The organism is Pseudomonas sp. Marseille-Q5115 (assembly GCF_916618905.1).
GTDB lineage: Bacteria > Pseudomonadota > Gammaproteobacteria > Pseudomonadales > Pseudomonadaceae > Aquipseudomonas > Aquipseudomonas japonica_A.
Genome location: NZ_CAKAKI010000001.1, coordinates 456417 through 684718 on the forward strand (window position 1 = coordinate 456417; position 228302 = coordinate 684718).

215 protein-coding genes, 2 tRNA genes and 4 pseudogenes (2 of these 221 cut by a window edge) are annotated in these 228302 nt (G+C 62.5%); 132 read left to right on the plus strand and 89 right to left on the minus strand.

The window, feature by feature from the left end:
* Window positions 1-363 carry the final stretch of a glycosyl hydrolase family 65 protein gene (locus LG385_RS02125; protein ID WP_225772039.1) on the plus strand. 1959 nt of this gene lie to the left of the window's left edge, so only the last 363 of its 2322 coding nucleotides appear in the window; its start codon lies off the left edge, out of view; it ends in the stop codon at window positions 361-363.
* Between the two features lie 70 nt (window positions 364-433).
* Window positions 434-1495 (plus strand): SDR family oxidoreductase, encoded by a 1062-nt coding sequence (locus tag LG385_RS02130; protein ID WP_225772040.1) that lies wholly within the window; start codon window positions 434-436, stop codon window positions 1493-1495.
* 146 nt (window positions 1496-1641) lie between these two features.
* On the opposite strand, the gene LG385_RS02135 is transcribed toward LG385_RS02130, so the two are convergent.
* The gene (locus tag LG385_RS02135) at window positions 1642-2787 is read right to left on the minus strand and encodes a glycerate kinase (protein ID WP_225772042.1); all 1146 of its coding nucleotides are present in this window, start codon (window positions 2785-2787) and stop codon (window positions 1642-1644) included.
* Window positions 2788-2877: 90 nt separating this feature from the next.
* Window positions 2878-3984: a sugar diacid recognition domain-containing protein gene (locus LG385_RS02140; RefSeq protein ID WP_225772044.1), complete on the minus strand. Its 1107-nt coding sequence runs from the start codon at window positions 3982-3984 to the stop codon at window positions 2878-2880.
* A gap of 164 nt (window positions 3985-4148) precedes the next feature.
* On the opposite strand from LG385_RS02140, the gene LG385_RS02145 reads away from it, so the two are divergent.
* Window positions 4149-5450, plus strand: coding sequence for an MFS transporter (locus LG385_RS02145; protein ID WP_225772046.1), 1302 nt, complete (start codon window positions 4149-4151; stop codon window positions 5448-5450).
* 22 nt (window positions 5451-5472) lie between these two features.
* On the opposite strand, the gene LG385_RS02150 is transcribed toward LG385_RS02145, so the two are convergent.
* The 4 genes from LG385_RS02150 to LG385_RS02165 form a co-directional block, all read right to left on the minus strand.
* Window positions 5473-5922, minus strand: a complete 450-nt coding sequence (locus tag LG385_RS02150; protein WP_225772048.1) for a globin domain-containing protein — start codon at window positions 5920-5922, stop codon at window positions 5473-5475.
* A 154-nt stretch (window positions 5923-6076) separates the two neighbouring features.
* On the minus strand, window positions 6077-6463 hold the full coding sequence (locus tag LG385_RS02155; RefSeq protein ID WP_225772049.1) for a type II toxin-antitoxin system VapC family toxin: 387 nt from the start codon (window positions 6461-6463) through the stop codon (window positions 6077-6079).
* Complete coding sequence (locus tag LG385_RS02160) at window positions 6460-6705, minus strand: type II toxin-antitoxin system Phd/YefM family antitoxin (RefSeq protein WP_225772051.1); 246 nt, start codon at window positions 6703-6705, stop codon at window positions 6460-6462. Before LG385_RS02160 ends, LG385_RS02155 begins: the two co-directional genes overlap by 4 nt.
* Before the next feature lie 216 nt (window positions 6706-6921).
* Window positions 6922-7006 (minus strand) — tRNA-Leu (locus LG385_RS02165).
* Between the two features lie 112 nt (window positions 7007-7118).
* Here LG385_RS02165 and queA point away from each other — a divergent pair.
* From queA to LG385_RS02195, 6 genes are all read left to right on the plus strand, one after another.
* Window positions 7119-8183 (plus strand): tRNA preQ1(34) S-adenosylmethionine ribosyltransferase-isomerase QueA, encoded by a 1065-nt coding sequence (gene queA / locus LG385_RS02170; RefSeq protein WP_225772053.1) that lies wholly within the window; start codon window positions 7119-7121, stop codon window positions 8181-8183.
* A gap of 14 nt (window positions 8184-8197) precedes the next feature.
* Window positions 8198-9322 (plus strand): tRNA guanosine(34) transglycosylase Tgt, encoded by a 1125-nt coding sequence (tgt, locus tag LG385_RS02175; RefSeq protein WP_181111759.1) that lies wholly within the window; start codon window positions 8198-8200, stop codon window positions 9320-9322.
* Window positions 9323-9351: 29 nt separating this feature from the next.
* A complete protein-coding gene (gene yajC, locus LG385_RS02180; protein WP_181111334.1) occupies window positions 9352-9687 on the plus strand; it encodes a preprotein translocase subunit YajC in 336 nt (111 codons plus the stop codon).
* A gap of 59 nt (window positions 9688-9746) precedes the next feature.
* Window positions 9747-11615, plus strand: coding sequence for a protein translocase subunit SecD (gene secD, locus LG385_RS02185; RefSeq protein WP_225772055.1), 1869 nt, complete (start codon window positions 9747-9749; stop codon window positions 11613-11615).
* Between the two features lie 10 nt (window positions 11616-11625).
* Entirely contained in the window at window positions 11626-12537 is a 912-nt protein-coding gene (gene secF, locus LG385_RS02190; protein WP_225772057.1) for a protein translocase subunit SecF, read from the plus strand.
* 117 nt (window positions 12538-12654) lie between these two features.
* Window positions 12655-13215, plus strand: coding sequence for a glycine zipper 2TM domain-containing protein (locus tag LG385_RS02195; RefSeq protein WP_181111337.1), 561 nt, complete (start codon window positions 12655-12657; stop codon window positions 13213-13215).
* Between the two features lie 92 nt (window positions 13216-13307).
* On the opposite strand, the gene suhB is transcribed toward LG385_RS02195, so the two are convergent.
* On the minus strand, window positions 13308-14123 hold the full coding sequence (gene suhB / locus LG385_RS02200) for an inositol-phosphate phosphatase (RefSeq protein WP_181111340.1): 816 nt from the start codon (window positions 14121-14123) through the stop codon (window positions 13308-13310).
* A 145-nt stretch (window positions 14124-14268) separates the two neighbouring features.
* On the opposite strand from suhB, the gene trmJ reads away from it, so the two are divergent.
* The 21 genes from trmJ to LG385_RS02305 all read left to right on the plus strand — a co-directional run bounded on the left by trmJ (window position 14269) and on the right by LG385_RS02305 (window position 32910).
* On the plus strand, window positions 14269-15027 hold the full coding sequence (gene trmJ / locus LG385_RS02205) for a tRNA (cytosine(32)/uridine(32)-2'-O)-methyltransferase TrmJ (protein ID WP_225772059.1): 759 nt from the start codon (window positions 14269-14271) through the stop codon (window positions 15025-15027).
* Window positions 15028-15795, plus strand: a complete 768-nt coding sequence (gene cysE / locus LG385_RS02210) for a serine O-acetyltransferase (RefSeq protein WP_225772061.1) — start codon at window positions 15028-15030, stop codon at window positions 15793-15795.
* Between the two features lie 176 nt (window positions 15796-15971).
* On the plus strand, window positions 15972-16478 hold the full coding sequence (iscR, locus tag LG385_RS02215; protein ID WP_181111343.1) for a Fe-S cluster assembly transcriptional regulator IscR: 507 nt from the start codon (window positions 15972-15974) through the stop codon (window positions 16476-16478).
* Between the two features lie 39 nt (window positions 16479-16517).
* A complete protein-coding gene (locus tag LG385_RS02220; RefSeq protein ID WP_225772063.1) occupies window positions 16518-17732 on the plus strand; it encodes an IscS subfamily cysteine desulfurase in 1215 nt (404 codons plus the stop codon).
* A gap of 53 nt (window positions 17733-17785) precedes the next feature.
* Window positions 17786-18172, plus strand: a complete 387-nt coding sequence (iscU, locus tag LG385_RS02225) for a Fe-S cluster assembly scaffold IscU (protein ID WP_002552476.1) — start codon at window positions 17786-17788, stop codon at window positions 18170-18172.
* Between the two features lie 36 nt (window positions 18173-18208).
* Window positions 18209-18532: an iron-sulfur cluster assembly protein IscA gene (gene iscA, locus LG385_RS02230; protein WP_181111345.1), complete on the plus strand. Its 324-nt coding sequence runs from the start codon at window positions 18209-18211 to the stop codon at window positions 18530-18532.
* An 8-nt stretch (window positions 18533-18540) separates the two neighbouring features.
* The gene (hscB, locus tag LG385_RS02235) at window positions 18541-19062 is read left to right on the plus strand and encodes a co-chaperone HscB (protein ID WP_225772065.1); all 522 of its coding nucleotides are present in this window, start codon (window positions 18541-18543) and stop codon (window positions 19060-19062) included.
* 40 nt (window positions 19063-19102) lie between these two features.
* Entirely contained in the window at window positions 19103-20965 is a 1863-nt protein-coding gene (gene hscA / locus LG385_RS02240; protein ID WP_225772067.1) for a Fe-S protein assembly chaperone HscA, read from the plus strand.
* Between the two features lie 3 nt (window positions 20966-20968).
* Window positions 20969-21310, plus strand: coding sequence for an ISC system 2Fe-2S type ferredoxin (gene fdx / locus LG385_RS02245; protein ID WP_181111348.1), 342 nt, complete (start codon window positions 20969-20971; stop codon window positions 21308-21310).
* A 14-nt stretch (window positions 21311-21324) separates the two neighbouring features.
* Complete coding sequence (iscX, locus tag LG385_RS02250) at window positions 21325-21525, plus strand: Fe-S cluster assembly protein IscX (RefSeq protein ID WP_225772069.1); 201 nt, start codon at window positions 21325-21327, stop codon at window positions 21523-21525.
* Between the two features lie 87 nt (window positions 21526-21612).
* A complete protein-coding gene (gene ndk / locus LG385_RS02255; RefSeq protein WP_181111350.1) occupies window positions 21613-22038 on the plus strand; it encodes a nucleoside-diphosphate kinase in 426 nt (141 codons plus the stop codon).
* Window positions 22039-22066: 28 nt separating this feature from the next.
* The gene (gene rlmN, locus LG385_RS02260; protein WP_225772072.1) at window positions 22067-23215 is read left to right on the plus strand and encodes a 23S rRNA (adenine(2503)-C(2))-methyltransferase RlmN; all 1149 of its coding nucleotides are present in this window, start codon (window positions 22067-22069) and stop codon (window positions 23213-23215) included.
* A gap of 22 nt (window positions 23216-23237) precedes the next feature.
* On the plus strand, window positions 23238-23996 hold the full coding sequence (gene pilW / locus LG385_RS02265; protein ID WP_181111352.1) for a type IV pilus biogenesis/stability protein PilW: 759 nt from the start codon (window positions 23238-23240) through the stop codon (window positions 23994-23996).
* A complete protein-coding gene (locus LG385_RS02270; protein WP_225772074.1) occupies window positions 23996-25009 on the plus strand; it encodes a helix-turn-helix domain-containing protein in 1014 nt (337 codons plus the stop codon). The genes pilW and LG385_RS02270 overlap by 1 nt, the downstream gene beginning before the upstream one ends.
* A 5-nt stretch (window positions 25010-25014) precedes the next feature.
* Complete coding sequence (gene ispG, locus LG385_RS02275) at window positions 25015-26124, plus strand: flavodoxin-dependent (E)-4-hydroxy-3-methylbut-2-enyl-diphosphate synthase (RefSeq protein WP_181111354.1); 1110 nt, start codon at window positions 25015-25017, stop codon at window positions 26122-26124.
* A gap of 40 nt (window positions 26125-26164) precedes the next feature.
* The gene (gene hisS, locus LG385_RS02280; RefSeq protein WP_225772075.1) at window positions 26165-27451 is read left to right on the plus strand and encodes a histidine--tRNA ligase; all 1287 of its coding nucleotides are present in this window, start codon (window positions 26165-26167) and stop codon (window positions 27449-27451) included.
* A 48-nt stretch (window positions 27452-27499) separates the two neighbouring features.
* Entirely contained in the window at window positions 27500-28141 is a 642-nt protein-coding gene (locus LG385_RS02285; RefSeq protein WP_181111356.1) for a YfgM family protein, read from the plus strand.
* Window positions 28134-29285, plus strand: coding sequence for an outer membrane protein assembly factor BamB (gene bamB / locus LG385_RS02290; protein ID WP_225772077.1), 1152 nt, complete (start codon window positions 28134-28136; stop codon window positions 29283-29285). The genes LG385_RS02285 and bamB overlap by 8 nt, the downstream gene beginning before the upstream one ends.
* A 116-nt stretch (window positions 29286-29401) precedes the next feature.
* A complete protein-coding gene (gene der, locus LG385_RS02295) occupies window positions 29402-30865 on the plus strand; it encodes a ribosome biogenesis GTPase Der (protein ID WP_181111358.1) in 1464 nt (487 codons plus the stop codon).
* A 117-nt stretch (window positions 30866-30982) separates the two neighbouring features.
* Complete coding sequence (locus LG385_RS02300; protein WP_225772078.1) at window positions 30983-32131, plus strand: pyridoxal phosphate-dependent aminotransferase; 1149 nt, start codon at window positions 30983-30985, stop codon at window positions 32129-32131.
* Window positions 32119-32910 carry an amidohydrolase gene (locus tag LG385_RS02305; RefSeq protein ID WP_225772079.1) on the plus strand — a complete coding sequence of 264 codons (792 nt, stop codon included), beginning with the start codon at window positions 32119-32121 and terminating at the stop codon, window positions 32908-32910. Before LG385_RS02300 ends, LG385_RS02305 begins: the two co-directional genes overlap by 13 nt.
* A gap of 69 nt (window positions 32911-32979) precedes the next feature.
* On the opposite strand, the gene leuA is transcribed toward LG385_RS02305, so the two are convergent.
* The 3 genes from leuA to xseA all read right to left on the minus strand — a co-directional run bounded on the left by leuA (window position 32980) and on the right by xseA (window position 37183).
* Window positions 32980-34650, minus strand: coding sequence for a 2-isopropylmalate synthase (gene leuA, locus LG385_RS02310; RefSeq protein ID WP_225772081.1), 1671 nt, complete (start codon window positions 34648-34650; stop codon window positions 32980-32982).
* A gap of 323 nt (window positions 34651-34973) precedes the next feature.
* On the minus strand, window positions 34974-35801 hold the full coding sequence (locus tag LG385_RS02315) for a peptidoglycan DD-metalloendopeptidase family protein (protein WP_225772083.1): 828 nt from the start codon (window positions 35799-35801) through the stop codon (window positions 34974-34976).
* A 2-nt stretch (window positions 35802-35803) separates the two neighbouring features.
* Window positions 35804-37183 (minus strand): exodeoxyribonuclease VII large subunit, encoded by a 1380-nt coding sequence (gene xseA, locus LG385_RS02320; RefSeq protein WP_225776152.1) that lies wholly within the window; start codon window positions 37181-37183, stop codon window positions 35804-35806.
* An 85-nt stretch (window positions 37184-37268) separates the two neighbouring features.
* Between xseA and LG385_RS02325 the strand changes: the two genes are divergently transcribed.
* The 7 genes from LG385_RS02325 (at window position 37269) to tadA (ending at window position 44196) form a co-directional block, all read left to right on the plus strand.
* Window positions 37269-37817, plus strand: a complete 549-nt coding sequence (locus tag LG385_RS02325; protein WP_225772085.1) for a sugar ABC transporter ATPase — start codon at window positions 37269-37271, stop codon at window positions 37815-37817.
* A gap of 78 nt (window positions 37818-37895) precedes the next feature.
* Complete coding sequence (gene guaB / locus LG385_RS02330) at window positions 37896-39365, plus strand: IMP dehydrogenase (protein WP_225772087.1); 1470 nt, start codon at window positions 37896-37898, stop codon at window positions 39363-39365.
* Between the two features lie 169 nt (window positions 39366-39534).
* Window positions 39535-41112, plus strand: coding sequence for a glutamine-hydrolyzing GMP synthase (guaA, locus tag LG385_RS02335; RefSeq protein WP_181111365.1), 1578 nt, complete (start codon window positions 39535-39537; stop codon window positions 41110-41112).
* Window positions 41113-41425: 313 nt separating this feature from the next.
* Complete coding sequence (locus LG385_RS02340; protein WP_225772090.1) at window positions 41426-41689, plus strand: hypothetical protein; 264 nt, start codon at window positions 41426-41428, stop codon at window positions 41687-41689.
* A gap of 2 nt (window positions 41690-41691) precedes the next feature.
* The gene (locus tag LG385_RS02345; RefSeq protein ID WP_225772092.1) at window positions 41692-42216 is read left to right on the plus strand and encodes a helix-turn-helix transcriptional regulator; all 525 of its coding nucleotides are present in this window, start codon (window positions 41692-41694) and stop codon (window positions 42214-42216) included.
* Window positions 42217-42328: 112 nt separating this feature from the next.
* Window positions 42329-43702 (plus strand): multicopper oxidase family protein, encoded by a 1374-nt coding sequence (locus LG385_RS02350; RefSeq protein ID WP_225772094.1) that lies wholly within the window; start codon window positions 42329-42331, stop codon window positions 43700-43702.
* Window positions 43702-44196 (plus strand): tRNA adenosine(34) deaminase TadA, encoded by a 495-nt coding sequence (tadA, locus tag LG385_RS02355; RefSeq protein ID WP_225772096.1) that lies wholly within the window; start codon window positions 43702-43704, stop codon window positions 44194-44196. The genes LG385_RS02350 and tadA overlap by 1 nt, the downstream gene beginning before the upstream one ends.
* A 127-nt stretch (window positions 44197-44323) precedes the next feature.
* On the opposite strand, the gene mltF is transcribed toward tadA, so the two are convergent.
* Window positions 44324-45796 (minus strand): membrane-bound lytic murein transglycosylase MltF, encoded by a 1473-nt coding sequence (mltF, locus tag LG385_RS02360; protein ID WP_181111368.1) that lies wholly within the window; start codon window positions 45794-45796, stop codon window positions 44324-44326.
* Between the two features lie 186 nt (window positions 45797-45982).
* On the opposite strand from mltF, the gene purL reads away from it, so the two are divergent.
* Both purL and LG385_RS02370 read left to right on the plus strand, forming a co-directional pair.
* Window positions 45983-49879, plus strand: a complete 3897-nt coding sequence (purL, locus tag LG385_RS02365) for a phosphoribosylformylglycinamidine synthase (RefSeq protein WP_225776153.1) — start codon at window positions 45983-45985, stop codon at window positions 49877-49879.
* A gap of 15 nt (window positions 49880-49894) precedes the next feature.
* Window positions 49895-50206, plus strand: coding sequence for a YqfO family protein (locus LG385_RS02370; protein ID WP_225772098.1), 312 nt, complete (start codon window positions 49895-49897; stop codon window positions 50204-50206).
* Window positions 50207-50259: 53 nt separating this feature from the next.
* Here LG385_RS02370 and LG385_RS02375 read toward each other — a convergent pair whose 3' ends face one another.
* The 3 genes from LG385_RS02375 to LG385_RS02385 all read right to left on the minus strand — a co-directional run bounded on the left by LG385_RS02375 (window position 50260) and on the right by LG385_RS02385 (window position 57267).
* A complete protein-coding gene (locus LG385_RS02375) occupies window positions 50260-54822 on the minus strand; it encodes a hemagglutinin repeat-containing protein (RefSeq protein WP_225772100.1) in 4563 nt (1520 codons plus the stop codon).
* Window positions 54823-54845: 23 nt separating this feature from the next.
* Window positions 54846-56582, minus strand: coding sequence for a ShlB/FhaC/HecB family hemolysin secretion/activation protein (locus LG385_RS02380; RefSeq protein ID WP_225772102.1), 1737 nt, complete (start codon window positions 56580-56582; stop codon window positions 54846-54848).
* Between the two features lie 139 nt (window positions 56583-56721).
* Entirely contained in the window at window positions 56722-57267 is a 546-nt protein-coding gene (locus LG385_RS02385; protein ID WP_225772104.1) for a L,D-transpeptidase family protein, read from the minus strand.
* Between the two features lie 209 nt (window positions 57268-57476).
* On the opposite strand from LG385_RS02385, the gene LG385_RS02390 reads away from it, so the two are divergent.
* The 3 genes from LG385_RS02390 (at window position 57477) to purT (ending at window position 59606) form a co-directional block, all read left to right on the plus strand.
* Window positions 57477-58076, plus strand: coding sequence for a CoA pyrophosphatase (locus LG385_RS02390; protein ID WP_225772106.1), 600 nt, complete (start codon window positions 57477-57479; stop codon window positions 58074-58076).
* Between the two features lie 14 nt (window positions 58077-58090).
* Window positions 58091-58306, plus strand: a complete 216-nt coding sequence (locus tag LG385_RS02395) for a DUF1289 domain-containing protein (RefSeq protein ID WP_225772108.1) — start codon at window positions 58091-58093, stop codon at window positions 58304-58306.
* A gap of 118 nt (window positions 58307-58424) precedes the next feature.
* A complete protein-coding gene (gene purT / locus LG385_RS02400; protein ID WP_225772111.1) occupies window positions 58425-59606 on the plus strand; it encodes a formate-dependent phosphoribosylglycinamide formyltransferase in 1182 nt (393 codons plus the stop codon).
* 53 nt (window positions 59607-59659) lie between these two features.
* Here purT and LG385_RS02405 read toward each other — a convergent pair whose 3' ends face one another.
* The 3 genes from LG385_RS02405 to LG385_RS02415 form a co-directional block, all read right to left on the minus strand.
* Window positions 59660-60967, minus strand: coding sequence for an MFS transporter (locus LG385_RS02405; RefSeq protein ID WP_225772113.1), 1308 nt, complete (start codon window positions 60965-60967; stop codon window positions 59660-59662).
* Between the two features lie 234 nt (window positions 60968-61201).
* Window positions 61202-62410, minus strand: a complete 1209-nt coding sequence (locus LG385_RS02410) for a transporter associated domain-containing protein (protein ID WP_225772115.1) — start codon at window positions 62408-62410, stop codon at window positions 61202-61204.
* Window positions 62411-62419: 9 nt separating this feature from the next.
* Complete coding sequence (locus LG385_RS02415; RefSeq protein ID WP_225772118.1) at window positions 62420-63232, minus strand: inner membrane protein YpjD; 813 nt, start codon at window positions 63230-63232, stop codon at window positions 62420-62422.
* Window positions 63233-63423: 191 nt separating this feature from the next.
* Between LG385_RS02415 and ffh the strand changes: the two genes are divergently transcribed.
* From ffh to LG385_RS02485, 14 genes are all read left to right on the plus strand, one after another.
* Window positions 63424-64797, plus strand: a complete 1374-nt coding sequence (gene ffh / locus LG385_RS02420; RefSeq protein ID WP_181111378.1) for a signal recognition particle protein — start codon at window positions 63424-63426, stop codon at window positions 64795-64797.
* Between the two features lie 166 nt (window positions 64798-64963).
* The gene (rpsP, locus tag LG385_RS02425) at window positions 64964-65215 is read left to right on the plus strand and encodes a 30S ribosomal protein S16 (protein WP_109262361.1); all 252 of its coding nucleotides are present in this window, start codon (window positions 64964-64966) and stop codon (window positions 65213-65215) included.
* Window positions 65216-65220: 5 nt separating this feature from the next.
* The gene (rimM, locus tag LG385_RS02430; protein WP_181111379.1) at window positions 65221-65757 is read left to right on the plus strand and encodes a ribosome maturation factor RimM; all 537 of its coding nucleotides are present in this window, start codon (window positions 65221-65223) and stop codon (window positions 65755-65757) included.
* A gap of 3 nt (window positions 65758-65760) precedes the next feature.
* Window positions 65761-66513, plus strand: coding sequence for a tRNA (guanosine(37)-N1)-methyltransferase TrmD (trmD, locus tag LG385_RS02435; protein ID WP_225772120.1), 753 nt, complete (start codon window positions 65761-65763; stop codon window positions 66511-66513).
* 41 nt (window positions 66514-66554) lie between these two features.
* Entirely contained in the window at window positions 66555-66905 is a 351-nt protein-coding gene (rplS, locus tag LG385_RS02440) for a 50S ribosomal protein L19 (RefSeq protein WP_181111381.1), read from the plus strand.
* A 158-nt stretch (window positions 66906-67063) separates the two neighbouring features.
* Complete coding sequence (gene xerD / locus LG385_RS02445; RefSeq protein WP_225772122.1) at window positions 67064-67960, plus strand: site-specific tyrosine recombinase XerD; 897 nt, start codon at window positions 67064-67066, stop codon at window positions 67958-67960.
* A gap of 144 nt (window positions 67961-68104) precedes the next feature.
* The gene (dsbC, locus tag LG385_RS02450; RefSeq protein WP_181111383.1) at window positions 68105-68833 is read left to right on the plus strand and encodes a bifunctional protein-disulfide isomerase/oxidoreductase DsbC; all 729 of its coding nucleotides are present in this window, start codon (window positions 68105-68107) and stop codon (window positions 68831-68833) included.
* Window positions 68834-68917: 84 nt separating this feature from the next.
* Window positions 68918-70222 (plus strand): homoserine dehydrogenase, encoded by a 1305-nt coding sequence (locus LG385_RS02455; RefSeq protein WP_225772125.1) that lies wholly within the window; start codon window positions 68918-68920, stop codon window positions 70220-70222.
* A gap of 203 nt (window positions 70223-70425) precedes the next feature.
* Window positions 70426-71835 (plus strand): threonine synthase, encoded by a 1410-nt coding sequence (thrC, locus tag LG385_RS02460; protein ID WP_225772127.1) that lies wholly within the window; start codon window positions 70426-70428, stop codon window positions 71833-71835.
* Between the two features lie 162 nt (window positions 71836-71997).
* A complete protein-coding gene (locus LG385_RS02465; RefSeq protein ID WP_225772129.1) occupies window positions 71998-72399 on the plus strand; it encodes a response regulator in 402 nt (133 codons plus the stop codon).
* Between the two features lie 115 nt (window positions 72400-72514).
* Window positions 72515-72805, plus strand: coding sequence for a DUF3509 domain-containing protein (locus tag LG385_RS02470; RefSeq protein WP_181111387.1), 291 nt, complete (start codon window positions 72515-72517; stop codon window positions 72803-72805).
* A gap of 204 nt (window positions 72806-73009) precedes the next feature.
* Complete coding sequence (locus LG385_RS02475) at window positions 73010-73552, plus strand: YaeQ family protein (protein ID WP_225772131.1); 543 nt, start codon at window positions 73010-73012, stop codon at window positions 73550-73552.
* A gap of 54 nt (window positions 73553-73606) precedes the next feature.
* Window positions 73607-75316 (plus strand): single-stranded-DNA-specific exonuclease RecJ, encoded by a 1710-nt coding sequence (gene recJ / locus LG385_RS02480; protein ID WP_225772132.1) that lies wholly within the window; start codon window positions 73607-73609, stop codon window positions 75314-75316.
* Between the two features lie 85 nt (window positions 75317-75401).
* On the plus strand, window positions 75402-76508 hold the full coding sequence (locus LG385_RS02485; protein WP_225772134.1) for an NADH:flavin oxidoreductase/NADH oxidase: 1107 nt from the start codon (window positions 75402-75404) through the stop codon (window positions 76506-76508).
* A 156-nt stretch (window positions 76509-76664) separates the two neighbouring features.
* On the opposite strand, the gene LG385_RS02490 is transcribed toward LG385_RS02485, so the two are convergent.
* The 8 genes from LG385_RS02490 to LG385_RS02525 all read right to left on the minus strand — a co-directional run bounded on the left by LG385_RS02490 (window position 76665) and on the right by LG385_RS02525 (window position 86538).
* Entirely contained in the window at window positions 76665-78284 is a 1620-nt protein-coding gene (locus LG385_RS02490; RefSeq protein WP_181111391.1) for a glucan biosynthesis protein D, read from the minus strand.
* Between the two features lie 136 nt (window positions 78285-78420).
* Window positions 78421-79845, minus strand: a complete 1425-nt coding sequence (locus LG385_RS02495) for a gamma-aminobutyraldehyde dehydrogenase (RefSeq protein WP_225772136.1) — start codon at window positions 79843-79845, stop codon at window positions 78421-78423.
* A gap of 16 nt (window positions 79846-79861) precedes the next feature.
* Window positions 79862-80668 carry an ABC transporter permease gene (locus tag LG385_RS02500; RefSeq protein ID WP_225772138.1) on the minus strand — a complete coding sequence of 269 codons (807 nt, stop codon included), beginning with the start codon at window positions 80666-80668 and terminating at the stop codon, window positions 79862-79864.
* Complete coding sequence (locus LG385_RS02505) at window positions 80658-81608, minus strand: ABC transporter permease (protein WP_225776154.1); 951 nt, start codon at window positions 81606-81608, stop codon at window positions 80658-80660. The genes LG385_RS02500 and LG385_RS02505 overlap by 11 nt, the downstream gene beginning before the upstream one ends.
* A gap of 2 nt (window positions 81609-81610) precedes the next feature.
* Entirely contained in the window at window positions 81611-82636 is a 1026-nt protein-coding gene (locus LG385_RS02510) for an ABC transporter ATP-binding protein (protein ID WP_225772140.1), read from the minus strand.
* 196 nt (window positions 82637-82832) lie between these two features.
* Complete coding sequence (ydcS, locus tag LG385_RS02515; protein ID WP_225772143.1) at window positions 82833-83984, minus strand: putative ABC transporter substrate-binding protein YdcS; 1152 nt, start codon at window positions 83982-83984, stop codon at window positions 82833-82835.
* A gap of 91 nt (window positions 83985-84075) precedes the next feature.
* Window positions 84076-85542 (minus strand): gamma-aminobutyraldehyde dehydrogenase, encoded by a 1467-nt coding sequence (locus tag LG385_RS02520; RefSeq protein ID WP_225772146.1) that lies wholly within the window; start codon window positions 85540-85542, stop codon window positions 84076-84078.
* A gap of 87 nt (window positions 85543-85629) precedes the next feature.
* The gene (locus LG385_RS02525; protein WP_225772148.1) at window positions 85630-86538 is read right to left on the minus strand and encodes a LysR substrate-binding domain-containing protein; all 909 of its coding nucleotides are present in this window, start codon (window positions 86536-86538) and stop codon (window positions 85630-85632) included.
* Between the two features lie 340 nt (window positions 86539-86878).
* On the opposite strand from LG385_RS02525, the pseudogene LG385_RS25620 reads away from it, so the two are divergent.
* The 14 genes and pseudogenes from LG385_RS25620 to LG385_RS02590 form a co-directional block, all read left to right on the plus strand.
* A pseudogene (locus LG385_RS25620) lies at window positions 86879-87301 on the plus strand (MCP four helix bundle domain-containing protein); the annotation flags it as partial.
* Between the two features lie 108 nt (window positions 87302-87409).
* A pseudogene (locus LG385_RS25625) lies at window positions 87410-88441 on the plus strand (methyl-accepting chemotaxis protein); the annotation flags it as partial.
* A 14-nt stretch (window positions 88442-88455) separates the two neighbouring features.
* Complete coding sequence (locus LG385_RS02535) at window positions 88456-88965, plus strand: chemotaxis protein CheW (protein ID WP_225772150.1); 510 nt, start codon at window positions 88456-88458, stop codon at window positions 88963-88965.
* A complete protein-coding gene (locus LG385_RS02540) occupies window positions 88962-90215 on the plus strand; it encodes a CheR family methyltransferase (RefSeq protein WP_225776155.1) in 1254 nt (417 codons plus the stop codon). The genes LG385_RS02535 and LG385_RS02540 overlap by 4 nt, the downstream gene beginning before the upstream one ends.
* Complete coding sequence (locus LG385_RS02545; protein ID WP_225772152.1) at window positions 90212-90895, plus strand: chemotaxis protein CheW; 684 nt, start codon at window positions 90212-90214, stop codon at window positions 90893-90895. The genes LG385_RS02540 and LG385_RS02545 overlap by 4 nt, the downstream gene beginning before the upstream one ends.
* Window positions 90892-93168: a hybrid sensor histidine kinase/response regulator gene (locus LG385_RS02550; RefSeq protein WP_225772154.1), complete on the plus strand. Its 2277-nt coding sequence runs from the start codon at window positions 90892-90894 to the stop codon at window positions 93166-93168. Before LG385_RS02545 ends, LG385_RS02550 begins: the two co-directional genes overlap by 4 nt.
* A complete protein-coding gene (locus LG385_RS02555; protein ID WP_225772157.1) occupies window positions 93165-94175 on the plus strand; it encodes a chemotaxis response regulator protein-glutamate methylesterase in 1011 nt (336 codons plus the stop codon). The genes LG385_RS02550 and LG385_RS02555 overlap by 4 nt, the downstream gene beginning before the upstream one ends.
* A gap of 52 nt (window positions 94176-94227) precedes the next feature.
* Complete coding sequence (locus LG385_RS02560) at window positions 94228-95235, plus strand: diguanylate cyclase (protein ID WP_181111404.1); 1008 nt, start codon at window positions 94228-94230, stop codon at window positions 95233-95235.
* An 87-nt stretch (window positions 95236-95322) separates the two neighbouring features.
* Window positions 95323-96418, plus strand: a protein-coding gene (prfB, locus tag LG385_RS02565; protein WP_225772159.1) for a peptide chain release factor 2 whose coding sequence is annotated in 2 segments (ribosomal slippage) — window positions 95323-95394 and window positions 95396-96418 — 1095 coding nt in all. Because the reading frame shifts where the segments join, the coding sequence is not laid out codon by codon here.
* Window positions 96419-96579: 161 nt separating this feature from the next.
* Window positions 96580-98082: a lysine--tRNA ligase gene (gene lysS, locus LG385_RS02570; protein ID WP_225772161.1), complete on the plus strand. Its 1503-nt coding sequence runs from the start codon at window positions 96580-96582 to the stop codon at window positions 98080-98082.
* 90 nt (window positions 98083-98172) lie between these two features.
* Window positions 98173-98919 (plus strand): TetR/AcrR family transcriptional regulator, encoded by a 747-nt coding sequence (locus LG385_RS02575; RefSeq protein WP_181111407.1) that lies wholly within the window; start codon window positions 98173-98175, stop codon window positions 98917-98919.
* 13 nt (window positions 98920-98932) lie between these two features.
* Entirely contained in the window at window positions 98933-99484 is a 552-nt protein-coding gene (locus LG385_RS02580; protein WP_225772163.1) for a hypothetical protein, read from the plus strand.
* Between the two features lie 18 nt (window positions 99485-99502).
* The gene (locus LG385_RS02585; RefSeq protein WP_225772165.1) at window positions 99503-100780 is read left to right on the plus strand and encodes a flavohemoglobin expression-modulating QEGLA motif protein; all 1278 of its coding nucleotides are present in this window, start codon (window positions 99503-99505) and stop codon (window positions 100778-100780) included.
* 28 nt (window positions 100781-100808) lie between these two features.
* Window positions 100809-101645: an alpha/beta hydrolase gene (locus LG385_RS02590; RefSeq protein ID WP_225776156.1), complete on the plus strand. Its 837-nt coding sequence runs from the start codon at window positions 100809-100811 to the stop codon at window positions 101643-101645.
* 74 nt (window positions 101646-101719) lie between these two features.
* Here the strand turns inward: LG385_RS02590 and LG385_RS02595 are convergent, their stop codons facing one another.
* From LG385_RS02595 to LG385_RS02605, 3 genes are all read right to left on the minus strand, one after another.
* Complete coding sequence (locus LG385_RS02595; protein ID WP_225772167.1) at window positions 101720-102502, minus strand: OmpA family protein; 783 nt, start codon at window positions 102500-102502, stop codon at window positions 101720-101722.
* 40 nt (window positions 102503-102542) lie between these two features.
* Window positions 102543-102956 (minus strand): DUF4398 domain-containing protein, encoded by a 414-nt coding sequence (locus LG385_RS02600; protein WP_225776157.1) that lies wholly within the window; start codon window positions 102954-102956, stop codon window positions 102543-102545.
* A gap of 165 nt (window positions 102957-103121) precedes the next feature.
* Entirely contained in the window at window positions 103122-103502 is a 381-nt protein-coding gene (locus LG385_RS02605) for a pilin assembly protein (RefSeq protein WP_225776158.1), read from the minus strand.
* Between the two features lie 160 nt (window positions 103503-103662).
* Here LG385_RS02605 and ppc point away from each other — a divergent pair, with 160 nt between their 5' ends.
* From ppc to LG385_RS02640, 7 genes are all read left to right on the plus strand, one after another.
* Window positions 103663-106329: a phosphoenolpyruvate carboxylase gene (ppc, locus tag LG385_RS02610; RefSeq protein ID WP_225772169.1), complete on the plus strand. Its 2667-nt coding sequence runs from the start codon at window positions 103663-103665 to the stop codon at window positions 106327-106329.
* A 259-nt stretch (window positions 106330-106588) separates the two neighbouring features.
* Window positions 106589-107236: an adenylate kinase gene (gene adk / locus LG385_RS02615; protein ID WP_181111412.1), complete on the plus strand. Its 648-nt coding sequence runs from the start codon at window positions 106589-106591 to the stop codon at window positions 107234-107236.
* Between the two features lie 81 nt (window positions 107237-107317).
* Window positions 107318-108001, plus strand: coding sequence for a tRNA (adenosine(37)-N6)-threonylcarbamoyltransferase complex dimerization subunit type 1 TsaB (tsaB, locus tag LG385_RS02620; RefSeq protein ID WP_225772171.1), 684 nt, complete (start codon window positions 107318-107320; stop codon window positions 107999-108001).
* A gap of 136 nt (window positions 108002-108137) precedes the next feature.
* On the plus strand, window positions 108138-108440 hold the full coding sequence (locus LG385_RS02625) for a hypothetical protein (RefSeq protein WP_181111414.1): 303 nt from the start codon (window positions 108138-108140) through the stop codon (window positions 108438-108440).
* Window positions 108437-109306, plus strand: a complete 870-nt coding sequence (locus LG385_RS02630; protein WP_225776159.1) for a DUF72 domain-containing protein — start codon at window positions 108437-108439, stop codon at window positions 109304-109306. The genes LG385_RS02625 and LG385_RS02630 overlap by 4 nt, the downstream gene beginning before the upstream one ends.
* A gap of 30 nt (window positions 109307-109336) precedes the next feature.
* The gene (locus tag LG385_RS02635; RefSeq protein WP_225772174.1) at window positions 109337-110020 is read left to right on the plus strand and encodes an extensin family protein; all 684 of its coding nucleotides are present in this window, start codon (window positions 109337-109339) and stop codon (window positions 110018-110020) included.
* Between the two features lie 99 nt (window positions 110021-110119).
* Window positions 110120-110524: a hypothetical protein gene (locus tag LG385_RS02640; protein ID WP_181111416.1), complete on the plus strand. Its 405-nt coding sequence runs from the start codon at window positions 110120-110122 to the stop codon at window positions 110522-110524.
* A 120-nt stretch (window positions 110525-110644) separates the two neighbouring features.
* Here LG385_RS02640 and LG385_RS02645 read toward each other — a convergent pair.
* Window positions 110645-111746, minus strand: a pseudogene (locus LG385_RS02645) (enoyl-CoA hydratase/isomerase family protein).
* A gap of 109 nt (window positions 111747-111855) precedes the next feature.
* Between LG385_RS02645 and ung the strand changes: the two are divergent.
* Window positions 111856-112551: a uracil-DNA glycosylase gene (gene ung, locus LG385_RS02650; RefSeq protein WP_225772176.1), complete on the plus strand. Its 696-nt coding sequence runs from the start codon at window positions 111856-111858 to the stop codon at window positions 112549-112551.
* On the opposite strand, the gene LG385_RS02655 is transcribed toward ung, so the two are convergent.
* The 4 genes from LG385_RS02655 to LG385_RS02670 are packed head-to-tail and all read right to left on the minus strand — an operon-like array spanning window position 112546 to window position 116577.
* Window positions 112546-113586, minus strand: a complete 1041-nt coding sequence (locus LG385_RS02655) for an AbrB family transcriptional regulator (protein ID WP_225772178.1) — start codon at window positions 113584-113586, stop codon at window positions 112546-112548. The genes ung and LG385_RS02655 overlap by 6 nt on opposite strands.
* Window positions 113579-115090, minus strand: a complete 1512-nt coding sequence (locus tag LG385_RS02660) for a tripartite tricarboxylate transporter permease (protein WP_181120129.1) — start codon at window positions 115088-115090, stop codon at window positions 113579-113581. Before LG385_RS02660 ends, LG385_RS02655 begins: the two co-directional genes overlap by 8 nt.
* Window position 115091: 1 nt before the next feature.
* Window positions 115092-115553 (minus strand): tripartite tricarboxylate transporter TctB family protein, encoded by a 462-nt coding sequence (locus LG385_RS02665; protein ID WP_225772180.1) that lies wholly within the window; start codon window positions 115551-115553, stop codon window positions 115092-115094.
* A 43-nt stretch (window positions 115554-115596) separates the two neighbouring features.
* Window positions 115597-116577 carry a Bug family tripartite tricarboxylate transporter substrate binding protein gene (locus LG385_RS02670; RefSeq protein WP_225772182.1) on the minus strand — a complete coding sequence of 327 codons (981 nt, stop codon included), beginning with the start codon at window positions 116575-116577 and terminating at the stop codon, window positions 115597-115599.
* Between the two features lie 216 nt (window positions 116578-116793).
* Between LG385_RS02670 and LG385_RS02675 the strand changes: the two genes are divergently transcribed.
* Window positions 116794-117465 carry a response regulator gene (locus tag LG385_RS02675; RefSeq protein WP_225772184.1) on the plus strand — a complete coding sequence of 224 codons (672 nt, stop codon included), beginning with the start codon at window positions 116794-116796 and terminating at the stop codon, window positions 117463-117465.
* On the plus strand, window positions 117458-118852 hold the full coding sequence (locus tag LG385_RS02680) for a sensor histidine kinase (protein WP_225772186.1): 1395 nt from the start codon (window positions 117458-117460) through the stop codon (window positions 118850-118852). The genes LG385_RS02675 and LG385_RS02680 overlap by 8 nt, the downstream gene beginning before the upstream one ends.
* 77 nt (window positions 118853-118929) lie before the next feature.
* Here LG385_RS02680 and LG385_RS02685 read toward each other — a convergent pair whose 3' ends face one another.
* Entirely contained in the window at window positions 118930-119742 is an 813-nt protein-coding gene (locus LG385_RS02685; RefSeq protein WP_225772188.1) for an HDOD domain-containing protein, read from the minus strand.
* A gap of 55 nt (window positions 119743-119797) precedes the next feature.
* Window positions 119798-120742: a YgfZ/GcvT domain-containing protein gene (locus LG385_RS02690; RefSeq protein ID WP_225772190.1), complete on the minus strand. Its 945-nt coding sequence runs from the start codon at window positions 120740-120742 to the stop codon at window positions 119798-119800.
* A gap of 139 nt (window positions 120743-120881) precedes the next feature.
* Between LG385_RS02690 and LG385_RS02695 the strand changes: the two genes are divergently transcribed.
* Complete coding sequence (locus LG385_RS02695; RefSeq protein WP_181111427.1) at window positions 120882-121136, plus strand: succinate dehydrogenase assembly factor 2; 255 nt, start codon at window positions 120882-120884, stop codon at window positions 121134-121136.
* Window positions 121120-121587 (plus strand): protein YgfX, encoded by a 468-nt coding sequence (locus LG385_RS02700; protein ID WP_225772191.1) that lies wholly within the window; start codon window positions 121120-121122, stop codon window positions 121585-121587. The genes LG385_RS02695 and LG385_RS02700 overlap by 17 nt, the downstream gene beginning before the upstream one ends.
* Here the strand turns inward: LG385_RS02700 and nadB are convergent.
* The gene (gene nadB, locus LG385_RS02705) at window positions 121578-123194 is read right to left on the minus strand and encodes an L-aspartate oxidase (RefSeq protein ID WP_225772193.1); all 1617 of its coding nucleotides are present in this window, start codon (window positions 123192-123194) and stop codon (window positions 121578-121580) included. The genes LG385_RS02700 and nadB overlap by 10 nt on opposite strands.
* A gap of 513 nt (window positions 123195-123707) precedes the next feature.
* Here nadB and rpoE point away from each other — a divergent pair.
* The 11 genes from rpoE to pdxJ all read left to right on the plus strand — a co-directional run bounded on the left by rpoE (window position 123708) and on the right by pdxJ (window position 133938).
* Entirely contained in the window at window positions 123708-124289 is a 582-nt protein-coding gene (gene rpoE, locus LG385_RS02710; protein WP_003252049.1) for an RNA polymerase sigma factor RpoE, read from the plus strand.
* 31 nt (window positions 124290-124320) lie between these two features.
* Window positions 124321-124899: a sigma-E factor negative regulatory protein gene (locus tag LG385_RS02715; protein ID WP_225772194.1), complete on the plus strand. Its 579-nt coding sequence runs from the start codon at window positions 124321-124323 to the stop codon at window positions 124897-124899.
* An 8-nt stretch (window positions 124900-124907) separates the two neighbouring features.
* A complete protein-coding gene (locus LG385_RS02720) occupies window positions 124908-125855 on the plus strand; it encodes a MucB/RseB C-terminal domain-containing protein (RefSeq protein WP_225772196.1) in 948 nt (315 codons plus the stop codon).
* A 261-nt stretch (window positions 125856-126116) separates the two neighbouring features.
* Entirely contained in the window at window positions 126117-127547 is a 1431-nt protein-coding gene (locus LG385_RS02725; protein WP_181111768.1) for a DegQ family serine endoprotease, read from the plus strand.
* Window positions 127548-127719: 172 nt separating this feature from the next.
* Window positions 127720-129516 (plus strand): translation elongation factor 4, encoded by a 1797-nt coding sequence (gene lepA, locus LG385_RS02730; protein WP_225772199.1) that lies wholly within the window; start codon window positions 127720-127722, stop codon window positions 129514-129516.
* A 9-nt stretch (window positions 129517-129525) separates the two neighbouring features.
* Window positions 129526-130383, plus strand: coding sequence for a signal peptidase I (lepB, locus tag LG385_RS02735; protein ID WP_181111433.1), 858 nt, complete (start codon window positions 129526-129528; stop codon window positions 130381-130383).
* A gap of 66 nt (window positions 130384-130449) precedes the next feature.
* Window positions 130450-130827 carry a DUF4845 domain-containing protein gene (locus tag LG385_RS02740; RefSeq protein ID WP_181120107.1) on the plus strand — a complete coding sequence of 126 codons (378 nt, stop codon included), beginning with the start codon at window positions 130450-130452 and terminating at the stop codon, window positions 130825-130827.
* Window positions 130824-131516 (plus strand): ribonuclease III, encoded by a 693-nt coding sequence (gene rnc, locus LG385_RS02745; protein WP_181111435.1) that lies wholly within the window; start codon window positions 130824-130826, stop codon window positions 131514-131516. Before LG385_RS02740 ends, rnc begins: the two co-directional genes overlap by 4 nt.
* Entirely contained in the window at window positions 131509-132411 is a 903-nt protein-coding gene (era, locus tag LG385_RS02750; protein ID WP_181111436.1) for a GTPase Era, read from the plus strand. The genes rnc and era overlap by 8 nt, the downstream gene beginning before the upstream one ends.
* A 15-nt stretch (window positions 132412-132426) precedes the next feature.
* Window positions 132427-133110, plus strand: a complete 684-nt coding sequence (gene recO / locus LG385_RS02755; protein WP_225772201.1) for a DNA repair protein RecO — start codon at window positions 132427-132429, stop codon at window positions 133108-133110.
* Between the two features lie 75 nt (window positions 133111-133185).
* Complete coding sequence (pdxJ, locus tag LG385_RS02760) at window positions 133186-133938, plus strand: pyridoxine 5'-phosphate synthase (RefSeq protein ID WP_225772203.1); 753 nt, start codon at window positions 133186-133188, stop codon at window positions 133936-133938.
* Window positions 133939-133981: 43 nt separating this feature from the next.
* Here the strand turns inward: pdxJ and nadE are convergent, their stop codons facing one another.
* Window positions 133982-134812 (minus strand): ammonia-dependent NAD(+) synthetase, encoded by an 831-nt coding sequence (gene nadE, locus LG385_RS02765; protein ID WP_225772206.1) that lies wholly within the window; start codon window positions 134810-134812, stop codon window positions 133982-133984.
* Between the two features lie 223 nt (window positions 134813-135035).
* Here nadE and LG385_RS02770 point away from each other — a divergent pair, with 223 nt between their 5' ends.
* Window positions 135036-135512: a hypothetical protein gene (locus LG385_RS02770; RefSeq protein ID WP_225772207.1), complete on the plus strand. Its 477-nt coding sequence runs from the start codon at window positions 135036-135038 to the stop codon at window positions 135510-135512.
* On the opposite strand, the gene cmoB is transcribed toward LG385_RS02770, so the two are convergent.
* The 4 genes from cmoB to lon form a co-directional block, all read right to left on the minus strand.
* On the minus strand, window positions 135509-136471 hold the full coding sequence (gene cmoB, locus LG385_RS02775) for a tRNA 5-methoxyuridine(34)/uridine 5-oxyacetic acid(34) synthase CmoB (protein ID WP_225772209.1): 963 nt from the start codon (window positions 136469-136471) through the stop codon (window positions 135509-135511). The genes LG385_RS02770 and cmoB overlap by 4 nt on opposite strands.
* Entirely contained in the window at window positions 136468-137211 is a 744-nt protein-coding gene (gene cmoA, locus LG385_RS02780) for a carboxy-S-adenosyl-L-methionine synthase CmoA (RefSeq protein ID WP_225772211.1), read from the minus strand. The genes cmoB and cmoA overlap by 4 nt, the downstream gene beginning before the upstream one ends.
* A 196-nt stretch (window positions 137212-137407) precedes the next feature.
* The gene (locus LG385_RS02785; RefSeq protein ID WP_225772214.1) at window positions 137408-137812 is read right to left on the minus strand and encodes a protease inhibitor I42 family protein; all 405 of its coding nucleotides are present in this window, start codon (window positions 137810-137812) and stop codon (window positions 137408-137410) included.
* A 71-nt stretch (window positions 137813-137883) separates the two neighbouring features.
* Window positions 137884-140316: an endopeptidase La gene (gene lon, locus LG385_RS02790; protein WP_225772216.1), complete on the minus strand. Its 2433-nt coding sequence runs from the start codon at window positions 140314-140316 to the stop codon at window positions 137884-137886.
* 230 nt (window positions 140317-140546) lie between these two features.
* On the opposite strand from lon, the gene LG385_RS02795 reads away from it, so the two are divergent.
* Genes LG385_RS02795 through LG385_RS02810 form a run of 4 tightly spaced genes read left to right on the plus strand, consistent with a single transcriptional unit; the run spans window position 140547 to window position 144868 of the window.
* Window positions 140547-141233, plus strand: a complete 687-nt coding sequence (locus tag LG385_RS02795) for a methylamine utilization protein (RefSeq protein ID WP_225772218.1) — start codon at window positions 140547-140549, stop codon at window positions 141231-141233.
* A complete protein-coding gene (locus tag LG385_RS02800; RefSeq protein ID WP_225772220.1) occupies window positions 141217-143574 on the plus strand; it encodes a putative bifunctional diguanylate cyclase/phosphodiesterase in 2358 nt (785 codons plus the stop codon). The genes LG385_RS02795 and LG385_RS02800 overlap by 17 nt, the downstream gene beginning before the upstream one ends.
* A gap of 29 nt (window positions 143575-143603) precedes the next feature.
* Window positions 143604-144443: a DUF3034 family protein gene (locus tag LG385_RS02805; RefSeq protein ID WP_225776160.1), complete on the plus strand. Its 840-nt coding sequence runs from the start codon at window positions 143604-143606 to the stop codon at window positions 144441-144443.
* Window positions 144443-144868, plus strand: coding sequence for a group I truncated hemoglobin (locus LG385_RS02810; RefSeq protein ID WP_225772222.1), 426 nt, complete (start codon window positions 144443-144445; stop codon window positions 144866-144868). Before LG385_RS02805 ends, LG385_RS02810 begins: the two co-directional genes overlap by 1 nt.
* 74 nt (window positions 144869-144942) lie before the next feature.
* On the opposite strand, the gene LG385_RS02815 is transcribed toward LG385_RS02810, so the two are convergent.
* Together LG385_RS02815 and LG385_RS02820 are read right to left on the minus strand one after the other, a co-directional pair.
* A complete protein-coding gene (locus LG385_RS02815; protein ID WP_225772224.1) occupies window positions 144943-147339 on the minus strand; it encodes a glucose/quinate/shikimate family membrane-bound PQQ-dependent dehydrogenase in 2397 nt (798 codons plus the stop codon).
* Between the two features lie 91 nt (window positions 147340-147430).
* The gene (locus LG385_RS02820) at window positions 147431-148795 is read right to left on the minus strand and encodes a carbohydrate porin (RefSeq protein ID WP_318781381.1); all 1365 of its coding nucleotides are present in this window, start codon (window positions 148793-148795) and stop codon (window positions 147431-147433) included.
* Between the two features lie 148 nt (window positions 148796-148943).
* On the opposite strand from LG385_RS02820, the gene LG385_RS02825 reads away from it, so the two are divergent.
* Complete coding sequence (locus LG385_RS02825) at window positions 148944-149609, plus strand: Pr6Pr family membrane protein (protein ID WP_225772226.1); 666 nt, start codon at window positions 148944-148946, stop codon at window positions 149607-149609.
* Here the strand turns inward: LG385_RS02825 and LG385_RS02830 are convergent.
* The 6 genes from LG385_RS02830 to LG385_RS02855 form a co-directional block, all read right to left on the minus strand.
* Window positions 149563-150339 (minus strand): siderophore-interacting protein, encoded by a 777-nt coding sequence (locus LG385_RS02830; RefSeq protein WP_225772228.1) that lies wholly within the window; start codon window positions 150337-150339, stop codon window positions 149563-149565. The two genes, LG385_RS02825 and LG385_RS02830, sit on opposite strands and share 47 nt — an antisense overlap.
* Before the next feature lie 3 nt (window positions 150340-150342).
* Complete coding sequence (locus LG385_RS02835) at window positions 150343-150879, minus strand: PadR family transcriptional regulator (RefSeq protein WP_225772230.1); 537 nt, start codon at window positions 150877-150879, stop codon at window positions 150343-150345.
* A gap of 54 nt (window positions 150880-150933) precedes the next feature.
* Window positions 150934-154059, minus strand: coding sequence for a transglycosylase domain-containing protein (locus LG385_RS02840; RefSeq protein ID WP_225772232.1), 3126 nt, complete (start codon window positions 154057-154059; stop codon window positions 150934-150936).
* A 118-nt stretch (window positions 154060-154177) separates the two neighbouring features.
* The gene (locus LG385_RS02845) at window positions 154178-154399 is read right to left on the minus strand and encodes a metallothionein (protein WP_225772235.1); all 222 of its coding nucleotides are present in this window, start codon (window positions 154397-154399) and stop codon (window positions 154178-154180) included.
* A gap of 87 nt (window positions 154400-154486) precedes the next feature.
* Window positions 154487-155908: a mechanosensitive ion channel domain-containing protein gene (locus LG385_RS02850; RefSeq protein ID WP_225772237.1), complete on the minus strand. Its 1422-nt coding sequence runs from the start codon at window positions 155906-155908 to the stop codon at window positions 154487-154489.
* A gap of 77 nt (window positions 155909-155985) precedes the next feature.
* On the minus strand, window positions 155986-156897 hold the full coding sequence (locus LG385_RS02855) for a LysR family transcriptional regulator (RefSeq protein WP_225772239.1): 912 nt from the start codon (window positions 156895-156897) through the stop codon (window positions 155986-155988).
* Window positions 156898-156993: 96 nt separating this feature from the next.
* Here LG385_RS02855 and LG385_RS02860 point away from each other — a divergent pair, with 96 nt between their 5' ends.
* Window positions 156994-158196, plus strand: coding sequence for an aspartate aminotransferase family protein (locus tag LG385_RS02860; RefSeq protein WP_225772242.1), 1203 nt, complete (start codon window positions 156994-156996; stop codon window positions 158194-158196).
* Here LG385_RS02860 and LG385_RS02865 read toward each other — a convergent pair.
* Window positions 158193-158717 (minus strand): DUF4174 domain-containing protein, encoded by a 525-nt coding sequence (locus LG385_RS02865; protein WP_225772244.1) that lies wholly within the window; start codon window positions 158715-158717, stop codon window positions 158193-158195. The two genes, LG385_RS02860 and LG385_RS02865, sit on opposite strands and share 4 nt — an antisense overlap.
* An 84-nt stretch (window positions 158718-158801) precedes the next feature.
* Complete coding sequence (locus tag LG385_RS02870; protein WP_225772245.1) at window positions 158802-160235, minus strand: M48 family metalloprotease; 1434 nt, start codon at window positions 160233-160235, stop codon at window positions 158802-158804.
* Window positions 160236-160416: 181 nt separating this feature from the next.
* Between LG385_RS02870 and LG385_RS02875 the strand changes: the two genes are divergently transcribed.
* Complete coding sequence (locus LG385_RS02875; protein WP_181111458.1) at window positions 160417-160656, plus strand: sulfurtransferase TusA family protein; 240 nt, start codon at window positions 160417-160419, stop codon at window positions 160654-160656.
* Between the two features lie 21 nt (window positions 160657-160677).
* Complete coding sequence (locus LG385_RS02880; RefSeq protein ID WP_225772247.1) at window positions 160678-161748, plus strand: AI-2E family transporter; 1071 nt, start codon at window positions 160678-160680, stop codon at window positions 161746-161748.
* 36 nt (window positions 161749-161784) lie between these two features.
* On the opposite strand, the gene LG385_RS02885 is transcribed toward LG385_RS02880, so the two are convergent.
* Both LG385_RS02885 and LG385_RS02890 read right to left on the minus strand, forming a co-directional pair.
* The gene (locus LG385_RS02885) at window positions 161785-162249 is read right to left on the minus strand and encodes a peroxiredoxin (protein WP_225772249.1); all 465 of its coding nucleotides are present in this window, start codon (window positions 162247-162249) and stop codon (window positions 161785-161787) included.
* Window positions 162250-162259: 10 nt separating this feature from the next.
* Window positions 162260-162820, minus strand: coding sequence for a glycine cleavage system protein R (locus LG385_RS02890; RefSeq protein WP_168085969.1), 561 nt, complete (start codon window positions 162818-162820; stop codon window positions 162260-162262).
* Between the two features lie 247 nt (window positions 162821-163067).
* On the opposite strand from LG385_RS02890, the gene dapA reads away from it, so the two are divergent.
* The 5 genes from dapA to LG385_RS02915 all read left to right on the plus strand — a co-directional run bounded on the left by dapA (window position 163068) and on the right by LG385_RS02915 (window position 166763).
* Entirely contained in the window at window positions 163068-163946 is an 879-nt protein-coding gene (gene dapA / locus LG385_RS02895) for a 4-hydroxy-tetrahydrodipicolinate synthase (protein ID WP_181111461.1), read from the plus strand.
* Window positions 163947-163963: 17 nt separating this feature from the next.
* The gene (gene bamC / locus LG385_RS02900; RefSeq protein ID WP_225772251.1) at window positions 163964-165079 is read left to right on the plus strand and encodes an outer membrane protein assembly factor BamC; all 1116 of its coding nucleotides are present in this window, start codon (window positions 163964-163966) and stop codon (window positions 165077-165079) included.
* Window position 165080: 1 nt separating this feature from the next.
* The gene (locus LG385_RS02905) at window positions 165081-165839 is read left to right on the plus strand and encodes an MBL fold metallo-hydrolase (RefSeq protein WP_225772253.1); all 759 of its coding nucleotides are present in this window, start codon (window positions 165081-165083) and stop codon (window positions 165837-165839) included.
* Between the two features lie 30 nt (window positions 165840-165869).
* Window positions 165870-166580 (plus strand): phosphoribosylaminoimidazolesuccinocarboxamide synthase, encoded by a 711-nt coding sequence (purC, locus tag LG385_RS02910; RefSeq protein WP_225772255.1) that lies wholly within the window; start codon window positions 165870-165872, stop codon window positions 166578-166580.
* A gap of 93 nt (window positions 166581-166673) precedes the next feature.
* A tRNA-Ser gene (locus LG385_RS02915) sits at window positions 166674-166763 on the plus strand.
* Window positions 166764-167166: 403 nt separating this feature from the next.
* Here LG385_RS02915 and LG385_RS02920 read toward each other — a convergent pair.
* Entirely contained in the window at window positions 167167-167388 is a 222-nt protein-coding gene (locus tag LG385_RS02920; RefSeq protein ID WP_225772257.1) for a hypothetical protein, read from the minus strand.
* A 342-nt stretch (window positions 167389-167730) separates the two neighbouring features.
* Here LG385_RS02920 and LG385_RS02925 point away from each other — a divergent pair, with 342 nt between their 5' ends.
* The 5 genes from LG385_RS02925 to LG385_RS02945 all read left to right on the plus strand — a co-directional run bounded on the left by LG385_RS02925 (window position 167731) and on the right by LG385_RS02945 (window position 177926).
* Entirely contained in the window at window positions 167731-170331 is a 2601-nt protein-coding gene (locus tag LG385_RS02925) for an EAL domain-containing protein (RefSeq protein ID WP_225772259.1), read from the plus strand.
* A complete protein-coding gene (locus LG385_RS02930) occupies window positions 170328-171956 on the plus strand; it encodes a methyl-accepting chemotaxis protein (protein WP_225772261.1) in 1629 nt (542 codons plus the stop codon). The genes LG385_RS02925 and LG385_RS02930 overlap by 4 nt, the downstream gene beginning before the upstream one ends.
* A 40-nt stretch (window positions 171957-171996) precedes the next feature.
* Entirely contained in the window at window positions 171997-173712 is a 1716-nt protein-coding gene (locus LG385_RS02935) for a diguanylate cyclase (protein ID WP_225772263.1), read from the plus strand.
* A 248-nt stretch (window positions 173713-173960) separates the two neighbouring features.
* Window positions 173961-177014, plus strand: a complete 3054-nt coding sequence (locus tag LG385_RS02940; RefSeq protein ID WP_225772265.1) for a response regulator — start codon at window positions 173961-173963, stop codon at window positions 177012-177014.
* A gap of 58 nt (window positions 177015-177072) precedes the next feature.
* Window positions 177073-177926, plus strand: a protein-coding gene (locus tag LG385_RS02945) for an IS5 family transposase (RefSeq protein WP_225772267.1) whose coding sequence is annotated in 2 segments (ribosomal slippage) — window positions 177073-177421 and window positions 177421-177926 — 855 coding nt in all. Because the reading frame shifts where the segments join, the coding sequence is not laid out codon by codon here.
* Here LG385_RS02945 and LG385_RS02950 read toward each other — a convergent pair.
* A complete protein-coding gene (locus tag LG385_RS02950) occupies window positions 177923-178297 on the minus strand; it encodes a response regulator (RefSeq protein WP_225772269.1) in 375 nt (124 codons plus the stop codon). The two genes, LG385_RS02945 and LG385_RS02950, sit on opposite strands and share 4 nt — an antisense overlap.
* A gap of 239 nt (window positions 178298-178536) precedes the next feature.
* Here LG385_RS02950 and LG385_RS02955 point away from each other — a divergent pair, with 239 nt between their 5' ends.
* Complete coding sequence (locus LG385_RS02955) at window positions 178537-178797, plus strand: hypothetical protein (protein ID WP_225772270.1); 261 nt, start codon at window positions 178537-178539, stop codon at window positions 178795-178797.
* A gap of 211 nt (window positions 178798-179008) precedes the next feature.
* Here the strand turns inward: LG385_RS02955 and LG385_RS02960 are convergent.
* A pseudogene (locus LG385_RS02960) lies at window positions 179009-181062 on the minus strand (ATP-binding protein).
* 439 nt (window positions 181063-181501) lie between these two features.
* On the opposite strand from LG385_RS02960, the gene LG385_RS02965 reads away from it, so the two are divergent.
* A complete protein-coding gene (locus tag LG385_RS02965) occupies window positions 181502-181837 on the plus strand; it encodes a hypothetical protein (RefSeq protein ID WP_225772272.1) in 336 nt (111 codons plus the stop codon).
* On the opposite strand, the gene LG385_RS02970 is transcribed toward LG385_RS02965, so the two are convergent.
* Complete coding sequence (locus LG385_RS02970; RefSeq protein WP_225772274.1) at window positions 181834-182634, minus strand: NAD(P)H-dependent oxidoreductase; 801 nt, start codon at window positions 182632-182634, stop codon at window positions 181834-181836. The genes LG385_RS02965 and LG385_RS02970 overlap by 4 nt on opposite strands.
* 85 nt (window positions 182635-182719) lie before the next feature.
* Here LG385_RS02970 and LG385_RS02975 point away from each other — a divergent pair, with 85 nt between their 5' ends.
* Window positions 182720-183622, plus strand: a complete 903-nt coding sequence (locus tag LG385_RS02975; RefSeq protein ID WP_225772276.1) for a LysR family transcriptional regulator — start codon at window positions 182720-182722, stop codon at window positions 183620-183622.
* Window positions 183623-183757: 135 nt separating this feature from the next.
* A complete protein-coding gene (locus LG385_RS02980) occupies window positions 183758-185920 on the plus strand; it encodes an ATP-binding protein (RefSeq protein WP_225772278.1) in 2163 nt (720 codons plus the stop codon).
* 32 nt (window positions 185921-185952) lie between these two features.
* Here the strand turns inward: LG385_RS02980 and LG385_RS02985 are convergent, their stop codons facing one another.
* The 18 genes from LG385_RS02985 to LG385_RS03070 form a co-directional block, all read right to left on the minus strand.
* Complete coding sequence (locus LG385_RS02985; RefSeq protein WP_225772280.1) at window positions 185953-187203, minus strand: hypothetical protein; 1251 nt, start codon at window positions 187201-187203, stop codon at window positions 185953-185955.
* A gap of 402 nt (window positions 187204-187605) precedes the next feature.
* The gene (locus tag LG385_RS02990; RefSeq protein ID WP_225772282.1) at window positions 187606-188565 is read right to left on the minus strand and encodes a PDR/VanB family oxidoreductase; all 960 of its coding nucleotides are present in this window, start codon (window positions 188563-188565) and stop codon (window positions 187606-187608) included.
* Between the two features lie 3 nt (window positions 188566-188568).
* On the minus strand, window positions 188569-189048 hold the full coding sequence (locus LG385_RS02995; protein WP_225772284.1) for a Rid family hydrolase: 480 nt from the start codon (window positions 189046-189048) through the stop codon (window positions 188569-188571).
* Window positions 189045-190079, minus strand: a complete 1035-nt coding sequence (locus tag LG385_RS03000) for an aromatic ring-hydroxylating oxygenase subunit alpha (protein ID WP_225772287.1) — start codon at window positions 190077-190079, stop codon at window positions 189045-189047. The genes LG385_RS02995 and LG385_RS03000 overlap by 4 nt, the downstream gene beginning before the upstream one ends.
* A gap of 17 nt (window positions 190080-190096) precedes the next feature.
* The gene (locus LG385_RS03005) at window positions 190097-190318 is read right to left on the minus strand and encodes a recombinase-like helix-turn-helix domain-containing protein (protein WP_225772289.1); all 222 of its coding nucleotides are present in this window, start codon (window positions 190316-190318) and stop codon (window positions 190097-190099) included.
* 1 nt (window position 190319) lies between these two features.
* Window positions 190320-190637, minus strand: a complete 318-nt coding sequence (locus tag LG385_RS03010) for a hypothetical protein (RefSeq protein WP_225772291.1) — start codon at window positions 190635-190637, stop codon at window positions 190320-190322.
* Window positions 190634-191599 (minus strand): VOC family protein, encoded by a 966-nt coding sequence (locus LG385_RS03015; RefSeq protein WP_225772293.1) that lies wholly within the window; start codon window positions 191597-191599, stop codon window positions 190634-190636. The genes LG385_RS03010 and LG385_RS03015 overlap by 4 nt, the downstream gene beginning before the upstream one ends.
* Window positions 191596-193089 carry an aldehyde dehydrogenase gene (locus tag LG385_RS03020; RefSeq protein WP_225772295.1) on the minus strand — a complete coding sequence of 498 codons (1494 nt, stop codon included), beginning with the start codon at window positions 193087-193089 and terminating at the stop codon, window positions 191596-191598. The genes LG385_RS03015 and LG385_RS03020 overlap by 4 nt, the downstream gene beginning before the upstream one ends.
* Before the next feature lie 24 nt (window positions 193090-193113).
* Window positions 193114-193917 (minus strand): aspartate dehydrogenase, encoded by an 804-nt coding sequence (locus LG385_RS03025; protein ID WP_225772296.1) that lies wholly within the window; start codon window positions 193915-193917, stop codon window positions 193114-193116.
* A gap of 10 nt (window positions 193918-193927) precedes the next feature.
* Window positions 193928-195610, minus strand: coding sequence for a thiamine pyrophosphate-binding protein (locus LG385_RS03030; RefSeq protein ID WP_225772298.1), 1683 nt, complete (start codon window positions 195608-195610; stop codon window positions 193928-193930).
* Entirely contained in the window at window positions 195603-196400 is a 798-nt protein-coding gene (locus tag LG385_RS03035) for an SDR family oxidoreductase (protein WP_225772299.1), read from the minus strand. Before LG385_RS03035 ends, LG385_RS03030 begins: the two co-directional genes overlap by 8 nt.
* A gap of 1 nt (window position 196401) precedes the next feature.
* Window positions 196402-197223, minus strand: a complete 822-nt coding sequence (locus LG385_RS03040; RefSeq protein ID WP_225772301.1) for an IclR family transcriptional regulator — start codon at window positions 197221-197223, stop codon at window positions 196402-196404.
* Window positions 197220-198095: an alpha/beta fold hydrolase gene (locus LG385_RS03045; RefSeq protein ID WP_225772303.1), complete on the minus strand. Its 876-nt coding sequence runs from the start codon at window positions 198093-198095 to the stop codon at window positions 197220-197222. The genes LG385_RS03040 and LG385_RS03045 overlap by 4 nt, the downstream gene beginning before the upstream one ends.
* Before the next feature lie 4 nt (window positions 198096-198099).
* Window positions 198100-198639 carry a cupin domain-containing protein gene (locus LG385_RS03050; RefSeq protein WP_225772304.1) on the minus strand — a complete coding sequence of 180 codons (540 nt, stop codon included), beginning with the start codon at window positions 198637-198639 and terminating at the stop codon, window positions 198100-198102.
* A gap of 34 nt (window positions 198640-198673) precedes the next feature.
* Window positions 198674-199438, minus strand: a complete 765-nt coding sequence (locus tag LG385_RS03055) for an SDR family oxidoreductase (RefSeq protein WP_225772306.1) — start codon at window positions 199436-199438, stop codon at window positions 198674-198676.
* Window positions 199438-200214: an ABC transporter permease gene (locus LG385_RS03060; RefSeq protein WP_225772308.1), complete on the minus strand. Its 777-nt coding sequence runs from the start codon at window positions 200212-200214 to the stop codon at window positions 199438-199440. Before LG385_RS03060 ends, LG385_RS03055 begins: the two co-directional genes overlap by 1 nt.
* A gap of 33 nt (window positions 200215-200247) precedes the next feature.
* Window positions 200248-201234, minus strand: coding sequence for an ABC transporter substrate-binding protein (locus tag LG385_RS03065; RefSeq protein ID WP_225772309.1), 987 nt, complete (start codon window positions 201232-201234; stop codon window positions 200248-200250).
* A gap of 41 nt (window positions 201235-201275) precedes the next feature.
* Window positions 201276-202109 carry an ABC transporter ATP-binding protein gene (locus LG385_RS03070; protein ID WP_413247351.1) on the minus strand — a complete coding sequence of 278 codons (834 nt, stop codon included), beginning with the start codon at window positions 202107-202109 and terminating at the stop codon, window positions 201276-201278.
* Between the two features lie 692 nt (window positions 202110-202801).
* Between LG385_RS03070 and LG385_RS03075 the strand changes: the two genes are divergently transcribed.
* The 7 genes from LG385_RS03075 to LG385_RS03105 are packed head-to-tail and all read left to right on the plus strand — an operon-like array spanning window position 202802 to window position 208853.
* On the plus strand, window positions 202802-203938 hold the full coding sequence (locus tag LG385_RS03075) for a phosphoribosyltransferase domain-containing protein (RefSeq protein WP_225772314.1): 1137 nt from the start codon (window positions 202802-202804) through the stop codon (window positions 203936-203938).
* Window positions 203928-204686: a trehalose phosphatase gene (locus LG385_RS03080; protein ID WP_225772316.1), complete on the plus strand. Its 759-nt coding sequence runs from the start codon at window positions 203928-203930 to the stop codon at window positions 204684-204686. Before LG385_RS03075 ends, LG385_RS03080 begins: the two co-directional genes overlap by 11 nt.
* Complete coding sequence (locus LG385_RS03085; protein ID WP_225772319.1) at window positions 204679-205767, plus strand: cysteine protease StiP domain-containing protein; 1089 nt, start codon at window positions 204679-204681, stop codon at window positions 205765-205767. Before LG385_RS03080 ends, LG385_RS03085 begins: the two co-directional genes overlap by 8 nt.
* On the plus strand, window positions 205767-206696 hold the full coding sequence (locus LG385_RS03090; protein ID WP_225772321.1) for an HpcH/HpaI aldolase/citrate lyase family protein: 930 nt from the start codon (window positions 205767-205769) through the stop codon (window positions 206694-206696). The genes LG385_RS03085 and LG385_RS03090 overlap by 1 nt, the downstream gene beginning before the upstream one ends.
* Window positions 206697-206747: 51 nt before the next feature.
* The gene (locus LG385_RS03095) at window positions 206748-207197 is read left to right on the plus strand and encodes a tellurite resistance TerB family protein (protein WP_225772323.1); all 450 of its coding nucleotides are present in this window, start codon (window positions 206748-206750) and stop codon (window positions 207195-207197) included.
* An 8-nt stretch (window positions 207198-207205) separates the two neighbouring features.
* The gene (locus LG385_RS03100; RefSeq protein WP_225772325.1) at window positions 207206-208240 is read left to right on the plus strand and encodes a TerC/Alx family metal homeostasis membrane protein; all 1035 of its coding nucleotides are present in this window, start codon (window positions 207206-207208) and stop codon (window positions 208238-208240) included.
* Window positions 208241-208274: 34 nt separating this feature from the next.
* A complete protein-coding gene (locus tag LG385_RS03105; RefSeq protein WP_181111485.1) occupies window positions 208275-208853 on the plus strand; it encodes a TerD family protein in 579 nt (192 codons plus the stop codon).
* Between the two features lie 21 nt (window positions 208854-208874).
* On the opposite strand, the gene LG385_RS03110 is transcribed toward LG385_RS03105, so the two are convergent.
* From LG385_RS03110 to LG385_RS03150, 9 genes are all read right to left on the minus strand, one after another.
* Window positions 208875-209945 carry a protein-glutamate methylesterase/protein-glutamine glutaminase gene (locus LG385_RS03110; RefSeq protein WP_225772327.1) on the minus strand — a complete coding sequence of 357 codons (1071 nt, stop codon included), beginning with the start codon at window positions 209943-209945 and terminating at the stop codon, window positions 208875-208877.
* Between the two features lie 11 nt (window positions 209946-209956).
* Window positions 209957-210763, minus strand: coding sequence for a CheR family methyltransferase (locus LG385_RS03115; protein WP_225772329.1), 807 nt, complete (start codon window positions 210761-210763; stop codon window positions 209957-209959).
* On the minus strand, window positions 210760-211266 hold the full coding sequence (locus LG385_RS03120) for a chemotaxis protein CheW (RefSeq protein WP_225772332.1): 507 nt from the start codon (window positions 211264-211266) through the stop codon (window positions 210760-210762). Before LG385_RS03120 ends, LG385_RS03115 begins: the two co-directional genes overlap by 4 nt.
* A gap of 13 nt (window positions 211267-211279) precedes the next feature.
* Window positions 211280-212917: a methyl-accepting chemotaxis protein gene (locus tag LG385_RS03125; protein ID WP_225772334.1), complete on the minus strand. Its 1638-nt coding sequence runs from the start codon at window positions 212915-212917 to the stop codon at window positions 211280-211282.
* Between the two features lie 15 nt (window positions 212918-212932).
* Window positions 212933-214957: a chemotaxis protein CheA gene (locus tag LG385_RS03130; RefSeq protein WP_225772335.1), complete on the minus strand. Its 2025-nt coding sequence runs from the start codon at window positions 214955-214957 to the stop codon at window positions 212933-212935.
* A 28-nt stretch (window positions 214958-214985) separates the two neighbouring features.
* Complete coding sequence (locus LG385_RS03135; RefSeq protein ID WP_225772336.1) at window positions 214986-215282, minus strand: lipid asymmetry maintenance protein MlaB; 297 nt, start codon at window positions 215280-215282, stop codon at window positions 214986-214988.
* Complete coding sequence (locus LG385_RS03140; RefSeq protein ID WP_181111492.1) at window positions 215279-215647, minus strand: response regulator; 369 nt, start codon at window positions 215645-215647, stop codon at window positions 215279-215281. The genes LG385_RS03135 and LG385_RS03140 overlap by 4 nt, the downstream gene beginning before the upstream one ends.
* 63 nt (window positions 215648-215710) lie before the next feature.
* The gene (locus LG385_RS03145) at window positions 215711-216895 is read right to left on the minus strand and encodes a methyl-accepting chemotaxis protein (protein ID WP_225772339.1); all 1185 of its coding nucleotides are present in this window, start codon (window positions 216893-216895) and stop codon (window positions 215711-215713) included.
* Window positions 216896-217234: 339 nt separating this feature from the next.
* Window positions 217235-217492: a DUF465 domain-containing protein gene (locus LG385_RS03150; protein WP_225772341.1), complete on the minus strand. Its 258-nt coding sequence runs from the start codon at window positions 217490-217492 to the stop codon at window positions 217235-217237.
* 143 nt (window positions 217493-217635) lie between these two features.
* Between LG385_RS03150 and LG385_RS03155 the strand changes: the two genes are divergently transcribed.
* The 5 genes from LG385_RS03155 to LG385_RS03175 all read left to right on the plus strand — a co-directional run bounded on the left by LG385_RS03155 (window position 217636) and on the right by LG385_RS03175 (window position 222311).
* Complete coding sequence (locus LG385_RS03155; RefSeq protein ID WP_225772343.1) at window positions 217636-218001, plus strand: 5-carboxymethyl-2-hydroxymuconate Delta-isomerase; 366 nt, start codon at window positions 217636-217638, stop codon at window positions 217999-218001.
* 180 nt (window positions 218002-218181) lie between these two features.
* The gene (locus LG385_RS03160; protein WP_225772345.1) at window positions 218182-219801 is read left to right on the plus strand and encodes a phosphoethanolamine transferase; all 1620 of its coding nucleotides are present in this window, start codon (window positions 218182-218184) and stop codon (window positions 219799-219801) included.
* 63 nt (window positions 219802-219864) lie between these two features.
* The gene (gene rnd, locus LG385_RS03165) at window positions 219865-221001 is read left to right on the plus strand and encodes a ribonuclease D (RefSeq protein ID WP_225772347.1); all 1137 of its coding nucleotides are present in this window, start codon (window positions 219865-219867) and stop codon (window positions 220999-221001) included.
* A complete protein-coding gene (locus LG385_RS03170) occupies window positions 220998-221291 on the plus strand; it encodes a YcgL domain-containing protein (protein ID WP_225772349.1) in 294 nt (97 codons plus the stop codon). Before rnd ends, LG385_RS03170 begins: the two co-directional genes overlap by 4 nt.
* Window positions 221292-221378: 87 nt before the next feature.
* The gene (locus tag LG385_RS03175) at window positions 221379-222311 is read left to right on the plus strand and encodes a D-2-hydroxyacid dehydrogenase (RefSeq protein ID WP_225772351.1); all 933 of its coding nucleotides are present in this window, start codon (window positions 221379-221381) and stop codon (window positions 222309-222311) included.
* 9 nt (window positions 222312-222320) lie between these two features.
* On the opposite strand, the gene LG385_RS03180 is transcribed toward LG385_RS03175, so the two are convergent.
* Complete coding sequence (locus LG385_RS03180; RefSeq protein WP_181111500.1) at window positions 222321-222917, minus strand: nitroreductase family protein; 597 nt, start codon at window positions 222915-222917, stop codon at window positions 222321-222323.
* Window positions 222918-223085: 168 nt separating this feature from the next.
* Here LG385_RS03180 and LG385_RS03185 point away from each other — a divergent pair, with 168 nt between their 5' ends.
* Window positions 223086-223535 carry a YcgN family cysteine cluster protein gene (locus LG385_RS03185; RefSeq protein ID WP_225772353.1) on the plus strand — a complete coding sequence of 150 codons (450 nt, stop codon included), beginning with the start codon at window positions 223086-223088 and terminating at the stop codon, window positions 223533-223535.
* Between the two features lie 104 nt (window positions 223536-223639).
* On the opposite strand, the gene LG385_RS03190 is transcribed toward LG385_RS03185, so the two are convergent.
* Together LG385_RS03190 and LG385_RS03195 are read right to left on the minus strand one after the other, a co-directional pair.
* The gene (locus tag LG385_RS03190; protein WP_181111502.1) at window positions 223640-224011 is read right to left on the minus strand and encodes a DUF2892 domain-containing protein; all 372 of its coding nucleotides are present in this window, start codon (window positions 224009-224011) and stop codon (window positions 223640-223642) included.
* A 65-nt stretch (window positions 224012-224076) separates the two neighbouring features.
* Entirely contained in the window at window positions 224077-224547 is a 471-nt protein-coding gene (locus LG385_RS03195; protein ID WP_181111503.1) for an RNA methyltransferase, read from the minus strand.
* A gap of 146 nt (window positions 224548-224693) precedes the next feature.
* Between LG385_RS03195 and LG385_RS03200 the strand changes: the two genes are divergently transcribed.
* On the plus strand, window positions 224694-224948 hold the full coding sequence (locus LG385_RS03200; RefSeq protein ID WP_225772355.1) for a hypothetical protein: 255 nt from the start codon (window positions 224694-224696) through the stop codon (window positions 224946-224948).
* A 7-nt stretch (window positions 224949-224955) separates the two neighbouring features.
* Here LG385_RS03200 and LG385_RS03205 read toward each other — a convergent pair whose 3' ends face one another.
* The gene (locus LG385_RS03205) at window positions 224956-225420 is read right to left on the minus strand and encodes a Crp/Fnr family transcriptional regulator (RefSeq protein ID WP_181111505.1); all 465 of its coding nucleotides are present in this window, start codon (window positions 225418-225420) and stop codon (window positions 224956-224958) included.
* A 33-nt stretch (window positions 225421-225453) separates the two neighbouring features.
* Window positions 225454-227496: a S9 family peptidase gene (locus LG385_RS03210; protein ID WP_225772357.1), complete on the minus strand. Its 2043-nt coding sequence runs from the start codon at window positions 227494-227496 to the stop codon at window positions 225454-225456.
* Window positions 227497-227607: 111 nt separating this feature from the next.
* Between LG385_RS03210 and LG385_RS03215 the strand changes: the two genes are divergently transcribed.
* Together LG385_RS03215 and LG385_RS03220 are read left to right on the plus strand one after the other, a co-directional pair.
* Window positions 227608-228135, plus strand: a complete 528-nt coding sequence (locus LG385_RS03215) for an MFS transporter (protein WP_225772359.1) — start codon at window positions 227608-227610, stop codon at window positions 228133-228135.
* 24 nt (window positions 228136-228159) lie between these two features.
* Window positions 228160-228302 carry the 5' end (the start) of a class II glutamine amidotransferase gene (locus LG385_RS03220; RefSeq protein ID WP_225772361.1) on the plus strand. 634 nt of this gene lie beyond the right edge of the window, so only the first 143 of its 777 coding nucleotides appear in the window; its start codon is at window positions 228160-228162; its stop codon lies beyond the right edge, outside the window.

Consider the following 228302-nt stretch of genomic DNA (forward strand, 5'->3'; position numbering starts at 1 on the left):
CAAAGCTGGGCATTTTTCCGCCAGTGCCTGGCAACCGACCTGGAATCCAGCGCCGGCAGTGGCACCCTCGAAGGCGTGCATCTGGCGGCCATGGCGGGCGCGTTGGACGTACTGCAGCGCCACTATCTCGGGTTACGTCCGGCATTGGATGGGTTGCATGTATTCCCGGCCATTCCTGTGGAACTGGGCGCGGTAGCACTCAAACTGCGCTACCGCGGGCAATGGCTGGACATTGCCTGGGATGGCGATCAGTTGCAGGTGCAGTTGCAGCGCGATGCAAACCGGGCCGTCACGCTCGTTCACCACCAGGGCCGAACGCAACTGGCACCGGGGCAGGCATGGCAAGCGCACTACCCCGTATGAGCGTGGCTAACCCGGACCGCTTACCGGCCACTGCCCAGGCAGTGGCGTGATTTTGATAAAGGAACATAGCATGGCAAATCAAGCACTAGTGGTGGGCGCCAGCGGTATCGTTGGCAGCGCCATTACCGATCTGTTGATCAGCGAAGGCTGGACTGTCGCCGGGCTGGCGCGCCAGCCACAGGCACGCGACGGGTTGACCCCGATTGCCGCCAACCTGATGGACCCGGCCGACCTCAGCCGCGCCCTCGCGGGCCAGGCGCCTACCCACGTATTCATCACCACTTGGTCTCGCCAGGCGACCGAGGCGGAAAACATCAAGGTCAACGCCGCCATGGTGCGCAACCTGCTGGAGGCATTGCGCCCGGCGGGCAGTGTTCGCCATGTGGCGCTGGTGACGGGCCTCAAGCATTACCTCGGGCCGTTCGAGGCTTATGGCAAAGGCAGCCTGCCGCAAACGCCATTCCGTGAGGAACAGCCGCGGCTGGACGTGGATAACTTCTATTACGCCCAGGAAGACGAAGTGTACGCCGCGGCCGAGAAGGACGGCTTCACCTGGAGCGTCCATCGGCCCCATACCATCACCGGCGTGGCGGTCGGCAATGCCATGAACATGGCAACTACGTTGGCGGTGTACGCCAGCATTTGCCGCCACACCGGCCGGCCTTTCCGCTTCCCGGGCTCCGAGGCGCAGTGGAACAGCCTTACCGACATGACCGATGCTCGCCAGTTGGCCCGCCAGCTGATGTGGGCATCCACCACACCAGCGGCCGCCAACGAGGCGTTCAATATCGTCAATGGCGACGTGTTCCGTTGGAAATGGATGTGGCCCCGGCTGGCAGAGTGGTTTGGCGTCGAGGCCGCGCCGTTCGACGGCACCGTGCAGCCGCTGGAGCAGCAAATGGCGGACGATGCGCCAGTCTGGAAGGCCATGGCGGAGCAATACGGGCTGGCGGAAGCCGATATCAACCGCTTGACCTCACCCTGGCACACCGACGCCGACCTTGGCCGGCCCATCGAAGTGGTGACGGATATGTCCAAGAGCCGCCGGCTGGGCTTCCTGTCCTATCAGGCCAGTGATGACGCCTTCTTCGACGTGTTCGAGCGCCTGCGAGGGCTGAAGCTGATTCCCTGAGCACTGGGGCGAAGCTGCGCATTCGCGGGCTTCGCCCTCTCCTACAAAAGCGGCATTGTTCCCCGGGGCGGTCGGGGTGTAATCGACGCAGGCGGAATCCAGCACCACAATCGTTCCGCCCCGGTGACAAGCGCCAGGGCCAGGCGCTATCGGCAAGGTCGCGCTGCCCGTTCCCATAACCGGGCAATATCCCTGGCCCGCTCGCGCAATAGCCGGGGCGCTTCGCTGCATGCCTGTTCCAACGTTATCGGCCCTGCCGTTAGCGCGAACGCCGCATCCACACCGTGGCCATACATCTGTTCGTAACCATCGCCAAGCGTGCCGGCGATGACCACCACTGGCACACCGAAACGCTGGGCAATACGGGCCACGCCGAACGGCGTTTTGCCGCGAAGGGTCTGGGTATCGAAACGGCCCTCGCCGGTAATAACCAAGTCCGCCCCCCCCATTGCCTGTTCCAGCCCGACCAGCTCGGCTACTACTTCGACACCAGGCCGGAACTGTGCATCGAGAAACGCCTTTGCAGCGAACCCAAGGCCGCCGGCGGCGCCGCTGCCGGGCTCGTCGCGTACATCCTTTGGAAGTACCTTGGCACAGTGTTCGGCGAAGTGGCTGAGCGCGGCGTCGAGCAGTTCCACCTGTTCAGAGCTGGCGCCTTTTTGCGGGCCGAATATCGCCGAGGCCCCGTGCGGGCCGCACAGCGGGTTATTCACGTCGGCCGCGATCTCGAAACGCACCTGGGAAAGGCGGGTATCCATGTGTTCCAGATTGATGCGGGCCAGCTTCGTCAGCGCCAGCCCGCCGCGCGGCAGTAGTTCGCCTTGGGTATCGAGCAGTTCTACACCGAGGGCCTGCATTGCCCCGGCGCCACCATCGTTGGTAGCGCTGCCACCAATGGCCAGAATGATTCGTTCAGCGCCGGCGTCGAGCGCGGCGCGGATCAGTTCCCCGGTACCGTAGGTGCTGCTGGCGCAGGCATCGCGCTGCTCGCGCACCAACAGTTGCAAACCGCTGGCTTGTGCCATTTCGATGATCGCTGTGCGGCTTGCTGCCAGCCAACCCCAGCGTGCCTGTACAGTCGCGCCCAGCGGGCCTTGCACGGGTTGGCTTCGCCATTGGCCGTCGCAGGCCGAGAGCACCGACTCCACCGTCCCCTCACCACCGTCGGCCATGGGCAGCTGAACCAGGTCAGCCTCGGGCCAAACCTGCTCCAGGCCCTGGGCAATGGCCTCGGCTACGCCCGCGGCGCTCAGGCTGTCCTTGAATGAGTCGGGGGCTATGATGATTTTCATGGGCGTCTCCTGTTGTTATGCCCTCATGCTGACAGTTGGTTCGCCCGATAACGCCGGTCGGTTGCACAACCCTGAGGTGAGGCGCGTTGTTCATTTGTACAAACCCTGGGGCAGCAATTGCAGGCCCAGGTACAGGCTGGACATGCCGCTCAGTGTTGCCGGGTCCAACCCGCTGAGTTCAGCAATGCGGTCCATTCGATAACGCAGGCTGTTGCGATGAATGCCCATTGCCTGGGCGCATGCCTGGCTCTGCCCTTCGTGCTCGCACCAGCTGCGCAGCGTTGCCAGCAACTGGCCGCTGGCATCTTCGGCCGAAAGCTTGCGCAACGGCTGCACCAGATCGTCGAGGCCATCCTCGCTGCGATAGCGCCACAGCATGGCAGGCAAACGGTAACGGGTAAGCGGGAGTACAGGCGTATGGGGCATTACGTCTCGGCCATAGCTGAGCAGGTCGCTGACCTGGCGATAGCCCCGGCGCAAGCCGGTGAGCCCGTCCGTAGGGCTACCCACCGCGACCCGTGCAATCGCCCAGCCCTGGCCCGCGAGTTTGCCTAACAGGTGAGGGGTATCTACCGCCGCTGCGGCAGGCCGGCACCACAGGAGGGAACATGGCCCCACGCTGATGCACCAGCTGTCGGGGTAACGCGCCGAGAGCCAAGCGCACAACGCCTCGGCGGTCTGCCCTGCGCCCAGTTCGAACAGGTAGGGGGTACGCCCCAGATCCGGTTTAAGGCCCAGTTGCCGCGCCTCGTCCAGCAGGCGCGGCGAATCGCCTTGCTCGGCCACCAACACCGCCAGTAGATCCTCACAGCGCCGCTTGCGCCAGTGCTGGTCGGCTTGCTGGTGCCGCTGGCCCACCAGCATTTCAGCGGCCATTCGCACCAGGGCCGCGTGGGTACGCAATAACTCAGGCTCACCGGTGATACCGAGTACACCGATCAACTGGTCGTCGTGCATCAGTGGCAGGTTGATGCCCGGCTGTACACCTTTGAGCTGCCGGGCGGTCTGCTCGTCGATCTCCACCACTCGGGCATTGGCCAGAACAAGCTGTGCCCCTTCATGCCGGGTGTTGATACGGCCGGCTTCGCCACTGCCCAGGATCAAGCCCTGGCTGTCCATTACGTTCACATTGGAGGCCAGGATGGCCATGGTGCGATCGACGATTTCCTGGGCGAGGTCGTGATCGAGTTCAAACATGGCAGGTCCCTTGTAGCGAGTAGGGTGGATTGTTCCAGGGCACAGCCCGGTGCGCCGATCGCTGTGCACAAGCACAAAGACATGCCTGTGCGGTGTGGTCGAGACTCAGGGGGCCACTAACGTTACCCTCGCAGTGCGAAAAAACATAATAAAGAGAGAACGCCATGTTACAGAGCGCCGCCCCCAACGATGACACCAAGAACGCCGTTTACAAGCGCGTTACCTTGCGGCTCATCCCCTTTATTTTCATCTGCTACCTGTTTAACTACCTCGACCGGGTGAACGTTGGCTTTGCCAAATTGCAGATGCTCGACGATCTGAAATTCAGCGAAACTGTCTACGGCCTCGGCGCCGGGATTTTCTTCATCGGCTACGTGCTGTGTGGTGTGCCGAGCAACCTGGCGCTCACGCGATTCGGGCCGCGCCGCTGGATCGCCCTGATGATGATTGTGTGGGGCACGTTGTCCACCTGCCTGCTGTTCGTTTCCACGCCTACCCATTTCTATACCTTGCGCCTGTTCACGGGGGCGGCTGAGGCTGGCTTCTTCCCTGGCGTGGTGTTGTACCTCTCGCAGTGGTTCCCTACGTTCCGCCGTGGTCGGATCATGGCGTTGTTCATGTCCGCGATCCCGGTATCGGGCTTGTTGGGCAGCCCGTTTTCCGGCTGGATTCTCAACCACTTCGCGGCCGGGCAGGGCGGGCTTTCGGGCTGGCAGTGGATGTTCCTGTTGCAAGGCATTCCTACAGTGATACTGGGAGTGCTGGCGTATTTCCTGCTGAGCGACAACTTCGCCAGCGCCCGTTGGCTTACCGCCAACGAGCGTAGCGTGCTGGAAGCGGATCAAGCCCTGGATCTGGCCAACAAGCCGAAAACCGAGAAGAGCGCCCTCCAGGAAGTGTTTCGAAACCCCGCCATCTGGGCGTTCGGGCTGATTTACTTCTGTATTCAGAGTGGGGTATACGCGATCAACTTCTGGCTGCCTTCGATCATCAAGAACCTCGGCTTCGCCGATAACCTGGTCATCGGCTGGCTCAGTGCGATCCCGTATCTACTCGCGGCCGTCTTCATGCTGCTGGTGGGCCGCTCCGCGGACCTGCACAAGGAGCGCCGCTGGCACCTGGCGGTACCGATGCTGATGGGGGCTGTGGGCTTGCTGATCGCCGTGAACTTCACTGCCACGCCAGCCATAGCGATCCTTGGCCTGACGATTGCCACCATGGGCGCGCTCACTGGTCTGCCAATGTTCTGGCCCGTGCCCACCGCCATGCTCAGTGCTGGCGCGGCGGCGGGTGGCTTGGCGCTGATCAACTCCATGGGGCAAATGGCCGGTTTCCTCAGCCCCTACATCGTCGGCTTTGTGAAAGACACTACGGGCTCAACCGACATGGCGTTGTACCTTCTCGCGGCAGTGATCGCGGCGGGCAGTGTGCTGGCGCTGAGGATGACGCGGGGGTTGCAGCGGTAGGGCGTGTTCAGCACAGGGCTGATCAAGCTTCGCCAGCCTCCCCGTACAGGGCTTTTTCCCGCTCGATCATCACATTGGCCAGGTACCAATACGCCTGGCCCCAGGCCTGGAGGATGTCGTCGGTGGCGGCCTCGCCGAGCACATCCTTGATCGCCGGCAACAAGGCATTCGCGACAGCGGGGTAGTGTTCGGCTTTCACATGCGTGGCCACATGACGGGAGCAGATGTTGTCCACGGCGCCCTGGATCACGTCCAGCCGGTCCACGTTATTGGCGAACGCGAGAATGGCAGCCGCCAGGCGCTTGGGCTGCTCGCCGGACTTTTGCGCGGCGTCGTCGAAAAGGGCTTTTATCTGTGGATCGACAAACAGGCGCTCGTACATGCGGGTTGTGATCTCTACCCCATGCTTTTGCAAGGCGGGCGCTGTGGATTTGATGATCGCTATGGTTTGGGGGGTGAGTGGTTCGCTCATCAGGGGCTTCCTTATAGGTACGGCCCTGTGAGTGTAGGGCTGGGTAATGCCATGCGCGAGCGTGTGTGGGATGGCTGGCATGGCCCCACTGTTTGCAACGTTCTACTTTGGAGCGTTTTGCGCGAGGGCAGGGCTTCGCCTTGCCTGCGCAATGTCAGACGTGAACAATCGTGGAAGCGTATTGTGCGACCGTTGCGTCATGGGTGAGCAAGGTCATTCCCCCCATGTAGCTGGCGGCTGTAGCAATCAACAGCCGGTCGAAGGGGTCGCGGTGTATCGGTGGGAGGGTTGCGACTCCCAAGGTGTGAGCAGCGATTATGGGTAGCTCCTCGTAGCCGGCTGCGAGCAATTCTTCTCGCAACTCAGCGGCGCTTATGCCGACCTGTTCAACACGGCCTTTGATGGCAAGCTCCCATAGGCTCACGACGCTGAAATAAAGTGTATTCGAGGGCTCTATAATGATGGCGCGGGCGCGGTTCGAGAGTTTGGGTGAGTCGATCATTGCCCAGGCGAGCAAGTGAGTGTCGAGCAGGTACTTCACGCTTTCCCCTCGAATAGGTCGGCTATTTCCTCGCTCATCGTATCGAACGCAACGTCATCGAACGTACGGCCTTTCAATCCGCCGATACGTGGCTTCTTCGGCCGGACATCGGCGATTACCTCCAGGCGAATCAAAGGTTGGCCATTGCGAGCGATGATGACTTCGCGACCGGCAAGTGCGTCCTCGACCAGCTGTGACAAATGTGTTTTGGCGGCATGAATGCCGTAGGTATCCGCAGGCATAGTCTGTTTCCTCAGCTAGATCCATAGCTTAGTCGGATTTCCGACTAAGCGATAGCTGGGATGGATTCGGGAGAGTGGCGACTATCTGTAACGATAAATTGGTCATTCTGCCGTTGCCCGGGAGCCGGCGCGCTAAACCCAATTCCAGGCACAAAAAAACCGGCTCAAGGGCCGGTTTTCGATCCAAGCGACCAATCGCTCGGAGGTGTTGCTGTTTGGTGCCCCGAGGGAGACTCGAACTCCCACTCCTTTCGAAAACGGATTTTGAATCCGCCGCGTCTACCAATTCCGCCATCAGGGCTTGCTGGCGGCGAAGTATAGAGACGTCTCGACCGTTGGTCAATCAGCTTTCATGGTCATAAACGCATAATTCCGCTAGACTTTCCGGCCCTGCTGATCCTTCGTGCCTCAACATGCGTGTCGCTGATTTTTCCTTTGACCTTCCCGATGCCCTGATCGCCCGCCATCCGCTGGCGGAGCGGCGTGCCAGCCGGTTGCTGGTGCTCGACGGCCCTACGGGTAACCTGGCCCATCGGCAGTTTGCCGATCTGCTGGAATACGTACGCCCCGGCGACCTGATGGTGTTCAACAACACCCGGGTGATTCCCGCGCGGCTGTTTGGCCAGAAGGCCAGCGGCGGCAAGGTGGAGATACTGGTAGAGCGCGTAACCGGCCTGCGCGAAGTGCTGGCCCACGTGCGCGCCAGCAAGGCGCCCAAGCCTGGCACCACGCTCCTTATAGATGGGGGAGGCCAGGCGACCATGGTCGCGCGGCACGAAACCCTGTTCGAGCTGCAATTTGACCAGCCCGTGCTCCCGCTGCTGGAGCAGGTAGGGCATATGCCGCTGCCACCCTACATCGACCGCCCGGATGAAAGCGCTGACCGCGAGCGGTATCAAACCGTGTACGCGCAGCACGCTGGCGCTGTCGCCGCGCCTACGGCCGGGCTGCATTTCGATGAGCCCTTGCTCGAGGCGATCCGTGCCAAGGGCGTTGAGACTACCTTCGTGACCCTGCACGTGGGCGCGGGTACGTTCCAGCCGGTGCGCGTGGAGCGGATCGAAGACCACACCATGCATAAAGAGTGGCTTGAAGTGAGCGCCGAGGTGGTGGAGGCCGTAAAGGCCTGCAAGGCGAGGGGAGGGCGAGTGATCGCCGTGGGCACCACCAGCGTGCGCTCGCTGGAGAGCGCCGCGCGGGATGGCGAACTCAAGCCGTTCAGTGGCGATACCGACATCTTCCTTTACCCAGGCCGGCCGTTCCATGTGGTCGACGCGCTGGTCACCAATTTCCATTTGCCGGAATCCACACTGCTGATGCTGGTTTCCGCGTTCGCCGGTTATCCCCAGACCATGGCAGCCTATGCCGCTGCCATTGCCGAGGAGTACCGCTTCTTCAGTTACGGTGATGCCATGTTCATCACCCGCAATCCGGCGCCGGAAGGTCCTCAGGGCAGCGCCGTCGAGGATCATCCATGAGTCGCACTTGCCGTATGCAGTTCGAATTGCTGGCCACTGACGGTAAGGCCCGTCGCGGCCGCCTGACATTCCCTCGTGGCACCGTGGAAACCCCGGCGTTCATGCCGGTGGGTACCTACGGCACGGTCAAGGGCATGCTGCCCCGCGACATCGAAGCCACCGGGGCTGAGATCATTCTGGGCAACACTTTCCACCTATGGCTGCGCCCCGGCATGGAAGTGGTCAAGGCCCATGGGGGGCTGCACGAGTTCACCCAGTGGAAAGGCCCGATCCTCACCGATTCCGGTGGCTTCCAGGTGTTCAGCCTGGGCGCCATGCGCAAAATCAAGGAAGAAGGCGTGACCTTCGCCTCGCCCGTGGACGGTTCCAAGGTGTTCATGGGGCCGGAAGAGTCGATGCAGGTGCAGCGTGACCTGGGCTCGGACATCGTGATGATCTTCGACGAGTGCACACCGTATCCGGCCACCCATGACGTGGCTCGCACCTCCATGGAGCTGTCACTGCGCTGGGCGCAACGTTCCAAGGATGCTCACGGTGACAACACCGCCGCGCTGTTCGGTATCGTGCAGGGCGGCATGCACCAGGACCTGCGGCTGCGTTCCCTCGAAGGCCTCGAGAAGATCGGCTTCGACGGCTTGGCCATCGGCGGCCTGTCAGTGGGCGAGCCCAAGGAAGAAATGATCAAGGTGCTGGACTACTTGCCCGGCCATTTGCCAGCAGACAAACCCCGTTACCTTATGGGGGTTGGCAAACCCGAAGACCTCGTTGAGGGTGTGCGCCGAGGCGTCGACATGTTCGACTGTGTGATGCCAACCCGCAATGCGCGCAACGGGCACTTGTTCATCGATACTGGTGTGCTGAAGATTCGCAACGCGGTTCATCGTCACGATACCTCGTCACTGGACCCAACTTGCGATTGCTACACCTGCAAGAACTTCTCCCGCGCTTATCTGCACCACTTGGACAAGTGCGGCGAAATGCTGAGTAGCATGCTCAATACCATCCATAACTTGCGCCATTATCAGCGTTTGATGGCTGGTTTGCGCGAGGCTATTCAACAGGGTAAATTGGCCGCCTTTGTCGACGCCTTCTATGCCCGGCGCGGGCTTCCCGTGCCGCCTCTGGACCCAATTCAATAATTGACGATTCACGTCGAATGGAGCGCTGAATGAGCTTTCTGATCCCCGCCGCCTACGCGGACGCAGCTGCACCGGCTGCCGGCCCTGTCGGTTCTGGTTTCGAATGGATTTTCCTGGTCGGCTTTCTGGTCATCTTCTACTTCATGATCTGGCGGCCACAGGCCAAGCGTGCCAAGGAGCAGAAGAACCTGCTCGGTGGCCTGCAGAAGGGTGACGAAGTGGTCACCACTGGCGGTATCGCCGGCAAGATCACCAAAGTCAGTGATGATTTCGTGGTGCTGGAAGTGTCCGACACCGTCGAACTGAAGTTCCAGAAAGGTGCGATTGCCGCAACCCTGCCCAAGGGCACGCTGAAAGCGATCTGATCCAAGTCTTCTACCTTGGCGGGGCGCGCAACGTGCCCCGCGTTTGAACGGGCGGCGTGATGCTGAACAAATACCCTCTGTGGAAATACATTCTGATCGTGGCGGTACTCGCGGTCGGCTTTATTTATTCCGCACCCAACCTCTACCCGGATGACCCGGCTGTCCAGTTGTCTGGTGCAAGCACCGCGCTGCAGGTCGGCCAGGCCGATCTGGACAAGGCCAGCAAAGCGTTGAGCGACGCGGGCATTCAGGTCAAGGCCGCAAGCCTGGCCGATAACGGCAAGGGTGGCCTACTGCGCCTTACCCGTCAGGAAGATCAGCTGCCGGCCAAGGACATCGTCCGCAAGGCCATGGGCGACGACTACGTGGTAGCGGTGAACCTGGCGCGCACCACGCCCCAGTGGCTGCGCAACCTGGGCGCTAGCCCGATGAAGCTCGGCCTGGACCTTTCCGGTGGTGTGCACTTCCTGCTGGAAGTGGACATGGACAAAGCCCTCGACGCCCGCATGAAGGTTTACGAAGGCGAAGTCAAAACCCTCCTGCGCAAGGAGAAGGTGCGCTATCGCAGCCTGCCACAGCAGGATGGCGGCATCATGCTTGGCTTCAGCGACGACGCTACCCGCGATCAGGCGCGCGACCTGGTGCGCAAGAATTTCACCGATTTCGACCTCACCGCTACCGAGCGTGGCGAGTTGGCCGTGCTGCGCCTGGCCCTCACCCAGGCCAAAGTGTCCGAAATCCGCGACTACGCCATCAAGCAGAACCTCACTACTGTTCGCAACCGTGTGAACGAGCTGGGCGTTGCCGAGCCGCTGGTACAGCGCCAGGGCGCCAACCGCATCGTGGTCGAGCTGCCAGGCGTGCAGGACACCGCCGAAGCCAAGCGTATCCTCGGTAAAACCGCCAACCTGGAATTCCGCCTGGCTGCCGGCCTTGACGATAGCCGCGCCACCACCGAGCAGTTCGAGTTTCGTGAAGGCAACCGTCCTCCAGCCTCGGTCGAGCGTGGCCTGATCATTACCGGTGATCAGGTAACCGACGCCCAGGCCAGCTATGACGAGCATGGTCGCCCGCAGGTGAACATCCGCCTGGATGGCCATGGCGGCGACCTGATGAGCCGCGCCACCCGCAGCAACGTGGGCCGTGGCATGGCGGTGATCTTCATCGAGCAGAAGCCGACCACCAAATACGTCAAGCAGACCGTGGAGGGTGTCGAGCAGGAAGTCGCGGTTCCAACCTTCACTGAAGAGAAGAAGATCATCAGCCTGGCGACCATCCAGTCGCCGCTGGGCAGCCAGTTCCGTATCACCGGCCTCGATGGCCAGGGCGAGTCTTCGGAGCTGGCGCTGCTGCTGCGCGCCGGTGGCCTGGCCGCCCCGATGTACTTCGCTGAAGAACGCACCATCGGCCCAAGCCTGGGCGCGGACAACATCACCAAGGGTATCCACGCCGCGCTGTGGGGCATGCTCTTCGTGTCGCTGTTCATCATGGCGATCTACCGCTTCTTCGGGTTGATCGCCACCGTGGCGCTGGCCTTCAACATGGTCATGCTGCTGGCGTTGATGTCGCTGCTGGGGGCTACGCTGACCCTGCCTGGCATCGCCGGTATCGTGCTCACCATGGGCATGGCGGTGGACGCCAACGTGCTGATCTTCTCGCGTATCCGTGAGGAAATCGCAGCGGGCATGAGCGTGCAGCGGGCCATCCACGAGGGCTTCAACCGGGCGTACACGGCGATCATCGACGCCAACCTTACCAGCCTGCTGGTAGGCGCGATCCTCTTCGCCATGGGTACCGGGCCGGTGAAGGGCTTTGCCGTGACCATGTCCCTCGGGATCTTTACTTCGATGTTCACTGCCATCATGGTAACCCGCGCGATGATCAACCTGATCTACGGCGGCCGTGACGTCAAGAAGCTGTGGATTTGAGGCCACTGCCATGAAAAAGACCATCAACTTCATGGGCGTCCGCAATCTCGCGTTCGCCATCACGCTGTTCCTTACGGTACTGGCGCTGTTCAGCTGGTTCTATAAAGGGCTGAACTTCGGCCTGGACTTCACCGGGGGTACGCTCATCGAGCTGACCTACGAGAAGCCCGTCGAGCTGGGCGGCCTGCGCTCGGAGCTGGCTGATGCCGGTTTCCACGAAGCGATCGTACAAAGCTTCGGCGCGGCTACCGACGTACTGGTGCGCATGCCGGGCGAAGACCCGAAACTGGGTACCGAAGTCGCCGATGCGCTGCGCAAGGTGAGCGGTGACAACCCGGCCACGGTCAAGCGCGTCGAGTTCGTGGGCCCGCAGGTGGGTGAAGAACTGCGCGACCAGGGTGGCCTGGGCATGTTGCTGGCGCTGGGCGGGGTACTGATCTACCTGGCGTTTCGCTTTCAGTGGAAGTTCGCCGTGGGTGCGATCGTTTCCCTGATCCACGACGTAGTGGTCACCCTGGGCATCCTGTCGTTCTTCCAGATCACCTTCGACCTCACCGTGCTGGCGGCCGTACTGGCGATCATCGGTTACTCACTCAACGACACTATCGTGGTGTTCGACCGGGTGCGTGAGAACTTCCGCGTGATGCGCAAGGCTTCGTTGATCGAAAACATCAACGTGTCTACCACCCAGACGCTACTGCGGACCATCGCCACTTCGGTGTCGACCCTGCTGGCGATCGGCGCGCTGTTGCTGTTCGGTGGCGACAACCTGTTCGGCTTCTCGCTCGCGTTGTTCATCGGCGTAATGGCGGGTACCTACTCGTCCATCTACATCGCCAACGTGGTGCTGATCTGGCTGAACCTGAGCAGCGATGATCTTATTCCGCCGGCCACCAAGGAGGCTGTGGACGAGCGCCCATAACGCCCGCCCAATGGTAAGTCATTGAAAACCGGCGAAAGGTTGAACCTTCGCCGGTTTTTTTGCTCCAAGGCTGGGAGAAGTGCGAGGGCCCTGTCTTCCTCGCCGCAGGAGGTTTCCGTGAACAAATCGTTGCTGGTTGGTGCAGTGTTGGGTGCTGTCGGCGTAACCGCCGGGGGTGCTGTCGCGACCTACAGCCTCGTTAGCAACAAGGCTCCCGAATACGCCCAGGTGTTGGCGGCGGAGCCTATCAACGAACAGATCAAAACCCCGCGTGAAGTGTGCAAGGACGTGACTGTGACGCGCCAGCGCCCGGTGCAGGACCAGCATCAGATCGTGGGCAGCGTATTAGGCGCAGTGGCTGGCGGCTTGTTGGGCCATCAGGTGGGTGGCGGCCATGGCAAGCAATTGGCGACCGTAGCGGGCGCTGTCGGCGGTGGCTATGCCGGCAACAAGGTGCAGGAGCACATGCAATCGGGTGACACCTACACCACCACGCAAACCCGCTGCAACACCGTGAACGACGTGAGCGACAAGCTGGTGGGTTACAACGTGAAGTACCAGCTCAACGGCCAGGTTGGCCAAGTACGCATGGACCACAACCCCGGCGCGCAAATCCCCGTCACCAAGGACGGCCAGCTGGTGCTGACCCAGGCCCAGGCGGCTGGGGCGCAGCAGTAACCGTATGTCAGCAACCTGAGTTCGCTGACATTCCTGGCCCATGAAAAAAGCATCCGGAAGGATGCTTTTTTCATGGCCGATGACGCCGGGGATCAGCGCTTGATCGATGGCGGCAGGTGCGGCTGGATCGCGGTGAGTACCGCTTTGAAGCACTTGGTGTTACCCGCCACGATGTGGCCTTTCTCAAGGAATTCGTGACCGCCGGTGAAGTCACTCACCAGGCCGCCCGCTTCCTGAATCAGCAGTGCGCCGGCAGCCATGTCCCATTCCGACAAGCCCGACTCCCAGAAAGCGTCGAAACGGCCGGCGGCGACATAGGCCAGGTCGAGGCTGGCGGAACCGGCACGGCGAATTCCAGCGGTTTGCCCAACCAGGCTGCGGAACATGCCCAGGTAGTTGTCCAGGTAGTCCATCTGGTTGTCGCGGAACGGGAAGCCGGTACCCAGCAGGGCGCCTTCCAGGCCGCGGCGAGCGCTGACGCGGATACGCCGGCCATTCACGGCGGCGCCACGGCCGCGGCTGGCGGTGAATTCTTCCTGGCGGACTGGGTCCAGTACAACGGCGTGCTCGAGGCGGCCGCGATATTTGCAGGCGATGCTCACGGCAAAATGCGGAACGCCGCGCACGAAGTTGGTAGTGCCGTCGAGCGGGTCGATGATCCAGAGGTAATCCTCGCCCTCGCCGCTACCGGCATGCAGGCCGCTTTCCTCGCCCAGGATCCCGTGGTTCGGGTAAGCCTTGCGCAGCGCGGTGATGATCGCCTGCTCGGCGGCGCGGTCGACTTCGCTGACGTAATCCTTGGCATCCTTTTCATCGACCTTGATGCTATCCAGCCGCTCGATGGAGCGGAAGATCAGTTCACTGGCGCTGCGGGCGGCGCGCAGCGCGATATTCAGCATGGGCTGCATGGATGTTCTTTCACCTGGTCATTAAAAAGAGCCGCGCATTCTAACAGAAAAGCTGCCGCCAAGAAGTGGGCCTTGGGCCTTCATAGCGTTGCTTTCGTCGCTTCTGTAGAATTTGCCCCCTTTTCTACTACGGGGAGCGCTCAAGGTGCTGCAGAACATCCGCATCGTTTTGGTGAACACCAGCCATCCCGGCAACATCGGCGGCGCCGCCCGCGCCATGAAAAACATGGGTCTGTCGCGCCTGGTACTGGTGGACCCACACGTCTTCCCTTCACCCGAGGCCAGTGCTCGCGCGTCGGGGGCCGACGATATACTCGCCAACGCCCAGGTGGTGCCTACGCTTGAAGAAGCACTGGTGGGCTGTAGCCTCGTAATGGGTACCAGTGCCCGCGACCGCAGCTTGCCCTGGCCGTTGCTCGACCCGCGCGCCTGCGCCAGCAAGGCCGTGGAGGACGCTCACGCAGGTGGAGAGGTGGCGCTGGTATTCGGCCGCGAGCATGCCGGCCTTACCAATGAAGAGCTGCAACGTTGCCATTTCCATGTGCACATTCCCTCCGCGCCGGAGTTCAGCTCGCTTAACCTTGCCGCTGCCGTGCAGGTGCTCGCCTACGAAGTTCGGCTTGCCTTCCTGGCGCTGGCACAGGTTGCGCCAACCGCGCCTGCCGAGGCCCCGGTAGAGCTCGCCACCGCCGAAGAGCTGGAAGGCTTCTATGGGCACATGGAAGCCACGCTGGTGGACATCGGCTTCCTGGACCCGGAAAAGCCCCGGCACCTCATGGCCCGCCTGCGCCGCCTGTACAGCCGCTGCCGCCTGGAGCGCACGGAAGTGAGTATCCTGCGCGGTATTCTCACCGAAACCCGCAAAACGGCCCGGGGCGAACCCCACAAGCGGAAGGACCATTGAATGTTCGAGCGCATGCGAGAAGACATCCGGAGCGTGTTTCACCGCGACCCGGCGGCGCGTAACACATTCGAGGTGCTTACCTGCTATCCCGGGCTGCACGCCGTATGGTTGCATCGGGTAGCCCATCGTCTCTGGCAGGCGGGCTGGAAATGGCTTGCGCGGTGCGTTTCAAACTTCAATCGCTGGCTCACCGGGGTGGAGATCCACCCAGGTGCGCGGATCGGCCGGCGCTTCTTCATTGACCACGGCATGGGCATCGTTATTGGCGAAACGGCCGAGATCGGCAACGACGTCACGCTCTATCAGGGTGTGACCCTTGGAGGGACCACCTGGAATGCGGGCAAGCGGCACCCCACCCTGGAAGATGGCGTGGTAGTGGGTGGGGGCGCCAAGGTGCTGGGCCCGTTTACCGTCGGCGCCGGCGCCAAGATCGGCTCCAATGCGGTGGTCACCAAGCCGGTTCCCGCGGGCGCCACGGCGGTCGGCATTCCGGCGCGTATCATCGTGAAGCGTGACGAAAGCCAGGAAACCCGCCGCAAGGCCATGGCGGACAAGATCGGTTTCGATGCGTATGGCGTGACAGAAGACATGCCTGACCCCATTGCCAAGGCCATCGGCCAGCTACTTGACCATCTGCATGCGGTGGATGGCCGGCTGGAGGGCATGTGTGGCGCGCTCACCCGCCTTGGCAGTGATTACGCTGCCAAAGACCTTCCCGAGTTGCGCGAAGCGGATTTCGCCTGTGTGAAGGAGCAGGCGCAGTCCTGAGCACAGGGCGGGAGCCTGTGCAAGCCAAGCGGCGCTACAAGGATTGTGTGCTATCATCCGTCGCCGCTTCCCGCCTAATCCCGAGTAAATCAGTAGGTCTTATAGTTGACTTAAATACTCGGGAATCGCATACTTGCCCCATCGCGTCCCTTTCCGCAAACCGTGGTAACAGAACCGTGCGACTGACAACCAAAGGCCGATACGCCGTGACCGCCATGCTTGACCTGGCGTTGCACGCACAGCGTGGGCCCGTGTCGCTGGCCGATATTTCCGAGCGCCAGGGCATTTCCCTTTCGTACCTCGAGCAGCTGTTCGCCAAGCTTCGGCGCGGCAATCTGGTATCGAGCGTGCGTGGCCCTGGCGGCGGCTATCAGCTGTCCCGGGACATGCAAGGGATTCAAGTCGCCCAGGTGATCGATGCGGTGAACGAATCGGTCGATGCCACTCGGTGCCAGGGCCTGGGTGATTGCCATGCTGGCGATACCTGCCTCACGCACCACCTCTGGTGTGACCTCAGCCAGCAGATCCACGAGTTTTTGAGTGGTATCAGCTTGGCAGATCTGGTTACCCGCCGTGAGGTGCAGGAAGTCGCCCAGCGCCAGGACCAGCGCCGCTGTGCTGGCCAGGCCGCGATTCCGGACATGCCCGTTCTCGAAAAGATAGAAACATCTGCCGTCGACTGACCGCCGTAGAGCGGAGCGCGCCTGATTAGGAGATTCCCGATGAAATTGCCGATTTACCTGGACTATTCCGCGACCACCCCCGTTGATCCACGGGTCGCCGAGAAAATGATCGACTGCCTCACCATGGAGACGAACTTCGGTAACCCCGCGTCGCGCTCCCACGTGTTCGGCTGGAAGGCCGAGGAAGCTGTCGAGAACGCTCGCCGTCAGGTCGCCGATCTGGTCAATGCCGATCCGCGCGAAATCGTGTGGACGTCGGGGGCTACCGAGTCCGATAACCTTGCCATCAAGGGCGTCGCGCACTTCTATGCCAGCAAGGGCAAGCACATCATCACCAGCAAGATCGAGCACAAGGCGGTTCTGGATACCACTCGCCAGCTCGAGCGCGAAGGTTTTGAAGTGACCTACCTGGACCCGACCGAAGACGGCCTGATCACCCCGGCCATGGTCGAGGGCGCGCTGCGTGACGACACCATTCTGGTTTCGATCATGCATGTGAACAACGAAGTCGGCACTATCAACGACATCGTAGCCATCGGCGAACTGACCCGGGCCCGTGGCGTGCTGTTCCACGTAGACGCCGCTCAGTCCACCGGCAAGGTAGACATCGACCTGCAGGCGCTCAAAGTCGACCTGATGTCCTTCTCGGCGCACAAAACCTATGGCCCCAAGGGCATCGGTGCTCTTTATGTAAGCCGCAAGCCGCGTGTGCGCCTCGAAGCGCAGATGCACGGTGGTGGCCACGAACGCGGCATGCGTTCCGGTACCCTGGCTACCCACCAGATCGTGGGCATGGGCGAAGCCTTCCGTATCGCCAAGGCAGACATGGCCAAGGACCGTGCTCACGTACAGGCACTGAGCGATCGCTTCTTCAAGCAGGTCGAACACCTTGAAGAGCTGTACGTGAACGGCAGCCAGGTTGCGCGGGTGCCCCATAACCTGAACCTGAGCTTCAACTACGTCGAGGGCGAGTCGCTGATCATGGCGCTCAAGGACCTCGCGGTGTCGTCCGGTTCGGCCTGTACGTCCGCCTCGCTGGAGCCGTCCTACGTGCTTCGCGCGCTGGGCCGCAACGACGAACTGGCACATAGCTCCATTCGCTTCACCTTCGGGCGCTTCACTACCGAAGAAGACGTCGACTACGCCGCCGCCAAGGTGTGCGAGGCCGTGACCAAGCTGCGCGCATTGTCGCCGCTGTGGGACATGTACAAGGACGGCGTCGATATTTCGAAGATCGAGTGGGCTGCGCACTGACAATCAAAGCCGCCACCCAGAGCGGCTTCATGAATTGATGAGGAGTACCTAGCATGGCTTACAGTGAAAAGGTCATCGACCACTACGAGAACCCGCGTAACGTCGGCAAGATGAACGCTGAAGATCCGGACGTTGGTACCGGGATGGTCGGCGCGCCAGCTTGCGGCGACGTAATGCGCTTGCAGATCAAGGTGAACGAGCAAGGCGTGATCGAAGACGCCAAGTTCAAGACCTACGGCTGCGGCTCCGCCATTGCTTCCAGTTCGCTCGCTACCGAGTGGATGAAAGGCAAGACCCTCGACGAGGCGGAAACCATCAAGAATACCCAGCTGGCCGAAGAACTGGCGTTGCCGCCAGTGAAGATCCACTGCTCGGTACTCGCTGAAGACGCCATCAAGGCTGCCGTTCGCGACTACAAGCAGAAGAAAGGCCTGCTTTAATCGCTTCAAACGTATGCTTGCACGCTAGGAGTTATGATGGCCATCAGCATGACAGAAGCCGCCGCCAACCACGTTCGCCGCTCCCTTGATGGGCGCGGGAAAGGGGAGGGCATCCGCCTGGGCGTCCGTACCACCGGATGCTCGGGGCTGGCGTATGTGCTCGAGTTCGTTGACGAAACCGCCGACGAGGACGAGATCTTCGAAAGCCACGGTGTGAAGGTGATCATTGATCCCAAGAGCCTGGTTTACCTGGACGGCACCGAACTCGATTTCGTGCGCGAAGGGCTGAACGAAGGCTTCAAGTTCAATAACCCCAATGTGCGCGGCGAATGTGGCTGCGGCGAAAGCTTCAACGTTTGAGGACGCTTGTGGGTACTCCCTGTCACTTTGCCTTGTTCGATCTCAAGCCGGCGTTTCGCCTGGACCTCGATCAGTTGGCTGCTCGCTATCGCGAGCTGGCGCGCGCGGTGCATCCCGACCGCTTCGCCGATGCGCCCGCCGTCGAGCAGCGCCAGGCGCTGGAGAAATCCGCCGCTCTGAACGACGCCTACCAGACGCTCAAGAGCGCGCCCCGGCGTGCCCGGTATCTGCTGGCGGTGAATGGCCACGAAGTGCCTCAGGAAGTGACAGTCCACGACCCGGATTTCCTGCTGCAGCAGATGCAATGGCGCGAAGAGCTCGAAGACCTGCAGGATGCAGCCGACCTCGATGGCGTGGCTCGTTTCAAGCAACGGCTCAAGGCCGCGCAGGTCACCCTCGACGCTGACTTTGCCGCTTGCTGGGACCAGCCCGCGGAGCGCGAACAGGCCGAGCGCCTGATGCGCCGCATGCAGTTTCTCGACAAGCTTTCCCAGGAAGTGCGCCAGTTGGAAGAGCGCCTCGACGATTAACCCTGTGCCGCTTCGGTCGCACGCCTGAAAACAGACAAGCATGGCTCTACTTCAGATCGCCGAACCCGGCCTGAGCCCTCAACCGCATCAGCGTCGGCTGGCGGTGGGGATCGACCTGGGCACCACCAATTCTCTGGTTGCCGCCTTGCGCAGCGGCCTGTCCGAAACCCTGCCCGATGCGCAGGGTGAAGTCATTCTGCCTTCCGCCGTGCGTTATCACGCTGACCGCGTAGAGGTTGGCATGGCGGCGCGGCAAGCGGCGGCCATAGACCCGTACAACACGATCGTGTCGGTAAAACGGCTGATGGGGCGCGGTATCGCCGATGTTCATCAGCTGGGCGAGCAACTGCCGTACCGCTTTGCCGAGGGCGAGTCGCACATGCCGTTCATTGAAACGGTACAAGGGCGCAAAAGCCCGGTGGAAGTGTCGGCGGAGATACTCCGCGCCTTGCGCCTGCGGGCCGAAGCCAGTCTGGGCGGCGATCTGGTCGGCGCGGTGATCACCGTGCCTGCCTACTTCGACGACGCTCAGCGCCAGGCGACCAAGGATGCTGCCCGGCTTGCCGGGCTGAATGTGCTGCGCCTGCTCAACGAACCGACCGCAGCCGCAGTCGCCTATGGCCTGGACCAGCAGGCCGAAGGTCTGGTTGCTATCTATGACCTGGGCGGCGGTACCTTCGATATTTCCATCCTGCGCTTATCGCGAGGCGTGTTCGAAGTGCTGGCCACCGGCGGCGACAGCGCGCTGGGCGGCGATGATTTCGACCATGCGATCGCCACCTGGGTGCTCGAGCAGGCTGGGTTGTCATCAGACTTGGCACCAGCGGCGCAGCGCGAGTTGCTTCAAGTGGCCTGCGCGGCGAAAGAAGCGCTGAGTGCCACCGAAGCCGTGCCAGTGGCTTATGGTGGCTGGGCCGGTGAGCTGACCCGCGAAGGTTTCGAGGCATTGATCGAGCCATTGCTGGCCCGTAGCCTCAAGGCCTGTCGCCGGGCGGTTCGCGATTCCGGCGTAGAGCTTGAAGAAATCGGCGCGGTTGTGATGGTAGGTGGCTCTACTCGCGTGCCTCGTGTGCGCCAGGCCGTAGGCCAACTGTTCGGCCGCGAACCCCTCACCACTATCGACCCCGACCAGGTCGTTGCCATTGGCGCGGCCATCCAGGCCGATACGCTGGCGGGCAATCAGCGCGACGGCGAAGCCTTGTTGCTGCTCGACGTGATTCCACTGTCCCTGGGGCTTGAAACCATGGGCGGGCTGATGGAAAAGGTCATTCCGCGCAACACCACCATCCCGGTTGCCCGCGCCCAGGAATTCACCACCTACAAGGACGGTCAGTCGGCCATGGTGATCCATGTGCTGCAGGGCGAACGCGAACTGGTGAGCGATTGCCGTTCCCTCGCGCGCTTCGAGCTACGAGGTATCCCTCCGATGGTCGCCGGCGCGGCGAAGATTCGCGTGACCTTCCAGGTGGATGCCGATGGCCTGCTCAGTGTGTCTGCGCGGGAGCTGGCGTCTGGCGTGGAGTCGAGTATCCAGGTCAAGCCGTCCTACGGCCTTACCGATGGTGAAATTGCTCGCATGCTCAAGGACTCCTTCGAATACGCAGGCCACGACAAGCAGGCCCGCCAGCTGCGCGAGCATCAGGTAGACGCCGAGCGCTTGCTCGAAGCGGTCCAGGGCGCGCTGGAAGCGGATGGCGAGCGCTTGCTCGACGCCGAGGAGCGCCTGGCAATCGATTACCAGATGCAGGAACTCCGGGACTTGATGACCGGCACTGATGGCGCTGCCATCGAGCAACAAACGCGCCGTTTGTCGCAGGTAACCGATGCATTTGCCGCCCGTCGCCTTGATTCGACGGTAAAAGCCGCACTGGCCGGGCGCAACCTGAACGAGATTGAGGAGTAAGCAATGCCCAGGGTTGAATTCCTGCCGCATGACAAGTTCTGCCCCAACGGGCTGGTAGTGGAAGTACCGTCCGGGACCAATATCCTGGAGCTGGCCCACGAGCACCACATCGAGATGGAAAGTGCCTGCGGCGGCGTGTGTGCCTGCACCACCTGCCATTGCGTTGTGCGCAAGGGCTTCAACTCGTTGGCCGAGGCCGACGAGATGGAAGAAGACATGCTCGACAAGGCCTGGGGCCTGGAAGCGCAGTCTCGCCTGGCATGCCAGGTCACGGTGGGCAGTGAAGACCTGACCATCGAGATTCCCAAGTACTCGCTTAACCATGCAGCCGAAGCGCCGCACTGATCGGGAAGCCAATCATGAGTCTCAAATGGGTGGACGTGCAGGAGATCGCCATTCAGTTGTCGGAAGCACATTCCGACGTCGATCCTCGTACCATCAGCTTCCCCAGGCTGCGCAAGTTGGCGATGGAGCTGCCGGATTTCGACGACCACCCCGACCGCTGCGGCGAGAAGGTGCTCGAGGCGATCCAGGCGCACTGGATCGAAGAAGCGGATTGAAATGTTCCGCCGTTAGGAAATACCTCCAAACCCGCGTATAATTCGCGGGTTTAATTTTTGCTTAACTCACTGTTTCTGGAGTGTCACATGGCTGTTCAACGCACTTTCTCCATCATCAAGCCCGACGCCGTTGCCAAGAACGTCATCGGCAAGATCACCACTCGCTTCGAAGACGCCGGCCTGCGCGTTGTCGCTTCCAAACTCAAGCAACTGTCCAAGGCCGAGGCCGAAGGCTTCTATGCCGAGCACAAGGAGCGTGGTTTCTTCGGTGATCTGGTTGCCTTCATGACTTCCGGCCCGGTTGTGGTTCAGGTCCTGGAAGGTGAGAACGCCATCGCCCGCAACCGCGAGCTGATGGGCGCTACCGATCCGAAGAAAGCAGACGCCGGCACCATCCGCGCCGACTTCGCCGACTCCATCGATGCCAACGCTGTCCACGGTTCGGATTCCGAAGCCGCTGCTGCTCGCGAAATCGCTTACTTCTTCGCTGCTACCGAGGTAACCACTCGCTAAGCGAACGCTTACGAGTGAGGGTGAATCCATGACTTTATCTACTGACAGAATCAACTTGTTGGGCCTTACCCGCCAGGAAATGGAAAAGTTCTTCGACACGCTCGGGGAAAAACGCTTCCGCGCCGGTCAGGCGATGAAATGGATTCACCACTTTGGCGTCGATGATTTCGACGCCATGACCGACTTCGGCAAGGCCTTGCGCGCCAAGCTCAAGGCCTGCGCCGAAATTCGCGGGCCCGAAGTGGTCAGCGAAGACATCTCCGCAGACGGTACCCGCAAGTGGGTAGTGCGCGTGGCCTCGGGCAGCTGCGTCGAGACCGTGTACATTCCCCAGGGCAAGCGCGGCACTCTGTGCGTGTCTTCCCAGGCGGGCTGTGCCCTGGATTGCAGCTTCTGCTCCACGGGCAAGCAAGGCTTCAACAGCAACCTCACCGCCGCCGAAGTGATCGGCCAGGTGTGGATTGCCAACAAATCCTTCGGCAGCATTCCGGCAACCGTCGACCGTGCTATCACCAACGTGGTGATGATGGGCATGGGCGAGCCGCTGCTGAACTTCGACAACGTCGTCTCCGCCATGCACCTGATGATGGATGACCTGGGTTACGGCATTTCCAAGCGCCGCGTTACCCTGTCTACCTCCGGCGTGGTGCCGATGATCGACGAACTCGCCAAACACATCGATGTGTCGCTGGCCTTGTCGCTGCATGCGCCCAACGACGCGCTGCGCAACGAGCTGGTGCCCATCAACAAGAAGTACCCCCTTGCGGTGGTACTCGATTCCTGCAAGCGCTACATGGCCGCCTTGGGCGAGAAGCGCGTGCTCACCATCGAGTACACCCTGCTCAAGGATGTGAACGACCGTCCCGAGCATGCCGAGGAAATGATCGAGCTGTTGCGCAACGTGCCTTGCAAGGTCAACCTCATACCGTTCAACCCGTTCCCGCATTCGGGCTACGAGCGCCCCAGCAACAATGCTATCCGCCGCTTCCAGGATGCCCTGCACCATGCAGGCTTCAATGTGACGGTACGCACCACGCGGGGTGAAGACATCGATGCGGCCTGTGGCCAGCTGGTGGGGCAGGTCATGGACCGCACCCGTCGCAGCGAACGTTACATTGCGGTGCGTCAGCTGGAAGCCGACGCCGAAGCGCTGTCTCATAATGGCAGCCGTCCCTGAGCGGAACCCAGAGAGGAACTCAATGACCCAGCGCACCGCGCTCCTGCTTTTGTTGACCTTTGTGCTCACCGGCTGCGTTACAACCGGCAAGGTGAACCCGATGGACACCCGGCATGGCCGTGAGCAGGCGCGTGATGCCTACATTCAGCTGGGCCTGGGCTATCTCCAGCAAGGCGATGCCGAGCGCGCGAAAGTCCCATTGAAAAAGGCACTGGACCTCGACAGCTCCAGCGCGGATGCCAATGCAGCCCTGGCTTTGGTGTTCCAGACCGAAGGCGAAACCGAGCTCTCCGAGCAGCATTTCCGCAAGGCTTTGTCCTCGCGGCCAGGCGATGCGCGTATCCTGAACAACTACGGCGGCTTCCTTTACGAGCGCAAGCGCTACAAGGATGCCTACGATAAATTCCAGGAGGCCGCTGCCGACAGCCTTTACCCGGAGCGCTCCAGGGTATTTGAAAACCTTGGGATGACCGCGTTGATGCTGGGCAACAAGGATGAAGCAAAGCAGCTGCTGGACAAGGCGCTGCGCCTGAATCGCCAGCAGCCCCGGGCACTGCTTGAAATGGCCGAGCTGTCATACGAAGCGCAGCAATATGTCCCGGCGCGCGATTACTATGAGCGCTTCAGCCAGCTGAGCGAGCAGAATGCCCGTAGCCTGCTGCTAGGTACGCGCCTGGCGAAGCTGTTCGATGACAAGAACCGGGCCGCCAGTTATGGCCTGCAACTGAAAAGACTCTATCCCGGCACGCCGGAATATCAGCAATACCTGTCGGAGCAATGATGAAAGCGGCGCATCCCGAAGTTGTAGCAGCGGCTCGCACGAATCCCGGCGAAACCCTGCGCCAGGCCCGCGAAAGCAGAAGCTGGTCGTTGCAGGAAGTCGCGGCGCGGCTGAACCTGACCACCACCTCCCTGGCCAATCTGGAGTCCGGTGCCTTCGAACGGCTACCCGGCCATACTTTCGCGCGTGGCTACATTCGGGCCTACGCCAAGCTATTGGGCATGGACCAGACCCCGCTGGTTGAAGCATTCGACCATTTCACGGGTACCAACGCTCAGGGTTCGGCCGTGCATGGCCTGGGCCGTATCGAGGAGCCGGTGCGGTTGTCCCACAACATCCTTCGCATTGTCAGCCTGTTGCTGCTGGTGCTGGTCATCGGCGGCGGTTTCCTTTGGTGGCAGGACCAGAACGCCTCGCGCGGCCGTGATCAGGCGGGTACCGCCATGGAGCACGTCGAAGTCGAAAGCGCTGACGGCACCACCCAGATCCACCCGATCGACGAGCCGGAAGATCAGGCGTTGGTCGATAGCCAGGCCGCGCCTACGCCAGGTGTCGATACCGCCGCGTCAGGTTCCCCACAGGGGTCGGCTGCGGCCACTGCCCCAAGCGAACCCGCGGTTACAGCGCCTTCAACGACCGTAACCACGCCAGCCGCTCCCACCGTGCCGGCTGCTACAGCACCGCATACGCCAGCGCCAGCCGCTACGCCCGCCGCGCCGGCCATTGCGCAGCCGGCAGTGCCTGCCACCGAGGCTGCGGCGCCGGTTGCCGGAGCAGGCCAGGTGCAGATCCAGTTCGTCGCCGACTGCTGGACCCAGGTCACGGACGCTACAGGCAAGGTGCTGATCAGCGCACTCAAGCGCAAAGGTGACAGCCTGGACCTCAGCGGCAAGCCACCCTTCCAAGTACGCCTGGGCTTCGCCCGTGGCGCGCAGGTCACGTATAACGGCGCGGCCGTCAATGTGGCACCGTTCACCTCGGGCGAGACCGCTCGCCTGAAACTGGGGCAATAACTGTCATGCACGGCGAATCTCCGATCAAACGTCGCGAATCACGGAAAATCTGGGTGGGGTCCGTCCCGGTGGGTGGCGATGCCCCCATCGCGGTGCAGAGCATGACCAACACCGACACCCTGGACGTGTTGTCCACCGTTGCCCAGATTGCCCGGCTTGAAGAGGCCGGTGCCGACATCGTGCGGGTGTCCGTGCCGGACATGGACGCCGCCGAGGCGTTCGGCAAGATCAAGCAACTGGTGAACGTGCCGCTGGTCGCCGACATTCACTTCGACTACCGCATTGCGCTGCGCGTGGCTGAATTGGGCGTGGATTGCCTGCGCATCAACCCGGGCAACATCGGCCGGGAAGACCGGGTCCGGGCCGTGGTCGATGCGGCCCGTGACCGTGGCATTCCGATCCGGATCGGCGTGAATGCCGGCTCGCTCGAGAAAGACCTGCAAAAGAAATACGGCGAACCTACGCCTGAAGCGCTTGTGGAGTCGGCGTTGCGGCACGTGGAGCACCTCGACCGGCTGGACTTCCAGGACTTCAAGGTGAGCGTGAAGGCTTCCGACGTGTTCATGGCCGTTGCTGCCTACCGCCAGCTGGCCGGTCAGATCATCCAGCCCTTGCACCTGGGCATCACCGAGGCGGGCGGCCTGCGCTCCGGCACGGTCAAATCCTCCGTGGGGCTGGGAATGTTGCTGGCTGATGGCATCGGCGACACTATCCGTATCTCGCTGGCCGCCGATCCGGTCGAAGAGGTGAAGGTAGGCTTCGATATCCTGAAATCCCTGCGCCTGCGTTCACGTGGCATCAATTTCATCGCATGCCCCAGCTGCTCGCGGCAGAATTTCGACGTGGTGAAAACCATGAACGAGCTGGAAGGGCGCCTTGAAGACCTGCTGGTGCCGTTGGACGTTGCGGTGATCGGCTGCGTGGTCAACGGGCCCGGCGAGGCCAAGGAGGCCCATGTGGGGCTTACCGGCGGCACGCCAAACCTCGTTTACATCGACGGCAAGCCGGCCCAGAAGCTCACCAATGACAACCTGGTGGAACAGCTCGAGCGGCTGATTCGCCAGAAGGCGGCAGAAAAGGTCGAAGCTGACGCGGCATTGATTGCCCGCGGCTGACGCTCCAGGCGCCTGATAACTGATTCGTTAAGGACACCCCGTGACAAAAGCTCTGCAAGCCATCCGTGGCATGAACGACATCCTGCCCGAGCAGACTCCGCTGTGGCGTTACTTCGAAGGTACCGTGGCCGGCTTGCTGGACAGCTATGGCTATCGCCAGATCCGCATGCCTATCGTCGAGTTCACCGAGTTGTTCAAGCGCTCGATCGGCGAAGTTACCGACATCGTCGAAAAGGAGATGTACACCTTCGAGGACCGCAACGGTGATTCGCTCACCCTGCGCCCCGAAGGTACCGCAGCCTGCGTGCGTGCGGTGCTGGAACACGGCATCACCGGCGGCGGTCAGCCCCAGAAGCTCTGGTACATAGGCCCCATGTTCCGCCATGAGCGCCCGCAGAAAGGCCGCTATCGCCAGTTCCACCAGATCGGCGTGGAAGTGTTCAACCTGGCCGGGCCGGATATCGACGCGGAGTTGATCGCGCTTACCTGGCGCCTCTGGGGTGCCCTGGGCATCCGTGACGCGGTTACCCTGGAGCTCAACAGCCTGGGCACCAGCGAAGCCCGCGCGCGTTATCGCGATGCGCTGGTTGCATTCCTTTCCGAACGGCTGGAACAGCTGGACGAAGACAGCCAGCGTCGCCTGCAGACCAACCCGCTGCGTATCCTGGACAGTAAATCGCCAGAAACCCAGGCGCTGTTGGTGGATGCGCCGAAGCTGGCCGATTACCTGGACGAAGAGTCCAAGGTGCATTTCGAAGGCCTGAAGGCCCGGCTGGATGCCGCAGGCATCCCGTACGTTATCAATCCCAAGCTCGTTCGTGGCCTGGATTACTACTCCAAGACGGTATTCGAGTGGGTGACCGACAAGCTCGGGGCCCAGGGCACCGTCTGCGCGGGTGGCCGTTACGACGGTCTGGTGGAGCAGATGGGCGGCAAGCCTACCCCAGGCGTAGGGTTTGCCATGGGCATCGAGCGGCTTATCCTGCTGCTCGAAACCCTGGAGCAGGTCCCCGAATCCATTGCCCGCCAGGTAGACGTCTACCTGTGCGCGATCGGCGATGCAGCCGAGCTGGCCGCGCTCACCCTCTCCGAGCGGTTGCGCGATGGCTCGCCTGCATTACGGCTGCAGGTGAATGCGGGCGGCGGCAGTTTCAAGAATCAGTTCAAGAAAGCCGACCGAAGCGGGGCGTTGTTCGCCCTGGTGCTGGGGGAGGACGAGCTGGCCCGTGAGGTGGTAGGGTTCAAACCTTTGCGCGGGCAGGGCGAACAACAGGAAATCGCCTGGGACGCGCTGGCCGATCATCTCGCCAGTGCCTTGCAGGCCTGATCAACCGCCCACCAGGGCAAGACGTTTATAAAACACAGGAGTATCGGGGTGTCGGGTAGCGATGATGAACAGCTCGTCCAGTTCAAGGACTGGTGGCAGCGCAACGGCAAGCCCTTGGTCACCGGCGGCCTGCTCGCGCTGATTGTGGTCTTTGGCTGGCAGGGTTGGCAGAAGTATCAGGGCAACCAGGCTCAGGGGGCGTCCAGCTTGTACCAGCAATTGCTGGAAACGGCGCTCACGCCTTCGGGCAAGCCGGAGCAGGCGAAGGTGGACTACCTCGTTGGCGAGCTGGAAAAGAACTACGCCGGCACGGCCTATGCTCAATACGGCAAGCTGTTCCAGGCCAAGGTCAATGTGGACGCAGGCCGTCCCGACGCCGCAGCAGGCCAGCTGCAAACCGTGATCGACAAGCCAGCCAACCCTACCCTGGGCGAAGTGGCGCGCGAGCGCCTGGCACAGGTGCTGGCGGCACAAGGCAAGGCCGAGGATGCCCTCAAGCTGCTCGACGGCCAGGCTGACAAGGCGTTCGTTGCCAGCCGCGAGGAGCTGCGTGGCGACCTGCTGGTGAAACTGGGCCGGGCTGGTGATGCCGCCGCTGCCTATCGCAAGGCCAAGGACGCCCTGGCCGACGACGCCGCTGTAGGCGACCTCCAACTCAAGCTCGACGATCTGGCCAAAGGGGATGCGTGACGTGATTCGATGGAAACATGCGGTATTGCTGACGCTGGCCGTAGCGGTCGTTGGTTGCAGCAGCAACAGCAACAAGGAACTGCCCCCGGCGGAACTGACCGACTTCAAGGAAGAGGTTACGCTGAGCAAGGTCTGGAGCGAGTCCATCGGTGATGGCCAGGGCAAGACCTACAACATGCTGGTACCTGCCGTGGAGAACAACACCCTCTACGCAGCAGATACCACCGGCCTGGTGATGGCGCTGGACCGCATGAACGGCGACGTCCAGTGGAAAAAAGACATGGAAATGCCTATCTCCGGCGCCGTAGGCGTGGGCAGCGGCATGGTCATGTTCGGTACCCTGCGCGGCGACGTGGTGGCACTGGATGCCGCCAACGGTGAAGAGCGCTGGCGCGCCCACGTAAAAGCTGAGGTGCTGGCCCCGCCGGCGACCAATGGTGACGTGGTAGTGGTGCAAACCCAGGACGACCGCCTGGTCGGGCTGGACGCCAGCAATGGCAACCAGTTGTGGATCTACGACAGCACCCCGGCGGTGCTGACGCTGCGTGGTACCAGCGCTCCGCTGGTGACCAACCAGTTGGCCGTGGCTGGCTTGTCCACTGGCAAGGTTGTAGCGCTGGACATCCGTAACGGTACGCCGATATGGGAAACCCGCGTTGCAATCCCGCAGGGCCGTTCCGAGCTGGATCGGGTAGTGGATATCGACGGCGGCCTGCTGCTGTCGGGCGGCACGCTGTACGTATCGACCTATCAGGGCCGCATGGCGGGCCTGGAGCTGGAAAGCGGCCGTGTGCTTTGGCAGCGTGACGCGTCCAGCTATGCCGGCGTGGCGCAAGGCTTTGGCAGCGTGTATGTCGCCGAGGCCACCGGTACGGTCGAAGGCGTGGATGAGCGCTCTACCACCGCATTGTGGAGCAACGATTCGTTGGCCCGTCGTCAACTGACCGCGCCGGAAGTGTTCTCCAGCTACATCGCCGTTGGCGACATGGAAGGTTACCTGCACCTGCTGAGCCAGGTGGATGGCCGCTTCGTTGGCCGCACCAAGATCGACGGTGACGGCCTGCGTGCGCGGCCGCTGGTGGTAGGCGACATGCTGTATGTGTACGCCAACAGCGGCAAGCTCGAGGCGCTGACCATCAAGTAATGCTTGCTATGCTTGGGGCTGAACGCCCCGGGCGCGCGGGGCGATCCCGCATTCGTTAATGGCCGCTGCCCCCGCAGCGGCCTTTGCCTTTCTGAAATTCCGAAGTGGAGAGCCGCATGGTTCCCGTAATCGCCCTGGTGGGCCGCCCCAATGTGGGCAAATCCACCATGTTCAACCGCCTGACCAAGAGCCGCGACGCTATCGTCGGCGACTTGTCCGGCCTCACTCGCGACCGCCAATACGGCGAGGCGGTCTGGCAAGGCCGCTCCTATATCGTCATCGACACCGGTGGGATCACCGGGGACGAGGCGGGCATGGACGAAAAGATGGCCGAGCAATCGTTGCTTGCCATCGAAGAAGCCGACCTGGTGCTGTTCATGGTGGACGCGCGCGCGGGCTTCACCGCCGCCGACCAGATGATCGCCGAGCACCTGCGCAAGCGGAACAAGCGCTCGCTGCTGGTTGCCAACAAGGTCGACAATATCGACCCTGAAATGGCCCGCGCCGAGTTCGCGCCGCTGGGCATGGGCAACGCCATTCCGGTGGCCGCGTCCCAAGGCCGTGGCATGAACAGCCTGTTGGAAACTGCCCTCGGTGAGTACCCCCGCGACCCTTCGGAAGAAGAGGAATTCGGTGAAGTCGCCGAAGGCGAGGAACCCGTCCGCGTTCCCGGTCCGAGCGAAAAAGACGGCGTAAAAATCGCTATCATCGGCCGGCCCAACGTGGGCAAGTCGACCCTGGTGAACCGCATGCTCGGCGAAGAGCGCGTGATCACCTACGACGAGCCGGGTACCACGCGCGACAGTATCTACATTCCGTTCGAACGCGATGGCGACAAGTACACCCTCATCGACACTGCGGGTGTGCGCAAACGCGGCAAGATCCACGAGGAAGTTGAAAAGTTCTCGGTGGTGAAAACCTTGCAGGCCATCAAGGACGCCAACGTGGTGATCTTCGTGATGGACGCACGCGAAGGTGTGGTGGATCACGACCTGAACCTGCTCGGCTTTGCGCTGGAAACCGGCCGTGCCATCGTGATCGCCCTGAATAAGTGGGACGGCATGGAGCCAGGCGAGCGCGAATACGTGAAGACCGAGCTGCAACGCCGGTTGTTCTTCGTGGATTTCGCCGACATCCACTTTATCTCGGCCCTGCACGGCACCGGCGTCGGCCACCTGTACGGCTCGGTGCAGGCTGCCTTCAAGTCGGCCATCACCCGCTGGCCTACCAGCCGCCTCACGCAAATCCTCGAAGACGCGATCAGCGACCACCAGCCGCCGATGGTCAACGGCCGCCGGATCAAGCTGCGTTACGCTCACCTGGGCGGTGCCAACCCGCCGCTGATCGTGATTCACGGCAACCAGGTGGAGAAGGTCCCGCGTTCGTACACCCGCTTCCTCGAAAACACCTACCGCCGTGTGCTGAAGCTGGTAGGTACGCCTATTCGTATTGAATACAAGGGCGGCGAGAACCCGTACGAAGGCAAGAAAAACACCCTCACCGATCGCCAGGTCAACAAGAAGCGCCGGTTGATGTCGCACCATAAGAAGGCCGAAAAGAAGCGCAAGGACAAGCGTTAACCGAAACGGGTTTGCGCATCGGTGATGCTGCAGTCCTTTTGAAGTGCCTGGCGCCCGCTGATCGGCTATCCTGCGCCTTCGCCCGGCTTACCGGGCGCAGGCCAGCAGGGGACCCGCATGATCGCCAGTAAACTGCCGAATGTCGGCACCACCATCTTCACCACCATGTCGCAGCTCGCCGCTGAAACGGGCGCGCTGAACCTGAGCCAGGGCTTTCCGGATTTCGACGGCCCGCTGGCACTGCGCGAAGCCGTTGCCCGCCATGTGATGGACGGGCACAACCAATATTCCCCCATGACTGGCCTGCCGGCCTTGCGTGAGCAGGTAGCCGCCAAGATCGAGCGCTGCTATGGCGCGCAGGTAAACCCTGACCTTGAAGTGACCATCACCCCCGGCGCCACCGAAGCCATCTTCTGTGCAGTGCAGGCCATCGTTCGTCCCGGCGACGAAGTGATCGTGTTCGATCCCGTATACGACAGCTACGAGCCCTCGGTGGAACTGGCCGGCGGCCGCTGCGTGCATGTGCAGCTAAGCCCCGGCACCTTCACTATCGACTGGGAACGGCTGACTGCGGCGCTCAGCCCACGCACACGCCTGATCATGCTGAACAGCCCGCATAACCCGAGCGGTGCCCTGATCAGCCAGGGTGATCTGGACCGGCTGGCAGTGCTGGCAGAACAGTGCGGGTTGTATGTGATCAGCGATGAAGTGTATGAACACCTGGTGTACGACGGTGTGAAACACGCCAGTGTGTTGGCCCATCCCGGGTTGTACCCAAGGGCCTTCGTGGTGAGCTCCTTCGGCAAGACCTATCACGTCACCGGCTGGAAGACCGGTTATGTGGTCGCGCCGCCTGCGTTGAGCGCGGAGCTGCGCAAGATCCACCAATACGTGAACTTCTGTGGGGTTACGCCGCTGCAATGGGGCCTGGCCGACTACCTGGGCGCGCACCCGGGGCATGTGGACGAACTGCCCGGTTTCTATCAGGCCAAGCGCGACCTGTTCTGCGACCTGCTCGACCGTTCGCGCTTCACCTTTACCCGCACGCCGGGCACCTATTTTCAGGTAGTTGACTACAGCGCCATTCGCCCGGATCTCAACGACGTCGAGATGTCGCTCTGGCTCACCCGAGAGCACGGCGTAGCCACCATACCGATTTCCGTGTTCTATCAATCGCCGGTGGAAGGCCAGCGGTTGGTGCGCCTATGCTTTGCAAAACGTGAAGATACTTTGCGAGCGGCGGCGGAGAAACTATGCGCGATCTGAATGAACTGCCGGAACTGAAGCTGGCATTGGTGCAGAGCGATCTGGCCTGGCACGATCGCTCCGCTAACCTGAGCCGTTTTGGCGAGCTGCTGGAGCAGGCGCGGGGCGCGGACCTTATTGTGCTTCCGGAGATGTTCACCACCGGGTTTTCGATGGATTCGGCCAGCCTGGCCGAGCCGGAACAAGGCCCTGCCAGCGAGTGGCTGTTGCAGCAGGCTGCAAGCCTGGATGCGGTGGTAACGGGTACTGTGATCGTGCAAGCCGCGGACGGTTCCTATCGCAACCGACTGCTATGGGCCAGGCCAGACGGCACGCTGCTTCACTACGACAAGCGGCACCTGTTCCGCATGGCCGGCGAGCATGAGCACTACACGGCCGGCGAGCGCCAGGTGCGGCTGGAACTCAAGGGCTGGCGAGTTCGGCCGCTGATCTGCTACGACCTGCGCTTTCCGGTATGGAGCCGCGATGCCGAGAATACCGACCTGTTACTCTACACCGCCAACTGGCCCGGTGCGCGGCGGCATCATTGGAACCGTTTGCTTCCAGCCCGGGCGATTGAAAACCTTTGCTACGTCGCCGCGGTGAACCGCGTAGGCACCGATGGCAAGGGCTATGCGTATACCGGCGACAGCCAGGTGCTGGATTTTCAGGGCGAAACGCTGCTCAACGCAGGCGATGCCGAAGGGGTTTTCCATGTGAGCCTGAGCAGCGCCGGGCTGGCTGCGTATCGCACCCGCTTCCCGGCGCACCTGGATGCAGATCGGTTCGAGGTTTCGTAGCTGGCAGCAGCCAGCGAACCGGGCATAAAAAAGCCGACCCCGAGGTCGGCTTTTTCGTACCCGCAAACTTTACGCCGCTTGCGCTGCGCGCTGGCTGAGGGAGCGGTTCAGCGCACTGAACAGCGCCTTGAAGCTGGCGGTGGTGATGTTTTCATCGATACCGATGCCGTGCACCGGGCGTTCGCCGGCCACCCGCAGTTCGATGTAGGCCGCCGCCTTGGCGTTGGTGCCCGAGCTGATCGCGTGTTCGTTGTAGTCCATGATCTCCACATTGATTGGCAGGGAGGTGACCAGCGCTTCCAGCGCGCCGTTGCCTTTGCCTTTCCAATGCAAGGTTTCGCCGTCGCTGCTGATTTCCACATACACCTGGCTGTTGCCGTTCTCTTCGGTAAGGCGATGGCTTACCAGCGCATAGGGCAGGTTGGCTTGCAGGTACTCTTTCTGCAGCAGCTTGTAGATCTGCTCGGCCGTCATCTCCAGCCCCAGGCGGTCGGTTTCACCCTGTACCACCTGGCTGAACTCGATCTGCATGCGGCGGGGCAGGCTGATGCCGTATTCCTGCTCCAGCAGGTAAGTAATGCCGCCTTTGCCGGACTGGCTGTTGACCCGAATCACCGCCTCGTAGCTACGCCCGATATCGGCAGGGTCGATCGGCAGGTAAGGCACTTCCCACAGGGTGCCCTCCTTCTGCTGGGTAAAGCCCTTGCGGATGGCATCCTGGTGAGAGCCGGAAAACGCGGTATGGACCAGATCACCCACGTAGGGGTGGCGTGGATGCACTGGCAGCTGGTTGCACTCTTCGACCACCTTGCGTACGCCGTCGATGTCCGAGAAATCCAACTGCGGGTTAATGCCTTGGGTGTACAAGTTCAGGCCCAGCGTCACCAGGTCCACGTTGCCGGTACGCTCGCCGTTACCGAACAGGCAACCTTCCACCCGATCGGCGCCCGCCATCAGGCCAAGCTCCGTAGCTGCCACGCCAGTGCCGCGATCGTTGTGGGTGTGCAAGCTGATCAGCACGCTGTCGCGACGGTTCACGTTACGGCAGAACCATTCGATCTGGTCGGCGTAAACGTTGGGCGTGGACACTTCTACAGTCGCTGGCAGGTTGAGGATGATCTTGTGCTCCGGCGTCGGGTTCCATACCTCGATCACCGCATCACACACTTCCTTGGCGAACTCCAGCTCGGTGGCGCTGAACGTTTCCGGCGAATACTGGAAGGTCCACTGGGTTTCGGGCTGCTGCGCGGCGTATTTCACGAACAGCTTGGCCGCGTTGACCGCGATCTCTTTCACCCCTGCCTTGTCCTGGTTGAACACGATCCGGCGGAACGAAGGGGACGTTGCGTTATAGAGGTGGACGATGGCCTTTTTCGCGCCGCGCAGGGATTCGAACGTGCGGGCGATCAAGTCTTCGCGAGCTTGGGTCAACACCTGGATGGTGGTGTCTTCGGGCACATGGCCGCCTTCAATCAGTGTGCGAATGAAGTCGAAATCGGTTTGCGAGGCGGAAGGGAAGGCCGCTTCGATTTCCTTCACGCCTACCTTGACCAGGGTTTTCCAGAACCGCAGCTTTTTCTCGGCATCCATCGGCTCGATCAGCGACTGGTTGCCGTCACGCAGGTCCGAGCTGCACCAGATAGGCGCTTCGGTGATGGCCTTGGACGGCCAGGTGCGGTTGGGCAGGTCGATGGTCGGGAATGCGCGGTATTTGCTGGACGGGTCTTTGAGCATGGTCATGATCGTTTTCCTTGGTCGGCCCACCTGAGGGCTGCCTGAATGCTTAAGGTATGAAGCGCGCCTGGCGACAAGATTCAGCCCGGTAGTCGGTAGCTGACCAGATTCAGGCTCAGGTGCTGGCGGAGCAGAATGTGCGTGCTTGAGTTGTTCATGACTCAAACCCTAACCAGTGCAGAGAAAGATCGCAAGTGAGCGGAAAAAATTAGTATAAAAAACCAAATGGTTTGAAGCTTCAGGCGGAAAACAACGATAAATAGCCATAAGCGATCAAAAATTGCGCGTACTTTAAGAGTGCGAAATACCTGCCTGATAGCTGCTCCGGCTTAGTGCGCGCCAATAAATATCGCCGGGTCTACCCGCGCATCGTTCAGGCTCACATTCCAATGCATGTGTGGGCCCGTGGCGCGGCCGGTGCTGCCAACCCGCCCAACCACGGCACCGCGAGGCAGGGCTTGGCCTACGCTCACATCCACCTTGGACATATGGCAGAACATGCTGATAAACCCCTGGCCGTGGTCCACAAACACTGTTTTGCCGTTGAAAAAGTAGTCGCCCACCAGAATTACCTTGCCAGCGGCGGGCGTCTTGATCGGCGTGCCGGCGGGCACGGCAAAATCGAGCCCGGCATGAGGGTTGCGCTCCTCGCCATTGAAGAACCGCCGCACGCCGAAGCGGCTCGACAGCGGGCCATTCACCGGCTTGTCCAGCAACAGGTTGCTTGGCGTACCAGGGGTGAAGCTGGCATAGGCGCGGTTCTGTTCCGCCAGCTCTTTATTGATGCGGGTAAGGTCTTGGGGCTCAGGGTTCACCTGACGCTTGTTCTTCAGCGTGATTCGCTGCTCGGGGTAGGCCTTGGCCGTGACGCTGAACGTCACACTACGAGTGCCGCCTCCTTGCCGCACCTGCAATGCCTGCTGGCCGGGCGGTGTCTTCAGTGAGATCCCGGCCACGGCGCGCCAGATGCCCTGCTCATTCACCACCATCACTGGCTTGCCTTCCAGGAATACCTGGGGTGCGCTTTGAGCTGCTCCAAGGTCGACTACCGCCACACCGCCCGGCACGGGCCGGTTCAACTGGCGGGTAAGGTAGCTGTCGGCCCAGGCGGGCAGGGTGGCCGCGGCGAGCAAGGCCGCGCAGAGCAATCGGTACATGATCAATCCAACAACGAAAGGGTGACAGGGGCTACATGGTTGTCTTCAACCCGTACGCTGAGCTTGCCTTCACCCAGCCGCGCGGTCAGGCGCTGGCCGGGTGCGGCTTGCTCGGCGCGGCGGATGGCGTGGCCACGGTCGTCGAGCAGGATGCTGTAGCCGCGGCCAAGGGTTGCCAGCGGGCTGACGATATTCAACGCCTGGGCCTGGGTTTGCAGGCGTAGCCGCTCCGCACGCAGGCGCTCTTGCATCACCCGGGGAAGCCGCGTGCGCAGCTGTTCCAAGCGTTGTTGCAACAACGCCAGCGCGCGCCCCGGATGCTGTGCGGCCAGGCGCGCATCCAGATGCATCAGCCGCTGTTGGCGGTGCACCAGGGCGGCATTGAAAGCGCGCCGCAAGCGCATGTCCAGGTCGTCCAGCCGTTGTGCCTGCTGACGAACCTTCTCGCCAGGGTGGCGCAACCGGCGGCTCAGCCCTTCGAGGCGCAACCTGTCGTGCGCCAGGCGATGCTGCATGCGCAACAACAGGCGGCGCTGCAAACCGGCCAGCTGGCGTTGCAGGTCGTTGCTGTCCGGGGCCAGTAACTCGGCGGCTGCGGTGGGGGTGGGGGCGCGCACGTCGGCAACGAAGTCGCTGATCGACACGTCCGTTTCATGGCCGATCGCGCTGACCACCGGCGTCACGCAGGCATCGACCGCACGGGCGACCGCTTCCTCGTTGAAGCACCACAGGTCTTCGAGCGAGCCGCCGCCACGGGCGAGGATGATTGCATCGAAGCCATGGCGGTCCGCCAGGCCCAGGGCCCGGACGATTTGCCCGATGGCCTCGCGCCCTTGAACCGCCGTGGGAATGACCGTGAGCTGCACTTGGGGCGCACGCCGGCGGAACACGCTGATGATGTCGCGTATCACCGCGCCACCAGGGGAGGTGACGATACCGATGCGCCGAGGATGGGCCGGCAGGCTTTGCTTGCGCTCGGCACTGAACAACCCCTCGGCGCTGAGTTTTTCTTTCAGCGACTCGAAGGCCAGGCGCAGGGCGCCATCTCCGGCGGGCTCGACGGTATCGAGGATGAGCTGATAGTCCCCGCGCCCTTCGAACAGCGACACCTTGCCGCGAACCTTTACCGCAAGCCCGTCCCTCAATGCCTGGCGCACGCGGGCGGCGTTCTGCCTGAAGAGGGCGCAGCGCACCTGGGCGCCGGCGTCCTTGAGGGTGAAATAAAGGTGGCCGGAAGCGGGGCGCGCGAGGTTGGAAATCTCGCCTTCAACCCACACGCTGCTGAACACGTCCTCAAGCAGCACGCGAGCGCGGCCGTTGAGCTGGGAAACCGTGAGGACCTGGCGATCCAGGCCGAGCCTGGCAAAGGGATCGTTATTCATGCCTGGATAATAAAGCCAAGCTTGGCGGCTGTCGCGGCTGCTGGTGGTAGAATCGTTCACCGTTCCGTCGTTGTATGGCTAGCACATGGCTTCGCAAAGCATTCTGGTTCCCCAACTTTCCACCGTCCCCGGCAATGAAGGCGCCGCCAGCCTGATGCTGCGCTGGCTCGTTCACAAGAATGTCGTGGATGGTCAGCCCACCACCTGCTGCCGGGGCGGCAATGGCATGGGCTACGCCATTGCCGAAGGCGCCCGGCGGGTAGTGCGCCATCCGGAGCGCCTGCCGTTCGGCGAAAAGAACAACGGCCTGCGCATCGTCACCAAGCGCTGCATCTATACGCCGCAGAAAGGCTTTCTCGAAGAAGCGGGTTGCCCCAAATGCCGTCGGGAAGTAGGCGAGCCCCTCTTCGAAAGCCTGGACGAGTGGTACCCCGGCCTCACGGACAATTTCACCTGCCCGCTGTGTGGCTTCGAAGACGACATCAATGGTTTCCTCTTCCTGCAGCCGTGCGGCTTCTCCAACCTGGGCTTCATTTTCGAAGGCTGGAGCGAGGCAGGCTTCACCGAGGCCTTCGTGAAGGGCTTCGCCGAGCGGCTGGATTGGCCGGTACGGCTGGTGGATGTGCAACTCTGAAGCACGCGCGCATTGAGCCTTGGGGTATGTACAGGTATAATGGCGCGCTTCCATTTTTCCCGCCCGGGAGCCCCCGCGATGCTGCGTATCAGCCAAGAAGCCCTGACTTTCGATGACATTCTTTTGGTCCCCGGTTATTCCGAGGTCCTGCCGAACGAAGTCAGCCTCAAAACCCGTTTGACCCGTGGCATCGAACTGAATATTCCTCTGGTGTCCGCCGCCATGGACACCGTGACCGAAGCCCGCCTCGCCATCGCCATGGCCCAGGAAGGCGGCATCGGTATCATTCACAAGAACATGACTGTCGAGCAACAGGCTGCGGAAGTCCGCAAGGTCAAGAAGTTCGAAGCAGGCGTGGTCAAGGACCCGATCACCATCGAGGCCGGCGCCACTGTTCGTGACCTGTTCGAGCTCACTCGCCAGCACAACATCTCCGGCGTGCCGGTGCTGCACGATGGCGACCTGGTCGGCATCGTCACTTCCCGCGACGTGCGTTTCGAAAACCGCCTGGACATCCCTGTCCGCGAAGTGATGACGCCCCGTGATCGCCTGGTGACCGTGCGCGAAGGCGCCACTAAGGAAGAAGTTCGCCAGCTGCTCCACAAGCACCGGCTGGAGAAGGTCCTGATCGTGGACGCAGACTTCCAGCTCAAGGGCATGATGACCGTCAAGGACATCGAAAAAGCCAAAGCCTACCCGCTGGCGAGCAAGGACGACCAAGGTCGCCTGCGTGTCGGCGCTGCTGTGGGTACGGGCAAGGACACCGGCGAGCGCGTTACCGCGCTGGTCGCCGCTGGTGTGGACGTGGTGGTGGTAGACACCGCCCACGGCCACTCCAAGGGCGTGATCGACCGCGTGCGTTGGGTCAAGCAGAACTTCCCGCAAGTGCAGGTGATCGGCGGCAACATTGCCACGGGCGCGGCTGCGCTGGCATTGGTTGAAGCTGGCGCCGATGGCGTGAAAGTCGGTATCGGCCCAGGCTCGATCTGTACCACCCGTATCGTGGCTGGCGTGGGCGTTCCGCAAATCAGCGCGGTGGCCAACGTTGCCGAAGCGTTGAAAGACACCGACGTTCCGTTGATCGCCGACGGCGGCATCCGCTTCTCCGGGGACTTGTCCAAGGCCGTGGTCGCCGGCGCCTATTGCGTGATGATGGGCTCCATGTTCGCCGGTACCGAAGAGGCTCCGGGCGAAATCGAACTGTTCCAGGGGCGTTCCTACAAGGCCTACCGTGGCATGGGTTCGCTGGGCGCCATGGCTCAGGCTCAGGGCTCCTCGGACCGTTACTTCCAGGATTCGTCCGCTGGTGCGGAAAAGCTGGTGCCGGAAGGTATCGAAGGCCGCGTGCCCTACAAAGGCGCCTTGTCCGCGATCATCCATCAGCTGATGGGCGGCCTGCGTTCGTCCATGGGCTACACCGGCAGCGCCAACATCCACGAAATGCGCACCCGTCCGGAATTCGTCCGCATCACGGGCGCCGGCATGGCCGAGTCCCATGTGCATGACGTGCAGATCACCAAGGAAGCGCCTAACTACAGGGTCGGCTGAAGCCGGCTTGCGCCGACAGTTTCAAGCTACAAGCTTCAAGCGGCCAGCAGGTTGGCCAACCCCACCTGCCACGCCTCGAATCACTTGAGGCTTGCAGCTTGAAGCTTATTGCTAATCACCAACTTGCAGCTTGCAGCTTCAAGCTTGCCGCTGCCTCTCAGAGTCTCCCATGGCCCTCGATATTCATGCTCACCGCATTCTGATCCTCGATTTCGGTTCGCAATACACCCAGCTGATCGCCCGCCGCGTGCGGGAAATCGGCGTGTACTGCGAGTTGCACCCTTTCGACATGGATGACGAAGCGATTCGCGAATTCGCTCCGCGCGGCATTATCCTGGCCGGTGGCCCGGAGTCCGTGCACGAGGCCAACAGCCCGCGCGCGCCTCAGGCCGTATTCGACCTGAACGTGCCTCTGCTGGGCATCTGCTATGGCATGCAAACCATGGCCGAACAACTGGGCGGCCGCGTAGAAGGCTCCAACCTGCGTGAGTTCGGTTATGCCCGCGTGGACGTGGTTGGCAAAAGCCGCCTGCTCGACGGCATCGAAGACCATGTAGACGCCGACGGCGTGCTGGGCCTGGACGTGTGGATGAGCCACGGCGACAAGGTCACCGAAATTCCGTCCAACTTCCACGTGCTGGCCAGTACCCCCAGCTGCCCGATCGCTGGCATGGCCGACGATGCCCGTGGCTACTACGGTGTTCAATTCCATCCGGAAGTGACCCACACCAAGCAGGGCGGCCGCATGCTGTCCCGCTTCATACTGGATATCTGCGGCTGCGAAGCCCTGTGGACGCCGTCGCGCATCGCTGACGACGCCATCGAGCAGGTGCGTGCCCAGGTTGGCGACGCCAACGTATTGCTGGGCCTTTCTGGCGGCGTGGATTCATCCGTGGTTGCGGCACTGCTGCACAAGGCGATTGGTGATCAGCTGACCTGCGTATTCGTCGACAACGGCCTGCTGCGCTTGCACGAAGGTGAGCAAGTGATGGCGATGTTCGCCGAAAACATGGGTGTGAAAGTCATCCGTGCCAACGCCGAGGACCAGTTCCTGGGCAATCTGGCTGGCGAGGCGGACCCAGAGAAAAAGCGCAAGATCATTGGCCGCACCTTCATCGACGTGTTCGATGCCGAGGCCAGCAAGTTGCACAACATTCAGTTCCTAGCCCAAGGCACCATCTACCCGGACGTGATCGAGTCGGCTGGCGCCAAAAGCGGCAAGGCCCATGTGATCAAGTCCCACCACAACGTGGGTGGCCTGCCGGAAGAGATGAACCTCAAGCTGGTAGAGCCGCTGCGTGAGCTGTTCAAGGATGAAGTACGCCGCCTTGGCCTGGAACTGGGCCTGCCGTACGACATGGTCTATCGCCATCCCTTCCCGGGCCCTGGCCTGGGTGTGCGCATCCTAGGCGAAGTGAAGAAGGAATACGCCGACCTGCTGCGCCAGGCCGACCACATCTTCATCGAAGAACTGCGCAAGGCCGACTGGTACCACAAGGTCAGCCAGGCATTCGTGGTATTCCAGCCGGTGAAATCCGTCGGCGTGGTAGGTGATGGTCGCCGTTACGCCTGGGTCGTGGCGCTGCGCGCTGTCGAAACCATCGACTTCATGACCGCTCGTTGGGCGCACCTGCCGTACGAACTGCTCGAAAAAGTCAGCGGCCGCATCATCAACGAGATCGAAGGCATCTCGCGTGTCACCTACGACGTCTCGAGCAAGCCGCCTGCGACGATCGAGTGGGAATGATCGGGTGTCCGGCATTGCTCGGCACCTACTAGCAAGAAATGCCCTGAAGCCCGCTTAATTGCGGGCTTTTGGTTTTCAAGGGGGCACCGGTGCAAAGCGCCGCTCATGCCCACCGCTCCTGAATTGTTTGCCCGTGTTTCCATAAGCCCTCCCTCTGGCCCGTATCGATTGGCTACGGGTATAGGGACATCTTTCCAAACGATTCCCTCCGCACGAGCCCTCCAATCGCCGACCACAATGCGGCCCTGAGCGCAAAGTCATTGCGGTTGTCATTTGACAACCTATTCAAGTGTTCACATACTGGAGGGCATCGATGGCCCGACCGCTACATGGGAAAAAAGACGTAGAAGCCGCATTGCGGTACGCCGAGGCACGAGGATGGAGAGTGGAGTGCGGCGCAGGGCACGCGTGGGGAAGGATGTATTGCCCATCGAACAGTGCCGAATGCCGATGTGGGGAATTCTGCATTACGAGCATATGGGGTACGCCAAAGAATCCCGCTAATCACGCCTGTGCACTGAAGCGTGTCGTGGACAACTGCACGATGGCCTGTCTGCAAGATGACGGTAAGGAGTAACCATGGAATACATATTTACGTTCAAATACCAGCTCACCGTGGCAGACCAGGATCTCCAGGCGGTTGTAGAGCGCCTGGGGGAAGCGGGCTGTGACGACGCGGTGGTAGGTATCGGCCAGCCTGGGAGGCTCGCGCTCGAATTCACGCGCGACGGGCCGACCGCCGCTGCCGCAATGCGCAGCGCGCTGGCCGACGTGCAACGTGCAGTACCCTCGGCAAGGCTGGTTGAAGCGGCGCCGGATCTGGTAGGCCTGACGGATGTTGCGCAAATAGCCGGTGTATCACGGCAGAACATGCGAAAGCTGATGCTGGCGTACCCCCACTCCTTTCCAGCACCGGTCCATGAGGGCAGTACGTCGCTATGGCATCTGGCGGACGTGCTGGCCTGGTTGGATACCAAGGGTGGCTATGCTTTGGCGGCCGCTGCGATAGAAGTCGCGACTGTTGCGATGCAGATCAATGTAATGAAAGACCAGCACCGGTTGAACCGGGATCTGGGCGCTGCCCTTGGTACGCTCCCAATGTAATACCCACAAGTTCTTACCCCTCACCCAGCCCTTAAAATTCCGCCCATACCTGTGTATCGTATCGGCCCCTTCGCGGCTGGTCCGCGTTTGCCTATCCCGAGGTTCCCAAGCCATGTCCGTCACCCGTCGCCAATTCCTCACGGGCCTGTCCGGCCTGGCTGTCGTGGGGCTGGGTGTGGGTGGCGCCACGCGCTACTGGCTGGGCCGCAATGAAGCGCCCGGCGGGCACGATTACGAGTTGATCGCGGCGCCACTGGATGTCGAGCTGGTGCCAGGCCATCAAACCCCTGCATGGGCCTATGGCGGTGCGGCGCCGGGGTTGGAGCTGCGGGCGCGTCAGGGCGATTGGCTGCGGGTCAAGTTCATCAACCATCTGCCAGTGCCCACTACCGTCCACTGGCATGGCATACGCCTGCCGCTCGAGATGGACGGCGTGCCCTATGTCTCGCAGTTGCCCGTGCTGCCAGGGGAGTCCTTCGATTACCGCTTCCGAGTGCCGGATGCGGGCAGCTATTGGTATCACCCCCATGTCACCAGCAGCGAGCAGCTGGGGCGCGGGCTAGTGGGCCCGCTGATCGTCGAAGAGCGCGAGCCCACCGGCTTTGTGCATGAACGCATCCTTAGCCTGAAGAACTGGCATGTGGACGAGGAGGGCGGTTTCCTTCCCTTCAGCATCCCGCGGGAAGCCGCGCGTAATGGTACGTTGGGCCGGTTATCCACGATCAATGGCAAGCCCAACCCCACGTTGGACCTTCCCGCCGGCCAGATCGTGCGGGTGCGCCTGCTGAACCTGGACAACACTGCAACCTACCGGCTGAACCTGAAAGGGCAGGGCGAAGCACGTATTTACGCGCTGGACGGCAACCCCGTAACCCCACGGGCCATGGGCCCGGATTACTGGCTTGGGCCTGGCATGCGAATCTGCCTGGCGCTGCGCATGCCCGCCGCGGGTGAAGAGATTGCCCTGCGTGACGGCCCGGTACGCCTGGGTACCTTGCGTGCGGTTCCGTCCGAAGGCAGCGCGACCGACTGGCCTGCGCCGTTGCCGCCCAACCCTATCGCCGAGCCCGACCTGGCCAATGCCGAGAAGCTCAACTTCAACTTCGAGTGGGTGGGCAGTACGGCGGACGAAGGTGTGGATACCCCACCCAGCCTGTGGCAGATCAACGGAGTGGCCTGGGATATCAACGACAAAACCTGCGCCGACCGCCCAATTGCCAGGCTGCAGCGGGGCAAGAGCTATATCTTCGAGCTCAAGAACATGACCCAATACCAGCATCCGGTTCACTTGCATGGAATGAGCTTCAAGGTGATCGCGTCCAATCGACGCAAGATCATTCCCTATTTCACCGATACCTTCCTGCTGGGCCGCAATGAGCGGGCGCAGGTTGCGTTAGTAGCGGATAACCCGGGCACCTGGATGTTCCATTGCCATGTGATCGACCATATGGAAACCGGCCTCATGGCAGCGATCGAGGTGGCCTGATGCGTCAACCCATGATCATCGATCGCAGCCGCGACCGCGATTTCATGCAGATGGCACTGGCCCTCGCCGAGCAGGGCGCGGTGCTGGGCGAGGTGCCGGTGGGCGCGGTGCTGGTGCAAGGCGGCGAAGTGATCGGGCGCGGCTTCAATTGCCCCATCAGTACCAGTGACCCCAGCGCCCACGCGGAGATGGTCGCGATCCGTGAAGCTGCCCAAGCGGTGAGCAACTACCGGCTACCGGGCGCAACGCTCTATGTCACGCTGGAGCCCTGCAGCATGTGCGCGGGTTTGATCGTCCATTCGCGGGTGGCCAGGGTGGTGTTCGGCGCGCTGGAGCCCAAGGCGGGGATTGCCCAAAGCCAGGGGCAGTTCTTTGCTCAGCCGTTCCTGAATCACCGGGTAATGCTCGAAGGTGGGGTAATGGCCGAAGAGTGTGGCGCGGTGCTGAGTGCGTTTTTCAAGCAGCGGCGCAGCGCAGGGCGACCCCCGCTGTAGGAAGCGGGCGCAGCTCGCGAATAGATTTTCGTGCCCTTTCGCGAGCTTCGCCCGCTTCCTACGGGATTATTCTGGGAGCTCGCGATCAGGGCAGTTGCTTCGCACAAGGCAGGAATTTGCGAAAATGTTACAGCGGCGGGGTAACTTGCGGCTGGGCCTGCGCCGGGCGGGTCTTGTCTACGCCGGGCACGTGCAGGTTGTTATCCGCGACTTGCCCGCCCTCAGTCTGGGGTTGGGTTACCCATGTGAGGATGTCGTAATAGCGGCGGATGTTTGCCACGAAATGCACCGGCTCGCCGCCCCGGGCATAACCGTAACGGGTTTTGCTGTACCACTTCTTTTGTGACAGCCGTGGCAGCATTTTCTTTACGTCCAGCCACTTGTTCGGGTCCAGGCCCTCATCCACTGCCAGCTTGCGAGCGTCGTCCAGGTGGGCGGTGCCGATGTTGTAAGCGGCCAAGGCGAACCAGGTACGGTCAGGTTCCTTGATGCTGTCGTCGAGCTGATCCTTGATCAGCGCAAAGTACTTCGCCCCGCCATAAATACTCTGGCGCGCGTCCAGCCGGTTGGATACGCCCATGGCCTGGGCGGTGCTTTGGGTCAACATCATCAAACCGCGCACGCCCGTTTTCGAGGTTACGGCGGACTGCCACATGGATTCCTGATAGCCGATGGCCGCCATCAGCTTCCAGTCCACCCGCTCCTGCTTGGCAGCAGCCTGGAAGTGCTTTTCGAATTTCGGCAGGCGTTCCTGCAAGTGCTGGGCGAAGGTATAGGCGCCCACATAGCCCAGTACATCCACGTGGCCGTAATAACGGTCCTTGAGGCGCTGCAGAGTGCCGTTGCGGCGTACCTTGTCCAGGAACAGGTCGATCTCGTGCAGCAGGCTGTTATCGGTACCGGGGGCTACGGCCCAGCGCTGGTCGCGGGCATCGCCGAGGTCGAACGCCACGCGCACGTTGGGGAAGTACACCTGGTTCATCGCCACTTCGTTCGAATCCACCAGGGTGTAGTCGATCTGGCCCTCATCCACCATGCGCAACAGGTCGACCACTTCCACCGCGTCAGACTCTTCGTACTCGATGCCGGGGTTCTGCGCCTTGAGCTCGGCCAGTTGCTCGGCATGGGTACTGCCCTTGAGCACAGTGATCTTCTTGCCGATCAGGTCCTTGGCATCGGTGGGCCGAGGCTGCCCGTTGCGGTAGATGATCTGCGGCGTGACCTCCAGGTACGGGTGGGAAAAGCGCGCCGTTTGCTGGCGGGCCGAACTGCTGACCAACCCGGCGGCAGCCAGTACCGGCCCGTTGGGCTGGCCCAGCCGGTTGAACAGGTCGTCGAGGTTGTCGGCGGTCTGGATCTCGAGCTTTACGCCCAGGTCGTCGGCGAAACGCTTCACCAGCTCGTATTCGAAGCCGGTATCGCCGTTGCGGTCCTGGAAATAGGTGGCGGGGCTGTTGCGGGTAATCACGCGCAGCACGCCATCCTCCTTGACTCGCTCCAGTGTGCTGGGTTTTTCCACACAGCCGCTGAGCATCAAGAAGAAACCGGTTGCAAGGAGCCACAGCGCATGGCGCAGGTGGGGAACAATCGAGGCGAACATGGGTGCAGTATACGCAAAGCGGCTACGCGACCATATCTCGACAGTGTGACGGGGTTCTGCTAGGGCCTGAAATGGGCGGGGAAGGGCAACCGTCTGCCCACGAGCGCGCCGATACGGATGCCTGGCGCGCCGGTTTAGGCTAGAATGCACGACCCAATCTACACCCCTCTCGAGGCTGTCCCCACGATGTTGATCCTGCGCGGCGCTCCTGCCCTTTCTGCCTTCCGCCACGGTAAATTACTGGAGCAAGTAAGTCAGAAGGTCCCCGCTGTCACCGGCCTGTACGCTGAGTTCGCCCATTTTGCCGACCTCAAGGCCGACCTCGACACCGAACAGCTGCAAGTGTTGGATCGCTTGCTCAAGTACGGGCCCAGCGTCCCGGTGCAGGAGCCGGTGGGGCGTCTGTTCCTGGTGGTGCCACGTTTTGGCACGATTTCGCCCTGGGCCAGCAAGGCCACCGACATCGCCCATAACTGCGGCCTGGCCAACGTGGACCGGCTCGAGCGCGGGATCGCCTACTACGTACAGGGCGAATTGACCGACGCCCAGGCGGCCGACATCGCCGCCGTGCTGCACGATCGCATGACCCAGCGTGTGCTGGATCGCCTTGAGGACGCTAGCGCGCTGTTCAGCCACGCGCAGCCCCGGCCGATGACCTCGGTGGACGTGCTGGGCGGTGGCCGCGCCGCCCTCGAGGCCGCCAACGTAAGCCTCGGCCTGGCCCTGGCCGAAGACGAGATCGACTACCTGGTCACCAGCTTCCAGGGGCTGGCGCGCAACCCCAACGACATCGAACTGATGATGTTCGCCCAGGCCAACTCCGAGCACTGCCGCCACAAGATCTTCAACGCCAGTTGGGACATCGACGGCCAGGCTCAGGAAAAAAGCCTGTTCGGCATGATCAAGAACACCTACCAGATGCATGGCGAGGGTGTGCTTTCCGCTTACAAGGACAACGCCGCCGTCATCGTCGGCAACGAAGCGGGCCGCTTCTTCCCGAACCCGGAAACCGGCGAATACGCCGCAGTGCGCGAGCCCGTGCACATCCTGATGAAGGTCGAAACCCACAACCACCCCACGGCGATCGCGCCGTTCCCGGGCGCTTCCACCGGCTCGGGCGGGGAAATCCGTGACGAAGGCGCCACCGGCCGCGGCTCCAAGCCAAAGGCAGGCCTGAACGGCTTCACGGTTTCCAACCTGAACATTCCCGGTTTCGAGCAGCCTTGGGAAAAGCCCTACGGCAAGCCCGAGCGCATCGTGACCCCGCTGGACATCATGATCGAAGGCCCGCTGGGCGGCGCCGCGTTCAACAATGAATTCGGCCGCCCCGCGCTCACCGGCTACTTCCGTACCTTCGAGCAGGCAGTCAACAGCCCACGCGGCGAAGAAGTGCGTGGCTACCACAAGCCCATCATGCTGGCCGGCGGCCTGGGCAACATCCGCGCCGAGCACGTGCAGAAGGGCGAGATCCCGGTCGGCGCCAAGCTGATCGTGCTGGGCGGCCCCGCCATGCTCATTGGCCTGGGCGGCGGTGCAGCCTCATCCATGGCCACCGGTGCCAGCTCCGCAGACCTGGATTTCGCTTCCGTGCAGCGCGAAAACCCGGAAATGGAGCGCCGTTGCCAGGAGGTCATCGACCGCTGCTGGCAGCTGGGCGACGCCAACCCGATCTGCTTCATCCATGACGTGGGCGCGGGCGGCCTGTCCAACGCCTTCCCGGAACTGGTGAACGACGGCGGCCGCGGCGGGCGCTTCGAGCTGCGCAATGTGCCCAACGACGAGCCGGGCATGGCCCCGCACGAAATCTGGAGCAACGAATCCCAGGAGCGTTACGTGATGGCGGTGGCCGCGGAAGATTTCCCGCGCTTCCAGGCCATTTGCGAGCGCGAGCGCTGCCCGTTCGCGGTGGTCGGCGAAGCCACTGCCGAGCCGCACCTTACCGTTACCGACAGCCACTTCGGTAACAGCCCGGTAGACATGCCGCTGGAAGTGCTGCTGGGCAAGCCGCCGCGCATGCACCGTACCGTGGCCCGCGAAGCCGAGCAGGGCGATGACTTCGACCCGGCCAGCCTGGACCTCACCGATTCGATCACCCGCGTGCTGCGTCACCCGGCCGTGGCCAGCAAAAGCTTCCTGATCACCATCGGCGACCGCACCATCACAGGCCTCGTGGCCCGTGACCAGATGGTCGGCCCATGGCAGGTGCCGGTGGCGGACTGCGCAGTCACCGCTACCAGCTTCGACGTCCACACCGGCGAGGCGATGGCGCTGGGCGAGCGCACACCGCTGGCACTGCTCGACGCCCCGGCATCGGGCCGCATGGCGATCGGCGAAACCCTCACCAACCTGGCGGCGTCCGCGATCGGCAAGCTGTCGGACGTGAAACTCTCCGCCAACTGGATGGCCGCCGCCGGCCACCCGGGCGAAGATGCCCGCCTGTACGACACCGTCAAGGCCGTGGGCATGGAGCTGTGCCCGGCACTGGGCATCACCATCCCGGTGGGCAAGGACTCGATGTCCATGCAAACCCGCTGGCAGGAAGAGGGCAGCGACAAGTCCGTGACCTCGCCGATGTCGCTGATCGTCAGCGGCTTCGCGCCAGTGACCGACATTCGCAAAACCCTCACCCCGCAGCTTCGCCTGGACAAGGGCGAGACGGACCTGATCCTGATCGACCTGGGCCGTGGCAAGAATCGCATGGGTGCTTCCATCCTGGCGCAGGTGCATAGCCAGCTGGGCAAGGTCGCACCCGACGTGGACGATGCCGAAGACCTGAAAGCGTTCTTCGCGGTCATTCAGGGCCTGAACGCCGATGGTCATCTGCTCGCCTACCACGACCGGTCCGATGGCGGCCTGCTGGTGACCGCGCTGGAAATGGCCTTTGCCGGCCATTGCGGCCTGGACCTGCGCCTGGACACCCTGGCGCATGGCCGTGAAGAAGCCACCGCCGTGCTGTTCAACGAAGAGCTGGGCGCGGTGATTCAGGTGCGTCATGACGCTACCCCGGAAATCCTCGCCCAGTTCAGCGCCGCAGGCCTGGAAGACTGCGTTGTGGTCGTCGGCAAGCCGGTTAACAACGGCCACGTGGTCATCCGCCTGGGCGACGAAACCCTGTTCGAAGGCGAGCGCCGCCTGCTGCAGCGCCAGTGGGCCGAAACCAGCTACCGCATTCAGCGGATGCGGGATAACGCCACCTGTGCCGACCAGGAATTCGACGCGCTGCTGGAAGAAGACAACCCGGGCCTGCACGCCAAGCTGTCGTTCGACGTGAATGAAAACGTCAGCGCGCCTTACATCAAGACTGGTGTGCGGCCGAAGGTGGCCGTGCTGCGCGAACAGGGCGTGAACGGCCAGGTGGAAATGGCCGCGGCGTTCGACCGTGCCGGCTTCAGCGCGCTGGACGTGCACATGAGCGATATCCTCGCCGGCCGGGTAGACCTCAACGACTTCAAGGGGCTGGTCGCCTGTGGTGGCTTCTCCTACGGTGACGTGCTTGGCGCGGGCGAGGGTTGGGCCAAGTCGGCCTTGTTCAACAGCCGTGCGCGGGATGCCTTCCAGGCCTTCTTCGAGCGTACCGACAGCTTCGCCCTGGGCGTGTGCAACGGTTGCCAGATGATGTCCAACCTGCACGAGCTGATCCCTGGCAGCGAAAGCTGGCCTCACTTCGTGCGCAACCGCTCCGAGCAGTTCGAAGCGCGTGTGGCGATGGTGCAGGTGCAGGAGTCCAACTCGATCTTCCTGCAGGGCATGGCCGGTTCGCGCATGCCGATCGCCATCGCCCATGGCGAAGGCCATGCGGAGTTTGCCAGCGAGCAGGCCTTGATCGAAGCGGATGTGTCGGGCTGTGTGGCGCTGCGCTTTGTGGACAACCACGGCAAGGTGACCGAAACCTACCCGGCCAACCCCAACGGTTCGCCGCGCGGGATTACCGGCCTGACCAGCCGTGACGGCCGCGTGACCATCATGATGCCGCACCCGGAGCGCGTGTTCCGCGCCGTGCAGAACTCTTGGTACAGCGATGAGTGGAGCGAGGACGGTGGCTGGATGCGCATGTTCCGCAACGCTCGGGTGTGGGTGAACTAACCCTGGAGAGGCACGATGTACAAGCTTTGCTTCTTCGTGCCGCCCAGCCATGTGGATGAGGTAAAGGCCGCCGTATTCGCTGCCGGTGGCGGGCGAATCGGCGGTTACGACCAATGCTGTTGGCAGGTATTGGGGCAAGGCCAGTTCCGGCCGCTGGACGGCAGCCAGCCGTTCATTGGCACCGCCGGCACCGTTGAAACCGTAACGGAATGGCGGGTGGAACTGGTTGTGGCGGATGAGCTGATCGCGGCGGTGGTTGCCGCGCTCAAACTCAGCCACCCCTATGAAACCCCAGCCTATGAAACCTGGCGGCTCGAGGCGTTTTAAGCCCCGTTGTGCCTTGTTCACGAGCTACGCCTTGGGGCTTCGCCCAGCTCCTGCTATCTGCGCTCCTCCACTGCGGCCTTGAAGGTTTCTGACCGGTCATGGCCGCCTGTGCGGATCACCCCCACGTTCCCATGTTCATCAGCCTTGGCTTGCTCGCTGCGGCTGGCCGTGAGTTCGCTGATCACTCCGCTGAGCAGTTCTGCCGGCCCGTTTGACGCATTGATACTCACGTCGGCGCGATAATCCCGGCCGGCCAAGTCGTTCAAGCGCACCTCGCTGCCCCCTAGTTCCACTTTGCCCTCACCTGAGCGAAGCTTTGCACCGCTGAGGCGGGTTTCACCGGCCACATTCAGGTCGATGCCCTGTCGGCCGCTGAGCGAGGCAACACGCGCAACGGTATCCCGTTGTTCATTCTCTACGTCCACCAGCAGGGTGGGCGTTACGGTCAGGTCCATGGCCTGTACCTGCTTGCCAACCCTTTCAGTGGCCTTGTCAGCGAACGGGCCAGTGATTGATTTCAAACCGTTGAGCAATCCCTGCGGGTTGGTTTCCTTGCCGATACGGCCGTCCACCTGTACCTGTGTGGACGACACGCTGTCTTGGGCGCTGCTTACCACCAAGTCGCCACCAACTGCTCCGCTGACGTTATCAGCCGCCACTACCGCACCTGTCAGCTGTGTATCCATGGCGGAGTCAAACGTAACGTTTTTTACCCGAAGGTCGGCGTTCTCGTGGGTGGTGCTGTTCACGTTATCCAGGTTAAGCCGGGCGCGGGCATACAGGGCCGAGGCGTCATCATCCTTGTTCAGGCCGCGGCTGCCGTTCAAGCCGGCGCCCGCAGTGGCCTGCACATTGTCCTTGTGCTCAGTGCTGCGCGCGGCCTTGATGTGAATGCCGCCGTTCGCCGCGTTCAGGTGCAGGTTATCCCCGGCGAGTTGCATACCCTCCAGCTGTACCGCGACCGCTTCGTGAGCGCCGGCTTTAACCGTGAGGTTGGCCACGTTCAGCTCGGCCCCTGTACGGCGTTCCGACTGCTCGTTTACCCGGCCCATGTCCGCATGGCCACCGAGCGAGCCACCCGTGCGTTGGGCATCGGCGGCGGGGTTACGGCTGAGCCCGGCCTGTAGCGCGCCGCCCAGGGTTTGCCCCTGCGCCTCATGGGTAGCCACTTTCGCTGCCAAGGTTGCGGTGCCCCCTGCCTTTACCTCCAAGACATTGGTGGGGGCATTGCCATTGCCGATGGCTACGCCTTCAAGGCGGGCGTTACCAGCCACGTCCACTTGGCCGTCCGGTGTCTTGATGCGCCCACCCACCCCTTGGGTGTCGGTAGTGGTAAGGGTTTGATGTTCAAGCCCGCCCATGAACAGGGCATTGGTGCCGCCCGGAGCATTGCCGGCTTTGACCAACCCGTACCCGCTGGTATTACTTTCTTCCTTGTGCTGGCGGTTGGTGGCTTGAGGCATGCTCAGGTCGCCCCCGAGCTTGATGCTGAGTGCGCCGTTACCCGTGTCCCATGCGGTGCCTTCGTAACGGCCATCGGTACCGAGCTGTACGGGAATGCCCGCCTGGGCGGTGAATTGCGTAGGCCGCGCGGTATCGCGCTCTTCGAGTGTCTGCTTGCGGCTACCTTTGCCATCGAGGCGCACATTGATATCGCTGCCCGTGGTGGTGTCCACCCGCAGGCTTGCTTCAACGTCGGTACGGTTGAGGGTTTCAACGTATCTTGCCGTCGCGGCGCGGGCGTCGTGGCTGCCTGCCTGGATCGCAACCTGGCCGCCCGTAGCGGTGTATCGAGTGCCTTCGTCTTCAAGTGCGCCGGGCAACGTTACATTGACTTCGCTGGCCTTCAGCGTGGTTACCGTCGGCGTTTCAGTGCGCACGCTGTGCTCACGGTGGGTATAGCCCGCCATGGCGTCCGCGCCCAGCGATGGCGGCACCATCGCGTCCTCGACACCTTGTTGCTGGAAGCGGGTTTGCTCCCTGCCTTCGAACGCTTTCTTCAGAGGGCCACTGATGTCCTTGTACTCGGCACTCACCATGGTTTCGCCGGTGTAGTGGGTGCGTTGCTCTCGTTTTTCGTCGATGTCCGCCACGGCTGTGCGGCGTACGCTGCCCGCTGTTTCGTTGAGCTCGCCCTTGACGTCGATCAGCGCACCGGCGTATTCGGCCTCGCCCTCGACATCAAGGTTTACATCCCCGGCGGACTTCACAATAGCCTGCGCCGCGGTCGCCTGGCGGGTGTGCTCGCTTTCAGTTACATGCTCACCCGCATGGCCAGCGCCTACGCGGTCGATGCCAGCGGTCACCTTCTCGCCGATGGTGGTAGTGGATGTTTTGCTGGACGTAGTGGTGTCATTCAGCTCTGAGATGGCCCTGAAGGCCTTGGCGGCCACGTCCGTATCGCCGTTGAGCGATTCCACGGTGGAGCTGATCACGCTGATGGTATCGCCTGCCTTGGCATCGACCGTGCCTCCCAATACCGAGGAGCCCGCCTGCTCGACCGTATCGCTTCTGCGTTCGCTGTGGTCCCGGCGATAGCTTACCTGAGCGTAATACTGGCTCGATCCGTCCTTGCCGTCTTCGGCGGTGCGGGTTTCGCCAGCGCTGGCGGTCAGTGAGCCTGTGGTTGTGGAGCTGTGCTCCTTTTGCCTGTTCTGAGCCGCAACGATCTCTATGTTGCCCTTGGCTTCCAAGTCGTTCTTGCCTTCTGCCTCCACGATGGAGCCAACGACCCGAATGTGCTCCGCGCTGACGATTTTACTGTCGCCCTGCGTCTTCATATGTGACGGCACCGCCTGCTCGCGCTCGCGTGTGCTGCTGCTATCGGTACCGAAAACGCCAGCCAGCTTGCGATCCTTGCGCTGCTCTTTCACATGGGTGATATCCGCCGCGCTGGCAATGATCACCGGGCCGTTTTCTCCCACGGTGAAGGTGCCCGCTTTGCCCTCGACGGTACTGCCCTTGATCAGTACGTCGTCCGAGACCAGCCTGGCAGTGCCCTCGGCCTTCACGTTGCTACCGCGTTGGCGCGTGCTGGTTTCTTCGCGGGCGCCGGTGTCGCCGAACACCCATCCATCCACCAGGTCGCCTCGGTAATCATCGCGGGTAGCGGTGCGCTTCAAGCCTTGGCTGTCGATCTCGATGGACCGGGCACGGATGTTGAGGTCGCCATCGCTGGTAATGTCGCTGCCTCGAACCGTGGCCTTGCCGCCGGCGCTGATGTTCACGCTGGCGGCTTTGAGTTCCGACGTCACCGCACGCTCTTCCTGGCTTCGTTCATCCCTGTCACCCCGCCACAGGTGCTTGCGGTGACGTACCTTTTCGGTGATATCGACGCGCTCCATCCCGGCCTCTACGGACACGGCCTCGCCGCCGCGAATATCCATGGCGCCGCCGGCCTGGAGCTTGCTCCCGCGCAGGGTCACGTTACGTCCCGCTTCGAGTTCCATGTCTGTTACCGCGGTGGCGACCGTTTCCTGCAGCCGGGTATGGCGCTTTTCACTTTCCTCCATGTAGGTTTCGGTGGTGATGAACAATGTTTTCTTGCGCCAGTCGTCCCGGTGCCGCTGCACGCTTTCCCGGGTACTTGCGTCCATCGTGAGATCACGCCCGGCCTTGGCCCGGATGGCCTGCCCGGCCAGGCGGCCGCCAGCGATCGTGATGTCTTGCCGGGCGTTGAGTGCGAGGTCACCCCGGATGGAAGCCACCATTGCCTGGCCTTCCCCTTCACGGCCAATCAGCACATCGCCGGCGGAGTCCACGCTCACGCCGTGCTCACCCAGAACGCTCGGGCCAGCCAGGCGGATGCCCGCACCTTCCCGGGTGCTCACCAGGCGAATCCGCCCGGCTTTCATGGCGCCAAGGGCATTGAGGTCAACGCTCGGGGCCTGGCCTGCGGGCTGCCGGGTTTCGAGCATTGCAAGGTTGTCGGTCGCTATGCGGTTTCGGCCGGCGATTGCCGTAAGGCCGGCAGCTGCGTAGAGGTCACCCTGGCTGTCGATACGAGGCGCGATCAGGTCTACAGCCGCTTCGGTGCTCAGGCCTTGCCCGGTGATGCGAAGGTCGCCAGGGGCGGAGAAGGTATTGAGCGCGGCGAGGCGACCGTCCTGGATTTCAGGTGTGCCCACCAGGAAGATCGCGCGGGGCGTATTGATAAAGCCTACCCCTTGCACATGAATGCCGTTGGGGTTGGCCAGCACGTAGTCTGCCGCCTGCCCGAAAATCTCCTGTGGCCCGCGTATGTTGGACGGCAGTTGGCCGACCACTTCATTGAGGATGGTACTGGCGGCCTGGCCCTGGAACTGGGGGTTGGCGGACAGCGCCCCGGCCAGCTGGGACGCGCCCGCTCCGGTGGCATTATTCAGTACCAGGCCTTGGGGCGGTACGTTGAAATCGCTGAAGGGGTTGTGCGACAGCCCGCCGGGCCCGGGCGCGGTGATATTGACGATGGGGATGCCGTTCTGCTCGTGCACCTGTGCGGTGCCGCCGGCCCCTGGGACGGGAACGATGCCTTGCGCGGTGGCCCACACGGGATTGAGCAACAAGGCGCCCGCGACGGACCAACGCAGTGGATCATGGCGCAAACGAAACGAGGGAGAACCTTTGGTTTTTTTCATCGGGGTTTCTCGGGTGGGGTGGATCAGAACCGCAGTTGCAGGGACAGCTGCCAATAACCAGGGGCGAGGGGGGCGTTGCGGCGGTAAAGGCTGTGTTGGTAGTCCACGGCCAGGCTACCGTGGCGGTGTTCCAGGCTGGCACCAAGGCTGGCACCGACCAGGCGGTCGCCACGCGCCGGTTGTGTCTGTAGTGCGCCGCGGGTGCGGCCGCGGTTATCAGCCCAACCCGCGTCCAGGCCCAGGCTGGGTATGAGGCGCAGCCCGCCATCGAGTGCAACCGGCAAATACAGGGTATTGCGCCATGCCAACCCGTTGACTGTGTCTGCCGGCTGGCCGTGAAAGCCCCTGACCGCTGCGGTGCTCGCCAGCGCCATGGCTTCCAGATAAGGCAGGCGATCCGCGCTGTATTGCCCGGCCCAGCTGCTTGCAAGGGTCCAGCGCAGCCCGCCCCACGTGTAGCTGGCTGTACGGCTGAGGCTGGCGCGCCACTTGCCGTATCGGGCGCTCTGGGCGTCGGGGTCTTTGTAACGCCGGCCGTCGTTGCCGCTCCAGCCACCCAAGCCACGGCTGTAGCCAGCGAACGCCGACCAGGTGGCATCACCCAGCCATAGCCCGTTGAGGCCCGCTTCGATGCTCCGGTAGCGGGGGCTTTGCACGGCAATCCGCTGCGACAGCAGGTACGCGGCGTTGTGCTTGTCATCAAGGCGCAGCGTTGCGCTCAACAAGCGGCGTTGATCGCGCCACAGCGCGCGCTCCAGTGAGTAGCTCAACAGGGTGCTCACACCGCTGGTTTCGATGGGCCTCAGCAACCCCTTGGCCATGCTGCGATAGCGAAAGCGGTTGGCGGCGGCTGAAAAATTCCAGGGGCCGTAAGGGATGCTGTAGTACAGGCCGAACGTGGCGCTGCCTGAATGCCCTTGCCCAGGGGTGTACATGCCATAAAGGCTCAGGCTGTCGTTGCGTTCCAGCGGGGTGTCGAGCCCGGCGTTCAGGCTGAGGCGGTGTCGCCCGGTGCTCGAACTGCCGCCGTTGTCCAGGCCGGCGTTCAGTTGCCAGCGAGGTAACCGCTGCAGGCTTCGCAATACGATTCGCGATCCGCCCGGCAGGCCTCCCGGCATGATGTCGGCGGTAAGGTCCACGGACCGTAGCCGGTTGAGTTGATCCAAGCCCTGTTCGAGCTTTCGCAACTCCAGTGGCTGGCCAATCATCCCGGGGAAAGCCGCAGCCAGGCTGACGGGCAGGTCTTCGCCGGCGAGCTCGATCGCTTCCACAAAGCCTTCCTCGATCGCCAGTTCGAGGGGTTGCCCGTGGGTGGGCGGTGCGAGTAGCAACGGCCGGCTGGCCACGTACCCAGCGTCGGTGTAAAGCCGGGTCACCTTTGCCAGGATACGGTTGATCTGGCCTGGGTTGAGGCAAGGGTCAAGCAAGGGCTGAACAGCGTGACGCAGCGCTTCGTCGCTGATCAACCGGTTGCCCGTCAGCTGCAGGCCGTTGATCCGCCAGCAGCGGACCTGGAGGCCTTCGTCTATCGCTTGTGCGCCATGGTTATTTTCGCTCGGCGCGGGGGCGGGCGTGGCGCGTTGCAGCTGCCGCTCACGCTGGTTGCCTTCGATCACCTTGCGGTGGGCTTCGGCGTCATGGAGGAATTGCTGCAGCGCTTCGGAAGGTAGGGGCAGGGCGGGTGCCGGCTCGCGGGCATGAGCCAGGCTGCTGCAGTGAGCAAGGACGAAACCCGAAACAATCGCTATGAGCTGACGCATAGAGAAAAACCACTCGAATGAATGGTTTTACCTTACGGGGTTGCGCTTAGCCATGGTGTGAGGCGGGGGATGAACGTGTTGCAGGAAGGCGGTGCGGCTTGCGCGGGAAATGTCCTAGGACAACCCGCGGAAAGTTGCGTCAAGGCCGGATTTCGATCAGCGTGCCGTCTTTCACCAGGCTCCATACCTCTTGCATGTCGGCGTTTTTCAACGCAATGCAGCCGTCGGTCCAGTCCAGCGACTGGAAGTACCATTCCGGGTACTCCTCGCTGGCGGGGGTGCCGTGGATCATGATCATGCTGCCGGGTTCTACCCCGGCCGCGCGCGCCTTGGCAGCGTCTCGGGCATTGGGGTACGAAAGGTGAATGGCGAGGTTGAAGCGATCGCTCACCTTGCGCCAATCCACCCAGTACAGCCCTTCCGGGGTTCGTTTATCGCCCTCGCGCTCCTTTGCGCCACGCGGTTGCTTGCCAAGGGACACCCGGTAGGTTTTGACCGCTACGCCATGGCTGAGCAACTGCAACTGGCGGGTAGATTTGATCACCAGCAGTTTATCCACGGTGGCATTAGGGGCCAGAGGCGACACCGCGGGAGCATTCAAGGGGCGGGTGATGATCGTCTGGGTAAAAGTGGCATTGGCCATGGTCGCGAACGACAGGCACAGGAACGCAAACAGCACACGCATCGACAGAGCAAACCCCAGGGAAGAAAAGCTGGTTTATTCCTGCCGGCAAGGTAGGCCAGGCAGGGCAACCTGCATTCTAAGGTACCCGGAGCGCGGGGGGAAAGTTTGATTGTTTGAGCAGGCCATGGCTCGACCAACCGGCACTTTGGGGTTGGGCAATACGCGGGTTTGTTGCATGATGGACGGCAGGTCAAGTGACGGGGAAAACCATGCTTGAGGAGTTGCTGCGCCGTATCGGCAATCACGTTCCGCTTACGCTCGAAACCGACAAGCGGTTCCCTGAGGCAGCGGTACTGATTCCGCTCACGCGCGGCGATAATCCGGAAATGATCCTTACCCTCAGGGCCAGCGGGCTGTCGACCCATGGGGGCGAAGTGGCGTTCCCGGGCGGGCGCAGGGATCCGGAAGACCCGGACCTGGTGTTTACCGCACTGCGCGAGGCCGAGGAAGAAATCGGCCTGCCGCCGGGGATGGTCGAAATTGTCGGGCCGCTCAGCCCGCTGGTGTCTCGCCATGGTTTGCAGGTTACGCCGTTCGTTGGGCTGATTCCCGATTACGTGGAATACCGGCCCAACGATGCCGAGATCGCTGCGGTATTTTCCGTGCCGCTGGCGTTCTTCCGTGAGGATCCTCGCGAGCATACCCACCGTATCGACTACCAGGGGCGTAGCTGTTACGTGCCGTCTTATCGCTACGAGGATTACAAGATCTGGGGGCTTACGGCCATCATGATCGTGGAGCTGGTAAACGTGTTGTACGACGCTGGCATTGACATGAGCCGCCCCTCCGGGCCGTTCAGCGTGCCGTGATGGATTCAAGCGTGATGGATTCGAGGAATAACCCGGTGGAAGTGCAAGCCGAGCGCCCGGTGCGCTCTCCCTGTGTAAACGTCTGCGCCCTGGACGATCATGATGTGTGCATCGGCTGCCAGCGCACCGCAGAGGAAATCACCCGCTGGGGGCGCATGAGCAACGACGAACGTCGGCAGGTCATCGCGCTCGCCGTGGAGCGTGCCCGGGCCCAGGGTGTGATGCTCTGAGGCCATTCCCATACAGCCGCATGAAAGGGCGCCTCTGGCAGGAACGCTGATGTAGAATGCGCGGCTTTCAGGGTTGCGAACCGGGCGGCCCTCGATTCACTCACCTTGAGGACCTCACATGACCCGTATCGGAACCCCCCTGTCCCCAACGGCCACCCGCGTCTTGCTTTGTGGCTCTGGCGAGCTGGGCAAGGAAGTGGTGATCGAGCTGCAGCGCCTGGGCGTGGAAGTGATTGCCGTGGACCGCTACGCCAACGCGCCGGCCATGCAGGTGGCCCACCGCAGCCATGTGATCAACATGCTCGACGGTGCGGCGCTGCGCGCGGTGATCAAAGCCGAGAAGCCCCACTACATCGTGCCGGAAATCGAAGCCATCGCCACCGCCACGCTGGTGGAACTGGAAAACGAAGGCTTCACGGTCATCCCTACCGCGCGTGCGGCCCAGCTGACCATGAACCGCGAGGGTATCCGCCGCCTGGCCGCCGAGGAGCTGGGGCTGCCCACCTCGCCCTATCGCTTCGCGGACACGGTCGAGGACTACCGAGAGGCCGTTCAGGCGCTGGGCTTCCCTTGCGTGGTCAAGCCGGTGATGAGTTCCTCCGGCAAGGGTCAGAGCCTGCTCAAGGGTGAAGACGACGTTCAGCGCGCGTGGGAATACGCCCAGGAAGGCGGGCGCGCCGGCAAGGGCCGGGTGATCGTCGAGGGGTTCATCGACTTCGATTATGAAATTACCCTGCTTACCGTGCGCCATGGCGCCGGTACCACCTTCTGTGAGCCTGTCGGGCATCGCCAGGAAAAAGGCGATTATCAGGAATCCTGGCAGCCCCAGGCCATGAGCGAAAAAGCCCTGGAGGCTTCCCGCGAAGTCGCCCGCGCCGTGACCGAAGCCCTGGGTGGGCGCGGCATGTTTGGCGTAGAGCTGTTCATCAAGGGTGATCAGGTGTGGTTCAGCGAAGTGTCGCCGCGCCCGCACGACACTGGCCTGGTCACCTTGATCTCGCAAGACCTGTCCCAGTTCGCCCTGCACGCTCGCGCTATCCTTGGCCTGCCAGTGCCAGTAGTGCGCCAGTTCGGGCCATCGGCTTCGGCTGTGGTGCTGGTGGAAGGCACGTCCCAGCAAACCGCTTTCGCCAACCTTGGCGCTGCCCTCAGCGAGCCGGATACGGCCCTGCGCCTGTTCGGCAAGCCGGAAGTCAACGGTCAGCGGCGCATGGGTGTGGCGCTGGCGCGGGACGAATCCATCGAAGCGGCCCGCGCCAAGGCCACGCGCGCGGCCCAGGCCGTGAACGTCGAGCTGTAACCGTCATGGGGTATGCGGGCCATCGCCAATAGACCAGGCCCGCAAGCCGTTGTTCAGAGGCTCTTGTCTCGGGTTTCCTTCAGGCACATCACGGCCAGCAGGCTGATCAGGGCGGCGGCGGACACATAGCCGCCCACCCAGCTCAGGCCGCCCATGGCCACTAGCTTCTGCGCGAAGAACGGCGCCGCCGACGCGCCCACGATGCCGCCCAGGTTATAGGCCGCCGATGCGCCGGTGTAGCGCACCCGGGTAGGGAACAGCTCGGGCAACAGGGCGCCCATGGGTGCAAAGGTCGCCCCCATCAGCAACAGCTCCAGGCTCAGGAACAGCACCACGCCCGTGGTGGAACCCTGTGTGAGCAGCGGCTCCATCGCAAACCCCGACAGCAGTGCGAGCACGCCGCTGACCAGCAGCACCGGCTTGCGCCCGTAGCGGTCGCTCAGCCAGGCAGACACCGGCGTGGCTGCCGCCATGAACAGCACCGCGAAGCACAGCATGGCAAGAAAGCCCTGGCGGCTATACCCCAGGCTGGTGACGCCATAGCTGAGCGAAAACACCGTGGAAATGTAGAAGAGTGCATAGCACACCACCATGGCCGCGGCGCCCAGCAGCATGGGCCGCCAATGCTGGGTGAACACTTCCATCACCGGTACCCGGGCGGTTTCGTGGCGCGCGAGGGCGGCCGCGAATACCGGTGTTTCCGCCAGCTTGAGGCGTACATACAAACCTACTACTACCAGCAACGCGCTCAACAGGAACGGCAGGCGCCAGCCCCAGCTACGAAATTGCTCGTCATCCAACCCCAAGGCCAGGCCGAGGAACAAGCCATTGGCCGCAAGAAAGCCAATCGAAGGGCCGAGTTGCGGGAACATGCCGAACCAGCCGCGCTTGCCTTTCGGCGCATTTTCGGTGGCCAGCAGCGCGGCGCCACCCCATTCACCGCCTAGCCCCAACCCTTGGCCGAAGCGCAGCACGCACAGCAGCACAGGTGCCCAAAGGCCAATCTGCTCATGGCCCGGCAGCACGCCAATCAAGGTGGTGCACACGCCCATCAGCAGCAGCGAGGCGACCAGGGTCACCTTGCGGCCTACGCGGTCACCGAAATGCCCGAACAACGCAGAGCCTAGTGGCCTGGCCAAAAAAGCGATGCCAAAGGTGAGAAAGGCGGACAGCATTTGCGCGGTGCCGGAGCTCTGCGGAAAAAATACTGGGCCAATTACCAGCGCGGCGGCGGTGGCGTACACATAGAAATCATAGAACTCGATCGCGGTACCGATGAAGCTGGCAGTGGCGACGCGGGCAGGGGAGTTGACAGGGTGTGCCGAGGGCACGTCGTCGCAGGCGAGGGTGGTAGCGGTCATGGGTGTCTCGACAGTCATTGGCCATGGGCGGCAAGGGCCGCGCTGGCGGATTGTTTTGATCCTCGCTGAACCGCGCCCCCGGATCGGGGTAGCGCCGCCTTTTCGGGTTGAAAAAGGCAAGCGCGGCGTTCAGCTGGGCTGACTGGCCAGAAACGTGCGGCGCGGGTGGCACCGGCTTCGGCGGGCTTGGGTAAGCCCTCGGAGTATAGGAAGCGCTGCCCTGGCGGGCAATCGTCACAACGCGGGAGGGGCGACTACGTGTTGCCAGGCAAGCAGCCGCTTTACGCGGTTTTCCTCGGTTTCGAGGATTTCCATGCGATAGCGGCCGATCTTCAGGCACACCGCTCGCTCAGGAATGGACTCCAGCGCTTCGGTGACCAGGCCGTTGAGGGTCTTGGGGCCGTCGCTGGGGAGGTGCCAGCCCAGCACCTTGTTCAAGTCGCGCAAACTGGCGGCGCCGTCGAGAATGTAGCGGCCATCCGGTTGCGGGAAGACATGAGGGTGGCTGCCGGCTTGCTCGCTTTCGAACTCGCCCACGATTTCCTCGAGGATGTCTTCGAGGGTTACCAGGCCAAGCACCTCGCCGTATTCGTCGACCACCATTCCCAGGCGACGCTGCTGCTTGTGGAAGTTAAGCAGCTGGATGTGCAGCGGGGTGCCTTCCGGGACGAAGTAGGCCTCGTAGCAGGCACCGAGCAAGGCTTCTTCGGTCAGGCTGCGGCTGGGCAACAGGTGGCTGATCTGCCGGGTATTGACCACCTTGTCCACCTGGTTGATGTCGCCCCGGAACACCGGCAGGCGTGTGTGCCGGCTGACCATCAGCTGGTCGATGATCTGCTCGAGCGGGTCGTTCAGGTCCAGGCCATCGACCTCGTGGCGGGGCACCAGGATGTCGTTCACCGTCATGCGGTCCAGGCCCATGATGCTGCTCACCGCGTTCTGTTTCGCTGCCCGGCCCTCGGCTTCCCGCACCTGAGACGAGGCAGGTTTGCGCTGTGCGTCACGGCCCGATGCCGCCGGAGCGGTGGCGGCAGGGCCGATGAGCGCCTTGACCAGGCGCTGTTGCAGGCCTGCCAGCGGCGCGAGCAGGCGCACGGGCAACCACAGCAGCACGCCTGGCTGAACGAAATGATCCGGGTAGCGTTGAGCGAGCAGGCGGGGAAGGGCGCCGGTGAGCAACGTAATGCCGAGCCAGGCAAGCACCGCGGCCCAGGCCGCCCCGGCCGCGCCGTGGTGCTGATCTGCGAGCAGCACGGCCAGGCTGACAATGATCACCTGAAACACCAGCCGGGCCAGCCCCACGCTTACCCGTTCCTTGTCGGATGAACGCTGGCCACGGCCAGTGCGTGCGCGCCGGGCGTGCTCGAAGGTACCAATGCTGGCGGCCCACAACAGCGCCAGGGCGATGGCGCCTGCCGCCGGTGCCACGGTCAAGGAAGTCATGGCTGGCTCTCAGATATGAAGGATGTATTCACGAACCAGCTTGCTGCCGAAGTAGGCGAGCATCAGCAGCACGAAGCCTGCGAGGGTCCAGCGGATGGCCACGTGGCCTCGCCAGCCCAAGCGGGTGCGGCCCCACAGCAATACGCTGAACACCACCCAGGCCACGCAGGAGAGCAGCGTTTTATGCACCAGGTGCTGGGCGAACATGTTCTCGAGGAACAGCCAGCCGGATATCAGCGACAGCGACAACAGTACCCAGCCCGCCCACAGGAACCCGAACAGCAGGCTTTCCATGGTTTGCAGGGGAGGGAAGGCGCGGATCGGCCCCGAAGGATGCTTGTGCTTGAGCTGGTGATCTTGCACCAACAGCAGCAAGGCTTGGAACGCCGCGATGGTGAACACGCCATACGCCAGAATGGACAGCAGGATATGCGCGAGGATGCCCGGCTCGTCGTCGATCACCGGTACGGTGCCGGAGGGCACGAACTGAGCGACCAGGGTAGTAATGACCCCAAGGGGGTAAAGCAGCACCAGGAGGTTTTCCACGGGCAGGGACGCGCAAGCCAACAGCGTGAGGGCGATCACTGCGGCGGCGATGAGGTTTGCCGCGGTGATGAAATCCAGGTTGAGGCCGCTGGGCGCCAGCATTTGCGAGGACAGGGCCAGCGCGTGCAGCAGCACGGCAAGTATGCCCCCACCACACAGCAGGCGCTTGTTGGACCTGGCCCCATGGGCAAGCCGCGCGCCCTGATAGACCGTGACCGAGGCGTAGATCAAGGCAGAGGCAAGGCTGGGTAGCAAACTGGAGGGCAAGGGAAGCATAGGTCCTGACGAGCGGCCACTAAAGAAGCGAGTGTGGCATAGAACCTTCGCCCGGATAAAGACTGCCGCACCGCCCCGGTGTCGGCCCGGGCAACTTCCCGTTATAATCGCCGGTCTTCCCTTGCCCGTGGCCAGAGCACATCGGCAGGCCGCATGCCACTTCGGTTCGACGGAGCCTGTAAGGATCGCCCATGTTTGAAAATCTTTCCGATCGTCTCTCGCAGACGCTTCGCCATGTCACCGGCAAGGCGAAGCTGACCGAAGACAACATCAAGGACACCCTGCGCGAAGTGCGCATGGCGCTGCTCGAGGCGGACGTCGCGCTGCCGGTGGTGAAGGACTTCGTCAACGCCATCAAGGAACGTGCGGTTGGCACCGAGGTGTCCCGTAGCCTCACCCCGGGCCAGGCGTTCGTGAAAATCGTGCGCGCCGAACTCGAAGCGGTGATGGGCGCGGCCAACGAAGACCTGATGCTCAATGTGGCACCGCCCGCGGTGGTGCTCATGGCCGGCCTGCAGGGCGCGGGTAAAACCACCACCGCCGCCAAGCTGGCGCGCTTCCTGAAGGAGCGCAAGAAGAAGTCGGTGATGGTGGTGTCGGCGGACGTGTACCGCCCCGCGGCCATCAAACAGCTCGAGACCCTGGCCAACGATGTCGGGGTGACCTTCTTCCCGTCCGACATCAGCCAGAAGCCCGTGGCCATCGCCGAAGCGGCGATCCGCGAGGCCAGGCTCAAGTTCATTGACGTGGTCATCCTCGACACCGCCGGCCGCCTGCACATCGACGCCGACATGATGGCCGAGATCCAGGCGCTGCATGCTGCGGTCAAGCCCGTGGAAACGCTGTTCGTGGTAGACGCCATGACCGGCCAGGACGCGGCCAACACCGCCAAGGCGTTCGGTGACGCGCTGCCGCTTACGGGCGTGGTGCTGACCAAGGTCGACGGCGACGCCCGGGGCGGTGCCGCGTTGTCGGTCCGTTCCATCACCGGCAAGCCGATCAAGTTCATCGGTATGGGCGAGAAAACCGAAGCACTCGAGCCGTTCCACCCGGACCGTATCGCTTCGCGCATTCTGGGCATGGGCGACGTGCTCAGCCTGATCGAGCAGGCCGAGCAGAACCTCGACAAGGAAAAGGCCGAGAAGCTCGCCAAGAAGATCAAGAAGGGCAAGGGGTTCGACCTCGAAGACTTCCGCGACCAGCTGCTGCAGATGAAAACCATGGGCGGCCTGGGCAGCCTCATGGAAAAGCTGCCCAACATCGGCGGCGTCAACCTCTCCCAGATGGGCAATGCCCAGGGCGCGGCCGAGAAACAGTTCAAGCAGATGGAAGCGATCATCAACTCGATGACCCCGGCCGAGCGTCGCGATCCCGAGCTGATCAGTGGCTCGCGCAAGCGCCGTATCGCCATCGGTTCGGGCACCCAGGTGCAGGACGTGGGGCGCCTGATCAAGCAGCACAAGCAGATGCAAAAGATGATGAAGAAATTCTCGGCCAAGGGCGGCATGGCGAAGATGATGCGCGGCCTTGGCGGCATGATGCCCGGCGGAATGCCTCGCCTCTGAGGCGCGGTAACCATGCGTGCGTCGGGGTTTCCGACGCCGTGCCGGGAGCAGGGGTAAAAGAGGTTTGCAAAAATCCCTGCATTCCTTGAGAATATGCGGCCTTTCGGGCACCCGTGCCCGCTGTGCCTTACAGATTTGCAGCACCGACAACAGGAACGATGTTCACATGGTAACCATCCGTCTTGCCCGTGGCGGCTCCAAAAAGCGCCCGTTTTACCACCTGACCGTGACCGACAGCCGCAATGCGCGCGACGGTCGTTTCAACGAGCGTGTTGGCTTCTTCAACCCGATCGCCAACGGTGGCGAAGTTCGCCTGTCCGTCAACCAGGAGCGCGTAAGCTACTGGCTGTCCCAGGGCGCACAGCCGTCTGAGCGCGTTGCTCAGCTGCTGAAGGACGCTGCCAAGGCTTCCGCCTGAGCAGTATGAACGACACGCCAGACTCCGCGGATGACCTCATCGTCATCGGCAAGATTGTTTCGGTGCACGGCGTTCGTGGCGAAGTGAAGGTTTTCTCCTTTACCGACCCGATTGACAACCTGCTGCAGTACAACCGCTGGACGCTTCGGCATGAAGGCATCGTCAAGCAGGTGGAAATGATCAGTGGCCGTTCCCAGAACAAGGTCCTGGTCGCGAAGTTGAAAGGTCTCGACGACCGTGAAGAGGCGCGCCTCCTCGCCGGTTACGAGATTTGCATCGCGCGCAGCCTGCTGCCCGACCTCACCGACGGCGATTACTACTGGTATCAGCTCGAGGGTTTACAGGTCATCAACGGCGAAGGGCACGTATTGGGCAAGATTGATCATCTGCTCGAAACCGGCGCCAACGATGTAATGGTGGTCAAACCCTGTGCGGGTAGCCTGGATGATCGCGAGCGCCTGTTGCCCTATACGGACGACTGCGTGCAAGCCATCGACCTCGGTGCCGGCGTCATGAGGGTTGAATGGGATGCGGATTTCTAGGCCATGGCGAGCCTGCGCATAGAAGTCATCACCCTGTTTCCCGAGATGTTCTCGGCCATCAGTGATTACGGCATTACCAGCCGCGCGGTAAAGCAGGGTCTGCTTCAGCTGACCTGTCGCAACCCGCGGGCCTACACCACGGACCGTCATCACACAGTGGATGATCGCCCGTTTGGCGGTGGCCCTGGGATGGTAATGAAGATCAAGCCGCTGGAAGATGCCCTGGCCGATGCCAGGCAGGCAACCGGGGGCAAGGCGAAGGTGATCTACCTTTCGCCGCAAGGCCGGCGCCTTACTCAGGCGGCGGTGAAGGAACTGGCAACCGTGGATTCCTTGATCCTGATTGCCGGGCGTTATGAAGGCATCGACGAGCGTTTCATTGAAGCGCATGTGGATGAAGAGTGGTCGATTGGCGATTACGTGTTGTCCGGTGGCGAGCTGCCGGCCATGGTGCTGATTGATGCGGTTACACGTTTGCTGCCTGGAGCTTTAGGGCATGCAGACTCCGCGGAGGAGGATTCCTTCACGGACGGCCTGCTGGATTGCCCGCACTACACCCGACCTGAGGTGTATGCGGAACGGCGTGTACCCGACGTGTTGCTTAGTGGCAACCATGCACACATCCGGCGCTGGCGTTTGCAGCAGTCCCTTGGGCGGACCTACGAACGACGTGCCGATCTTCTGGAAAGTCGCTCACTTTCTGGAGAAGAGCAAAAGCTGCTGGCGGAGTACATCCGCGAGCGGGACGATAGTTAACGTATCGATGGCAAACGAACCATTTGCCTTAGGAGCACAGCATGACCAACAAGATTATCCTTCAGCTCGAAGCCGAGCAGATGACCAAGGAAATCCCGGCCTTCGCACCAGGCGACACCGTTGTCGTTCAAGTGAAGGTAAAGGAAGGCGAGCGTACCCGCTTGCAGGCCTTCGAGGGTGTTGTCATCGGCAAGCGTAACCGTGGCGTCAACAGCGCTTTCACCGTTCGCAAGATCTCCAACGGTGTTGGTGTTGAGCGTACCTTCCAGACCTACAGCCCGCAGATCGACAGCCTGGCCGTGAAACGTCGTGGTGACGTGCGTAAAGCCAAGCTGTACTACCTGCGCGAACTGTCTGGCAAGGCCGCCCGCATCAAGGAAAAACTTTCCTGATAGCGGCTTGAGCTCAGGCTCTCCCGAAAACCCCGGCCCTCGCGCCGGGGTTTTCTGTTTTCGGGTTTCTGTTTCTGCCTTACAGACGCAGCCGCGATGTCGGGCACCTATGGATCGGCACATGCTAGGATTCTGCCCTTTGCCAACCCGAAGCCGCCATGCCCGCCCTCGATCACGCCCTTATCGACCAATTCCTCGACGCCCTGTGGCTTGAAAAGGGCCTGTCCGAAAACAGCCGCAGCGCGTATCGCAGCGACCTGGCCCATTTCAATGGCTGGCTGATGGAGCGGGGCATAGATCTGCAGGCGGCGGGCCGCGATGCGTTGCTCGACTACCTCGCATGGCGCGTCGACAACCAGTACAAGCCCCGCTCGACTGCACGTTTCCTCTCCGGCGCGCGGGGGTTTTATCGGTACCTCCTGCGTGAAGAAATCATCGCTGTGGACCCCACCTTGCTGGTCGAGCTGCCCAATCTCGGCAAGCCTCTGCCCAAAAGCCTGTCCGAAGCTGATGTCGATGCGCTGCTCGCCGCGCCAGACCTCGGCGAAGCCATTGGCCAGCGTGATCGCGCCATGCTTGAGGTGCTGTACGCCTGCGGGCTTCGAGTGACCGAGCTGGTAAGCCTTACTCTGGACCAGTTGAACCTGCGCCAGGGCGTGGTGCGTGTGATGGGCAAAGGCAGCAAGGAGCGCCTGGTGCCCATGGGGGAGGTGGCGATCAGTTGGCTGGAACGCTACCTGCGCGATGGCCGCGCAGAGCTGCTGAACGGCCGCCCCAGCGATGTGGTGTTTCCCAGCCTGCGGGGCGAACAGATGACCCGCCAGACCTTCTGGCACCGCATCAAGCACCATGCCCTGCGTGCGGGCATCGACAAGGCCCTTTCACCGCATACGTTGCGGCATGCGTTTGCCACGCACCTGCTGAACCACGGCGCAGACCTGCGTTCGGTACAGCTGCTGCTGGGCCATGCCGACCTCTCCACCACGCAGATCTACACCCATGTGGCGAAAGCCAGGCTGCAGGAATTGCACGCCCGGCACCATCCGCGCGGCTGAAAGATCGTACACATTCGTTGACGTGTGCCGCAGTCGGCCCCGCGAGCCTTATGTGGTAGTCTTTGCCGTCAGTTATGCCCAGCCCGCCGCTTCGTATCATCCCCGGCCGGCCTGGGCTGTTCGTCCGCCGCCTCAGGAGTTCTCATGCGCGTGACACGTCTTTTCGCGGCCGCCGCCCTGGCGTTGGTCAGTACTTTTGCACTGGCCGATGACGCCGAGCAGGCTATCCGCAAGACACTCGACACCCTTCAGCTGGATGTGCCCATCGAAGCCGTCTCCAGCAGCCCCATCAACGGGCTCTACGAAGTGCGGCTCAAGGGCGGGCGGGTGTTGTATGCCAGTGCCGACGGGCAGTTCGTGATGCAGGGTTACCTGTACCAGATGCAGGACGGCAAGCCGGTAAACCTCACCGAGAAAACCGAGCGCGCCGCCATTGCCAAGACCATCAATGCCATCCCGAGTGGCGAAATGGTGGTGTACCCGGCCGAAGGCGAGGCCAAGGCTCATATCACGGTATTCACCGATACCACCTGCCCTTACTGCCAGAAGCTGCACGCTGAGGTGCCCGAGCTCAACCGCCGCGGTATCGAAGTGCGTTATCTCGCCTTCCCGCGCCAGGGCCTGGGCTCCGAGGGCGACCAGCAGTTGCAATCGGTATGGTGCTCTTCCGACCGCCGCGCTTCGCTCAACAAGCTGATCAATGGCAAGGACGTGGATGCCGCCAAGTGCGCCAACCCCGTGAGCAAGCAGTTTGCCCTGGGCCAGAGTATCGGGGTCAGTGGCACGCCAGCGATCATCCTTCAGGACGGTCAGGTCATTCCGGGCTATCAGCCTGCGGCGCAGGTGGCGAAGATCGCCCTGGCCGCGCAGTGACAGGCGATTCAAAACACAGGCCGCGATAATCGCGGTGCTATCCGCGGCCGGCGTACACGCCGGCCGTTTCATGGGGAGTCAAGAGTGAAACCGGTCAAAGTAGGCATCTGTGGGTTAGGTACCGTCGGTGGCGGCACCTTCAACGTACTTCAGCGCAACGCCGAGGAGATTGCCCGCCGTGCCGGGCGTGGAATCCAGGTCGCGCAGATTGCGATGCGTTCGCAAAACCCCGATTGCCAGATTACCGGTACCCCCATTACCAACGATGTCTTCGAAGTGGCCGGTAACCCGGACATCGACATCGTTATCGAACTGATCGGCGGCTATACCGTCGCTCGCGAGCTGGTGCTCAAGGCCATTGAAAACGGCAAGCACGTGGTTACCGCCAACAAGGCGCTGATCGCCGTGCATGGCAATGAGATCTTCGCCAAGGCGCGGGAAAAAGGCGTGATCGTGGCCTTCGAAGCGGCGGTCGCGGGTGGCATTCCTGTCATCAAGGCCATCCGCGAAGGCCTCTCGGCCAACCGGATCAACTGGGTCGCCGGTATCATCAACGGCACTGGCAACTTCATTCTCACCGAAATGCGCGAGAAAGGCCGTACCTTCCCGGACGTGCTGGCCGAAGCACAGGCCCTTGGCTATGCCGAAGCGGACCCGACCTTCGACGTGGAAGGTATCGACGCAGCGCATAAGCTCACGATTCTGGCGTCCATCGCATTCGGTATCCCGCTGCAATTCGAAAAGGCCTATACCGAAGGCATCTCCAAGCTCACCACCGCCGACGTCAACTATGCCGAAGCGCTGGGCTACCGGATCAAACACCTCGGCGTAGCGCGCAGTACCGCAGCGGGTATCGAGTTGCGGGTACACCCCACCCTCATCCCCGCCGATCGCCTGATCGCCAACGTCAATGGTGTGATGAACGCCGTGATGGTGAACGGTGATGCGGTAGGTTCCACACTCTTCTACGGTGCTGGCGCCGGCATGGAGCCTACGGCCTCCTCGGTAGTAGCCGACCTGGTTGACGTGGTACGCGCCATGACGTCCGATCCGGAGAACCGCGTGCCGCACCTGGCTTTCCAGCCCGACTCCCTTTCAGCGCACCCGATCCTGCCCATCGACGCCTGCGAAAGCGCCTACTATCTGCGTATCCAGGCCAAGGACCACCCGGGTGTACTGGCCCAGGTAGCCAGCATTCTGTCGGCGCGTGGTATCAACATCGAGTCGATCATGCAGAAAGAAGCCGAAGAGCATGATGGTCTGGTGCCGATGATTCTTCTGACTCACAAGGTTGTGGAAAACCGTATCGACGACGCTATCAGCGCCCTCGAAGCGCTGGATGACGTAGTAGGAAGTGTGGTGCGTATCCGGGTCGAACACCTGGCCTGAACCCAGCCGCAAGCCACAAGCGGCAAGCTTCAAGCAACAGCGGGATCGCAGTGTCCCGGAGCTTGCTGCCCTGACATGAATTAATTACCACAGCGGTAGCAGCCCGTGCTGCAAGTCGTGAAGCCCACGCGGCTTTTGCTTGCAGCTTGCAGCTGAAGGCTTGTAGCTCAAGCCCGGCCGCTCAAACCAAAGGTTTGCCCAACATGCGTTACATCAGTACCCGCGGCCAGGCACCCGCGCTCAATTTCGAGGAAGTGCTGCTGGCTGGCCTGGCCACCGATGGTGGCCTGTATGTACCAGAAAACCTTCCACGGTTTACCCAGGAAGAGATCGCCTCCTGGGCTGGGCTGCCCTACCACGAGCTGGCGTTCCGAGTGATGCGCCCGTTCGTGACCGGCAGCATTGCCGACGGCGACTTCAAGCAGATCCTGGAACAAACCTACGCAAACTTCTCGCACGCCGCCGTTGCGCCACTGCGCCAGCTGAATGGCAATGAATGGGTGCTCGAGCTGTTCCACGGGCCCACCCTGGCGTTCAAGGATTTCGCCCTGCAACTGCTCGGCCGCCTGCTGGACCACGTACTGGCCAAGCGTGGCGAGCGCGTCGTGATCATCGGTGCTACCAGTGGCGACACCGGCTCGGCGGCCATCGAAGGCTGCAAGCACTGCGAGAACGTCGACATCTTCATCCTGCACCCGCACCAGCGGGTATCGGAAGTTCAGCGCCGGCAGATGACCACGCTGTTTGGCGACAACATCCATAACCTGGCGGTGGAAGGCAACTTCGATGATTGCCAGGAGATGGTAAAGGCCAGCTTCGCCGACCAGAGCTTCCTGAAGGGCACGCGCCTGGTGGCAGTGAACTCGATCAACTGGGCGCGGATCATGGCCCAGATCGTGTACTACTTCCACGCGGCCCTTCAGCTGGGCGGCCCAGCGCGCTCAGTTGCCTTCTCGGTGCCTACCGGTAACTTCGGCGACATTTTCGCCGGTTACCTGGCCCGTAACATGGGCCTGCCCATCAGCCAGCTGATCGTTGCTACCAACCGCAACGATATCCTCCATCGCTTCATGAGCGGCAACCAGTACGTGAAGGACACCCTGCACGCCACGTTGTCGCCATCCATGGACATTATGGTGTCTTCGAACTTCGAACGCCTGCTGTTCGACCTCCACGGCCGCAACGGCACCGCCATCGCGCAGCTGATGTCCAGCTTCAAGCTGGGCGGTGGCTTCAGCGTGGAAGAAGACCGCTGGACCGAAGCGCGGCGCCTGTTCGACTCACTGGCCGTGACCGATGAACAAACCTGCGAAACCATCGCTGAAGTGTTCGCGAGCACCGGTGAAGTGCTGGACCCGCACACGGCCATTGGCGTACGGGCAGCCCGCGAATGCCGCCGCAGCCTGGACACGCCCATGGTGGTGCTGGGCACTGCCCATCCGGTCAAATTCCCTGAGGCAGTGGAGCAAGCCGGCGTAGGCAAGGCCTTGCACCTGCCAGCTCATCTGGAAGACCTGTTCCAGCGGGAGGAGCGTTGCACGGTGCTGCCGAACGACATCACCGCTATCCAGGCCTTCGTGAGCGCCCACGGTAACCGCGGCAAGCCGCTGTAATACGTTGCCTTTACGGCGGTGGCCCGGGGCGCTTGTAGGAAAACGCTCTTGGTCCCGCCGTCCTCCGTCGACTTTTCCTGCAAGCCTTTCGGATCATTCCTATTTAGCCTTGAGTGTGCGTTATTTAAGGTGGCGGTCGTTCCCACTTTCGAGGCCGCAACCATGCGTTCGCTCAAGGTTCTCGTCGTAGAGCATCAACCTGCCCGCCTGCTGCAACTTCATCAAATGCTCAATGCCTGCGGTGTCTATGGCGTTCGGGTAGCAGAGGATCCTGCCTCGGCCCGTCGTACCCTGGAACGGCAGGGGCCAGTCGATGTAGTGGTATTTGGAAGCCAGGCCACCTCGGCGCTCATGTTCCTGGATGCGTTGGCAGCGTCCGGTGAAACCGTAGGGGTGATTATCCAGGGCCGTAGCGAGTGCCCCGAAACCACCGCCGCCGTCCGGCGCGCCCGTCAGGCCGGCTTATGGGTACTGGGTGTGCTGCCCTGGGGCCAGGCGGTGTGTCCGCTGCACCAGATGCTCTGCCGTTTCAAGGTGCACGTGGCCGAACCGCTTATCGCTTGAGGTACCTTTCATCCTGCCGTTGCGCTTGTTGGCCCCGGCTACCCGAACTTTTGCCAAGCGGTGATGGTCATTTACTGGCACTGAAATGAATTTCGGGTAAACAAGGGTGATCGAGATGGAAAACATCAGCTTATTGTTAAGTGATGCGCTGGCACCTTACTGCGTCAGCCTGGCTCCGTCGGATCTCCAAGATCGTTTTCGTGTCACGGTAACCGACCAGGCCGGCGCGGCCATCCTCCACAGGGACGTTCCGAAGTCGCAGTTGGCGTCCCGGTACGCCCTCACGGACGTCGTTGATGGTTTGCACCGTGACCTCATGATTGCCGAAGGCCGGCTGGAGCCAAGCACCATTGCCGCGCTACGAAGCGTAGGCACCGTTGGTCGGTTCGCGGTGGAGTTGCGTTAAGCCGGGAACCTTCACGAGGGCCTGCCCTCTTACGTTACAAGGACGCTTGAACGGCATTGTGCTCCGGTGCCGTTCAGTCGTCCGGTGACCCGAATGGGTCATGTTTGCCCCGGCCGGCCTCCCCACCGCGTCCGGGGTTTCTTTTATGCGCAAGATAAGCCCATCAGGTAAACTAGGCGCCCCCTCGCTATATCGAAGCCTGCCATGGCCCAGCCATCGACAACCTACAAGTTCGAACTCAACCTGACCGACCTCGATCGCGGTGTTTACGAAAGCATCAAGCAAACGATTGCCCGTCATCCTTCGGAAACCGAAGAGCGCATGGCAGTGCGTTTGCTGGCCTATGCCCTCTGGTACAACGAAAACCTGAGCTTCGGCCGCGGCTTGTCGGACGTGGACGAGCCCGCCTTGTGGGAAAAGAGCCTCGACGATCGTGTGCTGCACTGGATCGAAGTAGGCCAGCCCGACCTCGACCGCCTTACCTGGTGCTCCCGCCGCACCGAGCGGGTCAGCCTGCTGGCGTACGGTAGCTTGCGCGTCTGGCAGAACAAAGTCGCCGACGCCGCGCGCCCCCTCAAAAACCTCAGTATTGCCGCTGTGCCCCAAGAGGTACTCGAGGTGCTGGCCACTGATATGCCGCGCTCCATCAAATGGGACGTGATGATCGATGAGGGTACCGTATTCGTGACCGATGATCGGGGCCAGCATGAAGTGCAGCTGGAATGGTTGCTGGGGGAGCGGGGGTAAGGTCACTATGGCCGCCCTGTCGTTTCGCCGTTTGATGTGAGAACACTGCCACACATGCGTATCGAGCCCCGCCCGCTGCCCGCCGAACTGCCTTTCCTGGGTGATCTGCCACCCCTGCTTACCCGTCTGTATGCCGCCCGAGGGGTGCAAAGCCAAGCCGAGTTGGACAAGGGGCTGGCACGGCTGATCCCGTATCAGCAACTCAAGGGCATCGATGCCGCAGTGGACATGCTGGTCACCGCCATCGACCGGCGTGAGCGCATTCTAGTGGTGGGCGATTTCGACGCCGACGGCGCCACGGCCAGCAGCGTTGCGGTGCTGGGGCTGCGGCTGCTCGGCGCGGCGCATGTGGATTATCTTGTCCCGAACCGGTTCACCTATGGCTACGGCCTCACCCCCGAGATCGTTGCCGTGGCGCTCGAGCGCCAGCCTGACCTGCTGGTAACCGTGGACAACGGCATTTCCAGCGTGGAGGGCGTACAGGCGGCGCGAGATGCCGGGCTCAAAGTGCTGATCACCGACCACCACCTGCCCGGCGCGCAGCTGCCGCAGGCCGATGCCATCGTCAACCCGAACCAGCCAGGTTGTGACTTTCCCAGCAAGGCCCTGGCGGGCGTGGGGGTGATTTTCTATGTGCTCATGGCCCTTCGTGCGCAACTGCGAGCACTCGGGCGTTACGCCACGGCGCCGCAGCCCAATATTGGTGAATTGCTGGACTTGGTAGCGCTGGGCAGCGTCGCCGACGTGGTGCCGCTCGACGCCAACAACCGCATTCTTGTGCATCAGGGCCTGGAGCGTATACGCGCCGGCCGGGCGCGGCCGGGCATCATGGCGCTGCTGGAAGTGGCCCGTCGGGATCATCGCCGGCTCACGTCCACCGACCTCGGCTTTATCCTTGGGCCAAGGCTGAATGCCGCCGGGCGTATGGATGACATGAGCCTGGGGATCGAGTGCCTGCTCAGCGAAGACCTCGCTCACGCAAGAGACATCGCCGCAGAACTGGATGGCCTCAACCATGACCGCAAATCGGTGGAGCAGGGCATGCAGCGTGAAGCCCTGGCGCAGCTCAAGGACCTGCCGCTGGCCTCGATGCCGTTCGGCCTGTGCCTGTTCGAGCCCGACTGGCACCAGGGCGTTATCGGCATCCTTGCGTCACGGATGAAAGAGCGTTATCACCGCCCTACCATTGCCTTTGCGGATGCCGGCGACGGGCTGCTCAAAGGCTCGGCGCGATCGGTGCCGGGTTTCCACATCCGGGACGCCCTGGACGCCGTGGCTGCCAAGCAACCGCACCTGATCACCAAATTCGGCGGGCATGCTATGGCGGCTGGGTTGTCCTTGCCCGCCGAGCATTTCGAAGCCTTCGCTGAAGCCTTCGACAAGCAGGTTCGCGAACACCTGTGCGAAGACGACCTCACCGGCAGGCTGCTGTCAGACGGTTGCCTGGCGGTGGAAGAGTTCCACCTGGAGCTTGCCCGCGCGCTCCGTAATGCGGGGCCCTGGGGCCAGCACTTTCCGGAGCCGCTGTTCCATGGCGTGTTCCAGTTGGTGGAACAGCGGGTGGTGGGCGAGCGGCACCTCAAGGTAGTGCTCAAAAGCGAATGCGGTAGCCTGCGCCTGGATGGCATTGCGTTCGGGGTAGACCGCGAAATTTGGCCGAACCCGAGCGCGCGTTGGGTGGAAATGGCCTACAAGCTGGACGTGAACGAATACCGTGGCGTTGAAACCGTCCAGCTCATGATCGCGCACATGAGCCCTCGTTAGCGGAATCTGCCGTCTCCCTTGTGGGTCTACTACGCTGCAAAGAGTGCAAACCTTACAGCCTGATATCCCACTCGAGAGGTGCTTCATGAGCCTGTTGCTGGAACCCTACACCCTGCGTGGGTTGACGTTGCGTAACCGTATCGTGGTTTCGCCCATGTGCCAGTATTCGTCCGAAGATGGCCTCGCCAACGACTGGCACCTGGTGCATCTGGGCAGCCGCGCGGTAGGGGGCGCTGGCCTGGTGATTTTCGAGGCTACCGCCGTCACCGCTGATGGCCGCATTACCCCCGAAGACCTCGGCCTGTGGAAAGATGAACAGATCCCGATGCTTCAGCGCATCACGCGCTTCATTGAAGCTCAGGGCGCGGTGCCTGGTATCCAATTGGCTCATGCTGGCCGCAAAGCCAGTACCTGGCGGCCCTGGCTTGGCAAGCATGGCAGCGTCACCCTGGATGAAGGCGGATGGATTCCCGTAGCGCCTTCGCCCATTCCCTTCGACCCTGAACATGCCCGCCCCACCGAACTGGACGAAGCCGCGATTGCCGGCATCAAGGAAGCGTTCGTGGCGGCTGCAAAGCGTGCGCTGACCGCTAATTTCAAGGTGGTGGAAATCCACGCGGCCCACGGTTACCTGCTACACCAGTTCATGTCGCCGCTGAGCAACCGCCGCACGGACCAGTACGGTGGCAGCTTCGATAACCGCATTCGGCTGGTGCTGGAAGTGACCGAGGCTATTCGCGCGCTATGGCCCGCTGACCTCCCGGTGTTCGTACGGGTGTCGGCCACCGATTGGGTAGACGACGGCTGGAACCCGGATGAAACCGTGGAGCTGGCGCGGCGCCTGAAGGCTTTGGGTGTAGACCTGGTGGATGTGTCCTCGGGTGGCACCGCCGCCAATGCGGAAATCCCGACCGGGCCCGGCTATCAGACCCGCTTCGCCGAACGCGTGCGCAAGGAATCGGAGATTGCAACTGGTACCGTGGGTATGATCACCGACCCTGCCCAGGCGGAGCATATTCTGCGCACCGGCCAGGCTGACCTCATCCTGCTGGCCCGCGAGCTGCTGCGTGACCCGTACTGGCCGCTGCACGCCGACGACGACCTGGGCGGACGCAAGGCCACCTGGCCTGCCCAGTATCAGCGTGCCACGCACCGCGACCAGCCTATTCACGAGTCCGATCTGCGGGACTGACCTGTAATCCGTAGCAGGCTCCAACCCTGAACCGACCCCTGTGGGAGCTGGGCGGAGCCGAAGGCGTAGCTCGCGAATAAGTGCGAAATCTACTTGCGAGCTGACGCCGGATGGCCGGCCCCGCCGCTTCCCGCGGAATGGGCCAGGCTCAATGGGTCACACGTACTTACGCTTCTCCGGCGCGGGCGGGAAGTACTGGTACAGCCAGGTTTCGCTGAGGGTGCGGTCGCTGGTGCGGATGAACAGGCGCATTTCCACCGGGTCCACGCTGTCGCTGGTGGGGTACCAGTCGAAGATCACCCGGTAGCCCTTGATGTCCGGAATCACCAGCACGTGGAAGTCCTGCACCTTGCCGCTCGATACGGTGACAACCGGCTCGATCCCGGTACCTTCCGGCAGCCGGTCCAGCCCGCCGCCGGTGAAGTCGATGGCAAAGCGGCGTGCCCATTTGTCCGGGTAGTGTTCGCCCGGCGCCCAGCCTTCGAGGAACCCGCCCATGCCTGAGCGCGTGGCGTGTACCCGTGCCAATGGCGTGCCGGTAGGGGGCAGGGCGCTCCAGTAGAGCTTGTAGCCGAAGCTCAGGGTATCGCCCGCGGCAACTGGCTTTTTCGGCGTCCAAAAGGCCACGATGTTATCCAGGGTTTCGCCGGTGGTAGGGATTTCCAGCAGGTCGATCGAGCCCTCGCCCCACGCAGTGGTGGGCTCCACCCAGAGGCTTGGCCGCTTGCTGTACCAGTCCACCGTGTCCTGGTAGCTGGCGAAGTTGTGGTCGGTCTGCACCAGCCCGAAGCCCTTTGGGTTGGTGTCGGCGAAGGCATTGAACTGCAACTTGGCGGGGTTGTTCAGCGGCCGGCAGATCCACTCGCCATTGCCGCGCCACATGGCGAGGCGGTCCGAGTCGTGGATTTCCGGGTGGATGGTGTCGCACATGCGGCGCTCGTGGGTGCCGCAGCTGAACATGGTGGTCATCGGCGCGATCCCCAGTTGCTGGATGGCTGTGCGCGCGGTCACCTGCATGTCCACTGCCATCACCACTTGCTCGGCCTGGCAGTCGATATCGAAGCGATAGGCGCCCGTGGCGCTGGGGGACTCAAGCAGGGCGTAGACCACGAAACGGGTCGCGTCCTTGGTGGGCGTCTCGAACCAGAACTTGGTGAAATCGGGGAATTCTTCCTGGCGCTTGGCGTAGGTGTCCACCGCCAGGCCGCGAGCGGACAAGCCGTACTGCTTGGTGGCGTCTACCGCGCGGAAGTAACTGGCGCCCAGGAACGACACGATGTCGTGGCTGGCGATTTCCGGTGCCTTGAACAGCTTGAAACCGGAGAAGCCGAGGTCGCCCTTGAGCTGTTTCTGCTCCACCTTGCTGTCGTTGTAATTGAACAGCTCGGGGCGGAAATGCACCTCCCGCGCCTGGCGGTTGGAAGGGTCCACGCTGTACATGCGCACCGGCGTACGGAAGCCCATGCCCACGTGGAAGAACTGCACGTCCAGCTGGCCGTTGAGGTCCTTCCACAACGAGTGGTTGGCGTCGTACTGGATGGCGTTGAACTGCTGCGGGGTCATGTTCGCCAGCGTGGGCGGCAGTTGCTGTTTACGGTCCGTGTAGGGCTGGGCGGCCAGTGCCTTGGCCTGGGCCTTGAGGCCCTCGAAGTCGAAATACTCGGCGTCGCCATTGGCGGTCGCGGCCAGGGCCCGGGCGGACATCAGCGCGGTGGACGACAAGCCGGTGTAGGCCGCCAGGGCCATGGATGCTTTCAACAGACTTCTGCGGTGCATAGACAACCCTTCGGTGAAAATGGGCAACGTTAGCCAAGGAGAGGGGCGCGACGCAATCCAAAAATGTTCGAAAATGTCACAGCCATCCTTGCTTCACGGCCTGTGTAGAGCCGCGAAAGCAGGGATGGTTCACGCTTTAATGCTTGAACATCACATGGCGCAGCACGGTGTAGTCCTCCAGCCCGTACATGGACATGTCCTTCCCGTAGCCGGAATGTTTCTGCCCGCCGTGGGGCATTTCGCTGACCAGCATGAAATGCGTATTCACCCAGGTGCAGCCATATTGCAGGCGAGCACTGAGGCGGTGGGCGCGGCCCAGGTCGTTGGTCCATACCGAGGAGGCCAGGCCGTAATCCGAGTCGTTGGCCCATTCCAGCGCCTGAGCTTCATCGCTGAAAGGCGTAACGGTCACCACCGGCCCGAACACTTCGCGGCGCAGAATCTCGTCATCCTGCTGTACGTCCGCTAATACTGTGGGCTCGAAGAAGAAGCCATCCCCTTCGATCACCTTGCCACCGGTGACCAGGCGGATGTGTGGCTGCGCCGCAGCGCGGGTCACGAAACCTGCCACGCGGTCCCGTTGCTGGGCGCTGATCAAGGGGCCCAGCTCGGTATCTTCGGCCTCCTGCGGGCCATGGCGCAGGCTGCCGACCGCCTCGCCGAGCTTCTCCACGAAGCGCTCATAAATACCCTGCTGGGCGTATACCCGACACGCAGCCGTGCAATCCTGGCCCGCATTGTAGAAGCCGAAGGTGCGGATGCCCTCAACTGCGGCGTCGATGTCGGCATCGTCGAAGATGATCACCGGCGCCTTGCCGCCCAGCTCCATGTGCATGCGCTTCACCTGCGCCGCAGTACTGGAAATGATCTGCGAGCCAGTGGCGATGGAACCGGTGAGCGATACCATCCGCACCTTGGGGTGTTCCACCAGGGGCCCGCCTACGGTGGCGCCTCGGCCGAACAATACGTTCAGCACCCCGGCGGGGAAGATGTCCGCGGCCAGTTCAGCGAGCTTGAGCGCGGTCAGCGGGGTGAGTTCGGAGGGCTTGAGTACCACGGTATTGCCAGCGGCGAGGGCGGGGGCGATTTTCCAGGCGACCATCATCAGCGGGTAATTCCACGGCGCGATGGAAGCGATCACGCCCACCGGGTCGCGGCGAATCATCGAGGTGTGGCCGGGCAGGTATTCGCCAGCCGCAGACCCACTGAGGCAACGCGCGGCACCTGCGAAGAAACGGAACACGACGGCAATGGCTGGCAACTCATCGTTACGCGCCGCAGCCAGGGGCTTGCCGCAGTTGGCAGACTCCAGCCGGGCCAGTTCGTCGGCGTTGGCGTCGATGGCGTCGGCGAGCTTCAACAGGGCCAGCGAGCGGTCCTTCGGCGCCGTTTGCGCCCAGCCGTCGAAGGCCGCGTCGGCTGCGCGTACGGCCGCGTCTACCTGAGCCTCGCTGGCCTCGGCGATCTCAACCAGCACGCTGCCGCGCGCGGGGTCGAGTACCGCTTGGCTCGCGCCTTCTCCCGCGACCAGTTGGCCGTTGATCAGCAGTTGGGTTTGCATGGTGCGATCCTCCAGTTCATTTGCCGCCGCCGGCGACCGATTCGCCGCCGCGGGTCAGGTAGTAGGCGCCCAGGATGGGCAGCATGGTCACCAGCATCACCAGCAGGGCAACTACGTTGGTGACCGGTACGTCTCGCGGGCGGGCCAGCTGGTTGAGCAGCCAGATCGGCAAGGTGCGCTCGTTGCCCGCGGTAAAGGTGGTGACGATGATTTCGTCGAACGACAGCGCAAACGCCAGCATGCCTCCGGCGAGCAGGGCAGAGCCCAGGTTGGGCAGCATGATGTAGCGGAAGGTTTGCCAGCCGTCCGCGCCCAGGTCCATGGACGCTTCGATCAGGCTGTGGGAGGTGCGCCGCAACCGCGCGATCACGTTGTTGTAAACGATCACCACGCAGAAGGTGGCATGGCCGATCACGATGGTCAGCAGCCCAGGTTCGATGCTCAATACCTTGAACGCCGAGAGCAGCGCGATGCCGGTGACGATGCCGGGAAGGGCAATCGGCAGGATCAGCATCAGCGAGATCGCATCCTTGCCGAAGAACTGCCGGCGATACAACGCCGCCGAGGCCAGCGTACCTAGCACCAGTGCCACAGCAGTGGCCAGGCAGGCGACCTGCAGCGACAGCTTGATCGCTTCCACCACGTCCTGGCGGGCGAAGGCCACGCTGAACCATTTGAGGGTGAACCCGCGTGGCGGGAAGCTGAAGGCGGCGTCTTCGGTGTTGAAGGCGTAAAGCACAATCACCAGGATAGGTATGTGCAAAAAGGCCAGCCCGCCCCAGGCGGCGACACGTAATGTGAGCGGCGCTTTTTCAGAGTGCATCGAAGGCCCCCAGGCGTCGGACGATGGACAGGTACACCGCGATCAGCACGATGGGCACCAGGGTGAAGGCCGCGGCCATGGGCAGGTTGCCGATGGCGCCTTGCTGGGCATACACCATACTGCCGATGAAATAGCCCGGCGGGCCGACCAACTGGGGCACGATGAAGTCCCCCAGGGTAAGCGAGAAGGTGAAGATCGAGCCGGCGGCGATGCCGGGTACCGAAAGTGGTAGCACCACCTGGAAGAACGTCTGGCGCGGGGTAGCGCCAAGGTCGGCGGACGCTTGCAGCAGCGAGGGCGGCAAGCGTTCCAGCGCTGCTTGAACCGGTAGGATCATGAATGGCAGCCAGATGTACACGAACACCAGAAAGCGCCCCAGGTGCGAAGTGGACAAGGTGCTGCCGCCAATGCCCGGTACCTCCATCAGCCAGGCCAGCGCGCCGGCCAGGCCCAGGTGCTGCACGAACCACTGAGCCACGCCTCCCTTGGCCAGCAGGAGCGTCCAGGCGTATGCCTTGACGATATAGCTCGCCCACATGGGCAACATGACCGCGATGTAGAAGAAAGCCTTGGTGCGGCCGGTGGTATAGCGGGCCATGTAATAGGCCAGCGGAAAGGCGACAAGCGCGCTTGCCGCAGACACCGCAGCCGCCATGCCCAGGGTGCGCAGAATGATGTCCAGGTTGGCGGGCACGAACAGCGCTTGCAGGTTGGCCAGCGTAAGGTCGGGCGTGACCGTCATGCTGAAGTCGTCGAAGGTGTACAGGCCTTGCCACAGCAGGTTAAGCAGTGCGCCAAGGTAGATCACCCCAAACCACAACAAGGGCGGCACCAGCAACAGCGCCAGGTACAGGTTGGGCCGTCGGTAGAGCAGGTCCGCCACCCGGCGCGCAAGCGAGGCGCGGACGGGCGAGGAGGGCGCATCCAGCACAAGGGTCATGGTCAAACGCCCTCGTCCAGCAGCGGCACCATGGCGCCACGCGGCCACGCCAGAGTGAGGCGCTGCCCGGGTTGCAGGGCGGCGGCGTCGGGCTGCCAGTCCTGGTTGGCCTGGCTCACGTTGAGCAACTGCCCGTTGTTCAAGCGCAGCTCATAGCGCGTGGCGCTGCCTTGGTACTGTACGTCCTGAAGGATGCCTTCGAGCCGCACCTGATCGGCTACGGCCGGCACGCCAAGGCGGATGTGTTCGGGCCTGATCGAAAACGCTCCAGGAACGCCACGCAAGGCGGCTGCCAACTCTCCCCGCAGCACGTTCGAAGTGCCCACAAACTCGGCCACGAACGCCGTGGCCGGCTTCATGTACAGGTTGCGCGGGGTATCGCACTGTTCGATGCGGCCTTTATTGAATACGGCTACCCGATCGCTCATGGACAACGCTTCGGTCTGGTCGTGGGTCACGAACACAAAGGTGATGCCCAGCTGGCGCTGCAGCTTTTTGAGTTCACTCTGCATCTGTTCGCGCAGCTTGAGGTCCAGCGCGCCCAGGGGCTCATCCAGCAGCAGCACCCGTGGGCGATTCACCAGTGCCCGCGCCAGTGCCACCCGCTGGCGTTGCCCACCCGACAGTTGCGCGGGCTTGCGCTCGCCAAAGCCAGCCAGGGCCACCATCGCCAGGGCTTCCTCGGCACGGTTCAGGCGCTCGGCCTTGGCCACGCCTTTCACTTTCAGGCCGTACGCCACGTTGTCCCGCACGTTCATATGGGGGAACAGTGCGTAGTCCTGGAACACCGTATTCACATCGCGTCGATACGGCGGCAGGCCAGCGGCTTCCTGGCCATGAATACGAATCGAGCCCGCGCTGGGCTGTTCGAAGCCTGCGATCAACCGCAGGCACGTGGTTTTCCCCGACCCCGAAGGGCCGAGCATGGAAAAGAATTCGCCGTCGTGGATGTCGATCGACACCCGATCCACGGCCTTCACCTCGCCGAACAGGCGCGATACCTCGGTAAATTGCACAGCAGGGGTCATGGTAATTGCCTTCAGTTCCTTCGGCTTTTCTCTAACGCGGAGGTTGGTTCGAAATATGTTCGAGCGAAGGTCAGGCAAGGCGAAAACAGCCGAGGAAGCGGACCGGGCTGGCGCTCCAGTTGACTGGTTGTCAATGAGCATTCCGAGGCTGTTTTCAACGCAGCATCACCGAGCGCAGATATATTTCGGGCCAAGCTTAGCGGCCGCCCATGATCGCTATATAGTCCTGAGTCCACCGGCTATACGGAACGAACTTGCCGCCCTCGGCCTGCGGGGTTTTCCAGAAGGCGATCTTCTCGAACAGGTCAAAGCCATTGGTAGCGCAGCCATCGGCGCCCAGCAGGTCGCTCGCCTTGCAGGCGGCCGGTACTGCTGGCAACGAGCCGAACCACGCCGCCACGTCTCCCTGCACCTTCGGTTGCAGGGACCAGTCCATCCACTTGTAGGCGCAGTTGGGGTGCTTGGCGTCGGCATGCAGCATGGTGGTGTCGGCCCAGCCGGTCGCGCCTTCCTTCGGCACAGTGGAGGCTACTGGCTGATTGTCGGCCTTCAGTCCGTTGACCATGTACCCCCAGGAACTGGTGGCTGCCACGCCTTCGTTTTTCACATCGCTCATCTGCACGGTGGCGTCGTGCCAGTAACGATGGATCAACGGCTTTTGCTGGCGCAGCACATCAAGTACCGCCTTGTACTGGGCTTCAGTGAGCTGGTAAGGGTCTTTGATGCCCAATTCGGGCTTGGCCGACTTGAGGTACAGCGCGGCATCGGCGATGTAAATCGGCCCGTCATAGGCCTGCACCCGGCCTTTGTTCGGCTTGCCATCAGGGAAGTTCTGCGGCTCGAACAGCACGCCCCAAGTGGTAGGCGCGGTCTTGAACACTTCAGTGTTGTACAGCAGCACGTTCGGCCCCCACTGGTAGGGCGTGCCGTACACCTGCTTGTTCACCACGAACCAGTCGCCACTGGCCAGGCGCGGGTCCACGTTCTTCCAGTTGGGAATTAGCGCGGTATTGATCGGTTGCACGCGCTTGCCCGCGATCAATCGCAGCGAAGCGTCACCCGAGGCGGTTACCAGGTCATAGCCCCCCTTGGCCATGAGGCTGACCATTTCATCGGACGTGGCGGCGGTTTTCACGTCCACCTTGCAGCCGGTTTCCTTTTCGAAGCCGGTTACCCAGTCATAGCTTTTGTCGCTCTCGCCACGCTCGATATAGCCAGGCCAGGCGATGATGTTCAGCTGGCCTTCACCGGCACCTATGGCTTTGGGCAGGTCGGCGGCATGAACGCCAGCAGTTGCCAGCAGGGCGGTAGTGATGGCGCTGAGCACTGCGGTCTTTGGGGCGGACATGGATTTCCCTCTTTTTCAAATTATGGTCGGGGCAGTAAGCAAGCAGGCGCTCGGGGCGCTGATTATTGGAATGCTGAGCCAGGTGCAGGGGTCAGTTCAGCACCTCCCGCTGTCGCGCCATGATGTGGCGCACCACGCTGTAATCCTGGAGAGAGTCGCTGGACAGGTCCTTGCCATACCCCGAACGCTTCAGCCCACCATGGGGCATTTCGCTCGCCAGCATGAAGTGGCTGTTGATCCAGGTGCAGCCGTATTCCAGCCGTGCGGCCAGCTGCAGCGCTTTGTCCAGGTCGCGGGTCCACACAGAGGAGGCCAGGCCGTATTCGGATTCGTTCGCCCAGGCCAGGGCCTGGCCGGGTTCGTCGAAGCGGGTGACGGTCACCACTGGCCCGAACACCTCACGCTGAACGATCTCATCCTGTTGGCGGCAGCCGGCGAGCAGTGTGGGTTGGTAGAAGAACCCAGGCCCTGAATGGGCGGCTGCCCCGGTTACCCGTTCGATATGCGGTTGGCTCAAGGCGCGCTGCACAAAGCTGGCCACACGGTCGCGCTGGCGGGCGCTGATCAGCGGCCCCAGGTCGTTGTCCTCGTCTCGCTTGCTGGCATAGCGCAGGCTTGCGACCGCTGCACCCAGCTCTTCCACCAGCCGGTCATGGATGCCCGCTTGAGCATAGACACGGCAGGCAGCGGTACAGTCCTGGCCGGCGTTGTAATACCCGTAGGTGCGAATGCCCTCCACCACGGCATCAATATCAGCGTCATCGCACACGATCACCGGTGCCTTGCCGCCTAGCTCCAGGTGGGTGCGTTTGAGGGTGCGCGCCGCAGCCTGGAGCACCTTTTGCCCGGTCACGATATCTCCGGTCAGCGACACCATACGCACGCGTGGGTCGCTCACCAGCTGGCCGCCCACGCCATCGCCGGCACCACAAACGATGTTCAGCACCCCGGCTGGCAGCAGCTCGGCCAACTCCGGTGCCAGCGCAAGGATCGACAGAGGTGTGTGTTCGGATGGCTTGAACACCACGGTATTGCCTGCGGCCAGCGCCGGCGCGAGCTTCCAGGCGGCCATCATCAAGGGGTAGTTCCAAGGGGCGATGGACGCTACCACGCCGATGGGGTCGCGCCGCACCATGCTGGTGTACCCAGGCACATATTCCCCGGAAAGTTGCCCCGTCTGGCAACGCACGGCACCGGCGAAAAAGCGGAACACATCGACGCAGGCCGTGAGATCGTCCTGCCGGGCCAAGTGAAGAGGCTTGCCACAGTTAAGGGCTTCGATCCGGGCCAGGCGGTCGGCTTGTGCCTCGATGCAATTGGCGATGGCCAGCAGGCGTGAAGCCCGCTGTTGGGGCGTGGTCCTGGCCCATGTGGGAAAGGCTTGAGCGGCAGCGGCAATGGCGGCCTGCACTTGGGACGGGCTCGCTTCGGCGACCAGTGCCAGGCAGCTGCCATCGCTTGGGTCCAGAACGCTTTCCGCGGCACCTTCCCCGGCAACGAGCTGGCCATCGATCAGCAAGGCGGTATGCAAGGGCTCTGGCTGGACTGATGGATTCATGGCGCAAGCTCGGGCTGGCTGGGTTGCCTGAGCCTAGGCGCAGCGGCGTGGTAGCTACAAATTCCTAATATCGAAAGCCGCGTTCGGTTAAATCGAATGCTTGCGGGCGTGCTGTTCTCTGGCCACCGTAAGGAACGGGTCCACCAGCATCGGACGGGCGCTGCCGCGACGCCAGGCCAGCCCGACGTCGAGTGTGCGGGTGAGGTCCACCACGCTACGCGCTTCGATGATATCGCCCTCCAGCGACCATGGCCGGTAGGTCATGTCGGGCTGAATGGACACGCCCAGGCCGGCGGCAACCAGGCTGCGCACGGCTTCTGTGGAAGCGCTGCGAAGGCTTACCTGCGGCCTCAAGCCAGCGTGCTGCCAGATGCGCTGGGCGTTGTGGTCCATTTCATCCACGTTCAGCTGAATCAGCGGTTCAGCGGCCACGTCCGCAAGCGAGATATCGTCCCGTTCCAGCAAGTGATGCCGCGCAGGCAACCATAAACGGTGCGGCGAGTGCGTCAGCACTTCAGTTTGCAGGGCATGCCGGTCTTCCAGGTTGGAAAGGATCAGCACGCCTACGTCGATTTCGCCGTTGAGTAGCAAATGCTCGATGTAAGGGCGTTCATCCTCCATTACCCGCAGCTCGACGTTAGGGTAGGCGCGCTGGAACCGCGTGAGCAGGTTGGCCAGGTAGTAACCGGCAACGAGGCTGGTGACGCCAATAGTGAGGGTGCCGCTGATCTGGTCCGTGCTTTGTTGCAAGCTGCGCTTGGCGTTGTCCACCGTGGCAAGAATCAAATGAGCCTGGCGCAGAAACTGATGCCCCTGATGCGTCAGGCTCATGCCCTTGGCGTGCCGGTTGAACAGGCTTACGCCAATGTCCTCCTCCAGCTGCTGGATGGCCCCGGTCAGGGTGGACTGAGAGATAAACACCGCCTGCGCCGCCGCCGAGATCGAGCCCGTTTCGGCAACCGCGATGAAATGGCGAATCTGGCGCAAGGTCATCATGGGCAGCTATCTGAAAGGCCGAGGTGAACGGTGTTATATCGGAAAAACCGTGGGCGTGAAATCACGCCGTCATACACATGCTTGATGTAACTCCTTAAAACAAATGTACGTGCACGGACACAATTCGCTGCGTATCGCCCTACAAGCCAAGTGATGGCAATTTCGTACCATCCCACGCTGGCGTTGCGCCCCGGGATGGCCGAAAGTACGCGCCTTGCTTCAAGGCCGGTGGTCTATACTGCCCGGCTTTCGCGCGCGCGCTTACCTTCGAGGAGTGGTTGTGAAGAATTGGACTCTGCGCCATCGGATCCTGGCGAGTTTTGCTGTCGTGGTCGCCATCATGCTGTCCATGGTGCTCATCGCGTACACCCGGCTGATGATGATCGAGCAGGAGGCGGCCAGCCTTCGCAGCGAGAGCATTCCCGGGGTGTATTCGAGTTCGATGATGCGCGGCGCCTGGTCGGACAGCTACCTGTATACCCAGCAGCTGCTGGGCTTGAGCTACCAACGGGAACTCATCACCGCCGATGAGGAGCAGTACAAGGGCTTCGCCGAGCGCCTGGCCACGCAGATGGCGGTGTTCCGCCAAACCTTGCGCACCGATGAAGAAAAAACCGCTTTCACCGAGTTCGAGCGCTGGCGCGGCACGTACGAAGCGGCACTGAAGCGAACCCTGGCTGCTTACCAGCAACGCCACTTCACTGAAGCCATGGAATTGCTTGAGCAGGAGCTGACCCCCGCCTGGACGTCGGGCCGCAAGCAGATCAACACCGTGGTGGACCTCAACCGTAAGGCGGCTGAGGAAGCCGGTGCATCCATCGAGCGGTCCGTGGCCACTACCAAACTGGTGATGCTGTGCTGCCTGCTGGTCGCGTTGATCGCGGCGATCAGCTGCGGGCTGCTGTTGCTGCGAAATATCATGGCGCCTACCAACAAGCTGCTGAGCATCCTCGAAGTGATGCGCGCCGGCGACCTCAGCGTGCGGCTCAACCTTGGGCGCAGGGATGAATTCAACGCGATCGAAACCGGCTTCAACGCCATGATGGATGAGCTCAACGCCCTGGTTTCTCAGGCGCAACGCTCGTCGGTACAGGTTACTACCTCGGTGACTGAAATCGCCGCCACGTCTCGCCAGCAGCAAGCCACGGCCACCGAGACAGCGGCCACCACCAGTGAAATCGGCGCCACCTCCCGTGAGATTGCCGCTACCTCCCGCGACCTGGTGCGCACCATGGGCGAGGTGACCGGGGCCGCAGACCAGGCTTCGCTGTTGGCCGGCAACGGCCAGCAGGGCCTGGCCCGGATGGCCGAAACCATGCAGCACGTGATGGGCGCCGCCGACCTGGTGAACGCCAAGCTGGCGACCCTGAACGAAAAGGCGGGGAACATCACGCAGGTGGTGGTCACTATCGTAAAGGTGGCAGACCAGACCAACCTGCTGTCCCTTAACGCAGCGATCGAGGCCGAGAAAGCGGGTGAGTACGGTCGCGGCTTCGCTGTTGTAGCGACCGAAGTGCGCCGGCTGGCCGACCAGACCGCCGTGGCGACCTACGACATCGAACAGATGGTGCGTGAGATCCAGTCAGCGGTTTCGGCGGGCGTGATGGGCATGGACAAGTTCTCGGAGGAAGTTCGCCGCGGGATGCTTGAAGTACAGCAGGTGGGAGAGCAACTGAACCAGATCATCCATCAGGTACAGGCGCTGGCGCCCCGGGTACTCATGGTCAATGAAGGCATGCAGGCCCAGGCCACGGGCGCTGAGCAGATCAACCATGCGCTGGCGCAGCTGAGCGATGCCAGCAGCCAGACCGTCGACTCGTTGCGCCAGGCCAGCGCGGCCATCGACGAACTGAGCCAGGTCGCCGCAGGCTTGCGCGGCGGCGTGTCGCGTTTCCGAGTGTAATGGCCAGCACGCGCATGAACGCTCCCGGCGCACCGACCGGCAAGCTGGCCGGCACGTTGTTTTTATTGTTCACCCTTGGCGAACAACGCTTCGCGCTGCCTGCGCGTGCCGTGGTGGAGGTGTTGCCGCTGCTGCCACTCAAGCCCGTGCCCCAGGCGCCGGCATGGGTAGGTGGTGTGTTCGCCTATCGCGGCAAGGTTGTTCCGGTGATCGACGTGCGCGCATTGGCCCTGGGCGAACCAGCGGTGCGCCGTACCAGTACTCGCATAGTGCTGGTGAACTACCAGCAGGGCCTGTGCCTGGGGTTGGTGCTGGAGCATGTAAGCGAAACGCTGCGCTGCGACCCGTCTGAATTCAAGCCCTATGGGCTGGCCAACCCCGAAGCGCGGTACCTGGGGCCCATCCGGGAAGACGCCCGTGGGCTATTGCAGTGGATCACCGTGGACGAGCTATTGGATGAGCGCGCGCAAGCCTTGTTGTATGCCCCGGGTAACGCGGCCTTGCTCGACGGGGAGGGCGCCTGAGCATGGACCGGCGCTTCCTCGACTTCCTGTACCAGCGCATCGGCCTGGACGCTGCCTCGGTGGGCCCGGCGATGATCGAGCGTGTAGTGCGTCAGCGGCAGGCAGCGTTGGGGCTGGCCGCGCTAGAAGCCTATTGGGCACTGCTGAGCAGCGACGACGCGGAGCAGCAGGCGTTGATCGAGGCGGTGATCGTTCCGGAAACCTGGTTCATGCGTTACCCCGAGTCCTTCGCCGCCTTTGGCCGCCTGGCGAGGGCACGCTGGCACGAGCTGGGCGGCGCACGGCCGCTGCGCGTGTTGAGCCTGCCGTGCTCTACAGGCGAGGAGCCGTATTCGCTGGCCATGGCGTTGTTCGACGCCGGGTTGTCAGCGTCCGCCTTTGTGATCCACGCGGTGGACGTGAGCCCGCAGTCACTGGCCAAGGCACGCCGCGGCCTGTATGGCCGCAATTCCTTCCGAGGGGACTACAAGGCTTTCCAGGCGCGTTATTTCACCGCCACCCCCGAGGGGCATCAAGTGCAGCCCCGGTTGCTGGAACAGATCCAACTGCAGCCCGGTAACATACTCGACCCTTTGTTGCTGGCCGGGGAACAACCCTATGATTTCGTGTTCTGCCGCAACTTGCTGATCTATTTCGATGTGCCAACCCAACAGCAAGCGGTCAACGCCTTGAAAGCCTTCACGCGCGAGGACGGCGTGCTGTTCATCGGGCCAGCGGAAGGTAGCCTGCTGGCCTCCAACGGGATGCGCCCGTTGGGCCTGGCGCAGGCGTTTGCTTTTGTACGCCAGCCTGCGCCCGCGCCGGCCCCGCGCCTGAACACCCCGTTGCCGCTGCCGGTCGCCCGGCCAGCGCCTCGGCCCGCTCCGGTAACCGTGACGATGGCCCCCGTGCTTCGCCCTGTGCCGCCGGCAACCCCGGTTGTCGAAGCAGCAGGCTCAGCCGCTTTGCTGGCGCAGATCGCCGCCCTGGCGAATGCCGGCAAAAGCGCCGAGGCGCGCGCAGCGTGCGAGCGCTACCTCAAGGACCACCCGCCCCAGGCCCAGGTGTTTTATTGGCTGGGGCTGTTGAGCGATGCGGGTGGGAATGCGCTCGAGGCGCAGAATTTCTATCGCAAGGCCCTGTACCTGGAGCCGCAGCACCCTGAAGCGCTGGCCCACCTTGCCATGCTGCTGGCCGCCCGCGGTGATGCCGAAGGTGCCCGGCGGCTGCAGGCGCGTGCCACCCGCGCATTGAAGGAGCCCAAGGCATGAGCGACCAACAGCGGCCCGGCTTGACCTATTCGGCCGACGGCGCGGCAGTGACCTTCGACGCCTGCTGGAAGACCATTGGCGTGCGCGGCGACAGCTCCTGCCCGCGGTTGGCGGAATACGTGCGCTGCCTGAATTGCCCGGTGTTCGCCGACGCCGCGACGCTGCTGCTGGACCGCTACAGCTTGCAGCGTGAGCCCGGCGAACTGGTCTACCCCGAGGCCCTCGTAGCCGTTCCGTCACGCTCGCTGGTGGTGTTCCGTATCGCTGGCGAATGGCTGGGCCTGGCCACGCGCTGCCTGGTAGAAGTGGCGCCCAGCCAGCCGGTGCATTCTGTGCCGCATCAGCGTTCCCGTACCCTCATGGGCGTGGCCAACGTGCGCGGTGCGCTGGTGCCGTGCATCGCCCTCGGTCAGCTGTTGGGCATTGAAACGGAACAGGCTGCAGCGGCAGGCGGGAGAGTGGTGCCGCGCTTGCTGATTCTGGCCGCGCAGGGCGGGTCGGTGGTAGTGCCGGTGGACGAGGTCGATGGCATCCGTCGCTTCGATGAGCACCTGATCGAAGCGGGGGCCGCCCCTCAAAGCAGCCGCTTCACCCTCTCCGTGCTCGCCGATGGGCCCCGCACTTTGCGGGTGCTGGACGAACAGGCCTTGATGGTGGCGATCACCCGGAGCCTCACATGACCCCCGAGCAAATGCGAGACGCCTCCATGCTGGAACTCTTCGCGCTCGAAGCCGAAGGGCAGACCAGCGTGCTGAGCGCAGGCCTGTTGGCGCTGGAGCGCAACCCCCGTGACCCTGCGCAGTTGGAGGCCTGCATGCGAGCGGCCCATTCGCTCAAGGGTGCCGCCCGGATCGTGGGGGTGGATGCGGGTGTGCAGGTTGCTCATGTGATGGAGGACTGTCTGGTTGCCGCTCAGGCCGGGGATTTGATACTGGGCGCCGACCACATCGACGCCTTGCTCCAGGGCACGGACCTGCTCATGCGCATTGCGGTCCCGGACAAGGCGCCTGGCGCTGCGGATATCCAGGCGTTCATGGCGCAGCTGGCAGTCGCGCTCGATCCAGCCTCGGCGCCTGCCGCTGCGCAGCCCATGCCGCAGCCGGCAAGCGAGCCGCTGCCGTCCGCAGAAATAGCCGCAAGCCCGGTGCCGCTTGCCCTGGAAGAGCCCGCTCCGGATGCGGGAGGGCCACGCCGCGGTAACGAAGGTGAGCGGGTGCTGCGGGTGACCGCCGAGCGGCTCAACGCATTACTGGACCTGGCCAGCAAAGCCATGGTTGAAACCCAACGGCTCAAGCCGTACCTGGCAACCCTGCAGCGGCTCAAGCGCATGCAGGCGCAAAGCCTGCGCGCGTTGGATGATCTGAAGGACAGCCTCGACGCCGGCCAGCCCATGGAGGACGTTCGCGCGGCCCTGGCCCAGGCGCGGACGATGCTGGGGGAAACCCAGCAGGTGCTGCTAGGGCAGGCGGCCGAGCTGGACGATTACGGCTGGGACGCCGCTCAACGTGCGCAACAGCTGTATGACACCGCCCTGGCGTGCCGGATGCGGCCATTCGCCGATGTGTTGAACGGCCAGGCGCGCATGGTCCGGGACCTTGGCCGCAGCCTCGGCAAGCAAGTGCGGCTGGAAGTAGAGGGCGAAAAAACCCAGGTCGACCGAGATGTGCTTGAGCGGCTGGAAGGCCCGCTTACCCACTTGCTGCGCAACGCCGTTGACCACGGGATCGAGTCACCGGAAGCCCGGGTGCTCGCCGGCAAGCCCGCCGAGGGCACACTACGGCTACGGGCGTCGCACCGCGCCGGGCACTTGTTGCTGGAGCTGGCCGATGACGGTGCCGGTGTGGACCTGGCGCGCTTGCGCCAAAGCGTGGTGCAGCGACAGTTGGCCCCGGCCGAGACGGTGGACCGGTTGAGCGAAGAGGAACTGCTCGCGTTCCTGTTCCTGCCGGCCTTCAGCCTGCGCGATACCGTCACCGAAGTGTCTGGCCGCGGCGTGGGCCTGGATGCCGTGCAACACATGGTGCGTGACCTGCGAGGTTCGGTCGAGATGACCCAGGCGAGCGGGCAGGGCAGCCGCTTCCTCGTTGAAGTGCCGCTCACCTTGTCGGTGGTCCGCAGCCTTGTGGTCGATGTGGGGGGCGAAGCCTATGCCTTCCCCCTGGCTCATATCGAACACAGCCTGGCCCTGGCACCGGCCGATATCGTTCAGCTTGAAGGCCGCCAGCACTTCTTTCATCAAGGCCAGCAGGTGGGCCTGGTCGCCGCCAGCCAGTTGCTTCAACGCCCCGCCGCGCAGCATGCGGGAGGCAGCATTCGCGTGGTTGTGGTGCGCGAGCGCGATGCGCTCTACGGCATCGCGGTCGAACGCTTCATCGGCGAGCGGGTGCTGGCGGTACTGCCGCTGGATTCACGCCTGGGCAAGGTTCAGGACATCTCCGCCGGGGCTTTGCTGGACGACGGCTCGGTGGTGCTGATCATCGACGTGGAAGACATGGTGCGTTCAGTGGACAAGCTGCTGAGCACGGGCCGGTTGGAGCGCATCGACAAGATGGCCGAAGGCGGCCGGCAACGCACGGGCAAGCGAGTGCTGGTGGTGGACGACTCCCTGACGGTACGCGAATTGCAGCGCAAGCTGCTGGTGGCGGCCGGCTACGAAGTGGCGGTTGCCGTGGATGGCATGGATGGCTGGAACGCCTTGCGCAGCGAACCGTTCGACCTGCTGATCACTGACATCGACATGCCACGCATGGACGGCATCGAACTGGTCACACTGCTGCGTCACGATGCCCGCCTGAGCGCGCTTCCGGTGATGGTGGTGTCCTACAAGGATCGCGAAGAAGACCGCCAGCGTGGACTCGAGGCCGGGGCCGACTACTATTTGGCAAAAGCCAGCTTCCATGACGACGCGTTGCTCGATGCGGTCGCCGAGCTGATCGGAGGAGTCGAGGGATGAGGGTGGCGATTGTCAACGACATGCCGATGGCGGTAGAAGCGCTGCGCCGCGCGCTGGCCTACGACCCGGCCCATGAAATCATCTGGGTGGCCGGGGATGGAGAAGAAGCCGTGCGCCGCTGCGCCGAAGACCGGCCCGATGTACTGCTAATGGACCTGATCATGCCGAAAATGGACGGCGTGGAGGCCACCCGGCAGATCATGGCCAGCACGCCCTGCGCCATTGTGATCGTGACCGTGGACCGCGAGCAGAACGTGCACCGGGTATTCGAGGCCATGGGCTATGGCGCGTTGGACGTAGTCGATACCCCGGCGGTTGGCGCAGGTAACGGGCGGGAAGCCGCCGCGCCGCTGTTGCGCAAGATCGTCAATATCGGTTGGCTGATCGGCCCGCGCGGTGCCCCTGCCAAACGTCCGCCGGTCGCGCGGCCCCAGGGCGGCCAACCGCAGGGGCTGGTGGCTATCGGTTCCTCCGCGGGCGGGCCGGCGGCATTGGAAACGCTGCTAAAGGGCTTGCCGGCCGACCTTCCCGCAGCGCTCGTGCTGGTTCAGCACGTGGACGAGGTGTTTGCCGCGGGCATGGCCGACTGGCTTGCCACGGCGTCCCGCCGCCCCGTGAGGCTTGCGCGCGACGGCGACCGGCCACAACCGGGCGATGTGCTGCTGGCGGGGACCAACAATCACCTGCGCCTGACCCGCGACGGTACCCTGACCTATACCGCCGAGCCGGTGAATGAAATCTACCGGCCATCGATCAACGTCTTTTTCGAAAGCGTTGCTCGCCACTGGCAGGGCAGCGCGGTGGGTGTGCTCCTCACTGGCATGGGGCGCGACGGCGCACAGGGGCTAAAGGCCATGCGCGAGCGAGGCCACCTCACCATTGCCCAGGATCAACAAAGCTGCGCGGTGTTCGGGATGCCCAAGGCCGCGATAGCGATTGACGCAGCGGTGGAGGTGCGGCCACTGGAGCGCATCGCTTCACGCTTGATGGAAACTTTCGCACTATGAACAAACGGAACGGGCCACGCCGGCACACAGGCAGTATTCAGGTGAAAACGCAATGATTGATCTGCAGATCGAGCAGTACAGGTCCACCGATGAAAACAAGGCCATGGTGTTGCTGGTGGATGACCAGGCGATGATCGGGGAAGCCGTGCGGCGCAGCCTGGCGGCCGAACTCAACATCGACTTCCACTTTTGCGCCGACCCCCACCAGGCAATCGCCAATGCCGTGCGCATTCGCCCCACGGTCATCCTTCAGGACCTGGTAATGCCCGGCCTGGATGGCCTTACGCTAGTGCGCGAATACCGCAACCATCCGTCTACCCGGGACATCCCGATCATCGTGCTTTCCACCAAGGAAGACGCAGTGGTCAAGAGCGCAGCCTTCGCCGCGGGCGCCAACGATTACCTGGTCAAACTGCCCGACACCATCGAGCTGATCGCGCGCATTCGCTACCACTCCCGTTCGTACCTCACGCTCCTGCAGCGCGACGAGGCTTATCGGGCACTGCGGGTAAGCCAGCAGCAGTTGCTGGATACCAACCTGGTGTTGCAGCGGCTGATGAATTCGGACGGCCTTACCGGGCTGTCTAACCGCCGACATTTCGATGAGTACCTCGAGCTGGAGTGGCGCCGGGCCATGCGCGATCAAACCCAGCTGTCGCTGCTGATGATCGATGTGGACTACTTCAAGGCCTACAACGACAACTTCGGCCATCTGGAAGGGGACGAAGCCCTGCGCAAAGTGGCGGACGCCATCCGTGACTGCTCCAGCCGCTCCAGCGACCTCCCGGCCCGCTATGGCGGCGAGGAGTTCGCGCTGGTGCTGCCAAGCACTTCCCCGGCCGGCGCCCGGCTGGTGGCCGAGAAACTGCGGCAGAGCATTGCGGCGCTGGGCATCTGGCATAACGCCCCGGAGCCCGCCTCGCCACTGACGGTGAGCATCGGCCTGGCCACCATGACGCCTGCGCCAGGCACCCACTGCCGGTTGCTCATTCTCGCCGCCGACAAAGGCCTTTACATGGCCAAGCACAGCGGGCGCAATCAGGTAGTGGTCGCCGATTGACCAGTGCGACCGGGCGTAAGCCCGGGAATGAACACGCAAGCGCTGCATGCTATACTCCCCGGCTTTTGATGTGAGTGCGCAGCCGCCATGGAAATCAACCCGATCCTCAACACCATCAAGGACCTCAGCGAACGCTCCGAAACCATTCGGAGGTATCTTTGACTACGATCAGAAGGCTGAACGCCTGACCGAAGTCAATCGCGAGCTTGAAGATCCAAACGTTTGGAACAACCCCGAATACGCCCAGAACCTGGGCCGGGAGCGCTCCACCCTGGCGACCATCGTCGATACCTTGAACGAATTGTCCGGTGGCCTGGCCGATAGCCGCGAGCTGCTCGACATGGCAGTCGAAGAAGACGACGAAGGCGCGGTCGCCGATGTGGTTAGCGAACTGGAGCGCCTGCGCGGTTCGCTGGAAAAGCTCGAATTCCGCCGTATGTTCAGCGGCGAAATGGACGCCAACAACGCCTACCTGGACATCCAGGCCGGTTCGGGCGGCACCGAGGCCCAGGACTGGGCGAACATGCTGCTGCGCATGTACCTGCGCTGGGCTGACAAACGCGGCTTCGACACTACCATCATGGAACTGTCCGAAGGCGAAGTGGCCGGCATCAAGGGCGCTACCCTGCACATCAAGGGCGAATATGCCTTCGGCTGGCTGCGTACCGAAATCGGCGTCCACCGGCTGGTGCGCAAAAGCCCGTTCGACTCGGGCAACCGTCGCCATACGTCGTTCACCGCGGTGTTCGTGTCGCCGGAAATCGACGACAACATCGAGATCGAGATCAACCCGGCGGACCTGCGCATCGACACCTACCGCTCCTCCGGTGCGGGCGGCCAGCACGTAAACACCACCGACTCGGCGGTGCGGATTACCCACGTGCCTACCAACACCGTGGTGAGCTGCCAGAACGAACGCTCCCAGCACGCCAACAAGGACACCGCCATGAAAATGCTGCGGGCCCGGTTGTACGAGCAGGAAGTGCAGAAGCGCAACGCCGCGTCCCAAGCGCTGGAAGACAGCAAATCGGACATCGGCTGGGGCCACCAGATCCGCTCCTACGTGCTGGACGCGTCGCGGATCAAAGACCTGCGCACCGGCGTTGAGCGCAGCGACTGCGACAAAGTGCTGGACGGTGACCTCGACGAATACCTCGAGGCAAGCCTCAAACAGGGCCTCTGACAGGGCCCGTCGGGCCCTGGCGGCAAGTTTCAAGTGGCAAGCTGCAAGCCAGAAGCGACTGCCGTTACGCCGGCTTCTGCCTTGCAGCCCTTGATCTTGCTTTTACTTGCAGCTTGAAGCTTGAAGCTTGAAGCCCCAGAAAGACTTTTTACGGATGTGACATGAGCGACCAACCACTCGACCCGCAAGCCCTTCAACAGGAAGAAAACAACCTGATCGCCCTGCGCAAGGAAAAACTTGCTGCCGTGCGCGCCGAAGGTCAGGCCTTCCCTAATGATTTCCGCCGTGACAGCTATGCAGGCGACCTGCAAAAGCAATACGCGGACAAAACCAAGGAAGAGCTCGAAGCTGCGGCGATCCCGGTCAAGGTTGCCGGCCGCATCATGCTCAACCGTGGCGCGTTCATGGTTATTCAGGACATGTCCGGGCGTATCCAGGTTTACGTGAACCGTAAAACCCTGCCCGAAGCCACCTTGGCACAGGTTAAAACCTGGGACCTGGGCGACATCATCGCCGCCGAAGGTACCCTGGCCCGCTCCGGCAAGGGTGACCTGTACGTTGAAATGACCCAGGTGCGCCTGCTCACCAAGTCGCTGCGCCCGTTGCCCGACAAGCACCACGGCCTGACCGATACCGAGCAGCGCTACCGCCAGCGTTATGTGGACCTGATGGTCAACGAAGACGTGCGCGAAACCTTCCGCGTGCGCTCCAAGGTGATCGCTCACATCCGCAGCTTCCTGATGAAGCGCGACTTCCTCGAAGTCGAAACCCCCATGCTGCAGACCATCCCCGGCGGCGCGGCGGCCAAGCCGTTCGAAACCCACCACAATGCCCTGGACATGGAAATGTTCCTGCGCATCGCGCCCGAGCTGTACCTCAAGCGGCTGGTGGTAGGCGGTTTCGAGAAGGTCTTCGAGATCAACCGCAACTTCCGTAACGAAGGCGTTTCCACCCGGCATAACCCCGAGTTCACCATGCTCGAGTTCTACCAGGCCTACGCCGATTACGAAGACAACATGGACCTCACCGAAGAGCTGTTCCGGGAGCTGGCCATGGAGGTGTTGGGTACCACTGACGTGCCCTACGGCGACAAGGTGTTCCACTTCGGCGAACCGTTCGTGCGCCTGTCGGTGTTCGACTCTATCCTCAAGTACAACCCGGACATTACCGCCCAAGACCTCAACGATATCGACAAGGCGCGCGCGATCGCCAAGAAGGCTGGCGCCAAGGTGCTGGGCTTCGAAGGCCTGGGCAAACTGCAGGTGATGATTTTCGAAGAGCTGGTGGAGCACAAGCTGGAGCAGCCGCACTTCATTACCCAGTACCCGTTCGAAGTGTCGCCGCTGGCGCGCCGCAACGACGACAACCCGAGCGTGACCGACCGTTTCGAGCTGTTCATCGGTGGCCGCGAGATCGCCAACGCCTATTCCGAGCTCAACGATGCCGAAGACCAGGCCGAGCGCTTCATGCGCCAGGTGGCGGACAAGGACGCTGGTGATGACGAAGCCATGCACTACGACGCCGACTTCGTACGGGCGTTGGAATACGGCATGCCGCCCACCGCGGGTGAAGGCATCGGTATCGACCGCCTGGTGATGCTGCTGACGAATTCGCCGTCCATTCGCGACGTGATTCTCTTCCCGCACATGCGCCCGCAAGCCTGACGCGCAGGACCGGGCCGCAGGCCCGGGAACTGGAACTCCCGGGCTGGTTCGCAGGTTTCACCTGCTCCTACTGGTCCGGGAGGCCGGGATATGGATGGCGACAACCTGAAAGGATCTGAAGTGGAACCCGCAACCGTTTCAACCAGCGCTGCTGGCGTGGCAAGTGCCGTGGCCATGAGCGTGCAATACGAGGGGCGCAAGCCCGCCAGGGAGGGCAGCGAACAACGCCGCCAAGCCATCCTCGATGCCGCCATGCGCATTGTTGTGCGCGACGGCGTGCGCGGCGTGCGCCATCGCGCGGTGGCGGCCGAAGCTGGGGTTCCGCTGTCAGCTACCACTTACTATTTCAAAGACATCGAAGACCTGCTGGCCGATACCTTCGCCCGCTATGTGGAGCGCAGCGCTGCGCACATGGCCAAGCTGTGGGCCAGCAGCGAGGAGATGCTGCGCCAGTTGCTCGCCGCTACCGATCAAACGGCCGAAGCGCGCGGTCGCCTGGCCGACGCCATCGCGCGAATGACCGCCGACTACGTGCGCAAGCAGCTCAATACCCGCCGCGATTACCTCATGGCCGAACAAGCCTTCCGCCAGGAGGCCCTGCTCACGCCTCGCCTGGCCGGCCTGGTGTTGTCGCACCAACGCATCCTTCACGAAGGGGCTTGCCAGATGCTGCGCGTACTGGGCTCACGCTGCCCCGAGCAGGACGCACAAGTGTTGACGGCGTTGATCGGGCAGATGGAATATCAGGCGCTGTTGGCCCCCGACCAGGCGGCCGAAGACACCGGGATGCTCGACATTCTCACCCGCTACATGCACCTGGTACTGGCCGCAGCCTGAAGGAGGCCCGGGGATGAACGTCTGGCGCACGCTGTTCGCGGTCATGCTGGTGGGCGCCCTGCTCAGTGGTTGCCTGGCCACGTTCGATGAGCCGATCCCGCCCGGGCAAAAGGCGCCTGCGGCCTTGCTTGGCCAATGGCAGGCCCGGGACGCCTGGGGCGAGCACCTGAACCTCAAGATCCAGCCCGCCGCTGAGGGGCACTACAGCGCCATCAGCTACCAGAAAGGTTCTCCTGCCCCACGGGATCAGGCGTCCTTTACCGTAAGCCGCCACGGGGGCCGCTGGTACGCGTCCGCGCCCATGCCCAAGGCCTATGGTGGGCGCTTCGCTATCGTTGGCTTCGAACTGAGCGATGCGGACGAATTGGTGGTCTACAACCTGGACCTGGAGCGCTTGCAGCAGGCGATAGCCCAGGGTGCCCTCGCCGGTGAGCGTTTCGATACACGTGACGGTCAGGGCGTTGCCGTGCGCTCAAGCCCGGCCCAAGTGTTCGCCTGGCTGGACGACCCGGCCAACACGGATGTGTTCGTGGAAATCGCCCGCTACAAACGGGTTGCACGCTGACTTCACAAGGGAGGGCCGATGGACGACTACCAGCAAACGGTGCGAGTGCTGTCTGATCGCATTGTTGCCGCGCAAACCCCTATTCGTATCCTCGATGCGGTGAAATGGGACGACAACGTCCGCCAGGCATTCCTCAAGGCCAAGGGCAAAGCCCTGCCTGAAGTGGACCGCGCCTGGTACCAGAGCCGGCCGTTGGGCTTCGACGCGACGGCCGTGCGGGTGGAATTCCAGAGTATCGAGCGCGAGGTCACGCGGCAGCTGGGGCAATTCAACCCAGTAGGGCAGATCATGCGCCGCATGTGCCGCGAATACCGGATGGTGGTGCGCATGCTGGAAGCCCGGGGCACCGAGGATTTCGGGCTCATTTCACAAGAGTTGTATGGCGCGGCTTCCGATGCGTTCCATGCTGGCGACCCCACCCTGGCAGACCTCGGCAGGATGCTGTCCGATTACCTCAATAACATCGACGGCCGTGGGGACCTTAAAGACGAGGTAAAAAACCTTACGGCCAAGGAAGCGGTGGACATGCTGCAAAGCCGGCTCAACCGCGTATTCGGCGAAACCGAAGGCACTATCCGCGTGTTCGAGTCCGATGGCATCGTGGCCGACGCCGCGGCCGGCGCTGATTACATCAAGATCCGCGCCGACGCCATGTTCAACGAGCGGGATGTGCGCGCGCTGGAGGTGCATGAGGGCCTGGTGCATGTGGGTACCACACTGAACGGGTTGAACCAGCCTATCTGTACCTTCCTGGCCAAGGGGCCGCCGTCCTCTACCGTCACGCAGGAAGGGCTGGCCATCCTCATGGAAGTGATTGCCTTCGCCTCCTACCCCAGCCGCCTGCGCAAGCTCACCAACCGCACCCGTGCCATTCACATGGTGGAGGAGGGGGCGGACTTCCTTCAGGTGTTCGATTTCTTCCAGGAACAAGGCTTCGGCATGGCCGAGAGCTACGGCAATGCCAGCCGGGTATTTCGCGGTTCCACTCCTACGGGGCTGCCCTTTACCAAGGACCTGTCCTACCTCAAGGGCTTCATCATGGTCTACAACTACATCCAGCTCGCGGTTCGCAAGGGCAGGTTGGAGCAGGTGTCGCTGTTGTTCTGCGGCAAGACCACCCTGGAAGACATGCGCATCCTGCGCCAGTTGGTGGAAGAAGGCCTGGTAGCGCCGCCCAAGTACCTCCCGGAACAGTTCCGTGACATGAATGCGCTGTCGGCGTGGATGTGTTTCTCCAACTTCCTCAATCACCTGAGCCTGGACCGCATTGAAGCGGATTACGCGAACATCATTTAAAGCCCTGGGGCTGGCACTGCTGCTGGGCATGGCCGGCTGCAGCAGCCTGCTGTTCTATCCCGAGCCTGGCGAGCCCTTCACGCCTGATGTGGCAAAGCTGGCCTGGCGCCCGGTTACGCTGCAAAGCGCCGATGGCGTTCGCCTGCATGCCTGGTGGTTGCCAGCCAAAGCCGGTGTGCCGGTCAAGGGTACGGTGCTGCACCTGCATGGGAACGGCGGCAACCTGTCCCGCCACCTGGGCGGTAGTTGGTGGCTGCCGGCCGAGGGGTATCAGGTATTGATGCTGGATTACCGCGGCTATGGGCTGTCCGAAGGCAGTGCCGGCCTGCCGGGGGTGTACCTCGACATACAAGCGGCGCTCGACTGGCTGCGCCAGGCGCCGGAAGCTCAAGGCCAGCCGTTGACACTGCTGGGGCAAAGCCTGGGCGGTGCGCTGGGCATTCATTACCTGGCCGGGCACCCGAGCGAAGCGGCGCGTTTCAAGGCCTTGGTGTTCGACGGCGCGCCCGCCAGTTATCGCAAGGTGGGCCGCTTTGCCCTGAGCACCTCGTGGCTGACCTGGCCGCTGCAGGTGCCGTTGTCCTGGATCGTGCCGGACGGTGACAGCGCCATCGCGGCAGCCGAACATCTCGGGCCCATCCCCAAGTTGCTGTTCCAGAGCCTGGATGACAGCGTGGTGCCGCTGGAAAACGGCATCGAGCTGTACAAGGCCCTGCCACCGCCCCGTGTACTGCAACTGACCCGTGGGGGGCATGTGCAAACCTTCGTTGACCCCACCTTCCGCCGGGTGATGCTGCGCTTCCTCGAAGACCCCAGCCACTTCAACGGGCTGCGGCGGTTGGGTGAGATACCCAATTACCCGTAGCAGCTGGCCTTGCCGCCAGCCGCCCACAAAAAAGCCAGCCCCGAGGGGCTGGCTTTTTCATGCAACCGCGGCGCTTAGTGAATCGAGGAGCGTGGCGCGACGGGCTGGTTGTCGTTGGAAATGGTCACTTCCACACGACGGTTCATGGCGCGGCCCGAGCTGCTGCTGTTGTCAGCTACTGGGTACTGCTTGCCGTAGCCTTGAGCGACGATGCGCTTGGCGTCTACACCCTGGCGAACCAGCGCGGCCATCACGGAGGTGGCACGGGCCTGGGACAGGCTCTGGTTGTAGGAATCCGACCCAGTGGCGTCGGTATACCCTTCGATGATGACCTGACGGTCCGGGTTGTCCTTCAGGAACTGAGCCAGCTGGATGACGTTGGTCATGCCGCTAGGCTTGAGTTCGGACTTGTTAAGGTCGAACAGTACGTCGCCGAAGGTCACCAGGGTGCCACGGTCGGTCTGCTTGGCGTTCAGGCTGTCCTGCAGCTTTTTGATCTGAGCATCGCGAGCGTCCAGCTGTGCCTTGGCGCGCAGGGCGGCGGCGTTCTTGATGTCATCTTCGGACGTGCGCAGGGCGATGGTCTGCTTGGCGAATTCCACGCGCTGGTTGGTCAGGTAGGCCAGTTGGTCAACCTTCTGCTTGTCGTCGCCTTCACGGTAGGCCTTGTCGGCCTTGTCCAGCCACTCCGAAGCGTCCTTGGTTTCAAGGGCGGCAAGGGTCGCGGATTTCGGATTGGTCTGCAGCGAGGAGTAGTTGGTGCGGGCGCTTTCCAGGTTGGCGTTCGGGTCGTGCGAGCAAGCGCTCAAGCTAACGGCCACGGCCAGCAGGGCAGGGATCATCAAATGTTTACGCATGGGGGTTCTTCCTTATCTGTCCAAAGTGCACTCGGGGCGGTTACTGAGCGTTGCGCATGCCTTCCTGGCGCAGTTCTTCCACGCCCTGGTGCGCGTCGTCCACGGCCTTCTGTGCCTTGGCGGCCTGTGCCTTGCGCTCGGCTACGCGAGCGTCCCACTCAGCCTGTTCGGCAAGCATTTTTGCCTTGTCGTAGTCTTCGTCGTGCATGGCGATTTCGGCCGCCTTGAACTTGTCCTGGGCCGATTTGGTTTCCACGGCCGCGTATTCGGTCCCGCCAGCGCTCACCGCGCTGTTCACGGCCGATTGGGCCAGTGCGTATTGCTCGGTGGGTGGGTTACCGGCGCAACCGGCCAGAATGAAGCTGCTGCCCAGCGCCAGAGCGGCGAGCTTGAGCCCACAGACTGCGTTGGACGAGGGTTTGGCAGTGCAAGTCTTCATGATCTTCGACTCCATAGGAGGGCTTTCAAAAAACAACTTATCCATGGCAGCGGCCTGGGCAGCGTAACCGCGGGCATACTACTGCGATGGCTAATGTTTGGGACTCAAGTGTTTTTCTGATAGTTCACAAAACTGTCCAAAGGAATGAATTTTTACTTCCTGAAGGCTCTGGCACAGGGCCTAGCGGCCGCTTTCCGTCATGCCTTGGGCGGCAGTGTCGGCCGTCTCGGGGGTGTCTTTTTGGTTAAGTTCGTCCAGATAACGACGAGACAGTGCAAGGAAACGCGGTGTCGGCCCGATGTCTTCGTACATAGGGTCGCCTTCTTCATCGGTAGCGATCACCTTGGTTCCGCGGATATACGGAAAGCTGGTTTCAAGCTCTTCGAGCGCCGCGCCGATCAGCTCTCCGAGCAGTTCTTCGGCATGGTGTTTCGGATACATTTCCTGCAACGCCGACAGGCGAGCTGCCGATTCAACGTCCAGATGGATGCTGTAGGGTGTTTTGGTCAGGCGGCCTTTGGCGTTCTGTTCCCAATGCCGGGCGAGCTCACGGATTTTCATGGGCACCTCATGGGTCGGATAGGTCATTGCGAGGCCAAACAGCCGTGCATCCACAAGGCTGCGTAAGGCGTACAGGAGTATTGAGCGGTTTTTCTGGGCCGCGTTCATTTGCCGCTGCGCTATCCTGCCTGCGTCTGCCGGCCATCAGAGGAGCAAGGACATGAGCGAAATCGACGCGCGCCTGCGTGAGCGGGTCCATGTGTTGGGCGAATTGCTCGGCACCACCATTCGCGAGCAATACGGCGAAGCCTTCCTCGAAAAGATCGAGCGCATCCGGCAAGGGGCCAAGGCTGATCGCCGCAGCGCGACCGCCAGCACCGCGCAGTTGCGCGACAGCCTCGATGACCTGAGCGAGGATGAGTTGTTGCCGGTGGCACGGGCGTTCACTCAATTTTTGAACCTGGCCAATATCGCTGAGCAGTACCAGCTGATCCGCCGGCGGGCCGAAGGCGACGAGCCGGTCGCGCAGCTTGCGGACCCGAGTGCGGACATGGCGGATGCCGAGCGCCTGCCCGAGCTGCTGCGCCGCCTGCAAGCCGCCGGGCATGATGCCGACCATCTGGCCCGGCACGTGGGCCGGCTGGATATCGAGCTGGTGCTCACCGCGCACCCCACGGAAGTGGCCCGGCGCACGCTGATCCAGAAATACGACGCCATCGCCGCTCAATTGGCCATGCTGGACCATCGCGACCTTACCGATGCGGAACAGCAAGCCATCCATCACAAGCTGCAGCGGCTGATTGCCGAGGCGTGGCATACCGACGAGATCCGTCGCACCCGTCCCACGCCGGTGGACGAAGCCAAATGGGGTTTTGCGGTGATCGAGCATTCCCTGTGGCACGCGGTGCCCAACCACCTGCGCAAAGTGGATGCAGCCCTGCATGCCGCCACCGGTTTGCACCTGCCACTGGAAGCGGCGCCGATCCGCTTTGCCTCGTGGATGGGCGGCGATCGCGACGGCAACCCCAATGTCACGGCCGCGGTAAGCCGCGAGGTGCTGCTGCTGGCGCGGTGGATGGCGGCAGACCTCTTCCTGCGCGACGTGGACCAATTGGCCGCGGAGCTGTCCATGCAGCAGGCCAGCGAAGCGCTGCGTGCACACAGTGGTGATAGCGCCGAGCCCTACCGGCACGTACTGAAGGCATTGCGCGAGCGCCTGCGGGCAACGCGCAGCTGGGCCCAGGCCGCCCTTAAGGGCCCGCACCCGGCCGATGCCGAGGTGCTACAGGACAACCATCAACTGCTGGCGCCGCTACAGCTATGTTTTGAGTCGCTGCATGCCTGTGGGATGGGCGTGATCGCCGACGGCCCATTGCTGGACTGTATCCGTCGCGCCGTCACTTTCGGCTTGTTTCTGGTGCGCCTGGACGTTCGCCAGGATGCGGCCCGCCACGCTGCGGCCATGAGCGAAATCACCGAGTATCTGGGGCTGGGGCGCTATGGGGACTGGGACGAAGACGACCGGGTAGCCTTCCTGCTGACAGAGCTGAACAACCGCCGGCCGTTATTGCCGGCCCACTTCCGACCTTCGGCCGAAACCGCCGAAGTGCTGGCCACCTGCCGCGAAGTAGCGGCTGCACCGGCGGCGTCGCTGGGCTCTTATGTCATCTCCATGGCGGGGGCCGCCTCGGACGTATTGGCCGTGCAACTGCTATTAAAGGAATCGGGCGTATTGCGACCCATGCGGGTGGTGCCATTGTTCGAGACCCTGGCAGACCTGGACAACGCCGGCCCTGTGATCGAGCGCTTGCTATCGCTGCCCGGCTATCGCGCCAGGCTCCATGGCCCTCAGGAAGTGATGATCGGTTATTCCGACTCGGCCAAGGACGCTGGCACCACGGCAGCGGCCTGGGCGCAATACCGGGCGCAGGAAACACTGGTGAATATCTGTGCGGAGCAGGGCGTTGAGCTGCTGCTGTTCCATGGCCGCGGCGGGACCGTGGGGCGGGGAGGCGGCCCTGCACACGCGGCCATTCTGTCGCAACCGCCCGGCTCGGTGGCCGGGCGCTTCCGCACCACCGAGCAAGGGGAGATGATCCGTTTCAAGTTCGGCCTGCCTGATATCGCCGAGCAAAACCTGCACCTCTACCTTGCGGCCGTGCTCGAGGCCACGCTGCTCCCGCCGCCGCTTCCCGAGGCGCCGTGGCGCGCTCAAATGGACCGCCTGGCCACGGACGGCGTGCAGGCATATCGCAAGGTGGTGCGTGAGCACCCCCAGTTCGTGGAGTACTTCCGCCAGTCAACCCCGGAGCAGGAGCTGGGACGCTTGCCCTTGGGCAGCCGGCCGGCCAAGCGCCGCCAGGGCGGCATCGAAAGCTTGCGCGCTATCCCGTGGATTTTCGGCTGGACGCAAACCCGCCTGATGCTGCCGGCCTGGCTGGGCTGGGAAGCGGCGCTGGGCCAGGCCCTGGAACGGGGCGACGGCCCGGTGCTGGCGCAGATGCGAGAGCGTTGGCCGTTTTTCCGTACCCGCATAGATATGCTGGAAATGGTGCTGGCCAAGGCAGACGCGGATATCGCCAGCCAATATGATGAGCGCCTGGTAGAGGATTCGCTCAAGCCGCTGGGCCAGGAGCTACGCGACCTATTGTCGCAGTGTGCGCACCATGTACTGGCGGTCACCGGGCAGCCGAAACTGCTGGCCAGCAGCCCGGATACCCTTGAGTTCTTTGCCCTTCGCAATACCTACCTGGACCCCCTGCATCGCCTGCAGACCGAGCTGCTTGCCCGCTCCCGATCCCAGCAGGGCGCCCCGCACAGCGGGCTAGAGCAGGCGCTGCTGGTGACCGTGGCGGGTATCGCCGCCGGCTTGCGCAACACCGGTTAAGGGAACGTCCCTGATGCGGCAGGAAGTGTCCGCCAGGGCACGCCTCGCCGCCCAGGCAGTCACACTTGGTTGCACCTTGCCCGCTGCGGCGGGTTCCTGCGACCTTCGACGGCTTGTCTGGCCTCGGGCGCCTGTGTATCTTGGACAGCCTTTTGGCCGATTTCGGCCAGCCCGAATTTTTTCGGTGGCTCACCGGTAGTTACGTTTTCTCCAGGGTCATCGGCGTTGTCATATAAAAAAACATTTGAGGAGCACATCGATGCGCGTGATTCTGCTGGGAGCTCCCGGAGCCGGGAAAGGTACGCAGGCCAAGTTCATCACCGAGAAGTTCGGTATTCCGCAGATCTCCACTGGCGACATGCTTCGCGCGGCAGTCAAGGCCGGTACTGAACTGGGCCTCAAGGCCAAGGAAGTAATGGCCAGCGGTGGGCTGGTATCCGACGACCTGATCATTGCGTTGGTAAAGGAGCGTATCGCTCAGCCCGATTGCGCCAATGGCTTCCTGTTCGACGGCTTCCCGCGCACCATTCCCCAGGCCGAAGCCCTGGTGAAAGCCAACGTTATTCTGGATTACGTTGTGGAAATCAACGTGGCCGACGAAGAGATCGTCAATCGTATCGCCGGCCGTCGCGTACACGAAGCCTCTGGCCGGGTGTACCACACCGTGTTCAATCCGCCGAAGGTTGCCGGCAAGGACGACGTGACCGGTGACGACCTGATCCACCGCGCTGACGACACCGAAGAAACCGTGCGCAAGCGTCTTCAGGTTTACCATGACCAGACCGAGCCGCTGGTGAACTTCTACAAGAACCTGTCCGTGGAACAGGGCAAGCCGAAATACGCCTGTATCGAAGGCGTGGGTACGGTGGAAGACATCACCGGCAAGGTGGTTGCAGCGCTCAGCTGACAGCTTGCCGGATAAACGAAAGCCCGTTCGCGGGCTTTCGTCGTTTATACTCTCTGCCTTTTTTCTGCCCCGGACACCGCAATGCCCACCTTGCTGGCCCTCGATACCGCCACCGAAGCCTGTTCTGTCGCCTTGCTCCATGAGGGTCGGGTACTCAGCCATTATGAGGTGATCCCCCGGCTGCATGCGCAGAAGCTGCTACCGATGATCCAGCAGGTTCTGGCCCAGGCCGGTATCGCACCAGGTGCAGTGGATGCTATCGCCTTCGGTCGCGGCCCTGGCGCGTTCACCGGGGTTCGCATTGCCATTGGCGTGGTGCAGGGCCTGGCGTTCGCGCTGGATCGCCCTGTGCTCGGCGTTTCCAACCTGGCTGCGCTTGCCCAAGGTGCCTGGCGGCGTCACGGCGAGGCCAGGGTGGCCGCGGCCATCGACGCTCGCATGGATGAAGTGTACTGGGGCTGCTATCAGGAACAGGCCGGCGAAATGCGCCTGTGCGGCACCGAGGCCGTGCTGCCCCCTCATGCGGTGCAGTTGCCGGCCGATAACCCGGAGGGCTGGTACGGCGCTGGCACAGGGTGGGGCTATGCTGATCGCTTGGCGGTCAAACCCAGGCAGTTCGACGCCATGGCCCTGCCGCACGCGGAAGACGTACTGGCGCTGGCCACGTTCGGCTGGGCCCGTGGCGAGGCCGTTGCCGCTGACCAGGCACAGCCGGTGTACCTGAGGGACAACGTGGCAACGCCGAAGGGCGCTCCTCGCGCCTGAGCCGGTTTCCGACGGCCAGAGGGGTTTTCGACCCGCGGCCCTAAACCTTTTGCACGTTATGTGGTCCAGTTATCACCGAGCCAGTGCTGGGGGCGCTACAGTGCCAGCACGCTGATATCACGTATCGAGAACCTTAATGCGCATAGATGGCGTCTCCTCGCGGTCGTACCCGATCAAGCGCAAGCCCGGCAAGGGCTTGGCGCGGGTTGAGGACGTGCCTGAAGAACGGGAAGGCGAGATCGAAGTGATCGAGGCCCGCCCGCGGCCTGCCGCAAGCGGTGGCCGCGGTACGCTCGTGCCGGCCTTCTCCGCGCGCGAGCAGGAAGAACTCTTCCGCGGCGTCAACACCCGCGTGGCTACTGCCTTGGCAAGCTATCTCACCACGGCGAGCTTCGTGGAGTGGGACGGTGAGGTTCTGGGCCTGGACGTTCATATCTGACTTCTGCCGACCTCCCGTATTACCTGGGCTGCCCTTCCTGGAGCGATGCGGCCTGGCGGGGCAGCTTCTATCCTGCTGATACCCAAGCCTCGGACACCCTAGGGCTGTATGCCAGCGCCTTTAATGCCGTGGAAGGCAACACGACCTTTTATGCCTGGCCCGCGGCGGCTACGGTCACGCGCTGGGCCGAGGAAATGCCCGCCCACTTCCGCTTTACCGCCAAGTTTCCAAGGGACATCAGCCACGGTGGAGAGCTCGCTAGCCAGCTCGAACTGGCGCACCAGTTTCTGCGCTCACTTGACCCGCTTGGCGAGCGCGTTTCACCGGTGTGGCTGCAATTGTCAGCCAGCTTCGGACCTTCCCGCCTCGCAGACCTTGCCCTGTTTATCGAAGGGGTTTCCCGGCCGCTGGCGGTAGAAGTGCGGCACCCGGCATTCTTTTCGAAGGGAAGCGAGGAGCGCGCCCTTAACCGCCTGCTCCGGGATAGCGGCACGGAGCGCATCTGCATGGACACCCGCGCGCTGTTCAGCGTGACGTCCACCAACCCTGGCATTCTTCATGCGCAAGCCATGAAGCCACGGGTGCCGCCACGGCCCGCCGCGTTCACCGATCGGCCTCAGGTGCGTTTCGTTGGTTTGCCGCGCGTAATTGATAACGAGCCGTTCCTTGACCCTTGGGTGGCCAAGGTAGCCGAATGGATTGAAGAAGGCCGCCGCCCCTATGTGTTCATGCACACCGCCGACAACCATGAGGCGCACGCCCAGGCGCGACGGTTTCATGAGCGGCTGACTGAACGGCTGCCTGGGTTGCCAGCCTTGCCGCCCGTGCCTGCAGCGGGCGCCCCCACGCAGATGGGCTTGCTGTGAAAGGGCCTGCGCACTCACGGGGCACTTAGGATGCGTGGGCTTATCATGCTGTGCGGGTTGGCTGTAGTGGGGTTTGGGCTGTGGTGGGCGTTGCCGCTTCCCCCACGCTGGAACCCTTGGGCGCCTCTGGATGTAAGCGAAGTACCCAATTGGCTGACGCCGTTCAAGCTGCGCCGCCTCCAGGCGGATCCACAACTGTGCGCGCAGGTGCTTGCCGTGTCTGGCCTGCGCTACCAGCCCCAGGCGGATTCGCCGCCCGGCCAGCGCTGCCCGCTGCGTGAGGTAGTCCGCGTAAGCGGCGGGCCGGTTCGGTTAAGCAGCAGTTTCCTGGCCAGTTGCCCGCTGGCGGTGTCCACGGCCATGTTCGAACGTCACGGTTTGCAGCCAGCGGCCCAGGCCGTTTATGGCGCGCCAGTGGTCGCCATGGAGCATCTGGGCAGCTTCGCCTGCCGCAACGTATACAACCGCAGCCAAGGGAGGCTCAGCCAGCACGCCAGCGCCAACGCCTTGGACATTGCCGCCTTCCGGTTGGCTGACGGCCGTCGGATCAGTGTGTTGCAGGGCTGGAAGGGCAGTGTCGATGACGCCGAATTTCTTCGGCAGGTGCACCACAATGCGTGTAAGTATTTCAATACCGTGCTTGGCCCGGAGTACAACGCAGCCCACCGCAATCACTTCCACGTAGACATGGGCGGATGGGCCGTATGTCGATGAAAGGCAATGTATTTCCGGTTGTTTCCGTCGCCGCACTTGAGTCGCTTTTATCAGTCTGAGGTTACGCAGACTTCCCCACTGCGGTCCTGGAGGCCGCTCATGTATCGCAAACTACTGCTGATCGCTTCAATGGGAACGCTGCTTGGAGGCTGCGTGCCTTACGCCACCGATGGCTATGTACAAACGGACGTCTACACCGTACAGCGCCCTGTTTATGAGGCTCGCCCTTATGCCTATCCTTATGGCTATACCAGCGGCTACTACGTAACCCCGGGGCCCCGCTATTACGCGCCGCCACCCCAATATTACCGACCGCCGCCACCGCCAGCCTGGCGCCCGGGGCCACCGCCTCGGCCTGCGATGGGTTGGCGCGGCGGGCCACCTCCTCAATGGCGCCATGACCGCGGCCCGGACTGGCGTGACCATGGCCGCGGCGGGCCGTATCGCGGGCCGCGTGGCGATCACGGCGGCCGTGGCGGCTGGGACGGGCGGGGTTATCGATAGAACGCTCTACGCCGGATGGCCGACCAAACGGCGCCCGCCATTATTCGCGAACTCCGCCTTCGGCTCCGCTGGCTCCCACAGGAGGCTCTAACCCATTGTGAGCCCGGGGCTCGGGGTTCATTACAAATCCTTCAAGGGGTGTTCACCTTCCCAGGCGCGGCTGAAGTGGGCGTTCACCACGGCCTCGGGAATGGTAGCCACGTCGGGCCAGTGCCAGTGAGGCGTGTTGTCTTTGTCTACCAGGCGCGCGCGCACTCCTTCGCTGAATTCCGGATGGCGGCAGCAGTTGAGGCTGAGGCCGTACTCCATCCGTAACACGTCCGGCAATGACAGCTGCCGGGCGCGCTTGAGCTGATGCCAGGCTAGGTGAGCCGTGAGCGGGCAGCCACCGATCAGGTTTTGCGCTGCCTGGGCAAGGTCAGGGTCGGCGTGGTCGCGCCAGCGGGCGATCGCTTTCCACGCCTGCACAGGGCCTGCTACGTCCAACAGGTCATCCACAGCGGCACGTCGCGCCAGCCATTGTGCCGGCGGGCGGGAGGAGGGCATCATGTTCGAGCGCACGGAGAAGGCTGATCAGCTGCACGTCTGCATTTTCTTGCCAGTTCAATTGCACCAGGCCGTCAATCAGTTCGTCCTGCTGATCATCGCGCAGCAGCCTGTCCGCCAACCCAAGCTCTAGGGCATCGGTGCCGTTCACCTGGGCCCCGGTCAACGCCAGGAACAGGCCCAGCTTGCCCGGGAGGCGATTATAGAACCAACCGGCACCCACATCGGGATAGAGGCCGATGCTCACCTCCGGCATCGCCAGGCGGCTCCCGGGCGTGACAATACGGATCGCGGCACCTTGCAGCAGGCCCATGCCGCCCCCCAGCACATAGCCATGCCCCCAGCAGATGACCGGGCGGGTGAAGGTATGCAGGCGGTAGTCCAAACGGTATTCAGCTTCGAAGAACCGCGCCGCCAGGTCGGGGACTTCCCCGGGATGAGCGCGACAGGCCTCGACCAGGCTACGCACGTCGCCGCCCGCGCAGAACGCTTTGGGGCCATTACCCCGCAGCAGCACGCAGGCGATGCGGGGGTTGCGCTCCCAGGCGTCGAGCTTATCCATAAGCGCCTCGATCATCGGTAGCGATAACGCGTTCAAGGACTTCGGGGCGTCGAGGGTGGCAATGCCGATATGGGCACCGTTTGCCCCGATAAGCTCTTCAAAACTCAGATTCATCGAAACCTCTGCTCAGTACTTTGTTGGAATTATGGACCGCAAGGGTCGGTTCGATTGACAACAGAGAAGGTCTTTCCTAGTGTCCCCGGATTGTTCCATGGACTGCCACATGACCACCACTGCCTCTGAAGAAGATCGCATCAAGCTTGAGCCGAGCTGGAAACAGGCGCTCAAGGAAGAGTTCGACCAGCCGTACATGCGGCAGTTGCGCGAGTTCCTGCGCCACGAACTGGCCGCGGCCAAGGAGATTTATCCGCCAGGGCCGCTGATATTCAATGCGCTGAACCTCACCCCGCTGGATCAGGTGAAGGTGGTGATCCTGGGCCAGGACCCCTATCACGGCCCCGGCCAGGCCCACGGGCTGTGTTTCTCGGTGCAGCCAGGGGTGCCCGCGCCGCCCTCGCTGGTGAACGTGTTCAAAGAGCTCAAGCGCGACCTTAACCTCGACGTTCCTTCCCATGGCTGCTTGCAGCATTGGGCCGAACAGGGTGTGCTGTTGCTTAACACTACCCTTACGGTCGAGCGCGGCATGGCGGCCTCCCATGCCAAGAAGGGCTGGGAGCCATTCACCGACCGCATCATCGAAACGGTGAGCGAGCGCTGCGAGCACGTGGTGTTTTTGCTCTGGGGCGCCCATGCCCAAAGTAAGAAAAAACTGATCGACCCCACCAAGCACCTGATTCTTACCTCAGTGCACCCGTCGCCGTTGTCAGCGCACCGGGGCTTCATCGGCAATGGGCATTTCAGCAAGACCAATCAGTTCCTCAAGGACCACGATCTGGCCCCGATCGACTGGGCGCTATGAATGGGCGCCGGGCTGCCTGTTCCAGCGGCGGAACAGCGGCTCTGCCAGGAACAGCACAAACAGCAGGCGCATCACTTGCAGCGCGGTCACCAGCGGCACGGACAGTTGCAAGGTTTCGGCGGTAAGGCTCATTTCGGCGATGCCGCCGGGCATCATGCCCAGGGTGAGGGAGCGCAGGTCCAGCGCGGTCGCCAGGCTGAGCAGCCAGGCGGCGACGCCGGCAATCAGCATCGTCAGCAGTGTGCCTGCCAGCGTACGCCCGAGGAACGAAGGCGCGCGGCGAAAGAACGCCCGGTTGAAGTGACAGCCCAGGCCGCTACCGATCAGCCACTGGCCGATCTGGCTGCCGCCCGCAGGCAAGCTGCCCTGCAGGCCCATGCCGATACTCAGGGTGGCGGTAACCAGCAGCGGCCCGAACAGCCAGGGGTTGGGCTGGTCAAGCTTTTGCCACACCAGCGCCGCCACAACGCCCAGCCCGCCAATCAACGCAAGCCAGGCCCAGCCCAGCTCACCGTTGTGCTGAGGCACCGCACCCTCGCCCAACAGGTACTTGAACACCGCGGGCACCAGCAATACCACCAGCAGTACCCTCAGGCTTTGCCCCGCGGCCACTCGGCCAAGGTTGGCGCCGTTGCGCGCGCCCAGGTTGACCATCTCGCCGGAGCCCCCCGGCATGCTGGAGAAAAACGCGGTAGCGCGGTCTTCGCCCGTGCGCAGCAGCAGCCATACGCTTACCAGGCTGGACACGCTGGTCACCAGCGCGCCGCCGACAATCAGCGGCCAGTGTTCGGCCACCTGCTCGAGAATGATCGGGGTGAAGTGCAGCCCAATGCCAATGCCGATGATCCATTGCCCACAGCGCCGCCCGTTGGGGATTTCGCGCAACTGCCAGGGGGTAGCGCAGCGCACCAGGATGACGGCCAGCAACGCGCCAGTCATCCAGGGCAACGGCCAGCCCACCTGGCTGGCCAACCATCCGCCTACCAGCCCGGTTACAGCCGTGACCCACCAGGCGGGTGACCTTGCTTCAGGCATTGGCGAGCCGGCGGGCACGTTGACGATTGCGCCAGATGCGGATCAGCGGCAGCACCAGCATGATTGCAGTGAGCACCCAGGTGCCCACGGTGATGGGGCTGCCGGCGAGGATTTGCAGGTCTCCGTTGGAAATGGACAGCGCGCGCCGCAGGTTCTGCTCCATCAGGCCGCCGAGAATGAAGCCCAGCAGCAGCGGAGACAGCGGGAAGTCCAGCTTGCGCAGGATGTAGCCGAAGATGCCGATACCCACCATCAGGAACAGGTCGAAAGTGGTGGCATGCACCGCGTACACACCAATACCGGTGATAATGGCGATCACCGGCACCAGCGCCCAGTTCGGCACCGACAGAATACGCGTGAACACACGGATCATCGGGATGTTGAGGATCACCAGCATCACGTTGGCGATGAACAGCGAAGCGATCAGCCCCCACACGATGTCGGGCTGCTGTTCAAACAAAAGCGGGCCCGGGGTGATGTTGTAGAGGCTAAGCGCGCCGATCATCACTGCCGTGGTGCCCGACCCTGGTACGCCCAGGGTGAGCATGGGCACCAACGCACCACAGGCGGCAGCGCCGATAGCGGTTTCCGGTGCCGCCAGCCCGCGCAGGTCGCCCTTGCCGAATTTACCGGTGGGGCCGGCCATGCGTTTTTCCGTCATGTAGGCCACAGCGCTGGCCAGGGTGGCGCCGGCGCCAGGCAGAACACCCATGATGAAGCCCAGCAGGCCGCAACGAACGTTCACCATCCATACCGCAACGGCTTCCTTGAGGTTGAACATCATGCGCCCGGTGGCTTGCGCGGCTTGATGGCCGTGGTGGGTTTTTTCGAGCAGCAGGAGGATCTCGGACACCGAGAACAGCCCCAACACCAGCACCACAAATTGAATGCCGTCGGCCAGGTGCACGCTGTCGCCCGTGAAGCGGTACACCCCGCTGTTGGCGTCGATGCCGATGGTGGAGAGGAACAGGCCGATCAACGCTGCGATGAATGTCTTCAACGGCCGGTTGCCTGCCATGCCGCCCAGGCACACGATGGCGAACACCATTAGCACGAAGTATTCCGCAGGCCCGAAGGCGATCGCCCACTTGGCCAGCAGGGGCGCGAACATCACCATGCCGCAGGTTGCGATCAGGGCGCCGATGAAGGAGCTCCAGGCCGACAGCGACAGTGCCACACCGGCCATGCCCTGACGGGCGAGGGGGTAGCCATCCAGCGTGGTCATCACGGTGGACGCCTCGCCCGGAATGTTCAGCAAAATGGAGCTGATACGCCCACCGTATTCGCAGCCCAGGTACACCGCCGCGCACAGGATGAGCGCGGATTCAGGCGGCAAGCCGAGGGCGAAGGCGATCGGGATGAGCAGCGCTACGCCGTTGATCGGGCCTAGCCCTGGCAACAGGCCGACCACGGTACCGATCAAGGTGCCGATCAACGCGGTGATGAGGTTGTACGGTGACAGGGCAACACCAAAGCCTTGCCCGAGGTAGCCGAGAGTGTCCATGTCAGTTCTCCAGTACGTCGAGCAGGCCCATGGGCAGCGGGACGTCCATCACGCGGTCGAACAGGATGTAGAGGCCAATGCTGGCGATTGGAATGACCACCAGCGCCGGTACCCAGCGCCCGCCGTACAGCCGCGCCATGGGCAGGCCGACCAGCATGGCGCTGAGGATGAAGCCCAGGGGCTCGAACAGGCCGGCGAACAACAGCAGCAAGCCGATGCAGGCGCCGATCTTCAGCAGGCTGTGGCGGTCAAGGCTGGGCTCGTCCTCGGTATGAACGATGGGAGTAGGGCGCAGCAGCATGTACAGCAAGGCGATGCCCATCAATGCCAACAGCAGCAAAGGGTAGGCACGGGGGCCGACGGGCTCGTAGGAAAAAGCTGCCTGGTAGGGCCAGGCCATGACCGCCAGCACCGCGCACATCGCCAGCAGCGCCGCGGCGAACAGCCGTTGCAGTGTTTTCATGGTTGTTCTCCGAGGCGCCCGCGAAGCCGCGGGCGTCATGAGGTCACTGGATGAGCCCGAATTCCTTGGCGAGGGTCTTGTAGTCCGCCACCTGTTTCTTCACGTAGGCATCCAGTTCCGGGCCGGTAAGGGCGAAGGGGAACAGTTCACGCTGGTCGCGCAGCTTGGCGAACTCATCGGTGGCCAACATCTTGTCGAACGTGGTCTTCCACCAGGCGTAGTCCTCGTCGCTCACCTTTGGCCCTACATAGAAGCCACGTACCACGGGCCATTGGATGTCGTAGCCTTGCTCTTTGGCGGTAGGGATGTCCTTCATCGCCGGCTCGTCCAGGCGTTTGTCGGAGAACACCGCGAGGATGCGCATGTTGCCGGCCTCGATGTGGGGCATGGAGTCGGAGATGTCCGTGCTGCCCACCTGGATGTGGCCACCCATCAGGGCCGTGGCGATTTCACCGCCTCCCTCGAGCGCCACATAGCGCAGCTCCTTGGGGTTAATGCCCGCCGCCTTGGCGATCAGCGCGGTTTGCATCCAGTCCTGGCTACCCACGGTGCCGCCAGAGCCGATCACCACCTTGCTGGGGTCGGCCTTCAGGGCTTGCACCAGGTCGTCGAGGTTTTTGTAAGGGGAGTCGCTCTTCACTGCGATAGCGCCGTAGCTGGTGCCCACCGCGGCCAGCCAGCGAACAGCGTTCTCGTCGAACCTGCCGAACTTGCCTTGGGCCAGGTTGAGCAGCGAGCCGCTCGACCAGGCCACAAGGGTGCCGCCATCGGCGGGCCGCTGAGCTACTACGGCGTTATACGCCACCGCACCCACGCCGCCGGGCATGTACGTGACGCGCATGGGCTTTTCCAGCAACTTCTGGTTGAGCAGGGCGCTTTGTACGAGTTTGCAGGTAAGGTCGAAGCCGCCACCGGGCGAGGCGGGAGCGATGCATTCAGGGCGTTTGGGTTCGGCCGCGAGGGCGGAGGTGCTAAGCGCCAGGCAGGTGACGGCCAGCGCGAGGGGGCGCAGTATCGCGTTCATGATGACTCCACTTTTGTTGTTTTTGTTTGGCGGCTTCGGACTGTCGCAGTTGACGAATCAGTACCGGCCATCACTGAGCCTAGAACGCGAAACTTTCACCAGGCTTTCAGCGAAACACGCCGCTTGAAAAATCGGACTGTTCCCATTGCAAGGATCGCCAACAGGCCGGGAATGGGGGACACTCCCCAGCCGCATGGCGCTGAACGAGGGGGAACGATGCGCATTTTGCTGGTTGAAGATCACGTGCAGCTGTCGCAAAGCATTGCCCAGGCCTTGAAAGGCGCCGGCCTTACGGTCGACGTACTGCACGACGGCGTCACGGCCGACCTTGCCCTGGCCAGTGAAGACTACGCCATGGCCATACTTGACGTGGGCCTCCCCCGGATGGACGGTTTCGAAGTACTCGCCCGCCTGCGCGACCGCGGCCGCAACCTGCCTGTGCTGATGCTCACCGCACGCAGTGACGTCAAAGACAGGGTGCATGGCCTGAACCTGGGCGCGGACGACTATCTGGCCAAGCCCTTCGAGCTCACTGAACTCGAAGCCCGGGTAAAGGCCCTGCTGCGCCGCACCCTGCTGGGCGGCGAGCGGCAGCAACGTTGCGGGGCGCTGGTGTACGACCTCGAAGCCCGCCGTTTCAGCATAGGCGAAGTGCCGCTGGTGCTCACGTCCCGCGAACAATCGGTGCTCGAGGCCTTGATCGCTCGGCCGGGCCGGGTGATGAGCAAGGAACAGCTGGCCGCCCAGGTATTTGGCCTGGACGAAGACGCCAGCGCCGAAGCCATCGAAATCTACATTCACCGCTTGCGCAAGAAGCTCGATGGCCAAGGCGTGGCTATCGTGACTTTCCGCGGCCTGGGTTACCTGCTCGAGGGGCGTGATGCCTAAGCCGGCCAGCCTGCGCTGGCGGCTGCTCGGTAACCTGGCCGGCTTGCTGATACTGCTGATGCTGGCTAGCGGGCTGAGTGCGTACTGGAACGGCCGCATGGCTGCCGACACCGCCTACGACCGTACCTTGCTGGCCTCGGCGCGAACCATTTCGGCCGGGCTGTTCGAGCAGGACGGCCGCCTCAGCCTCGATGTGCCCTACGTCGCCCTGGACACCTTTGCCTATGACAGTGCCGGGCGGATCTACTATCAGGTCAACGGCATCGACGGCCAGTTGATCTCGGGCTACGAGAACCTTCCCGCGGCGCCACCGGGCACGCCTCGCACGGATGCCTATCCGGCCTTGGCCAAATTCTATAACGGCAGCTACCGCGGGCAGGATGTGCGGGTGGTGAGCCTGCTCAAGGCGGTGAGCGAGCCCAGCATGAACGGCATGGCCGAGATACGGGTGGCGGAAACCGACGATGCCCGTGTGAACATGGCCCGGGACCTGATGACCGATACGCTGTTGCGGCTGGGTATGTTGGGAGGTGGGGCATTGCTGCTGGTATGGATTACCGTGAGCGGGGCATTAAGGCCGCTGGAGCGGCTGCGGCGCGCGGTGGAAGAACGCAGGTCTGACGACCTGCGGCCATTGCCCCATGACGAGGTGCAACGCGAACTGCTGCCGCTGGTGCAATCAATCGACCACTTTACCGAGCGCCTGCGCTTGCAGTTCGAGCGCCAGAGCCAGTTCATCGCTGATGCTGCCCATGAGCTGCGCACGCCGCTGGCCGCGTTGAAGGCCAGGGTAGAGCTGAGCCTGCGCAGCAACGACCCTGCAGAGCTGAAAACCGCACTGGCGGACGGCCGGGACGGTATCGACCGGTTGACCCATCTCGCCAATCAGCTGTTGTCACTAGCCCGCATCGAGAACGGCGCCCAGGCCATCGCGGAGGGCGGGGCGCAGCAGATCGACCTTTCACAGTTGGCGCGGGAGCTCGGCATGGCCATGGCGCCCCTTGCCTATGGGCAGGGGATCGAGCTGGCACTGGAGGCCGAGCAGCCGGTGTATGTGCGGGGTGAGCCTACGTTGCTCAGCGAGCTGTTGAGCAACCTGCTCGACAACGCACTGGCGCACAGCCCCAAGGGCGGCGGCGTGGTGCTCCGGGTGCTGCCCGAGGGCGTGCTGGAAGTGGAAGACGAAGGGCCGGGCATTCCTGAGGATGCCCGTGAGCGGGTGTTCCAACGGTTCTACCGGGGCAGCCAGCAAGGTACCGGCCTGGGCTTGGCCATTGTGGGTGAAATCTGCCGGGCGCACCGGGCCAGCATCTCCCTGCATGACGGCGCCCATGGCGGGCTTAAGGTACGGGTGGCGTTTCCCGAGCACGAATCGCTCGCGCTGTAGGAAGTCGCTTCCCACCGGGTGAACTGCGAGGAAGTAGGAGCCGGGCGAAGCTCGCGGACAAGGGCTTGCGCCCAAGGTCAGGCCAGCATCACCCGCGCGTCTTCCAGTTCGCTGCCCAGCAGCGGCGGGTCGAGGCGGTCCATGCCCAGCCGTTCATAAGAAGGCAGCTTGCTGATGGACGGGCGCCTGTCGATTGGTGTGTTCAGCAGCGAGGCGATCTGCACTACATCTGAATAGTCCGCCGCGGCCTGCTCGCGCTGGTAATCCAGATAAAGCAGCGGCACGTCCGATAGCGCCCGCGGGAAATCCCAGGATTTGAGAATCCGCGCGCCGATCACCGGGTGAATCTTTTCAATCACATGGTTCAGGCACACCGGGTCGCTGAGCAGTTCGTTATTCTCCTCGGCGTAGGTGAGTATCGGCAATACGCCGATCAGGTGAACCATGCCGGCCAGTGCGCCCTGGTCGGGCTTGAGGTGGGCCTGGCGACGGCAAAGTTCGTAGCCGATACCGGCCACTTCCACGCTCGTTGCCCAGATCTCTCGAAGCTTGGCTTCCACCACGGGCAGCCGCGCATTGAAGATCTGCTCGATCACCAGCCCGATCGCCAGGTTGCAGGTGTAGTTCACGCCCAGGCGAGTGATAGCCGATTGCAGGCTAGTGACTTCCACCTGGCTGCGCAGCAAGGGGCTGTTGACCACTTTGATCAAGCGGGCGCTCAGGGCCGGGTCCCGACCAACCACGCGGCTTAGCTCGCTTACGCTCACCTCGCTGTCTTCGGCCGCCTGACGGATCTCCAGGGCGACTTCCGGCAGCGTCGGCAGCATCAGGTCGTCCCGGTCGATGGCAACCAGCAAATCTTCTTGAACCGCTTGGGCCAGCTTGCTCATGAGGCCTCTCGGGCATGCAAAGGTGAAGCGCGGGCGGAAAGGGCCGCCGACCAGGCTACCGTTGTATCTCGCGGTCGCGGTCCAGTTCGTACGGAAGCTCAAGCACCGTGAGGCGCGCGCCCTCTGCATGGCCAAGGTGGATGTCGCCTTGTTCGGCGGCATCGCCTTGCAGCACCGCGAGCAGTTCCACACCTGTGCCCGCCGGCGCGGCCAGCACTACCTCGCCAACGGCGCTGGCATGAACCGGGGAAAATAGTGGTGTACCCGGAGCAGGTACTTCAGCCGCAGCCAGCGCCAGGCGGTATTGGCGGCGCTTGAGCTTGCCCAGATACTGCATGCGGGCCACGATTTCCTGCCCGGTGTAGCAGCCCTTTTTGAAGCTCACACCGCCCACGGCCTGCAGGTTGAGCATTTGCGGGATGAACATCTCATGAGTGGGGCCGAATACCTGCCCTATGCCGGCGCGTACCTGGCCGAGCAACCAGGCCTGGAGTGAGCCTTCGGGTAGCGCGGCGGCCAGGCTGGCGCGCAACGCCTCGGCCTGGCTTGCTGGCACCCAGGCTTCAGCCCTGCCCGGTGAAACGCGAATGAACAGCGCGTCACCCTGACGGGCTACGGCGTGAGTTTCTTCAGGCAGGTTGACGCCCAGCGGTCCCAGCGCATTCGCATTGGCTTCCTGGATACCGAAGCGTACCCATTCGCTGGAGGCGTCGGAAAGGGTTGCCTTGGAAAACACGGCGTATTTCTTCAGGTCGGCCAGCTGCAGGTCGACCAGTTCGCGCGCCATTGCCAACAGGCAGCCGTCGCCCTCCAGCACAATGCGGAAACTCGACTGCATGCGGCCCTTGGGCGTGCAGCGCGCGCCGAGGCTACTGGTGTGGGGGTTGAGGTAGTTGAGGTTGCACGTCAGCTGGCCTTGCAGGAACTTGCCGGCATCCGAGCCACGAACCGCAAGAACGCCCTCATGGTTGAGCGCGCAGAAAAAGGCAGAATCGGACATGGGTCACTTTGCTGAACCTGAATGCGCTCATGATAGTGCCCCGCGCGGAAAATAAACAGGCGCCACATCCGCTCATACCCGCAAGGTGCCCCGCGATAGCCTGGCCTGTATACTGCCGGCCTTTCCTCAGGAGGCCCCCATGGTCGCGGATATCGAACTCAATCGCCTGTACTGGCACAGCCGCCGTGGCATGCTGGAGCTGGACGTACTGCTCGTACCCTTCGTGAAGGAGGTATACCCCACGCTGAACGACGTCGACCGCGCGGTCTATGTGCGTCTGCTTGCCTGTGAAGATCAGGACATGTTCGGCTGGTTCATGGAGCGCAGCGAATCCGAGGATCCAGAGCTTCAACGCATGGTTCGGATGATCCTGGACCGTGTTCAGCCGAAATGATCGGTTCGAATGCCGCTGGCGGCCTTCCCGGCGGCTATTCCAGGTGTACTGTGCGGTAGCGTCGCTGGCCTTGTGCTCGGCCATGGTGTTGCAGGTGCCGGCATCGCTTCGCTTCGTACTGCTGATCAGTGTGGTTGCGCATGCTGCGTGGGTGCTCCCTCGGCATGTGCTGCTGAGCTCGCCCGCCGCAGTTACGGCCATACGCAGAACACCCGAAGGGTGGGTGATGCTCAGCCGCCGGGCTGGCTGGCATCCCATACAGCTTCTGCATGACAGCGTCGCATTACCGGCCATGGTCGTAGTGCGCTATCGCCAGCCCGGCCAATGGTTCGCCCGTGCCGCCTGCATTCCCGCTGATGCACTGGATGCCGAAACCCATCGGCGCTTGCGCCTTCGGTTGCGTTTGAGCCGCAACCGGTTTGCGCCGCCGTCCGCCATTCGTCAGCCTTGACTTGCAGTGGGGTCCAGTACCGTATCCTTCGCCTCGGCCAGCAGCTCCGGATAATCCAGCGTGTAATGCAGCCCGCGGGATTCCTTGCGTTGCATGGCTGACCTGATCATCAGCTCGGCCACCTGGGCCAGGTTCCTCAGCTCGATCAGGTCGCGGCTTACGCGGTAGTTGCTGTAGAACTCGTCAATTTCATCGAGCAGCAGCCGCACGCGGTGCTGGGCGCGCTGCAGGCGCTTGGTGGTGCGTACAATGCCCACGTAGTCCCACATGAACCGGCGCAGCTCATCCCAGTTGTGGGCGATCACCACGTCTTCGTCCGAATCGGTTACCTGCGTGGCATCCCAGGTGGGCAGTGCCTCCGGCGCCGGAACCGTTTCGAGCAGGGACTGGATATGCTGCGCCGCCGAGCGGCCGTAGACGAAGCATTCCAGCAGCGAATTGCTCGCCATACGGTTGGCCCCGTGCAGCCCGGTAAAGGTGGTTTCGCCGATGGCATAAAGGCCGGGTACATCGGTACGGCCGTGGCTGTCGATCATTACGCCACCGCAGGTGTAATGCGCCGCAGGTACCACCGGGATGGCTTCTTTGGTGATGTCGATGCCAAAGGCCAGGCAGCGCTCATAAACAGTGGGGAAGTGCGTGCGCACGAACTCGGCGGGTTTGTGGCTGATGTCCAGGTATACGCAGTCGGCGCCCAGCCGCTTCATCTCGTGGGCGATGGCGCGGGCCACGATGTCGCGCGGGGCGAGTTCTTCACGAGGGTCGAAGCGGGGCATGAAGCGCTCGCCGTTCGGCAGCTTGAGCACCGCCCCCTCGCCACGCAGCGCCTCGGTCACCAGAAAGCTCTTGGCCTGCGGGTGATACAGGCAGGTAGGGTGGAACTGGTTGAACTCCAGGTTCGCGACCCGGCAGCCTGCGCGCCAGGCCATGGCAATCCCGTCGCCGCAGGCGCCGTCCGGGTTGCTGGTATACAGGTACACCTTGGCGGCGCCGCCCGTGGCCAGCACGGTGAAGCGGGCCGCAAAGGTGTCGACCTCGCCTGTTTTACGGTCCAGCACATAGGCGCCCAGGCAACGGTCGCCATCGCGCCCCAGGCGCCGTTCAGTGATCAGGTCCACGGCTACGCGCTGCTGCAGCAGTTCGATATTGGGGCGTTGCCGGGCCTGGGCCAGCAGCGTGTTGAAGATCGCCGCGCCGGTGGCATCTGCTGCGTGGATGATGCGGCGATGGCTATGGCCACCTTCCCGGGTAAGGTGGAATTCGAACTGGCCGTCCTCCGCCGAAGCGGTATCGTCCCGCGTAAACGGCACACCCTGGTCGATCAGCCACTGGATCGCTTCGCGGCTGTGCTCCACCGTAAAACGCACCGCCGCTTCGTCACACAGCCCACCACCGGCGTCCAGCGTGTCGCGCACGTGAGAATCCACCGTGTCGGCATCGTCCAGAACGGCAGCCACGCCGCCCTGCGCCCAATACGTAGAGCCGTTGGACAATTCCCCTTTGCTTAACACAGCAATGCGTAAATGCGCGGGCAAGGTGAGCGCAAGGCTCAAGCCAGCCGCGCCGCTGCCGATGACTAGTACGTCATGTTGCAAATGCTGACTCATGTGACGAAGTGTCTCCTGCGGCTGCGGCGGCCGCTTTCTTGTTGGCTGGGCGTGCGATTTTGCCATTGAGAAGGACCGACGGAGGCGATCCGGACTCAGGTATGGCAAAATGGAACCATCGAGCGCAGCGGTGGGCCGCTATTTATACCAGCGCCGCTCAAGCAGGGCCACGCCAATGTCCCGGAGGGCGTATGCTGCTATGGACCTTGCACCCTTTTTTGTAGGAAATTGGCTATCCGGTAATGGGAACTTTCCTATTTGGGGCACAATCCATAGGTGGTTGCCAAACTACAGGGTACGCCGGAGCACCACCCCCGCGTGGCTGTTTCGTCAGTGGCCGGATTCCGATTGTCTACGCAGCAGGCAAGCGCCTGGTGCGTTTTTTCCTGTACCCGAATTTACGGGCAGGAAACTTGCGTGGAGGGGAGAACTTTTGCACAAAGCCCGAGTCTATGGTTGCAAGCCTGAACGATGGCTCTTGCAGCGCTCCTTGGAGCACAACGAGGAGTGTTCATGCTAACCCAGGAAGAAGATCAACAGCTGGTCGAGCGCGTTCAGCGCGGCGACAGGCGAGCGTTCGATCTGCTGGTGCTCAAGTACCAGCACAAGATTCTCGGGCTGATCGTGCGCTTTGTGCACGACACCCACGAAGCACAGGACGTGGCCCAGGAGGCCTTCATCAAGGCGTACCGGGCCTTGGGCAATTTCCGCGGAGACAGCGCCTTTTATACATGGCTGTACCGCATCGCCATTAACACGGCGAAAAATTATCTGGTGTCCCGAGGACGACGGCCGCCGGATAGCGATGTCAGCTCCGAAGACGCTGAGTTCTACGATGGCGATCATGGCCTCAAAGACCTCGAATCGCCGGAACGCTCGCTGTTAAGGGATGAGATCGAGGGCACCGTCCACCGGACCATCCAGCAATTGCCGGAAGACCTGCGCACGGCGTTGACCCTGCGTGAGTTCGATGGTCTGAGTTATGAAGACATTGCAAGTGTAATGCAGTGTCCGGTGGGTACCGTGAGGTCTCGGATATTCCGTGCTCGCGAAGCCATAGATAAAGCCCTGCAGCCGTTGCTGCAGGAAACCTGAGACAGCGGCGACAGCCAAGAGAGGAACCGCAATGAGTCGTGAAGCCCTGCAGGAATCGCTGTCCGCGGTGATGGATAACGAAGCGGACGAACTTGAATTACGCCGTGTATTGAGCGCTGTGGAAGACAGTGAAGCACGTGCTACCTGGTCGCGTTATCAGGTCGCCCGGGCAGCCATGCACAAGGAACTGCTCAATCCACGCCTGGACCTGGCCTCGGCGGTGTCTGCTGCACTGGCCGACGAAGCGGTACCTGCACGCTCCACGCCTCGCCCATGGCGCAGCCTGGGTCGCCTTGCAGTAGCGGCCTCGGTCACGCTTGCAGTGCTGGCGGGTGTACGTCTGTACAACCAGAACGAAATCGCCGGCGCCCAAGTGGCCCAGCAAGCGCCACAGCCTGCCTTGGTAGCGCCACAAGCCCAGGGCCCAGCCGTGCTCGCCGGTTACACCGAGAGCAGCGAAGCTGTAAAAGCCCCGGCCCTGGAGAACCAGGCCGGCTGGCAGGATGAAAAGCTGCCTGGCTATGTACGCCAGCACGCTCAGGATTCTGCAGGCAAGGGTACTGAAGGTGCACTGCCGTTCGCCCGCTCGGCGAGCATGGAAAACCGCTAAGGAGGAACATGCGCGTCCTCCCACTGGCCGCACTGTTGTGCGGCAGTTGGTTTTCCCTTCCGGCGTTGGCCGCCGCTGACGCCTCGCAATGGCTCGATCGCGTAGATCGGGCCGAGCAGCAACGCAGCTTTCAAGGCACCTTCGTCTACGAGCGCAGCGGCAGCTTTTCCACTCATGCAATCTGGCACCGGGCTACCGGTGGCCACGTTGTCGAGCGGGTTTTTCAACTCGATGGCCTGGTGCAGGAAGTTGTCCGCGCAGACAGTCGCCAGCGCTGCGCCAGCATGGCTTCCGAAGCTGCATCGAACGGGCCGGTCGCCAGCACCCGCACCTACGATGCTCTCAAGCTCATGTCCTGGTACGACATCAAGGTTGCCGGGGATTCTCGCGTAGCCGGTCGCCCGGCTGTGGTCATTTCCGTTACCCCCAAAGACCGCGACCGATATGCCCTGGAATTGCACCTGGATCGTGAAACCGGTTTGCCTGTCAAATCGTTGCTTCTAAGCGCAAGCGGGCAGTTGCTTGAGCGCCTGCAGTACACCCGTTTCGTCACGGATGTTCCTTCGGATAACGATCTGAAGCCCACCGCAGATTGTCACCCGCTACCGGTGGAAGCTGCAGCGGCGGCAACCGGCGCTGTGCCCTGGCGCGCCGAATGGGCCCCGGCGGGGTTCGAACGGATTGACGCCTCGCACTATCAAAGCCCCGAAGGTACCCCGGTAGACCGCATGCTGTTCGGCGACGGCCTGGCGCGTTTCTCGGTGTTTATCGAGCCTGCCAGCTCGCCTCGGGCCACGGATGGGCGCACCCAGTTGGGCCCGACCGCAGCGGTGTCGCGCCGTATTGCCAGTGACCGAGGCGATGTGATGGTGACCGTAGTGGGTGAAATTCCCATGGGTACGGCTGAGCGTGTGGCGCTTTCGATGCGTGCCCAGGCCGAGGATAAGAAGCCCTGAACATAAGCGTGCAGGCGGCTCCTTGCCCCCGCGCGCGCCTTGAAGTGTGATGAAATACGGTTCATGTATAAAAATGCAACATGAAAGATCTGCCCATGTTATTGCAAAGCGACCCGGTTTTTCTTATAGGTCGTTGCCACCATGTGCGGCTGGTCGAGGAGTTGCGCTCAAGCGCACCGGCCGGTCGTGATGTATCGCACTCTGGGGCCAGCTTTGCCCCTTCGCTTAACCATGCTCGTAATGTACGGGAGCCGTATGTCCATACCACGCTTGAAATCCTGCCTTTCGCTGTTCGCGGCGGTACTGATGCTGGGGCAGGTCGTTACCGCCCACGCCGAAGCGCTGCCCGATTTCACAACCCTGGTGGAGCAGGCCTCCCCGGCGGTGGTCAACATCAGCACCACGCAGAAGTTACCCGACCGCGGCGTGGCCGACAGCCAGATGCCTGACCTTCAGGGCCTGCCGCCGATGTTCCGTGAGTTCTTCGAGCGCAACATGCCACGCAACAACCCGCGCGCCCCGCGGGGCGATCGCCAGCGCGAAGCGCAATCCCTGGGTTCGGGCTTCATCATTTCGCCTGACGGGTATGTGATGACCAACAATCACGTGATCGCCGACGCGGACGAGATCGTGGTGCGGCTGTCCGACCGCAGCGAGCTCAAGGCCAAGCTGGTAGGCACCGACACCCGTACTGACGTGGCGTTGCTCAAGATCGACGGCAAGAACTTGCCCACGGTGAAGCTGGGTGACTCGGACAAGCTCAAGGTAGGTGAGTGGGTACTGGCCATCGGTTCGCCGTTCGGCTTCGACCATTCCGTTACCAAAGGCATCGTGAGCGCCAAGGGCCGCACGCTGCCGAACGACTCCTATGTGCCCTTTATCCAGACCGACGTTGCCATCAACCCCGGTAACTCCGGCGGGCCACTGTTCAACATGAACGGTGAAGTTGTGGGGATCAACTCGCAGATCTTCACCCGTTCCGGTGGCTTCATGGGCCTGTCCTTCGCCATACCGATCGATGTTGCCCTGGATGTTTCCAATCAGCTGAAGAAAGACGGCAAGGTCAGCCGCGGCTGGCTGGGTGTGGTTATCCAGGAAGTGAACAAGGATCTGGCCGAGTCGTTTGGCCTTGATAAGCCGGCCGGCGCGCTGGTTGCCCAGGTGATGCAGGATGGCCCTGCCGCCAAGGGGGGCCTGCAGGTAGGCGATGTGATCCTGAGCATGAACGGCCAGCCGATCATCATGTCGGCAGACCTGCCGCACTTGGTTGGCGGGCTGAAAGCGGGCGCCAAAGCCTCGCTGGAGATCATTCGCGACGGCAAGCGGCAGAACCTGGACCTCACCGTGGGCGCGCTGCCCGAGGATGAGGACATGGAAACTGCCACCGACGCCGACGGCCAGCCCGAGCGCAGCAGCAACCGGCTGGGCGTGGCTGTGGCAGACCTTACCGACGAGCAGAAAAAAGCCGCCGACCTCAAGGGTGGCGTGTTGATCAAGGACGTGCAGGACGGCCCTGCGGCCATGATCGGCCTGCAGCCTGGCGATGTGATCACTCACCTGAACAACCAGGCGATCACCTCCGCCAAGCAGTTCACTGACGTGGCCAAGGGCTTGCCGAAGAACCGCTCGGTGTCCATGCGCGTCCTGCGCCAAGGCCGTGCAAGCTTCATTACCTTCAAGCTGGCCGAGTAATAGGCTGAGATGTTCGCGGGCTTTGCCGATCCTGCAGGGCTCTCCCCAACGGGAGCCCTGGCCCGCGAACATGCCAACCATCGAAGGTTGCCTCATAGGCCACGGCATCAGGTACAATGCCCGGCTATTTTTTGTCGGGCGTCCGGCCCAAGGCCTTTTTGAGTGCTGATCCGTGAGTGATTTGAGTCATATCCGCAATTTCTCCATCATCGCCCACATCGACCACGGCAAGTCGACCCTGGCCGATCGGTTCATCCAGATGTGCGGCGGCCTCGCCGATCGCGAGATGGAAGCGCAGGTCCTCGATTCGATGGACCTGGAGCGTGAGCGCGGCATCACCATCAAGGCCCACAGTGTCACCCTTCACTACAAAGCGAAGGATGGTAAAACCTACCAGCTCAATTTCATCGATACCCCCGGTCACGTCGACTTCACCTACGAAGTCAGCCGCTCGCTTGCCGCCTGCGAAGGCGCATTGCTGGTAGTGGATGCCGGCCAGGGTGTCGAGGCGCAATCCGTTGCCAATTGCTATACCGCCATCGAGCAGGGCCTGGAAGTCATGCCCGTGCTCAACAAGATGGACCTTCCCCAGGCCGATCCGGACCGGGTGAAGGACGAGATCGAGAAAATCATCGGCATCGACGCCACCGATGCCGTGGCCTGCAGCGCCAAGAGCGGCATGGGCGTGGATGAAGTGCTCGAGCGCCTGGTGCAGACCATTCCGGCACCCGAAGGCAATATCGAGGCGCCCCTCCAGGCCCTGATCATCGACTCCTGGTTCGATAACTACCTGGGTGTGGTCTCGCTGGTGCGGGTACGTCATGGCCGGGTAAAGAAAGGCGACAAGATCCTCGTCAAGTCCACAGGTAAAACCCACCTGGTGGACAGCGTGGGCGTATTTACCCCCAAGCACACCCCAACGGCGGACCTCAAGGCCGGCGAAGTTGGCTTCATCATCGGCAGCATCAAGGACATTCATGGCGCGCCCGTGGGTGACACCCTTACCCTGTCCACCACGCCGGACGTGGAAGTGCTCCCCGGGTTCAAGCGGATCCAGCCCCAGGTTTACGCCGGGTTGTTCCCGACCACCTCGGACGATTTCGAGGACTTCCGCGAAGCCCTGCAAAAGCTGACCCTCAACGATTCGTCGTTGCAATACCAGCCTGAGAGTTCCGACGCACTGGGCTTCGGCTTCCGTTGCGGGTTCCTAGGCATGCTGCACATGGAGATCATCCAGGAGCGCCTGGAGCGCGAATACGACCTGGACCTGATCACCACCGCGCCGAGCGTGATCTACGAAGTGAAGATGAAAACCGGCGAGACGATCTACGTCGACAACCCGTCCAAGCTTCCGGATGTGTCGTCGGTGGAAGACTTCCGCGAGCCGATCGTCGAAGCCACCATTCTTGTGCCTCAGGAGCACCTGGGTAACGTCATCACGCTGTGCATCGAAAAGCGCGGCGTGCAGCGTGACATGCAGTTCCTTGGTAGCCAGGTGCAGGTGCGGTACGACCTGCCGATGAACGAGGTGGTGCTGGACTTCTTCGACCGCCTCAAGTCCACCAGCCGCGGCTATGCATCGCTGGACTACCACTTCGATCGCTACCAGTCGGCAAACCTGGTGAAGCTCGATGTGTTGATCAACGGCGACAAGGTCGATGCGCTGGCACTGATCGTTCACCGCGACAACGCCCACTACAAGGGCCGCGCGTTAACCGAAAAGATGAAAGAGCTGATCCCTCGGCAGATGTTCGACGTAGCGATCCAGGCAGCCATCGGCGGCCAGATCATTGCCCGAACTACGGTCAAGGCGCTCCGGAAAAACGTTCTGGCCAAGTGCTACGGTGGTGACGTGAGCCGTAAGCGCAAGCTGCTTGAAAAGCAGAAGGCCGGTAAAAAGCGTATGAAACAGGTCGGTAATGTGGAAATTCCACAAGAAGCCTTCCTCGCCGTGCTCAGGTTGGAATAATCAGGTCCTATGTCTCTTAACTTCCCGCTGTTGTTGGTTATCCTCGTGGCCGTGTGTGGCCTGCTAGGTCTGCTCGACCTCGTTATCTACGCACCGCGGCGGCGCACAGCCATTGCGAATTACCAGGGCAGCGTGGCTCAACCCGAGCCCGCCGTGCTGGATCAACTGAACAAGGAGCCGCTGCTGATCGAGTACGGCAAGTCCTTCTTCCCGGTGCTGTTCATCGTGCTGGTGCTGCGCTCGTTCCTGGTCGAGCCCTTCCAGATCCCCTCGGGGTCGATGAAGCCTACGCTGGAAGTGGGCGATTTCATCCTGGTGAACAAGTTCTCGTATGGCATTCGCCTGCCCGTGCTGGACACCAAGGTGATCCCGATCGGCGATCCGCAACGCGGCGATGTGATGGTGTTCCGCTACCCAAGCGATCCTTCCGTCAATTACATCAAGCGCGTGATCGGCGTGCCGGGTGACACCATCCGCTACACGTCGGACAAGCACCTCTATGTCAACGACGCCCTGGTGGACGAACAGATGGTGGGCACCACCTTCGACCCGCACCTGGGCGAAGTGGGGGTATACAAAGAGCGCATCGGCGACGTGGAGCACTTGATCCATCAGCAGATGGCGACCTACCGCATGCTCCCCGGCGGGCAGTGGACCGTACCGGCCGATCACTACTTCATGATGGGCGATAACCGGGACAACTCCAACGACAGCCGTTATTGGGACGATCCGCGTATTCCCAAGGACCTCCTTGGCATGGTTCCGGACCACAATATCGTCGGCAAGGCCTTCGCGGTCTGGATGAGCTGGCCGGAACCGAAGATGCGCCACCTGCCCACGCTGGATCGGGTCGGGCTCATCAAGTAACCCCTGGGCAGAAAGCTGCCAGGCGCCTGGCAGCGTTTCCGGGCAATCGTCGGGCGAGGGTCTAGCATGAATGCATTACGCTCCCAGCAGGGGCTATCGTTGGTTGGCGGCCTGGTGCTGCTGGTAGCGGTGAGCCTCGTGACCATCGCTGGCCTGCGAGTAGGCCCGCATTACATGGATTACTGGGCCATCAGGAAAGCGATGGACAAGGCTGCCAGCGATCCGACAGTGAAGGTCGGGGACGCCGACGAATATTTCGACTATGTGGGCCGCAGTTTGCAGGTCAATAACATCCGGGATCTGGATTTGAAAAAAGCGTTGAATATCACTGAACAGCAGGGCGGGCTCCTTGCCCGGTTGGCTTACGAGCGGCGCGAGCACCTGCTGGGCAACATCGACCTGGTAGTGAGTTTCGATCATCAAGCCAGCGTGCGTGTGCCGTGAGCCAGTCGCCTCTCAATCGTCTCGAGCGCCAGCTCGGCTACACCTTCAAGAACAAGGACCTGATGCTGCTGGCGCTGACGCACCGCAGTTTCGCGGGTCGCAACAATGAACGGCTCGAGTTCCTGGGTGACGCGATCCTCAATTTCGTCGCCGGCGAATCCCTCTACGACCGCTTCCCCCAGGCCCGGGAAGGCCAGCTGTCCCGCTTGCGCGCCCGCCTCGTCAAGGGCGAAACCCTGGCGGTGCTGGCCCGTGGTTTCGACCTGGGCGAATACCTGCGGCTGGGCTCAGGTGAGCTCAAAAGCGGTGGCTTCCGCCGTGAATCCATACTGGCCGACGCCCTGGAGGCGTTGATCGGGGCTATCTACCTGGATGCCGACATGGACACCGCACGCGAGCGCGTGCTGGCCTGGCTTACGAACGAGTTCGAAAGCCTAACCCTGGTCGACACCAACAAGGACCCGAAAACCCGGCTGCAGGAGTTTTTGCAGTCCCGTGCCTGTGAATTGCCTCGATACGAAGTGGTCGACATTCAGGGTGAACCGCATTGCCGTACCTTCTTCGTGGAATGCGAAGTGGCTTTGCTCAATGAAAAAAGCCGGGGTCAGGGCGTGAGTCGGCGTATCGCCGAGCAGGTGGCCGCCGCGGCTGCCCTGATCGCACTCGGCGTGGAGAATGGCAATGACTGATATTCCGGCAACCCGTTGCGGCTACGTAGCCATCGTCGGCCGGCCCAACGTCGGCAAATCCACGCTGATCAACCATATTCTCGGGCAAAAGCTGGCGATCACCTCGCGCAAGCCGCAAACCACGCGGCACACCATGCTGGGTATCAAGACCGAAGGCCATGTGCAGGCGATTTATGTCGACACCCCCGGCATGCACAAGGATAACGACAAGGCGCTCAACCGCTACATGAACAAAACCGCCTCCGCCGCGCTGAAGGACGTGGACGTGGTGATCTTTGTGGTGGACCGTACCCGCTGGACCGACGAGGATCAGATGGTCCTCGAGCGCGTGCAGTACGTCGAAGGCCCGGTGATCCTGGCGATCAACAAGACCGACCGGCTGGAAGACAAGGCCGCGCTCATTCCGCATCTGGAATGGCTGCAAAAGCAGCTGCCCAAGGCCGAAGTGGTACCGATCTCGGCGCAGCAGGGCCATAACCTCGACACCCTCGAGGCGCTGATCGGCAATTACCTGCCCGAGAACGACCATTTCTTCCCCGAAGACCAGATCACCGATCGCAGCAGCCGCTTCCTTGCCGCTGAACTGGTACGCGAGAAGATCATGCGCCAGCTGGGCGCCGAGCTTCCCTACCAGATCACCGTCGAGATCGAGGAATTCAAGCAGCAGGGCGCTACCTTGCACATCCATGCCTTGATCCTGGTAGAGCGTGACGGCCAGAAGAAGATCATCATCGGGGACAAGGGCGAGCGCATCAAACGCATCGGCATGGAAGCGCGCAAGGACATGGAGCAGATGTTCGACGCCAAGGTGATGCTCAACCTGTGGGTGAAAGTGAAGGGCGGTTGGTCCGATGACGAACGCGCACTGCGCTCCCTTGGCTACGGCGACGTCTGACCTGCGCGCACGCCCATGAGCGGCACGCTGCCGCAGCCGGCCTACGTACTGCACGCCCGGCCGTACAGGGAAACCAGCGCATTAGTGGACTTCCTTACACCGGGCGGGCGGCTGCGTGGCGTGTTGCGCGGCGCCAGGGGCAAGGCAGGCAGCCTGGCCCGGCCCTTCGTACCGCTTGTGGTGGAGTTTCGAGGCAAGGGCGAGCTGCGCAGCGTAGGGCGGCTCGAAAGCGCCGGCACCAGCCCATGGCTTGTAGGCGAAGCGCTGTTCAGCGGCCTGTACCTGAACGAGCTGTTGGTACGCCTGCTGCCCTTCGAAGCCCCACATCCGGCACTCTACGACCACTACGGCCTTACGCTCGAGGCACTGGCGCAGGGGCGCCCGCTTGAGCCGCTGCTGCGGGCTTTCGAATGGCGTTTGCTGGACGAACTGGGCTATGCCTTTGCGCTGGACACCGACAGCAGCGGTAGCCCGGTGGTGGGCGACGGGCTGTATCGGCTAAGTGTGGACGAAGGCCTGGAGCGGGTGTTCAGTTTTGCCCCAGGGTTATTCCACGGCGCGGACCTTCTGGCCATGGCCACCGCAGACTGGAGCGCCGCGGGTGCGTTGCTGGCTGCCAAGCGCCTCATGCGCCAGGCCCTGGCCGCCCACCTCGGCGGCAAACCGCTGATGAGCCGGGAACTGTTCCGCCGGCCGTAAGGCGCTTGCTATTCGCTTCCTACAATACCCCGCCGGCACGTATCCTTGGCTGATCTACTGCCAGGGAGCTTTTCCGTGACCACCAGCAACCGCATTCTTCTGGGCGTGAACATCGATCACGTCGCCACATTGCGCCAGGCGCGGGGCACGCGCTACCCGGACCCGGTCAAGGCCGCGCTCGATGCGGAGCAGGCAGGCGCCGATGGCATTACCGTGCACCTGCGCGAAGACCGGCGGCACATTCAGGAGCGCGACGTATTGTTGCTGAAGGAGGTGCTGCAAACCCGCATGAACTTCGAGATGGGTGTGACCGAGGCGATGCTCGAATTCGCGGAAAAGCTGCAACCTGCCCATGTGTGTCTGGTGCCTGAAACCCGTCAGGAGCTCACCACTGAAGGTGGCCTGGACGTGGCGGGTCAGGAAGCCCGGATCAAGGCGGCGGTAGATCGGCTCAGCGCGGTGGGGAGTGAAGTGTCCCTGTTCATCGATGCCGACCCAACGCAGATCGAAGCCTCTGCCAGGGTAGGGGCACCGGCAATCGAGTTGCACACCGGGCGCTATGCCGATGCCCATACGCCAGAAGAAGCCGCTATTGAATTACAGCGTATTGCCGACGGGGTCGCCCAAGGCCGGCACCTGGGCCTGATCGTGAATGCCGGCCATGGCTTGCACTACCACAATGTGGAGCCTATCGCGGCCATCTGCGGCATCAACGAGCTGAACATCGGCCATGCCTTGGTCGCACAAGCCTTGTTCGTGGGTTTCCCGGCTGCGGTCGCGGAGATGAAAGCGCTGATCGTGGACGCTGCGGAGCGTGCCCGCTGCTGATCCCTGAAAGGAGCGCCGCGTAGGCAGCGCTCCTTGAACGGCATTACTCGGGGGCGTAGGGCTGGCGACGTTTGTGAGCGGTTTTGTCGTAGGTGCGAACGATGATGTCGTACGCGTCGTCCCGCACAGTCTCGCCATGGAGGAACGCGTCGATTTCCTTGTAGCTTACGCCATGGGCATCTTCATCCGGCTTGCCTGGAGTGAGTTCTTCCAGGTCGGCAGTCGGGACCTTCAGGTACAGTTTTTCCGCCGCACCCAGGTATTTTGCGATTTCGCGAACCTGGCCCTTTACCAGCCCCTCCAGTGGCGTGAGGTCACAGGCGCCGTCACCAAACTTGGTAAAGAAGCCCATCACCGCTTCGGCGGCATGGTCGGTACCGATGACCAGCCCGTCGTTGGCATTGGCGATGGCATACTGGGCCACCATGCGCATGCGGGCCTTGGTGTTGCCGCGCACGAAGTCACGACGAGCGTCGGTCAGCTTCGAGACAGCGTCCAGCTCTGCATCCAGGCCTTTCACGGCGTCGGCAATGTTCACCGTGACTTCCTCGTCGGCCTTCACGAACTTCATCGCGGCCGCTGCGTCGTCCTCGTCATGCTGCTGGCCGTAGGGCAGGCGCACCGCGATAAAGCGATAACCGGCGTCGCCGGTCTCTTCCCTCAGCTCCTCTACTGCCAACTGAGCCAGACGGCCCGCCGTGCTGGAGTCCACGCCGCCACTGATGCCCAGTACCAATACCTTGAGGCCGGCATTACGCAGGGTTTGCTTGATGAACGCCTTGCGCCGTTCTACTTCGGCAGCCAGCGCGGCTTCATCGGTAAACGGGGGAATGACATTCAGCGCAGCGGCGATTTCGGCCTGGCGGTTGCTCATCGGGTTCGATCTCCTGTGAGAGCCAGCAAGCTGGCAAAGAACTATAGACACGGTAGGAGCTTACCTTGATCCGTGGGAAATCGCCCGATGCGCCAGAAGATCAAGGGCGCGAATTGGATGATGACGCATTGCTACCTATCAGTTCTGCCAGCTATCGCTATGCCAAGACTACCGATAGCTTTAGACGTAGGAATCACCGTAGCGACACAGTCAAGGAGTAGACATGAGTCTTGAATTAAAAGTAACCGATGAGAGCTTGTCCAAATTGCTCAGTGAAGTATGGCAAGACGGTCACGTGAATGTCGTGGAACACAGCAAGCTGCGCAAGGAAAGCGATAAGGCTGTTGCCGAGCTGAAGGGTGTAGAGGGGCTTACTGAACAATTACAGAACCTGCAAGATCATGCGGATGGGCTGGTACGGGCCTGCCTCCAGTTATCCAGAGAGGTTTACGAGCAGAACATTGCAGCCCAGAAGGAGCGGCCCCAGGCAGCCAACGGCAATATCCATGCGGACCTGAAAGAGCAAGCCAGGCTGCAAAATGCATATGAGAATCAGGGCACCGAAGGGTTGCTCGCCGTAGACGATGCCAAGAAAGACACTTTGGTTGAGGCACGCAAGGCTTTGATCCGTGCCGTGGAATACCAAATCGCTTACGTCGTGGTCGGAGCGGAAGCGACCGTTGGCAAATTGATGATTTAACCTGGCTTGCGTGCCGTTATCACCGCCCGCATGGGCGCTGGCAAGCCTTCCACGGTTTTGCTGTGGTCTTCCGGGTCGAGGAAGTGTTCGAGTGACTGGTAGCGCATCCAGTCGGTGCTGCGCTGCTCGTCGGGGGTGGTATAGCTCACATCCACGCACTTCACGTCCCGGAAGCCGGCGCGACGCACCCACAGTTCCAAAGCCGCCACCGAGGGCAGGAACCACACGTTACGCATTTGCGCGTAACGATCCTCGGGCACCAGCACCTGCTGTTCGTCGCCACGTACCACCAGGGTTTCCAACACTAGTTCGCCGCCTTTTATTAGGCAGTCCTTCAGTGCGAACAAGTGGTCGATGGGCGAACGACGGTGGTACAGCACGCCCATGGAGAATACCGTGTCGAAGCCCTGAAGGTTGGGCGGAAGGTCTTCCAGCGCCAGTGGCAAGTGCCAGGCAGGCAAGCCCGGCAGATACTGGCTCAGGGCCTGGAACTGGCAAAAGAACAGCCAGTTGGGGTCGATGCCGATCACGCTTTCGGCGCCGGCGCCGAGCATCCGCCACTGGTAATAGCCATTGCCGCAGCCTACATCCAGCACCCGCTTGCCGTTCAGGTCCAGGTGCGGCGCCACACGGGCCCATTTCCAGTCGGAGCGCCACTCGGTGTCTACGTGTACGCCGAACAGGTTGAATGGCCCCTTGCGCCATGGGGAAAGGCCCATCAGCGCGTCCTGAAGGCGCTGCCGGGTAGCGTCATCGCATTCGCCGTCGAGGGTTACACTACTGGCGAGGTCCACCGCATTGGCGTGCAGCTCCGGCAACGCGGCAAGCGCTTTTTGCCAGCGCTCAAGGTCGCCGTGGCCTTTTTCCATCCGGGTGTCGAGGTCGGCCTGCAGGCCATTGGCCCATTCGCCTAGGGGCGAATCCGCCAGGCGGCGGACGAGGGGAGAAAGGTCAATCATGGCAGGGCGATCATCGAAGCGAAGTTAAGGCACTGGAACCAAGGCACCACCTTGCTGAACCCTGCAGCCAGCAAGCGCGCACGGTGCTCCTCGAAGCTGTCGGGCTTCATCACATGTTCGATCGCGCTGCGCTTCTGGGCAATTTCCAGTTCGCTGTAGCCGTTGGCACGCTTGAAGTCCATATGTAGCTCGGTGAGCAGGTCGTGAGCCTGGTCATCCTCGAAGCGCAACTTTTCGGAAAGCAGCAACGCCCCACCCGGTACGATGGCCTGGTGGATCCGCGACAGCACCTCCAGGCGTTGCCCGGGCGGAATGAACTGCAGGGTGAAATTCATTGCCACCACCGAGGCTGGCTCAAAGTCAAAGCCAAGAATATCGGTTTCCAGTACCTGAACGGGCAGCAATTCCTGGAACATCGAATCCTGCCCTTGCAGGTATTCGCGGCAGCGTTGAACCATGGCCGACGAGTTATCGATCGCCACCACATGGCAGCCGTCCTTGCGCACGTGCCGACGCAGCGCCTGCGTCACCGCCCCCAACGAGGCGCCCAGGTCGTACAGGCAGGTATGAGGCTGGGCGAAACGCGCGGCCAGTACCCCCAGGTTCTCGACAATCGCCGGGTAGCCAGGTACCGAGCGCTTGATCATGTCCGGGAACACCCGTACCACATCCTCGTTGAAGACGAAGTCGGGTACCTGGGCCAGGGGTTGGGCGAAAAGACGATCAGGAAGTTCAGACACGGGATTCTGCGGGCGTGGCGGGAAAGGCCGGGATTTTACGAGCTTCGAGCGGCAAGCTACAAGCTGCAAGCTGCAAGCTGCAAACTACAAGCTACAAGCTACAAGCTACAAGCTACAAGCTACAAGCGAAGGCCGCCATCACGACGGCCGCTCTTGCTCTTGCTCTTGCTTGCAGCTTAAGGCTTGCCGCTTGCCGCTACAAAACCGTGATATCGCAATCAAAGGATTGCACGGGCTTCACCTCGGGTGCCCAGGGTTGTTGCAGCACCATCAACAAATGACCCTGGCCTGGGCCTTGCGCACGGTAGCGCCATACCGACTGCCCGGCGGCGCCCACGATGCCGGCGTCTTCGGCGTTGGTGTACACCTCGGGGCCGAGGCTGCGCAATACGGACTGTGCGGGGTTCTGCAGCAGCCAGCGGTAGCCGGTGGTGGGGTTGCTGGGGAGAGTAACGATCAACAGCTGGCCTTGGGCCAATGTGATAGGGCACTGCTGTTGCTTGTTCAGCTCGAACGCAACGGAAGGGTCTGGCGCATGGCGCCCGGCGCAGGCAGTGAGAAGGGCAAGGCTGGCAACAGCGAAAATACGCAACAAGGGCATCGTCGGAGCATCCTGGCGAAGGCGATGCCCGCCAGCATAGCGCAGGCGGGCAACACGAGTCAGGCGATAACTTAGAACAGCACCTTGGCCACGTCGGAGAATCGTTTCGCGAAGTGAACGGTAAGCCCTTCCTTGAGGTAATCCGGCAGTTCCTGGAAGTTGCCCCGGTTGGCTTCCGGAAGGATCAGCTCGGTTAGCTTCTGTCTGCGCGCCGCGATCACCTTCTCGCGCACGCCGCCAATGGGCAGCACGTGGCCCGTGAGCGTGAGCTCGCCAGTCATCGCCACGCCTTTTTTCGGCGGTTGGTTGCGCGCCAGGGACAGCAGCGCGCTGGCCATGGTAACGCCTGCGCTTGGGCCATCTTTTGGCGTGGCGCCTTCAGGTACATGCAAGTGCACGAATGCTTCGTTGAAGTAGGTAGGCTCGCCGCCGAATTGTTTCAGGTTCGCCGTGACGTAGCTGTAGGCGATTTCCGCAGACTCTTTCATCACCTCGCCCAACTGCCCGGTGAGCTTGAAGCCCCGGGTAAGGCTATGAATTCGGGTGGCTTCGATAGGCAGCGTGGCGCCGCCCATGCTGGTCCAGGCCAGGCCCGTGATCACGCCAACGCCTGAAAGCAGCTGCTCGCTGCGGAATACTGGCATGCCCAGGTAGGCTTCCAGCTCCTTGGGCCCTACCTTGATCACCGCGCCGGGCTCTTCAAGCAACCGTACAACCGCTTTGCGTACGACCTTGCCCAGCTGTTTCTCCAGTTGCCGCACACCGGCTTCGCGGGCATAGCCCTCGATTACCATGCGCAGCGCGCTGTCGCTGATGGTGAGATTTGCCTTGGCAACGCCGGCCTTTTCAAGCTGCTTGGGCCACAGGTGCTTGCGGGCGATGGCCAGTTTTTCTTCGGTGATGTAGCCCGACAGGCGTATGACTTCCATGCGGTCGAGCAGCGGGCCGGGGATCGAATCCAGCGTGTTGGCGGTGCACACGAACAGCACCTTGGAGAGGTCCAGTCGCAAATCCAGATAGTGGTCGAGGAAATCCACGTTCTGTTCCGGGTCCAGGGTTTCCAGCAGGGCAGACGCCGGGTCGCCCTGGTAGCTCTGGCCCATCTTGTCGATTTCATCGAGCATGATGACCGGGTTCATCACCTCCACTTCCTTGAGCGCCTGCACCAGCTTGCCGGGCTGGGCGCCAATGTACGTGCGGCGGTGGCCCTTGATCTCGGCTTCGTCGCGCATGCCGCCCACGCTGAAGCGGAAGAACGGCCGGCCGAGGGATTCGGCAATGGACTTGCCGATGCTGGTCTTGCCCACGCCCGGCGGGCCCACCAGCAGTACGATCGAGCCGCTGATTTCGCCTTTGTAGGCCCCTACCGCGAGGAATTCCAGAATGCGGTTCTTGATGTCGCCAAGGCCGGCGTGGTGGGCGTCGAGCACCTTGCGCGCGTGCTTGAGCTCCAGGCGGTCCTTGCCGTACACGCCCCACGGCAAGGCGGTGGCCCAGTCCAGGTAGTTACGGGTCACGGCGTATTCAGGCGAGCCGGTTTCCAGAATCGCCAGCTTGCCCATCTCTTCATCGATACGCTTGCGCGCAGCGGCGGGCAGGGTCTTGCCTTCGAGGCGCTGCTCGAACTGCTCCAGGTCCGCGCTGCGGTCGTCCTTGGTCAACCCCAGCTCCTGCTGGATGACCTTGAGCTGTTCCTTGAGGAAGAACTGCCGCTGATGCTCGCCAATCTGCCGGTTCACCTCCGCGGAAATTTCCTTCTGCAGCCGCGCCACTTCCACTTCCTTGCGCAGCATCGGTAACACCCGTTCCATGCGCCGCAGCATCGGCACACAGTCCAGCACCTGTTGCAGCTCGGCGCCGGTAGCGGACGTCAGCGCCGCGGCGAAGTCAGTCAGCGGAGACGGATCGTTCGGGCTGAAGCGGTTGAGGTAGTTCTTCAACTCTTCGCTGTACAGCGGGTTGAGCGGCAGCAGCTCTTTGATGGCGTTGATCAGCGCCATGCCGTAGGCCTTGATTTCGTCGGTAGGCTCGGCCGGCTGCAGCGGATATTCCACTTCCACCAGGTAGGGCGGGCGGTGATGCTTGAGCCAGGTGCGAATGCGCACACGCGAAAGGCCCTGGGCGACGAATTGCAGCTTGCCGTCTTCGCGGCTGGCGTGATGGATCTTCACCAACGTGCCGTAAAGCGGCAGAGCGGACGTGTCCAGGTGGCGCGGGTCTTCGGCTGGCGTTTCCATGTAGAACAACGCCAGCGAGTGGTGCGGCGTTTTCGCCACCAGGTCCAGGGTTTCGGCCCAGGGCTCTTCGTTCACGATCACCGGCAACACCTGCGCCGGGAAGAAAGGCCTGTTATGGATCGGGATCACGTAGACCTTGTCAGGCAGGTTCTGGCCCGGCAATACCAGCTCGGTGCTGGCGGTTGTGGAGTGCTCCACCTGCTCCGGCCCTGCGGAGGGTTCGTTAGAAGCGTTGGGGCGGTCCGTAACGGAATCCTGGTCGCTCATGAGGCACCTGCGGCAATGGCTATGGCGCTTAGATGGGGCGCACACCTGCGGGTTTCAATGGCGCATTGAAGGATTCGCGCTTACGGCCGATAACTCATGCACAAGGCCTGAGCGCACGCTGTGTGGTGGCCATTTAGTGGCAATTTTGCTGTATGTTGCCCATGTACCCATCAGGCAGCCCGTTCCAGAGCGATCGGCCCAGCCCTTTGTGATCCGAACGAGTGTGTACGATGCTTCCATTCCTCCGCGGTTTCGCCTTGCTCGTGCTGACCGGTGCGTTGGTACCCTCTGCGCTGGCTGCTGACCTTAGCCTGAGCGTCAGCGATGGCGAGGGGGCGCCGCTGGCAGACGCAGTGGTGAGCCTCGCCGGCCCGGCGGCCGGTGCCAGTACCGGCGTGCCTTTGCGGGCGAACATGGACCAGCGCGACAAAATGTTCTTCCCACACGTATTGGCCGTACGCACGGGAACGGCCGTGACCTTCCCTAACAGCGATGACATCCGCCATCAGGTGTATTCGTTTTCATCCAGCAAACGGTTCGAGCTGCGCCTGTATGAAGGTACGCCCACCGCGCCGGTAGTGTTCGACCAGCCAGGTGTGGTAGTGCTGGGCTGCAATATTCACGACTGGATGCTCGGTTACGTTTATGTCACACCCGACCCCTGGTTTGCCGTGACAGATGGGCAGGGCAAGGTGAAGTTCAGCCACCTTGCCGAAGGCACCTATAGCGTGACCCTTTGGCACCCGAAGGTTGCGGACCTGCAGCCGCAGGCCGCAGATACGCTCACGCTTGGCGCGGCCTCGGCGGCGAAGGCCTACACCCTGGCGGTAGCGCCCTCGGACGACGACACGCCTGTACCCCCCACCAGCCCGTTCGGCGATGCCTTCGGCAAGGCGCTGCGTGAAAACCAGAAGTAGCGTCCAATGGCGCATCAGCAGCGTGCTCGTGTTGCTGCTGCTGGTGGTGATTGCCGCGTTGACGCTCGCCGTCAAGCTGGCCACCCGCGATGCCGTGCGCACCCAGGCGACCCAACAGCTGGAGGTAGGCGGGCGGGTGTTCGAACGCCTGCTGGACATGCGAGGCCGCCGCCTGCGCGACGGCGTGCAATTGCTTGCCGCTGATTTTGGCCTGCGCGATGCCATCGCCAGTGCGGATTCGGCCACTATTCGCTCAGCGCTTCTTAACCATGGCGGACGCATCGGCGCCAGTGATGCCGTACTGCTGGGCATGGACGGAAAGGTCATGGCCAGCACACACGCCACCTTCGTGGAGGGCGCGCCGTTCCCCTACGACCAGGCCCTGCGAGACGCACGCAAGCGCAACCAGAACATGGTGATCGTGGCCTGGGGCGGCCTGCCGGTACTGCTGGTAGACGCCGTGGTATCGGCCCCCTTGCCGATCGCCCGCGTGGTGATGGGTTTCACCATGGATGATAGCTTTGCCCAGGAGCTTCACGCGCTGAGCAACCTGCAGGTGTCGTTTCTGGCGGTGAATGCCGGGCATGTAGGCGAGCTGATTACCACTCAACCCCCAGCGATGCGGGCCGGGCTGGTGCAGTGGCTGCTCAGCGAGCACCCACCGGTGCTAGTGAATGTAGGCCAACACGGCGGCCAGCGGTTCCTCGAGCAGCGGCTGGAACTGGCCGGCGGGGAAAGCTCGCCGGAGCGGGTGATCGCCCTGCTGCAAAGCCCGCTCGACGATGCCTTGAGAGCCTTCGCCCCGCTGGATCACGACATCATGATGATCGCGGTGGCGGCGCTGCTGGCGTCGTTGTTGGGTGCGCTGGTGCTGGCGCGTACCATTTCCCGCCCCGTGCGTACCTTGGCCGATGCCGCCGAGCGGATTGGCCAGGGGGATTATCAAGTGCGGGTGCAGCTTCGGCGCAGCGATGAATTTGGCACCCTGGCCAGCGCGATCAACATGATGCAGGCCGGTATCGCAGAGCGCGAACAGCGGCTCGCCCACAATGCCCTGCATGATCACCTCACCGGCCTGCCCAACCGCGCCTTGGCCATGGAGCGGCTCGGTAGCGCCATCGCGGCGGAACGCCCTGTAGCGGTGCTGAGCGTCGCCCTCGACAACTTCACCACGTTGGTGAGCAATGCCGGGAATCACTTCGCCGAGAGCCTGCTGCGCAGCGTGGGCCCTACCGTGGAGCCGATATTACGGCCTGGCGACACGCTGGCGCATTTGATCGGCGGCGAGTACCTGTTGGTCCTCGAAGGCGTTGACGCTCAGCGCGCAGTGGCAGTGGCCGACCGTTTGCAGCAGACGTTGCTCAAGCCGCGGCGGCTTGAAGGTCACGACTTTGCCCTCGAAGCGAGCATCGGCATCGCGGTGTTCCCCGGTGACGGGCAGCAGGTGGAGGTGCTGGTTTCCCGCGCTTGTATCGCCCGAAACGACGCGCTGGCGCTGCCAGGGCGCTTACAGCTGTACGAGCACGGTCGCGACCTGGTGCACCAGCGCGAGGTGAGCTTGATCCGCGACTTGCGCGGTGCTGCGGACAACGGCCAGTTGGCGCTGCATTACCAGCCCAAGCTGGACCTGCGCCTGGGCCAGGTGCGCCAGGCCGAAGCGTTGCTGCGCTGGCAGCACCCCGTATTCGGAATGGTTTCGCCCGGTGAGTTCATCCCCCTCGCCGAGCGTACCGGGAGCATCCAGAACCTCACGCGCTGGGTGATTGCCGAGAGCATCCGCCAGCTGGCCGAGTGGAACGATCGAGGTTTCGTGGTGGAGCTGTCGGTGAACGTGTCGGCGGAGGATCTATTGGGGACGGACCTCGCCGACCGCGTGCCCCGATTGCTCGCGACCCATGGCGTGCCAGCCCGTCAGCTCACGTTCGAGATCACCGAGAGTGCGGTCATGCGTGAGCCTGAAGCCGCGCTGGCTGTGCTGCACCGGCTGCGCGGCTGCGGTATCAGCCTGTCGGTGGACGACTTCGGTACCGGCTATTCCTCCCTGGCGCACCTCAAGCGCCTGCCGGTGCAAGAACTTAAGATCGACCAATCCTTTGTGCGCGACCTGGATGAAACCAGCGAAGACGCGGTGATCGTACGGTCGACCATCGAAATGAGCCATAACCTGGGCCTGCGTGTGGTGGCCGAGGGCGTTGAACATGAGCGCAGCCTGCGCCTGCTCGAGCGCTGGCACTGCGATACCGCCCAGGGATACCTGATCAGCCGGCCCCTCGCGGCCGGGCCGTTTGAAGCCTGGGTACGCCAGGCTGCTTATTCACCTGCTACCGAGGTTGTTGGTTGATGCGCCTTACACACATCCTGTGCTGGTTGATGCTGGCCGCAGCCGCGCCCGTGCTGGCGGACGAGAGTGCCCGCCAAGGCCGATTGCTCGCCACCGGCGGTGCCAGCAGTATCGATGGCGCCGCAGGGGGCGGTATCACGCCCTGGGCGGTGATCGCTGGCTACGGTGAAGCCGGCCAGGTGGGGGCGACCGTATTCGCCACGCGGGTGCAGTTACCTGACTATCGCCTGGATGTGGCTGGCGCCGCTGTCGGCTATGGCAACCGGATCGAATTGTCCGTCGCGCGCAATCGCTTCGACCTCGGCAGCCTGGTGCACAAGCTGGGCCTGCCTGAGAACACCCTCAGCCAGGACGTGCTGGGCGCCAAGGTGCGCCTGTTCGGCGACCTGATCTACGACCGCCTGCCGCAAGTGTCGCTGGGGCTCGAGTACAAGCATCAGAAAGACTTCCTCATCCCCAGCCTGGTGGGCGCGCGGCGCGACGAAGACGTGGAAGGCTACCTCGCCGCCAGTCGGTTGTTCCTGGGAGGTGCCTTTGGTTACAACCTGCTGGTAAACGCCGGGGTGCGTTACAGCCGCGCCAATGAACTTGGCCTGTTGGGCTTCGGTGGCGACCGCCGCGACAGCCGCAGCCTGTTGAAAGAAGGCTCGATAGCGGTGCTGTTGAACCCTCGCTGGGCAGTGGGGATGGAATACCGCGAGAAGCCGGACAACCTGTCATTCGCGGGGGAGAGCGACTGGGCCGACCTGTTCGTGGGCTGGTTCCCCAGCAAGCATGTGTCGGTGGTGCTGGCCTATGCCCGCCTCGGCGAGATTGCCACGCTGGATAACCAGAACGGCACCTACCTTTCTGTTCAAGGAGCGTTCTGATGCGCCTGGCCTGGCTCCCCCTTACGCTTGCGCTAGCCCTTTCTGCCTGTGCCCAACGCCCCGCCCAGGACAACAGCCTGTATCAGGCCCTGGGCGGCAAGCCCGGCATCACCCGCATTGTCGAAGGCATGTTGCTCAATGTGGCCCGCGACCCGCGCATTGTGCAGCACTTCCGCAACGTGGACCCCGAGCGGCTGCGCAACAAGCTGGTGGAGAAGTTTTGTGTGGAAGCTGGCGGGCCTTGTACCTACACCGGCGATACCATGGCCGAAGCCCACAAGGGCCAGCGTATCGACCCGGCGGAATTCAACGCCCTGGTAGAAAACCTGACCGATGCCATGGAAGCCCAGGGCGTACCGGTGAGGGTGCAAAACCGCCTGCTGGCCCGATTGGCGGCCGAGCGCGGCGAGGTGATCGGGAAGTAACCCTGGATCTTACAGCGCTTTCCAACAAAAAACGGCGCCCCTCGGGGCGCCGTTTTCTTTACATCACCAATGCATCACTTCGGCAGCGCGAACGCCATCACGTAGTCACCTTGCTTGGTGCCCAGCGAGCCGTGGCCACCGGCGACCACCAGCACATACTGGCGCCCATCCTTGCCGGTGTAGGTCATCGGCGTGGTTTGCGCGCCGGCAGGCAGGCGGGCTTCCCACAGTTGCTTGCCGTTGTTCATGTTGTAGGCACGCAGGTACTGGTCCAGGGTGCCGCTCAGGAAGCCAACGCCACCGGCGGTGACGAAGGTGCCGCCCAGGCTAGGCACGCCCATGCTCAGCGGCAGCGGTACCGGCGAGTTGTCGCGCACGGTGCCGTTCTTGTGCTTCCAGATGGTTTTGTGAGTGGTGAGGTCCACCGCTGCCACATAACCCCAGGCCGGTGCCTGGCACGGCAGGCCAGCCTTGGACAGGAAGGCTTCGAGGATCACGCCATACGGCGCGCCCTTGTTCGGCTGCACGCCTTCGGTTTCGCTTTTGCGAGCCGGGCCGCCTTCCACATCGCTGCTAGGCACCAGGCGCGATTTGAAGGCCATGTAGTCCGGGTTCACGAAGGCGATCTGGCGAACCGGGTCAACCGAGATACCACCCCAGTCGAACACCCCGAAGTTGCCTGGGTAAACGATCGAGCCCTGCAGCGACGGCGGGGTGTAGATCCCTTCGTAGCGCAGCGAACGGAAGTCCATGCGGCAGAGCATCTGGTCGAACGGCGTCACACCCCACATGTCCTTCTCGCGAAGGGTCGGCGGCATGAAGTTCAGCTCGGACATCGGCTGGGTCGGCGAGGTGTGGTCGCCTTCCACCGCGCCTTGCGGCACCGGCGTTTCGTTGACCGGCACGATCGGCTGGCCATTGCTGCGGTCCAGCACGTAGATGCTGCCCTGCTTGGTCGAGGCCATCACGGCAGGCTTCATGCCGTCTGCGGTCTTGATGTCGATCAGGCTGGGCTGGCCGCCCACGTCCATGTCCCACAGGTCGTGGTGGGTGAACTGGAAGGTCCAGCGCACCTGGCCGGTGGCGATGTCCAGCGCGGTCACGCCAGCGCTGTATTTCTCGCTTTCAGGGGTGCGGTTGCCGCCCCACTGGTCAGGCATCTGATTGCCCATGGGCAGGTAGAGCATGCCCAGTTTTTCGTCCACCGACATCAGCGACCACATGTTCGGCGAGTTGCGGGTGTAGTGCTCACCCGGGCCGATCGGCGTGGTTTTTTCGGGGTTGCCGCTGTCCCAGTTCCACACCAGGTGGCCGTCATGCACGTCGAACGCGCGTACCACACCCGAAGGCTCGTCGGTGGAGACGTTGTCGGTCACGTGGCCGCCAATCACCACCAGGTCCTTGGTGACTGCAGGTGGCGAGGTGGAATAATAGCCGCCCGGGGCGAAGGTACCGATGTTGGCGGTGAGGTCGATCGCACCCTTGTTGCCGAAGTCTTCACACATCTTGCCGGTGTCGGCGTTCAGCGCGATCAGGCGGGTATCGGCGGTAGGCACGAAGATCCGCTTGGGGCAGGAGGTGGCCACGGCAGGGCTGGCTTGCGCGTCGGCAGCTGCATACGCAGCGTCGTCGTGATAGGCCACGCCACGGCAGGTCATGTGAGCCCAACCCTTGAAGTTGTCAGCGCCCTGGGTGCTGATTTTCGGGTCGAAGCGCCAGATTTCCTTGCCGGTGTCCGGGTCCAGTGCAATCACCTGGCTGTGTGGCGTGCACACGTACAGCATGCCGTTCACCTTCAGCGGGGTGTTTTCCGCCGTGGTCTCGCCCGGGTCACCCGCGCCTGGGATGTCACCGGTACGGAAGGTCCAGGCCGGCTCCAGCTTCGACACGTTCTCGGTGTTGATCTGGTTCAGTGGCGAGTAGCGGTCACCGAAGGCAGTGCGGCCATACGAGGCCCAGTCACCGTCGGCCATGGCCGGTGCGGTGCTGGTGGTACCAGCGGTATCGCGGCCCAGTTCGCCCTTGATTTCACCAGGGTTGGTGAACTGGCTGGCCAGTGCGCACAGTCCGGCCAGCACCACGGCAACGCCCAGGCCATTGGTGCCCAGCGGGTAACGCACGCCACGGGTGAGCGGCAAACGGAACCACGGCAGCAGCATCACGATGCCCAGCGCGAACCACAAAGCCAGGCGTGGCACCAGTTGCCACCAGTCCAGGCCTACTTCCCAGAGTGCCCAGAGGGTGCTGCCGAACAGCACCACGGCATAGAGGGCCAGTGCCGCGCGCTTGTGGGCAATCAGCAATACGCCCGTGAGCAACACGCCGATACCGGCGATGAGGTAATACAAAGACCCGTGGGCCGCCACCAGCTTGATGCCGCCGACCAGCAAGGCCAGGCCCATCAGCAGGAAGAGCAGGCCGAGCAGGGTAGGCAGGATGCGCCGACCGCTCTTGGCACCGTCAGTGCTCATACTTGAAATCTCCAGTCGTTGAAAATATGTCGAGAAGTTTCCTACAGGTTTGTAGGTTGGTTTCCCTTCGGTTAGTTCGCAAAATATTGGCTTAGAACGACGCCTGTACCTTGAGCCCGCCGATCAGGGCGTCGTCTACTTGAGATACCCCACCCGGGTGACGAATGTATTGAACGTTCGGGCGCAAGGTCAGCCAGTTGGCCACATGAATGCCGTAGTTCAATTCCGCGCTGTACTCGGTGCGCTGCACCGGCAGGTAGGCCGAGTCGTCGTAGCTGGACACGTCATTGGCGGCATTCACCGCTTCGGCGTTGTGGCGATAGGCCGGGTTCACGTGGATACGCGCCAGGCCCAGGCCAATGTCGTCCGCCGGGCGGGCGTCAAGCAGGCCCTTGTAAACAACGCCGGCCTGCACATAGTTGTCGATGGCGTTGGTTTTCTTGTCATGCAGGGTAAGGTTGGCGAACACGCTCAGGCCACGAGAGCCGTCACTGGCCAGGCTGGTCAACTGCTGGCGAGCGCCCAACCACATCCCATGCTTGCTCGATGCGCTGCGGTATGAATTACCGCTCAGCGCGGCGGCATTGCCGTTGCTGTCCTTGTAAACATCGGTGGCATCGGCGCTGCTGTAGTAATAACCGATACGGTATTCCCCTGGCAGGCCTTGCACCTTGGGCGTCCACACCAGCTCCACAGGGATCAGCGCGCCTTCGGTGCCGCTGCCACTGAGCTTGAAGCCATTGTCGTTTTCAAGGTTGGACGGGTTCTGCTCGAAGGCACCCACCTGCGCGTACAGCTCGGGAGTGATGTGGTATTTCACCCGCATCGCCCACTGGCTAACCGGCCAGTTGTACCAGATGCTGCCGGCCCAGTTGCCCACCTGGGAGCCGCAGAACGCCAGGTTCTGGAAGTCGCAGGGGAAGCTGTTGAAGTCTTCGCCTTCGCCAAAGCGGCCCACTTTGATGTCCAGCTTGTCGTCCAGGAAGGTCTGCCGGTACCACAGCTGGGTCAATCGCCAGATCTGCCCGCGGCCCCATACTTCCTGAGCCGAGGTGAAGCCACCTACGCGAGGGTCGTTGATGCGGTCATTGCTGATGTTATCGCCATTGCGATCGGTTACCGTGACCTGGAAGTCCGCGCCGTGCCAGCCGAGGATCTTCTGCAGGTCCAGGTGAGCGCCGAGGCCGATCTGGTCGCTGTAGCGGGCAACGTGGTCGTGATCATAGCCGCCGTGCAGGTTGGCGCCGGCTTCGCCCACGTAGTCGAGCTTGAAGTCATAGCCGCGGCGAGCGAGGTCGCTGCGTTGGCCGTTCCAGTCACCGAACATATAGGGCGAATCGGCGTCGAACATGTCCGCCGAAAAGGCCGGGCCGGTCAAGGCACAGGCCGTGATGGCAGTGGCCGTGGCTACGCAAAGCAGGGTACCGCCGTCGCGGCGGGAAGTATTAGCAGGCATCGAAGGCAATCTTTCTAATGGTTTTATCGTGCAAGCTGAACGGGTTCAGCCTGAGGCGCCGGGAGGATATAGATATCTCCGCCTGCGGCAAAGCGCCGCTGCAAAGACACAGTCTTGCCCGCTTCGTAACAATACGGAGCGGCTGCTGATGCGAGGGGAGAAAGGGTTGAAGCTGATGGCCGCGGTTGCCTGGGCGGCCTTGGCGTTGCAGTTGTATCTGGCGCTGGAAGTACGCTGGAACCTGGGGGCCAGCCTGGTAGGCGGGCTGATCAACGTTTTCAGTTATTTCACTGTGCTAAGCAACACCTTCGCGGCCAGCGTGCTCAGCGCCGCAGCCTGGCCCCGCAGCACATGGGCCGCGCGGTGCCTGCGTCGGCCGCCGGTGGCCGGGTGCGCGGTGATCAGCATGTTGCTGGTAGGGATCGCCTACAACCTGCTGTTACGCCAGTACTGGAACCCGCAAGGCGCGCAGTGGCTGGCCAATGAGGTGCTGCACAACATCATGCCGCTGGCGATGTTGGGCTTCTGGTGGTGGCGCGTGCCAAAAGGGCATTTGCGCCCGGCCCATGTGCTGGCCTGGGCGCTGTACCCCTTGGGCTGGTATGGCTTCACGCTGTTACGAGGCGCGAGCATCGGGGTGTGGCCCTACCCCTTCCTGGATGTGACCGAGCTGGGTTTTGCCCGAGCCTTCGTCAACGCGCTGGGCCTGTTGGGAGGCTATTGCGGGGGCGGCCTGGCCCTGGTGGCGCTGGACCGCTACCTCGGCCTCAGGCAGGTACGTCCTCGTCGCGCCGCCAGTAACCCGCGGCCTTGATGGCGTCCTCGCTCAGCTGGAAATGGTCCAGCAAGATCCGCCGCAGCCGGCGGGAGAGGGCGGCTTCGGTACCAATCCACGCATAGAGCTCGCCCCCGGGAAGGGTAAGCTCCGCAACCACGGCTTCGAGGTTTTGCGTGTGCCGTGGTACCCAGATCACCTCGATGCCCGGGCGCTCTACCAGCGGCTGCCGCTCCTGTTCGTCTTCGATCTCGATAACAGCCAGAACCTGGCGATTGGCGGGCAGCTCTTCCAGCCGGCGGCCAATGGCGGGCAGCGCGGTTTCGTCGCCGATCAACAGGTAGCTGTCGAACACGTCCTCCACGATCAACGAGCTCCGCGGCCCACCGATGTAGAGCGTGTGCCCAGGTACGGCCGCCTCGGCCCAGGTGGACGCTGGCCCGTCGCCGTGGATCACGAAGTCGATGTCCAGCTCGCCTTTTTCCAGGTCGATACGGCGCGGGGTGTAATCGCGCATGGCCGGCTTCGGCCCTTCGTTGTCGCGCCCCAGCACCATGGTGTGCAGCGCGGCTTCTTCGTCGGCGTTGCGTGGGAACATCAGCTTGATGTGGTCGTCACTGCCCAGGCTCAAAAAGCCGGCAAGCTCCGGCCCGCCCACCGTGATACGGCGCATGCGGGGGGTGAGGTCTGTCACGCGCAACACCTCCAGCTTGCGGCGCTTGATCTCGTGCATCACGCGGCGAACAGCCGAATCGGGGCCTTTGGTCATGGGTCATTCCTGTTGAGTAGGGCCATCGGCGATGGCGCGGGCAGTGGAATTGAGCAGGTCGCACACGCGGGCGATTTCTGCCTCGCTCCAGCGGCCATGGTGAAGTTGCAAGGCGTGGCGCAGGTTGTTCACCGCCTCCTGGATCGCCGGTGGGCGGTCCTGGCCACGCAGCGCGCGTTTGCTTACATCCATGCGGGTACGGATGCCGTCCAGTGCCACGGCCTGTTCGGCCAGGTGCTTGCGCCCGGCGTCGGTCGCGCTGAACAGCTTTTTGCTGCCTTCGCTGGCACTGACAATCAGGTCACTTTCCTCAAGGAAGGTGAGGGTGGGGTAAATCACGCCAGGGCTAGGGCTGTAAGCGTCGTCGAACATTGTTTCGATCCGGCGGATCAGGTCGTAGCCGTGGCAGGGCTGTTCGGCAACCAGTGCCAGCAGCAGCAACTTCAGGTCGCCGGGGGCGAATACGCGGCCACCACGGCCACCGCGCTCACGGCCGCGGCCGCGCTCGAAGCCGTCATGGGGAGGAAGGTTATGTCTCATGTCTATGCTCTCGTTGGGTACGGGAGCAAGACTAAGATATATCTTAAGAAACGTCTACAGATGTATCTCACCGCCCGTCGCCGTGGAGGTCAGCGGGCGTGGCCGGGCTATACACGCCCCTTCGCCGCCGCGGCCTTGCAGATAGGTGTTGAGGAACGGCGCCATGCCCTTGAGTACCTGCACCGGTAAGGCTGAGGTGAAGGTGAAGTTGGCGGAGGCGCGCCCGGGTACGAACGCCGTGAGCGTGCCGAAGTGGTGCTCGCCCAGGTAGAACACGAAGGTGGCCGTGCGGTTGAGCGAGCGCGAGCCCAGCAAGCGGCCGCCGCTGCCGAAGCTCTCGATCCGGTTGTCGCCGGTGCCGGTCTTGCCACCCATGGCCAGCGGGCTGCCGTCGGGATGGGTGAAGCTGCCCGCCACGCGCCGGGCGGTACCGGCGTCCACCACCTGCGCCAGGGCTTCGCGCATGGCGCTGGCCACCTCGGTCGACAGCAGCCGTTCGCCGCCATCGGTGCGGGTAATCAGGGACGTTTCATAAGGAGTGCCCTGGGCGAACAGCAAATTGTCGATACGCACCGTGGGCATTCGCACGCCGTCGTTGAGGATCACCCCCATCAATTCGGCCAGCGAGGCGGGGCGGTCCCCCGAGCTGCCCAGCGCGGTCGCCAGTGACGGCACAAGGTGGTCGAACGGGTAACCCAGGCGCTGCCAGCGGCGGTGAATGTCCAGGAACGCTTCGATTTCGATCATGGTGCGGATGCGGCTGTCGCGCGCGCCCTTGTGTCGGCTCTTGAACAGCCACCCATACACTTCCTGCCGCTCGAAGCGGCTGGCCTCGACCACCTCGCTCCATTGGGCATCCGGGTGCTGCATGAGGTAGCCCAGCAGCCAGAGGTCCAGGGGGTGTACCCGGGCAATGTAACCCTGATCGGGCAGGTCGTAAGCGCCGGGGCCGTAGCTCTGGTACATCTTTTCCAGCCGCGTTTCGGTGAGCGGGGTCTTGTCCCAGTGTTTGCGCACGAAGCGGGTGAACTCTGGCAATTGGGCGTTGGGGTAAAGGTAACGGTGCACTGCTGCCAGGCGCACTGGGGTCACCCTCAAGCTATCGAGGAAGGTCTCAAAGCGGTCATTGGTGGCCTTGCCTTCATATTTACGCCAGAACCGGCGCAGGTACTCGGTGCCTTCGCGGTCGGCGAAGCGGGCCAGGTAGGTCTGCCGCTCGGGGTTGTTGTCGTCCTTGAGCAGTTCGGCGCTATTATTCGGGGCCTGATAGATGCTGTAGCGCACCAGGTCACGCATCAGTCTCACGAACGGCAGGTTGATGGACTCTTGCAGCGCTTCCTTGAGCGTGGGGCTGCGGCCGTCGTCCTCGCGGCGGAAGTTATGGAAGGTGTGCAGGCCGCCGCCGGTGAAGAACCGCTCCCCGGGGTTTGCCGAATACTTGCGTTCCAGCGCCGCATCCAGCATGGCCTTGAGGTTGGTATCGCGGTGTTCGAGCAGGTAATCCAGGGCCCAGCGGGTAAGGTGATCCTGCGGCTCTACCGCTACCTTGCGCAGCGCCGAAGGGCTTTGGCCAGCATAGCGATCGTGCAACTCATTGATGATCTCAAGGTAGCTGGTGAGCACCCGCAGTTTGGCGGTGGAGCCCAGCTCCAGCTTGCTGCCCTCGTTGATATCGAAGGGCTGGTCGGTGTTGTCGGTTTGCACCCGCACATGCGCGCCATCCGGTGTGTTCTCGAACAACGTGAAGCTGTACTTCACCTCCTTGGTGCTGGCAGGCGTGAGCAGGCGCTCGCCGATCACGCCGATACCCTGCGCGAATGCGGGGTCGGCCAAGTGCTTGAGGTACTCGGTGGCCTCGCTTTGCAGCTTGGCATTCAGGCTGGTAGTGGCAGACAGGTCGAGGCGGTCCAGGTCGTACAGCGGCACGTTCAGCAGACCGGCCAGGCGGCTGCGCGCCACGCTTACGCCCTTGTCATTTGCGTAGGGCTCCCAGGTAGGTTCCTTGGCCCAGTCGCGCCAATGCAGGCGGCTTGCCAGTGCGGCTTTGGCCAACTCGGGCGGGACCACGTTCTGGCCGGCGAGCAGGCGTACATGGGCGTCGGTGAGCTCATCCAGCTCATCGTGCCCCCGGCTCAAAAAGTGCGACGGGCGCCGCTGGGCAATCATCAGCGAAAGCACCTGGCGCAGTGCAAGGCCACGATCGGACAAGGCTTTGGCGCTGGTGTCCTGGCTGCTCAGTGCAGCGTTCACTTGCTTGAAATCCGCGCCGTACCATACCCGCAACCCCTCGGCCAGGCCGTGGACTTCGCCATGCCCTGGCACCGCCGACAGCGGCACACTGTTGAGGTAATCGCGCACGATGCGCTGGCGCGCGGGCAAGGTGTTCGGCCCTTCCTGATACGCCCGCACACTGGCAGCCAGCATTTGCCGCAGCTTTTCAGGGCCCGAGGCCGTCAGCCCGTCCGGGGAATGGCGGTATTTCTCCAATTGCGTGGCCAGTGTGCTGCCGCCCGCCGACTGGCCGGGCAGGCCCAACGTGCGGGCGACCTGGCTCCAGGCAGCCTTGGCGAACCGCGGCCAGTCGACTGCCGGGTTCTGCTGGGGCTGATTGGCATCGAGCAGGCGGCGGTTCTCGATGAACAGCAGGCTGCTCACAGCTAGGGAGGGAATTTCCTCGAAGGTGGCATACAGCTGCTGTGGGTAGCGAAAACGGTAGAACTCGCCAGCGGTGCAATCATTGATCAGCAACCCCGCCTGGGGCTTTTCGGCGTAGGGAATGAACAAGCCATGGCCGGCGTAGCGGCTGAGCGCCGGCGAGAACTGCATTTGCCGCTCCACGGCGTAGTTACGTTGCAGCAGGCGGGTCACGAACGCACCGATATCGCTGTAGCCCAGGCGCTTGTCGAACGGCCCCGCCGAGGGGTAGACGATGCTGTCGCTCGGCCCCTCGCCCGGTGCATAGGTGAGGTCGGCGGCCCAGCGGGACAGCAGATGGGCCTGCAAACGCGAGCTTTGCATTTCCGAGCGGGCCGCCAGGCCCACCGCCACGGCTGCGCCCAGCAGCAACAGCACTGCCACGCGGCGGGCGTAACGTTTTGGAGGGGCGGGCGGCTGAGCGGGGTCCGGGCTATCGACGGTCGCCTTGGTCTTGCCGGGATCGTTGTGCCACAGAGCGCCCATAGTGCTTAGCCTGGTGACGAGAATTCTGTCTCACTGCTTCCAGCTTAGACGCTAGAGCGCTTGCCGGAGCTTCCTGGCGCTGCGTTGTAAGCCCGGCGGGCCGCTTGCCGACGGCTGGTCAGGGAAATGCCGTGAGTGGTTTGCCGGCACTTGCCTGGGGCCCGCCGTTGCGCTCGTCTTCCTCGAATACCGCTTGCTCGCAGTGGCAATCCGAGCGCGGGCAGGGTTGCTTGTCCGGGTGCCGGTCCGCGCAAGCCTGGCTACAAAACCCAAGGCCGTTGCGCTGGAAAGAGGGCGTGGCGAATGCCTTGCATTTGGGGCAGGCACAGGTATCCGGCATGACATGGTCTCCCTGGTTTCCCTACAGGCCGGTGGTACAAGTTGGAAATCCGGGGAATGCGGGAGTTCCTGCTCCCTGCCGACGCGTTCAATGCCGCTGCAGCCACCCCAGAAAACCACCCTTGCGCACCGGTGCGGGGCGCTGCAGCAGCAACGACTGGCTGCTCTGGCGCCGTACTGCCTGCAGCTTCTGCAGGGCCTTGCCCACCTCTGCCCGGGCGGCTACGCATTCACGCGTGAGGGCCTTGTCGACGCTGTAGAGGGTGCAGGACGTAAGCGCAGTGAAACGGGCCTGCGAGGGCGTGTCGTCGAGCACACTCTGTTCGCCCATCACTTCGCCCGGGCCCATGCGGCCCGCTTCGATGAAGGTGTCGCCGTTCGCGATGGCCGCGCTCACCACGCCGGCGCCGATGATGAACAGGTTGGCCGGTACTTCGCCCATGTCCAGGATCACTTGCCCGGCGGGCACGTCGCGGGCCTGCAAGGCATCGGCGAGGCGGTCCTTCTCGCTGGAGGCGAGCGCTCGGAACACTTTCACTTCATCGAGCAAGGCGCGTTTGCGAGTGCTCGCCGGGCCGCTGTCGTGGCTGGTCACGCCAGCCGCTTCCAAGTGGCGGTGGGCCAGGTCGAACAGCTGGTTGCGTACTTCGCCTTTGCTGGCAAGGTTGGCCACGAAACCGCTGGCGGTGTATTCCGTGGAGTCCTCGCCGGCCTCTTTTACCAGCGCCCTGGGGGGTGGGTCGGGCAATAGCGCATGGCTGCCCCGCAACGCGCGCTCCAAGGCTTCCAGCACCCGGCCCGGCCGCACTTGATTGGGCACGCTGACGGTAATAGTGACCCCATGGCGGCCGACGGGGCGGCTGTAATTGACGATGCGCGCCTTGGCGGCCACCGAGTTCGGCACCACGGCGGTGGCGCCGGCAGTGGTCAGCAAATGCGTGGCGCGCCAGTCGATATCCGTTACCTTGCCTTCGGTACCGTCGATGGCCACCCAGTCATCCACCTGGTAAGGCTTGGTGGTGTTGAGCACGATCCCGGAAAACACGTCGCTGAGGGTGCTTTGCAGCGCCAGGCCGACGATGATCGCGACGGCGCCGGACGTAGCCAGAAGGCCTTTGACGGGCAGCTGCAGTACGTAGCCCGCTGCCGCCACCACCGCGATGAGAAACACCACCGCGCCCAGCACATCGCGCAGCAGGCGGCCGCTGTGGCCGATCCTCCGGGTAAGAATCAGCCCCAGCACCTCCCCCAGGGTACGGGCGCCATACAGCCACCAGATGATCGCAAGGCCTGTGGCGGCCAGGTTCCATAACGTGTTGTCGGGCCAGGGCGGCGGCTGCAGCGGGCTGATGCCGGCGGCCATGATCACGGCGCTGTAGCCCAGAAACAATGCCACCCGCACGCCTACCCGGCCAGCCTGGTGGGCGAAAGGCGCCCATTGCCACAGCAACAGGTCGGCAATCAGCAGGGCAAAGCCCCACAGCAAAGGCTGGCTGGGCAGGTCGGGCATGATCGGGCATTCCACGAAAGGGCAGCGGCAGGAGCTTACGGCGTTTGCGGCGGGCGCGGCTACAGGCTTTGTGCGCTTTAATGCGGCCGCGCCCAGCGGGCGAGGGCAAACTCCACGAAGCTGCGGATTTTAGGCAGCCGGTACCGGTCGCTTGCGTACATCAGGTTCATCGGCCGCGAGGGCAGGCGCCACCCCTGCAGCAAGGGGACCAGCCGCCCTTCAGCCAGGTCCTGGGCCACCAGGGCATCGGGCATCATCACAATGCCCATGCCCGCCAAGGCCGCCTGGTGCATCGCCGAGGAGCTGTTCATGGTCAGCGGGCCACTGACCGGCACCACCACTTCCCCCTCTGGCCCTTCAAGGCGCCATTCCTTTTCCACGGAGCGCCAGTCGTCGCCTGCGGGGTAGGCAAACGCGAGGCACTCGTGGCTTTGCAAGTCCAGCGGCTGCAAGGGCACGCCGTGCGCGTCCAGGTAATCGGGCGCCGCGCACATGGTGAGGGTGTAATCTTCCAGCGGCCGGGCAATCACGCCATTGGCCGGGTCCGGGTTGCCCAGGCGGAATGCGAGGTCAAAGCCGTTTTCCAGCAGGTCCAGGCGCTGATTGCTAAGCACCACGTCCAGCCGCACCTTGGGGTAGCGGCGGTGGTATTCGGCTAATGCCGGGGAAAGCCGCTCCACGCCGAAGGTCAGCGGGGCGGTGATCCGCAGCCGGCCGGCGGGCTCGGCCTGGGCTTGCTCGGCCAGGCGTTCGGCGGCATCCACCAGGCCTAGCACCTCCACGCAGCGCTGGTAGTACTGGGTACCAAATTCAGTAAGCCGCTGCCGCCGTGTGGTCCGCTGTAACAGGCTCACCCCAAGCCGTTGCTCAAGGGCGCGCAGATGGTTGCCCACCATCGTGGTCGATAAGCCGCAGGCCTGGGCGGCGGCGGTCAGGCTGCCGTCTTCCACCACCCGCACATGCACCGCCATGGCCTGCAGTACGTCCATTATCAACCCCAGCTTTTTAATGATTGAAGCGTGCCGTAGTTTATCCAGCTGAGGTGGCTAACGATACTGGGGCCTTCACGGAAAGGAGCCCGAACCATGACCGCCACAGCCCTGATGAACACCTATAAACCCTTGCCGCTGAGCTTTGTGCGTGGCGAGGGGAGCACGCTCTGGGATGCTTCCGGCAAGCGATACCTTGATGCAATGGGCGGCGTGGCGGTGACCAGCGTAGGCCACTGCCACCCCCGGGTGGTGGCGGCGATACGCGACCAGGCCGGGTTGCTACTGCATACCTCCAACCATTACGCCATCGACTGGCAGCACCGGCTGGCCGCGAAACTCACTGCGTTGAGCGGGCTGGATGCGGCGTTCTTCAACAACTCTGGCGCTGAAGCCAACGAAACCGCGCTTAAGCTTGCCCGGTTGGCAGGGTGGTACAAAGGCGTGCACCGGCCGCTCATCGTAGTCATGGAAGGCGCATTCCACGGTCGCACGCTGGCCACGCTTGCCGCCAGTGACGGGGCGGGTGTACGGCTGGGCTTCGGCGCTTATGACGATGACTTCCTGCGGGTGCCGTTTGGTGACGTGGCCGCGCTGGAGGCCATCGCTCGCCGACACGGTGCCGATGTGGTTGCGGTGCTGCTCGAACCGGTGCAGGGGGAGGGCGGCGTAAGGCCGGCACCCGAAGGCTACCTTCGGGCGGTGCGCGCGCTATGTGACCGTCAGGGCTGGCTGATGATGCTCGACGAGGTGCAAACCGGCGTGGGCCGCACGGGCCACTGGTTCGCCTATGCCGAAGAGGGCGTGCTGCCCGATGTGGTCACGCTGGCCAAAGGGCTGGCCAATGGTGTTCCCATTGGTGCCTGCCTGGCGCGGGCGCGTACGGCACGTTTGCTCACCCCGGGCAGCCACGGCAGTACCTTCGGTGGAAACCCGCTGGCATGCCGGGTGGCCTGTGAGGTGCTGGAGATCATCGAAGAGCAACAGCTGCTGGGCAATGCCCGGCGGCAGGGCGCGTGGCTGCTGAAGGCTCTGCGGGAGAGGCTTGCCGGGCACCCCGGCGTGCGTGAGGTGCGTGGCAAAGGCCTGATGATCGGTATCGAGCTGACCGAGGCCACGGGCAAACTCGCCAGCCAGGCGGCTGAAGGCGGGCTGCTGCTGAATGTGACCCGTGGCAACGTAGTGCGGCTGTTGCCTGCTCTTACACTGAAGGAGGACGAAGCGCTGCAGATCGTAGAACACCTGGTCGCCCTGCTCAGCCCTCTCAGCCTGTCGAAGGTGCTGGCAGAGGCGGTTTAATCCTCGAGGTCGGCGGCGGGCTTGGCGGCGGCAGCCTTGCCCGGCTTGCCCTTGGCCTTACTGGCATCCGTGGCAGGTTCGGCGGGCGCCGCAGCGGCGGCGGCTTCCTTCTCGGCCATCGGCATCTGGTCGATGGTGGAGAAAATCTTGTCCAGCGGGAGCGGGTCGGTACTCTCCAGTTTTTTCTCGCCGTCCTTGCCCACCAGTACCACCTTGGCCTTGGTGCCCGCGCCCAGGTTCAGCTCACGGATCAACGCCATGGTGGCCTGGGTTTCCAGCGGCTTGCCGTTTCGCTCACCGGCCAGCCCAACCACCTTGTACACCACCACATCGCGCTGTTTCAGGCCGGGGTCTTGAACGGCGGTGCTTTCATTGACCAGCGCCTGATCGCTCCCGCTTTTGGAATAAATGAGCAAGGGCCTGGCTTTGCCGCGGTCCTGGGCCAGCGGCGAGTCGCCGTCGGCCGCGTATAGCGGGCTGGCGGCGAACAGGGCGGTGAGCGCGAGGGTGCGGATGAGCATGCGGGTCTCCTTCGTCAGTATCCCTTAAGCATCGCTCAAGCTGGCGAAACGGCCAGCCGGGCGACCAAATTATGCGAGCGCGGCCTAGCGCATCATTTCTTTCACCGCGCGCTCCTGCTCCATCATTTCCTTCTGCCGGGCGTCGATGCGCGACGCCAGCGGGAAGTTGTCACCAGCCCTGCGCTTGGCGAAGTCCAGCTGCTGGATGGCCTGCTGGAAGTCGCCGATCAGTGCGAAGTACTCGGCGCGGGCCTGATGCAGGCCAATGATGTTGCCGTTCTGGCCGCGGGTTTCCGCAACCATGTACCACACGTCCGGGTCTTCCGGCCGTGCCTTGAGCAGTGCATCCAGACCCTTTTCGGCGTCGGCGGTTCGGCCTTGCTTGAGCAGCAGGTCAATGCGGGCCTGATTCAGCGGGTAACTGGCCGGGAACAGCGTGAGCATCCGGTCCACCCGTTGCTGGGCATCCGCCAGGCGATTGTTGGTGATGTCCAGGTCGACTTCGGCCAGGTTGTAGGTGAGGTCGTTGGGCGCGCCGGCAAGCAGCGGCTTGAGGTTTTCCCGGGCTTCGTTGAGCTGGCCGGACTTCACCTGTCCAATGGCCAGGCCGTAGCGGGCTACGTCGTTCTTCGGGTTCTCATCCAACTGGGCACGGAATCGCTTGGCGGCCAGGCCTGGGGTTTCCTCGTACATCAGTTGCACCCGCGCGCGCATCAATTGGTACAACTGGCTGTCTTCCTTGCCGCCCTTGGGCGCCTGCTCGGCGCGGTTGCGGGTGTCGGCGATACGGGATTCGGTCACCGGGTGGGTCAGCAGGAATTCCGGCGGCTTGCCGTCGAACTGGTACTGCCGCGCCAGGCGCTCGAACATGTTGGGCATGTTGCGGGGGTCGTAGCCGGCTTTTTGCAGGTTGAGAATACCAATGCGGTCGGCTTCTGCTTCGTTTTGCCGCGAGAAGCCGCGCTGGCTCTGGATCGCCGCCGCCTGGCTGCCGAATATCGTCGCCATGCCCGCATCGCCGGCCCCCGCTGCGGCCATCACCACGCCTGCCAGCAGCGCAGCCATCATCGGCAACTGCATCCGCTGTTGCTCTTCCAGGCCACGCGCGAAGTGCCGTTGAGACAAGTGAGCAAGTTCGTGGGCCAGCACCCCGGCATATTCGCCTTCGGTTTCGGCGCCCAGGAACAACCCGCCGTTCACCCCCACAATGCCGCCGGGTGCTGCGAAAGCGTTGAGCTCCTTGCTGTCGATGATGATGAATTCCAGCCGCCGGTCCTGTACCTGGCTGGTTTCGGCCAGGCGGTAAACGCTGGTTTCAACGAAGTCCTTGAGCTGGGCATCCGGCAGTTGCTTGACCTGCGAGCGCAGCATGCTCAGCCAGGCGCGGCCAAGGTCGTGCTCCTGTTCAGGGGACACGATCGCCGAGCTGGCGTCGCCAAGGGAAGGAAGGTCGTCGCCCAGGGCGGGAACGGCGAGAAGGCAGGCCAGGGCCAACAGCGTAGGGCGCAGAAGGGTCATGCACGAAACTCTGGGCGGCAAAAGGGTACTGTATCCATGGCAAGGGGTGAGCTACAAGCGCGCGAGGCCAGGCAAGCGGCTTAAAGCGTGGCATGAAAGCGCTCCGGCAGTTCCTGTACCCTTGCCCTGCGGCACTTTGGCTGAATGACCAGTGCACTACACCGATTTTGTGAGGGTTTCGATGGTTGATGAAATAAAGTGTGACGCCGAGGTAGACGCCAGCGGTCTGAATTGTCCGCTTCCCTTGCTCAAGGCCAAGCTGGCCCTCAATGGCCTGCCCACAGGTGGGGTGCTCAAGGTGGTGGCCACCGACGCCGGCTCGCAGCGGGATTTTCGGACCTTCGCGAAGCTGTCCGGCAACGCCCTGTTGAGCGAATCGGCACAGGCGGGGACCTACACTTACTGGCTACAGAAGATCTGACCTTCGGCCCAAGGATTCTGCATGTACAAGCTGTTCAGGGACTGGACCCAGCGCTACTTTTCGGATGAAGAAGCGGTTGTACTGGTATTGCTGCTGGTGCTTGCGTTCACCGTGGTGCTCACGGTGGGCGGCATGCTCGCGCCGGTGCTGGCGGCGATGGTGCTGTCGTTCCTGATGCATGGCCTGGTTGCGCAGCTCGAACGCTGGCGCATGCCACCGGCCATGGCGGTAGGGCTGGTGTTCACCCTGTTCATGGGCCTGCTGACGGTGATCGTGCTGGTGCTGGTGCCGTTGCTCTGGCATCAGATCATCACCCTGTTCAACGAGCTCCCCGGCATGCTCGGCAAGTGGCAATCACTCTTGTTGCTGCTGCCCGAGCGCTACCCGCAGGTGGTCACGGATGAACAAGTGCTGGCGGCGATCGAGGCCGCACGCGGCCAGATCGGCAAATTCGGCCAGTGGGCGCTTACCTTGTCGCTGTCCAGCGTACCGTTCCTGGTCAACCTGATGATCTACTGCGTGCTGGTGCCGATCCTGGTGTTCTTCTTTCTCAAGGACCGTGAGCTGATCGGCCGCTGGATCAACGGCTACCTGCCGCGAGAACGCGCATTGCTCACCCGCGTGACCCAGGAAATGAACCGGCAGATCGCCAACTACATTCGCGGCAAGGTCATCGAGATCGTGATCTGTGGCGTAGCGACCTACATCGGCTTCGTCGCCCTGGGCCTGAACTACGCCGCGCTGCTCGCGCTACTGGTGGGTATTTCCGTGGTGGTGCCGTACGTAGGTGCGGTGGTGGTGACCGTCCCGGTGGCGATGATCGCGCTGTTCCAGTGGGGCTGGGGCGATCAGTTCATCTACCTGATGGTGGTGTACGGCATCATCCAGGCCCTGGACGGCAACGTGCTGGTGCCATTGTTGTTCGCCGAAGCGGTGAACCTGCACCCGGTGGCGATCATTTGCGCGGTGCTGCTGTTCGGTGGGCTGTGGGGCTTCTGGGGGATCTTCTTCGCTATCCCCCTGGCTACCTTGGTGAAAGCCGTGCTCGAGGCATGGCCGCGCAATCAGGGCGGTGTGGCGCCGTTGTTGTAGCGTAGCCCTGGAATGTTCGCCGGCTCACGCCGGCTCCTACATTTGCTTCGCGGCCTCGAGTACTTCGGCCACATGGCCGGGCACTTTCACGCCACGCCATTCGCGGCGCAGCACGCCCTGTTCATCGATCAGGAAGGTGCTGCGGTCTACGCCCAGGTATTCCTTCCCGTACAGCTTTTTCAGCTTGATCACATCGAACAGCTGGCACAGGGTTTCGTCCTTGTCGCTGATCAGCTCGAAGGTAAAGCCCTGCTTGGCCTTGAAGTTCTCGTGGGACTTGAGCCCATCGCGGGAAACGCCGAACACCGTGGTGCCCGCGGCTTCGAATTCCTGGTGAAGGTCACGGAAACCCTGGCCCTGGGTGGTGCAGCCAGGGGTGCTGTCCTTGGGGTAGAAGTACAGCACCACCTTGCGCCCACGCAGCTCGGACAGGGAAACGGTGTGACCGGAAGTGGCCTGTGCGGTGAAATCCGGCACCGGCTGGTCGAGGGCTACGGCCATGAAACGATCCTTACACAGGGTTCTGAGGGCGCCATGGTTCGATCAGCGCGTCCAGGTTCAGCGCATCGGCGAAGTCCAGGAACTGATCGCGCAGCCAGCTGATCTGCACGCCGGCGGGGAGGGTGACGGTGAACGTGGCGTTGAGCATCATGCCGCCGGTTTGCGGCGCCTGGTACGTGTCGCAGGTAAGGTTTTCCAGCTCCACGTTGTTATCGATGAAGAACTGGCACAGCTCATTGATGATGTCCGAACGGTACACCGAGCTCACATAGGCCACGTAGGGCAGCGCCTGTGGGCGGCTTTCGAGCGTGGAACTGCGCACAACATCCACGTGCAGGTCGTGGCGCTTGGCCAGGCCGGGCAGCAGGCCTTCGAAACGGGCCAGTGCATCCCAGTTGCCAGCCACCTGCAATACCAGCGCGCTGTACTCGCCATGGCGGGTAAGGCGGGAAGTCACCACCGAGCAGCGGCTGTCGTGGCTGGCACGGCAAAGCACATTGGTCAGCTCCATGGGGTTGCGGCCCATGGCGCTGAGGACGAGAAATTGTTCGCGAACGGGTGGGGTGGACATGCAGCCTTCCTAAAGCGATGAGCGGTCGAGACAGGCGGGGAGCCGAACGCAAGGCCGGCGCCGCGGACGAGCCGGCAATGGCCGCCCGGCGGGGCGATCATGGCAAGGGCGCCCGCCCATGTCGATCAAAGGGTCAAGGGTAGCGAAAAGCGCCGCCTGTGGGAATGCTCGAAACCGAGCCGTCGCTTGTGCAAGGTCGGTGGCGCCAGTACCATTACCGCTCTCTTTTTCCGGCAGGAGCGGTTGCATGTACGCGGGCAGCATGGTGGCGTTGGTCACCCCGATGGATGCCAAGGGCGATCTCGACTGGGACGCTCTGAGCAAGCTGGTGGATTTCCACCTCGAAAACGGCACCGATGCCATCGTCGCCGTCGGCACCACCGGTGAATCGGCCACCCTCGACGTACAAGAGCACATCGAGGTTATCCGCCGGGTCGTGGACCAGGTCAACAAGCGCATCCCGGTTATCGCCGGCACCGGCGCCAACTCTACTCGCGAAGCGGTTGAGCTGACCACCAACGCCAAAAATGCCGGGGCCGACGCCTGCCTGCTGGTCACACCGTACTACAACAAGCCGACCCAGGAAGGCTTGTTCCAGCACTTCAGCCACATCGCCAAGGCCGTGGCCATCCCGCAAATCCTTTACAACGTGCCGGGCCGCACCGCGTGCGACATGCAGGCCGATACCGTGGCGCGGCTGTCGAAGGTGTCGAACATCATCGGCATCAAGGAAGCCACCGGCGACCTGCAACGCGCCAAGGACATCCTCGACCGCATGAGCCAGGATTTCATCCTGCTGTCCGGCGATGACCCCACTGCCGTGGAACTGATCCTGCTGGGCGGCAAGGGCAATATCTCGGTAACTGCCAACGTGGCGCCGCGCCAGATGGCCGACCTGTGCGCAGCCGCCCTCAAGGGCGACGCCGCCACCGCCCGCGCGCTGAACGAACAACTGATGCCGCTGCACAAGAATCTCTTCCTCGAGGCCAACCCGATCCCGGTGAAGTTCGCGCTACATGAAATGGGCCTGATGGCCGAAGGCATCCGCCTGCCGCTCACCTGGTTGAGTGAACCCTGTCACGAGCCGCTGCGGCAGGCCCTGCGCCAGTCCGGCGTTCTGGTTTGAGTGAGGAAGTACAACGCATGAAGCGCTTGGCTGGTCTTTCCGCCCTTGCTGTCATTATTTCGAGTACCAGTGGCTGTGGTTGGCTCTGGGGTGAACACGGCTATTTCCGCGACCGTGGCAACGACTACCTCGAAGCCCGTCGCACCGCACCGATGAACCTGCCGGAAGGCGTGGCCACCAGCAAGCGGCTCGATCCCCTGTTGCCGATCCCAAGTAATGTGGCGGACGACACCGCGCTCAACGATTACGACGTGCCGCGCCCGCAGCCGCTGTCCGTGGTTGCCGAAAGCGGGGACTTCACCCTGCAGAAAAGCGCCGCCAGCCGCTGGATCCTGGCGCAGCGCCCACCGGCCGAGGCCTGGCCAGTGGCCCGGCAGTTCTTCGAGGACAACGGCTTCCGTATCGACCAGGAAAGCGTGCAAACCGGCGAGTTCACCACGGCGTGGCAGTCGTTCGACAGCCTGAGCAGCGACCTGGGCCAACGCCTGCGTGGCGGCTCTGACGTGAACGGCGACATCCGCCTGCAGGTGCGTGTCGAACCCGGCGTGCAGCGCAATACCAGTGAAATCTACGTGGTAAGCGCCCAGCGCCCTGCTGGCAGCACCGAAGACGTCGCTTTCCCCGCGCGCACCACCAGCGGCGTGGATGCCACCCTGGTCGACGAAATGCTTTCCAGCCTCACCCGTGGCGCCGAGAAGGGCGGTTCGGTGTCCCTGCTGGCCGCTCGCGACTTCGACGCCCCAAGCCAGGTCGCCATGACCGAAGACGGCAGCGGCAACCCGGTGCTCACCGTGGGCGCCGACCTGGACCGCGCCTGGTCGAGCGTTGGCCGTGCGTTGGAGCAGGGCGGGCAATGGCGCGTCGAGGACATCAACCGCAGCCTTGGCCTGTACTACATCAACCTGGCCGAGAAGGGCGGCCGCGCCGACGACAATAAGCCTGGCTTCTTCGGCCGGCTGTTCGGTCACGAGCCCACCAAGGAAGAACTCGAAGCCCGCGCCGACCGCTATCAGGTTCGCCTGAGCAAGGTGGGCGAGGCTGTGCAGGTAACCGTCGAGAAGAACATCAACACCGTGGCCCCGGCTGATGTAGCCCGCCGCGTGTTGAGTGTGATTCAGGACAACCTGGGCTAACGTGCGCTTCGCCGTTCTCGGAAGCGGAAGCCAAGGGAATGGCACGCTCGTCTCCAGTGGCAACACGCTGGTGCTGGTGGACTGTGGCTTTTCGCTGCGTGAAACCGAGCGGCGCATGGCGTTGCTCGGCGTACACCCCGCTCAGCTGAAGGCCGTGCTGGTCACTCACGAACATGCCGACCACGTGCACGGGGTAGAGCTGCTTTCCCGGCGCTACAATGTGCCGGTGTACCTCAGCGAAGGCACCCGCAGCGGGCTGCGCAAGCCGGTTATTTCGGCCCGTGCCGTGCATTGTGGCGATGCGTTCGATATCGGCGACCTGCACGTGCGGGTAGTAGGCGTGGCACACGATGCCCGCGAGCCTACGCAGTACGTGTTCAGCGACGGCAAGCGGCGCTTCGGCCTGCTCACCGACCTGGGCTCGTGGTGCCCGAAGGTAATGAACCATTACAGCGGCCTCGATGCGTTGATGATCGAGTCCAACCACTGCCGCGACCTGCTTGCAGGCGGCCCTTATCCCTACTACCTGAAACAACGGGTGGGTGGGGACCGTGGACATTTGAACAACCATCAGGCCGCGAACCTGGTGGCGGAACTGGGATGGCAAGGCTTGCAGCACCTCGTGCTCGCCCACCTCAGCCAGAAGAACAACCTGCCGGAACGCGCCAGGCAATGCTTCGTCGACACGTTGGGGTGCGACTCAGCCTGGCTGCAGCTGGCGGATCAGGCATCAGGGCTGGACTGGCGCGCCATAGCCTAGCCAGCCCACTTACAGTTAGCGGAGCCCCTCATGGAAAAGCGCGAAGAACTCTACCGCGGCAAGGCCAAATCGGTTTACAAGACCGACGACGCCGACCGCCTGATCCTCCTGTTCCGCAACGACACGTCAGCGTTCGACGGCAAGCGCATCGAACAGCTGGACCGCAAGGGCATGGTGAACAACAAGTTCAACGCCTTCATCATGCAAAAGCTGGAAGAGGCCGGTGTGCCTACCCAGTTCGACCGCCTGCTGGGCGACAACGAATGCCTGGTGAAAAAGCTCGACATGATCCCGGTGGAATGTGTGGTGCGAAACTACGCCGCCGGCAGCCTGGTCAAGCGCCTGGGCGTGGAGGAGGGCAAGCAGCTGGTGCCGTCCACCTTCGAGCTGTTCCTGAAGAACGACGCCATGGGCGACCCCTTCATCAACGAATCCCACGTGGTCGCGTTTGGCTGGGGCGCCGCCGAGCAACTGGCAACCATGAAGCAGCTGTCGCTCAAGGTGAATGAAGTGCTGAACAAGCTCTTCGACGACGCCGGCCTGCTGCTGGTGGACTTCAAGCTGGAATTCGGCGTGTTCCACGGCCAGATCGTACTGGGCGACGAGTTCAGCCCCGACGGCTGCCGCCTGTGGGACAAGGAAACCCGCAAGAAGATGGACAAGGACCGCTTCCGCCAGGGCCTCGGTGACGTGATCGAAGCCTACGAAGAAGTCGCCAAACGCCTGGGCGTGCCGCTGTAAGCGCAGCGCTCACGCAAGCGCCTGATAGCACGCGGTTTTTTTTGCGTAGGGGGCTTCGCCTCAAGCGAAACTGCTGCTATCATGCGCGCCACTGGAGAGATGCCGGAGTGGTCGAACGGGACGGATTCGAAATCCGTTGTACTGGCAACAGTACCTAGGGTTCAAATCCCTATCTCTCCGCCATATCTAGAAAAGCCCCGCAAATCAACGGTCTGCGGGGTTTTTTGTTTTTCGATTATACTACTCAGTTGTACTACTCTGGATTGAGTTCTCAATCCTGCTCGCCTCGTATTTGAAGCGCAATGCAAGTAATCGCATGGGCTAGTTTGGAGCCATTCGCCGTCTTGACGAGGGCAAGGTTATTCGACGCCTTGCCACAAGCCTGAGACAGACAAGCAACCCCATATCAGATTGAAGTTGGTCCGTGATGGCGCGTCCATCGCTCGTGCTCGTAAAACGCCCTGAACAGCGACAGTATTGTGTCCACTGACAGTGGCACCGCCGAGCCGCTGCTATTGCTCGGGGAAAATGCTATGTCGCCCGCAGCCCTGGCATAGGCAAAAATTAACGTCCGTTCCGACAGCCCTCAGACCGGCTCGGCGCGTTCTGCGCATGCTTCCTCAAGCCGGGTCGCCATGCGGTTGCGTTGGAAGGCACCGATCAGGCCAACATCGTACAGGCAGCGTAGATAGCCCCTCGCTTCAGCGGCCTTTTCCAGCGCCGTGGTCGGGTGCACAGCTGTCTGGATATCGGCTACTAACGCATTCCAACGCATCATGTCGGAAGTCGTGGATTGAATTGAAGTCATGTAGTCCATCGCCATACACCAGTTATCAAAGGCAGTTGTACTCTGAGGGATCCCACTTCAAGGAGTTCACACCCTTCGTCAGGGGCGTGTCTATCTAGGGCTTGGCGCTATATCTTCAGGCCCTTCCTATAGTCCCATTGGAGCCTTGCGTCTCTGCCCCGTCCTGTAAGCGGCGCTACTGGCGCGAAAAGATGAAGCCCCGGTAGCGTTTGATCATCCATTCAGCGTGGGGCAAGGCCATTTAACACGCACGAACTCACTAAATCCCATCCACTGCCGATAAGTCAGCAAGGGGCCGTCTACCTTGGGACAGGGGCCTCATCACTTCTCTAGGTAGTAGTCATGGGTTCTATCGCTGCCGGTGTCCGTAGTCACTCAAAGGTCACCCGAAGGTTTGCGCGCACGTTTGCGGGCATCATTGCCACGCTTTTCCTTCTCGCGATTGCAGCATTGCTGTCCATTGCCCGGGAGCAAAACCTGCTTGAAGCCAGGCACAGCGTGGCCGACGTGGAGCGGGGTCTCAAGGCGGACCGGCGCCTGATCGAAACAACCATCCGCGATTACTCCTTCTGGAACGAAGCTTACCAGCATGTCGGGGGCGAGCAGGTAGACCGAGACTGGGCGTTTACCCGAGACAATATGGGGCCGGGGCTGTATTCCAATTATTCGCTGGAGGGAGTCTTTATCGTAGGTCCCGCCCAAGATACTCGCTATGCAGTCATCAATGGCGAAATCAGTAACATCTCCGCCGCTCAATACATTACGGGCGATCTGGCCCGTCTGACCCAGCTTGCCCATGAGAAAGCCGCAGACGACGAAACGGTGTCTGGCTACTACCTAGTCAACGGCCAGCCCGCTGTGGTGTACGCCGCAGTGATCAAGCCGGTGGAGGAAACCGAAGAAGCGGCGCTCTCAAAGATGCCCGTCGCGTTGTTCGTGGACGTTCTGGACGTCCCGAAGCTGGGTGAGAGCTTCGATGTACAGAATCTGCAGGTAGACGTTTATATAGACCGCCCGGGTGTCGACCCCTTTCTTGTCCTCCAATCACAAATTGGCATGAGGTTTCGCCTGCACTGGACGCCTGAGCATCCAGGGGACGCATTCCTGCGTGCGCTCCTGCCTATCCTTGGGACGATCGCGATGCTGCTCGCGCTCGTACTGTGGTTCATCGAGCGACGAATGATGCGTACAGCCCTTGAGTTTGACGCCAGTCAGGACGCGCTATTGCGCAGCGAACTGCGATTTCGTTCCGTCAGTGAAGCGTCCTCGGACTGGATTTGGGAAACCGATCGGGAGGGTCAGCTTTCGTTTCTCTCAGACCGCTTCACCGCCATGACGGGGTACCCCGCGAGCCAGTGGCTGGGGCAACAGCTTTGCGAGCGGCTGAATGTAGAGACAGAGACTTTTTTCCATTTGGCTGCGGCCGATAGCAAGGCTGCAGCGATCCGGCATCAAGCGGAATGCTCATATTTCGATGCCGAGGGGCTCCGGCGACATGCCCTGCTCACGGTTCGCCAGATCATCGAAGGCGAAGCCTTGGTCGGCTACCGGGGCACGGTCAACGACGTCACGGAAGCGGTCGAGGCCAAGCAGCGAATCGAGCACATGTCACAGCACGATGCCCTGACAGGTCTGGCCAACCGCAGCTATCTGCAAAGCTACCTGCGCGCCAGGCTCGCGAATCGGAGCGAGCCGATCTATGTTTTGAGCATGGACCTGGACCGTTTCAAGCCGATCAATGACACGCTGGGCCATGCCACGGGGGATCGCGTCTTGTGCGAAGTGGCCAATCGGCTCCGGCACTGCGTGCGCGAAGGGGACCTCGTTGCCCGGCTGGGTGGAGATGAGTTCGTGATGGTGATTGACCACCTTCCTTTCGGCTATGACATAGAGCGGTTGTGTGAACGCATCCTCGCCTCCATCAATCAACCCATGCTGCAAGGGCAGCATGAGCTGTCGGTCGGCCTGAGCATCGGGGTAGTGGTCGCGCGCGCTAACGGTCGCCAGGCCGAGGACCTTCTGTGTTACGCAGACATCGCGCTGTACGAAGCCAAAGCTGCTGGGCGCAACACCTGGCAGCTCTACGTCCAGGAAATGCATGAGCGGGTGCTTGAGCGGCGCCAGGTGGAAATTGATCTGGGCAGGGCCCTGCGCAACGGCGAGCTGTTTTTGGAGTTCCAACCTCGTTTCAAGGTGGACGGTCCAGTGCTCTGTGGCGCTGAAGCGCTGGTTCGCTGGAACCACCCGGTGCGAGGTCGCCTTGCGCCTGATCAATTCATTCCGGTGGCGGAGGAAACGGGGTTGATTGTCCCCCTCAGCGATTGGGTGCTGAAAACCGCCTGTGAAGCGGCCTTATCGCTCGACGAACATTTGACCGTGTCGGTCAATCTCTCCCCCGTAGAGTTTCAGCGCGGCGATCTGGTTGGGCGGGTTCGGAGCGTGCTGAAAGCCAGCGGCCTGGCACCTGCCCGGCTGGAGCTTGAAATCACCGAAACCGTACTGCTCGACGATTCCGCCTCGGCGCTGCTCATCATGAACGAGCTGAAAACGCTGGGGGTCAGGCTCTCCATGGACGACTTCGGCACGGGCTACTCATCACTGGGTTACCTGCGCACCTACCCGTTTGACGGACTCAAGATCGATCGCAGCTTCATCGCAGACCTTCACGGCGATACGCGCGAAACCGGTCTCGCGATCATTGAATCCATCATTGGCCTGGGCAACGCGCTAACCATGACGGTAACGGCCGAAGGCGTCGAGACGGACGAGCAACTCAGAGACCTGCGCACCGTAAGGTGTGATGAGGCCCAGGGCTACCTGCTAGGTCGGCCCCTGTCACTAAACCTATTAAAAGACCTTTCGCAGCTACAGGGATTCTCACAGATCTACCCCGAGACGTGTGCTTCGCCTGATCGTTTTACCGCAAAAGGAACTACGGAATGAACCTGCGTCGAATGAACATCGGCCCCCGCGCCGCGCTTTTCTTTGGTTTGATCTGCCTGATATTGATTCTGCTAGGGCTGGTGTCCTTGCAAAAGGCCAAGGAACTGGACGAAGCCGAGCGCTTCGTCGAAACCAATGTGCTGCCTAGTATTCGTCTGCTGGGTGTGCTGGACAGGGAGTTTGTCAGCATTCGCGCCAACAACGCCCGGTTGCGCAACCCGGTTGAGCCGGTAGAACGCAGAACCGCGGCGGCGCAGGACGTACGGCAGAATCGGGCGCGAATCGAAGAGGCGATGCGTCAAATCGAGCAATTGATCATAACCCCGCAAGGCCGAGAAGCGTTGAACGCGCTGAAGCAGCAGACGGCTGCCTACGAGGCACAATTGGACCGTTATACTGACATCGTGACGGCGGGTAATTTTGAAGCCGCTGTAGCCTTTTCCGCAGCGGATATGCGGCAAAACGCCGATGGGATTGAAGCGACCTTGAGCAACCTTATCAAGGCTAATACCGAGAAGGCCGCGCGGGCCGGTGCCCAGGCTCGGGCCGCCTATGCATCGGCGGTTACTGTCGTACTTGTTTTCATTCTCGTTGGAATTGCCGCGTCGATAGGCTTGGCGATGCTCTTTACGCGCAGCCTGACCCGCCCCATCCAGCAAGCGGTCACCGCCGCGGAGCGCATTGCCGCCAACGACCTGAGCCAGCCCATCACAGTCGAAGGCACCGATGAGCCGGCCCGCATGATGCAGGCCATGGCGGATATGCAGGTAAAGCTGCGCGAGGCTATCGCCATGATTGCAGATTCCTCAACCCGGCTGGCCGCTACCTCGGAAGAGATGCACGCCGTGACCGAAGACGCAGGGCGTGGATTGCAACGCCAGAACAGCGAGATCGAGATGGCGGCAACTGCCGTGACCGAGATGAGCGCGGCCGTTGACGAGGTCGCGGGTAACGCCGCGGCCGCTTCTGACGCTGCGACACGCTCGACGCGCGCGGCCGAAGACGGCAGGTCCCGGGTGGCTGAAACCGTCCAGGCCATCAACCAGATGGTGTCTACCGTGGAGTCCACTTCTGGCAGCGTACAGACCCTGGCCGAGAACGCCGGTGCAATCAGCAAGGTGCTCGAAGTCATTCGCACCATTGCCGAGCAAACGAACCTGCTGGCGCTTAATGCCGCGATCGAGGCCGCACGCGCCGGCGAAGCCGGACGTGGCTTCGCCGTGGTTGCGGATGAAGTCCGCGCACTGGCGCACCGCACGCAGAACTCGACCCAGGAAATTGCGCAAATGGTTGAGGTCATCCAGAGCGGAACGCAGGCCGCAGTGGGTTCGATGCAGGCCACCAGTGAGCAGGCCCAGTCGACGTTGAGCAAGGCTCAAGGTGCTGGGCACGCATTGACTGCAATTACCGAATCGATCGGCCAGATCAACGAGCGAAACGCGTTGATTGCCACAGCTGCCGAAGAGCAGGCCCAAGTGGCCCGCGAGGTGGATCAAAGCCTGGTCAGTATTCGAGACCTCTCGGGACAAACGTCCGAGGGCGCTCGCCAGACCTCTACCGCCACTGCGGAGCTCTCCAGATTGGCGGTGGACCTGAGTCACCTGGTAGAGCAGTTCAAGGTATGAGCATTCAGCGTTATCCCGTTGGCGGAAGGTCGTCGCACTAATGGACTACAGGAAACCCAGCCTTCGGATCGCTGCGGTGACGTCAGGCCTGATCATCGCGTTCAATGCATCGATTGCCCCGCTGTGCCTGAGCTGGTTAGGGGAAACCCGCGATCACCGGGCCACAGTCGAACTTCAGCTCACCTCCCTGAGGAAGGTATTGGAGCTGGTCGTTGAGGCGGAGACTGCCCAGCGCGGCTATATCATCACAGGCGACGAGAACTTCCTGCAGCCGTATTACGCCACAAAGGAGCTACTCCCGGTCGAGCTTGAAAACCTGAACCGGCTCTACAGCAGCGTCACTGTGCGTGAGGAGAAGAAGATTGCTCCTCTGCTGGGGGATGTCCGGCTGAAAATGGATAACCTGGCCAGCACGCTGCAGCTTCGTCGGGAAGAGGGCTATGAGTCTGTCATGCCGGTTGTGAGGGCAGGGCGCGGTAAGCAACTGATGGACAAGGTGCGCCGGGATATCGATCAGCTCACCGAACAGGAGCTCCAGGAAACAACGGTGCTGGATCGGCAAATGATGCAAAAGGCAGTGGTCGCGGTCGTGGTGTCCCTGACCGGGACCCTTCTGACATTTTGCCTGTTGGGCTGGCTTTTTTCGACCATGCGCCGCGCGGTCTGGGTAGCCGAAAGCTCAGCCATCCAAGCCGCGGATGTATCGCTCAAGCTTGAAGTTGGGATAGCGTCGCTGGAGCAACGCAACGCTGAGATCTCCCTGCTTGGGCAAATGTCGCACCTGCTGCAAACCGAAATGAGCCTGGATGAGGGCCTGGAAGTCACCGCCCGCTATTGCCAGCTGTTGCTGCCCAAAACCGCCGGCGCCGTTTACCTCTACCGCAACTCGGCCGACCTGCTTGAACCAGGCGCAACCTGGGGCGATCTGGAGAATTCGCAAAGCAACATTGCACCCCAGGCGTGCTGGGCACTCAGGCGGGGGCAAGCCCATGAAGCCGGTAGTCATGGCGTAACCATTCCCTGCAAACATTCAGCCTGCATGTCCCACAATGAGGGGCCCCGTTCGCAGCTGTGCCTGCCTTTGATTGCCTATGGCGAGATCCTGGGGATGCTGCACCTCACCTCAATGGAGCCCGCTTTCACAGACCCTCAGCGTGATATTGCCAAGGCGATCGGCGAGCAGGCGGCATTGGCGCTTTCCAACGTCAAACTGCGGGCGGCCCTGCATGACCGGTCCATTCGAGACCCGCTGACAGGGCTGTTCAACCGCCGGTTCATGGAAGAGACACTGGAGCGTGAGCTTGCCAGGGCGAAGCGCGGCCAGGTGCCGCTAAGCCTGATCATGGTCGATCTTGATCATTTCAAGCGGGTCAACGATCACTATGGGCACGCCGCAGGGGATGCCGTGTTGCGAGCCACGGCCCGATTGATCAGCCAGACGCTTCGCCTGTCTGACACTGCCTGCCGTTACGGCGGAGAAGAACTGGTGTTGATCCTGCCTGACTGCTCAAGCGAGAACGCGGTGAAGCGGGCACGGCAGCTCTGCGACGCCATTCGTGCCCAAGCGGTTACCGAAAATGGACAGACGCTGTTTGTCACAGGATCGTTCGGTGTCTCTTCAACCGAACTGGCCGGCTCGGAAGCCCGCGACCTGATCAGGCTGGCCGACAAGGCGTTGTATCAGGCGAAAGCGAATGGCCGCGATCGAGTGGTTGAGGCGGGTTCTACCGAGCTGCCGGAGAATGCAATCGGCTGAGCGGCGGCGCCTTGGGGCAACGTTGAACCACAGCAAAGAGGCCGCGGGCCCAGTTGTGTTTCCCATCGCCTGGCCCATAATGCCGTCCGTTTGTTTACGCCATTTACCCGTCTGCCCTTTCCACTCTGACATTCAGGGCCAAGGGTGGGTTTTCCAACGTTCCGATCCGTGCAGCTGGGGTAGTAGTGGTTTCTTTTTCCAGGCCAGTGGGCCTGCGCCGACGCCTCCTATGGCTGGCCTTTGCGGGTATGGTGCCCTTGGCTGTCACGGCAGGTATCAGCCTGTTCATTGTGCTGGACAAGCAACAGGATCTGACACAGCAACGTAGCCTTGAAGCCACGCGCCTGGCTGCAACGGCGATTGAGCTGGAGCTGCAACGGTCAACAGACGTCGCCAAGGCCTTGGCCTTGTCGCCCATGCTGGCCGAGCAACAGCTGGCCCGGTTTCGCGAATTGACCGAGCGGGTCATGCCACTGATGCCCGGATGGGTAGGGCTTACACTCTCGGACGCTTCGGAGAATGAAGTTCTCACTGTAGGCACTGCGGGTAACCTGCGGGGTGTTGATCACAAAAGTTTTCTTGCTACCCAAGCCACCGAAACTCCCTTTATCGGCTCGCTTGATACCTCTGTTACGGGCGTGAAGGTCATTCCGTTACGTATTCCGGTGCTGCAGGACGGCAGGCTGCGCTTCATTCTGACCATCGCAATCAGGCCGGACGCCTTTACCAGTGTGCTGCAGATTCGCAAACTCCCAGAGGGTTGGGTGACCTCCGTTTTCGATCAGCAGGGCATACGGGTTGCCAGGAGCCAGGATGCCCAAGGTACGGTAGGTCTGCCGGCTTTACCTTCGGTGCAAGCTCTTTTGCGGGATCCCTCGCCAGAGGGGATAGGGCTAACACTGTCAGTTGAGGGCATTGAGGTCTATACCGCATTTTCCCGGCTTGCAGATACCGGCTGGGTCGTAGCAACGGGAATACCCACAAACAGCGTACGGGATGAAGCCCTGAAATCCCTGGCGCTCTATGGCGGCGGGCTGTTGGTATCGCTGATGGCGGCTATCATGGCTGCGCTCTATTTTACCCGACGCATCCGCCGTCCTATTGAGCAACTGCACGAAGCCTCTCGCGCCATTGGAACGCGGCAATTGCCTCCAATCGTTCACGGAGACATCATCGAAATCAACGAGCTGGGCAAGGCATTGCAAGAGGCTGCCCAGGCTCGCGAGACCATTGAAAGCCACAACGATGAGCTCCTGCGTCGGCTAAAGATCAGTCAGGCGACACTGGCTCAGCAAGTCACCGACCTAGAAACCAAACAGGCGCTGAACTACGGCCTGCTTGAGCTGGAGACGCAGGAGCAGCAGCTGCTCGCTATCCTCGACGCACTTTGCACTATCCATGGCGCCAACCAGGGGATTGTCTCGTTAAGCACCGGTGAACAGCCGCTGCGGATCTGTGTGTCCAGAGGCCTGTCCACTGTTGCCGTAGCCCAGCTTCAGGGCGTAAACCCGGGGGAGGGTGCCTGTGGCGCTGCCGTCAGCGGGCGTCGTCGGGTAATCATCGAGGACACTGAAACGGACCCCCGCTTCCTCAAGTACCGGGCGCTCTCCCGGCAGGAAGGGTTTCGCGCCGTCCACAGTACGCCGCTCTGCAGCAACCGGCATGGCGTGCTGGGCGTTTTGACCGTTCAGCTGCCAACGCCCCGGCCGCCAACCGAACGGGAGGTTCGCTTCGCGGATCAATGCGCCTGGCTCGCCACGCTTTTTATCGAACGCGCCATCGCCGGAGCCGAGGCTGCAAGGATCGCCGATGCTAATGCCCGCCTTCAGGAAGCGCTGGACTCCTCAGTAGTGCCGTACATGATGTTTGCATTGGTACCATCACACGATGCCAACACAGACCTTCAACTCACGTTTGCGAACCCAGCGGCGTGCGAATGGTTCGGCTTCGAAGCCGGCGTCTCGCTCGCGGCCTTGCCTGAAGGGCGCATGGGGCGCGCGTTTAGCCAGACGCTGCAAGGGCTTTGCCTGAAGGTCCTGGAAGAGGGCACGGAAACAGCGTTGGAGATTCAGGTCGATGCGCTCTTGCCCCCTCGCTGGCTTCACATCGTGGCAGGGCCTTACCGGCAGGGAGTATCGCTCTGGTTTGTTGACGTCTCCGCGGCCAAGGCACTGGAAGTGACCCTACGCGAAGCCGATGCGCGTAAAGATCGTTACCTGGCGGTGCTCGCGCATGAACTGAGAACCCCGCTGGCCCCCATTCGGCAGGCCGCTGCGATTCTGGCCTCGACGAACACCGATGATCGCCAGAAAGCCCGAAGCCTGGCGGTCATCGATCGGCAGGCAGCCCATATGGGGCATTTGCTCAATGATCTGCTTGATGTGTCGCGCATTGCCTTTGGCAAGATCTCGCTGCAAAAGCAGCCGGTCAACCTAAATGCAGCGGTGGCACGTGCCGCCGAGGAGATGGCCGCAGGAGTCGCTGAAAAAGCGCAAACCCTGACTCTCCATCTATGCTCCGAGGACTTGCTTGCCGAAGCGGACCCTACGCGCCTCGATCAGATATTGACCAACCTGCTACAGAACGCCTCCAAGTACACCGCAGCGGGGGGGCACCTGCGCGTTACCACACAACCAGGCGCTTCGGGCGCCGAAGTGCTTATCGAAGATACCGGTATCGGTATTGAGGCCGAGCATTTCCATTCGATCTTTGAGTTGTTCGGTGAAGTCGAGCCCAACAAAGGCCAGACCTCCGATGGGTTGGGCATCGGCCTTTATCTGAGCCGGGAACTGGCTCGATTGCAGGGAGGGGATATTTTGGCCCACAGCGAAGGGTTGGGAAAGGGCAGTCGGTTCACCGTCCAATTGCCCACGTCCGAGCTGTCGGTCGTGCCAATGCCTGCATTGGCCGTAAGTGATCCGGGCGGCGAAATTCGTCGGGTGCTGGTTGCGGACGATCAGGTTGATATTGCGTCGACCCTGACGGAGCTGCTTGAGCTAGAGGGCCACGAGGTACGAACCGCCGCCAATGGGCTGGAAGCACTTTCCATGGCGGAGCATGAGCTACCGCAGGTCGCGCTGCTCGACATTGGCATGCCCGGGCTCACAGGCTATGAGGTGGCGAGCGCCATACGTGCGCTGCCAGCGGGAGATCAAGTCGTGCTGATCGCATTCAGCGGTTGGGGCCAGACTCAGGATGTGCAAAAAGCATTGGATGCCGGCTTCGACTTCCATATGACCAAACCCGCAGACCTCGACGAGTTGCTGCGGCTTGTTGCGCAGGGCACTCGGGCTACGCCCTAGGTTTTGTACGAAAAGTCGGTGCGGGTAGAATCGCCGCCATGATTGGCTGGAGGTCCGCATGGCAAGGCGTTACGAACTCCCCGACGCAGCGTGGGAATTGATCAAGGATCTGGTTTCTCCAGAACAGAAAATGGGTCGCCCGCGCAGTGATGATCGTGTGGTACTCCATGGAATCTTATGGATTCTGTGCTCCGGGGCTGCCTGGCGCGATTTGCCGGAGCGCTTTGGGCCTTGGTCAACGGTGTATCAGCGTTTCCGTGACTGGCGCGACGACAGTACATTCGACCGGATACTGGAGCGTCTGCACATTCGACTGAATCAGGAAGGACGGATCGATCTGGACACCTGGATGATCGATTCCACTGCGGTACGTGCAACCCGAGCCTCTTCAGGCGCCGGGAAAAAAGGGGGCCTGGAGAACCGCTAGACCATGCCCTTGGGCGCAGTCGAGGTGGCCTGACCACCAAGATTCACATGCTCTGCGACGCTAATGGCGTGCCATTACGCTTTATGCTTTCGCCGGGACAAGCCAGCGACATCGCTCAAGCCCAGCCGCTGCTGGAGCAGGTACGCATTCCCGGAAAGCCAGGGCGACCACGCAAACGTTGTCGCTGGTTACTGGCTGACAAAGGGTATGACGCAGAACACCTGCGTCACTATTGCGACCGTTACCGAATGCAGCCGGTGATCCCACTGCGCGCCATGCCGCGCAAACCCAGGCCTGGTTTGCCCCGGCTATTTGATCGACCGAAATACCGGCAGCGAAACATCATAGAACGGATGTTTGGCTGGCTAAAAGAGAATCGCAGAATCGGCACCCGCTACGACAAACTAGCCAGAAGCTTTGCAGCCATGGTCACGCTGGCCTGCAGCCTACGTTGTATGCGGCAATACTTTTCGTACAAAACCTAGGCACTGACCTGTTCCCCGCCGCCTACCAAGGCGTAAAGGCGGTCGAGCGTCCAGGGCTTGGGCAAAAACACCGCTCCAGGTGGGAGTTTGTCATTGAGGCGGTCGTGGTAACCGCTGGTAACTATCAACGCCATGGCCGGGTCCAGCTCGTGCGCCAGCCAGGACAACTCCCACCCATCAAGCGCTCCGGGCATCACCACATCGGTCAATAACAGTGAAAAACGCTCAGCCTTGAGCAACGCGTAGGCCTCGTCCGCAGAGCCAGCGGTTCGTACCTGAATACCTAGGTCTTCCAATGCTGCCGCGGCCAGGGCCCGCAGGGCCGGATCGTCCTCGGCCACGAGTACTGTAGGGTAGAAGAGATCGTTCATAGGGTGGATTTCCATAAGCCAACGCAACCAGCCCGGGGTCGCCCTTGCTGCTGGCATTGGTACATCGACAGGCATAACTGATATTTTGCACCCCAGTAACAGGAGCTCCTTTTAATACCGGTTTTTTCAAGCGAAGTTCAGAGTTGGTAGCTTCGCGTAGAGTTTCCGACGGACAGCTTCGCATGTCCTTTCCAGTGTCGTGGCTAAAGGCTACCATCGCTTTTTTGAGAGTGGTCAGAATGAACAGCTACGACGAGCGACACTTAAAAATTCTTAGGGTGATTGCTGCCAGTGACTGGGACGCCTTAGGCGAAGCGGATCTCGATGAAATCAGAACCCTTATGGTCTGCGGATACATCTACTTGCGTCGTTTGAAAGACGGTCGTGACGTGCTTGCGCTTCGACCGGATGGCAAGCATTACATGGAGCGTCTTCAGCAGCTCCAAAATAACGAGCTTGACGCTTCTATCTGCTTCTTTGGCCTGCCTCTGTCTAGCTGACAATTCCCTGCCTCGATCTACGTCTGCTGCGTTGCGGCTAATCCTTTGGCTTACTTCAGCGTCTATGGGAACACCGTTTCCATTTAGCCTCATGGGAACTGCCACGTGCCTGGCCCAACGGAACGATTGTTCCGGTGTCGGCATCGCATACCGGTTCGCTTACTACTAGGGCATTGGAACACCTCATGGTGATTACCTGCTGGTTCCATTACTAATTACTGCCAGCCGCACTGCTGGTCCGGGACGAGATCAACATTTCACTGATCTTGTTAGCAAGCGCATCGATGGCAAACGGTTGGTAATGATCTCCATGTTGGAGGCCAGAAAATCGCTGGCATTAGTCCCCTCGGCATAGCCCGTAGCAAAGAGTACTTTAAGCTCAGGCCGGCTCGACTGGGCAAGATCGGCCAGCTGCCGCCCGTTCATACCGGGTAGACCGACGTCGGAGATCATCAGATCAATGCGCTGTGTGCTTTCCAATATCGGGATGGCCTCCTGGGCATTCCCTGCCTCAAGCGTCTGATACCCCAGCTCATCCAGCACCTCCACGATGAGTGAACGGACTACGGCCTCGTCCTCGACGACCAGGACGACCTCCCCCGTTCCCAAGGGCGCCGCGGTGTTCTGAGCCACTGTCAGGATGCCTTCATCACCTACGTGGCGAGGCATATACAGCTGGATGCAGGTGCCTTTTCCAAGCTCGGAAAGGATCTGGACGGCCCCATTGGCCTGACGCATGTAGCCATACACCATAGAAAGCCCCAACCCCGTCCCCTTGCCAATCGGCTTGGTGGTATAGAAAGGCTCGAAGACCTTGGCCAGAACCTGAGGCGTCATGCCCACGCCAGTGTCCGTCACGGTCAGCGTTACATATTCCCCTGCCTTGAGGTTGATTGACTCGCCCTGGTCCCGATCCAAGTGAGCAGAGCCCGTCGTGACAGTGATGGTGCCGCCATGCGGCATGGCATCCCGCGCGTTGATCACCAGGTTGAGCAGGGCGCTTTCCAGCTGGTTGGCATCCATCCGGGCCAGTGACAGGCCGGCGGCCAACCGCGTAACGATCTCGATGTTCTCCCCCGTGGTTCGCTGGAGAAGGTCCTCGAGCGAAGCCACCAGTTGGTTGACGTCGATCGGCTTTAGATCCAGTGTCTGCCGCCGGGAAAAGGCCAGCAAGCGCTGAGTAAGCGCTGCAGCCCGTTGCGCCGAGGTGACCGCCGCGTTTATGTAGCGTTCATCATCCACCGGTTTACCGGCACGGTGACGCCGCTGCATCAGCTCCAGGCTACCAATGACGCCGGTCAGCAGGTTATTGAAGTCGTGTGCGATTCCCCCGGTGAGCTGGCCGACCGCTTCCATTTTTTGCGCCTGGTGCAGCGTATTTTCCACCTGGGTGCGCTCGGCCACTTCAGCGGCTACCCGTGCTTCGAGCGTCTCGTTGAGCTCGCGCAGTGCTTTTTCGGCCTGCTTGCGGGCGCTGATGTCCACGCAAGTGCCCGTCACATACGAGGGCACGCCAGCAGCGTCCAGGAACACCTCGCCCTTGCAGACGAGCCAGCGTTCTTTCGGCACCCGGTGAAGTCGGAACTCGACGCTAAAGTGCTGTCCGCGCATGCATTGAGCCAAGGATTGCCGTACCTGCTCACGGTCGCCAGGAGCGACGTAGTCAAGAAAACGTTCGACAGCGCCGGATTCAAGTACCTCGGGCAATCCGAACAGCTGCTGCAGCGCGTTATCGAAATAGAGACGGTCTTCGCTCAGGTACCAATCGAAGATCCCGGCCTCGGAAGCCAGTAGCGCGGCGCGGAAGCGTTCATCGGCGATCTTCAGGTGGGAGTTGGAGCGTTGCTGCTCGATAACCTGATCGGTGACGTCTTGGGTCTGATGAATGATGTAGAGGACTTCCCCGTTCTGATCAAGTACCGGTGTGTTGAGCGGGCTCCAGTAACGCACCTCGAAGCCGCCCCCCTCACTGGCTGGCCGAGGAATGTCATATTTGGTGATCGCCATACGGTCGGGCTCGCGGGTGCGCACTACACGCTCCAGCGAGGCACGTAAGACACCGGTGCCGAACTCTGATCGCTCATCCGGGTTATTGCCAAAGACCTCGAATATAGAGCGGCCGATGCAGTCCTCACGCCGGGTATTGGTACCACGCAGGCGCCCTTCGTTGGCTGCCAGCATGATGAAGTCCGGCCCCCTGGACAGCACCAGAACCAGGTGGGGCAATGCTTCGAACAAGACCTGAAAATTTAATTCTTGTGTCATTGAGGGCTACATATGTCGGGTCAGCGCTGAATAAGCAAACCGTCAGCGACCGAACAGGTCCGTATCAGATCAATGCACCCAGGCGAGACTTTGGATGCACGTTCCAGGTTCTCTCTATCGAGGATTGAGAACCCGAATCAGTTCAATCCGAGGAACAGACCTCTCCTGCCCGGGCTCCGGCAATCGCGGCGCGCACATTGCAACCGCCAAGCCTTTCGGCGGGGGCGGCCACCACGCACTTGGGCACGGCCCGATCCGCAGACCATTCGCAGCGGTTAGTCATTTCTGGGGTGGTGCTCGAATGGCTACCCACTGTGCTTGGCTCGGTACTTCTCAACGGCATTATCCTTGCTGTCGACCATTCAGCGCCTTCCCCTTGGCGCTTGGCCTTAAGCTTGCCCTATACTGTACGCATAACCAGTATCAGAGCATTCCTGCCATGGACGACCCGTCAACGCCTCCATCAGCTCCCGACCACGATCGCTTCGCCCTCGGTGTGCCGTCCCTGCTCGAAACCTGGAAGCACCAATGTACGTTGCTAGGCCATGAACTGGACGAAACCAACCGTGAACTGGTGGCCTGCCGCAAGCGCATCGCCAGGTTGGTGAAAATGCACGACACCGATCAGCAGCGGATAGCCAACCAGCAGGCCAGGATTGTCCAGCTTGAGGCCGAGCAGAAGGTGCTCAGGGACAAGCTTGTCGCTGTCACCGCTCAGGAGGCGTCCGGGAGGTCAGCGGCGATTTTCCAGAAGGCCTATACGGGCCAGCCCTAGCGCGTGGCGGGCCCGATGCTGGTTGAAACATGAACCCTTACGCCCTCGGTGCCAGGCGCCAGGTCCTCTCGAAGCGTGAGCGCCGGTATCTCGTACTCGCCGCCATTCTGCCGCCGAAATGCAATGGGCGAGTCGCTCCATAACCCATCAAGCCTGTGTTCCAGTGCTGTGCAGGCCGCGGCGAAGCCTTCTTCGTCGACCTTGCCGGTGCGGTAAATCACGAACGGCGGCAGCACCTCGAAACCCGGATAAAACAAAATGCCGTGCTGGATGGGGAAGAGCAGTTCGTCCAGCGGGCCATTGATGCCCCGCGGGCTGTAGTGGGAAGCCCAGCCGCCGGTGGTCACCATCAACATCGCGCGTTTGCCCGCCAGGGTGCCTTCGCCGTATCGGTCCCCCCAGTGGCTATCGGAATGTTCGCCCACGCCATAGGCAAAGCCATAGGCATATACCCGTTCTACCCAGCCCTTGAGTATCGCCGGCAGGCTGAACCACCACAGCGGGAACTGCAGGATCACGGCGTCGGCCCACCTCAGCTTTTGCTGCTCTGCACTGATGTCCGCGCGTTGAGTACCTTGGGCAAACGCGTCACGCGAATCTTCCGAGGGATAAAAGCGGGTGCCTGGCGAATGCGCGGTATTGTCGCCGGCATCCAACGCGGCCTTCCAGTTCATGGCGTATAAATCCGACACCTGCACGCTGTGCCCCTGGCGCTCCAGATAGCGGACGGCATGGTCCTTCAAGGCGCCGTTCAGCGATCGGGGTTCCGGATGGGCGTACACAATCAACACATTCATGGTGGTGCTCCAATAAGGCCATGCGGGCATGATGGGAGCGATGCACGTATAGTAGAAATGAATATCCGAAATCCCAGGTATTGCAGTGGACAATTCCTTGCGCCGGCTGGACCTCAACCTGTTGGTTACCCTCGATGCGTTGCTCGCGGAGCTGAACGTGACCCGTGCCGCCGAGCGCCTGCACCTTTCCCAGCCAACCGTAAGCGTGCAGCTGTCGCGGCTGCGCGACGCGCTGGGTGATCCGCTCCTGCTGCCCGGGCCCCGTGGCATGCGGCCTACCGCCAGGGCCGAATCGCTGCGTGCGCCGCTGCGCCAGGCGCTCGAAGCCTTGCGCCAGGCAATCGCTCCCGCCGATGCGTTTGAGCCTGCAACGGCACGGCATGCCTGGCGTGTGGCAGCCACTGATTACACTGAATCCACTATCTTGCTACCGGTGCTGGCTGCGCTTCGCAAGGAAGCGCCCGGCACGCGGCTGGCAGTGCTCAACCTGTCGCCTGGCACACTGGTACGCCAGGCAGAGCAGGGAGAGATAGACATGGCATTCCACATTGCACACCAGGCGCCTTCGGCCTTGCATCGGCGTTCGCTGTATCTGGAACGTTATGTGCTGGCAGGGCGCGCCGATCACCCTCGGCTCAAACGCCAGCCGGGGCTGGACGTTTTCTGCGAGCTGGAGCATGGGATCGTTTCGCCCGATGGCGGTGGCTTTTCCGGGCCTACGGATACCGCGCTCGCCGCGCAAGGCTTGGCCAGGAAAGTGGTGGTGTCGGTCCCTCACTTCATGTTTTTAGGGCCGCTGTTGGAGAATACCGACCTGGTAGCGATGGTGCCGCAGCGGGTAGTAGCCAATAATCCACGCCTTAAGGTAGTTGAGGCGCCGTTGCCTGTGGAAGGCTTCGAGATGCTCATGCTATGGCCTGAACGCGTGCACCGGGAGCCTGGGCACCAGTGGCTGCGCCAGCGGATCGTCGATTGTGTCAGCGCTTGAAAGTGGGTTACCGGCTACCCGTGCAGCGATCTTTGGCTGTTCGTCTCGCATACGGCACTTTCGGCGCTGAACGTCGCCCAAATGCGAACCGGTGTACTTCAAATTCCCATGACTTGATGTGAGAGTGAACAAGCCTTGAAAGACCTGAGTCGTGAAGACCTTGAGGCCGAAAATGCAAGGCTGCGGTATATCCTGGACGCGGCGGGTATCGACGGCGAGTACAGTAGCCGGCCTGACATCGCCCGGCTTCTCGCCAGGGAAGCGGCCCTTCGCAAGAGCGAAGAGCGCTTTCGCACGATCCTCGAAACCATCGAGTCGGCGTTTGCCATCGTTCAGGTCAAGTTCGATGCCGACGACCTTCCCATCGACTATCAATTCATCGAGGCCAACCCCGCGTTCGAGCGGCAGGCCGGGGTCAACCTCAAAGGAAAGTGGGTAACCGAGTTTGCCCCCGAGCTGGAGCAGTTCTGGTTCGATACCTATGGCCATGTGGCCAAGACAGGCGAGCCTGCCACCTTCGAGAGCTACGCCAAGGCCTTCCAGCGATGGTTCGACGTGAGGGCGGTGAGCGTAGGTGATCTGGCCGAGCGGCAGATTGCGATCATCTTCAGCGACGTTACCCAGCGGCACGAGGCCGAGGAACGCCTGCGCGTAAGCGAAGCGCTGGCGCGGCGGAACGTGGAGCGGGTGCAGCTTGCGCTTGCGGCCGGAGCAATTATCGGAACCTGGCATTGGGACGTGGTCACCAATCGCTTTACCTTCGATGACGGTTTCGCCGCCGCGTTGGGCCTGGGCCACGCCTCGGATGATGAAGGCCTGGCGCTTGAGCAGGTGATTGCCGCAGTGCATCCGGAAGATTTGCCCGGCCTGATGGCCGCCATCGAGGGCGCGTTGAAGAGGGGCGGGGCCTATGCCCATCAATACCGGGTTCGGCGCGCCGACGGCCGCTACTACTGGATCGAAGCGAACGGCCGGGTCGACCTTGCCGCCGATGGCACAGCGCTCAGCTTCCCGGGTGTGGTCATTGATGTGGAAGAGCGACGCTCTGTCGAAGCCGAGCGCGACCGTGCGGTGGTGGCGCTGCGATCGCTGACCGAAACGCTGGAACAACGCGTGGCGGACCGCACCCTGGAGCTGATGCAGGCAGAAGAAAAGCTGCGCCAGTCCCAGAAAATGGAAGCGGTGGGTCAGCTGACCGGTGGCCTTGCCCACGACTTCAACAACCTGCTGGCTGGCATTTCCGGCGCGCTGGAACTGATGAGTACGCGCCTGGCGCAGGGGCGCGTGGCGGACATGGAGCGCTACATGATTGCTGCCCAAGGCGCGGTGAGGCGCGCCTCGGCGTTGACACATCGCTTGCTTGCATTTTCACGCCGTCAAACCCTGGATCCCCGGCCTACCAATGTGAACGCGCTGGTGGAAGGCATGAGCGACCTGATCCAGCGTACCGTCGGCCCGAGTGTCGCGGTGGAAACGGTAGGTGCAACCCACTTGTGGCCCACCTTGGTCGACGCCAGCCAGCTTGAGAATGCACTGCTCAACCTGTGCATCAATGCGCGCGATGCCATGCCCCAGGGCGGGCGTATCACCATAGAAACAGCCAACCGCTGGATGGATCACGAAATGGCCCGGGCTTACGATATGACCCAGGGCCAATACCTGTCTCTATGTGTCACCGACACCGGTGTGGGCATGCCGCCAGACGTGATTGCGAAGGCCTTCGACCCCTTCTTTACCACCAAACCCATAGGCCAGGGGACTGGGTTGGGGTTGTCGATGATCTACGGGTTCGCCAAGCAATCCGGTGGCCACGTACGTATCTATTCCGAAGTGGCGCTGGGCACAACGATCTGTATTTATCTGCCGCGTTATCACGGAGAAGCGGCCGATGAAGTACGCGAAGTCGCCACCTTGACAGCCCACCCAGAGAATACTGGAGAGACGATTCTCATCGTGGACGATGAGCCCACGGTGCGAATGTTACTGACGGAAGTGCTTACCGAGCTCGGTTACCAGTTGATCGAGGCGGCCGACAGTATGGCTGGGCTCGCCATACTGCGCTCCAGTGCGCACATCGACCTGCTGATCACGGATGTTGGGCTGCCTGGCGGCATGAACGGGCGGCAGATGGCCGATGCAGGTCGGGAACTGCGGCCGGGGTTGAAAACCCTGTTCATTACGGGTTATGCGGAAAACGCCGCTATCGGGAATGGCCACCTTGCACCGGGTATGCAAGTGATTACAAAGCCGTTCGTACTCGAAACCCTGACGGCGCGGGTCCGTGAACTCATGGGTTAGCGCTGCCGCTGCTGCGGTAGCGCCTGACGCTGTCAGAAGTAGTAGCCAATGTTCACGTTGGTTCTGTAGTACCACTCGTTACTGCCCACCGAAGACGTACTGGTCCAGCCCGTGCCATTCTCTGCGCCGCCGTAGGGGTTGGCGTTCTTCGCCCAGGTCAGGTCTACCCACGCCATCACCGGCAGCGCGAACAGCTGCACGCCTACGGTGTACATCTGCGAGTCGTCCCAGCCGCTCTTGTCTTTCATCATCCGGCTGTAGTCGTTATAGAACTTGATCTTCTTCAAGCGGCCCAGGTTGGGCGTGTAGATGTCATACCCGATGTTGAGCGCTGCCAGGGTGGCTTTCGATGCAATCAGATACGCGGGCGTGAGCCCGTTGCCGCCCATGAGTACGGAGTCCTTGCTTACGCCGTCGGGGTTTTTGGGGTCGTATTCGTAGCGGATTGCTTCGGCGGTAGCGGTCCACGGGCCATGGTTGATGACCGTGTGCAAGCCTGCTGCCCAGTAGCTGCCATTGCCATCGGTGGTGTCGTTGTACAGCTGGGAGGCCGCCATCGACGCGCCTATCTCGGTTTTCCAGCTGCCACTGTTGAAAGTGCGCGCCACGCGGGCGTTCAGCTGGTTACGCTTTTCGTTGTCCTGACGCGACTGGGTAAAAGCGACGGCGTTGTTCTTTACATCGGCATAGCGGGAGATTTCGCTGGAATAGCGCGTACCGTTAGGCGCCATGCGTGGGAAGTAACCCAGTTGCACATCCCAGTCCGCATCCTTGTAGCTGTACTTGGCCCCCAGGCCGTCGCTCACGCCGTAGCCCATGAAGAACGGGATATGGTAGCTCCAACCGAACTGAGGATAGGGCTCCAGGCCGAACGGCTTGAAAGGTAGCCCTACTTGCAGGTTGGACTGCGACGTAAAGTTGTACCCCGCATAGCCGCGGTCGATAGAGCGTTTGTTCAGATCATAAAACCAGTAGTTGATATCAAGGAAGGCTTTTTTGTAGGTCCCCTTTACATCGAACCGCAGGGTGTCGAACAGCCACCGGGTATTGTTTTCGCTGGTATCCCAGTGCTCGTCGCGCCAGTTCGTGCGCAGGGCACCGCCCAGATCGAAGCTGGCATCGCCGTTTTCGCTGCGCCAGGAGATATGCGGAAAGGCTTTGGGCGCGGGCTTCGGGGTGGCCGGCGCGGCAACCGACTGGGTATTCACGGGGTCTGGGCCGGGCTCGGCGCCACAAAGGCCAACACTGAGTAATAACCCCATTCCCAGGATGTACTTGTTCATCACAACCTCACCTGCAAGTTTTCGGTGGTATATATAACGAGCAACATAAAGCGCCCGCCTCTGTGGGTGGCTCGTAATAAGATGCACGGGGCCAAGTGTTGTTTCATGGGTGGCAAACCGTCTAAGCGGTGAGCGCGCAATAATCAGAGCAGAATCCGTGCCAGTAGGATGCATAGTAAATGTTTTATAAAAAACATATATATTTCAGTGGATTACCTATGAAACGCAGGCGGCTGTGTCATGGGTAAAACTTGTGAAGTTGTAGGTTACTTATGTGCACATAAGAGGGGCGATAAAAGTGCGAATGGAAACTTTGCAGGGCACTCGAGTTTGGTGAAACGTATATCAGGAACGAACAAAAAAGCCGGCGCAGGGCCGGCTTGGTGTTTCAGGGCTTAATAATCAGATATCAAGTACCAGTCGACGGCTTTTGCAACCGGACACGCACACCATCATCGACACGTTGGCTGCGCGCTCCGCTTTGCTCAATACCCCGTCACGGTGATCCACTTCACCTTCCAGCACTCGGGTCTCACAGGAGCCACACACACCCTCCCGGCAGCTGTAATCGATGTCGCAGCCTGCTTCGAGCAGTACATCAAGCAGGTTCAGGCCCGGCTCGATCGAAAGGCTCCGGCCGCTCTTTTTCAGCTCTACCGTGTAGCTGTCCTGGGCATCTTCGGAGGGCGGTAGTTCGGCCGCGGTGAAACGCTCGATATGGGCATGGGGGTAGCCCAGGCTTTCGCACGTGCTCTCGAACGCATCGAGCATGGGCGTTGGGCCGCAGCAGTAGAAGTGCGTGTCCGCCGGTTGGCCCGCCAGATAGCGGCGCAGGTCGGGCGCGCTGTCCTTTTCGTCGTTGAAGTGAAACACCACCTTCGCGTCCAGGCCGCTGAGTTCTTCCACCAGCGCCGCTTCCTTACGTGAGCGGGCGCAATAGATCAGCTGCGCCGACCTGCCCAGGGCGAGCAGCTGGCGGAACATGCAGTAGATCGGCGTGATGCCAATACCGCCAGCCACCAGCACGCTATGGGATGCGCCTGTGTGCAATTCGAAGTTGTTGCGTGGCCTGGAGATCTGCAACGTGGAACCCACCCGCAGCTGGCCGTGCAGCCACTGGGAGCCGCCACGGCTGTTGCGGTCCCGAAGGATGCCTACTACATAACGGCCCTGATCGGCGGGCGAGTTGAGCAATGAATAGCTGCGAACCAAGCCGTTGGGCAGGTGCAGGTCGATATGCGAGCCGGCTTCGAACGGCGGGAACACGCTGTCGCCATAAGGCCGCAACTCCACGCTCATGATGCCCTCGGCTTCGTGGCGCAGGGTGTGGACCAAGGCGGTGAGGCTAGAAGAATTGGACATGATTCAGCCCTTCTCGATAGGGAATGCCACGGGCGATACAGGCGCGCGCAGGTCGATGTCGAGCCGCGCGCTGGCCTCGATTTCAACCACCAGTTCGGGGAACACCAGCCCGCTCACTTCCACCAGAGTGGACGTGGGGTAGGCGGCGAAGCCGGTGAAAAAGTCCCTGCGGGCACGGCCCACTTCGTCTTTGTGGTGGATAGCGGTGACGTAAACCGTAAGCCGGTACAGGTTGCCGATATGGCCGCCTGCGGCTTCGACCAGCGTGAGGGCTTTGTTTAGCACCACCAGTGTTTGCTCATAGGCACCCAGTGGCGCGCCGGCTTCGGCTGCCTGCCGCGTGGCGGGGTGAGCGGTGATGCCGGACATCACCACCTCGCTGCCGATCCGCAGCGCGTTGGACCAGGTCGCTGACGGCAGCTCGCTCAGGCCAGCAGCCTGAACCCGCTGCGCGGCAACCGAAGCACCCTCGTGCCGGCTCATGAGACGGCCTTCGTCTCGATCAGCGCCATCTGTTCCTTGGCCTTGCTTTTGAGGTAGCGGCGAATACGCACTACGCCCAGGTCATGCTGGTAAAGATTCTCCCGCTGGTTAGCGTCGAACTCCATGTTTTCCAGCAGCACGCGGTCCTGCTCCAGCACAGCCCAGTGGCGGGCCTCCAGGCGGTTCTTGTAGAGGAAGCGCCAGGTGTCGCGCTGCCAGCCGGTGAGCGGTCGCGCGCGCCAGTGAAACACGCCGCACATTTGCGTGCTGCCCGGGGTGTAACTACCGATGATGGTGAAGTTGCCGCCGGGGCCGCCGGTTTTCGGGTAGGGGATTTCCAGGCGCAGCCAATGGCAGCCGTTGTCGAGGAATTCGGTCCAGTCGAAGTTCACGCCACGCTGGCCTTCCTTCTCGAAGAAGAAGCCCTGCTCGGTGTCGCGGGTCACGAACCTGGCGGTGGCTTCGCCCTCGCTCATGGAGTGGGACATCTTGTGCAGGTACGTGCCGTGCATCGGGTCCATCACGTTGTCGATCACGTAGCGGTAATCGCCTTTCCACTCGGTGTAGCAAAGGAAGTGGCTCCACTCCGGCGAGGTGAGCTGCTCGGGCAGCACCAGCTCCGGCGGCTCGGGCAGGTGCGGGTCGGTGGCGTTGAACACGAAGATCGCCCCGGCCACTTCCCGGGTGTGGAACATGCGGGTCGGGCGGCTGCCTTCAAGCTTGCATCCCGGGCTGCCGGGCACCTTGGTCACGGTGCCGTCGTTGCGCACTTCCACGCCGTGGTAGGGGCATTGCAGGCGGTTGCCCAACACCGGGCCCTGGGACAGCGGCGCGCCACGGTGCGGGCAGTGGTCTTCCAGCGCGTGGGCGGTGCCGTCGTTGTCTCGCCACAGCGCGATCTTGTAGCCCAGGCGGCGGATGGAAACCGGCTTGTCGCCCAGCAGGGCCGACGGCAGCAGGGGGAACCAGAGGTCTTTCAGGCCCTTGGCGAGAATGCTTTCAACAGGATCGACGGTCAGTTGCATATTCATTTCTTATCCTCCGAGGCTCAGGCGCCGAGCTTGGCCATCAGGGTGGTATAGGTTTCAGGCGTCCATTCACCGTTGTTGAGCGGGCAGGGGGGGCCTGCCAGGTTCAGGTGGTCCAGCAGGCTGGGCAGGTCATATTTGCCAGCGCCGAAGGCACGCTCGATGGAATCGCCCAACAAGTCCTCGAAGGGGGTGTTGGGGCGCGAGCGGGTCTGGTGCGTTTCGTTGTAGGGTTCGCTCATCTCATTGGCCTCCATTACGGACCCGTTCGCGGATCACTTCGCGCACCGGGACAAAGTCATAGGTGGGGTAGCATTCAGTACGGAACACGCCCCAGGCGGAGCGCTCCAGTTCAACGTTGAGCCGGGGCAGCAGCGCTGGCGGCAAGCGCAGGGTGACGATCTGGCCCAGGCCCATGGCCACGGTCCAGCTCACCACGTCCACCCCTTCCACGGGGAAGCGTTCCCACCAGTCCATCTTCTTCAGGTGAGCCTGGATCTCATCCAGGTTCTGTCCCTGGTCGTGCTTGAGCAGCACGGTCAACAGCAGGGTGTCGGTCATGGCTTGGGTTTGTCCGTGAGGAATTTGCCCTGGGGCGCCTCGATGTTCTGCTGGCGACGGGTGTTGCCGTCGATGCCGCCGGCGATGGCCCATTCGGCGAATACCGTGGGGCCGGGTTCGAAGGTTCTTGGCTGCCACTCACCGGTCAGTTGGTCCTCGTCGGCGTAGTACTCCACCAGCGCGCCGGCCGGGTTTTTGAAGTACCAGAAGAAGGCCGACGACACCGGGTGCCGGCCGGGGCCGATTTCCGTGGCCCAGCCGCTGCGGGAAATGTGCATGCCGCCGCCGAACACCTCGTGCACGTCCCGTACGGTGAATGCCACATGATTGAGGCCGGCCCGTGGCGCGGGCAGTTGCAGCATGAACAGGTCATGGTGGCCGCCTTCTTCAGCGGTGCGCAAAAAGGCCCCGCGGTTGGGATAGCGGTCCGAGGCCTGGAAGCCGAAGCGGTCATGGTAGAAGGCTTCACAGGCGTTCACGTCGGTGACGAAGAACACCACATGGCCCACTTCGATCGGCGTGGCCCGTTCGTAGATAGGTGCCGGCTTGTTGATGCGCCCCTTCACCTGCCAGGTGTTGTGGCCGCTGCATTCGATCTCCAGCGGGCGCTTGCGCGTCACTTGCAGGCGGATCGCCAGGCCATTGGGATCGGTGCAACCGATGCGGCCATTGCCTTCCACAAAGCCTGGGTCACTGGCGATGCGCTGGCTATAAAGGGCAAGGTCGGCTTCGCTTGCCACACCCCACACCACTTCGCGTACGGTCGAGCCGCTCTCGATGGCGCTGGGCAGGCCGGGTTTGTCGTGCGCGGCCAGGATCACCCGGCAGCCATTGAGGGTTTCGAAAACCACTTCATCGTTCGCTTCGCTGACCTTGTTCAACCCCCAGTCGCTGAAAAACCGCACGCAGGTGTCGAGGTCTTCGACGCCGTAGGTGATTTCATCAATGCCCAACACGCTCATGGCGCTACCTCGCGATGCTCGCTGGCCCAGGCCAGCGGCCGTTCGTTCATGCCCCAATAGAGGCTTTTCTGTTCCATGTACTGAAGGATGCCCAGCCGGCCTTTTTCACGGCCCAGGCCGCTGTCGCGCCACCCTCCGAAAGGTGTGGAAATGGAGAACTGCTTGTAGGTATTGATCCACACGGTGCCGGCCTGGATCTTGCGCCCCAGCGACCAGGCGCGTTTGTAGTCCCGGCTCCAGATGCCGGCCGCCAGGGCATACAGGCTGTCGTTGGCCTGATCGAGGAGGTCGGCTTCGTCATCGAAAGGCAGGGCGATCAGCACCGGGCCGAATATCTCTTCCTGGCACACGCGCTGGTCATTGCTCAGGCCTTCGAGAATGGTCGGCGGGTAGTAAAAGCCCTTGTCGTACTCGTCGCCCGTGAGGCGCTGGCCGCCCAAGCGCAGGCGGCCGCCTTCGCTCAACCCCAGGGCCACGTAGCGTTCCACGGATTCACGGTGCGCGGCGCTGATCAGCGGCCCCATTTGAGTGGTTTCATCGGCGGGGTTACCCACCTTGATGTTGGCCGCGGCGGCGCACAGCCGCAGCATGAAGGGCTCGTACAGCGCACGCGCCACGAACAGCCTGGAGCCCGCAATGCAGGCCTCCCCGGACGAGCTGAAGATGCCGTACAGCACGCCGGCCACCGCATGGTCCAGGTCGGCGTCGTCGAGGACGATGGTGGGGGATTTGCCGCCCAGTTCCAGCGACACGGGCATCATCTTGTCGGCGGCGATGTGGGCGATGTGCTTGCCAGTGCGCGTGCCTCCGGTGAACGAAACCCGCTTCACCAGCGGGTGGCGGGTGATCGCATCGCCGAGCACCGACCCCTTCCCAGGGAGCACGCTGATCAACCCCTTGGGCAAGCCAGCCTCCTCACACAGGCGTGCCAGCTGGAGTGCCAGCAGCGGAGTGATCTCCGCCGGCTTGATCACCACCGCGTTGCCGGCCGCCAGCGCTGGGGCGACCTTCTGTGCCTCGCTGGCGATAGGTGAGTTCCAAGGGGTGATGGCTGCCACCACACCCATGGGCTCGTACACGCTCATGGTGACGAAGTCCCCGCGCGACGGCGTGATGGTTTCTTCAAGGGTTTCGCACGCTGCCGCGAAGAACTGGAAGGTGCCTGCCGCGCTGGCCACCAGGTTGCGGGTTTCGCCGATGGGCTTGCCGTTGTCCTGGCGCTGCAACTGGGCCAGTTCTTCGGCTTGCTCGCGGATCAACTGGGCGATGCGGTACAGCACGGCGGCGCGTTCATGGGGTTTGCGCTGCGCCCAGCCGCTGTGGAGAAACGCCTGGTGAGCGCCCTCGATGGCCTCGTTCACGTCTTCCACATTGGCGGCATTGAGCCAGGCCACCGGTTCGCCGGTGGCGGGGTAGTAGCTGGCATAACGCTCGCCGCGGCCCAGGCGCCATTGGCCGGCGATGCACAGGGGTAAGGTTTGTTCTGTCATTGCGTGCTCCTGTTACTGCGCGCCCTAGATGGAGATCGCGTGTGCGTGGTTGCCCAAGGCACGCACCACGCTGTACACGGTGAGGGCCGACGTTTTCGGGTTGGCCACCAGCGGCTTGCCGCGCAGGCTCAGTTCAAACCCGCCAAAGGCGCCGCGGGCTTCGAACTGATGCACGTTCTCTTCGCTGTGGGGGTCGGCGATCAGCGTTACCTGGGTGCGGTCCAGGCCTAGGCCGGCCAGCGACAGGGTGGCGGCCAGGTTGGCGTTTTTCGGGTACAGCCGGGCGGCTTCGCGGGCACTGCCCTGGAAAATCACCGTGGCTTCGCTCAGGTTGTCCAAATCGCACACCCGTTCGCCGGGGGTGTTCTTCCAGGCCTTGGCCGGTTTGCGCCCGGTGTAGTTCACGGCGTCCAACCCGCCCACCTTGGCCGCAGACAGCGCATCGATGCCGCCGATGGCCCCTGGCAGCAGCTCGATACGGGTATTGCCACGCTCGGCGGCCGCTTCAAGGCGTTCCACCAAACCTACTTCGGAGAGCGCGCCCACTGACACGATCAGGCAGGCGATGCCGCGTTCCAGCGCCGGTAACACATGCTCCTCGATGGCGCGGTGGCCGGCACACTCCACCAGCAGGTCGGGGCATGCATCGACGGGCAGTGCCGTGAGCACCTGGGGCGGCTGCTTGAAGCTGGCCAGGCGCTGGCGCACCAGATCTTCGGAGCCGGCCGACGCGATCACGTAGTCGACGCACAGCTGAGGGTCCTTCTCCAACAGTTCCAGCACGCCGACGCCAATGGCGCCGCAGCCGATCATGGTGATATGCAGCATGGTGCGATCCTCAGGCGGTGGCCTTCTGGGCTTTGGTTTCGCTGTTGGGCGGGCCGGCGAACTGGGTGGCGAAGTTACCGACCGCGAGCATGTCCACTTCCAGCAGGAAAGGCCCCGGCACGCTGAACGCCTGTTCCAGCACCCCGGCGAATTGGCTCAGGTCGCGCACCAGCCCATGGCGGATGCCCATGGCCGTGGCCAGTTGGGTGTAATCGGGGGTGTGCAATTCCACATAGGCGTGGCGGGCACCGTAAATGGCGTCCTGGATGTTGCGTATCACCCCGTAACGCTGATCGTTCATCAGCAGGATCACCACGTTGGCCTTTTCCTGCACGAGGGTGGCCAGTTCACCCAGGTTGAGAATGAAGCCGCCGTCCCCGGCCAGGGCGAACACCTTGCGCTGAGGGTCGTACTCGGCGGCTGCGATGCCGGCGCCGATCCCCATGGCCAGGCCTTGGCCAATGCCGCCACCCAAGGCATGCACGCCGGCTTGCGGGTGGTACAGGTTGAGCAGGCGGTTACCCCAGATGCTGTTGGATAGGGTCACGTCCCGCACCCAACTGAAGTTGCGGCCGGTGTTGGCTTGCAATTGCTCCACCATGGCAGCGTAAGGGCCAAGGTCGGCCACCAGCGCGGCCCGGGACCTGGCGCGCACGTCCTTGAGCTCGGGCAAGAACTGCGGGTCGGTCTGCAGGCGGCCTTCGAGGCGGTCGGCCAGGCCGTCGAGCGTCAGCGCCGCGTCGCCGCACACGAACAAGTCGCTGGGGTAGCTGCGGCCCTCGATCGCGGGGTTGGCGTCGATGCGCAGCGTATTGGCCGGCAATTTCAGGGCGTATTTGAACGTCTCGTTGCTGCGCAACCGCGACCCGGCAATCAGCAGCGCGTCGCAACCTTGCATGAAGCTTTCCACGAGGCGGTTCTGGGAGAAGGCGCCGAGGCAGCGTTCGTCGTCTTCGTTCACCACGCCACGGCCCTGGGTCGAGGTGATCACCCCAACGCCCAGGTCGAGCAGGCGCTTGACTGCCTTGCCCGCATGCCGCGCACCACCGCCAAGCCACAGCAGAGGGCGTTTGGCGTGGACCATGCGCTCAGCCAGTTGGTCGAGCGCCTCGGCCGTGGGCACTGCTACCGGTACCGGCAACGGGGCAAGGTCGGTGGGCATGGGGATGAAGGTGGACTGGATATCGATAGGGATCTCCACGCTCACCGGGCCGGTGGGTGCAGTGAGGGCGGTTTGCACGGCCAGCTTCAGGGTGCTGAGGGCGGTTTCCACGCTGCGCACCCGGAAGGCCGCCTTGGACACGGCCTTGAGCATGGTGAGCTGGTCGCGCGCTTCATGGATGTAGGCGAATTCCTGGTCCAGGTAGGGCGTTTCGATCTGGCCGGTGATGTGCAGCAGCGGCGTGCCTGCGGTCAGGGCTTCGACCATCGCCCCAGCGGCGTTGCCTGCCGCGGTGCCGGTAGACGTAAGGCACACGCCCAGGCCGCCGGTGGTACGGGCATAGGCATCAGCCATGTTGGTAGCACCGGCTTCACCCCGGGCCATCACGAAGCGGATGTTCCCGCGCACGGCGAAGGCATCGAGGATTGGCATGTTGTGGATGGAAATCACCCCGAATGCGGCTTTCACTTCGCACTGTTCGAGAAAGGCGGTGATAGCAGCGCCCACGGTCACTTGGTTGTCGTTACGCATGGCGGGACAGGCCTCCGGATACGTCGATATGGCTGCCTGTGGTGTAGGCCGACAGGGGTGATGCCAGGAAAAGAATTGCCTGCGCCGCTTCGATCGGCAGGCCCAGGCGGGCGAGAGGGATGTGCTTGCGTGCGGCCAGTTGCGCGGTCCATTGCGCCCAGTCGAGGTGGCGTTCCTCGCGGGCTTCGAAGCGCCGCCGCCATTGCCCGGATTCCACCAGGCCGATCAGGATGCCGTTCACGCGGATGTGCTTGGGGGCGAACTCGAACGCCATGGAGCGCACCAGGTTCTTCAAGCCGGCGCGGGCCGCCGAGGTCGCCACCATATGGGGCTCCGGCTGGCTGGCCAGCAGCGAGTTCACACACACGATGGATGCGTTCTGGCTGCGTTCGAGCTGCGGCAGGAAGGCCCTCACGGGGTAAATCACCGAGAAGAACTTGAGGTTGAGCTCCTCGCTCCAGGCGTCGTCGGTGGTGTCGGCGAAGGTCGATACACGTCCCTGGCCAGCGTTGTTGATCAACACCTGTGCCGGGCCGAACGCTTCCAGGCTGGCGGCGGCGAAGGCTTGCACTGAACTTGCATCGAGCACGTCGCACACCTGGGCCAGCAAGCGGGCCTCGGGGAAGCGCTCGCGCAGGCCCGCTTCGGCGCTGCGCAGGCGGGCTTCGTTGCGCCCGCAAAAGGCCACGGCGGCGCCAGCGGCGAGCAACAATTCCACACACGCCAGGCCGATGCCCGACGAGCCGCCGGTCACGATGGCAGTACTGCCCTGAAGGGGATACACACTCATTTCAGTCCCTCATCAGCGCGGTCACGCGGCTGCCATGGTGGGGGGTGTAATTCAGCAGCCGAGACAGCTCGTCGGCGGTGCGGCGCACCTGGCCCAGTAGTTCTTCGAAGTTGATGTGGCCGACCTGCGAGGTAGGAATGGTCACCCCCAACGCGGCTACCACCCGGCCCGAGTGGTCGCGCACCGGCGCGGCCACGGTGGAGATCGCCGACTCGAAAAAGCCTTCGCCGCTCACGAAGCCGCGTTCCCGGTCGTGCTGCACCAGATTGAACAGCTCCAGCACCGTGCGCGGGGTGCAATGGGAGTGCTGTTCCAGGTGCTCCTCGGGGTACAGCTCGCGCAACTCGGCCAGGGTGAGGTCTTCCAGCAGAATGCGCCCCAGCACGGTGGCATGGGCGGGCAGGCGAGTGCCCACATTCACCGCGCTGGAGAACACCGAGGGCGGCGACACCTTGGCCACGTACACGATCGAGCGGCCGTCGCGCACCACCAGGTTGCTTGGGTAGTTGAGCTTGTCGCACAAACGCGCCAGCAGTGGCTGGCCCAGCTCGGTCAGCTCCAGCGAGGCCAGGTATTCGAAGCCCAGGCGCAACACCGACATGCCCAGGCGGTACTCGTTGCCGGTACGGGTCACGAAGCCCATGGTTTCCAGCGTGGTCAGCAAACGGAAAATGGTAGAGCGCGGCAGCTCCAGCCGCCGGGCCAGTTCCGGGGCGGTAAGGGTGCGGTTCTGGCGGGTGAACTCGCACAGCAACAACAGGCCTCGCTCCAGCCCGGGCACGATGTATTTGTCCTGCGAATCCTTCAGATCGGAGTCATTCATTGTGTACTTCCTGTCAGCGATTCCTTGAGGGCGAACGCCAGTCGGCCCGCCACCGGATGGGGTTGTTCGATGGGGCTGGCGTGCCCGGCATCGGGGATCAAGCTAAAGGTCGCGCCCAGGGCCTTGGCCAGGGTGAGGCAGGCTTCGGCTGGGGTAATGCCATCCGCTTCGCCACAGTGCACGTCGCACGGCACCTGCAACGGGGCGTGGCGCAGCAGGTCGTCCCCGCACAGCAATTCAATCGCCTGGCGGTACCCCTGCGGGTTGAGCCTGGCCATGTTCCAGCGCACCCACTCCAGTGCCTTCGCGCTGGCGCGTGGCGACAACATGGCGCTGCTGCGCTGGGCGGCCATCCGGGCGATGCCTGACTGCTCCAGGGTGCTAAGCCGGTGCGCGCGTACCGCTTCGCCCTGCGCCGCACGAGCCGGGTCGCCGTAGCCACGGGCCGGGCTGATCAACACCAGCCGGCGCACGCGTTCCGGGTACAGCCGGGTGAACGCCGCAGCAGTGATCGCGCCCAGGGAATGCCCAACCAATACGCAGTTGGCGATCCCGAGGCTGTCCAGTGTTTGCGACAGCCGCAGGGCGTAGTCTTCGGCCGTGGGCACCTGTGAAGGCAGCGGCGAGGACTCGCCATACCCGGGCGCATCCCAGGCCACCACATGCCCCTGCTGGCCCAGCTGCAAGGCCACTTCGAGCCAGGAGCCGGCGCCCGAACCAATGCCATGCAGCAGCACGATGGCCGGGCCATTGCCGATCTCGCGGATCGCCTGCGCGCTGTCATTCAGCGCGAGCACTCGCTGGCCGAAGCGCTGTTGCAGCAGCGCTTCCAGGTCAGCGGTGGGCGAGGGTACGTGGGTGGCTGGCAGCATGCTGTTATCCGCGCTTGATCGAAGCCAGGGGATGCTCTGGCGGGTAAGTGGGAGTCACAGGCTTCTTCGCGCCGAGCATCACGCACATCAAGGCGTCTTCGTCGCCGATGTTGATCTCTTCGCGGTACACGCCCGGGGGTACCGAGATCACGTCGCGGTCGGTGAGGATGGTTTCGTAGCGCTCGCCGTTCTGCTCGATCACTACCTTGAGCTTGCCGCGCAGTACGAAGAACACTTCCTCCACATCGGTATGCAAGTGCGGCGGGCCCTCGTGGCCGGCCGGGATCACCATGGTGCTGAAGGTGAAGTGCTCGGAGGGAATGGTGTTCATGTCGGTGCCCACGCCGGTGCCGCCGGTGCCGATGTAACGCATTTGCGCGCGGCGGAATTTCGGGTCGTAGTCAGCCTGGAATTTCAGCGCGTTCCAGTCGTACTTGCGGCTCTCGTACCGGGCGATACGGGTCTGCATCCAGGCTTCAAGGCTGGCACCCTGGGGGCGATCCCAACTCTTGGGGGCTTGGGCGGTGGTGGACAGATCAGTCATGGCAGTCTCCATTTTCAGTCGGTGCGGCAAAGGGTCAGGGCATCACGAATCCGCCGTTGACCGGCAGGGTTTGCCCCGTGATGAAGCGGGCCAGGTTCGACAGGGCGAACACCACGGCGCCGCTGACGTCTTCGGGCAGTTGTGGGCGCTGGATGGCGCGTTGTTCGGTGTACAAACGGTGCCGCGCTTCGGGGACGTAAGCGGTGGCTTCCACCAATACCAGCCCAGGGGCGATGGCATTCACGGTGATGTTGTCGGCGCCCAGCTCGCGGGCCAGGCTGCGGGTCATGGCGATGATCGCGCCCTTGCTGGCCACGTAGGCCATCAGGTTGGGCGCGCCCCACAGCGGGGTGTCGGAGGCCAGGTTGACGACCGCGCCGTGCCCGCTCAGGCGCAGCGCCGGAAGGCAGGCGGTGGTCATCAGCCAAGTACCGCGCACATTCACCTGCATCACCTGGTCCCAGGTTTCGATGCTCAGTTGCTCGCAGCTTTTACCGCCGGAGTTGGTGACCGAGGCGTTGTTCACCAGGCCGTCGAGGCCGCCCAGCAACTCACTGGCGCGGGTGGCGCAGTCCTGGATCGATACCGGGTCGGCGAGGTCCACGGCCAGGCCGTCCACGCTAAGCCCAAGGGCGCGAAGCTCGGCAGCGGCTTGCTGCACACGCTCGGCGAGGATGTCGGCGATCACCACCCGGGCACCGGCCTGGGCGATGGCCTGGGCAAAGGCGTAGCCCAGGCCGCGGGCGCCACCGGTAACCAGCACACGGCGGCCCTGCAGAAGTTGGGTCGGTTCGTTCATCAGTTGGTACTCAGCATGGCTTTGGGCATGTAATGCAGTACGCGTTTCTCGGCCCACACCACGGCGCCGTAGGCCAGCACGCCAATCAGCGTCAGCATCACGATCGCGACGAATACACCGCTGGTGTTGCCCTGGCCCTCGGCATCGACTAGCAGGAAGCCAAGGCCCTGGTTACCTCCTACCAATTCGCCGACGGTTACCCCTATCACCGCCAGGGTGGAGGCAATGCGTAGGCCCGAGAACAAAGCGGCCATGGCCGAGGGGAATTCCACCAGGCGGAAAATCTGCCAACGACTGGCGTTCATGGTGCGCACCAGGTTGATCATGTCCGGGTCCACGGTGCGGATTGCCGACAGCACGTTGATCATCACCGGGAAGAACACGATCAGCACCGCGATCAGGATCTTCGGGTACACGGTGTAGCCCAGCCACATCACGAACAGCGGGGCGAAGGCGACCTTAGGGGCAATCTGCAAGGCCAGGATGTAGGGCGAGAGCATGGCTTCGGCCTTCGGCGAAAGGCCCAGCGACGTGCCGATCACTACCCCCAACAAAGCCCCGAGGGCGAAGCCCACCACGATCTCCACGGCAGTGATCAACGTGTGTTGCAACAGCCCGCTGGTGCTCCACATCGCCACGCCTTCCTGGGCCACCCGGCTCAGCTTGGGCATCACGAATTCAGGCATGCCCAACAGGCCGGGGCCCCATTGCCACAAGCCCAGAAAGAGAATCAGCAGGGCCAGGCTGCCAGACAGCGAGTTATTCAGGCTTTTCATCACGCTCGTACCTATACGCTTGCGCCCGCGCCTTTATTGAGAGGCGGTGGCGGTGTCGATGAACTGGTTGGTGTAGAGGTCTTCCAGCTTTGGCGCCTTGCTGACGATGCCTTCGCTCACGTAGAACTGGCGCACGGCTTCCAGACGCTGCGGGTCGATGCGGCCAGGTACCGCCTGGCGGGCATACACATGCTCGACATAGAGCTTGAAGGTCTTCTCCAGCTGCGCTTCCTTGCCGGCATAGCTGGGGATAGCCTTGGCAAAGGTAGCGGCCGCCGCATGCGGGTCGGCGATGATGTCGGCCATGCCTTCAAGCGTGGCCTGAACCACACCACGAACGATGTCCGGGTGGTTCTGGATGGCGTCGTCGGAGGCCATGATCGATTGCGCCATGCTCTCGAACACCTGGTCCTGGGGAATGAGCTTCACCTTCAGGCCAGTTTCTTCGGTGTCGGTTATCCAGTCGGGTACGCCGGCCATGGCCACGGATTTCTTCGCCGCGAACAGCTGCCACACACCTGCGGGGCCGGCCGCCTGCACGTCCACGTCGGTCTTGCTCAGGCCCGCCTTGCGTAGCGATGCCAGAAGGGCGTAGTAAGTGGTGTCCGAGTAGGACATCACAGTCAGGGTCTTGCCCTTGAGGTCCTTCACCGAGTTGATGTTTTCATCGGCGTTGGTGGCGATCATGGTCACCCCGCCGGCGCCCAGCACCGCCACGTCGCGTACCGGAATGCCATTGGCGCGCACCACGATGGGGGTATCGCCAATGGCCCCGCCGATCAGCGCGTTTCCGGCGCCGATCTGCTTGGCTACATCAACACCGCCCTTGGCCGCGATGAACGTCACGTTCAGGTTTTTCTGTGCGTAGTAGCCTTTTTCCTTCGCGATCACCCAAGGGGCGAAAGCGGGGGAATTGGGCGGTGCGGGTAGCAGGTAGGTGACGTCGGTGGCGGCCTGCGCGGCCACGGCGAAGCCAAGGCCAAGCAGCGCTGAAGCGCCCTTGATTGCGAGTTTGAACATGGTGGCTCCAGAGTTCGATGAAGGATCAGCGGCAGTGGCAATCAATGCAGTTCGGTGTCTTCGCCTACCTTGAGCAACTCCATCAGGCGGCCGGCCAGCGGGCCGATCTCGGCAAGCTTGCGGCGCTCGAGCGGGTTTTCGCGGTAGGGCAGGTCTACGATGATTTCTTCGACGATGGTCCCTGGCCGCGCGCTCATCACCAGCAGCCGATCTGACATGGCAATGGCCTCGACCAGGTCGTGGGTAATGAACAGCGCGGTTTTCTTTTCTTCGAACAACATGCGCGCCATGTCCTGCTGAAGAATCATCTTGGTCTGCGCATCCAGGGCCGAAAATGGCTCGTCGAGGAACAACACCTGAGGGTCCATCGCCAAGGTGCGGGCAAGGGCAGCGCGCTGGCGCATGCCACCGGAGAGCTGAAAGGGGTAGTGATCGGCAAAGCCTTGCAAGTGGCAGCGAGTCAGTAGATTTTCTGCAATCGCACGGCGTTGCGCGGCGGCCATGCCTTCGATTTCCAACCCCAGTTCCACGTTCTCGCGAATGCTGCGCCATGGCATCAGCAAGTCCTTCTGCAGCATGAACGCGACTTTCTTTACCGGGCCGTTGACGGCTTCCCCGCCAACCAACACCTCACCCTCGGTAGGCCGATAAAGGCCGGAGCCCATATTGAGGATCGTGCTTTTGCCGCAGCCGGAGGGGCCGATGATCGAGACCACCTCGCCGCGGGCAATCCTGAAATTTACGTCCCGGATGGCGAAAGGCGCATCGATGTTTTTTTTGGCCGGGAAGCATTTGCCGACATTGCGAAACTCGATTTCGGTTGGCGCCTTCGCCGGGTGGCGAGACGGGTTCCAGTCAGGGGCAATCGCGAGCATCTCTTTCACAGCCATTGGTAAAGGTCTCTGGTCTGTTTTACTGGTGATACAACGGTTGGTGCATGAACAATGCCAAGGCAATAATTCCCAGGACGAATAAATAAAGTGAAGGTTTTTCAGGTAGTTAGGAGAGGGCGAAGCAACAAGCCATGTTTTATATATAAAACACTGTTTGACTGTTGATACGTGCCTGCACACTTCTCGAGCGTTGTTACGTCAGCCTGCTAGGTTAAAGTGCTTTTTCGAAACAGTGTTTCATATACGAAACGACCTGATCGTTTTGGATGTGGGGCAAATCGAGCGTCACTGAAGCGCAGGGGTGGCCCTATAGTGGAATAGGGGTAGTGGAACATCACAGCCAGCTTTGCTGATTAATATATTTGGAGCAGGCGCTTTAAAAAGTGCCTGGAAGTTTCTGCTGGTTAAGGTTTTTCAAAATGCTTTGAAATTAGTTGTGGAATTAATTAAGACTAATCTGCAGGCTGCGTAGGATGGTGGTATGGTCTTCGCTACAGCTCATATACTGCAACACTTGTAACGCTTCTAGTTGCTGCATTTGATCGCTCCGCTGCGCATAATGCGCCGGCTTCGACATCTGACGCATTTCTTTGTGGCTTCGTCGGTAAAGTATTTTCTTATGTTTCTTGATCCGGTTTGGATTAGAGCATTCTGCTGTCTGCAGGAAATAACACATGGAATCAAGTGTAACCAAATTTAGCTCTACGAAACTCCGCGCTGTATTACGGCAGGGCGTGCTCGATGTCGAAGTCCAGAGTTCTGTAGTCCCCCCTCGCTCCCTTTTCGGGTTCGCGGAGCGGCATAACCCAAGGCGAGCGTTTCTTTTCGTTTCACGTGTACTCGGCAAGCACATCCCCGTTGCGCCTTCACGCTTCTCGGAAACGTGCGAGCAGCTTGCAAGCCGACTACCCAGCGACCTTCCCGGCCCGGTGCTATTCATTGGGCTTGCGGAAACCGCCGTTGGCCTCGGCGCCGGTGTGCACAGGGCTTACAGCCGTTTCCGCCCCGACTCGATGTACCTTGTTACCACCCGCCACTTCGTAGCCGAGGATGTGTTCGCCTGTTTCGAGGAGGAGCACAGCCACGCAAGTACTCACCTCCTACATGCCCCTGCCGCCCCAGCGTTGCGGGAGATGATGCTAAGTGCACGTTCCCTGGTGCTGGTGGACGACGAAGCCTCTACCGGCAAAACCCTGCTCAATCTCTACAACGCTTTGCTGGCTTCAGGGCTGAGCAGGGTCGAGCGGCTTGTTACCAGCGTCCTTACCGACTGGTCCGGCGGTGCGATCACCGCCGCCGTTGGCGAGCACGCCGCGCAGGTATCGCTGCTGCGGGGGGCATACCGTTTTACCGGCGATTCATGTTCAGTGGTGCCTGCCCGCCCCCGGAGCGGGCTCGCCCCGGTGGCCAGGTGGCCAATCGACCCGGCAAACGACTGGGGGCGCCTGGGTGTACGGAACGTGGCCGACACCCTGGGCCGTGACCTCCAGGCGGTACCTGGCGAGAACATCCTGGTGATCGGCACCGGGGAGTTCGTATGGAAGCCGTTTCTGTTGGCGGAGCGGTTGGAGCGCAGCGGCGCCCGGGTGCATTTCTGCTCTACCACGCGCTCGCCCATTGCCGCTGGGCACGCCATCGAGCGCGTAATAGCATTCCCCGACAACTATGGGCAAGGCATAGACAACTTCCTTTATAACGTCGCACCCGGGCAGTTCGAACGGGTATTGCTGTGCACGGAAACCCACAGGCTGGCACTGCCTGTTTCACTGATCGACACGCTGAATGCGCAGGTGATCGTCGATGGTGAGTAATCGGCCCCTCGTGTTTCTGGACCTCGACGATACCCTTTTTCAAACACCCGGCAAGATGCCCGGAGATGCCCGGCGGTATCCAGCTTCCCATACCGTGGAAGGAGCAGTAAGCGGCTACCAGAGCGAAGCGCAAAAAACCCTTCTGGACTGGCTACGGCGCGATTGCGATCTGGTGCCCGTGACCGCTCGCAGTGTGGAAGCGTTCGGGCGCGTGGCGCTGGGGTTCAGTGGCGGCGCCATTTGTGCCCATGGCGGGGTGATCCTCGGCCCCGACGGTGAGGTGGACCTTCACTGGCAAGGCGCAATGGCCGAGCGGCTTCGCCCCTTCCACGCTCGTTTGCCGGTGCTGTGTGAAGCGGCCCTTCAAGCAGGCGCCGAACTCGGTATGTCGCTTCGCGGCTGGGTACTGGAGGAGGGTGGGCAGCGGCACTGCATCGTGATCAAGCACAACGCGGGCACCGATGCCCAGTTGGTGCGCTTGCGCGACACCTTGCTGATCGCAGGCCACCTCGAAGGCCTGTACACCCACCTCAACGGTAACAACCTGGCCTTGCTCCCCCTGGGCATCAGCAAGCGCGCTGCAGTGGAGCATTACCTCGCGCAGGATTACGCGCTGCACGGTGGGCGCCTGTTGCTTGGTATTGGAGACAGTGTTTCGGATCTTGGCTTCATGGGGCTGTGCCATTTCTGGGCTACGCCAAGCGGGAGCCAGGTCGCCAAGTGTGTGGAGGGAATCGCCCATGCTTGACCCACTGGCCATGGCAACCGTTGGCAGCGGCAGTTATCTGCCGGCCGATGTCCATATTCTCCTTCGCGCCACGGAACTTGCACCTACGGCCGCGCTGGAAAAGGAACGTTGTATCCAGCGGCAGCAGAAACATTATTCAGAAATGCTCAGCCGCGAGGAAGCGCCTTCGGGTTCCCACCTGGCCTATTTCGAACGCGCGCTGGAGAACAACGCCGGCAGGATGGCCACGGACATACAAGCCCTGGCATTGGGGCTGGCGGCGCGTTATCCCGAGGCTCCCATCGTACTGGTGTCCTTTGTGCGCGCCGGCCTTCCTGTGGGGGTGTTACTACGTCGGGCGCTGCTGGAGCTGGGGCGCGATGTTCACCACTACGGGATCAGTATCGTACGAGGTCGCGGCATCGACACCGTGGCGCTGGAGCACATCATTGCCCGCCATGGGGCGCAGAACATCGCATTCGTCGACGGCTGGACCGGCAAGGGCGCCATTGCCGTCGAACTCAAACGCAGCCTTGCAGGCGACCACCGCTTTCCCGACGTACCGCGGTTGGTGGTGCTGGCAGACCCATGCGGCCGCGCATGGCTGGCAGCCTCGGCGCAGGACTGGCTCATCCCGTCCGGCGTGCTTGGCGCAACGGTATCCGGGCTGGTTTCGCGCTCGGTCTGGCCCGCCGATGCAGGGCTGCATGGATGTGTGGTGCAGCATGACCTGAAGGCGCACGACCTCACGCGCCCCTTCATCGAAAGGGTCAACGCCGCCCGGGCCACAGTACGCCCCTGCGCAGCAGCGCCCTGGGCCCCGGCGCACGCCACGGCACTGCAAGCCGCTACTTCAGAAGTGTTCGGGCACCTGTGCGCGCGCTTCGATACAAACGACCTCAATCGAATAAAGCCCGGAATCGCAGAGGCCACGCGGGCGGTATTCAGGCGTGTTCCTGACCAGGTAGTGGTACGGGACCGGCGCGACCCTAACGTGCAGTTACTTATACATCTCGCTCAGCACGCCGACATCGAGGTGCAGGAGGCGGGCACGGTACTGGGGCCGTACCGGGCGGTTACCCTTATCCGGAGGGTGAGCTAGTGCGAAACGTCTCTCCGTTTGCCTTGGGCGGTACCCTGTATATGCCGGCTACTCGACCGGACCTTCTGGCGGTTATGGTGGGGAAGAAACTACCCGGCCTGCGATCGCTGGTGGTGTGCCTTGAGGATGCAATTGCCGAGTTGGATGCGGCCCCGGCCTTGGCTCGACTACGCAGCACACTAGCCAGCGTCGCCCGCAGTGACCGTGCCGATGACTGCAGCCCATTGGTGTTCGTTCGCCCTAGAAACCCGCGCATGGCCGCTACGCTGATGGCTTGGCCGGAAATACACGCAATAGATGGTTTCGTGATTCCCAAACTCGATCTGGCCTCTCTCGAGCGCTGGGCCCGTGTGCTGGATGCACCCAACCAGTTACTCATGCCCACCCTTGAAACCGCACAGGTCTACAACCCTGCCGCTGTGGCGGAGTTGGGCGGGGCGCTACGGGCCCAATTCGGGCAGCGAATCCTGGCGATCCGCATCGGGGGGAACGATCTGCTGGGTTGTCTGGCCCTGCGGCGCCCGCGTACCGGCACCCTGTATGAAACCCCGATGGGCTATGTGATCCCCATGCTTGCCGGTGTGCTGGGCGCGCAGGGTTTCGCGCTCACGGCGCCCGTATTCGAACACCTGGCCATGCCAGAGCTGCTCAATCGGGAAGTGCACCTGGACGTGGCCCATGGGCTGGTGGGCAAAACGGCCATCCATCCCAGCCAGGTGCCCCTGATCCATGAAGGGTTGAAAGTCCCCATAGAAGACCTGAACTGCGCCCGGTTGATCGTCCAGGGCGCCCGCCCTGCAGTGTTCAGGCACGACGACGCCATGGTCGAACCGGCCACGCATTACAACTGGGCGGTCAGGACGCTGGAGCGCGCGAAGTGGCATGGCGTGAAGCCCGTCGATTGCAACTTGGCGCAGGCAGGGGGTTAACAGAACGTGCGAATGGTCGCCGGGCAATTGCCCTTTAACAAGGAGAACCCGATGTTGGGATGGTTGAAAAGCAATGCGGCAATGGCGCGGGAAGCGCTTACCACCGAAGTAGCGAAGTTCCGAAACCGGCACTTTATGGAAGCAACGGCTGCTGCGTGCGCAATGATCGCGGCCGCTGATGGCGAAATAACTGCCGCTGAAAAAATAAAGATGACGGGTTTTATCAATAATTCGCCCGAACTGAAGGTGTTCAACTTGAATGACGTACTTGCAGCGTTCAACGACGCCACCAGCAAGTTCGAATTCGATTTCCACATTGGCGAGGCCGAGGCGCTCAAGACTATCGGCAAGCTCAAGGGCAACGACAGCGCGGCACGCTTGCTGGTGCGGGTCGCCTGCGCAGTGGGTGGTTCCGATGGCAACTTCGATAAGCAGGAACGCGCTGCCTGCCGCCAGGTATGCCTGGAACTGGGGCTTAACCCCGCTGACTTCGACTTGTGAGGTACACCATGGACGCTACGCCTCTCGGCTTCCCGCCGTTGACCATCGCGGTATTCGCCGGCATCGCGCTCGGCGCACTGCTGCTGGATATGGTCACCCATCGCGCCGACCGGCCCGTTTCACTGGCCAAGGCATCGCTGTGGTCGGTGTTCTGGGTTGCACTCTCGCTGGGGTTTGCGGCTTTCCTGTACGTGCAACATGGCGCCCATACCGCCAACTTGTTCATTACCGGCTACGCCCTTGAAAAAGTATTGAGCGTCGACAACCTGTTCGTCTTCATGGCCATCTTCGCCTGGTTCAAGGTTCCGGACGAGCTTCGCCACCGCGTTCTCTACTGGGGTGTGATCGGCGCAGTCGTTTTCCGTGGGGTCTTTGTGCTTATCGGCACCGGGTTGCTCGCCCTGGGCCCCTGGGTCGAGGTGGTATTTGCGGTGATCGTGGCGTGGACCGCCGTCATGATGCTCAAGGGAAGTGGCAGCGATGAAGCTGAAGAGGACTATTCCCGCCACATTGCCTATCGCGTGGCCACCCGGCTGTTTCCGACCTGGCCCAAGCTGCACGGCAATCGGTTCTTCGTCAGCCGCCAGGTGCTTGAAGCGCAGGTACTGAAGCCCGAAAACCATGGCATCACGCTCGCGGCGAAAGGCGCTGTGTTCGCGACGCCCCTGTTCCTGTGCCTTGTGGTGGTGGAAGTGTCGGACCTGCTGTTCGCGTTCGACTCGGTGCCCGCAGTCATTGCGGTAAGCCGAGAGCCGCTGATTGTGTATTCGGCAATGCTGTTCGCCATTCTGGGGCTACGCAGCCTGTACTTCGTGCTTGAAGCGCTCAAGCGTTACCTGGTGCACCTGGAAAAAGCCGTGATTGCGCTGCTGTTCTTCATTGCAGCAAAACTGGGCCTCAACGCCACCCACCACCTGTTCGAACACGGTTACACGATCGGCCCCAATACAAGCCTGGCAATCGTCATGGCCGTACTGGCTGCGGGCATCGCCGCCAGCCTGATCTTCCCTGCAAAGGCGCTTTCACAAGCCGAACACAACTGACCCCTCGCACACCTGTACAAACAAGGAGCTTCACATGGCATTGTCCCTTCAAAAGGGCGGTAATCTTTCGCTTACCAAAACCGACCCTTCCCTCACGCGAATCGTCGTAGGGCTGGGTTGGAACCCCCGCGCTACCGACGGCGTGGATTTCGACCTGGACGCCAGCGCCTTCCTGCTGAACGCAACGGGGACAGTCCGCGGGGAGGGGGATTTCATCTTTTACAACCAGCTGAAAAGCCCCGACGGCTCGGTCGAGCACACTGGTGACAACCGTACCGGCGCTGGCGACGGCGATGACGAGCAGATCAAGGTAGACCTCGCGCTGGTCCCGGCAGACGTGGATAAGGTGGCGTTCGCCGTGACCATTCATGAGGCGGGCGACCGAGGGCAGAATTTCGGCCAGGTGGGTGGTGCGTTCATCCGCATTATCAACGAAACCACGGGCGAGGAAGTGGTCCGCTACGACCTTGCCGAAGACGCTGGCACCGAAACCGCCATGATCTTTGCCGAGCTGTACCGCCACAATGGCGAATGGAAATTCCGCGCCATCGGCCAGGGTTACGCAGGGGGGCTCAAGCCCTTGGCGCAGGGCTACGGGGTAAACATGGGCTAGCGGCGAGTAACGGCCGGTAGCTCAGCCCCGTGACGTTTGCACGATCAGCTGAGCTATCCGGTCCAGCCCCACCACTTGCCGGGCAGCCCCAAGGCGAATCGCTTCCTTGGGCATGCCGAACACCACGCAGCTGGCCTCATCCTGGGCGTAGGTATCGGCCCCGGCCTCAAGCATTTCTTTCAGGCCCCGGGCGCCATCGTCACCCATGCCCGTCATGATTACGCCTGTGGCATTGGCGCCGGCGAAGCGCGCAACGGAGCGGAACAGTACATCCACCGACGGCTTGTGCCGGTTGACGTGAGGGCCATCGGTGACCTGCACGTGATATTGCGCGCCGCTGCGCTTGAGCAACATATGGCGCCCACCCGGCGCGATCAGCACCCGCCCCGGCAACACACGGTCGTTGTCCCGGGCTTCCATCACTTCCACCTGGCAAAGGCTATCAAGCCGCTGGGCGAACGCAGCAGTGAATTTCTCGGGCATGTGCTGCACCACGAGAATGGCCGGGCATACCCGAGGCAGCGCCGTCAGCACACGCTCCAGCGCCTGGGTACCGCCAGTGGAAGTGCCTAATGCGATCACGCGCTCGGTGGTGCGGGCCATGGCTTGGGCGCCTGCGGGCGGCAGAATCGCATCGGCGGTATGTTTCGGCGCCACCGCTGGCAGCGGTGAACGTGCACGCAGGGCGTTCAGGTTGGCTTTCGCCGCACCCCGTACCGCGCTGGTCAATTCCGCTGCCGATTGATGCAGGAATTCCTTCAGGCCCATTTTCGGTTTGGCAACGATATCCGCAGCGCCGGCGGCCAATGCCTGCAGTGCGGTCTGGCTGCCGCTTTCAGCCAGGGTAGAGCAAATCACCACGGGGGTAGGGCGTTCACTCATCAGCTTGCGCAGGAAGGTCACGCCGTCCATGCGCGGCATTTCCACGTCCAGCACGATTACATCCGGCCACTGCTTGGCCATCTTTTCCATGGCGAACAACGGGTCGCTGGCCACACCGATAACCTTCAGGTCCGGGCTCTGCTCCAGAATGGCTTGCAGTACCTGACGCACCACGGCCGAGTCGTCGATGATCATTACCTTGATGGGCATGGCGAGCGGGCTCATGGTTTGCGGTAGATGGAAGGGGACACCAGCGCCAGCGCATCCGTTACGCCATTCAGGCTTTCGGAGTGGCTCACGATGAAGTAGCCACCGCTGCGCAGTAGCGGGACCAGCCGGCTGAGCACACGCTGCTTGGTGGGTACATCGAAATAGATCAGCACATTGCGCAGAAAGATCACGTCGAATTCGCCCAACTTGGGCAAGTGATCGTTCAGGTTCACCTGCAGGAACTGCACTCGATCGCGCAGCGGTTTGTCCACCAGCAGCGTGCCTGCCTGGCGCCCGATGCCCTTGAGGCAATAACGGCTCAAGTGTTCCTGGCTCAGGTTGCGGGCCCGCTCCATCGGGTAATGGCCCCGAGCGGCCTTTTCCAACACCCGGGTACTGATATCCGAGCCGAGTATTTCCCAGGGTTTTTCGCCCAGGCAGTCGGCCAGCAGCATGGCGAGGCTGTAGGGCTCTTCCCCGGACGAACAGGCGGCGCTCCACAGGCGGAACGTGCGCCCCGGCCGTTGAAGCTGCGGAAGCTGTTCGCGCAACCACTCGAAATGCTTGGGTTCGCGAAAGAAATAGGTTTCGTTGGTGGTGAGCAGATCCAGTGCAATCTGGGCTTCACCTACGCCCTGGGGGGTGGTGATCATCGCAAAATAAGCGCCATGATCATTCATGCCATGGTGGCGCAAACGCGTGGCCAGGCGGCCCGCCACCAACGCCTTCTTGCTGGCCGCCATATGGATGCCCGCACGCTGATAAAGCCAGCGCTGAAAGTGCACGAAGTCGGCGTCGGTGATGCCGCTGTTACTCACGCCGCCGCCTCGCCTGCCATATGGCTGATGGCCGCCAGGTCTTGCAAGGCGAGCACACGGTTGGCATCGAGCACAATCACAAAGCGTGCCTCCAGGCGCGCCATGCCGGCAATGAAGTCGGCGCGAATGCGCGCGCCGAACGCCGGCGCCGGCTCCATGTGCTCGGCAGCAATGTCGAGCACCGCGCACACGGCATCTACCAGCAGGCCGAACACCTGTTTGTCGCCGTCCTCCGCGTTTATTTCCAGGATCACCACGCAACTGCGGCGGCCGAGCTCAGCCGGTGGCTGACCGAAACGCGCGGCCAGGTCAATCACGGGTACTACCGCACCGCGCAGGTTGATCACGCCGCGCACATAGGCCGGCATCATCGGTACCACAGTCATCTGGCTCAGCTCGATGATTTCCTTGATGCCTTCGATGGCCAGGGCATAGGTGTCCCCGGCAACCGAGAAGGTCAGGTACTGCGCATCGGCGAGGGTGCCGGGGGTTTGGCTAGTCATCACAGCGCCTCCTTCAGAACCGGGTGAACTCGGTTTCACACAGTGCCGCAGCCGGCTCGCCGCGCCAGGCCTGACGTGCAGGCGTAGCGACCGCTGGCCGCGCCGGGCTGCGCTGCGAGGTTGGCGGCACGCCGCGGGCGTTGTCGGTTTCCATGCGGAAGAAGCTCATGGCCCGCTGCAGTTGCTCGGCCTGGCTACTCATTTCCTCGGCGGTGGCCGCCAGCTCTTCGCTGCTGGAAGCGTTCTGCTGAGTGACCTGGTTCAGTTGCACCATTGCCATGTTGATCTGGGCAACACCCGCGGACTGCTCTTCGGAGGCAGCACTGATTTCCTGCACCAGGTCGCTGGTCTTGCCGATAGAGGGCACCATTTCGGTCAGCAGGGCGCCGGCGCGTTCCGCCAGGCTCACGCTGCTGGTGGACAGCTCACCGATTTCCTGCGCCGCCACCTGGCTGCGTTCAGCCAGCTTGCGCACTTCGGCGGCAACCACCGCGAAGCCTTTGCCATGCTCACCGGCACGGGCGGCTTCGATCGCGGCGTTAAGCGCCAGCAGGTTGGTCTGGTAGGCGATGTCGTCGATGATCCCGATGCGCTGGGCGATCTTCTTCATGGCGTCGACGGTAGCCTGCACCGATTGCCCACCTTCCACGGCTTCGCGCGAGGCCTTGCTGGCCATGCCATCGGTCACCTTGGCGTTTTCAGTGTTCTGGTTGATGCTGGCGGTCATCTGTTCTACCGAAGCGCTGGTCTGTTCCACGCTGGCAGCCTGCTCGCTGGTGGCCTGGCTCATGGACTGCGCCGTGGCGCTCACTTCTTCCGAAGCGCTGGCCAGGTTATCCGCCGCATGGCGAACTTCGCCAATGATGCGGCCAAGCTGGCCCGCCATGTTTTCCATGGCAACCAGTACCCGGCCGGTTTCATCCTGGCTGGTCACTTCCACCTTCACGGCCAGGTCACCCTCGGCCAAACGCGTGGCTACATCCATGGCATGGCGCAGTGGGCGGGAGATGATGCGGGACACAAACCAGGTAAGGAACAGGCCCATGATCACCGAGCCGGCCAATACCAGCGCGATCGCCAGGCGTGCGCGCTCATAGGTGCTGGCAGCTGCTTCGCTGACTGCCTGGGCGTTGGCGTCGTTGAGCGCGACCAGCTTGCCAAGGGTCGCCGAGGCGCCCTCGAACACCGGGCGAGAATCCACGGCCAGCATGGCTTTGGCGCCTGCCTTGTCGCCCTGGCGGGACAGGTTCAGCAGTTTTTCGCTTATGGCAAGGTACTGGCGGTAGTCGCCGACAAAGCTGTCGTAGAGGGCTTGTTCCTCGGGGCCGGAGATCAGCGGCTTATATTTTTCCAGGTTGGCGTCAACTTCAGCCTTGGACTGCTGCCCGGTGCGCACCAGCTCATCCATCTCCGCGTCGCTGTCGGCCAGGATGTGGCGCGCCTCGCGGGTGCGGTACTGGGTAAGGTTGTAGCGCATGGCGGCCGCGGCGCGGATGGACGGCACGGAATCCTCGCTCATGCGTACAGCGGCGCTATTGACCGCGGACAGTTGCATGATCGCGAAGACGCCCAACACGATGGACAGTGACAGCACCAGCAAGAAGGAAATCAGCAGCTTGGCGGAGATTTTGAGATTGTAGAACCAGTTCATTGGAACACCTCGGGACTAACCCTGGACAGCCTGAAACGTTGAAGAAAGTTTGAGCGAAGCGCTCTCGCGCTCGGTCAGGTGCTTGAGCAGGGCAGGCACGTCGAGGATCAGGGCGACCACGCCACTACCCAACACGCTGGAGCCGCTGATGCCTCGAACGCCGCCGAACAGCGCGCCGAGAGGTTTGATAACGGTTTGGTATTCGCCCATCAGGTGGTCCACCACCAGCCCCGCCTTGAGGCCGTGGGCGCGGATCACCACGATGTTTTCCCGCCGGGGCGCTTCGCCGTGCAGCTCGAAATGGTCACGCAGGAACACCAGCGGCAACACTTCCCCGCGCAGGTCCACGTGCCCCCTGGCCCGCAAGGCGTCACGTTCGCCGGGCACCAGCTCCATGCATTCGCGCACCATCCCCAAGGGGATGACATAACTGCTGCCTGCGGCTTCCACGAGAAGCCCGTCGATCATCGCCAAGGTGAGTGGCAACCGGATGCGCACAGTGGTGCCTTCGCCTGGCGGGCTGAACAGCTCGATACTGCCGCGCAGGCCGGTGATGTTGCGTTTCACCACGTCCATGCCTACCCCACGCCCAGACAGGTTGGTCACGGCCGCCGCGGTGGAAAAACCCGGTTCGAAAATCAGTGCCAGCAGCTCACGGTCGCTGGGCTCGGTATTGCCGATCAGGCCGCGTTCGCGTGCCTTGGCCAGAATCCGCGCGCGGTTCAGGCCGGCACCGTCGTCGCTGAGCTCTACCACAATGTTGCCGGCGTCGTGGAACGCATTCAGGTGCAGCCGGCCGCGCGCAGGCTTGCCTGCCGCCAACCGCGCTTCGGGTGTTTCGATGCCGTGGTCCATGGCGTTGCGCAACAGGTGCATCAGGGGGTCACCGAGCTGCTCCACCAGCGCTTTGTCCAGTTCGGTGTCGCCACCGCTGACCACCAGCTCGATGTCCTTGCCCAGGCCCTGGCTGACGTCACGTACCACGCGATGAAACCGGTTGAAGGTTTCGCCGATCGGCACCATGCGCATGGCCAGTGCGCCTTCGAGCACCTGCTCCACCAAGGCGTTGACCGAGGCGGTCGCCTCCAGCAAGGCCTCGTCGCCGCGGCCCATAGCGGCACGTTCGGCCAGCAGGCGCGCACCGGCGCCCGCAGTTACCAGTTCGCCCGCCAGGTTGATCAACGCCTCGAGCTTGTCGGCGCGCACCCGCACCCAGGCCTGGCGGTTGTCTGGCGTTGGGCGCGCCTCTGGCACGGCTGTTTGCGCGGTTGGCGCTACTAAGGGCTCCACGGCGGTCGCAGGTAGCAACTCGCTCGGGGCCTCGCCGGTCAATTCGTTGATCGCCAGCTCGCACTCGCCCTCTACAAACGCGAACGCCTGGGCCAGGGTGTCTGCATCGCAGGCGGCCTGCAGCTGAAGGTCGAAGCCCAGGTAGCAGGTTTCAGGGTCGAAAGTTTCGGCTTCGCTGATGCCTTGTTGGTAAAGCTCCAGGGCCTTGCGCTCGCCGAGGGTATCCAGGTAACGCAGGAACGACAGCGGGTCCATGCCGTGGCGGAAGGTGTCTTCGCCGAAGCGCACCGAAACCTGCCAAAGCCGGCCAGGGTTTGTTTGAGCCTGTTCCACCGCAGCCGCCGGGGCAGCCGCGGCTTGCCCACCGCAGGCGGCAAGGCGGTCACGCAACGGTTGTTCATTGGCCAACAGCGCGGCACCTGGCTCGCGGCGCTCCACGGCTACGCACTCGAGCAAGGCGCTCAAGTGGTCGTTGCAGCCCAGAAGCAGCGCGATGCGATCACGGTCGATGGCCAGGCTGCCGCTACGCAGGCGGTCGAGCAGGTCTTCGACCACATGAGCGAAGCTCACCAGCGGGTCGAGCCCGAACAGCCCGGCCGAGCCTTTGATGGTGTGGGCCGCGCGGAACACGGCGGCCAGGCACTGCATATCGCCCGGCTCGCTCTCCAGGCGCAGCAGCGCTTGCTCCATGTCCTGGAGGAGTTCGCGGGCTTCGGCGATAAAGGTCTGCAGTGCAGCGTCAAGGTTCATAGGCCGGTTTGTTCCTGAGGGTCAAAGATCACGAAGGCATCGCGAGGCCGGTCGCGGGGCAGAGCTGGAGCACGTCACGCACGGCATCACTGGCGGCGGTGAGGGCCAGGTCATGGCCGTCTGCGCGCAGCCGCTGCTGAATGAACAGCAACCACTGCAATCCCGCACCGTCCATTTCTGTCACTTGGCTGAGGTCCAGGCGCCAGGCGCTAGCTTGGGCGAGCCAGGCTTGCGCGGCAGCGTGCAGTTCGCCCACCTGGTAAATGGTCAGCTCGCTTTGCAAGGTGACCTGCAGCGCGTCGCCGGCTCGCTCTGCCACGATCATGGCGCGATCAGCTTGGCCACGGCGGCCAGCATCTGCGCTGGCTGGAAGGGCTTTACCACCCATGCACGGGCGCCAGCGGCCTGGCCTTCCTGCTTGCGGCTTTCCTGGGATTCGGTCGTGAGCATGATCACTGGCGTGAACTTGTACGCCGGCAGTTTCTTCAGCTCTTTCACGAAGGTAATGCCGTCCATGTTCGGCATGTTCACATCGCTGATCACCAGGTGGATCTTCTGGCCCGTCAGCTTGCGCAGTGCATCCTGGCCATCGCAGGCTTCCAGCACGTCGTAACCCTGTCCCTTGAGGGTGATACCTACTACTTGGCGAATGCTCGCGGAGTCATCCACCACCAATATGGACTTGGCCATATAACCTCCTGAAGGGTGATTTACTAAAGCGGTCAATACGCCGTTGCCCGAAAGGGCAGCGGCCTAGAAAAAGGTGATGGCGCTGTCGGCGGGCCGGGCGCTGCCCCGGCCGTGATGGTTGTTGCGCTGCTCTTGCATCGCATAGGTGCGTTCGGTTTCGGCCAGCCAGGCGTCCACGTCGAGGTGGAAGGGTTCGCCGGTCGCTTGGCAATGCGCCAACTGCTGATGCAGGCTTGCCATCCGTTCACGTACCTGAACGAGGATCTGGCTCACGCGGTCCTGGAACTGCAGCTCTACCAGCACCAGGGAAAGCTCATGGCCGATGCCGGTACTTTCGTCCTGCAGCAGCTGCGATGCGCTTTGCAGCTGCCCGGTGATGCCCTGGAAACGTCCCAACACGCCTTCGATGGTGTGCTCGGCATGCGCAACGGTGTCGTTCCCCTTGTCATTGCTTTCACCCGCCACTTCTACCAGGCGGCCGATGGCGGTATTGATCACATCCACCTTGGCGGACATTTTCTGGCCCGTTTCGCTGGACTGGCTCGACAATGAACGCACCGCATCGGCAACCACGGCAAAGCCGCGACCGGCTTCCCCGGCGCGTGCCGCTTCAATAGCGGCATTGAGCGCCAACAGGTTGGTTTGCTGAGCGATGGCGGCCACTTCCGCTGCCATCTGCCGCAACTCGCCGGTGTAGTCGGTAAGGTTGCGCACGGCGTGGAGCATTTCATTACGGCTTTGCTGGCTCACACGCAGCGTGTCCACCACTTCGGTCAGGGCGACCTGACTCTGGGACAGGCCTTCGCCTGCGCCTCCCTGGCCCATGTCACCGGCGGCCTGGCGCGAGGTGCTCACGGTGTGGTCGAGGCGTTGGGCAATGTCTACGAAGCGTTGGGTAAGCGCGCCAATGGCCGCTTCGGTCTGGTCACGCGAGGTGTCGATCTGGCGCATCCATACCGGCAATGCGGCGAGACACAAGCGCTGGGCATCTTCAACCCGAGGGGCTTCACCGGCAGGCGACTGGCTGGCGAGCTCACGCGCCTGCGCTTCGGCCGCCCGGTGCTGGCCGCGCCAGCCGCACAGCGCGCCGGCCACCACAGCGGGCGCGGCCACACAAATCGCGGTCAACCAGAACGGCAGGGTAGGCGCGCTTGCCAGCACGGCCAGTGAGACGGCTGCGCCCGCAGCGTTGAACAGCACAGGCGCGCAACGGGCGACAGGATGAACATCGCGATCGTTGGACTTCATGGGTAACCCTTGAGCAGCGGCCCCGGGCGGGGCAGGTACCCGGGTTATCCCCTATGGGCCCGATAACCTTAGTCAATCGCGCCGCCGTTCGTCGTAAAGCTGGATCCTATTATGCGAGGTTTGTACAGGCGCGCTGGCGTGTAAAACACCGCCTTTGGCGGCCAGACCGTTCGTAGTCAATGATCACGGGGCAGAGCAGGGGGATAACGAAACGGCGCTAATGCGGAGCACCGTGTACAACTTTTCATGGCCTTGCTTTCAGGCCGTTGCCGACTGTAGAAGTCGGCGGAGCCGGCGAACACAATGATCGCTGTGCCGGCCCCAAGCCCGTGCATGAATCTAGAAGTTCTTCGCGGCCCCCCGGGTGCCGGGGTATTCGATTTCCTGAACGATCTTGTTCTTGATGTCCAGGCGCTTTTTCTTCAGCGCGCTTACAGTGTTATCGTCAGCCGAGGCGCTCTCGGCATCGACCACTTGCCGGTCGATGTCCTCGTATTTGGTGACCAGGCTTTGCAGCAGTTTGTTGGTCTGCTGCAGCTTGTTCACTTCTTCTCGCGTTTTGCCCAGGTCGGCATAAAGATCATGTGTAGCTGGCATCGCTTCACCTCGCGGCTGGTGGATTATACGGAGCATAGCCGTTGATTCACGGTTTTGACCCTTGCAAGCGGGGCGTTCGTTCCCCTGACCTGGGCTATGCTAAGACCACTGGTCACTCCTGGCCGGCCGATGTGAGGACCTCCATGCCACACCTGCACCTGGAATACACCCGCAACCTGACTGGCCTCGAACCTGAGAAGCTCCTGCTCAAGCTGAACCATTCCTTGATGGCGAGCGGTCAGTTCGCCCATGAAGTGGATATCAAGGCCAGGGCCGTGCAGCTCGATCACTTCCGCGTAGGCATTGGCCTGGGTGAACGGGCGTTCGTGTACGTGAAGCTCGCCATACTTAGTGGCCGGTCGGCCGATGTAAAACGCAAACTATCTGAAGGGCTGCTTGGCGCCCTGCAAGAAGGCCTCACTGTGCCGCCCGGGCTGGATGTGCAGCTGGGTGTGGACATCGTCGACATGGACCGCGAAGCCTATGTCAAATGGCGAAGCCATGCCTGAGCACGCTGCGCCACTGTTTTGTGTGAGGGAAACCTGAAAGTTTCCTTCATAACTCATCAAGGTTTCGTTTAACTTGGTGCTAACACTTACTCCCGGCATATTTTTCACGAAAAGTTTATTTTCCTCGCCCTAAAGTTCGCTCGGCTCGGCTGGCGAGCGAACTTTGCGAACGTGAAAAATATGTCGATGATCAAACCGGTGCGCCCGGAAGTGATAACACTTGCGGCCAGTGCCTGCCTGTTGGCCTCGTTCAACCTTCCGTTGTGGCACCACCTTGGCGAAATCACGCGTAGCACCAGCGCTGGCTTGACGATTGCCTTCGCAGCCCTCATAGGGCTTGCGTTCAACCTCGTGCTCTCGTTGCTTGGCGGTCGCTGGACCCTAAAGCCCGTGTTGATGGTGCTGTTCCCCGTGAGCGCGGGCGCGGCCTGGTTCATGAACAAGTACGGCATCGTTATTGACCCCGGCATGTTCAGGAACATTGCGGAAACGGACGCCAGCGAAGTACGTGACCTGCTTTCGTTGAAGTTCATAGGGTATATGGGGTTGTGTGGCGTTATGCCCGCCGTGGTGATCTGGAAGTTGCCTGTAAGTTACCGCCCGGGGCTGCGCGGCCTATTTGCCAAACTTACCGCCCTGATCGGCAGTGCCGTGCTTATGGCGGTTATCGCGCTGAGCAACTACCAAGGCCTTGCCTCGCTGTTTCGTAACCATCACGAGCTGCGTTTGCTGGTAGTGCCAAGCAATGTGATAGGGGCTGGATTGGCGTACGTCAATGAACAGGTGGCTTCGGTCCGCCAACCCTTCGAGCAGATAGGCGCCGATGCCCACAAGGCCACGGCCTGGGCCAGCCATACCCGCCCATCGCTCACGGTGCTGGTGGTGGGCGAAAGCGTGCGGGCAGACAACGTAGGCCTGCTGGGCTATCAGCGCGATACCACCCCCGAGCTTGCCCAGGAGGAAGGCGTGCTGGCCTTTGCCCATGTGCAATCGTGCGGCACGGAAACCGCCGTGTCGGTGCCTTGCATGTTCTCCAACCTTGGGCGCAAGGCGTACACCGCCGTGCGGGCGCAGAACCAGGAAGGCTTGCTTGACGTGATCCAGCGTGCCGGGGTGAAGGTGGTCTGGCTGGACAACCAGTCAGGCTGCAAGGGTACCTGCGCCCGGGTGAGCTACCAGAACCTTGCTCAAAGCAAGGACGGCCATTACTGCGACGACGAATGCCACGATGGAATACTCCTGCGCGACCTTCCCGCCATGCTCGACAACCTGAAGGAGGACACGGTGCTGGTGTTGCATGAAATGGGTAGCCATGGGCCGGACTATTACAAGCGCTACCCGGCCGGGTTCGACTTTTTCACGCCTGTTTGCCGCAGCAATGCGCTGGATGCCTGCTCCCGGGAAAGCATCGTGAACGGGTATGACAACACCGTGCGCTACGCCGATCATGTGCTCGCTGGCCTGATCGACACGCTGCGCAGCCATGAGGGCAGGGTGGACAGCGCCATGCTGTACCTATCCGACCACGGCGAGTCGTTGGGTGAATACAACCTCTACCTGCACGGCACCCCCTACATGCTGGCCCCCGATCAACAGAAGCACGTTCCGCTGATCGCCTGGTTTTCCACGGGCTACCGCAGCACTTTCGCAGTAGACACTACCTGCCTGCGCCAGCGGCAAGGCCAGCCCTTGAGCCAGGACAACCTGTTCCATTCCATGCTTGGCCTTTTGGCCATCGACACCTCGGTATATGAGCCTGCCCTGGACCTTTTTGCAGGCTGCCGTGGCAACAAGCCATGACCCGGCTGTAACGGTCCTCGAGCGGCGCGATATATACTGCGCCCATTGTTTGAGGAGAGGCTTGTGGCCATAGCGATAGAGTGGATCCGTGACGACCAGGCGCTGGCGGCGCGGTGTGCTGCATGGCAGGCGCTGCCGTTCATTGCACTGGATACGGAATTCGTGCGAGTGGACACCTTCTACCCCAAGGTCGGGCTGTTGCAGGTGAGCGACGGGCATACGGCCTTTTTGATCGACCCGCTTGGCATTTCCGCCTGGGCGCCGCTGGCCGAGCTGTTGGCTGCGCCAGGGGTAGTGAAGGTGCTGCATGCTTGCAGCGAAGACCTCGAAGTTCTTGCCCGGCTGACCGGCCAGTTGCCGGCGCCGCTGTTCGATACGCAGCTGGCGGCCGCCTACCTGGGGCTGGGGTTCTCGATGGGCTATTCCCGCCTGGTGCAGGAAGTATTGGCAATCGAGCTGCCCAAGGGCGAAACCCGCTCCGACTGGCTGCAGCGGCCTCTCTCCGAACTTCAGGTGAGCTATGCCGCGGAAGATGCGCTGCACCTGGCCGAAGTGTATCAAGCGCTGCGCCCGCGCTTGAGCGACGAGCGCTTTGGCTGGGTACTGGATGACGGCCATGAGCTGGTAGCGCAATGGGGCCGCGAGGTTGACCCGCGTGAACTGTACCGTGACGCCCGGCTCGGCTGGAAACTCACTCCCGTGCAGCTGGCGGTGTTACGCGAACTGTATGCCTGGCGCGAAGAACAGGCGCGCCTGCGCGACGTGCCTCGTAACCGAGTGATCAAGGAACAGACGCTCTGGCCGCTTGCCCGCTTCCAGCCCAATAACCTGTCGGCGCTGGCGAAGATCGACGAAATGCACCCCCGCACCATCCGCCAGGACGGCGAAACCTTGCTTGCGCTTATTCATGATGCAGCCCACACCCCGGAAGCGGAACTGCCCGCGCCGTTGCCCGATCCTTTGCCAATGGAGGCCGCGGGCGTGCTCAAGCAGTTGCGCGCGGTAGGCCAGGCGGAGGCCGAGCGGCTGGGCATCGCCCCGGAACTGGTATTGCGCAAGAAAGTCCTCGAAGCCCTGCTGCGCAGCGGTTTCCCGAACGGGCCCTACACACTTCCCGATACCTTGCGCGGCTGGCGGCGCGAGCGGCTTGGCCAGGCCTTGCTCGATAACCTGGCCACCGTTGGAGGCGAACAGCCATGAAACGTATCTGCTCGATTTATCGCAGCCCCAAGAAAAACGAAATGTACCTCTACGTACTTAAAAGCGATGCGCTGGCCCGGGTGCCCGAAGGGCTGCTGACCGCGTTCGGTGCGCCGCATCATGCCTTCGACCTGGTGCTCAGCCCGGAGCGGCAGCTGGCCCGCGAGGATATTCACAAGGTGCTGGAAAACCTCGATGCCCAAGGCTACCACCTGCAGATGCCGCCGCCTGAAGCGGAGTACATCGAGCACCTTCCCGAGGAGCTGCTGCGGCGCAACGATCCCATCTAGCCCGCGGCGTGCCGATTTCACTGGACTGCCGGTGCCCTTCTTGTAGGCTGCCGGCCTTTGCCTCGTTGTCGCTTTCAAGGTTCGACCATGCGCGTGCTTATCGCGGAGCAGGCCTTTGCCGCCTACACCGCCCTGCTTCAGGACAAGGCACCAGCCTTGTACATCCACACCAGTGGTGATTCCGCCGAACTCTCCCGCCTGGCCGCCGAATGCCCGGTATGGCTGGGGCAGCCGGATTTACTGGCAAGCCTGTTGCGTCAGGGCCACCGCCCTCGCTGGGTGCAGTCCACCTGGGCGGGCATCACCCCGTTGCTGGCGCTGGGCTTGACCCGGGATTACACCCTTACGCGCGCAGTCGGGATTTTCGGCCAAGTGATGGCCGAGTACGTGCTTACCTACGTGCTGGGCCATGAGCGCAAGGTGATGACCCGCGTCGTCAGCCAGGTCGAACGGCAGTGGGACAATCGACCGGTGGCCAGCATTGCCGGGCGCAAGGCGCTGATCGTGGGCGTGGGGGACATCGGCCGCAGCGTTGCCTATTACCTTTCCCTGTTTGGCGTAGAGCTGTATGGCATCGCCAGCGGCCCGCGCGAGCTGGCGCCGTTCAAGGAAGTCGCCGGGCTTGATGCGTTGCCACGGCTGGTACAGGAGGCGGATTTCGTGATCAACCTGCTGCCCGATACCCTCGCCACCCGGGACGTGTTCGATGCGCGGCTGTTTGCCGGTTTCAATCCAGAGGCGCTGTTCATCAACGTGGGGCGGGGAAGCGCCGTGGTGGATGCGGACCTGGTTCAGGCCCTGCGCGACGGCCACCTGGCGGGCGCGGTGATCGACGTGTGCCGGCAGGAGCCGTTGCCCCGCCAGCATCCGTTCTGGACCGCCTGGGGGCTGCTGCTCACTGGCCATACCGCGGCGCCTACATCGCCCGCGTTGATGGCCGGGCTGTTCCTCGAAAACCTTGCGGCATTCGAGGCAGGGCAGCCCTTGCGTGGCACCGTGGATTTCAACCGCGGCTACTGAACCGGGGCTTCAGCTGAAATCGAAGTCGCCGCTCTTGGCCAGCTCTTTCACCGGGCGCCGTGGGCTTGGGGTTTCCCGGCCCTGCAGGTACTCCGGAAGGCTGGCCTTGTCGCCCAGCTTGCCGACCGCTACCGCCGCGTGAAGGGCATAGCCTTCCGGCACTTTCAGGGCTTCGCGGGTTTTGGCCTGGTCGAAGCCGGCCATGCCGTGGGTATGATAGCCGCTGATGCTCGCTTGCAGGGCGAAGTGCGCCCAGGCCGAGCCGGTGTCGAAGGTGTGCCACAGCGCAGGGCCTTCTTCGGTGGCACCCGGCGGGGTGAAGGTGGTTTTCGACAGGATGATCACCAACGCCGAGGCGTGTTGTGCCCAGGCGCGGTTGAATTCGTTGAGCAGCTCCAGGTAACGCGCCCAGTCCGGGGTGTCGCGGCGGGCATACAGGAAGCGCCACGGCTGCGAGTTATAGGCAGAGGGTGCCCAGCGCGCGGCTTCGAAGAAGCTCAGCAGGGTTTGCTCGTCGATCGGCTCGGCGTTGAAGGCACGGGGCGACCAGCGATTGATGAAGTGTTCGGCGATGGCGTAATCGGCAATACGTGGGGTATCGGGCATGGCGTCGCTTCCTGTTCAAGAAGGTAGCAAGCTACTCAACCGGATCGACGCTGGCAAGCAACGGTTACCGACAGTCGCCGGGGCTTGGCCCCAGCCCCGCGCACCACTAGACTTGCGCCCGCTTTCTGCCGATGCCCCATCGGCATGCCTTTCGTATCAGGAACGCCCATGGCCGCCAAAGTAGAACCCTTCTGGATTCGCAAAACCCTCGATCAGCTGGATCAGGGGGAGTGGGAGTCGCTGTGCGATGGCTGCGGCCTGTGCTGCCTGCAGAAGCTCGAAGACGAAGACGACGGCAGCGTGTATTACACCCGCATCGCCTGCCGCCTGCTGGATCGCGACACCTGCCGCTGCAGCGATTCCCCCAACCGCCGCGCCCATGTGCCGGACTGCATCCAGCTCACCCCTGATCAGGCCGATGAGTTCAAGTGGCTACCGCCTACCTGCGCTTACCGGTTGGTGAGCGAGCGCCAGGACCTGCCCCTCTGGCACTACCTGGTGTGCGGCGACCGCGATCAGGTGCACAAGCAACGCGTGTCCCAGGCCGGCCGCATGCTCAGCGAAAACGCCGTGGCTGCGGACGACTGGGAAGAGTACCTGATCTTCCGCGCCGGCTAACGATTGCCGTATTTCCTGTAGCAGCCGCGCTTGCGCGCGACCGGCTCGGCTCGGTGTTGGCCCAGTGGCGCGCAAGCGCGGCTGCTACGGTCGGGGTGCACGGTTTACACCTTCGGCGATTCCAGCGAATCATTCCCGGTCACGGTCGCCGATTCGGTGGCGGCTACGGCGTTGTCTTTGAGCGACTTGAGCTGATCACCCGCGCGTTCGATGTTGCCACGCAGGCCGTCCAGTTCTTCCCGGCCCTTGGCCAGCAGCGCCTTGGTCTTGCTGCGGCCGGTGAACCCACGGGCCAAGGCTACGCCACCCAGGGCGATCTGGATCAAGCCAAAGATGCCGCCGCGGCGAACACCCTTGCCTACCAGCAGCGCGCCGCCAGCAATGGAGCCGGCGCGTTCCCAGCCGTGAACGTTGGTTTCTGCGCCGGTGGAGGTGGGCAGTGCTTCTACAGCTTCGGTGATGATGTCTTTGCTCATTCGGGCGTCTCCATGGGAAGTTCTAAGGCTCCCTAAGCTGACTCCCAAACGCGACGGCTGTTCCCTTATTTGAAGCGCGGGCCGGAACGGGTGTTGTTGCCCTTGGCGAGGCGGTCATACAGCACCACGTTCACCGTGGCCGCGAGGTTCATGCACCCCTGGGTTGGGATGTAGATCGTGTCCTCGCACCACTGGCGCAGGTCTTCATCCAGGCTGCCGTCTTCAGGCCCGAAGATGTACAGCGCCCGGTCGGGGTGGGTGTAGGTCGGCAACGGCCGGGCATCGTCCACCAGCTCGACGGCCACGGGCACGCAATCGAGCGGCAGGATAGACCGCAGGTCGTCCACGCCGATCAGCGGGATGTCGTAGTGCACCCGTTTGGTATCGGTCACGAAGTCCCGGGCGCGCTCGTAGCGGCGGCCGGTGTAGAACACCGAATTCACCCCATAGCAGCCCGCGGCACGCATTACCGAGCCCACGTTTTCGGGAGACTTGGGGTTGTGCAGCCCGATGCAACTGTATCGCTTGTTCGCCACGGCCGGCCCCTGGTTGAAAAACGCGCGATTATCCGGGGCAGGGGGCGTGAGGGCAAGGATAAGCGCGACGGGGGGCTTGTGATCCCGCTGCCAGGGGGATAGCGTTATGCCTTGCCCCAGCAACGAGAGGCCGTCGCTTGATCGCCATGACCCGATACCTTTTGCTGTTGTCCCTCACCCTTACGGCTATTGCCCAGGCCGCCACCGAGCCGCCCGCGCCCGTGGACGCGGCGCCTCCGGTACCTGCGATTGTGCCGGCTACACCGTCCGTTCAGGGCGGGCCAGGCGCGGCCGCTCCACCGGCAAGCCCAAGCGCGCCCTTGCCCGAACTGCAAGTGCCGCAGCCCCCTGCGGTAAGCCCGGCGGCGGCACGCAAGCCGGGCAGCGCGGAGGAAAGCTGAGGCGCGCTCAGGACAGCCGCTGCCCGTCCGCCATGCGCAACCGTTTGGACAAGGCGATCGCCAGCGCGCGAATCAGCTTGGCGGCCACCTTCGGCGCTTCGGTCATCATCTTCTCCAGCGAGTCCTTGCCCAGGCTGAGCAGCTGGCAGTCCGTGGCCGCAAGGCACGTGGCGGAGCGCCGCTCGCCGTCGAGCACCGCCATTTCGCCAAACGAACGGCCCTTGCGAAGCAGCGCGATCTCGACCTGATTGCCCTCGGCATCGGTCTTGGACACTGAAACGTTGCCGTAGTGGATAATGCACATGAAGGTGCCGGCGTCGCCCTCGCTGAAGATGCGGGCGCCTTGCTCCATGGAAACAATGCTGAAATAGCCTGCGGCCACGCCGCAGTCATCGGGGTGCAATTGGCTGAACAGGCCGCAATCCATCAGCATGATGCGGATTTCATTGTTCAGTGAAGCGGCGTTGGCCATGGTGGATATCTTCGCTATGCCTTTGAAGGTTATTTACACCAGATTCAGCACCTTGAACACAAAGCTGTATTCGAGTGCCACGTCGCGCAGGCCCTGGTATCGGCCGCTCATGCCGCCATGGCCAGCGCCCAGCTCGGTCTTGAGCAATAACAACCGATCATCAGTCTTTAGCTCCCTGAGGCGAGCCACCCATTTAGCGGCTTCCCAATAGGCGACACGGCTGTCGTTGTAGCCTGCCACCACCAGCAAATGCGGATAGGCCTGGGGCTGCACGTTCTCGTAGGGCGCATAGGCCTTGATGCGGGTGTACACCTCCGGCTCCTGGGGGTTGCCCCATTCGTCGTACTCGGTAACGGTAAGCGGCAGCTCCGGGTCCAGCATCGTATTGAGCGTGTCGACGAAGGGCACCTCGGCGATGCCCGCGGCGAACAGCTCCGGGCGCTGGTTGAGCACTGCGCCGATCAGTAGGCCACCGGCGCTGCCACCGCTGATCACCAGGCGGTCGGAAGCGGTAATGCCCGCATTGATCAGGTGCTGGGCGCAAGCGATGAAATCGCTGAAGCTGTTGTGCTTGTTGGCCTGCTTGCCGGCCTGGTACCAGGCCTCGCCCAATTCGCCGCCGCCGCGTACATGGGCAATGGCAAAAGCAACGCCGCGGTCGAGCAGGCTCAGCCGCGCATGGGAAAACCACGGGTCCAGGCTTTCGCCATAGGCACCGTAGCCGTAAAGGTACAGCGGCGTGGGTTCGCCAATACGATCACGGCGGCGCACCAGGCTCACCGGTACCTGGGTGCCATCCGGCGCGGTGGCCCATAGCCGTTCGCTAAGGTAGTCGTCAGGGTTGAACGGGCCCAGCACCGGCGTTTGCTTCAACACCACCTGCTCACCGCTGGCCAGGCTGAGCTGGCGCACCTGGCCCGGGCGGTTCAATGCCTCGTAGCGCAGGCGCATGTGGTCGCCAGCAAACTCCAGGGTGTCTTGCACATAGAGGCTGTAGGCCGCGTCAGGGAGCTGTACCCGGTACGCTTCCCCGCCGGCGGGGTATACCTGCACGATGGGCAGGCCCGCCTCGCGCAGGCTGAGCACATAAGCCTGGTGATTGAGGCTGAAGCCATCGAGCATTACCTGGGGGTCATGAGCCACCAGTGATCGCCAATCGGCTTCCCGTGGCGCGGTATTGCCTTCCGGGCACTGGTACAACGCGAAGTTCAGGCCGTCACGGTTGGTGCGGATGAACCATGCCCAGGCGCCGTTCAACTGGCCGTGGTCGACGTCGTAATCATGCCCTTCGCGCCGCTCGGCCACACAGGCGAACGCGCCTTCCGGCTGCCCGGCATCCAATACCCATGCCTCGGCGGTGGTCTTGCTGTTCACGTGCAGCACCAGTTGCCGCTCCGAGCTGGTGCGGTAGCAGTGCAGGAAGAAACGGCCGTCGGTTTCCTCGAACACCAGCGCGGCCCCCTGGGTGCCGAGGCGGTGGCGATACAGCTGGTACGGGCGGTGGGTGTCGTCATGCACGGAGAAGAACAGCGTCGCGCTGTCGTTGGCCCAGGTCATGCTGCCCGAGCACTCTTCGAACGGCAGGCTTTGGATTTCACCGCTGGCCAGGTCCTTGACGAACAGTTCGTAGGTCTCGTCGCCCTGGGTGTCCAGGCTATACGCCAGCCGCTGGTGATCCGGGCTTACGCTGAACGCGCCCAGCGACAGGAAGCCACCATTGGCCAGCTCGTTGGGGTCCAACAGCAGCTGCTCTTGAGCGGGGTCTACGTTGAGCGAGCCGTCGGCCGGGCGCGGTGCGCGATAGTGCCGGGCGTATTCGTCGCCCGCCGTTGTGCGGGAATAGTACAACCATGGCCCCCAGGGGGAGGGCAGGCTGAGGTCGGTTTCCAGGATGCGACTGCGGATTTCCTCGAACAGCGCTTCGCGCACGTCGGCCTGATCGGCCAGTTGGGTGTCGAGCCAGGCGTTTTCGGCGCGCAGGTGTTCCAGCACTTCATCGCTGTCGCGGGCCTGCAGCCAGGCGTAGGGATCGCTGCCGTCAGCCTTGCGGGTGATAGGTGGCGTGGGCTGTGACATGCGCAAGTCCTCGATTCGATGGCGCGGCGGAGCCACGCTGGCCGGCGGCACTGCGCCCCCGGCCAAAAGCCGTTATCATAAGCGCCACTTTGCCGCCTTGCCACGAGCACCATGACCGAGAACGACTATTACATTGCCTGGGGTATCTATGCCTTCGCGGCCCTTGGCTGCCTGCTGGTGTGGTTTCGCCTTACCCGCTGGCTGTGGCGCTGGTTGCGCGAGCCGCTGCGGGTGGTTGGCGCCGCGCTGCTGTTCACGCCTACGGTAGTGGACCCGGCGCGTGAGCAGTTCGCTCCGGCGATTGCCATCACAGCGCTGGACCTGCTGTTCAAGGTCGCCGGCAACGCCTGGCGCGCGGTCTCGGACCTGGCCATGTACAGCGTGATCGCGCTGGCGGTATATGCGGTGTTTGCGTTCATTCGCTGGCCCATCGAGCGCGGCGCGCGCGCGCGTCAGGCCGAGCGGGATGCCGAAAGGCAGCGCCAGGCCAAGCTGGCCGAGGCCGAAGCGAGCGAGCCTTTCGCACCCGAGCGCCCGAACCTTGCGGCCGGCCGGTACGATGCCGATCCAGGCCCGGCCAATCCCGCGACACGCCGCCCTCCCGAGGGTGGCTCCATGCGCGTCGAGCCACGGCTTTAGCACTGTCATTCCCAGGAGCCTGTCATGTGTGAACTGCTCGGCATGAGCGCCAATGTTCCCACGGACATTGTGTTCAGCTTCACCGGTTTGATGCAGCGGGGCGGCCGCACCGGGCCCCACCGCGATGGCTGGGGCATCGCCTTTTATGAAGGGCGTGGCCTGCGGCT

Coding starts and splice junctions, on each gene's coding strand:
- LG385_RS03185 (WP_225772353.1), top strand. CDS start 223,086: ATGGCCGCCAAAGTAGAACCCTTCTGGATTCGCAAAACCCTCGATCAG.
- LG385_RS03030 (WP_225772298.1), bottom strand. CDS start 195,610: ATGCGTAACGACAACCAAGTGACCGTGGGCGCTGCTATCACCGCCTTT.
- LG385_RS02840 (WP_225772232.1), bottom strand. CDS start 154,059: ATGGGCGCTCTGTGGCACAACGATCCCGGCAAGACCAAGGCGACCGTC.
- LG385_RS02805 (WP_225776160.1), top strand. CDS start 143,604: ATGCTGGCCGCAGCCGCGCCCGTGCTGGCGGACGAGAGTGCCCGCCAA.
- LG385_RS02375 (WP_225772100.1), bottom strand. CDS start 54,822: ATGAAAAAAACCAAAGGTTCTCCCTCGTTTCGTTTGCGCCATGATCCA.
- LG385_RS03105 (WP_181111485.1), top strand. CDS start 208,275: ATGGCATTGTCCCTTCAAAAGGGCGGTAATCTTTCGCTTACCAAAACC.
- LG385_RS03170 (WP_225772349.1), top strand. CDS start 220,998: ATGAAACGTATCTGCTCGATTTATCGCAGCCCCAAGAAAAACGAAATG.
- recO (WP_225772201.1), top strand. CDS start 132,427: ATGAGCGGCACGCTGCCGCAGCCGGCCTACGTACTGCACGCCCGGCCG.
- LG385_RS02860 (WP_225772242.1), top strand. CDS start 156,994: ATGACCGCCACAGCCCTGATGAACACCTATAAACCCTTGCCGCTGAGC.
- LG385_RS02815 (WP_225772224.1), bottom strand. CDS start 147,339: ATGAGCACTGACGGTGCCAAGAGCGGTCGGCGCATCCTGCCTACCCTG.
- LG385_RS03100 (WP_225772325.1), top strand. CDS start 207,206: ATGGACGCTACGCCTCTCGGCTTCCCGCCGTTGACCATCGCGGTATTC.
- LG385_RS02995 (WP_225772284.1), bottom strand. CDS start 189,048: ATGAGCCGGCACGAGGGTGCTTCGGTTGCCGCGCAGCGGGTTCAGGCT.
- LG385_RS02395 (WP_225772108.1), top strand. CDS start 58,091: ATGGATTCGAGGAATAACCCGGTGGAAGTGCAAGCCGAGCGCCCGGTG.
- LG385_RS02890 (WP_168085969.1), bottom strand. CDS start 162,820: ATGTCCACCCCACCCGTTCGCGAACAATTTCTCGTCCTCAGCGCCATG.
- cysE (WP_225772061.1), top strand. CDS start 15,028: ATGTTCGAGCGCATGCGAGAAGACATCCGGAGCGTGTTTCACCGCGAC.
- fdx (WP_181111348.1), top strand. CDS start 20,969: ATGCCCAGGGTTGAATTCCTGCCGCATGACAAGTTCTGCCCCAACGGG.
- LG385_RS03000 (WP_225772287.1), bottom strand. CDS start 190,079: ATGAATATGCAACTGACCGTCGATCCTGTTGAAAGCATTCTCGCCAAG.
- LG385_RS03205 (WP_181111505.1), bottom strand. CDS start 225,420: ATGGCCAACGCCGCTTCACTGAACAATGAAATCCGCATCATGCTGATG.
- LG385_RS03005 (WP_225772289.1), bottom strand. CDS start 190,318: ATGAGCGAACCCTACAACGAAACGCACCAGACCCGCTCGCGCCCCAAC.
- LG385_RS02325 (WP_225772085.1), top strand. CDS start 37,269: ATGGCTTCGCAAAGCATTCTGGTTCCCCAACTTTCCACCGTCCCCGGC.
- LG385_RS02635 (WP_225772174.1), top strand. CDS start 109,337: ATGCGTGGGCTTATCATGCTGTGCGGGTTGGCTGTAGTGGGGTTTGGG.
- LG385_RS02955 (WP_225772270.1), top strand. CDS start 178,537: ATGAACAGCTACGACGAGCGACACTTAAAAATTCTTAGGGTGATTGCT.
- LG385_RS02340 (WP_225772090.1), top strand. CDS start 41,426: ATGGCCCGACCGCTACATGGGAAAAAAGACGTAGAAGCCGCATTGCGG.
- LG385_RS02555 (WP_225772157.1), top strand. CDS start 93,165: ATGAGGGTGGCGATTGTCAACGACATGCCGATGGCGGTAGAAGCGCTG.
- iscA (WP_181111345.1), top strand. CDS start 18,209: ATGGCCATCAGCATGACAGAAGCCGCCGCCAACCACGTTCGCCGCTCC.
- LG385_RS02685 (WP_225772188.1), bottom strand. CDS start 119,742: ATGAGCAAGCTGGCCCAAGCGGTTCAAGAAGATTTGCTGGTTGCCATC.
- secF (WP_225772057.1), top strand. CDS start 11,626: ATGAAAAAGACCATCAACTTCATGGGCGTCCGCAATCTCGCGTTCGCC.
- LG385_RS02345 (WP_225772092.1), top strand. CDS start 41,692: ATGGAATACATATTTACGTTCAAATACCAGCTCACCGTGGCAGACCAG.
- nadE (WP_225772206.1), bottom strand. CDS start 134,812: ATGAGCAACCGCCAGGCCGAAATCGCCGCTGCGCTGAATGTCATTCCC.
- LG385_RS02150 (WP_225772048.1), bottom strand. CDS start 5,922: ATGAGCGAACCACTCACCCCCCAAACCATAGCGATCATCAAATCCACA.
- guaA (WP_181111365.1), top strand. CDS start 39,535: ATGGCCCTCGATATTCATGCTCACCGCATTCTGATCCTCGATTTCGGT.
- LG385_RS02625 (WP_181111414.1), top strand. CDS start 108,138: ATGCGCATAGATGGCGTCTCCTCGCGGTCGTACCCGATCAAGCGCAAG.
- LG385_RS02770 (WP_225772207.1), top strand. CDS start 135,036: ATGAGTCTTGAATTAAAAGTAACCGATGAGAGCTTGTCCAAATTGCTC.
- LG385_RS02640 (WP_181111416.1), top strand. CDS start 110,120: ATGTATCGCAAACTACTGCTGATCGCTTCAATGGGAACGCTGCTTGGA.
- LG385_RS02465 (WP_225772129.1), top strand. CDS start 71,998: ATGCGTTCGCTCAAGGTTCTCGTCGTAGAGCATCAACCTGCCCGCCTG.
- LG385_RS03040 (WP_225772301.1), bottom strand. CDS start 197,223: ATGAATGACTCCGATCTGAAGGATTCGCAGGACAAATACATCGTGCCC.
- LG385_RS03215 (WP_225772359.1), top strand. CDS start 227,608: ATGACCGAGAACGACTATTACATTGCCTGGGGTATCTATGCCTTCGCG.
- LG385_RS03210 (WP_225772357.1), bottom strand. CDS start 227,496: ATGTCACAGCCCACGCCACCTATCACCCGCAAGGCTGACGGCAGCGAT.
- LG385_RS02350 (WP_225772094.1), top strand. CDS start 42,329: ATGTCCGTCACCCGTCGCCAATTCCTCACGGGCCTGTCCGGCCTGGCT.
- LG385_RS02660 (WP_181120129.1), bottom strand. CDS start 115,090: ATGGACACTCTCGGCTACCTCGGGCAAGGCTTTGGTGTTGCCCTGTCA.
- era (WP_181111436.1), top strand. CDS start 131,509: ATGACTGATATTCCGGCAACCCGTTGCGGCTACGTAGCCATCGTCGGC.
- LG385_RS02695 (WP_181111427.1), top strand. CDS start 120,882: ATGGTCGCGGATATCGAACTCAATCGCCTGTACTGGCACAGCCGCCGT.
- LG385_RS02490 (WP_181111391.1), bottom strand. CDS start 78,284: ATGCACCGCAGAAGTCTGTTGAAAGCATCCATGGCCCTGGCGGCCTAC.
- guaB (WP_225772087.1), top strand. CDS start 37,896: ATGCTGCGTATCAGCCAAGAAGCCCTGACTTTCGATGACATTCTTTTG.
- rlmN (WP_225772072.1), top strand. CDS start 22,067: ATGACTTTATCTACTGACAGAATCAACTTGTTGGGCCTTACCCGCCAG.
- LG385_RS02670 (WP_225772182.1), bottom strand. CDS start 116,577: ATGAACGCGATACTGCGCCCCCTCGCGCTGGCCGTCACCTGCCTGGCG.
- rpoE (WP_003252049.1), top strand. CDS start 123,708: ATGCTAACCCAGGAAGAAGATCAACAGCTGGTCGAGCGCGTTCAGCGC.
- pilW (WP_181111352.1), top strand. CDS start 23,238: ATGACCCAGCGCACCGCGCTCCTGCTTTTGTTGACCTTTGTGCTCACC.
- LG385_RS03010 (WP_225772291.1), bottom strand. CDS start 190,637: ATGACCGACACCCTGCTGTTGACCGTGCTGCTCAAGCACGACCAGGGA.
- LG385_RS02820 (WP_318781381.1), bottom strand. CDS start 148,795: ATGCCTGCTAATACTTCCCGCCGCGACGGCGGTACCCTGCTTTGCGTA.
- LG385_RS03025 (WP_225772296.1), bottom strand. CDS start 193,917: ATGCTGCATATCACCATGATCGGCTGCGGCGCCATTGGCGTCGGCGTG.
- LG385_RS03065 (WP_225772309.1), bottom strand. CDS start 201,234: ATGTTCAAACTCGCAATCAAGGGCGCTTCAGCGCTGCTTGGCCTTGGC.
- LG385_RS02715 (WP_225772194.1), top strand. CDS start 124,321: ATGAGTCGTGAAGCCCTGCAGGAATCGCTGTCCGCGGTGATGGATAAC.
- LG385_RS03035 (WP_225772299.1), bottom strand. CDS start 196,400: ATGAGTGTGTATCCCCTTCAGGGCAGTACTGCCATCGTGACCGGCGGC.
- rplS (WP_181111381.1), top strand. CDS start 66,555: ATGACCAACAAGATTATCCTTCAGCTCGAAGCCGAGCAGATGACCAAG.
- LG385_RS03140 (WP_181111492.1), bottom strand. CDS start 215,647: ATGGCCAAGTCCATATTGGTGGTGGATGACTCCGCGAGCATTCGCCAA.
- LG385_RS03180 (WP_181111500.1), bottom strand. CDS start 222,917: ATGCCCGATACCCCACGTATTGCCGATTACGCCATCGCCGAACACTTC.
- LG385_RS02380 (WP_225772102.1), bottom strand. CDS start 56,582: ATGCGTCAGCTCATAGCGATTGTTTCGGGTTTCGTCCTTGCTCACTGC.
- LG385_RS02560 (WP_181111404.1), top strand. CDS start 94,228: ATGATTGATCTGCAGATCGAGCAGTACAGGTCCACCGATGAAAACAAG.
- LG385_RS02315 (WP_225772083.1), bottom strand. CDS start 35,801: ATGTACCGATTGCTCTGCGCGGCCTTGCTCGCCGCGGCCACCCTGCCC.
- LG385_RS02410 (WP_225772115.1), bottom strand. CDS start 62,410: ATGACTTCCTTGACCGTGGCACCGGCGGCAGGCGCCATCGCCCTGGCG.
- xseA (WP_225776152.1), bottom strand. CDS start 37,183: ATGAATAACGATCCCTTTGCCAGGCTCGGCCTGGATCGCCAGGTCCTC.
- tsaB (WP_225772171.1), top strand. CDS start 107,318: ATGCCCACCTTGCTGGCCCTCGATACCGCCACCGAAGCCTGTTCTGTC.
- bamC (WP_225772251.1), top strand. CDS start 163,964: ATGAAGCGCTTGGCTGGTCTTTCCGCCCTTGCTGTCATTATTTCGAGT.
- LG385_RS03150 (WP_225772341.1), bottom strand. CDS start 217,492: ATGCCAGCTACACATGATCTTTATGCCGACCTGGGCAAAACGCGAGAA.
- LG385_RS02810 (WP_225772222.1), top strand. CDS start 144,443: ATGCGCCTGGCCTGGCTCCCCCTTACGCTTGCGCTAGCCCTTTCTGCC.
- LG385_RS03055 (WP_225772306.1), bottom strand. CDS start 199,438: ATGAACGAACCGACCCAACTTCTGCAGGGCCGCCGTGTGCTGGTTACC.
- LG385_RS03145 (WP_225772339.1), bottom strand. CDS start 216,895: ATGAAGTCCAACGATCGCGATGTTCATCCTGTCGCCCGTTGCGCGCCT.
- LG385_RS03130 (WP_225772335.1), bottom strand. CDS start 214,957: ATGAACCTTGACGCTGCACTGCAGACCTTTATCGCCGAAGCCCGCGAA.
- LG385_RS02475 (WP_225772131.1), top strand. CDS start 73,010: ATGGCCCAGCCATCGACAACCTACAAGTTCGAACTCAACCTGACCGAC.
- LG385_RS03135 (WP_225772336.1), bottom strand. CDS start 215,282: ATGATCGTGGCAGAGCGAGCCGGCGACGCGCTGCAGGTCACCTTGCAA.
- LG385_RS03160 (WP_225772345.1), top strand. CDS start 218,182: ATGTCGATGATCAAACCGGTGCGCCCGGAAGTGATAACACTTGCGGCC.
- LG385_RS03060 (WP_225772308.1), bottom strand. CDS start 200,214: ATGAAAAGCCTGAATAACTCGCTGTCTGGCAGCCTGGCCCTGCTGATT.
- LG385_RS02830 (WP_225772228.1), bottom strand. CDS start 150,339: ATGACCAAAGGCCCCGATTCGGCTGTTCGCCGCGTGATGCACGAGATC.
- ffh (WP_181111378.1), top strand. CDS start 63,424: ATGTTTGAAAATCTTTCCGATCGTCTCTCGCAGACGCTTCGCCATGTC.
- LG385_RS03050 (WP_225772304.1), bottom strand. CDS start 198,639: ATGACTGATCTGTCCACCACCGCCCAAGCCCCCAAGAGTTGGGATCGC.
- cmoB (WP_225772209.1), bottom strand. CDS start 136,471: ATGATTGACCTTTCTCCCCTCGTCCGCCGCCTGGCGGATTCGCCCCTA.
- LG385_RS03080 (WP_225772316.1), top strand. CDS start 203,928: ATGGTGAGTAATCGGCCCCTCGTGTTTCTGGACCTCGACGATACCCTT.
- LG385_RS02950 (WP_225772269.1), bottom strand. CDS start 178,297: ATGAACGATCTCTTCTACCCTACAGTACTCGTGGCCGAGGACGATCCG.
- LG385_RS02585 (WP_225772165.1), top strand. CDS start 99,503: ATGGACGACTACCAGCAAACGGTGCGAGTGCTGTCTGATCGCATTGTT.
- LG385_RS02510 (WP_225772140.1), bottom strand. CDS start 82,636: ATGACCCCTGCTGTGCAATTTACCGAGGTATCGCGCCTGTTCGGCGAG.
- iscX (WP_225772069.1), top strand. CDS start 21,325: ATGAGTCTCAAATGGGTGGACGTGCAGGAGATCGCCATTCAGTTGTCG.
- hscA (WP_225772067.1), top strand. CDS start 19,103: ATGGCTCTACTTCAGATCGCCGAACCCGGCCTGAGCCCTCAACCGCAT.
- LG385_RS03110 (WP_225772327.1), bottom strand. CDS start 209,945: ATGCCCATCAAGGTAATGATCATCGACGACTCGGCCGTGGTGCGTCAG.
- LG385_RS02795 (WP_225772218.1), top strand. CDS start 140,547: ATGCTTCCATTCCTCCGCGGTTTCGCCTTGCTCGTGCTGACCGGTGCG.
- nadB (WP_225772193.1), bottom strand. CDS start 123,194: ATGAGTCAGCATTTGCAACATGACGTACTAGTCATCGGCAGCGGCGCG.
- LG385_RS03070 (WP_413247351.1), bottom strand. CDS start 202,109: ATGCTCGCGATTGCCCCTGACTGGAACCCGTCTCGCCACCCGGCGAAG.
- trmD (WP_225772120.1), top strand. CDS start 65,761: ATGGCGAGCCTGCGCATAGAAGTCATCACCCTGTTTCCCGAGATGTTC.
- LG385_RS02405 (WP_225772113.1), bottom strand. CDS start 60,967: ATGACCGCTACCACCCTCGCCTGCGACGACGTGCCCTCGGCACACCCT.
- yajC (WP_181111334.1), top strand. CDS start 9,352: ATGAGCTTTCTGATCCCCGCCGCCTACGCGGACGCAGCTGCACCGGCT.
- LG385_RS02785 (WP_225772214.1), bottom strand. CDS start 137,812: ATGCCCTTGTTGCGTATTTTCGCTGTTGCCAGCCTTGCCCTTCTCACT.
- rimM (WP_181111379.1), top strand. CDS start 65,221: ATGAACGACACGCCAGACTCCGCGGATGACCTCATCGTCATCGGCAAG.
- LG385_RS02535 (WP_225772150.1), top strand. CDS start 88,456: ATGAACGCTCCCGGCGCACCGACCGGCAAGCTGGCCGGCACGTTGTTT.
- LG385_RS03020 (WP_225772295.1), bottom strand. CDS start 193,089: ATGACAGAACAAACCTTACCCCTGTGCATCGCCGGCCAATGGCGCCTG.
- LG385_RS02160 (WP_225772051.1), bottom strand. CDS start 6,705: ATGCCTGCGGATACCTACGGCATTCATGCCGCCAAAACACATTTGTCA.
- mltF (WP_181111368.1), bottom strand. CDS start 45,796: ATGTTCGCCTCGATTGTTCCCCACCTGCGCCATGCGCTGTGGCTCCTT.
- adk (WP_181111412.1), top strand. CDS start 106,589: ATGCGCGTGATTCTGCTGGGAGCTCCCGGAGCCGGGAAAGGTACGCAG.
- LG385_RS02580 (WP_225772163.1), top strand. CDS start 98,933: ATGAACGTCTGGCGCACGCTGTTCGCGGTCATGCTGGTGGGCGCCCTG.
- LG385_RS02145 (WP_225772046.1), top strand. CDS start 4,149: ATGTTACAGAGCGCCGCCCCCAACGATGACACCAAGAACGCCGTTTAC.
- der (WP_181111358.1), top strand. CDS start 29,402: ATGGTTCCCGTAATCGCCCTGGTGGGCCGCCCCAATGTGGGCAAATCC.
- LG385_RS02740 (WP_181120107.1), top strand. CDS start 130,450: ATGAATGCATTACGCTCCCAGCAGGGGCTATCGTTGGTTGGCGGCCTG.
- LG385_RS03045 (WP_225772303.1), bottom strand. CDS start 198,095: ATGCTGCCAGCCACCCACGTACCCTCGCCCACCGCTGACCTGGAAGCG.
- leuA (WP_225772081.1), bottom strand. CDS start 34,650: ATGACCATGCTCAAAGACCCGTCCAGCAAATACCGCGCATTCCCGACC.
- LG385_RS03015 (WP_225772293.1), bottom strand. CDS start 191,599: ATGAGCGTGTTGGGCATTGATGAAATCACCTACGGCGTCGAAGACCTC.
- LG385_RS03120 (WP_225772332.1), bottom strand. CDS start 211,266: ATGACTAGCCAAACCCCCGGCACCCTCGCCGATGCGCAGTACCTGACC.
- purT (WP_225772111.1), top strand. CDS start 58,425: ATGACCCGTATCGGAACCCCCCTGTCCCCAACGGCCACCCGCGTCTTG.
- LG385_RS02925 (WP_225772259.1), top strand. CDS start 167,731: ATGGGTTCTATCGCTGCCGGTGTCCGTAGTCACTCAAAGGTCACCCGA.
- lon (WP_225772216.1), bottom strand. CDS start 140,316: ATGAGCGACCAGGATTCCGTTACGGACCGCCCCAACGCTTCTAACGAA.
- LG385_RS02130 (WP_225772040.1), top strand. CDS start 434: ATGGCAAATCAAGCACTAGTGGTGGGCGCCAGCGGTATCGTTGGCAGC.
- LG385_RS03075 (WP_225772314.1), top strand. CDS start 202,802: ATGGAATCAAGTGTAACCAAATTTAGCTCTACGAAACTCCGCGCTGTA.
- LG385_RS03155 (WP_225772343.1), top strand. CDS start 217,636: ATGCCACACCTGCACCTGGAATACACCCGCAACCTGACTGGCCTCGAA.
- dapA (WP_181111461.1), top strand. CDS start 163,068: ATGTACGCGGGCAGCATGGTGGCGTTGGTCACCCCGATGGATGCCAAG.
- LG385_RS02965 (WP_225772272.1), top strand. CDS start 181,502: ATGGACGACCCGTCAACGCCTCCATCAGCTCCCGACCACGATCGCTTC.
- LG385_RS02920 (WP_225772257.1), bottom strand. CDS start 167,388: ATGACTTCAATTCAATCCACGACTTCCGACATGATGCGTTGGAATGCG.
- LG385_RS02835 (WP_225772230.1), bottom strand. CDS start 150,879: ATGAGACATAACCTTCCTCCCCATGACGGCTTCGAGCGCGGCCGCGGC.
- suhB (WP_181111340.1), bottom strand. CDS start 14,123: ATGCAGCCCATGCTGAATATCGCGCTGCGCGCCGCCCGCAGCGCCAGT.
- ndk (WP_181111350.1), top strand. CDS start 21,613: ATGGCTGTTCAACGCACTTTCTCCATCATCAAGCCCGACGCCGTTGCC.
- LG385_RS02825 (WP_225772226.1), top strand. CDS start 148,944: ATGCGAGGGGAGAAAGGGTTGAAGCTGATGGCCGCGGTTGCCTGGGCG.
- LG385_RS02935 (WP_225772263.1), top strand. CDS start 171,997: ATGGACTACAGGAAACCCAGCCTTCGGATCGCTGCGGTGACGTCAGGC.
- LG385_RS02305 (WP_225772079.1), top strand. CDS start 32,119: ATGCGCGATCTGAATGAACTGCCGGAACTGAAGCTGGCATTGGTGCAG.
- LG385_RS02525 (WP_225772148.1), bottom strand. CDS start 86,538: ATGATGACCTTGCGCCAGATTCGCCATTTCATCGCGGTTGCCGAAACG.
- LG385_RS02875 (WP_181111458.1), top strand. CDS start 160,417: ATGGTTGATGAAATAAAGTGTGACGCCGAGGTAGACGCCAGCGGTCTG.
- LG385_RS02520 (WP_225772146.1), bottom strand. CDS start 85,542: ATGAATCCATCAGTCCAGCCAGAGCCCTTGCATACCGCCTTGCTGATC.
- LG385_RS02600 (WP_225776157.1), bottom strand. CDS start 102,956: ATGGAGTCGAAGATCATGAAGACTTGCACTGCCAAACCCTCGTCCAAC.
- iscU (WP_002552476.1), top strand. CDS start 17,786: ATGGCTTACAGTGAAAAGGTCATCGACCACTACGAGAACCCGCGTAAC.
- LG385_RS03095 (WP_225772323.1), top strand. CDS start 206,748: ATGTTGGGATGGTTGAAAAGCAATGCGGCAATGGCGCGGGAAGCGCTT.
- LG385_RS02970 (WP_225772274.1), bottom strand. CDS start 182,634: ATGAATGTGTTGATTGTGTACGCCCATCCGGAACCCCGATCGCTGAAC.
- LG385_RS02940 (WP_225772265.1), top strand. CDS start 173,961: ATGGTGCCCTTGGCTGTCACGGCAGGTATCAGCCTGTTCATTGTGCTG.
- LG385_RS02390 (WP_225772106.1), top strand. CDS start 57,477: ATGCTTGAGGAGTTGCTGCGCCGTATCGGCAATCACGTTCCGCTTACG.
- LG385_RS02605 (WP_225776158.1), bottom strand. CDS start 103,502: ATGAAAATCCGTGAGCTCGCCCGGCATTGGGAACAGAACGCCAAAGGC.
- LG385_RS02720 (WP_225772196.1), top strand. CDS start 124,908: ATGCGCGTCCTCCCACTGGCCGCACTGTTGTGCGGCAGTTGGTTTTCC.
- LG385_RS02990 (WP_225772282.1), bottom strand. CDS start 188,565: ATGTCCAATTCTTCTAGCCTCACCGCCTTGGTCCACACCCTGCGCCAC.
- LG385_RS02220 (WP_225772063.1), top strand. CDS start 16,518: ATGAAATTGCCGATTTACCTGGACTATTCCGCGACCACCCCCGTTGAT.
- LG385_RS03200 (WP_225772355.1), top strand. CDS start 224,694: ATGACCCGATACCTTTTGCTGTTGTCCCTCACCCTTACGGCTATTGCC.
- LG385_RS02415 (WP_225772118.1), bottom strand. CDS start 63,232: ATGCTTCCCTTGCCCTCCAGTTTGCTACCCAGCCTTGCCTCTGCCTTG.
- lysS (WP_225772161.1), top strand. CDS start 96,580: ATGAGCGACCAACCACTCGACCCGCAAGCCCTTCAACAGGAAGAAAAC.
- LG385_RS02665 (WP_225772180.1), bottom strand. CDS start 115,553: ATGAAAACACTGCAACGGCTGTTCGCCGCGGCGCTGCTGGCGATGTGC.
- LG385_RS02505 (WP_225776154.1), bottom strand. CDS start 81,608: ATGACCCTTGTGCTGGATGCGCCCTCCTCGCCCGTCCGCGCCTCGCTT.
- LG385_RS03085 (WP_225772319.1), top strand. CDS start 204,679: ATGCTTGACCCACTGGCCATGGCAACCGTTGGCAGCGGCAGTTATCTG.
- LG385_RS02850 (WP_225772237.1), bottom strand. CDS start 155,908: ATGCCCGACCTGCCCAGCCAGCCTTTGCTGTGGGGCTTTGCCCTGCTG.
- LG385_RS02845 (WP_225772235.1), bottom strand. CDS start 154,399: ATGCCGGATACCTGTGCCTGCCCCAAATGCAAGGCATTCGCCACGCCC.
- dsbC (WP_181111383.1), top strand. CDS start 68,105: ATGCGCGTGACACGTCTTTTCGCGGCCGCCGCCCTGGCGTTGGTCAGT.
- LG385_RS02545 (WP_225772152.1), top strand. CDS start 90,212: ATGAGCGACCAACAGCGGCCCGGCTTGACCTATTCGGCCGACGGCGCG.
- lepB (WP_181111433.1), top strand. CDS start 129,526: ATGTCTCTTAACTTCCCGCTGTTGTTGGTTATCCTCGTGGCCGTGTGT.
- thrC (WP_225772127.1), top strand. CDS start 70,426: ATGCGTTACATCAGTACCCGCGGCCAGGCACCCGCGCTCAATTTCGAG.
- LG385_RS03190 (WP_181111502.1), bottom strand. CDS start 224,011: ATGAGCAAAGACATCATCACCGAAGCTGTAGAAGCACTGCCCACCTCC.
- LG385_RS02140 (WP_225772044.1), bottom strand. CDS start 3,984: ATGTTTGAACTCGATCACGACCTCGCCCAGGAAATCGTCGATCGCACC.
- ung (WP_225772176.1), top strand. CDS start 111,856: ATGACCACCACTGCCTCTGAAGAAGATCGCATCAAGCTTGAGCCGAGC.
- LG385_RS02880 (WP_225772247.1), top strand. CDS start 160,678: ATGTACAAGCTGTTCAGGGACTGGACCCAGCGCTACTTTTCGGATGAA.
- LG385_RS02590 (WP_225776156.1), top strand. CDS start 100,809: ATGGCCGGCTGCAGCAGCCTGCTGTTCTATCCCGAGCCTGGCGAGCCC.
- LG385_RS02680 (WP_225772186.1), top strand. CDS start 117,458: ATGCCTAAGCCGGCCAGCCTGCGCTGGCGGCTGCTCGGTAACCTGGCC.
- LG385_RS02135 (WP_225772042.1), bottom strand. CDS start 2,787: ATGAAAATCATCATAGCCCCCGACTCATTCAAGGACAGCCTGAGCGCC.
- bamB (WP_225772077.1), top strand. CDS start 28,134: ATGCGTGACGTGATTCGATGGAAACATGCGGTATTGCTGACGCTGGCC.
- ispG (WP_181111354.1), top strand. CDS start 25,015: ATGCACGGCGAATCTCCGATCAAACGTCGCGAATCACGGAAAATCTGG.
- LG385_RS02385 (WP_225772104.1), bottom strand. CDS start 57,267: ATGCGTGTGCTGTTTGCGTTCCTGTGCCTGTCGTTCGCGACCATGGCC.
- LG385_RS02595 (WP_225772167.1), bottom strand. CDS start 102,502: ATGCGTAAACATTTGATGATCCCTGCCCTGCTGGCCGTGGCCGTTAGC.
- ppc (WP_225772169.1), top strand. CDS start 103,663: ATGAGCGAAATCGACGCGCGCCTGCGTGAGCGGGTCCATGTGTTGGGC.
- LG385_RS02985 (WP_225772280.1), bottom strand. CDS start 187,203: ATGAACAAGTACATCCTGGGAATGGGGTTATTACTCAGTGTTGGCCTT.
- queA (WP_225772053.1), top strand. CDS start 7,119: ATGCGTGTCGCTGATTTTTCCTTTGACCTTCCCGATGCCCTGATCGCC.
- LG385_RS02550 (WP_225772154.1), top strand. CDS start 90,892: ATGACCCCCGAGCAAATGCGAGACGCCTCCATGCTGGAACTCTTCGCG.
- LG385_RS02485 (WP_225772134.1), top strand. CDS start 75,402: ATGAGCCTGTTGCTGGAACCCTACACCCTGCGTGGGTTGACGTTGCGT.
- LG385_RS02690 (WP_225772190.1), bottom strand. CDS start 120,742: ATGTCCGATTCTGCCTTTTTCTGCGCGCTCAACCATGAGGGCGTTCTT.
- LG385_RS02655 (WP_225772178.1), bottom strand. CDS start 113,586: ATGCCTGAAGCAAGGTCACCCGCCTGGTGGGTCACGGCTGTAACCGGG.
- LG385_RS02885 (WP_225772249.1), bottom strand. CDS start 162,249: ATGGCCGTAGCCCTCGACCAGCCGGTGCCGGATTTCACCGCACAGGCC.
- LG385_RS02300 (WP_225772078.1), top strand. CDS start 30,983: ATGATCGCCAGTAAACTGCCGAATGTCGGCACCACCATCTTCACCACC.
- purC (WP_225772255.1), top strand. CDS start 165,870: ATGGAAAAGCGCGAAGAACTCTACCGCGGCAAGGCCAAATCGGTTTAC.
- LG385_RS02865 (WP_225772244.1), bottom strand. CDS start 158,717: ATGCTCATCCGCACCCTCGCGCTCACCGCCCTGTTCGCCGCCAGCCCG.
- purL (WP_225776153.1), top strand. CDS start 45,983: ATGTTGATCCTGCGCGGCGCTCCTGCCCTTTCTGCCTTCCGCCACGGT.
- LG385_RS02370 (WP_225772098.1), top strand. CDS start 49,895: ATGTACAAGCTTTGCTTCTTCGTGCCGCCCAGCCATGTGGATGAGGTA.
- tgt (WP_181111759.1), top strand. CDS start 8,198: ATGCAGTTCGAATTGCTGGCCACTGACGGTAAGGCCCGTCGCGGCCGC.
- LG385_RS02470 (WP_181111387.1), top strand. CDS start 72,515: ATGGAAAACATCAGCTTATTGTTAAGTGATGCGCTGGCACCTTACTGC.
- LG385_RS02930 (WP_225772261.1), top strand. CDS start 170,328: ATGAACCTGCGTCGAATGAACATCGGCCCCCGCGCCGCGCTTTTCTTT.
- LG385_RS02870 (WP_225772245.1), bottom strand. CDS start 160,235: ATGACCCTTCTGCGCCCTACGCTGTTGGCCCTGGCCTGCCTTCTCGCC.
- LG385_RS02575 (WP_181111407.1), top strand. CDS start 98,173: ATGGATGGCGACAACCTGAAAGGATCTGAAGTGGAACCCGCAACCGTT.
- ydcS (WP_225772143.1), bottom strand. CDS start 83,984: ATGTCCGCCCCAAAGACCGCAGTGCTCAGCGCCATCACTACCGCCCTG.
- tadA (WP_225772096.1), top strand. CDS start 43,702: ATGCGTCAACCCATGATCATCGATCGCAGCCGCGACCGCGATTTCATG.
- LG385_RS03175 (WP_225772351.1), top strand. CDS start 221,379: ATGCGCGTGCTTATCGCGGAGCAGGCCTTTGCCGCCTACACCGCCCTG.
- rpsP (WP_109262361.1), top strand. CDS start 64,964: ATGGTAACCATCCGTCTTGCCCGTGGCGGCTCCAAAAAGCGCCCGTTT.
- LG385_RS02855 (WP_225772239.1), bottom strand. CDS start 156,897: ATGGACGTACTGCAGGCCATGGCGGTGCATGTGCGGGTGGTGGAAGAC.
- LG385_RS02270 (WP_225772074.1), top strand. CDS start 23,996: ATGAAAGCGGCGCATCCCGAAGTTGTAGCAGCGGCTCGCACGAATCCC.
- LG385_RS02495 (WP_225772136.1), bottom strand. CDS start 79,845: ATGCAAACCCAACTGCTGATCAACGGCCAACTGGTCGCGGGAGAAGGC.
- secD (WP_225772055.1), top strand. CDS start 9,747: ATGCTGAACAAATACCCTCTGTGGAAATACATTCTGATCGTGGCGGTA.
- LG385_RS02500 (WP_225772138.1), bottom strand. CDS start 80,668: ATGCACTCTGAAAAAGCGCCGCTCACATTACGTGTCGCCGCCTGGGGC.
- xerD (WP_225772122.1), top strand. CDS start 67,064: ATGCCCGCCCTCGATCACGCCCTTATCGACCAATTCCTCGACGCCCTG.
- LG385_RS03125 (WP_225772334.1), bottom strand. CDS start 212,917: ATGAACTGGTTCTACAATCTCAAAATCTCCGCCAAGCTGCTGATTTCC.
- recJ (WP_225772132.1), top strand. CDS start 73,607: ATGCGTATCGAGCCCCGCCCGCTGCCCGCCGAACTGCCTTTCCTGGGT.
- LG385_RS02675 (WP_225772184.1), top strand. CDS start 116,794: ATGCGCATTTTGCTGGTTGAAGATCACGTGCAGCTGTCGCAAAGCATT.